The sequence below is a fragment of the Enterobacter sp. BNK-16 genome, from assembly GCF_048684955.1.
GTDB lineage: Bacteria > Pseudomonadota > Gammaproteobacteria > Enterobacterales > Enterobacteriaceae > Enterobacter > Enterobacter bugandensis.
Genome location: NZ_JBLQTQ010000001.1, coordinates 2,511,580 through 2,742,265 on the forward strand (window position 1 = coordinate 2,511,580; position 230,686 = coordinate 2,742,265).

General features: G+C 57.0%; 208 protein-coding genes, 5 tRNA genes, 1 other RNA gene, 1 pseudogene and 1 riboswitch (2 of these 216 running past the window's edge). Of the genes and pseudogenes, 126 read left to right on the top strand and 89 right to left on the bottom strand.

The window, feature by feature from the left end; all coding sequences use genetic code 11:
• The 11 genes from tolB to pnuC form a co-directional block, all read left to right on the top strand.
• Positions 1-1,244, top strand: partial view of a Tol-Pal system beta propeller repeat protein TolB gene (gene tolB, locus ACMGGH_RS11985; protein ID WP_013097529.1) — the 3' portion only. Its footprint begins 49 nt before the window's first position; the window shows 1,244 of its 1,293 coding nt (coding positions 50-1,293); its start codon lies beyond the left edge, outside the window; it ends in the stop codon at positions 1,242-1,244.
• A gap of 35 nt (positions 1,245-1,279) precedes the next feature.
• Positions 1,280-1,801, top strand: a complete 522-nt coding sequence (pal, locus tag ACMGGH_RS11990; RefSeq protein WP_003858578.1) for a peptidoglycan-associated lipoprotein Pal — start codon at positions 1,280-1,282, stop codon at positions 1,799-1,801.
• Positions 1,802-1,810: 9 nt separating this feature from the next.
• A complete protein-coding gene (cpoB, locus tag ACMGGH_RS11995; protein ID WP_028012389.1) occupies positions 1,811-2,605 on the top strand; it encodes a cell division protein CpoB in 795 nt (264 codons plus the stop codon).
• A 161-nt stretch (positions 2,606-2,766) separates the two neighbouring features.
• Positions 2,767-2,842: transfer RNA gene (locus tag ACMGGH_RS12000), tRNA-Lys, on the top strand.
• A gap of 127 nt (positions 2,843-2,969) precedes the next feature.
• Positions 2,970-3,045: transfer RNA gene (locus ACMGGH_RS12005), tRNA-Val, on the top strand.
• 3 nt (positions 3,046-3,048) lie between these two features.
• Positions 3,049-3,124 (top strand) — tRNA-Lys (locus tag ACMGGH_RS12010).
• Positions 3,125-3,165: 41 nt separating this feature from the next.
• Positions 3,166-3,241, top strand: a tRNA-Lys gene (locus ACMGGH_RS12015).
• A 31-nt stretch (positions 3,242-3,272) separates the two neighbouring features.
• Positions 3,273-3,348 (top strand) — tRNA-Lys (locus ACMGGH_RS12020).
• Between the two features lie 26 nt (positions 3,349-3,374).
• Positions 3,375-3,503: non-coding RNA, RtT sRNA (locus ACMGGH_RS12025), on the top strand.
• 191 nt (positions 3,504-3,694) lie between these two features.
• The gene (nadA, locus tag ACMGGH_RS12030; protein WP_232947991.1) at positions 3,695-4,738 is read left to right on the top strand and encodes a quinolinate synthase NadA; all 1,044 of its coding nucleotides are present in this window, start codon (positions 3,695-3,697) and stop codon (positions 4,736-4,738) included.
• 23 nt (positions 4,739-4,761) lie between these two features.
• Positions 4,762-5,481 (top strand): nicotinamide riboside transporter PnuC, encoded by a 720-nt coding sequence (gene pnuC / locus ACMGGH_RS12035; protein WP_028012391.1) that lies wholly within the window; start codon positions 4,762-4,764, stop codon positions 5,479-5,481.
• Here the strand turns inward: pnuC and zitB are convergent.
• On the bottom strand, positions 5,478-6,413 hold the full coding sequence (gene zitB / locus ACMGGH_RS12040) for a CDF family zinc transporter ZitB (protein WP_232947992.1): 936 nt from the start codon (positions 6,411-6,413) through the stop codon (positions 5,478-5,480). The genes pnuC and zitB overlap by 4 nt on opposite strands.
• 105 nt (positions 6,414-6,518) lie before the next feature.
• Positions 6,519-6,899 (bottom strand): protein YbgS, encoded by a 381-nt coding sequence (locus ACMGGH_RS12045; protein ID WP_045259933.1) that lies wholly within the window; start codon positions 6,897-6,899, stop codon positions 6,519-6,521.
• Between the two features lie 303 nt (positions 6,900-7,202).
• Here ACMGGH_RS12045 and aroG point away from each other — a divergent pair, with 303 nt between their 5' ends.
• Positions 7,203-8,255, top strand: coding sequence for a 3-deoxy-7-phosphoheptulonate synthase AroG (aroG, locus tag ACMGGH_RS12050; RefSeq protein WP_028012394.1), 1,053 nt, complete (start codon positions 7,203-7,205; stop codon positions 8,253-8,255).
• Between the two features lie 61 nt (positions 8,256-8,316).
• On the opposite strand, the gene gpmA is transcribed toward aroG, so the two are convergent.
• The 7 genes from gpmA to modE all read right to left on the bottom strand — a co-directional run bounded on the left by gpmA (position 8,317) and on the right by modE (position 16,062).
• Positions 8,317-9,069 (bottom strand): 2,3-diphosphoglycerate-dependent phosphoglycerate mutase, encoded by a 753-nt coding sequence (gene gpmA, locus ACMGGH_RS12055; protein ID WP_008501111.1) that lies wholly within the window; start codon positions 9,067-9,069, stop codon positions 8,317-8,319.
• 206 nt (positions 9,070-9,275) lie between these two features.
• Positions 9,276-10,316, bottom strand: coding sequence for a galactose-1-epimerase (galM, locus tag ACMGGH_RS12060; RefSeq protein ID WP_232947993.1), 1,041 nt, complete (start codon positions 10,314-10,316; stop codon positions 9,276-9,278).
• The gene (gene galK, locus ACMGGH_RS12065) at positions 10,310-11,458 is read right to left on the bottom strand and encodes a galactokinase (RefSeq protein ID WP_232947994.1); all 1,149 of its coding nucleotides are present in this window, start codon (positions 11,456-11,458) and stop codon (positions 10,310-10,312) included. The genes galM and galK overlap by 7 nt, the downstream gene beginning before the upstream one ends.
• 2 nt (positions 11,459-11,460) lie before the next feature.
• Positions 11,461-12,507 (bottom strand): galactose-1-phosphate uridylyltransferase, encoded by a 1,047-nt coding sequence (gene galT, locus ACMGGH_RS12070; protein ID WP_048957134.1) that lies wholly within the window; start codon positions 12,505-12,507, stop codon positions 11,461-11,463.
• Positions 12,508-12,516: 9 nt separating this feature from the next.
• Positions 12,517-13,533 (bottom strand): UDP-glucose 4-epimerase GalE, encoded by a 1,017-nt coding sequence (galE, locus tag ACMGGH_RS12075; RefSeq protein WP_048961399.1) that lies wholly within the window; start codon positions 13,531-13,533, stop codon positions 12,517-12,519.
• 200 nt (positions 13,534-13,733) lie between these two features.
• The gene (gene modF / locus ACMGGH_RS12080) at positions 13,734-15,206 is read right to left on the bottom strand and encodes a molybdate ABC transporter ATP-binding protein ModF (protein WP_232947995.1); all 1,473 of its coding nucleotides are present in this window, start codon (positions 15,204-15,206) and stop codon (positions 13,734-13,736) included.
• Between the two features lie 67 nt (positions 15,207-15,273).
• Positions 15,274-16,062, bottom strand: coding sequence for a molybdenum-dependent transcriptional regulator (gene modE / locus ACMGGH_RS12085; protein WP_232947996.1), 789 nt, complete (start codon positions 16,060-16,062; stop codon positions 15,274-15,276).
• A gap of 127 nt (positions 16,063-16,189) precedes the next feature.
• Here modE and ACMGGH_RS12090 point away from each other — a divergent pair, with 127 nt between their 5' ends.
• From ACMGGH_RS12090 to modC, 4 genes are all read left to right on the top strand, one after another.
• Entirely contained in the window at positions 16,190-16,339 is a 150-nt protein-coding gene (locus ACMGGH_RS12090; protein WP_041910751.1) for an AcrZ family multidrug efflux pump-associated protein, read from the top strand.
• Between the two features lie 178 nt (positions 16,340-16,517).
• Complete coding sequence (modA, locus tag ACMGGH_RS12095) at positions 16,518-17,291, top strand: molybdate ABC transporter substrate-binding protein (protein ID WP_041910750.1); 774 nt, start codon at positions 16,518-16,520, stop codon at positions 17,289-17,291.
• Positions 17,291-17,980, top strand: a complete 690-nt coding sequence (gene modB / locus ACMGGH_RS12100) for a molybdate ABC transporter permease subunit (RefSeq protein ID WP_041910749.1) — start codon at positions 17,291-17,293, stop codon at positions 17,978-17,980. The genes modA and modB overlap by 1 nt, the downstream gene beginning before the upstream one ends.
• A 2-nt stretch (positions 17,981-17,982) precedes the next feature.
• On the top strand, positions 17,983-19,041 hold the full coding sequence (gene modC / locus ACMGGH_RS12105; RefSeq protein WP_232947997.1) for a molybdenum ABC transporter ATP-binding protein ModC: 1,059 nt from the start codon (positions 17,983-17,985) through the stop codon (positions 19,039-19,041).
• On the opposite strand, the gene ACMGGH_RS12110 is transcribed toward modC, so the two are convergent.
• Positions 19,042-19,860, bottom strand: coding sequence for a pyridoxal phosphatase (locus tag ACMGGH_RS12110; protein WP_232947998.1), 819 nt, complete (start codon positions 19,858-19,860; stop codon positions 19,042-19,044).
• Positions 19,861-20,000: 140 nt separating this feature from the next.
• Here ACMGGH_RS12110 and pgl point away from each other — a divergent pair, with 140 nt between their 5' ends.
• Together pgl and tisB are read left to right on the top strand one after the other, a co-directional pair.
• Positions 20,001-20,996, top strand: coding sequence for a 6-phosphogluconolactonase (gene pgl / locus ACMGGH_RS12115; protein ID WP_041910746.1), 996 nt, complete (start codon positions 20,001-20,003; stop codon positions 20,994-20,996).
• Between the two features lie 443 nt (positions 20,997-21,439).
• On the top strand, positions 21,440-21,529 hold the full coding sequence (gene tisB, locus ACMGGH_RS12120; RefSeq protein WP_023332440.1) for a type I toxin-antitoxin system toxin TisB: 90 nt from the start codon (positions 21,440-21,442) through the stop codon (positions 21,527-21,529).
• 55 nt (positions 21,530-21,584) lie between these two features.
• On the opposite strand, the gene ACMGGH_RS12125 is transcribed toward tisB, so the two are convergent.
• Complete coding sequence (locus tag ACMGGH_RS12125; protein WP_049001162.1) at positions 21,585-22,868, bottom strand: putative acyl-CoA thioester hydrolase; 1,284 nt, start codon at positions 22,866-22,868, stop codon at positions 21,585-21,587.
• 224 nt (positions 22,869-23,092) lie between these two features.
• Between ACMGGH_RS12125 and hutI the strand changes: the two genes are divergently transcribed.
• The 5 genes from hutI (at position 23,093) to hutH (ending at position 29,335) form a co-directional block, all read left to right on the top strand.
• Complete coding sequence (hutI, locus tag ACMGGH_RS12130) at positions 23,093-24,313, top strand: imidazolonepropionase (RefSeq protein ID WP_232947999.1); 1,221 nt, start codon at positions 23,093-23,095, stop codon at positions 24,311-24,313.
• Positions 24,310-25,248 (top strand): formimidoylglutamase, encoded by a 939-nt coding sequence (hutG, locus tag ACMGGH_RS12135; RefSeq protein ID WP_028012408.1) that lies wholly within the window; start codon positions 24,310-24,312, stop codon positions 25,246-25,248. Before hutI ends, hutG begins: the two co-directional genes overlap by 4 nt.
• A gap of 19 nt (positions 25,249-25,267) precedes the next feature.
• Positions 25,268-26,002 (top strand): histidine utilization repressor, encoded by a 735-nt coding sequence (locus ACMGGH_RS12140; protein ID WP_028012409.1) that lies wholly within the window; start codon positions 25,268-25,270, stop codon positions 26,000-26,002.
• A 127-nt stretch (positions 26,003-26,129) separates the two neighbouring features.
• Complete coding sequence (gene hutU, locus ACMGGH_RS12145) at positions 26,130-27,818, top strand: urocanate hydratase (RefSeq protein WP_232948000.1); 1,689 nt, start codon at positions 26,130-26,132, stop codon at positions 27,816-27,818.
• Positions 27,815-29,335, top strand: coding sequence for a histidine ammonia-lyase (gene hutH / locus ACMGGH_RS12150; protein ID WP_049136993.1), 1,521 nt, complete (start codon positions 27,815-27,817; stop codon positions 29,333-29,335). The genes hutU and hutH overlap by 4 nt, the downstream gene beginning before the upstream one ends.
• Before the next feature lie 90 nt (positions 29,336-29,425).
• Here the strand turns inward: hutH and ACMGGH_RS12155 are convergent, their stop codons facing one another.
• Positions 29,426-29,902, bottom strand: coding sequence for a kinase inhibitor (locus tag ACMGGH_RS12155; RefSeq protein WP_028012412.1), 477 nt, complete (start codon positions 29,900-29,902; stop codon positions 29,426-29,428).
• 48 nt (positions 29,903-29,950) lie between these two features.
• Complete coding sequence (gene bioA / locus ACMGGH_RS12160) at positions 29,951-31,240, bottom strand: adenosylmethionine--8-amino-7-oxononanoate transaminase (protein WP_075206601.1); 1,290 nt, start codon at positions 31,238-31,240, stop codon at positions 29,951-29,953.
• An 86-nt stretch (positions 31,241-31,326) separates the two neighbouring features.
• On the opposite strand from bioA, the gene bioB reads away from it, so the two are divergent.
• Genes bioB through bioD form a run of 4 tightly spaced genes read left to right on the top strand, consistent with a single transcriptional unit; the run spans position 31,327 to position 34,954 of the window.
• Complete coding sequence (gene bioB / locus ACMGGH_RS12165; protein ID WP_232948001.1) at positions 31,327-32,367, top strand: biotin synthase BioB; 1,041 nt, start codon at positions 31,327-31,329, stop codon at positions 32,365-32,367.
• Positions 32,364-33,521 carry an 8-amino-7-oxononanoate synthase gene (gene bioF / locus ACMGGH_RS12170; protein ID WP_232948002.1) on the top strand — a complete coding sequence of 386 codons (1,158 nt, stop codon included), beginning with the start codon at positions 32,364-32,366 and terminating at the stop codon, positions 33,519-33,521. Before bioB ends, bioF begins: the two co-directional genes overlap by 4 nt.
• Positions 33,505-34,260: a malonyl-ACP O-methyltransferase BioC gene (gene bioC, locus ACMGGH_RS12175; RefSeq protein ID WP_059357977.1), complete on the top strand. Its 756-nt coding sequence runs from the start codon at positions 33,505-33,507 to the stop codon at positions 34,258-34,260. The genes bioF and bioC overlap by 17 nt, the downstream gene beginning before the upstream one ends.
• On the top strand, positions 34,253-34,954 hold the full coding sequence (gene bioD / locus ACMGGH_RS12180; RefSeq protein ID WP_059357978.1) for a dethiobiotin synthase: 702 nt from the start codon (positions 34,253-34,255) through the stop codon (positions 34,952-34,954). Before bioC ends, bioD begins: the two co-directional genes overlap by 8 nt.
• Here the strand turns inward: bioD and ACMGGH_RS12185 are convergent.
• Positions 34,917-35,639, bottom strand: coding sequence for an ABC transporter ATP-binding protein (locus ACMGGH_RS12185; protein ID WP_232948003.1), 723 nt, complete (start codon positions 35,637-35,639; stop codon positions 34,917-34,919). The two genes, bioD and ACMGGH_RS12185, sit on opposite strands and share 38 nt — an antisense overlap.
• A 750-nt stretch (positions 35,640-36,389) precedes the next feature.
• On the opposite strand from ACMGGH_RS12185, the gene uvrB reads away from it, so the two are divergent.
• A complete protein-coding gene (gene uvrB, locus ACMGGH_RS12190) occupies positions 36,390-38,405 on the top strand; it encodes an excinuclease ABC subunit UvrB (RefSeq protein WP_028012419.1) in 2,016 nt (671 codons plus the stop codon).
• Between the two features lie 74 nt (positions 38,406-38,479).
• On the opposite strand, the gene yvcK is transcribed toward uvrB, so the two are convergent.
• A complete protein-coding gene (gene yvcK, locus ACMGGH_RS12195) occupies positions 38,480-39,388 on the bottom strand; it encodes a uridine diphosphate-N-acetylglucosamine-binding protein YvcK (protein ID WP_028012420.1) in 909 nt (302 codons plus the stop codon).
• A gap of 225 nt (positions 39,389-39,613) precedes the next feature.
• Positions 39,614-39,747: riboswitch (molybdenum cofactor riboswitch) on the top strand.
• Here yvcK and moaA point away from each other — a divergent pair.
• The 6 genes from moaA to ACMGGH_RS12225 all read left to right on the top strand — a co-directional run bounded on the left by moaA (position 39,735) and on the right by ACMGGH_RS12225 (position 43,214).
• Entirely contained in the window at positions 39,735-40,724 is a 990-nt protein-coding gene (moaA, locus tag ACMGGH_RS12200) for a GTP 3',8-cyclase MoaA (RefSeq protein WP_232948004.1), read from the top strand. (Overlaps the previous riboswitch by 13 nt.)
• Before the next feature lie 24 nt (positions 40,725-40,748).
• Positions 40,749-41,261: a molybdenum cofactor biosynthesis protein B gene (gene moaB / locus ACMGGH_RS12205; RefSeq protein WP_028012422.1), complete on the top strand. Its 513-nt coding sequence runs from the start codon at positions 40,749-40,751 to the stop codon at positions 41,259-41,261.
• 3 nt (positions 41,262-41,264) lie between these two features.
• Positions 41,265-41,750 (top strand): cyclic pyranopterin monophosphate synthase MoaC, encoded by a 486-nt coding sequence (gene moaC / locus ACMGGH_RS12210; RefSeq protein ID WP_008501142.1) that lies wholly within the window; start codon positions 41,265-41,267, stop codon positions 41,748-41,750.
• The gene (gene moaD, locus ACMGGH_RS12215) at positions 41,743-41,988 is read left to right on the top strand and encodes a molybdopterin synthase sulfur carrier subunit (RefSeq protein WP_045259953.1); all 246 of its coding nucleotides are present in this window, start codon (positions 41,743-41,745) and stop codon (positions 41,986-41,988) included. The genes moaC and moaD overlap by 8 nt, the downstream gene beginning before the upstream one ends.
• 1 nt (position 41,989) lies before the next feature.
• On the top strand, positions 41,990-42,442 hold the full coding sequence (gene moaE / locus ACMGGH_RS12220) for a molybdopterin synthase catalytic subunit MoaE (protein WP_041910729.1): 453 nt from the start codon (positions 41,990-41,992) through the stop codon (positions 42,440-42,442).
• Positions 42,443-42,506: 64 nt separating this feature from the next.
• Positions 42,507-43,214 carry a Bax inhibitor-1 family protein gene (locus ACMGGH_RS12225; RefSeq protein ID WP_010428846.1) on the top strand — a complete coding sequence of 236 codons (708 nt, stop codon included), beginning with the start codon at positions 42,507-42,509 and terminating at the stop codon, positions 43,212-43,214.
• Positions 43,215-43,319: 105 nt separating this feature from the next.
• Here ACMGGH_RS12225 and ACMGGH_RS12230 read toward each other — a convergent pair whose 3' ends face one another.
• From ACMGGH_RS12230 to ACMGGH_RS12240, 3 genes are read right to left on the bottom strand one after another with little or no spacing between them, the layout of a single operon-like run.
• Positions 43,320-44,282 (bottom strand): lysylphosphatidylglycerol synthase domain-containing protein, encoded by a 963-nt coding sequence (locus tag ACMGGH_RS12230; protein WP_028012425.1) that lies wholly within the window; start codon positions 44,280-44,282, stop codon positions 43,320-43,322.
• Complete coding sequence (clsB, locus tag ACMGGH_RS12235) at positions 44,282-45,520, bottom strand: cardiolipin synthase ClsB (RefSeq protein WP_045259955.1); 1,239 nt, start codon at positions 45,518-45,520, stop codon at positions 44,282-44,284. Before clsB ends, ACMGGH_RS12230 begins: the two co-directional genes overlap by 1 nt.
• Positions 45,517-46,278, bottom strand: coding sequence for an endonuclease/exonuclease/phosphatase family protein (locus tag ACMGGH_RS12240; RefSeq protein ID WP_041910727.1), 762 nt, complete (start codon positions 46,276-46,278; stop codon positions 45,517-45,519). Before ACMGGH_RS12240 ends, clsB begins: the two co-directional genes overlap by 4 nt.
• A gap of 133 nt (positions 46,279-46,411) precedes the next feature.
• On the opposite strand from ACMGGH_RS12240, the gene ACMGGH_RS12245 reads away from it, so the two are divergent.
• On the top strand, positions 46,412-46,822 hold the full coding sequence (locus tag ACMGGH_RS12245) for a YbhQ family protein (protein ID WP_028012428.1): 411 nt from the start codon (positions 46,412-46,414) through the stop codon (positions 46,820-46,822).
• On the opposite strand, the gene ACMGGH_RS12250 is transcribed toward ACMGGH_RS12245, so the two are convergent.
• Genes ACMGGH_RS12250 through cecR form a run of 5 tightly spaced genes read right to left on the bottom strand, consistent with a single transcriptional unit; the run spans position 46,784 to position 52,424 of the window.
• Entirely contained in the window at positions 46,784-47,890 is a 1,107-nt protein-coding gene (locus ACMGGH_RS12250) for an ABC transporter permease (RefSeq protein ID WP_193050324.1), read from the bottom strand. The genes ACMGGH_RS12245 and ACMGGH_RS12250 overlap by 39 nt on opposite strands.
• A 9-nt stretch (positions 47,891-47,899) precedes the next feature.
• Positions 47,900-49,033, bottom strand: coding sequence for an ABC transporter permease (locus ACMGGH_RS12255; protein WP_028012430.1), 1,134 nt, complete (start codon positions 49,031-49,033; stop codon positions 47,900-47,902).
• Positions 49,023-50,762: an ATP-binding cassette domain-containing protein gene (locus tag ACMGGH_RS12260; protein WP_041910725.1), complete on the bottom strand. Its 1,740-nt coding sequence runs from the start codon at positions 50,760-50,762 to the stop codon at positions 49,023-49,025. Before ACMGGH_RS12260 ends, ACMGGH_RS12255 begins: the two co-directional genes overlap by 11 nt.
• On the bottom strand, positions 50,755-51,750 hold the full coding sequence (gene hlyD / locus ACMGGH_RS12265; protein WP_049136972.1) for a secretion protein HlyD: 996 nt from the start codon (positions 51,748-51,750) through the stop codon (positions 50,755-50,757). Before hlyD ends, ACMGGH_RS12260 begins: the two co-directional genes overlap by 8 nt.
• Positions 51,750-52,424, bottom strand: coding sequence for a transcriptional regulator CecR (gene cecR, locus ACMGGH_RS12270; protein ID WP_028012433.1), 675 nt, complete (start codon positions 52,422-52,424; stop codon positions 51,750-51,752). The genes hlyD and cecR overlap by 1 nt, the downstream gene beginning before the upstream one ends.
• Before the next feature lie 205 nt (positions 52,425-52,629).
• Between cecR and rhlE the strand changes: the two genes are divergently transcribed.
• Together rhlE and dinG are read left to right on the top strand one after the other, a co-directional pair.
• Positions 52,630-54,012: an ATP-dependent RNA helicase RhlE gene (gene rhlE / locus ACMGGH_RS12275; protein ID WP_028012434.1), complete on the top strand. Its 1,383-nt coding sequence runs from the start codon at positions 52,630-52,632 to the stop codon at positions 54,010-54,012.
• Positions 54,013-54,109: 97 nt separating this feature from the next.
• Positions 54,110-56,287: an ATP-dependent DNA helicase DinG gene (gene dinG / locus ACMGGH_RS12280; protein ID WP_232948005.1), complete on the top strand. Its 2,178-nt coding sequence runs from the start codon at positions 54,110-54,112 to the stop codon at positions 56,285-56,287.
• Here dinG and ACMGGH_RS12285 read toward each other — a convergent pair.
• The 5 genes from ACMGGH_RS12285 to ACMGGH_RS12305 all read right to left on the bottom strand — a co-directional run bounded on the left by ACMGGH_RS12285 (position 56,274) and on the right by ACMGGH_RS12305 (position 61,644).
• Entirely contained in the window at positions 56,274-56,777 is a 504-nt protein-coding gene (locus tag ACMGGH_RS12285; RefSeq protein ID WP_045259961.1) for a fimbrial protein, read from the bottom strand. The genes dinG and ACMGGH_RS12285 overlap by 14 nt on opposite strands.
• A gap of 5 nt (positions 56,778-56,782) precedes the next feature.
• Complete coding sequence (locus ACMGGH_RS12290; protein WP_126326677.1) at positions 56,783-57,772, bottom strand: fimbrial protein; 990 nt, start codon at positions 57,770-57,772, stop codon at positions 56,783-56,785.
• 22 nt (positions 57,773-57,794) lie between these two features.
• Positions 57,795-60,338, bottom strand: coding sequence for a fimbria/pilus outer membrane usher protein (locus ACMGGH_RS12295; protein WP_232948006.1), 2,544 nt, complete (start codon positions 60,336-60,338; stop codon positions 57,795-57,797).
• A 25-nt stretch (positions 60,339-60,363) separates the two neighbouring features.
• Complete coding sequence (locus ACMGGH_RS12300; protein WP_232948007.1) at positions 60,364-61,038, bottom strand: molecular chaperone; 675 nt, start codon at positions 61,036-61,038, stop codon at positions 60,364-60,366.
• Between the two features lie 69 nt (positions 61,039-61,107).
• Entirely contained in the window at positions 61,108-61,644 is a 537-nt protein-coding gene (locus ACMGGH_RS12305; RefSeq protein WP_028012440.1) for a fimbrial protein, read from the bottom strand.
• Between the two features lie 255 nt (positions 61,645-61,899).
• Between ACMGGH_RS12305 and ybiB the strand changes: the two genes are divergently transcribed.
• Positions 61,900-62,862, top strand: coding sequence for a DNA-binding protein YbiB (gene ybiB, locus ACMGGH_RS12310; protein WP_232948008.1), 963 nt, complete (start codon positions 61,900-61,902; stop codon positions 62,860-62,862).
• 119 nt (positions 62,863-62,981) lie between these two features.
• Here ybiB and ybiJ read toward each other — a convergent pair whose 3' ends face one another.
• The 3 genes from ybiJ to mcbA form a co-directional block, all read right to left on the bottom strand.
• A complete protein-coding gene (gene ybiJ, locus ACMGGH_RS12315; RefSeq protein WP_014883102.1) occupies positions 62,982-63,242 on the bottom strand; it encodes a DUF1471 family protein YbiJ in 261 nt (86 codons plus the stop codon).
• Positions 63,243-63,528: 286 nt separating this feature from the next.
• Complete coding sequence (locus tag ACMGGH_RS12320) at positions 63,529-63,795, bottom strand: DksA/TraR family C4-type zinc finger protein (protein ID WP_045259965.1); 267 nt, start codon at positions 63,793-63,795, stop codon at positions 63,529-63,531.
• A 124-nt stretch (positions 63,796-63,919) separates the two neighbouring features.
• Complete coding sequence (gene mcbA / locus ACMGGH_RS12325; RefSeq protein WP_028012443.1) at positions 63,920-64,186, bottom strand: DUF1471 family periplasmic protein McbA; 267 nt, start codon at positions 64,184-64,186, stop codon at positions 63,920-63,922.
• 243 nt (positions 64,187-64,429) lie between these two features.
• On the opposite strand from mcbA, the gene rlmF reads away from it, so the two are divergent.
• The gene (gene rlmF, locus ACMGGH_RS12330) at positions 64,430-65,341 is read left to right on the top strand and encodes a 23S rRNA (adenine(1618)-N(6))-methyltransferase RlmF (RefSeq protein WP_041910718.1); all 912 of its coding nucleotides are present in this window, start codon (positions 64,430-64,432) and stop codon (positions 65,339-65,341) included.
• A 45-nt stretch (positions 65,342-65,386) separates the two neighbouring features.
• On the opposite strand, the pseudogene ybiO reads toward rlmF, so the two are convergent.
• The 6 genes and pseudogenes from ybiO to rhtA all read right to left on the bottom strand — a co-directional run bounded on the left by ybiO (position 65,387) and on the right by rhtA (position 71,991).
• A pseudogene (gene ybiO, locus ACMGGH_RS12335) lies at positions 65,387-67,599 on the bottom strand (mechanosensitive channel protein).
• 124 nt (positions 67,600-67,723) lie between these two features.
• Positions 67,724-68,446: a glutamine ABC transporter ATP-binding protein GlnQ gene (gene glnQ / locus ACMGGH_RS12340; RefSeq protein WP_028012446.1), complete on the bottom strand. Its 723-nt coding sequence runs from the start codon at positions 68,444-68,446 to the stop codon at positions 67,724-67,726.
• Positions 68,443-69,102 (bottom strand): glutamine ABC transporter permease GlnP, encoded by a 660-nt coding sequence (gene glnP, locus ACMGGH_RS12345; RefSeq protein ID WP_003858462.1) that lies wholly within the window; start codon positions 69,100-69,102, stop codon positions 68,443-68,445. Before glnP ends, glnQ begins: the two co-directional genes overlap by 4 nt.
• Before the next feature lie 93 nt (positions 69,103-69,195).
• Positions 69,196-69,939 (bottom strand): glutamine ABC transporter substrate-binding protein GlnH, encoded by a 744-nt coding sequence (gene glnH / locus ACMGGH_RS12350; protein WP_014831177.1) that lies wholly within the window; start codon positions 69,937-69,939, stop codon positions 69,196-69,198.
• A gap of 361 nt (positions 69,940-70,300) precedes the next feature.
• A complete protein-coding gene (dps, locus tag ACMGGH_RS12355) occupies positions 70,301-70,804 on the bottom strand; it encodes a DNA starvation/stationary phase protection protein Dps (RefSeq protein ID WP_008501171.1) in 504 nt (167 codons plus the stop codon).
• Positions 70,805-71,103: 299 nt separating this feature from the next.
• Positions 71,104-71,991, bottom strand: a complete 888-nt coding sequence (gene rhtA, locus ACMGGH_RS12360) for a threonine/homoserine exporter RhtA (protein WP_041910716.1) — start codon at positions 71,989-71,991, stop codon at positions 71,104-71,106.
• A 355-nt stretch (positions 71,992-72,346) separates the two neighbouring features.
• Between rhtA and ompX the strand changes: the two genes are divergently transcribed.
• Positions 72,347-72,865: an outer membrane protein OmpX gene (gene ompX, locus ACMGGH_RS12365; RefSeq protein WP_028012448.1), complete on the top strand. Its 519-nt coding sequence runs from the start codon at positions 72,347-72,349 to the stop codon at positions 72,863-72,865.
• 118 nt (positions 72,866-72,983) lie between these two features.
• Here ompX and ACMGGH_RS12370 read toward each other — a convergent pair whose 3' ends face one another.
• Positions 72,984-74,567 (bottom strand): phosphoethanolamine transferase, encoded by a 1,584-nt coding sequence (locus ACMGGH_RS12370; protein ID WP_227442590.1) that lies wholly within the window; start codon positions 74,565-74,567, stop codon positions 72,984-72,986.
• Positions 74,568-74,836: 269 nt separating this feature from the next.
• Positions 74,837-74,965 carry a manganase accumulation protein MntS gene (mntS, locus tag ACMGGH_RS12375; protein WP_032644847.1) on the bottom strand — a complete coding sequence of 43 codons (129 nt, stop codon included), beginning with the start codon at positions 74,963-74,965 and terminating at the stop codon, positions 74,837-74,839.
• Positions 74,966-75,148: 183 nt separating this feature from the next.
• On the opposite strand from mntS, the gene mntR reads away from it, so the two are divergent.
• From mntR to ACMGGH_RS12405, 6 genes are all read left to right on the top strand, one after another.
• A complete protein-coding gene (gene mntR, locus ACMGGH_RS12380) occupies positions 75,149-75,622 on the top strand; it encodes a manganese-binding transcriptional regulator MntR (RefSeq protein ID WP_028012450.1) in 474 nt (157 codons plus the stop codon).
• On the top strand, positions 75,619-76,728 hold the full coding sequence (locus ACMGGH_RS12385) for an anion transporter (RefSeq protein ID WP_049136963.1): 1,110 nt from the start codon (positions 75,619-75,621) through the stop codon (positions 76,726-76,728). The genes mntR and ACMGGH_RS12385 overlap by 4 nt, the downstream gene beginning before the upstream one ends.
• Before the next feature lie 101 nt (positions 76,729-76,829).
• Positions 76,830-77,924: an HlyD family secretion protein gene (locus ACMGGH_RS12390; RefSeq protein ID WP_041910714.1), complete on the top strand. Its 1,095-nt coding sequence runs from the start codon at positions 76,830-76,832 to the stop codon at positions 77,922-77,924.
• Complete coding sequence (locus ACMGGH_RS12395; RefSeq protein WP_028012453.1) at positions 77,921-79,492, top strand: DHA2 family efflux MFS transporter permease subunit; 1,572 nt, start codon at positions 77,921-77,923, stop codon at positions 79,490-79,492. Before ACMGGH_RS12390 ends, ACMGGH_RS12395 begins: the two co-directional genes overlap by 4 nt.
• Entirely contained in the window at positions 79,492-81,015 is a 1,524-nt protein-coding gene (locus ACMGGH_RS12400; protein WP_028012454.1) for an efflux transporter outer membrane subunit, read from the top strand. Before ACMGGH_RS12395 ends, ACMGGH_RS12400 begins: the two co-directional genes overlap by 1 nt.
• Before the next feature lie 104 nt (positions 81,016-81,119).
• Positions 81,120-82,160, top strand: coding sequence for an aldo/keto reductase (locus tag ACMGGH_RS12405; protein ID WP_232948009.1), 1,041 nt, complete (start codon positions 81,120-81,122; stop codon positions 82,158-82,160).
• Between the two features lie 98 nt (positions 82,161-82,258).
• Here the strand turns inward: ACMGGH_RS12405 and ACMGGH_RS12410 are convergent, their stop codons facing one another.
• Positions 82,259-83,362, bottom strand: coding sequence for a succinylglutamate desuccinylase/aspartoacylase family protein (locus ACMGGH_RS12410; RefSeq protein WP_232948010.1), 1,104 nt, complete (start codon positions 83,360-83,362; stop codon positions 82,259-82,261).
• Positions 83,363-83,660: 298 nt separating this feature from the next.
• Between ACMGGH_RS12410 and ACMGGH_RS12415 the strand changes: the two genes are divergently transcribed.
• From ACMGGH_RS12415 to ACMGGH_RS12425, 3 genes are read left to right on the top strand one after another with little or no spacing between them, the layout of a single operon-like run.
• Complete coding sequence (locus ACMGGH_RS12415) at positions 83,661-85,037, top strand: glycoside hydrolase family 1 protein (RefSeq protein ID WP_232948011.1); 1,377 nt, start codon at positions 83,661-83,663, stop codon at positions 85,035-85,037.
• A gap of 51 nt (positions 85,038-85,088) precedes the next feature.
• A complete protein-coding gene (locus tag ACMGGH_RS12420; protein WP_232948012.1) occupies positions 85,089-86,411 on the top strand; it encodes a PTS sugar transporter subunit IIC in 1,323 nt (440 codons plus the stop codon).
• A 15-nt stretch (positions 86,412-86,426) separates the two neighbouring features.
• Positions 86,427-87,143 (top strand): GntR family transcriptional regulator, encoded by a 717-nt coding sequence (locus tag ACMGGH_RS12425; protein ID WP_025912880.1) that lies wholly within the window; start codon positions 86,427-86,429, stop codon positions 87,141-87,143.
• A 41-nt stretch (positions 87,144-87,184) separates the two neighbouring features.
• Here the strand turns inward: ACMGGH_RS12425 and ldtB are convergent, their stop codons facing one another.
• Positions 87,185-88,105 carry a L,D-transpeptidase gene (gene ldtB, locus ACMGGH_RS12430; protein ID WP_008501186.1) on the bottom strand — a complete coding sequence of 307 codons (921 nt, stop codon included), beginning with the start codon at positions 88,103-88,105 and terminating at the stop codon, positions 87,185-87,187.
• Between the two features lie 222 nt (positions 88,106-88,327).
• Here ldtB and ACMGGH_RS12435 point away from each other — a divergent pair, with 222 nt between their 5' ends.
• A complete protein-coding gene (locus ACMGGH_RS12435) occupies positions 88,328-89,923 on the top strand; it encodes an ABC-F family ATPase (protein ID WP_047368156.1) in 1,596 nt (531 codons plus the stop codon).
• 91 nt (positions 89,924-90,014) lie between these two features.
• Here the strand turns inward: ACMGGH_RS12435 and ACMGGH_RS12440 are convergent, their stop codons facing one another.
• Both ACMGGH_RS12440 and ACMGGH_RS12445 read right to left on the bottom strand, forming a co-directional pair.
• Positions 90,015-92,378 (bottom strand): TIM-barrel domain-containing protein, encoded by a 2,364-nt coding sequence (locus tag ACMGGH_RS12440; RefSeq protein ID WP_232948013.1) that lies wholly within the window; start codon positions 92,376-92,378, stop codon positions 90,015-90,017.
• Positions 92,379-92,395: 17 nt separating this feature from the next.
• A complete protein-coding gene (locus tag ACMGGH_RS12445) occupies positions 92,396-93,697 on the bottom strand; it encodes an MFS transporter (protein WP_028012467.1) in 1,302 nt (433 codons plus the stop codon).
• Between the two features lie 288 nt (positions 93,698-93,985).
• Here ACMGGH_RS12445 and ACMGGH_RS12450 point away from each other — a divergent pair, with 288 nt between their 5' ends.
• Positions 93,986-95,059 carry a LacI family DNA-binding transcriptional regulator gene (locus ACMGGH_RS12450; RefSeq protein WP_047368158.1) on the top strand — a complete coding sequence of 358 codons (1,074 nt, stop codon included), beginning with the start codon at positions 93,986-93,988 and terminating at the stop codon, positions 95,057-95,059.
• Here ACMGGH_RS12450 and ACMGGH_RS12455 read toward each other — a convergent pair.
• From ACMGGH_RS12455 to ACMGGH_RS12470, 4 genes are all read right to left on the bottom strand, one after another.
• Positions 95,056-96,312, bottom strand: a complete 1,257-nt coding sequence (locus ACMGGH_RS12455) for a DUF1479 domain-containing protein (RefSeq protein WP_048957029.1) — start codon at positions 96,310-96,312, stop codon at positions 95,056-95,058. The two genes, ACMGGH_RS12450 and ACMGGH_RS12455, sit on opposite strands and share 4 nt — an antisense overlap.
• Positions 96,313-96,461: 149 nt before the next feature.
• Complete coding sequence (locus ACMGGH_RS12460; protein WP_232948014.1) at positions 96,462-97,277, bottom strand: Cof-type HAD-IIB family hydrolase; 816 nt, start codon at positions 97,275-97,277, stop codon at positions 96,462-96,464.
• Positions 97,278-97,443: 166 nt separating this feature from the next.
• Positions 97,444-99,876, bottom strand: coding sequence for a formate C-acetyltransferase/glycerol dehydratase family glycyl radical enzyme (locus ACMGGH_RS12465; RefSeq protein ID WP_232948015.1), 2,433 nt, complete (start codon positions 99,874-99,876; stop codon positions 97,444-97,446).
• A gap of 4 nt (positions 99,877-99,880) precedes the next feature.
• Positions 99,881-100,780 carry a glycyl-radical enzyme activating protein gene (locus ACMGGH_RS12470; protein WP_047368162.1) on the bottom strand — a complete coding sequence of 300 codons (900 nt, stop codon included), beginning with the start codon at positions 100,778-100,780 and terminating at the stop codon, positions 99,881-99,883.
• A 127-nt stretch (positions 100,781-100,907) separates the two neighbouring features.
• On the opposite strand from ACMGGH_RS12470, the gene fsa reads away from it, so the two are divergent.
• Positions 100,908-101,570, top strand: coding sequence for a fructose-6-phosphate aldolase (fsa, locus tag ACMGGH_RS12475; RefSeq protein WP_028012473.1), 663 nt, complete (start codon positions 100,908-100,910; stop codon positions 101,568-101,570).
• A gap of 89 nt (positions 101,571-101,659) precedes the next feature.
• On the opposite strand, the gene moeB is transcribed toward fsa, so the two are convergent.
• Together moeB and moeA are read right to left on the bottom strand one after the other, a co-directional pair.
• Positions 101,660-102,412, bottom strand: a complete 753-nt coding sequence (gene moeB / locus ACMGGH_RS12480) for a molybdopterin-synthase adenylyltransferase MoeB (RefSeq protein ID WP_232948016.1) — start codon at positions 102,410-102,412, stop codon at positions 101,660-101,662.
• Position 102,413: 1 nt separating this feature from the next.
• On the bottom strand, positions 102,414-103,646 hold the full coding sequence (gene moeA, locus ACMGGH_RS12485) for a molybdopterin molybdotransferase MoeA (protein ID WP_232948017.1): 1,233 nt from the start codon (positions 103,644-103,646) through the stop codon (positions 102,414-102,416).
• Between the two features lie 188 nt (positions 103,647-103,834).
• Between moeA and iaaA the strand changes: the two genes are divergently transcribed.
• From iaaA to gsiD, 5 genes are read left to right on the top strand one after another with little or no spacing between them, the layout of a single operon-like run.
• Positions 103,835-104,773 (top strand): beta-aspartyl-peptidase, encoded by a 939-nt coding sequence (gene iaaA, locus ACMGGH_RS12490; protein WP_045260003.1) that lies wholly within the window; start codon positions 103,835-103,837, stop codon positions 104,771-104,773.
• Positions 104,774-104,784: 11 nt separating this feature from the next.
• Positions 104,785-106,656, top strand: coding sequence for a glutathione ABC transporter ATP-binding protein GsiA (gene gsiA, locus ACMGGH_RS12495; protein ID WP_232948018.1), 1,872 nt, complete (start codon positions 104,785-104,787; stop codon positions 106,654-106,656).
• Positions 106,657-106,679: 23 nt separating this feature from the next.
• A complete protein-coding gene (gene gsiB / locus ACMGGH_RS12500) occupies positions 106,680-108,218 on the top strand; it encodes a glutathione ABC transporter substrate-binding protein GsiB (RefSeq protein WP_232948019.1) in 1,539 nt (512 codons plus the stop codon).
• A 5-nt stretch (positions 108,219-108,223) separates the two neighbouring features.
• Positions 108,224-109,144, top strand: a complete 921-nt coding sequence (gene gsiC / locus ACMGGH_RS12505) for a glutathione ABC transporter permease GsiC (RefSeq protein WP_045630942.1) — start codon at positions 108,224-108,226, stop codon at positions 109,142-109,144.
• A gap of 1 nt (position 109,145) precedes the next feature.
• Entirely contained in the window at positions 109,146-110,057 is a 912-nt protein-coding gene (gene gsiD / locus ACMGGH_RS12510; RefSeq protein ID WP_028012480.1) for a glutathione ABC transporter permease GsiD, read from the top strand.
• A gap of 63 nt (positions 110,058-110,120) precedes the next feature.
• Here gsiD and rimO read toward each other — a convergent pair whose 3' ends face one another.
• Positions 110,121-111,446: a 30S ribosomal protein S12 methylthiotransferase RimO gene (rimO, locus tag ACMGGH_RS12515; RefSeq protein WP_041910688.1), complete on the bottom strand. Its 1,326-nt coding sequence runs from the start codon at positions 111,444-111,446 to the stop codon at positions 110,121-110,123.
• Between the two features lie 216 nt (positions 111,447-111,662).
• Between rimO and bssR the strand changes: the two genes are divergently transcribed.
• Positions 111,663-112,046, top strand: coding sequence for a biofilm formation regulator BssR (bssR, locus tag ACMGGH_RS12520; protein WP_047368169.1), 384 nt, complete (start codon positions 111,663-111,665; stop codon positions 112,044-112,046).
• A gap of 108 nt (positions 112,047-112,154) precedes the next feature.
• Positions 112,155-113,273 carry a PQQ-dependent sugar dehydrogenase gene (locus ACMGGH_RS12525; RefSeq protein ID WP_232948020.1) on the top strand — a complete coding sequence of 373 codons (1,119 nt, stop codon included), beginning with the start codon at positions 112,155-112,157 and terminating at the stop codon, positions 113,271-113,273.
• Here the strand turns inward: ACMGGH_RS12525 and ACMGGH_RS12530 are convergent, their stop codons facing one another.
• On the bottom strand, positions 113,274-113,900 hold the full coding sequence (locus ACMGGH_RS12530) for a glutathione S-transferase family protein (RefSeq protein ID WP_045259989.1): 627 nt from the start codon (positions 113,898-113,900) through the stop codon (positions 113,274-113,276).
• A gap of 240 nt (positions 113,901-114,140) precedes the next feature.
• Here ACMGGH_RS12530 and dacC point away from each other — a divergent pair, with 240 nt between their 5' ends.
• Positions 114,141-115,346 carry a serine-type D-Ala-D-Ala carboxypeptidase gene (dacC, locus tag ACMGGH_RS12535; protein ID WP_045260004.1) on the top strand — a complete coding sequence of 402 codons (1,206 nt, stop codon included), beginning with the start codon at positions 114,141-114,143 and terminating at the stop codon, positions 115,344-115,346.
• A 39-nt stretch (positions 115,347-115,385) separates the two neighbouring features.
• Here the strand turns inward: dacC and deoR are convergent, their stop codons facing one another.
• The 3 genes from deoR to ACMGGH_RS12550 form a co-directional block, all read right to left on the bottom strand.
• Positions 115,386-116,144, bottom strand: a complete 759-nt coding sequence (gene deoR / locus ACMGGH_RS12540; RefSeq protein WP_047368171.1) for a DNA-binding transcriptional repressor DeoR — start codon at positions 116,142-116,144, stop codon at positions 115,386-115,388.
• A gap of 66 nt (positions 116,145-116,210) precedes the next feature.
• Positions 116,211-116,819: an undecaprenyl-diphosphate phosphatase gene (gene ybjG / locus ACMGGH_RS12545; RefSeq protein ID WP_193359471.1), complete on the bottom strand. Its 609-nt coding sequence runs from the start codon at positions 116,817-116,819 to the stop codon at positions 116,211-116,213.
• A 7-nt stretch (positions 116,820-116,826) separates the two neighbouring features.
• On the bottom strand, positions 116,827-117,555 hold the full coding sequence (locus tag ACMGGH_RS12550) for a phosphatase PAP2 family protein (protein ID WP_047368172.1): 729 nt from the start codon (positions 117,553-117,555) through the stop codon (positions 116,827-116,829).
• A gap of 168 nt (positions 117,556-117,723) precedes the next feature.
• Between ACMGGH_RS12550 and ACMGGH_RS12555 the strand changes: the two genes are divergently transcribed.
• Positions 117,724-118,956 (top strand): MFS transporter, encoded by a 1,233-nt coding sequence (locus ACMGGH_RS12555; protein ID WP_048960865.1) that lies wholly within the window; start codon positions 117,724-117,726, stop codon positions 118,954-118,956.
• 56 nt (positions 118,957-119,012) lie between these two features.
• Here the strand turns inward: ACMGGH_RS12555 and ACMGGH_RS12560 are convergent, their stop codons facing one another.
• Positions 119,013-119,825, bottom strand: a complete 813-nt coding sequence (locus tag ACMGGH_RS12560) for a Cof-type HAD-IIB family hydrolase (protein ID WP_059355492.1) — start codon at positions 119,823-119,825, stop codon at positions 119,013-119,015.
• Complete coding sequence (locus ACMGGH_RS12565; RefSeq protein ID WP_041910681.1) at positions 119,815-121,029, bottom strand: MFS transporter; 1,215 nt, start codon at positions 121,027-121,029, stop codon at positions 119,815-119,817. The genes ACMGGH_RS12560 and ACMGGH_RS12565 overlap by 11 nt, the downstream gene beginning before the upstream one ends.
• Before the next feature lie 81 nt (positions 121,030-121,110).
• On the opposite strand from ACMGGH_RS12565, the gene ACMGGH_RS12570 reads away from it, so the two are divergent.
• Positions 121,111-121,662 (top strand): TetR/AcrR family transcriptional regulator, encoded by a 552-nt coding sequence (locus ACMGGH_RS12570; protein ID WP_028012492.1) that lies wholly within the window; start codon positions 121,111-121,113, stop codon positions 121,660-121,662.
• Between the two features lie 21 nt (positions 121,663-121,683).
• On the opposite strand, the gene arsC is transcribed toward ACMGGH_RS12570, so the two are convergent.
• The 4 genes from arsC to ACMGGH_RS12590 all read right to left on the bottom strand — a co-directional run bounded on the left by arsC (position 121,684) and on the right by ACMGGH_RS12590 (position 125,717).
• The gene (gene arsC / locus ACMGGH_RS12575) at positions 121,684-122,115 is read right to left on the bottom strand and encodes a glutaredoxin-dependent arsenate reductase (RefSeq protein WP_063154615.1); all 432 of its coding nucleotides are present in this window, start codon (positions 122,113-122,115) and stop codon (positions 121,684-121,686) included.
• A gap of 12 nt (positions 122,116-122,127) precedes the next feature.
• Positions 122,128-123,417 carry an arsenic transporter gene (locus tag ACMGGH_RS12580; protein WP_232948021.1) on the bottom strand — a complete coding sequence of 430 codons (1,290 nt, stop codon included), beginning with the start codon at positions 123,415-123,417 and terminating at the stop codon, positions 122,128-122,130.
• Positions 123,418-123,457: 40 nt separating this feature from the next.
• Complete coding sequence (locus ACMGGH_RS12585) at positions 123,458-123,778, bottom strand: metalloregulator ArsR/SmtB family transcription factor (RefSeq protein ID WP_126817720.1); 321 nt, start codon at positions 123,776-123,778, stop codon at positions 123,458-123,460.
• Positions 123,779-124,031: 253 nt separating this feature from the next.
• Positions 124,032-125,717 (bottom strand): aspartate:alanine antiporter, encoded by a 1,686-nt coding sequence (locus ACMGGH_RS12590; RefSeq protein ID WP_014169303.1) that lies wholly within the window; start codon positions 125,715-125,717, stop codon positions 124,032-124,034.
• Between the two features lie 279 nt (positions 125,718-125,996).
• Between ACMGGH_RS12590 and ACMGGH_RS12595 the strand changes: the two genes are divergently transcribed.
• Positions 125,997-126,365, top strand: coding sequence for an inner membrane protein YbjM (locus ACMGGH_RS12595; RefSeq protein ID WP_080339193.1), 369 nt, complete (start codon positions 125,997-125,999; stop codon positions 126,363-126,365).
• 30 nt (positions 126,366-126,395) lie between these two features.
• On the opposite strand, the gene ACMGGH_RS12600 is transcribed toward ACMGGH_RS12595, so the two are convergent.
• Entirely contained in the window at positions 126,396-126,665 is a 270-nt protein-coding gene (locus ACMGGH_RS12600; protein ID WP_028012502.1) for a GrxA family glutaredoxin, read from the bottom strand.
• Positions 126,666-126,850: 185 nt separating this feature from the next.
• Here ACMGGH_RS12600 and nfsA point away from each other — a divergent pair, with 185 nt between their 5' ends.
• The 11 genes from nfsA (at position 126,851) to ACMGGH_RS12655 (ending at position 137,570) form a co-directional block, all read left to right on the top strand.
• Positions 126,851-127,573 (top strand): nitroreductase NfsA, encoded by a 723-nt coding sequence (gene nfsA, locus ACMGGH_RS12605; RefSeq protein WP_028012503.1) that lies wholly within the window; start codon positions 126,851-126,853, stop codon positions 127,571-127,573.
• A gap of 69 nt (positions 127,574-127,642) precedes the next feature.
• Complete coding sequence (gene rimK / locus ACMGGH_RS12610) at positions 127,643-128,545, top strand: 30S ribosomal protein S6--L-glutamate ligase (RefSeq protein ID WP_028012504.1); 903 nt, start codon at positions 127,643-127,645, stop codon at positions 128,543-128,545.
• Positions 128,546-128,608: 63 nt separating this feature from the next.
• A complete protein-coding gene (locus ACMGGH_RS12615) occupies positions 128,609-129,085 on the top strand; it encodes a YbjN domain-containing protein (RefSeq protein WP_003858385.1) in 477 nt (158 codons plus the stop codon).
• A 350-nt stretch (positions 129,086-129,435) separates the two neighbouring features.
• A complete protein-coding gene (potF, locus tag ACMGGH_RS12620) occupies positions 129,436-130,548 on the top strand; it encodes a spermidine/putrescine ABC transporter substrate-binding protein PotF (protein WP_041910676.1) in 1,113 nt (370 codons plus the stop codon).
• Between the two features lie 143 nt (positions 130,549-130,691).
• A complete protein-coding gene (gene potG, locus ACMGGH_RS12625; protein WP_045630953.1) occupies positions 130,692-131,825 on the top strand; it encodes a putrescine ABC transporter ATP-binding subunit PotG in 1,134 nt (377 codons plus the stop codon).
• A 9-nt stretch (positions 131,826-131,834) separates the two neighbouring features.
• Positions 131,835-132,788: a putrescine ABC transporter permease PotH gene (gene potH / locus ACMGGH_RS12630; RefSeq protein WP_232948022.1), complete on the top strand. Its 954-nt coding sequence runs from the start codon at positions 131,835-131,837 to the stop codon at positions 132,786-132,788.
• Positions 132,785-133,630, top strand: coding sequence for a putrescine ABC transporter permease PotI (gene potI, locus ACMGGH_RS12635; RefSeq protein ID WP_028012508.1), 846 nt, complete (start codon positions 132,785-132,787; stop codon positions 133,628-133,630). Before potH ends, potI begins: the two co-directional genes overlap by 4 nt.
• A 65-nt stretch (positions 133,631-133,695) precedes the next feature.
• On the top strand, positions 133,696-134,169 hold the full coding sequence (locus tag ACMGGH_RS12640) for a YbjO family protein (protein WP_028012509.1): 474 nt from the start codon (positions 133,696-133,698) through the stop codon (positions 134,167-134,169).
• A gap of 40 nt (positions 134,170-134,209) precedes the next feature.
• Positions 134,210-135,337 carry a 23S rRNA (uracil(747)-C(5))-methyltransferase RlmC gene (rlmC, locus tag ACMGGH_RS12645; protein ID WP_232948023.1) on the top strand — a complete coding sequence of 376 codons (1,128 nt, stop codon included), beginning with the start codon at positions 134,210-134,212 and terminating at the stop codon, positions 135,335-135,337.
• Positions 135,338-135,409: 72 nt separating this feature from the next.
• On the top strand, positions 135,410-136,117 hold the full coding sequence (locus ACMGGH_RS12650; protein ID WP_041912037.1) for a response regulator transcription factor: 708 nt from the start codon (positions 135,410-135,412) through the stop codon (positions 136,115-136,117).
• Positions 136,101-137,570: a sensor histidine kinase gene (locus ACMGGH_RS12655; protein ID WP_420299123.1), complete on the top strand. Its 1,470-nt coding sequence runs from the start codon at positions 136,101-136,103 to the stop codon at positions 137,568-137,570. The genes ACMGGH_RS12650 and ACMGGH_RS12655 overlap by 17 nt, the downstream gene beginning before the upstream one ends.
• 75 nt (positions 137,571-137,645) lie before the next feature.
• Here ACMGGH_RS12655 and artJ read toward each other — a convergent pair whose 3' ends face one another.
• From artJ to ACMGGH_RS12685, 6 genes are all read right to left on the bottom strand, one after another.
• A complete protein-coding gene (gene artJ, locus ACMGGH_RS12660; RefSeq protein ID WP_015571008.1) occupies positions 137,646-138,377 on the bottom strand; it encodes an arginine ABC transporter substrate-binding protein ArtJ in 732 nt (243 codons plus the stop codon).
• Positions 138,378-138,556: 179 nt separating this feature from the next.
• Positions 138,557-139,225: an arginine ABC transporter permease ArtM gene (gene artM, locus ACMGGH_RS12665; protein WP_028012513.1), complete on the bottom strand. Its 669-nt coding sequence runs from the start codon at positions 139,223-139,225 to the stop codon at positions 138,557-138,559.
• Positions 139,225-139,941, bottom strand: coding sequence for an arginine ABC transporter permease ArtQ (gene artQ / locus ACMGGH_RS12670; protein ID WP_232948024.1), 717 nt, complete (start codon positions 139,939-139,941; stop codon positions 139,225-139,227). Before artQ ends, artM begins: the two co-directional genes overlap by 1 nt.
• 6 nt (positions 139,942-139,947) lie before the next feature.
• Entirely contained in the window at positions 139,948-140,679 is a 732-nt protein-coding gene (gene artI / locus ACMGGH_RS12675; RefSeq protein ID WP_008500032.1) for an arginine ABC transporter substrate-binding protein ArtI, read from the bottom strand.
• 19 nt (positions 140,680-140,698) lie between these two features.
• Positions 140,699-141,427 carry an arginine ABC transporter ATP-binding protein ArtP gene (artP, locus tag ACMGGH_RS12680; RefSeq protein ID WP_008500030.1) on the bottom strand — a complete coding sequence of 243 codons (729 nt, stop codon included), beginning with the start codon at positions 141,425-141,427 and terminating at the stop codon, positions 140,699-140,701.
• Between the two features lie 226 nt (positions 141,428-141,653).
• Entirely contained in the window at positions 141,654-142,172 is a 519-nt protein-coding gene (locus ACMGGH_RS12685; protein WP_232948025.1) for a lipoprotein, read from the bottom strand.
• A gap of 97 nt (positions 142,173-142,269) precedes the next feature.
• Between ACMGGH_RS12685 and ACMGGH_RS12690 the strand changes: the two genes are divergently transcribed.
• The 3 genes from ACMGGH_RS12690 to ACMGGH_RS12700 all read left to right on the top strand — a co-directional run bounded on the left by ACMGGH_RS12690 (position 142,270) and on the right by ACMGGH_RS12700 (position 144,316).
• Positions 142,270-142,593: a heavy metal-binding domain-containing protein gene (locus ACMGGH_RS12690; RefSeq protein ID WP_028012516.1), complete on the top strand. Its 324-nt coding sequence runs from the start codon at positions 142,270-142,272 to the stop codon at positions 142,591-142,593.
• On the top strand, positions 142,590-143,420 hold the full coding sequence (locus tag ACMGGH_RS12695) for an N-acetylmuramoyl-L-alanine amidase (protein WP_232948026.1): 831 nt from the start codon (positions 142,590-142,592) through the stop codon (positions 143,418-143,420). Before ACMGGH_RS12690 ends, ACMGGH_RS12695 begins: the two co-directional genes overlap by 4 nt.
• 272 nt (positions 143,421-143,692) lie before the next feature.
• Positions 143,693-144,316, top strand: coding sequence for a helix-turn-helix domain-containing protein (locus ACMGGH_RS12700; RefSeq protein ID WP_028012518.1), 624 nt, complete (start codon positions 143,693-143,695; stop codon positions 144,314-144,316).
• On the opposite strand, the gene ACMGGH_RS12705 is transcribed toward ACMGGH_RS12700, so the two are convergent.
• Together ACMGGH_RS12705 and ACMGGH_RS12710 are read right to left on the bottom strand one after the other, a co-directional pair.
• Positions 144,317-144,955, bottom strand: coding sequence for a hypothetical protein (locus tag ACMGGH_RS12705; protein WP_227442566.1), 639 nt, complete (start codon positions 144,953-144,955; stop codon positions 144,317-144,319).
• Positions 144,955-146,520, bottom strand: a complete 1,566-nt coding sequence (locus ACMGGH_RS12710; RefSeq protein WP_232948027.1) for an ExeA family protein — start codon at positions 146,518-146,520, stop codon at positions 144,955-144,957. Before ACMGGH_RS12710 ends, ACMGGH_RS12705 begins: the two co-directional genes overlap by 1 nt.
• 300 nt (positions 146,521-146,820) lie before the next feature.
• Between ACMGGH_RS12710 and gspC the strand changes: the two genes are divergently transcribed.
• The 15 genes from gspC to ACMGGH_RS12785 all read left to right on the top strand — a co-directional run bounded on the left by gspC (position 146,821) and on the right by ACMGGH_RS12785 (position 163,064).
• Positions 146,821-147,552: a type II secretion system protein GspC gene (gene gspC / locus ACMGGH_RS12715; RefSeq protein ID WP_232948028.1), complete on the top strand. Its 732-nt coding sequence runs from the start codon at positions 146,821-146,823 to the stop codon at positions 147,550-147,552.
• 13 nt (positions 147,553-147,565) lie between these two features.
• A complete protein-coding gene (gspD, locus tag ACMGGH_RS12720; RefSeq protein WP_045261803.1) occupies positions 147,566-149,500 on the top strand; it encodes a type II secretion system secretin GspD in 1,935 nt (644 codons plus the stop codon).
• Positions 149,501-149,514: 14 nt separating this feature from the next.
• Positions 149,515-150,993 (top strand): type II secretion system ATPase GspE, encoded by a 1,479-nt coding sequence (gspE, locus tag ACMGGH_RS12725; protein WP_006809432.1) that lies wholly within the window; start codon positions 149,515-149,517, stop codon positions 150,991-150,993.
• Positions 150,993-152,201 carry a type II secretion system inner membrane protein GspF gene (gene gspF, locus ACMGGH_RS12730; RefSeq protein WP_232948029.1) on the top strand — a complete coding sequence of 403 codons (1,209 nt, stop codon included), beginning with the start codon at positions 150,993-150,995 and terminating at the stop codon, positions 152,199-152,201. The genes gspE and gspF overlap by 1 nt, the downstream gene beginning before the upstream one ends.
• 3 nt (positions 152,202-152,204) lie before the next feature.
• Positions 152,205-152,654 carry a type II secretion system major pseudopilin GspG gene (gene gspG, locus ACMGGH_RS12735; protein ID WP_028012525.1) on the top strand — a complete coding sequence of 150 codons (450 nt, stop codon included), beginning with the start codon at positions 152,205-152,207 and terminating at the stop codon, positions 152,652-152,654.
• Entirely contained in the window at positions 152,654-153,139 is a 486-nt protein-coding gene (gene gspH, locus ACMGGH_RS12740) for a type II secretion system minor pseudopilin GspH (RefSeq protein ID WP_028012526.1), read from the top strand. The genes gspG and gspH overlap by 1 nt, the downstream gene beginning before the upstream one ends.
• On the top strand, positions 153,132-153,509 hold the full coding sequence (gene gspI / locus ACMGGH_RS12745; protein ID WP_232948030.1) for a type II secretion system minor pseudopilin GspI: 378 nt from the start codon (positions 153,132-153,134) through the stop codon (positions 153,507-153,509). The genes gspH and gspI overlap by 8 nt, the downstream gene beginning before the upstream one ends.
• Complete coding sequence (gene gspJ / locus ACMGGH_RS12750; RefSeq protein WP_063154599.1) at positions 153,506-154,141, top strand: type II secretion system minor pseudopilin GspJ; 636 nt, start codon at positions 153,506-153,508, stop codon at positions 154,139-154,141. Before gspI ends, gspJ begins: the two co-directional genes overlap by 4 nt.
• Entirely contained in the window at positions 154,138-155,148 is a 1,011-nt protein-coding gene (gspK, locus tag ACMGGH_RS12755) for a type II secretion system minor pseudopilin GspK (protein ID WP_041910659.1), read from the top strand. Before gspJ ends, gspK begins: the two co-directional genes overlap by 4 nt.
• 15 nt (positions 155,149-155,163) lie before the next feature.
• Positions 155,164-156,297 (top strand): type II secretion system protein GspL, encoded by a 1,134-nt coding sequence (gspL, locus tag ACMGGH_RS12760; RefSeq protein ID WP_028012530.1) that lies wholly within the window; start codon positions 155,164-155,166, stop codon positions 156,295-156,297.
• Positions 156,294-156,779, top strand: a complete 486-nt coding sequence (gene gspM / locus ACMGGH_RS12765; protein WP_045261799.1) for a type II secretion system protein GspM — start codon at positions 156,294-156,296, stop codon at positions 156,777-156,779. Before gspL ends, gspM begins: the two co-directional genes overlap by 4 nt.
• Positions 156,776-157,573 (top strand): prepilin peptidase, encoded by a 798-nt coding sequence (locus ACMGGH_RS12770; RefSeq protein WP_028012532.1) that lies wholly within the window; start codon positions 156,776-156,778, stop codon positions 157,571-157,573. Before gspM ends, ACMGGH_RS12770 begins: the two co-directional genes overlap by 4 nt.
• A gap of 255 nt (positions 157,574-157,828) precedes the next feature.
• Positions 157,829-160,555, top strand: coding sequence for a glycosyl hydrolase family 18 protein (locus ACMGGH_RS12775; protein WP_048959678.1), 2,727 nt, complete (start codon positions 157,829-157,831; stop codon positions 160,553-160,555).
• 108 nt (positions 160,556-160,663) lie between these two features.
• Positions 160,664-161,104 carry a type III secretion system invasion protein IagB gene (gene iagB, locus ACMGGH_RS12780; RefSeq protein ID WP_028012533.1) on the top strand — a complete coding sequence of 147 codons (441 nt, stop codon included), beginning with the start codon at positions 160,664-160,666 and terminating at the stop codon, positions 161,102-161,104.
• Positions 161,105-161,237: 133 nt separating this feature from the next.
• Entirely contained in the window at positions 161,238-163,064 is a 1,827-nt protein-coding gene (locus ACMGGH_RS12785) for a chitinase (protein ID WP_232948032.1), read from the top strand.
• A gap of 123 nt (positions 163,065-163,187) precedes the next feature.
• Here ACMGGH_RS12785 and ACMGGH_RS12790 read toward each other — a convergent pair whose 3' ends face one another.
• The 4 genes from ACMGGH_RS12790 to poxB all read right to left on the bottom strand — a co-directional run bounded on the left by ACMGGH_RS12790 (position 163,188) and on the right by poxB (position 168,498).
• Positions 163,188-164,201: an NAD-dependent epimerase/dehydratase family protein gene (locus tag ACMGGH_RS12790; protein WP_028012536.1), complete on the bottom strand. Its 1,014-nt coding sequence runs from the start codon at positions 164,199-164,201 to the stop codon at positions 163,188-163,190.
• A 91-nt stretch (positions 164,202-164,292) separates the two neighbouring features.
• Positions 164,293-165,729: an SDR family oxidoreductase gene (locus ACMGGH_RS12795; protein WP_045261794.1), complete on the bottom strand. Its 1,437-nt coding sequence runs from the start codon at positions 165,727-165,729 to the stop codon at positions 164,293-164,295.
• 10 nt (positions 165,730-165,739) lie between these two features.
• On the bottom strand, positions 165,740-166,741 hold the full coding sequence (gene ltaE / locus ACMGGH_RS12800; RefSeq protein WP_193359481.1) for a low-specificity L-threonine aldolase: 1,002 nt from the start codon (positions 166,739-166,741) through the stop codon (positions 165,740-165,742).
• A 38-nt stretch (positions 166,742-166,779) separates the two neighbouring features.
• Complete coding sequence (poxB, locus tag ACMGGH_RS12805; protein WP_232948033.1) at positions 166,780-168,498, bottom strand: ubiquinone-dependent pyruvate dehydrogenase; 1,719 nt, start codon at positions 168,496-168,498, stop codon at positions 166,780-166,782.
• A gap of 151 nt (positions 168,499-168,649) precedes the next feature.
• Here poxB and ACMGGH_RS12810 point away from each other — a divergent pair, with 151 nt between their 5' ends.
• Positions 168,650-169,084: a DoxX family protein gene (locus tag ACMGGH_RS12810; RefSeq protein WP_232948034.1), complete on the top strand. Its 435-nt coding sequence runs from the start codon at positions 168,650-168,652 to the stop codon at positions 169,082-169,084.
• A gap of 274 nt (positions 169,085-169,358) precedes the next feature.
• On the opposite strand, the gene hcr is transcribed toward ACMGGH_RS12810, so the two are convergent.
• The 4 genes from hcr to aqpZ form a co-directional block, all read right to left on the bottom strand.
• Positions 169,359-170,327, bottom strand: a complete 969-nt coding sequence (gene hcr / locus ACMGGH_RS12815; protein WP_232948035.1) for an NADH oxidoreductase — start codon at positions 170,325-170,327, stop codon at positions 169,359-169,361.
• Positions 170,328-170,337: 10 nt separating this feature from the next.
• Positions 170,338-171,990: a hydroxylamine reductase gene (hcp, locus tag ACMGGH_RS12820; RefSeq protein WP_232948036.1), complete on the bottom strand. Its 1,653-nt coding sequence runs from the start codon at positions 171,988-171,990 to the stop codon at positions 170,338-170,340.
• A 144-nt stretch (positions 171,991-172,134) separates the two neighbouring features.
• Positions 172,135-173,034, bottom strand: coding sequence for a lysine exporter LysO family protein (locus ACMGGH_RS12825; protein WP_028012543.1), 900 nt, complete (start codon positions 173,032-173,034; stop codon positions 172,135-172,137).
• A gap of 180 nt (positions 173,035-173,214) precedes the next feature.
• Positions 173,215-173,910, bottom strand: coding sequence for an aquaporin Z (gene aqpZ / locus ACMGGH_RS12830; protein WP_028012545.1), 696 nt, complete (start codon positions 173,908-173,910; stop codon positions 173,215-173,217).
• 291 nt (positions 173,911-174,201) lie between these two features.
• On the opposite strand from aqpZ, the gene ACMGGH_RS12835 reads away from it, so the two are divergent.
• Positions 174,202-175,860 carry an ATP-dependent endonuclease gene (locus tag ACMGGH_RS12835; RefSeq protein ID WP_041910643.1) on the top strand — a complete coding sequence of 553 codons (1,659 nt, stop codon included), beginning with the start codon at positions 174,202-174,204 and terminating at the stop codon, positions 175,858-175,860.
• Here ACMGGH_RS12835 and ACMGGH_RS12840 read toward each other — a convergent pair.
• On the bottom strand, positions 175,857-176,813 hold the full coding sequence (locus tag ACMGGH_RS12840; protein WP_047368198.1) for a VirK/YbjX family protein: 957 nt from the start codon (positions 176,811-176,813) through the stop codon (positions 175,857-175,859). The two genes, ACMGGH_RS12835 and ACMGGH_RS12840, sit on opposite strands and share 4 nt — an antisense overlap.
• Positions 176,814-176,972: 159 nt before the next feature.
• Here ACMGGH_RS12840 and macA point away from each other — a divergent pair, with 159 nt between their 5' ends.
• Both macA and macB read left to right on the top strand, forming a co-directional pair.
• Positions 176,973-178,088, top strand: a complete 1,116-nt coding sequence (gene macA, locus ACMGGH_RS12845; RefSeq protein ID WP_041910641.1) for a macrolide transporter subunit MacA — start codon at positions 176,973-176,975, stop codon at positions 178,086-178,088.
• Entirely contained in the window at positions 178,085-180,025 is a 1,941-nt protein-coding gene (gene macB / locus ACMGGH_RS12850) for a macrolide ABC transporter ATP-binding protein/permease MacB (protein ID WP_232948037.1), read from the top strand. The genes macA and macB overlap by 4 nt, the downstream gene beginning before the upstream one ends.
• A gap of 70 nt (positions 180,026-180,095) precedes the next feature.
• On the opposite strand, the gene cspD is transcribed toward macB, so the two are convergent.
• Complete coding sequence (gene cspD / locus ACMGGH_RS12855; RefSeq protein WP_006809408.1) at positions 180,096-180,317, bottom strand: cold shock-like protein CspD; 222 nt, start codon at positions 180,315-180,317, stop codon at positions 180,096-180,098.
• Positions 180,318-180,584: 267 nt separating this feature from the next.
• On the opposite strand from cspD, the gene clpS reads away from it, so the two are divergent.
• The 3 genes from clpS (at position 180,585) to ACMGGH_RS12870 (ending at position 183,976) form a co-directional block, all read left to right on the top strand.
• Positions 180,585-180,905 (top strand): ATP-dependent Clp protease adapter ClpS, encoded by a 321-nt coding sequence (gene clpS, locus ACMGGH_RS12860; RefSeq protein WP_006174393.1) that lies wholly within the window; start codon positions 180,585-180,587, stop codon positions 180,903-180,905.
• Between the two features lie 27 nt (positions 180,906-180,932).
• Positions 180,933-183,212, top strand: a complete 2,280-nt coding sequence (gene clpA / locus ACMGGH_RS12865; protein ID WP_028012550.1) for an ATP-dependent Clp protease ATP-binding subunit ClpA — start codon at positions 180,933-180,935, stop codon at positions 183,210-183,212.
• Positions 183,213-183,526: 314 nt separating this feature from the next.
• On the top strand, positions 183,527-183,976 hold the full coding sequence (locus ACMGGH_RS12870) for a hypothetical protein (RefSeq protein WP_193359485.1): 450 nt from the start codon (positions 183,527-183,529) through the stop codon (positions 183,974-183,976).
• A gap of 70 nt (positions 183,977-184,046) precedes the next feature.
• Here ACMGGH_RS12870 and infA read toward each other — a convergent pair whose 3' ends face one another.
• The 5 genes from infA to trxB form a co-directional block, all read right to left on the bottom strand.
• Positions 184,047-184,265, bottom strand: coding sequence for a translation initiation factor IF-1 (gene infA, locus ACMGGH_RS12875; RefSeq protein WP_002211347.1), 219 nt, complete (start codon positions 184,263-184,265; stop codon positions 184,047-184,049).
• 284 nt (positions 184,266-184,549) lie between these two features.
• The gene (gene aat, locus ACMGGH_RS12880) at positions 184,550-185,254 is read right to left on the bottom strand and encodes a leucyl/phenylalanyl-tRNA--protein transferase (protein ID WP_041910636.1); all 705 of its coding nucleotides are present in this window, start codon (positions 185,252-185,254) and stop codon (positions 184,550-184,552) included.
• A gap of 45 nt (positions 185,255-185,299) precedes the next feature.
• Positions 185,300-187,021, bottom strand: a complete 1,722-nt coding sequence (gene cydC / locus ACMGGH_RS12885) for a heme ABC transporter ATP-binding protein/permease CydC (RefSeq protein ID WP_227442615.1) — start codon at positions 187,019-187,021, stop codon at positions 185,300-185,302.
• Positions 187,021-188,787, bottom strand: coding sequence for a heme ABC transporter permease/ATP-binding protein CydD (cydD, locus tag ACMGGH_RS12890; RefSeq protein WP_232948038.1), 1,767 nt, complete (start codon positions 188,785-188,787; stop codon positions 187,021-187,023). The genes cydC and cydD overlap by 1 nt, the downstream gene beginning before the upstream one ends.
• Positions 188,788-188,901: 114 nt before the next feature.
• A complete protein-coding gene (gene trxB, locus ACMGGH_RS12895) occupies positions 188,902-189,870 on the bottom strand; it encodes a thioredoxin-disulfide reductase (protein ID WP_028012555.1) in 969 nt (322 codons plus the stop codon).
• Between the two features lie 544 nt (positions 189,871-190,414).
• Between trxB and lrp the strand changes: the two genes are divergently transcribed.
• From lrp to ACMGGH_RS12945, 10 genes are all read left to right on the top strand, one after another.
• Positions 190,415-190,909, top strand: coding sequence for a leucine-responsive transcriptional regulator Lrp (gene lrp, locus ACMGGH_RS12900; protein ID WP_000228469.1), 495 nt, complete (start codon positions 190,415-190,417; stop codon positions 190,907-190,909).
• 135 nt (positions 190,910-191,044) lie between these two features.
• A complete protein-coding gene (locus ACMGGH_RS12905) occupies positions 191,045-194,740 on the top strand; it encodes a DNA translocase FtsK 4TM domain-containing protein (protein WP_232948039.1) in 3,696 nt (1,231 codons plus the stop codon).
• A 127-nt stretch (positions 194,741-194,867) separates the two neighbouring features.
• Positions 194,868-195,482: an outer membrane lipoprotein chaperone LolA gene (gene lolA / locus ACMGGH_RS12910; protein WP_028012557.1), complete on the top strand. Its 615-nt coding sequence runs from the start codon at positions 194,868-194,870 to the stop codon at positions 195,480-195,482.
• Between the two features lie 9 nt (positions 195,483-195,491).
• Positions 195,492-196,835 carry a replication-associated recombination protein RarA gene (gene rarA / locus ACMGGH_RS12915; protein WP_045630019.1) on the top strand — a complete coding sequence of 448 codons (1,344 nt, stop codon included), beginning with the start codon at positions 195,492-195,494 and terminating at the stop codon, positions 196,833-196,835.
• Positions 196,836-196,927: 92 nt separating this feature from the next.
• The gene (gene serS, locus ACMGGH_RS12920) at positions 196,928-198,220 is read left to right on the top strand and encodes a serine--tRNA ligase (protein WP_008499983.1); all 1,293 of its coding nucleotides are present in this window, start codon (positions 196,928-196,930) and stop codon (positions 198,218-198,220) included.
• Between the two features lie 211 nt (positions 198,221-198,431).
• Positions 198,432-200,876, top strand: coding sequence for a dimethylsulfoxide reductase subunit A (gene dmsA / locus ACMGGH_RS12925; protein ID WP_232948040.1), 2,445 nt, complete (start codon positions 198,432-198,434; stop codon positions 200,874-200,876).
• A gap of 10 nt (positions 200,877-200,886) precedes the next feature.
• Positions 200,887-201,504 carry a DMSO/selenate family reductase complex B subunit gene (locus tag ACMGGH_RS12930; RefSeq protein ID WP_232948041.1) on the top strand — a complete coding sequence of 206 codons (618 nt, stop codon included), beginning with the start codon at positions 200,887-200,889 and terminating at the stop codon, positions 201,502-201,504.
• Position 201,505: 1 nt separating this feature from the next.
• Positions 201,506-202,369 (top strand): dimethyl sulfoxide reductase anchor subunit family protein, encoded by an 864-nt coding sequence (locus ACMGGH_RS12935; protein ID WP_028012560.1) that lies wholly within the window; start codon positions 201,506-201,508, stop codon positions 202,367-202,369.
• A gap of 275 nt (positions 202,370-202,644) precedes the next feature.
• Positions 202,645-203,793, top strand: coding sequence for an MFS transporter (locus ACMGGH_RS12940; protein WP_045261768.1), 1,149 nt, complete (start codon positions 202,645-202,647; stop codon positions 203,791-203,793).
• Between the two features lie 122 nt (positions 203,794-203,915).
• Positions 203,916-204,446 (top strand): anti-virulence regulator CigR family protein, encoded by a 531-nt coding sequence (locus ACMGGH_RS12945; RefSeq protein ID WP_047368209.1) that lies wholly within the window; start codon positions 203,916-203,918, stop codon positions 204,444-204,446.
• A gap of 36 nt (positions 204,447-204,482) precedes the next feature.
• On the opposite strand, the gene pflA is transcribed toward ACMGGH_RS12945, so the two are convergent.
• The 4 genes from pflA to ycaO all read right to left on the bottom strand — a co-directional run bounded on the left by pflA (position 204,483) and on the right by ycaO (position 210,784).
• The gene (gene pflA, locus ACMGGH_RS12950) at positions 204,483-205,223 is read right to left on the bottom strand and encodes a pyruvate formate lyase 1-activating protein (protein WP_028012563.1); all 741 of its coding nucleotides are present in this window, start codon (positions 205,221-205,223) and stop codon (positions 204,483-204,485) included.
• Between the two features lie 202 nt (positions 205,224-205,425).
• Positions 205,426-207,708, bottom strand: a complete 2,283-nt coding sequence (pflB, locus tag ACMGGH_RS12955) for a formate C-acetyltransferase (protein ID WP_023338210.1) — start codon at positions 207,706-207,708, stop codon at positions 205,426-205,428.
• Between the two features lie 51 nt (positions 207,709-207,759).
• Entirely contained in the window at positions 207,760-208,617 is an 858-nt protein-coding gene (gene focA, locus ACMGGH_RS12960) for a formate transporter FocA (RefSeq protein ID WP_028012564.1), read from the bottom strand.
• A gap of 406 nt (positions 208,618-209,023) precedes the next feature.
• Positions 209,024-210,784, bottom strand: a complete 1,761-nt coding sequence (ycaO, locus tag ACMGGH_RS12965) for a 30S ribosomal protein S12 methylthiotransferase accessory factor YcaO (protein WP_049136587.1) — start codon at positions 210,782-210,784, stop codon at positions 209,024-209,026.
• 127 nt (positions 210,785-210,911) lie between these two features.
• Here ycaO and ACMGGH_RS12970 point away from each other — a divergent pair, with 127 nt between their 5' ends.
• The 13 genes from ACMGGH_RS12970 (at position 210,912) to ACMGGH_RS13030 (ending at position 225,838) form a co-directional block, all read left to right on the top strand.
• Entirely contained in the window at positions 210,912-211,604 is a 693-nt protein-coding gene (locus ACMGGH_RS12970) for a DUF421 domain-containing protein (protein ID WP_059356802.1), read from the top strand.
• A gap of 162 nt (positions 211,605-211,766) precedes the next feature.
• Complete coding sequence (serC, locus tag ACMGGH_RS12975) at positions 211,767-212,855, top strand: 3-phosphoserine/phosphohydroxythreonine transaminase (RefSeq protein ID WP_063449166.1); 1,089 nt, start codon at positions 211,767-211,769, stop codon at positions 212,853-212,855.
• Between the two features lie 69 nt (positions 212,856-212,924).
• Positions 212,925-214,208 carry a 3-phosphoshikimate 1-carboxyvinyltransferase gene (gene aroA, locus ACMGGH_RS12980; protein WP_232948042.1) on the top strand — a complete coding sequence of 428 codons (1,284 nt, stop codon included), beginning with the start codon at positions 212,925-212,927 and terminating at the stop codon, positions 214,206-214,208.
• A 185-nt stretch (positions 214,209-214,393) separates the two neighbouring features.
• Entirely contained in the window at positions 214,394-215,077 is a 684-nt protein-coding gene (gene cmk / locus ACMGGH_RS12985) for a (d)CMP kinase (RefSeq protein WP_232948043.1), read from the top strand.
• Positions 215,078-215,188: 111 nt separating this feature from the next.
• Positions 215,189-216,862 (top strand): 30S ribosomal protein S1, encoded by a 1,674-nt coding sequence (rpsA, locus tag ACMGGH_RS12990; RefSeq protein WP_008499966.1) that lies wholly within the window; start codon positions 215,189-215,191, stop codon positions 216,860-216,862.
• Positions 216,863-217,032: 170 nt separating this feature from the next.
• Positions 217,033-217,320: an integration host factor subunit beta gene (gene ihfB, locus ACMGGH_RS12995; RefSeq protein ID WP_008499965.1), complete on the top strand. Its 288-nt coding sequence runs from the start codon at positions 217,033-217,035 to the stop codon at positions 217,318-217,320.
• Between the two features lie 214 nt (positions 217,321-217,534).
• Positions 217,535-219,799, top strand: a complete 2,265-nt coding sequence (locus tag ACMGGH_RS13000) for a ComEC family protein (RefSeq protein ID WP_232948044.1) — start codon at positions 217,535-217,537, stop codon at positions 219,797-219,799.
• A 36-nt stretch (positions 219,800-219,835) separates the two neighbouring features.
• Positions 219,836-221,584 (top strand): lipid A ABC transporter ATP-binding protein/permease MsbA, encoded by a 1,749-nt coding sequence (msbA, locus tag ACMGGH_RS13005; protein ID WP_028012570.1) that lies wholly within the window; start codon positions 219,836-219,838, stop codon positions 221,582-221,584.
• Positions 221,581-222,558, top strand: a complete 978-nt coding sequence (gene lpxK / locus ACMGGH_RS13010; protein WP_063437608.1) for a tetraacyldisaccharide 4'-kinase — start codon at positions 221,581-221,583, stop codon at positions 222,556-222,558. The genes msbA and lpxK overlap by 4 nt, the downstream gene beginning before the upstream one ends.
• Positions 222,559-222,602: 44 nt before the next feature.
• Complete coding sequence (locus tag ACMGGH_RS13015) at positions 222,603-223,832, top strand: winged helix-turn-helix domain-containing protein (protein ID WP_232948045.1); 1,230 nt, start codon at positions 222,603-222,605, stop codon at positions 223,830-223,832.
• Positions 223,833-223,877: 45 nt separating this feature from the next.
• On the top strand, positions 223,878-224,060 hold the full coding sequence (ycaR, locus tag ACMGGH_RS13020) for a protein YcaR (RefSeq protein ID WP_006174474.1): 183 nt from the start codon (positions 223,878-223,880) through the stop codon (positions 224,058-224,060).
• Positions 224,057-224,803, top strand: a complete 747-nt coding sequence (gene kdsB, locus ACMGGH_RS13025; RefSeq protein WP_047368214.1) for a 3-deoxy-manno-octulosonate cytidylyltransferase — start codon at positions 224,057-224,059, stop codon at positions 224,801-224,803. Before ycaR ends, kdsB begins: the two co-directional genes overlap by 4 nt.
• Positions 224,804-224,944: 141 nt before the next feature.
• Positions 224,945-225,838 (top strand): YcbJ family phosphotransferase, encoded by an 894-nt coding sequence (locus tag ACMGGH_RS13030; RefSeq protein WP_028012574.1) that lies wholly within the window; start codon positions 224,945-224,947, stop codon positions 225,836-225,838.
• Here the strand turns inward: ACMGGH_RS13030 and elyC are convergent.
• Positions 225,815-226,594 (bottom strand): envelope biogenesis factor ElyC, encoded by a 780-nt coding sequence (gene elyC / locus ACMGGH_RS13035; RefSeq protein WP_028012575.1) that lies wholly within the window; start codon positions 226,592-226,594, stop codon positions 225,815-225,817. The genes ACMGGH_RS13030 and elyC overlap by 24 nt on opposite strands.
• A 124-nt stretch (positions 226,595-226,718) precedes the next feature.
• On the opposite strand from elyC, the gene cmoM reads away from it, so the two are divergent.
• The 4 genes in view from cmoM to mukB are tightly spaced (at most 3 nt apart) and all read left to right on the top strand, a layout consistent with a single transcriptional unit that may run on beyond the window.
• Positions 226,719-227,498 carry a tRNA uridine 5-oxyacetic acid(34) methyltransferase CmoM gene (cmoM, locus tag ACMGGH_RS13040; protein WP_047368216.1) on the top strand — a complete coding sequence of 260 codons (780 nt, stop codon included), beginning with the start codon at positions 226,719-226,721 and terminating at the stop codon, positions 227,496-227,498.
• Between the two features lie 3 nt (positions 227,499-227,501).
• Positions 227,502-228,824: a chromosome partition protein MukF gene (mukF, locus tag ACMGGH_RS13045; protein ID WP_041910621.1), complete on the top strand. Its 1,323-nt coding sequence runs from the start codon at positions 227,502-227,504 to the stop codon at positions 228,822-228,824.
• Positions 228,805-229,509 (top strand): chromosome partition protein MukE, encoded by a 705-nt coding sequence (mukE, locus tag ACMGGH_RS13050; RefSeq protein WP_232948046.1) that lies wholly within the window; start codon positions 228,805-228,807, stop codon positions 229,507-229,509. Before mukF ends, mukE begins: the two co-directional genes overlap by 20 nt.
• On the top strand, positions 229,509-230,686 hold the 5' portion of the coding sequence (gene mukB / locus ACMGGH_RS13055) for a chromosome partition protein MukB (RefSeq protein ID WP_232948047.1). Its footprint extends 3,274 nt past the window's final position; only the first 1,178 of its 4,452 coding nucleotides appear in the window; its start codon is at positions 229,509-229,511; its stop codon lies off the right edge, out of view. The genes mukE and mukB overlap by 1 nt, the downstream gene beginning before the upstream one ends.

Sequence of the window (230,686 nt, forward strand, 5' to 3'; positions counted from 1 at the left end):
CAGTCCTGCACGCAGAAGTACGTATCGAGATCACCCAAGGGGTGGACTCGGCACGCCCAATCGGTGTTGTTCCGTTCCAGTGGGCCGGTCCTGGCGCTGCACCTGAAGATGCCGGTGGCATCGTGGCGGCTGACCTGCGTAACAGCGGTAAATTCAACCCGTTAGATCGTTCTCGTCTGCCGCAGCAGCCGGGCAGTGCGCAGGAAGTCCAGCCTGCTGCATGGTCTGCGCTGGGTATCGATGCCGTGGTGGTGGGGCAGGTTACGCCTAATCCGGACGGTTCTTACAACGTGGCCTGGCAGCTAGTGGATACCGGCGGTGCACCGGGTACCGTTCTGGCACAGAACTCTTACAAGGTCACTAAACAGTACCTGCGCTACGCGGCACACGCGGCCAGCGACGCGGTATTCGAAAAGCTGACCGGTATTAAAGGTGCGTTCCGTACCCGTATCGCATATGTGGTACAGACCAACGGCGGTCAGTTCCCGTACGAGCTGCGCGTATCTGACTACGACGGTTACAACCAGTTCCTGGTGAAACGCTCTTCACAGCCGCTAATGTCTCCAGCCTGGTCTCCGGACGGGTCTAAACTGGCCTACGTGACCTTCGAAAGTGGCCGTTCTGCGCTGGTTATCCAGACGCTGGCTAACGGTGCGGTGCGTCAGGTAGCGTCGTTCCCACGTCACAACGGTGCGCCTTCCTTCTCTCCAGATGGGTCTAAACTGGCGTTTGCGCTGTCTAAAACCGGTAGCCTGAACCTGTACGTGATGGACATTGGCTCCGGCCAGATCCGTCAGGTGACTGACGGTCGCAGCAACAATACTGAACCATCATGGTTCCCGGACAGCCAAAACCTGGCGTTTACCTCTGACCAGGCAGGCCGTCCACAAATCTATAAAGTGAACATTAACGGCGGTGCTCCGCAGCGTATCACCTGGGAAGGCTCTCAGAACCAGAACGCAGACGTGAGCAGCGACGGTAAATTCATGGTAATGGTCAGCTCCAACGGTGGGCAGCAGCACATTGCCAAACAAGATCTGGTAGCGGGTGGCGTTCAAGTTCTGTCGTCAACGTTCCTGGATGAAACGCCAAGTCTGGCACCTAACGGCACTATGGTAATCTACAGCTCTTCTCAGGGGATGGGATCTGTGCTGAATCTGGTTTCTACAGATGGGCGTTTCAAAGCGCGTATTCCGGCCACTGATGGACAGGTAAAATCACCTGCCTGGTCGCCGTATCTGTAAATAATAATTAATTGATTACTAAAGGAATCATAGAAATGCAACTGAACAAAGTGCTGAAGGGGCTGATGATCGCTCTGCCTGTAATGGCAATCGCAGCGTGTTCTTCTAACAAGAACGCCAGCAATGACCAGAGCGGCGAAGGCATGATGGGTGCCGGTACCGGTATGGACGCGAACGGCAATGGCAACATGTCTTCTGAAGAGCAAGCGCGTCTTCAGATGCAGCAGCTGCAGCAGAACAACATCGTTTACTTCGATCTGGATAAATACGACATCCGTTCTGACTTCGCTGCGATGCTGGATGCTCACGCTAACTTCCTGCGTAGCAACCCATCTTACAAAGTCACCGTAGAAGGTCACGCGGACGAACGTGGTACTCCAGAGTACAACATCTCCCTGGGTGAACGTCGTGCTAACGCCGTTAAGATGTACCTGCAGGGTAAAGGCGTTTCTGCTGACCAGATCTCCATCGTTTCTTACGGTAAAGAAAAACCTGCAGTACTGGGTCACGACGAAGCGGCTTACTCCAAAAACCGTCGTGCCGTACTGGTTTACTAAGAGAATTGCATGAGCAGTAACTTCAGACATCATCTGTTGAGTCTGTCGTTACTGGTTGGAATAGCGGCCCCCTGGGCCGCTTTTGCTCAGGCACCAATCAGTAGTGTCGGCTCAGGCTCGGTAGAAGACCGGGTCACTCAGCTCGAGCGTATTTCTAACGCTCACAGTCAGCTTTTAACCCAACTCCAGCAGCAACTTTCCGATAACCAAAACGATATTGACTCTCTCCGTGGTCAGATTCAGGAAAGTCAGTATCAGCTTAACCAGGTTGTGGAACGTCAGAAGCAAATTTTATTGCAGATAGATAGCCTCAGCAGCGGCGGTGCAGCAGCACAACCCGCAGCGGGCGATCAAAGCGGCGCGGCAACCTCAGCGCCTGCGCCGTCTGCTGATGCTTCAGCCTCAACAGGAGCGCCTGTACAGAGCGGTGACGCGAATACGGATTACAATGCGGCCATTGCCCTGGTGCAGGATAAATCTCGTCAGGATGACGCGCTCGCTGCGTTTCAGAACTTTATCAAGAAATACCCTGACTCAACCTATCAGCCAAATGCGAATTACTGGCTCGGTCAGTTGAATTACAACAAGGGTAAAAAGGACGATGCGGCGTTTTATTTTGCCTCCGTGGTAAAAAATTACCCGAAATCGCCGAAAGCGCCAGATGCGATGTTTAAGGTTGGCGTGATCATGCAGGACAAAGGCGACACGGCGAAAGCCAAAGCGGTGTATCAGCAGGTGGTCGCAAAATTCCCCGGCACCGAAGGTGCTAAGCAGGCGCAAAAACGCCTGAATTCGATGGGATGATTATCGCATGACCAGAAATCGCGTTATTTCTGGTCGTGCAGCATGATTACTAAGCAGTTAAGTGATCTTCATCGAAATTTTTGTTGCGCAGAATTCTTAAATCAGTAATATATGCCGCCGTTGCCACGGGATATCAAACAACGTGAAAGCAGCATAAAAGTGGGTCGTTAGCTCAGTTGGTAGAGCAGTTGACTTTTAATCAATTGGTCGCAGGTTCGAATCCTGCACGACCCACCACTAAGTCAGGTGGAATTAGTAGTAAAACGTGAAGGATAACGTTGCGTCAGCAACGGCCCGTAGGGCGAGGCGAAGCCGAGTCATCCTGCACGACCCACCACTTAACGCAGTTCCGGCAGTACAGAGTGGGTGATTAGCTCAGTTGGTAGAGCATCTCCTTTACACGGAGGGGGTCGGCGGTTCGAGCCCGTCATCACCCACCACTCGGGTCGTTAGCTCAGTTGGTAGAGCAGTTGACTTTTAATCAATTGGTCGCAGGTTCGAATCCTGCACGACCCACCAATTTTATTGGTGCCGAGTGATAATTCAGGCAACACCCGAATGGGTCGTTAGCTCAGTTGGTAGAGCAGTTGACTTTTAATCAATTGGTCGCAGGTTCGAATCCTGCACGACCCACCAGCCTGAATAAATTTGCAGTAAATCCCGCAAGGGGTCGTTAGCTCAGTTGGTAGAGCAGTTGACTTTTAATCAATTGGTCGCAGGTTCGAATCCTGCACGACCCACCAATGTAAAAAAGCGCCCTAAAGGCGCTTTTTTGCTATCTGCGATCTGGATGATTCGAACCTGCAGCAGGTTCGAGCCGAACGTAGTGAGGCACCGGAGCCGTTTACGGCGACGGCCCGAAGGGCGAGCGAAGCGAGTCATCCTGCACGACCCACCAGTGTAGAAAGGCGCCCTAAAGGCGCCTTTTTGCTATCTGCCGTACAACAAATGCTCCGCCCATCTATTCCCGGTGACTTTTCACTCCAGATTCGCTATCTTGTTTAGTATATAAAACACAATTGCCCTGCGTTTTGCTTTGTCAGGCAAAAGAAAGGCAATATTGTTAAGCCAGTAAAACGAGAAGCCATAATGAGCGTGATGTTCGATCCTGAAGCCGCAATCTATCCGTTTCCGCCAAAGCCTGTGCCATTAAGCCAGGATGAAAAACAATTCTACCGCGAGAAGATCAAACGGCTTCTCAAAGAGCGCGATGCGGTGATGGTGGCCCATTACTACACCGATCCGGAAATCCAGCAGCTGGCGGAAGAGACCGGGGGCTGTATTTCTGATTCACTGGAGATGGCCCGCTTCGGTGCAAAACATCCCGCTTCCACGCTGCTGGTTGCAGGCGTGCGCTTTATGGGCGAAACGGCAAAGATCCTCAGTCCGGAAAAAACCATTCTGATGCCGACGCTCAATGCGGAGTGTTCGCTCGATCTCGGCTGCCCGATTGACGAATTCACCGCCTTCTGCGACGCCCATCCTGACCGGACCGTGGTTGTTTACGCCAACACCTCTGCGGCGGTAAAAGCGCGCGCAGACTGGGTGGTCACGTCGAGCATCGCCGTTGAGCTGATTGAGCATCTGGACAGCCTGGGTGAGAAAATTATCTGGGCCCCGGACCGCCATCTTGGCAATTACGTTCAGAAGCAGACCGGCGCTGACGTTCTCTGCTGGCAGGGCGCCTGCATTGTGCACGACGAATTCAAGACCCAGGCGCTGTCCCGTATGAAGGCGCTTTATCCTGAGGCGGCCATTCTTGTGCACCCTGAATCACCGCAGTCGATTGTTGATATGGCCGATGCGGTTGGCTCAACCAGCCAGCTTATCAACGCGGCCAGGACGCTGCCGCACAAGCAGCTCATCGTCGCGACCGATCGCGGTATCTTCTATAAGATGCAGCAGGCCGTACCGGAGAAAGAGCTGCTGGAAGCACCAACGGCAGGTGAGGGTGCGACGTGCCGCAGCTGCGCGCATTGCCCGTGGATGGCGATGAACGGCCTGAAGGCCATTGCCGAAGGGCTCGAGACAGGCGGTGCAGCGCATGAAATTCATGTGGACGCCGCTCTGCGTGAAGGTGCGTTAATTCCGCTTAACCGCATGCTGGATTTTGCGGCTACACTACGTACTTAATTCAAAAACGCCCTGGGGAAAAGATGGATTTTTTTAGCACGCAAAACATTCTGGTTCATATACCGATTGGTGCAGGTGGCTATGACCTGTCATGGATTGAAGCCGTAGGCACGCTGGCGGGGTTGCTGTGTATCTGGCTGGCAAGCCTGGAGAAGATCAGCAACTACGCGTTCGGGCTGATTAACGTCACGCTGTTTGCGATTATCTTCTTCCAGATCCAGCTGTACGCCAGCCTGCTTTTACAGCTGTTTTTCTTCGCCGCCAATATTTACGGCTGGTACGCCTGGTCCCGGCAGAACAGCCAGCAGGAGGCTGAGCTGCAGATCCGCTGGCTGCCCTTACCGAAAGCCATCGCCTGGTTTGTCGCCTGCGTCGTCGCCATTGGTTTGATGACCGTCTACATCAACCCGGTGTTTGCGTTCCTGACCCGCGTTGCCGTTTCGGTCATGTCCGCGATTGGCCTCAACGTGACGATGCCGGAGCTTCAGCCGGATGCCTTCCCGTTCTGGGATTCCTGCATGATGGTGCTGTCGATCGCGGCGATGGTGCTGATGACCCGTAAATACGTTGAGAACTGGCTACTGTGGGTCATCATCAACGTCATCAGCGTGGTGATTTTTGCCCTTCAGGGCGTCTATGCCATGTCGCTGGAGTATCTGCTGCTGACCTTCATTGCCCTGAACGGCAGCCGGATGTGGATCAAGAGCGCGCGTGAGCGTGGCTCACACGCGCTTTCAAGCTAGTGGTGATGATGTGAATGGTCGGGCTGCGCCTCGTTAAGGTGGCAGTCCGGCCCGCTACAGGGCTGATACTCCATCTGGATGGTGGCGTGACCTATCTCATAGTGATGTTCAAGAAAGTGCTGGATGCGTTCAAGCAGCGCGTCGTGGTCGTGGGGCGGGATGACCTGGACGTGCAGCGTCATGACCGGCTTCTCGCCTACCAGCCAGACGTGCACGTGATGAACGTTACGCACTTCCGGGACAGTACGGCGCAGGTTTCGTTTCAGCTCGTCAATGTCCATTGATGCCGGCGCTCCTTCCAGCAGTTCATTGACGCTCTCCTTCAGTAGCCGCCAGGCGCTGCGCAAGACCAGACACGATACCAGCACGGAGAGAATGGGGTCGACAGGCGTCCAGCCGGTATAGAGGATCACCAGCGCGGCGACAATCGCCCCGACTGAGCCGAGCAAATCCCCCAGCACATGCAGAGCCGCAGCGCGAACGTTGAGGTTCTTTTCCCCGCTGCCGCGATGCAAAATCCAGAACGCCAGAATATTTGCCAGCAACCCCGCCACGGCAATCACCATCATTGTCGTCCCGGCGATGGGCTGCGGGTGCCTGAAACGCTGTACGGCCTCCCAGACGATAAGACCAGTAATAACCACCAGCGCGATGGCGTTAACAAACGCGGCAAGGGTGGTCAGCCTCAGCCAGCCGAAGGTATGACGCGCGTTGGGCGGACGGCGAGCAAACTGCACCGCCAGCAGGGCGAAAAGCAGCGCTGCGGCATCGGTCAGCATATGTCCGGCATCAGCCAGCAGCGCCAGCGAGCCGGAAACCAGGCCGCCAATGACCTCGATAACCATAAACGTGGCCGTAACGCCAAAGGCCAGCATAAGTCGTTTTGCGTTGTCGTTGCCGGGAGAAGATGGGTGTGAGTGGGTGTGCGCCATGTCTGCTTTCCTGATTCGTTATTATTTTAGTGTAGCGTTTTTAACAGGTTACTCCAAAAAGAAAGGAGAGCCTGGGCTCTCCTTTCACATTTGAAGCATCAAGAATTACTGGGTTGTGCCATCAGTTTTGGTATTGGCGTCGTTACCCACTTTGTCGTTCGGATCGGGACATTTGCCGTCCTTGCACATCGAGTTCTTATGAACCTCATCCGAGCTCATGTTGTCATGATTCATGGTGTCGGAAGCACTACCGTTCGGATGCAGCATGGTACCGCCGGTATTGGTATTGCCGGTATTGATCTGGCTGTTATCGACATTATTCGGGGCGATATTCTGTTTCGCATCAGGCGCAACCTGGCCTGCCGCTGCTGCCGCATTGGCATCACCGTTGCTGTCTGAAGCCCCCGTTTCTGCGGCCAGGACGCTGCCGCTGGCAAGGGTGAGTGTGGCAGTCAGGAAGAGGGTGGTCAGTTTTGTCATTTTCATGATGGTGCTCCTGTTCTTGTCGTTACGCTGGATAACATTCTCCAACAGTGCATCTTTTTAGAGGCGAAAGATTCCGCCTTACGGACTTACGTCAGTAGGGAATCGCGTTTAAGCGTTTAAAAATGGTTGTTACAGTTAAAAAGCTTAGGTTAGATCTCATTTTTCGCTATTTTGTGGCGATTTTTAGGCGAATTCCAGGAATTATCTGCGTGAAGTGTAAAACCGTGTTTACACTTCCTGGTCGACAAGATAGATTGAAAGGATTGCTTTCATTACTAAAGATATGGCAGAGCTGGAAAGAAGATGAATTATCAGAACGACGATTTACGCATTAAAGAGATCAATGAGTTATTACCTCCTGTAGCACTCCTTGAGAAATTCCCCGCCACTGAAAATGCCGCAAATACGGTTTCTCATGCTCGTAAAGCGATCCACAAGATCCTTAAAGGTAATGACGATCGTCTTCTGGTGGTGATTGGCCCGTGCTCCATTCACGATCCTGCCGCTGCGAAAGAGTATGCGGCGCGTCTGCTCACCCTGCGTGAAGAGTTAAAGGATGAGCTGGAAATCGTCATGCGCGTCTATTTTGAAAAACCACGCACGACCGTGGGCTGGAAAGGGCTGATTAACGATCCGCACATGGATAACAGCTTCCAGATCAACGACGGCCTGCGCATTGCGCGCAAGCTGTTGCTGGAGATCAACGACAGCGGCCTGCCTGCTGCCGGCGAGTTCCTGGATATGATTACGCCACAATACCTGGCAGACCTGATGAGCTGGGGCGCCATTGGTGCCCGTACCACTGAATCTCAGGTTCACCGCGAGCTGGCTTCCGGTCTCTCATGTCCGGTGGGCTTCAAAAACGGTACTGATGGCACCATCAAAGTGGCTATCGATGCCATCAACGCCGCGGGTGCGCCGCACTGCTTCCTGTCCGTGACCAAATGGGGTCACTCCGCCATCGTCAACACCAGCGGTAACGGTGATTGCCACATCATTCTGCGTGGCGGTAAAGAGCCAAACTACAGTGCAAAACACGTGGCAGAGGTGAAGGCCGGGCTGGAAAAAGCCGGGCTGCCACCGCAGGTGATGATCGACTTCAGCCACGCCAACTCCAGCAAGCAGTTCAAAAAGCAGATGGAAGTGGGGGCGGACGTCTGTCAGCAGATCGCTAACGGTGAGAAGGCGGTAATTGGGGTGATGATCGAAAGCCATCTGGTTGAAGGTAACCAGAACCTGGAAGGCAGCGAGCCGCTGGTGTATGGCAAAAGCGTCACCGATGCCTGCATTGGCTGGGACGATACCGATGCCATCCTCCGTCAGCTGGCGAATGCGGTAAAAGCGCGCCGCGGCTGAGTCCTCACGCACAAATAAAAAAGCGCGGAAGGCTCCGCGCTTTTTTTATGTCCGGCGAAAATTACTTCGCTTTACCCTGGTTCGCGACAGCCGCTGCTTTCGCTGCGATCTCGTCCGCGTTACCCAGGTAGTAATGTTTGATTGGCTTGAAGTTTTCGTCGAACTCATATACCAGCGGTACGCCAGTTGGGATGTTCAGTTCGAGGATCTCGTCTTCGCCCATGTTGTCCAGGTATTTCACCAGCGCGCGCAGAGAGTTACCGTGAGCAGCGATGATCACGCGCTCACCGCTTTTCAGGCGTGGCAGAATGGTTTCGTTCCAGTAAGGCACAACGCGGTCGATGGTCAGCGCCAGGCTCTCGGTAGTTGGCAGCTCAGCATCGGTCAGTTTCGCGTAGCGCGGGTCGTGGCCCGGATAGCGCTCGTCATCTTTGGTCAGCTCTGGTGGGGTGACCGCGAAGCCGCGACGCCACTGTTTAACCTGCTCGTCGCCGTATTTCTCAGCGGTTTCCGCTTTGTTCAGACCCTGCAGCGCACCGTAGTGACGCTCGTTCAGTTTCCAGGATTTCTCAACCGGCAGCCAGGCCTGATCCAGTTCGTCCAGCACGTTCCACAGGGTGTGGATGGCACGTTTCAGCACAGAGGTGTAAGCAAAATCAAAGCTGAAGCCTTCTTCCTTCAGCAGTTTACCTGCTGCTTTTGCTTCGCTTACGCCTTTCTCGGACAGATCAACGTCGTACCAACCGGTAAAGCGGTTTTCGTTGTTCCACTGGCTTTCGCCGTGACGCACCAGGACCAGCTTAGTAATAGCCATCTCTTACTCCTCAAGCATTTTTAGAATGATAACAATTCTCATTATATTGCTGTGGCCGTGCCAGCAGCAACGCTTAACCCTAACCATAGCGAAAATAGTCTCTGAGTGTAAGATGCTTGTGAATCCAGGGTTAGGATTTTGTCAGCGATCGGCGCTATTTTCAGCAAGACGCGCAGAAAAAAGCCCTCCGATGGGAGGGCTGGAAATCATTTCGGAATAAAATGGTATTCCGTCACGCTAATGTACTCTTCACCGGGGCGCAGCACGCAGTCCGGCTGCGGCCATTCAGGATGATTGGGGCTGTCCGGCAGGAACTCGCTCTCAAGCGCAAGTCCTTGCCAGTCGCTGTACTCATTGTGTTCGCGCGCCGTCGTGCCGCCGAGGTAGTTGCCCGAGTAGAATTGCAGGGCTGGGGCGGTGGTATACACCGTCATCTGCAGTTTCTCATCGCTGGACCAGACCTGTGCGGCAGGCTGCTTCACATCACCTTTGGCGTGCAGCAGGAACGCGTGATCGTAGCCTTTCACCTTGCGCTGATCGTCATCGCTCAGGAAATCCTGGGCGATAACTTTCGCGCTGCGGAAATCAAAGCTGGTCCCGCTCACCTCTTTCAGGCCCTGATACGGAATGCCCATCTCGTCAACCGGCAGATACGCGTCCGCCAGGATCTGCAGCTTGTGGTTACGCACGTCGCACTGGTTGCCGTCGAGATTGAAGTAGGCATGGTTAGTCAGGTTAACCGGACACGGCTTGTCGACCGTCGCACGGTATTCAATAGCGATACGGTTGTCGTCCGTCAGCGTAAAGCGCGCGGACGCGGTAAGGTTCCCCGGGAAGCCCTGATCGCCATCAAGCGAATCCAGCGAGAACAGCACTTCGCCGTCGTTTTGACGAACAATTTTCCAGCGGCGTTTATCAAACCCGTCCGGACCGCCGTGAAGCTGATTCTCGCCCTGGCTTGGCAGCAGGGAGAACTGCACGCCGTCGAGCTCAAAACGGCTCTTCGCGATGCGGTTGGCATAGCGCCCGACGGACGCGCCCAGATAGGCAGACTGATTAACGTACTGCTCGGGTGAGGCGCAGCCCAGCAGGGTTTCGCGCACGCTGCCGTCCGGCATCGGTACGCGGGCAGAAAGCAGGGTCGCACCCCAGTCCATCAGCGTAACCACCATCCCCGCGCTGTTGCGCAGGGTTAACAGGCGATACGGCAGACCATCCGGTGCGAGGGTAGGTGTTTCGTTTAGCACTGTCCGGCTCCTTGTGATGCTTTACATACATAGAACGTTTCTTTGATGCCCGTTTGCGCTTCGTACTGCTTCGCCACGGCGTCCTGGACGGCAGGGACCAGCTCTTCCGGCACCAGCGCGACGATGCAGCCGCCAAAGCCGCCGCCCGTCATGCGCACGCCGCCTTTATCGCCAATAACCGCTTTGACGATGTCCACCAGGGTGTCGATCTGCGGCACGGTGATTTCAAAATCATCGCGCATTGAGGCGTGAGATTCCGCCATCAGCTCACCCATGCGCTTCAGGTCACCTTTCGCCAGCGCGGAGGCGGCTTCAACGGTACGGGCATTTTCGGTCAGCACGTGACGCACGCGTCTGGCGACGACAGGATCCAGCTCGTGCGCCACTTTGTTAAATTCATCGAGCGTCACGTCGCGCAGGGCAGGCTGCTGGAAGAAGCGCGCGCCGGTTTCGCACTGTTCGCGGCGGGTGTTGTACTCGCTGCCCACCAGCGTGCGTTTAAAGTTACTGTTGATAATCACGACGGCCGCGCCTTTTGGCAGCGGAACGGCTTTGGTACCAAGCGAGCGGCAGTCGATCAGTAAAGCATGCTCTTTTTTGCCCAGCGCGGAGATCAGCTGGTCCATGATGCCGCAGTTGCAGCCCACGAACTGGTTTTCCGCTTCCTGACCGTTCAGGGCAATTTGCGCCCCGTCCAGCGGCAGATGATACAGCTGCTGGAAGACGGTTCCCACGGCCACTTCGAGCGAGGCCGACGAGCTTAAGCCCGCACCCTGCGGCACGTTGCCGCTGATGACTAAATCGGCACCGCCAAAGTTCTTGTTGCGTTTCTGCAGATGCTTCACCACGCCGCGCACGTAGTTAGACCACTGCTGGCGGTCGTGCGTCACAATCGGGGCATCAAGGGAAAACTCGTCCGTCTCATTACCGTAATCCGCCGCAATGACGCGGACTTTACGGTCGTCGCGCTTCGCACAGCTGATAACCGTCTGGTAATCGATGGCGCACGGCAGCACGAAGCCGTCGTTGTAGTCGGTGTGCTCGCCGATCAGGTTGACGCGACCAGGCGCCTGAATTACGTGGGTGGCAGGGTAGCCAAATTTCTCAGCAAACAGGGATTGTGTTTTATCTTTCAGACTCATTTTTAGACTCCTGATTCGCGATAGTGGACGTCGCTGACGGCACGCAGACGCTCTGCCGCCTGTTCCGCCGTCAGGTCACGCTGGGTTTCCGCCAGCATTTCATAGCCCACCATAAATTTACGCACCGTCGCAGAGCGCAGCAGCGGCGGATAGAAATGGGCGTGCAACTGCCAGTGCTGATTCTCTTCGCCGTTAAACGGCGCGCCGTGCCAGCCCATGGAGTACGGGAAGGAGCACTGGAACAGGTTGTCGTAACGGCTGGTCAGCTTTTTCAGCGCCAGCGCCAGGTCGTCGCGCTGCGCGTCGCTGAGATCGGTAATGCGCTGAACGTGCGCTTTCGGCAGCAGCAGCGTCTCAAACGGCCAGGCGGCCCAGTAAGGCACGACCGCCAGCCAGTGTTCGGTTTCCACTACGGTACGGCTGCCGTCGGCCAGCTCGCGCTGGGTGTAGTCCACCAGCATGGGGGAGCCGTTTTCTGCGAAATAGTCCTTCTGGAGACGGTCTTCACGCTCGGCTTCGTTGGGCAGGAAGCTGTTCGCCCAGATCTGGCCGTGCGGATGCGGGTTAGAGCAGCCCATCGCCGCGCCTTTGTTTTCGAACACCTGCACCCACGGATAGCTCTGCCCCAGCTCAGCGGTTTGCGCCTGCCAGGTGCTGACCACCTCTTTCAGCGCGTCCACGCTCAGCTCCGGCAGCGTTTTGCTGTGATCGGGCGAGAAGCAGATCACGCGGCTGGTACCGCGCGCGCTTTCGCAGCGCATCAGCGGGTCGTGGCTCGCGGGGGCATCCGGGGTGTCGGTCATCAGGGCGGCAAAATCGTTGGTAAACACGAAGGTGCCTTTGTAGTCCGGGTTTTTATCCCCGGTCACGCGCGTGTTGCCCGGACAGAGGAAGCAATCCGGGTCGTGCTGCGGCAGCGTCTGTTTTGCAGGCGTCTCCTGCGCCCCCTGCCAGGGACGCTTGGCGCGATGCGGAGAGACCAAAATCCATTGCCCGCTTAGCGGGTTAAAACGACGATGCGGATGATCGACGGGATTAAACGAAGTCATGACGGATCCTTAGTCCGGATAACCCTGCGGGTGGCGTGACTGCCAGTGCCAGGTATCCTGTGCCATTTCATCAAGCGTGCGGGTGACACGCCAGTTAAGTTCTTTATCGGCTTTGGTGGCATCGGCCCAGTAAGCAGGCAGGTCGCCATCACGACGCGGAGCGAAGTGGTAGTTCACCGGCTTACCGCAGGCTTTGCTGAAGGCTTTAACCACGTCCAGCACGCTGCTGCCGACCCCGGCGCCGAGGTTATAAATATGCACGCCCGGTTTGTCAGCCAGCTGCTGCATGGCTGCAACGTGGCCGTCTGCTAAATCCATCACGTGGATATAGTCACGCACGCCGGTGCCGTCTTCGGTGGGGTAGTCATTGCCAAAAATGGCCAGCGACTCGCGACGGCCTACCGCCACCTGGGCGATGTACGGCATCAGGTTGTTCGGGATACCCTGCGGATCTTCACCCATATCGCCAGACGGATGGGCACCGACCGGGTTGAAGTAGCGCAGCAATGCGATGCTCCACTCCGGCTGGGCTTTTTGCAGGTCGGTCAGGATCTGCTCTACCATCAGCTTGCTTTTGCCGTACGGGCTTTGCGGCGTACCGGTCGGGAAGCTTTCAACGTAAGGAATTTTTGGCTGATCGCCATAGACGGTGGCGGAGGAGCTAAAGATAAAGTTTTTGACGTTTGCCGCGCGCATGGCGGAGATCAGACGCAGGGTACCGTTGACGTTGTTGTCGTAATACTCAAGCGGTTTCGCAACGGATTCACCGACCGCTTTCAGACCCGCGAAGTGGATCACCGCTTCGATGGCGTGGTCGTGAAGGATCTCGGTCATCAGCGCTTCGTTGCGGATGTCGCCTTCCACGAAAGTCGGCTGTTTACCGCCAAGACGTTCAATCACCGGCAGCACGCTGCGCTTACTATTGCACAGGTTGTCGAGGATGATCACATCGTGACCATTTTGCAGCAGCTGCACACAGGTATGACTTCCGATGTAACCGCTACCACCTGTTACCAGAACTCGCATAATTCGCTCCATTGGGCTTATGGTATGTAATAACCATAGCATAACAGAGACGCGAAAAGTGTGACATGGGATAAAATAGTGGAATCGTTTACACTCGTTTTCACACCCGCTTTTTCGATGACGTTGAGCATTCTAGATCAAAGAGATAGCGATGTATTGATGCAAGTTATCTGAAAAGAGGAGGGCGGTGCCCTCCGCGGTTAATCTACGTTGCTGAGAAGGTAGCGATAACCCTCACCGTCCGCGACAAACTCGAGGCGGTGGGTGATGCAGGAGGGGGCATCTTCGGCATGGTGTGAAACGAACAGCAGCTGCGTTTCACCTTCGCTAATCAGCACGTCCACAAAGCGGCGGACCAGCTGTCGGTTAAGCGGATCCAGCCCCTGCAGCGGCTCGTCGAGGATCAGGAGCGTAGGGTGTTTTACCAGCGCGCGAACGATCAGTGCCAGACGCTGCTGCCCCCACGACAGGCTATGAAACGGCGCGTCAGCCACCCGGTTATCCATCCCCAGAATATCCAGCCACTGCTGAGCCAGCTTGTGCTGTTTATCTGACACTGCCTGATAAATGCCGATGGAATCAAAATAGCCGGAAAGGATCACGTTGCGTACCGTGGTACTGACCCGGTAATCCAGATGCAGGCTGCTGCTAACGTAGCCAATGTGCTTTTTGATATCCCAGATGGTTTCGCCGCTGCCGCGACGGCGGCCAAACAGCGTCAGATCGTTACTGTAGCCCTGCGGGTGATCGCCGGTTATCAGGCTCAGCAGCGTGGATTTCCCCGCGCCGTTGGGACCGACAATCTGCCAGTGTTCGCCAGGATTAACCGTCCAGCTGAGGTGATTCAGGATCGGTCGTTCGTCATAGGAGACTACGCCATCGCGCAGGACGATAAGCGGCTGCCGGGGATCGAGACCGTGGCGTGCTGCCGGCGCGTCGGGATCCGGCAACGCAATGCCCACCAGCTTTTCGCTGTGCGCAAGCTGGGCAATCAGCGCCTGTCGGAGCAGCGCGGATTTTTCTCCGGTTTCGATCAGGCTACAGTCTGCCAGCACGCCCGCGTTCTGCACGAAATCAGGAATTTCATCAAAGCGGTTCAGCACCAGTACGATCGTATAGCCTTCCTGATTCAGAGAGTCCAGCAGGGCAGCCAACTGGGCGCGGGAGTGGACATCCAGCCCGTCAAAGGGCTCATCCAGAATCAGCAGCTCCGGCTGGCTCATGAGCGCCTGGCACAGCAACGTTTTCCGCGTCTCGCCGGTAGAGAGGTACTTAAAGCGCCGGTTCAGCAGCGCGGAAATGCCAAACTGTTCCGCCAGATGCTGACAGCGGGCGGGATCTTTCACCTCATCCTGAATAATTTCCGCCGCCGTGCGGCCGGTATCTTCTTCGCCAGGACTGAGTAAATCGGTATTGTTGCGCTGCCACTCGTCGCTGACCAGCTTCTGCAGCTGTTCAAAGGACAGGCGCGTCAGGCGCGTGAAATCGCTCCGGCATTCGCCTTTGAGAAGGGTAAGCTCTCCGGCCAGCGCGCGGGCCAGCGCGGATTTACCGCTGCCGTTAGTGCCGACAAACGCCCAGCTTTCACCCGCGCGTATTGTCAGATCGGCAATGGTCAGCGTTCGGGTATCGCTAAGACGAAACGTACCTTGCGAAATATGCAATGATGACATGATGTATCCCATTTTTTGCAGCGACAGATGTCAGGGATACGCACTGTCGTCACGATTGTCAATGCGCTCAGCACAATGTGGCGATAATCACCCGATCCGCGTTGAAATATGCGGTGACGACAGCACCTTCTTCTAAATCGTTCGCCTCGCTGAGCGGGACCGTGGCGCAAAGCGCCTGTCCGTCTGCCAGGGGCATCAGCACTTCGCACTGCTCCTTGCCGCGTTCGATATGGCTGATGGTGCCCCGCAGCTGGTTATCAGCCACCTTTGCCTTGTCCGGGTCGCGTGTGATATTGACCCAAGGTGCTTTCAGCAACACCAGCACCTCTTTACCTTCATCCAGGTCAAGGCGCTCTGCGCTCTGGGCCGTTATAGCCGCTTTCAGACGGGTGACACCATCGGCAAGCAGGATCTCAACATGCTGCTGTACCTGGAGATTATCGCGCGCCGTCACCGTACCAAACCACTGGTTGCGGGCGCTGGTCTGCAACGAGAAGCGGGAAATGGCGGCCAGCAAGCTGTCCAGCGGAACGTTGTCGTCGTCACTCAATACATCGAACGCTTTTTGCTGAATCTGGCCCAGGAGATCGTAGAGCTGAATCAGGCGCAGGCCGTAGCGTGTGACAACAGCACCTCCACCGCCTTTGCCCCCTGTGGCTCTGTCCACCAGCGGATGCTCGCTCAGGGTGTTCATGTCATTGATGGCATCCCAGGCGCTTTTATAGCTAATCCCGGCATTCTTAGCGCCCTGGCTAATTGAGCCGGTTTGTTCTATCTGTTTAAGCAGGGCAATACGTCGGGGATCGGCGAAAAGCTTTTGCTGAAGTCGGAGAGTAAGAAGAATTTCGGCCTGCATAACAGTGTCCTGGCAAAAAGAATATTGTGACCCAAATGGTGCAGGGCGCAAAGGGCACCGCACAAAAGGGGATGTTTTTCTTACTTTTCAGGGTAGAATAGCCCATTCACAAAATCTGGAGAAAACCATGTTAGAGTTGTTGAAAAGTCTGGTATTCGCCGTGATCATGGTACCAGTAGTGATGGCCATCATCCTCGGTGCCATCTACGGCCTGGGTGAAGTGTTCAACATCTTTTCGAATATCGGTCACCGAGACCGTGCGAAAAAGCAGCATTAATTTCCCACAAAACGCCCGGCTTGCCCGGGCGTTTTGCTCTCAAGCTTTTCTTACTTTCGCCGATATTATTTAACGTAACACACCGTGTTACCCCTTGAGCGGTACGAATTACCGCTGGGATCTCCCTGACGATACCGTTATATTAATATGTATATAACGCTACTCACAGGAGTTACAGATGGCACGTTCATGGGTACGCCTTTTCGCAGGGGCAACGCTGACGCTTTCACTTACCGGACACGCGCTGGCGGACGAAGGTAAAATCACGGTCTTTGCGGCAGCGTCGTTGACCAACGCGCTGCAGGATATTGCGGCGGCGTATAAAAAAGAGAAAAACGTCGAGGTAGTCTCCTCTTTTGCCTCTTCCTCTACGCTGGCACGGCAGATAGAAGCGGGCGCTCCGGCAGATCTGTTTATCTCTGCTGACCAGAAGTGGATGGACTACGCGGTGGAGAAGAAATCGATTGATGCGGCGACCCGCGAAACGCTGCTGGGCAATAGCCTGGTTGTGGTTGCACCGAAGGCCAGCGCGCAGGGTGAAATCACCATCAATAAAGAGACAAACTGGACCCGCCTGCTGAACGGTGGCCGTCTGGCGGTGGGTGACCCGGAACACGTTCCGGCCGGGATTTACGCCAAAGAAGCGCTGCAAAAGCTGGGCGCGTGGGAGACCCTGTCACCAAAACTGGCCCCGGCGGAAGATGTGCGCGGCGCGCTGGCGCTGGTGGAGCGTAACGAAGCTCCGCTAGGCATTGTGTATGGTTCCGATGCCGTTGCCAGCAAGGGTGTAAAAGTGGTTGGCACCTTCCCGGAAGACTCCCACAAGAAAGTGGAATATCCTGTGGCGATTGTTGATGGACATAAAAATGCGACCGTAACGGCCTTCCGCGATTATCTGAAGGGGCCGGAGGCGTCCGCAATCTTTAAACGTTATGGATTTACGACTCACTGATGATACTGACCGATCCTGAATGGCAGGCTGTTCTGCTGAGCCTTAAAGTCTCTTCCCTGGCGGTTGCGCTGAGTTTGCCCTTTGGGATCTTTTTTGCCTGGCTACTGGTTCGCTGTCGGTTCCCCGGCAAAGCGCTGCTCGACAGCGTCCTTCATCTTCCCCTGGTTTTACCGCCGGTGGTGGTCGGTTATCTGCTGCTGATTTCGATGGGGCGACGCGGTTTTATCGGCGAAAAGCTCTACGACTGGTTCGGAATCACCTTTGCCTTTAGCTGGCGCGGTGCGGTACTGGCGGCGGCGGTGATGTCATTCCCGCTGATGGTCAGAGCGATCCGCCTCGCGCTGGAAGGCGTGGATATGAAGCTCGAACAGGCAGCCCGCACGCTCGGTGCCGGGCGCTGGCGCGTCTTTTTTACCATCACGCTTCCGCTTACGCTGCCGGGCATCATTGTCGGGACGGTGCTGGCGTTCGCCCGCTCGCTGGGCGAGTTTGGTGCGACCATCACCTTTGTGTCGAACATTCCCGGCGAGACGCGGACCATCCCATCGGCCATGTATACCCTGATTCAGACGCCAGGGGGAGAGAGTGCCGCAGCGCGGCTGTGCATCATCTCTATCGTATTAGCCCTGGTTTCGCTGCTGGTTTCTGAATGGCTGGCACGGCTAAGTCGCGAACGGATGGGGAAATAACGATGCTGGAACTGAATTTCACCCAGACGCTGGGAAACCATACTCTGACGCTTAACGAGACGCTGCCTGCATGCGGCATCACTGCCGTCTTCGGCGTGTCGGGCGCGGGTAAAACGTCTCTGATTAACGCCATCAGCGGCCTGACGCGCCCGCAGTCAGGGCGCATTGTCCTGAACAACCGCGTCCTGAATGACGTGGAGAACAAGATTTACCTTTCGCCGGATAAGCGCCGCATCGGTTATGTTTTTCAGGACGCGCGCTTGTTCCCGCACTACAGCGTGCGCGGCAACCTGCGCTACGGCATGGCGAAAAGCATGGCCGGGCAGTTTGATAAGCTGGTGACGCTTTTAGGCATTGAACCCCTGCTCGACAGGCTGCCGTCCTCGCTCTCCGGCGGGGAGAAACAGCGTGTGGCTATAGGCCGCGCGTTGCTGACCGCCCCCGAACTGCTGCTGCTCGACGAGCCGCTGGCTTCGCTGGATATACCGCGTAAGCGCGAGCTTTTGCCTTACCTGCAGCGTCTGACCCGCGAAATTAATATTCCGATGCTCTACGTCAGCCATTCGCTGGATGAGATCCTCCATCTGGCCGACAAAGTGCTGGTGCTGGAAGAGGGCAGCGTGAAGGCCTACGGCAACCTGGAAGAGGTGTGGGGCAGTAGCGTGATGCACCCCTGGTTACCCAGGGAGCAGCAGAGCAGCATCCTGAAGGTGAGCGTTCTGGAGCATCACCCACACTACGCGATGACCGCCCTGGCGCTGGGCGACCAGCATCTTTGGGTCAATAAGATCGACAAACCATTACAGTCCGCGCTGCGGATCCGCATCCAGGCGTCGGACGTCTCGCTGGTGCTGCAGCCGCCGCTGCAAACCAGTATTCGAAATATTCTGCGCGCCAAAGTGGCGGAATGTTTTGATGATAACGGGCAGGTAGAGGTGAAGCTCGACGTGGGCAGCAGGACGCTCTGGGCGCGCATCAGCCCGTGGGCCAGGGATGAGTTAGCAATCAAGCCCGGCCTGTGGCTGTACGCGCAAATTAAGAGCGTTTCGATCACCGCCTGATTACAGCAGGTGGGTATAGATGTACTGCGCGATGCTGTCGGTGGTGTTGTCGCCAATCACCACGTTAGCGCGCGCTTTTACCGCGTCGTCGGCATTGCCCATCGCCACGCCCGTACCGACGGCTTCCAGCATGCTGATGTCGTTGTAGTTATCGCCGAAGGCGATCGCGTCCTGCATTGACCAGCCCTGCGATTCCACGTACTGCGTCAGGCGCTTGCCTTTGCTGTTACCCTTGCGGGCAATATCCACCTGATCGTGCCAGGACCATTCGCACTCCAGCCCCAGCGTGTCCTCGACGTGTTTCGCGAAGGTATTCAGCTTGGTGGTGTCTTCATCCGTCAGGGCAAACTTCCAGATAGCCTCAACGTCCTGGGCCGCCTGACGCAGAGAGGAAACCTGGGTAAAGACCGGACGCTGCGCTTCTGGCAGGGACAACGCCCAGTTGCTGGTGCGTACCACATGGCCGGTTGGGCGCTCGTACACCATCGCGTTATCCACATACATCAGGCCGTGAACGTCATGCTCATCCAGCAGATCGATCAGCTGCAGCGCCTGGGGAACCGGCAGCGGGTCGGAGGCTAAAACCTTTTTTGCCTGATAATCATACAAATAAGTGCCATTACAACAAATTGCAGGTGTATCCAGCGCCAGTGCCTGATAAAAAGGGTGAATGGCAACGTGATGTCGACCCGTTACGATAAGGAGTTGATATCCCACTTCCTGCGCGCGTTTAAGCGCTTCAAGGGAGGAGGGGAGCAGGGTTTTCTGAGGGGTAAGTAATGTTCCGTCTAAATCCAGTGCAATCACACGCGAGGTCATTTGTTCTTCCGGGTTAATGTTGAATTTTAGGTCTCAGGGGATGTTACACCGAGAGTAAATCGCTGCAAAATTCCTGGCTAAAATTCAGCATTCACCGTTAAAAATAATCACTTTCACGTGCAGTGAGGAAAGGAGTATTCATGAAACAAACCGTTTATACCGCCAGTCCTGAAAGTCAGCAGATCCACGTCTGGCGCTTGAATGCAGAAGGTTCGCTCACGCTGGTTCAGGTTGTTGACGTGCCGGGCCAGGTGCAACCGATGGTCGTCAGCCCGGATAAACGTTTCTTATACGTGGGTGTGCGCCCGGAGTTTCGCGTGCTGGCCTACCGCATCTCTCCTGACGACGGCGCGCTGACCTACACCGCTGAAGCGCCACTGCCGGGCAGCCCAACCCACATCTCGACCGATCGTAAAGGCCGCTTCATTTTTAGCGGTTCTTACAATGCCGGTTGCGTCAGCGTGACCCGTCTTGACGATGGTATTCCGGTAGAAACTGTCGACGTGGTGGAAGGGCTGGAAGGCTGCCATTCGGCGAATATCTCCCCGGACAACCGCACGCTGTGGGTGCCTGCGCTGAAGCAGGATCGAATCTGCCTGTTCACCCTGAGCGACGATGGTCACCTGGTGGCGCAGAATCCGGCTGAAGTCACCACCGTTGAGGGCGCGGGTCCGCGTCATATGGTCTTCCACCCGAACCAGCAATATGCTTACGTCGTTAACGAACTGAACAGCTCGGTGGACGTATGGGAGCTGAAAGATCCTAACGGTCAGATTGAGTGCGTACAGACGCTGGACATGATGCCGTCTGACTTCTCTGACACTCGCTGGGCGGCAGATATTCACATCACGCCGGATGGTCGCCATCTGTACGCCTGCGACCGCACCTCCAGCCTGATTACCGTCTTCAGCGTCTCCGAAGATGGCAGCGTGCTGGCTATTGAGGGCTTCCAGCCAACGGAAACCCAGCCGCGCGGCTTTAATATCGATCACAGCGGTAAATACCTGATTGCGGCGGGGCAGAAATCCCATCACATCGCGCTGTATGAAATCAAAGGCGAGCAGGGCCTGCTGGAAGAGAAAGGACGCTACGCTGTAGGCCAGGGGCCAATGTGGGTGGTGGTTAACGCGCACTAAGCGGCTTAAAACAAAAAACCTCGCGCATGCGAGGTTTTTTTATGCCCGGTGGTAGCCGGGTGAGCACATCAAAACGTAACCAACAGGGCCATCATAATGTCGACTCAAGGCGATGTAAATTCATCGTCAACGAACAAAGGAGAACACGGAATGATCGGTGAATAGTATATAAATAATAATCAGACACTTAAGTGCTTTTGCTTTATAAATTCCTAAATTGGTTTTAACTGTTTTTATGTACAGTAGTGATTTGATATCATTCTGTGCGTTGGTTCGATGTGTTGCAGTTCCGCAATTCAGGATCCTTTTTAAGTCCTGGCTGTCGGGTGGTGCCGACGGTGCCTAAACTGCGGAGCACATCAAAACATAACCAACACACCTCTGGTGACAGGCAGCGGAAAGGTAAACCAGAGGAGAAGTGCTCTATACCAAAGGAGTGGCGTATGAGCGGTGTGGAATGGGCAATTCTGTTCCTGCAACTCATGGTTGCGATTATGCAACTATTGGATGCGTATCTTAAGTTTGGAGCCTGACGCATTCAGTCGCAGTAAAAAGGGGGATTAAACTCCCCCTTTTACTCTCATCTCGTTACTGCTTCGGCTCAGCAACCACGTTGCTGCCCAGGCCGCGGTTGTTGTATTCCCACATGCGGTTGAAGTTCGCGTCGTTCAGGTTGCGCTGCACGTTTCCTTTATCGTCCACCGCACCGGTGTTGCCGGAGAACGGACGTTTGGAGACAGCCGCATCAGCCCACGGCTTCGCCACGTTAAAGCCTTCGTTGATCACGCTGTCGCGGATAACGACCTGGCCGTTGGTCGCAGAGTCCACGTCCAGGGAGCGGCCCAGCTGCGCCACGCCGTCACCGGCCGCGTTAAAGCGGCTGTTCACGGCCAGGAAGCCGTAAAACAGGTTAGACTGGGTTGCCGGAGCAAACACATAGCCTTCCTGCTGGGTACGGGAATTCACCACGCGGAAATCGGTGTTATCAAACACCACCGCGCCGCGACCGGACACCAGATCCACGTCACCTTCAACGTAGCTGTTGGTCACCAGCGTACGGGTCAGACGGTTGTTCTGCAGCGTGTTCTGTACGCCGCTGTTGGTCACGAAGAAGGTGTTCTGACGGCCCAGAATATTGACGTTGTTAATCTGCACCTTATCGCCGTCGCTACGCAGCGCCACGGCCTGATGGTTACCGGCATCCACGCTGTCACCCAGGGTATTCTGAATGGTCAGGTTCTGCAGCTGCAGACCGTTGTTTTGAGACCAAAATACCGCTGAGCACATCATGCCAACGGTGGCGGAACGCTTGCTCTGGCAGTTATCAAACATATACCACGCCGGTTTGCCCGGCATATATTTGCCTGCCGGGTTCACCAGGTGACGCCAGGCGGTGCTGTCGATTTCGGAATCAATCGCCAGGCCAATTTTTACGTCGATGGCTTTTTCACCCAGACCGTAAATCGTAATGCTGCCAGGAGCCGCCGGAACATACACGGTGCCTTCGTATTCACCCGGCAGGATCGCGATGTACTGGCGAGACGCGCTGTGTTTAGTGATTGCCGCGTCAACCGCTGCCTGGATAGTGGTATGCGTTACGCCCTGCGCGCCAGCCGGGCCAACAACGAAGTCAGGCTGTTTAGGCAGGTTAATAGAAGACGGTGTCCACGGCGCGGCGTTAGGATCCATCGCCGAGAAGTAATGGGCGCGGTCGAAATTCTTCGCTTCATCCGCGGACAAAATCGGGCGGGAGGCGGTACCGGGCGCTACCTGCTCAGAAGGACGCTGATCCGGTGGTGTAGAACTGCATGCGGATAATGTCACGCCAAAGGCGAGCGCTAACGCCAGACGGGAAATCCTGGAAATGTTCAAGGTGAAGCTCCTGGGTATGCAAGTCTTTACGGGATAGACGAAATAGCCTGCTTTTTTATACTAAGTTGAGCGAAACGGGAAGATAAAAAGGGTAAAAGTTGCATTTTTTGCCCGGAGGTGACGGGAAAGTCATCACAAATAAATAACATTTTCCCTTAAGGCGGTTGACAGCAGACGATGGATGCAAATAAATGTCTATACAACCCATGACAAGTGGAATGCCCATGCAGCTTCAACCTGACGATGTTATATGGCGAAATGCGCGCCTGGCAACAATGGTTCCCGATACATCCGCGCCTTATGGCCTGAAAGAGCAGCACGCGCTGGTCGTGAGCGGCCAAACTATCCTTGGCGTGCTTCCTGAATCTGACCTTCCTTCCGGACACCGTCACGTCATCGATCTTGAGGGACGTCTGGTCACGCCTGGCCTGATTGACTGCCATACCCATCTGGTATTTGGCGGCGACCGTGCGGCGGAGTGGGAACAGCGTCTGAACGGCGTCTCTTACCAGACCATCAGCGCTCAGGGGGGCGGGATTAACGCCACCGTGACGGCTACGCGCAGCAGTTCCCTGGAAACCCTGCTGAAACTGGCGCAGCAGCGGCTCCAGCGTCTGATGAATGAAGGTGTGACGACCGTTGAAATCAAATCGGGATACGGACTCAACGCCGAGGCCGAAGAGAAGATGCTGCAGGTTGCCCGCCAGCTGAGCCTCAATAACCCGGTTGATATCAGCCCAACGCTGCTGGCGGCCCATGCGGTGCCGGCAGAATATCGACAGGATCCGGATGCGTACCTCGCGCTGGTCTGTGAGCAGATCCTGCCCACGCTGTGGCAAAAAGAGTTGTTTGAAGCAGTAGACGTGTTTTGTGAAAACGTCGGCTTTACCCCGTCGCAAACCGAGCGCCTCTTCCAGGCCGCCGCCGCGCTCGGTATCCCGGTGAAAGGGCATGTTGAACAGCTGTCGAATCAGGGCGGAGCGGCGCTGGTCAGCCAATATAACGGACTGTCGGCCGATCATATCGAATATCTCGACGACGCAGGCGTTCAGGCGATGGCGCAAAGCGGTACGGTTGCGGTACTGCTCCCCGGCGCGTTCTATTTTCTGCAGGAGCGCCAGCGTCCGCCGGTTGATCAGCTCCGAAAACGTGGTGTGCCGATGGCCGTCGCCACCGACTATAACCCCGGCACCAGCCCGTTTGCCAGCCTGCACCTGGCGATGAATATGGCCTGCGTCCAGTTTGGCCTGACGCCCGAAGAAGCCTGGGCTGGCGTCACGCGGCATGCGGCGCAGGCGCTGGGGCGCGGTGAAACCCACGGGCAGCTGCGGGCCGGGTTTGTCGCTGATTTTATCGTCTGGGATGCTCACCATCCGGTAGAGATGGTCTACGAGCCGGGACGCAATCCGCTGTATCAACGTATTTTCCGTGGGGAGGCAGTATGAAGTTATGGCGGCCCGTCGCCGAAACGGTCTGGCAGGGGCGAGACGACAGCGCCGAAGCCAGCAATGCAACGCGCATTTTCCAGACGATACAACAGCAGGCGCAGTTCACGCCGCTTTCATCCGGCATCGCGCTGATAGGCTTTGAATGCGATGCAGGTGTTAAACGCAATCAGGGCAGGCCCGGCGCTGCGCAGGCTCCTGATATTCTGCGCAAAGCGCTGGCGAATATGGCAAGCCATCAGGGACACGAACGGCTGGCGGATATGGGCTCGGTGTACGTTGAAGGCGATGAGCTTGAACCCGCGCAGCGGGCGTTAAGCGATGCCGTGACGGCCTGCCAGCAGTCCGGGATGCGCACGCTGGTGTTTGGCGGCGGGCATGAAACTGCCTGGGCGCATGGACGGGGTGTTCTGGATGCATTCCCCGGCGAGCGCGTGGCGGTGATAAACCTGGATGCGCATCTCGACCTGCGCAAGGCCGACCGGGCGACGTCCGGTACGCCGTTTCGTCAGCTGGCTCAATACTGCGATGAATGCGGGCGCGAGTTTCGCTACGCCTGCTTTGGCGTCAGCCGCGCGGCGAACACCCAGGCACTGTGGGATGAGGCCGAACGCCTGAACGTCACGCTGGTGGAGGATCTCCATTTCAGACGCGAGGCATTATCGGCGCTGGAAAAAGTGCTGGCGCAGGCCGATCGTATCTATCTGACGATCGATCTGGACGTCCTGCCCGCGGGCGAAATGCCTGCCGTTTCCGCCCCTGCGGCGTTAGGCGTCCCGGCAATGGATCTAATGCCGGTTATTGAACAAATCTGCCGCAGCGGTAAGCTGCAGGCCGCCGATCTGGTAGAGTTTAACCCGCAGTACGATCGGGACGGACAGGGCGCAAAGCTCGCTGCCCGTCTGGCCTGGCAAATTGCTCACTGGTGGGCATAACACTATTAAAGGAGTCACGATGTTTTCACGCTCGTCCCTGCCGCAACCGAGCCCGCCCGCGCCTTTCTATGAAAAGGTGAAGCAGGCGATCAGCGAAAAGATTGCTACCGGCGTCTGGCGCCCGCACGATCGCATTCCGTCGGAGGCCGAGCTGGTGGCGCAGTTCGGTTTTAGCCGGATGACCGTCAACCGGGCGCTGCGCGAGCTCACCGACGAAGGACTTCTGGTGCGCCTGCAGGGCGTGGGGACGTTTGTGGCGGAACCGAAAGGGCAATCTGCCCTGTTTGAAATCCGCAGCATTGCCGATGAGATAACCTCGCGTAATCATCAGCACCGCTGCGAAGTGTTGGTGCTGGAAGAGACCCAGGCCAGCGCCGAGCAGGCCGTTGAGCTAAATGTCAAAGAGGGTAGCCGCATCTTCCACTCTGTGATGGTGCATTTTGAAAACGACATTCCGGTGCAGATTGAAGATCGCTGCGTCAACGCAGAGCGGATACCGGAATACCTGAACCAGGATTACACCCACACCACGCCGCACGCGTATCTCTCGCTCGTCGCACCGCTCACGGAAGGGGAGCACATTGTGGAGGCCGTACGCGCGACGCCGCAGGAGTGCGAGCTGTTGCGCATTAAAGAACACGATCCGTGCCTGCTGATCCGCCGTCGTACCTGGTCATCATCGCATATCGTGTCGCATGCCCGACTGCTTTTCCCGGGGAACCGTTACCGGCTGCAGGGCCACTTTATGTCATAAGTTTTATAAGCGTGATCGCTAACGCAATATAACAAAATTGTATCTTTTTTGTTAAATCCGACCTTGTGTGTGCTTGTCTATACAAGTATATCTAAATGCATCATCTGTCCCTTATGAGGAGCACACAATGTCGTCAGGTAAATACCGCCAGCAGGACGTCCGCGCCGCGCGCGGCACCACGCTTACTGCCAAAAGCTGGCTCACCGAAGCCCCGCTGCGCATGTTGATGAACAACCTTGATCCTGAGGTGGCGGAAAACCCCCACGAACTGGTGGTCTACGGCGGCATAGGCCGCGCCGCACGCAACTGGGAATGCTATGACGCAATTGTAAAATCCCTGACCGAACTCGAACACGACGAAACCCTGCTGGTGCAGTCCGGCAAGCCGGTTGGCGTATTTAAAACCCATAAGAACGCGCCGCGCGTGCTGATCGCCAACTCTAACCTCGTGCCGCACTGGGCCACCTGGGAACACTTCAACGAACTGGACGCGAAAGGGCTGGCGATGTATGGCCAGATGACCGCCGGGAGCTGGATCTACATCGGCAGCCAGGGGATTGTGCAGGGCACCTACGAAACCTTCGTGGAAGCGGGGCGTCAGCACTATAACGGATCGCTGAAAGGCCGCTGGGTGCTTACCGCCGGTCTGGGCGGGATGGGCGGCGCGCAGCCGCTGGCCGCCACGCTGGCCGGCGCGTGCTCGCTGAACATTGAGTGCCAGCAGAGCCGCATTGATTTCCGTTTGCGTACCCGTTACGTCGACGAACAGGCCGAGAATCTTGATGACGCGCTGGCGCGCATTAAAAAATACACATCCGAAGGCAAAGCGGTGTCGATTGCCCTGTGCGGTAACGCGGCGGATATTCTGCCGGAGCTGGTTGCCCGCGGCGTGCGTCCGGATCTCGTCACCGACCAGACCAGCGCCCATGACCCGCTGCACGGTTACCTGCCAAAAGGCTGGACGTGGGAAGACTACCAGCAAAAAGCGGAAACCGACCCTGAAGGCACGGTACTGGCGGCTAAGCGTTCGATGGCGGAACACGTCTCCGCGATGCTGGCCTTCAGCCAGTTGGGTATTCCAACCTTTGACTACGGCAACAACATCCGCCAGATGGCGAAAGAGATGGGCGTGAATAACGCCTTCGATTTCCCCGGCTTCGTGCCTGCCTATATCCGTCCGCTGTTCTGCCGCGGCATCGGCCCGTTCCGCTGGGTGGCCTTGTCCGGCGATCCGCAGGATATCTACAAAACCGACGCCAAAGTGAAGGAGATCGTCGCAGACGACGAACACCTGCACCACTGGCTGGATATGGCTCGCGAACGCATCAGCTTCCAGGGCTTGCCGGCGCGCATCTGCTGGGTAGGGCTGGAGTGGCGGCAAAAGCTGGGTCTGGCCTTCAACGAAATGGTGCGCAGCGGTGAAGTCTCCGCGCCTATCGTCATTGGCCGCGACCATCTGGACTCCGGCTCCGTCGCCAGCCCAAACCGTGAAACCGAAGCCATGCGCGACGGATCTGACGCGGTCTCCGACTGGCCATTGCTTAATGCCCTGCTGAATACCGCCAGCGGCGCCACCTGGGTCTCGCTGCACCACGGCGGCGGCGTCGGGATGGGCTTCTCCCAGCACTCAGGGATGGTCATCGTCTGTGATGGAACCGATGAAGCGGCCGCGCGCATCGCCCGTGTGCTGCACAACGACCCGGCAACCGGCGTGATGCGTCACGCGGATGCGGGTTACGAGATTGCCATTGACTGTGCCAAAGAGCAGGGACTGAACCTGCCGATGATCCCTGCCACACAAGGAAAGCATGTATGAACGCGTTAACACTCACTCCCGGCTCGCTGACGCTCAAACAGCTGCGTAACGTCTGGCGCCAGCCGGTCACCCTTTCACTTGATGAAAGCGCCCACGCCGCGATAAACGACAGCGTCGCCTGCGTAGAAGCGATTGTTGCCGAAGGGCGCACTGCCTACGGGATTAACACCGGCTTTGGCCTGCTGGCGCAGACCCGCATCGCCACGCACGATCTGGAAAACTTACAGCGTTCGCTGGTGCTGTCGCACGCGGCGGGCGTCGGCCAGCCGCTGGATGATGAGATTGTCCGTCTGATGATGGTGCTCAAAATCAACAGCCTGGCGCGCGGTTTCTCGGGCATTCGCCTGAGCGTGATCCAGGCGCTGATGGCCCTGGTGAATGCAGAAGTCTATCCGTGGATCCCGGCAAAAGGTTCCGTCGGTGCCTCCGGCGATCTCGCCCCGCTGGCGCACATGTCGCTGCTGCTGCTGGGTGAGGGCAAAGCGCGCTGGCAGGGCGAGTGGCTCCCTGCGAAAGAAGCGCTGGCAAAAGCCGGCTTAACGCCAGTCACCCTCGCGGCAAAAGAGGGGCTGGCGCTGCTCAACGGCACGCAGGCGTCGACGGCCTTTGCGCTGCGCGGCCTGTTTGAAGCGGAAGATCTCTTTGCCTCGGCGGTGGTGTGCGGTGCGCTGACCACCGAGGCTGTGCTCGGCTCGCGTCGTCCGTTTGACGCGCGTATTCACGCGGTGCGCGGCCAGCGCGGGCAGATTGATGCCGCCGCCATGTACCGCCACGTGCTTACCGACACGAGTGAGATTGCGGATTCACACCATAACTGCGAGAAGGTGCAGGATCCGTATTCTCTGCGCTGTCAGCCGCAGGTGATGGGCGCGTGCCTGACGCAGCTGCGCCAGGCGGCAGAGGTGCTGCTGGTGGAGGCCAATGCGGTCTCCGACAACCCGCTGGTATTCGCCGAGGAAAACGAGGTGGTCTCCGGGGGCAACTTCCACGCCGAGCCGGTGGCGATGGCGGCGGATAATATCGCGCTGGCGATTGCCGAAGTCGGCGCGTTGTCCGAGCGCCGTATCGCGCTGATGATGGATAAACACATGTCCCAACTGCCACCGTTCCTGGTGCGTAACGGCGGGGTTAACTCAGGCTTTATGATCGCTCAGGTGACGGCCGCAGCGCTGGCAAGCGAGAACAAAGCGCTGTCGCACCCGCACAGCGTGGACAGCCTGCCAACCTCGGCGAACCAGGAAGATCACGTGTCGATGGCCCCGGCGGCCGGGCGTCGTCTGTGGGAGATGGCCTCCAACACCCGCGGCGTGCTGGCGGTGGAGTGGCTGGCGGCGTGTCAGGGTATCGATCTGCGCGAAGGGCTTAAATCCAGCCCGCTGCTGGAGCAGGCGCGCCATGTGCTGCGCGAGCACGTCACGCATTACGATGACGACCGCTTCTTTGCGCCGGACATTGATAAGGCGATGCAGCTTCTGGAGGAGGGACGCCTTGTAGGACTGCTACCTTCGGTGCTGTGATGTTTTGCCCGGTAGCGCTGCGCTTACCGGGCCTACGCCTACGAATGCGAAATCCAGGCCGGGTAAGGCGTAGCCGCCACCCGGCTTTTTTCAGGAATACATCGCCGTAATCGACGCGCTCCCCAGGGAATGGAAATGCACGTTAAACCCGACCATCGCGCCGCTCGCGCCTTCATCGACCTCAATCTTCTCCACATCCAGCGCGTGCACCGTGAAGATATAGCGGTGGGTTTCCCCTTTTGGCGGCGCCGCGCCGCCGTAGCCCGCTTTACCAAAGTCAGTGCGCGTCTGAATGGCACCTTCAGGCAGGGCAACCAGGTCTGAACCGGAACCCTGCGGCAGCACGCGCGTGTCGGCGGGCAGGTTCGCCACAACCCAGTGCCACCAGCCCGAGCCGGTCGGCGCGTCCGGGTCGTAGCAGGTCACGACAAAGCTTTTGGTTCCTGCAGGAACGTCGTCCCACGCCAGGTGCGGGGAGATATTATCCCCCTGATAGCCCATGCCGTTGAAAACGTGGCGTTCCGGGAGTTTTTCACCGTCGCGCAGATCTTTACTGATGATTTTCATACGGTTTATCCTCGTTATTCACTCGTTCAGGAAGTGTAACGCATGGAATTAAATCGCGAAATGCGCGGGAATGTTAACGGCTGTTACGACCGCGTCGGTTAATTTACGCAGCTGCTCCGGCGTGATGCTGTACGGCGGCATCAGGTAGATAAGCTTGCCGAAAGGCCGCACCCAGACGCCCTGCTCAACGAAAAAGCGCTGCAGCGCCGCCATGTTCACCGGGCGGGTGGTCTCAATCACCCCGATGGCACCCAGCACGCGCACGTCCGCCACAAAATTCGCCCCCGAGGCGGCGCTCAGCTCTCCTTTCAGCTGTGCCTCAATCGCCGCGACCTGCGTCTGCCACTCGCCGCTCTCCAGAATGGCGAGGCTTTCGCTTGCCACGGCGCAGGCCAGCGGGTTGCCCATAAACGTCGGGCCGTGCATAAAGCAGCCCGCCTCGCCGTCGCTGATAGTGTCGGCAACCTGACGAGTGGTGAGGGTGGCGGAGAGCGTCATGGTGCCGCCAGTCAGCGCTTTACCCAGACACAGAATATCCGGGGCGATACCCGCATGTTCGCAGGCAAACAGCTTGCCGGTGCGGCCAAAGCCGGTGGCAATTTCATCGGCAATCAGCAGAATGCCCTCGCGGTCGCACATCTTGCGAATGCGCCTCAGCCATTCCGGATGGTACATCCGCATTCCGCCCGCGCCCTGCACGATCGGTTCGAGAATAACGGCGGCGATTTCATGGCGATGGGCCGCCATCAGCCGCGCGAAGCCCACCATGTCCGTCTCGTTCCACTCGCCGTCGAATCGGCTTTGCGGCGCAGGGGCAAACAGGTTTTCTGGCAGATACCCCTTCCACAGGCTGTGCATGGAGTTGTCCGGATCGCAGACCGACATCGCCCCGAAGGTATCCCCGTGATAGCCGTTGCGGAAGGTGAGGAACCGCTGGCGCGTTTCGCCCTTCGCATGCCAGTACTGCAGCGCCATCTTCATCGCCACTTCCACCGCCACCGAGCCGGAATCGGCCAGGAAAACGCACTCCAGCGAGTCAGGCGTCATCGCCACCAGGCGACGGCATAAATCCACCGCGGGCTGATGGGTGATTCCGCCAAACATCACGTGCGACATCTGGTCAATCTGAGCCTTCATCGCCGCGTTCAGGCGCGGGTGGTTATACCCGTGAATCGCCGCCCACCAGGAGGACATTCCGTCAACCAGCCGCTCGCCGCTGGCGAGATGCAGCTCGCAGCCGTGGGCAGAGGCCACCGGATAGACGGGAAGGGGGCGGGTAGTAGAGGTGTAAGGGTGCCAGATATGCTGCTTGTCGAAGGCGAGATCGTCCTGGGTCATAATCGACTTGTAAACCATTTTGAAAAGTTTTAGGTTTACGAGTATAAACCGAACCGAAAATTAACAAAACCCTTTGGAGAAGCCCAATGGCTCACCACGCACGCTGGACGATGTCGCAAGTTACTGAATTATTCAACAAACCTTTCCTTGAGCTGATGTTTGAAGCGCAACAGGTGCATCGTCAGCACTTCGATCCTCGCCATGTTCAGGTCAGCACGCTGCTGTCGATCAAGACCGGCGCCTGTCCTGAAGACTGCAAATATTGCCCGCAGAGCGCGCGCTACAAAACCGGTCTCGAATCCGAGCGTCTGATGGAAGTGGAGCAGGTGCTCGACTCCGCGCGCAAGGCGAAAAACGCCGGCTCAACCCGCTTCTGCATGGGCGCGGCGTGGAAGAACCCGCACGATCGCGATATGCCGTATCTGGAGCAGATGGTGAAAGGCGTGAAGGAGATGGGGCTTGAGGCCTGCATGACCCTCGGAACGCTGAACGAGGAGCAGGCGCAGCGTCTCTCTGCCGCGGGGCTGGACTACTACAACCACAACCTCGACACCTCGCCGGAATTTTACGGCAACATCATCACCACGCGCACCTACCAGGAGCGTCTGGATACGCTGGATAAAGTGCGTGACGCGGGGATCAGGGTCTGCTCCGGCGGCATCGTGGGCTTAGGTGAAACGGTGAAAGACCGTGCGGGCCTGCTGCTGCAGCTGGCGAACCTGCCGACCCCGCCGGAAAGCGTGCCGATCAACATGCTGGTGAAGGTCAAGGGCACGCCGCTGGCGGATAACGAGGACGTGGATGCGTTTGATTTTATTCGCACCATCGCGGTGGCGCGCATCATGATGCCAACGTCTTACGTTCGCCTCTCTGCGGGCCGCGAGCAGATGAACGAGCAGACTCAGGCAATGTGCTTTATGGCCGGCGCCAACTCCATCTTCTACGGCTGCAAGCTGCTGACCACGCCGAACCCGGAAGAGGACAAAGACGTTCAGCTGTTCCGCAAGCTGGGGTTGAACCCGCATCAGACCGGGGTGCTGACGGGCGATAACGAGCAACAGCAGCAGCTGGAGCAGCAGATTCTCAACGCCGACACCGACCAGTTCTACAACGCGGCAGCCGTATGACCTGGCAGGCACGGATTAATGCCGCGCTGGAAGAACGCCGGGCGGCAGAGGCGTTTCGCGCTCGAAGAGTGGTGGAAAACGGCGCGGGCCGTTTTCTGACCCGCGAGGGACGGCAGTTTTGTAATTTCTCCAGCAACGACTATCTCGGGCTGAGCCAGCATCGGGCCATTATCCGCGCCTGGCAGCAGGGCGCGGAGCGGTTTGGCGTGGGCAGCGGTGGCTCGGGGCACGTCAGCGGATACACCACGGCGCATCAGGCACTGGAAGAGGCGCTTGCCGACTGGCTGGGCTACCCGCGTGCGCTGCTGTTTATCTCCGGCTTTGCCGCCAATCAGGCGGTCATCACGGCCATGATGGGGAAAGAGGACCGCATTGTCGCCGACCGCTTAAGCCACGCCTCGCTGCTGGAAGCGGCAAACTTAAGTCCCGCCCAGCTGCGGCGTTTTGCCCATAACGATGCGTCACAGCTCGCCTCGCTGCTGGACAAACCCTGCGACGGGCAACAGCTGGCAGTCACGGAAGGGGTGTTCAGCATGGACGGCGACAGTGCGCCGCTTGCCGCGCTTCACGAGGCCGCAAAGCGGCAAAACGCCTGGCTGCTGGTCGATGATGCTCACGGTACTGGGGTGATGGGAGATGAAGGACGCGGCAGCGCCCATCAACAAAACGTGAAGCCGGAACTGCTGGTGGTTACCTTCGGCAAAGGCTTTGGCGTCAGCGGCGCCGCCGTGCTGTGCAGCGAATCTGTCGCCAACTATCTGCTGCAGTTTGCCCGTCACCTCATCTACAGCACCAGCATGCCCCCGGCGCAGGCCGTGGCGCTGTCGGCGTCGCTGGCGGTGATCCGCAGCGCAGAAGGGGATGAACGCCGTCAGCAGCTGGCAGAGCACATCTCCTGCTTCCGTCAGGGACTGGCGGCGCTTCCCTTCCAGAGTCCCGATTCGCAGAGCGCTATTCAGCCGGTGATTGTCGGCGAAAACGGCCGCGCGCTGGCGCTGGCCCAGGCGCTGCGCGAGCGGGGGATGTGGGTTACGGCCATTCGTCCGCCAACCGTTCCGCCGGGCACCGCGCGTCTGCGCTTAACCCTGACGGCGGCGCATGAGGCGCAGGATATCCAGACGCTGCTGGAGGCGCTTCATGATGCCGGTGAATAAACAGGCCGTTGCGGCGGCGTTTGGCCGGGCCGCACGGAGCTATTCGCAGCACGATGAACTCCAGCGCCAGAGCGCGCTGGGGCTTCTGGCCGCGCTTGGCGAGAACCGCTTCCCGCAGGTGCTGGACGCCGGCTGTGGTCCCGGCAGCAACAGCCGCTACTGGCGCGAGGCGGGGAGCGAGGTGACGGCCATCGACCTGTCGCCCGCCATGCTGGACGAGGCGCGCCAGCAGCAGGCGGCGCATCAGTATGTAGTGGCCGATATCGAGGCTATCCCGCTGGCGGACGCGCAGTTCGAGCTGGTCTGGAGCCATCTGGCGGTGCAGTGGTGCAGCAGCCTGCCGCAGGCGTTACGCGAGCTTTATCGCGTCGCACGACCGGGAGGAAAGGTGGCCTTTACAACCTTGCTGGAAAGTTCGCTGCCGGAGCTGAATCAGGCGTGGAAAGCGGTGGATGAACAGCCGCACGCGAACCGCTTTTTATCGTATGAGCAGGTGACGCAGGCGCTGGCTGGCTGGCGCTGTCGCAGCACGGTGCAAACCATCACGCTTAATTTTAGCGACGCGTTCAGCGCCATGCGCTCTCTGAAGGGCATCGGCGCCACGCACCTGCACGCCGGGCGGGAGAAAAAACCGCTGACCCGGGGGCAGCTGCAACGCCTGGAGCTGGCCTGGCCGCAGCAGCGGGGCCTTTTCCCGCTCTCTTATCAACTTTTTCATGGGATTATCGAACGTGACTGAACGTTATTTTGTTACCGGCACGGATACGGAAGTGGGCAAAACGGTTGCCAGCGCTGCGCTGCTGCAGGCGGCACGACTGCTCGGAAAAAACACCGCCGGATATAAGCCCGTAGCTTCCGGCAGCGAGATGACGGCGGAAGGGTTACGCAACACCGACGCGCTGGCGCTCCAGCGTAACAGCACGCGTGAACTCGCCTACTCCGCGGTGAATCCGTACACCTTTGCCGAGCCGACCTCGCCGCACATTATCAGCGCTGACGAAGGCCGTCCGATTGATTTCGCCGTGCTGTCTGCCGGGTTACGGACGCTGGAAAGCCAGGCCGACTGGGTGCTGGTGGAAGGCGCGGGAGGCTGGTTTACGCCACTTTCGGACACGCAGACCTTTGCTGACTGGGTGCAGGCCGAGCGGCTTCCGGTCATTCTGGTCGTCGGCGTGAAGCTGGGCTGCATCAATCACGCCATGCTGACGGCGCAGGCCGTTCAGCAGGCAGGGCTGACGCTGGCAGGCTGGATAGCCAACGACGTGGTTGCGCCGGGCAGGCGGCATGAGGAGTATCTGGCGACCCTCAAGCGCGTGCTCCCGGCACCGTTCCTCGGGGAAATCCCCTGGATTGCTGGCGATGCTGAGCAGGCCGAAACCGGGCGTTATCTCGACCTCAGCGTCTTGCTTCCCGCGACATCCAGTGGGCGATAAGCTCATCGTTCAGCTCGCTAACGTGGCCCTGAGCCACGTTACGCCCGCGATAAAGCATGCAAAACCGATCCGCCACCCGGCGGATAAACGACAGCTGCTGCTCCGCCAGCAGCACCGTCATGCCTAACTCCCGGTTTAAGCGCACCAGCAGATGCGCCAGCTTCTGGGCAAATCCGTGTCCTGCCCCATGCGTAGGCTCATCCAGAATCAGCATCCGCGGGCGGTTGACCAGTGCATTCGCCAGGGCAAGCTGATACTGATCCTCTGGCGAAAGGGCATTGCCCCGCGTCTGACGACGCGCGTAGAGTTCCGGGAACAGATCGTATACGTCGCTTTTCGCCGCCGGGTCGGGTTTCCCCATCGCCCGCATGGCAATATGCAGATTCTCCTCAATCGTCAGTTGAGAGAAAATACGCCTGTCCTGCGGCACATAGCCTATTCCCGGCTCTGAACGTTGTTCCGGTGCCGGGCTGAGCAAATCACGCGGCGGTGCGCCCGCTTCATGCCAGATAATCGTGCCGCTTTCGACGGGGATGTTTCCGGTAATGCAGTTCATCAGGGTGGTTTTGCCCATCCCCGGCAGGCCTATGACGCCTGTACACATCCCTTGCGGAAAATCCAAATTCACGTTCCATAGCGTATGTTGGCTTCCGTAAAACTGATTCACTGCACGCAGACTCAACATCTTTCTCTCCTTAAAAATGCGTAGGGATAGGCCTGACGTGAAGCTGCAAAACGCTTGCCAGAAACCTGAAATCGATTAAAAAAACGACTTTTTTAGGAATAAGCCACAGGAGAGCAGGGTAAAAACGCGTGGCTTGCACATCGACGGTGCCGGGAATGGTGAGTTGTGGTGCAGGACGAAAAATGGCTGAAATGTGAGCAGGATCGCATCTGTTGGTTATGAATGACTCAACTGTTTATCGTCAAAAAAGAGCTATAAAAATTTTTTGTTGCCGCCTCGTGGGAAAATCCGGGAATTTGCTGAGCGGCGGTCTACACGGGCTGGAAGCAGTTATCCACTATTCCTGTGGATAACCATGTGCATTAGAGTTAGAAAACACGCGATAAGCGAGAGAAGACGCGGCTTTCGCCCAAATTGACGCGAAACGCGGCTTTAGAAAATATCGTTTAAAATTTAATTGCTTAGATAAAAGCAATTACCGTAATGAAAGTGTCACTCGTTGCCATAAAACTATCATTACCTGGCTTGACAAATGTTAAAAAAGAAAAAGTTCTGGGGATAACCCAACCTGGCTGGTTTTTTATCTCGTCAGAGCCTAAATTTTGTCCGCTAACGCGCTAATGACTCCGCCGCTACGCTAAATATCCTGACACGCTACTGGTTTTTCATCCAGTGTTTTTTACTGGCATTCCTGGCAACAACGAGTAAAATTACTCACCTGCCGCTTATAACGTCATCAGGTCGTCGCCCATGAGTAAACCGTTCAAACTGAATTCTGCTTTCCGCCCCTCTGGCGATCAGCCTGAGGCGATCCGTCGTCTTAAAGAGGGGCTGGAAGACGGGCTGGCGCACCAGACGCTGCTGGGGGTAACCGGCTCGGGCAAAACGTTTACTGTCGCCAACGTGATCGCTGACCTGCAGCGCCCCACGATGGTGCTTGCACCCAATAAAACCCTCGCGGCACAGCTTTATGGCGAGATGAAAGAGTTCTTCCCAGAAAACGCGGTGGAGTATTTTGTCTCCTACTACGATTACTACCAGCCGGAAGCCTATGTGCCGAGCTCTGATACCTTCATCGAGAAAGATGCTTCGGTGAACGAACACATCGAACAGATGCGACTGTCGGCGACCAAGGCGCTGCTTGAGCGTCGCGATGTGGTTGTGGTCGCGTCTGTTTCGGCGATTTACGGCCTGGGCGATCCGGATCTCTATCTGAAGATGATGCTGCACCTGACGCAGGGGATGATCATCGATCAGCGCGCAATTTTGCGCCGTCTGGCCGAGCTGCAGTACACCCGTAATGACCAGGCCTTCCAGCGCGGGACGTTCCGCGTGCGCGGTGAGGTGATCGACATCTTCCCGGCGGAATCGGACGATATGGCGCTGCGCGTCGAGCTGTTTGACGAAGAGGTTGAGCGTTTGTCACTGTTCGACCCGCTGACCGGCCACGTTGAGTCGGTGATACAGCGTTTTACCATCTACCCTAAAACGCACTACGTGACGCCACGAGAGCGTATCGTGCAGGCGATGGAAGAGATCAAAGAGGAGCTTGCAGAGCGCCGTAAGGTGCTTCTGGCTAACAATAAGCTGCTGGAAGAGCAGCGCCTGAGCCAGCGCACCCAGTTCGATCTGGAGATGATGAACGAGCTGGGCTACTGCTCGGGTATCGAAAACTACTCGCGCTTCCTCTCCGGGCGCGGGCCGGGCGAGCCACCGCCGACGCTGTTTGACTACCTTCCGGCCGACGGTCTGCTGGTGATCGACGAATCCCACGTCACGATCCCGCAGATCGGCGGGATGTACCGCGGTGACCGCGCGCGTAAAGAGACGCTGGTGGAGTACGGCTTCCGCCTGCCGTCAGCGCTGGATAACCGTCCGATGAAGTTTGAAGAGTTTGAGGCGCTGGCGCCGCAGACCATCTACGTGTCGGCCACGCCGGGCAACTACGAGCTGGAAAAATCGGGCGATGAGGTGATCGACCAGGTGGTTCGTCCGACAGGGCTGCTGGACCCGATTATCGAAGTGCGCCCGGTGGCGACCCAGGTGGACGATCTGCTCTCTGAGATCCGCGCCCGTTCCGCCATCAACGAGCGCGTGCTGGTGACGACGCTCACCAAGCGCATGGCGGAAGACCTGACCGAGTATCTTGAAGAACACGGTGAGAAGGTGCGCTATCTGCACTCGGATATCGACACCGTGGAGCGCATGGAGATTATCCGCGATCTGCGTCTGGGCGAGTTTGACGTGCTGGTGGGGATCAACCTGTTGCGAGAAGGTCTGGATATGCCGGAAGTTTCGCTGGTGGCGATTCTGGACGCCGATAAAGAGGGCTTCCTGCGCTCTGAACGCTCCCTGATCCAGACCATTGGCCGCGCCGCGCGTAACGTCAACGGGAAAGCGATTCTGTACGGCGACAAAATCACCCCGTCGATGGCGAAAGCGATTGGCGAAACGGAACGCCGACGCGAGAAGCAGCAGCGCTACAACGAAGAGCACGGCATTACGCCGCAGGGGCTGAACAAGAAGGTGGTGGATATTCTGGCGCTGGGTCAGAACATTGCTAAGACCAAAGCGAAAGGCCGCGGCAAGGCGCGTTCAGTGGTGGAAGAAGATACCGTCGTACTGACGCCGAAGGCGCTGCAGCAGAAAATCCACGAGCTGGAAGGGCAGATGATGCAGCACGCCCAGAACCTGGAGTTCGAAGAGGCGGCGCAGATCCGCGACCAGCTGCATCAGCTGCGGGATCTGTTTATCGCGGCATCATAGATAAAGCGGCGTGTATTCCCCCTCTCCCCGTGGGAGAGGGCTGGGGTGAGGGCATCAGGCCGCACAAAGCGAACCTAACCCAACGCCTGAATCGCTTTCTCCAGCGCCTCGCGCAGCAGGTGGCGGTCGTGACGATATTTAATATCGCTGGCTTCCAGCGGCTCCTGCACCACCACGCGATCGCCAATCCCTGTCACATCCACTTTTGGCCCAACCACGACGCCGTCGATAATTTTCTTACCGACGTACTGCTCCATCAGGTCCAGCTTGTCCGCCAGCGACAGGCTCGCCGCTGCCGGGCTCAGCTCACGGCCCAGGTTACCGATATAGACCATCGGGGCAGGGGTGCGACGCAGCGCCTGCGCCAGCTCTTTTACCAGCAGAATGGGCATCAGGCTGGTATAAAAACTGCCTGGACCGATCAGGATAAGATCCGCTTCACCAATGGCCTCTACTGCTTCCCGCGTGGCGGGTACGCTCGGATAGGTCATCAACTCCGTTGGCGGCAGGAGGAGCTGGTCAATATTCACCTCGCCGTAAACTTCATGCCCTTCGGCATCGATTGCCATCAAGTCAACCGGTTGTTCAGACATGGGGATCAGGAATGCATCCACCTTGAGCAGATTACGGATTAAGTTAATGGCTTCCAGTGGCCGTACGCTCAGGTGATCCAGCGCCTTTAACATCAGATTTCCGAGGTTATGCCCGGAAAGTTCGCCATTGCCGCCAAAACGGTACTCAAACATCGCCGACGCGACGCTCGGTTCGGTAATTAACTGGTTCAGGCAGTTGCGCATATCTCCCCAGGCAATGCCGCCTTCAGCCCGCCTGATCCGCCCGGTTGAGCCGCCGTTGTCGGTGGTTGTCACTATCCCTGTCAGCCGTGAGCCCAGTGACGACAAAGAGGACATGACGCGGCCCAGGCCGTGGCCTCCGCCAAGAGCGACCACTCGGTCAAGATCCGCAAAAGTGCGATTGCGCATACGTATTCCTTATCACGTTCGATCGCGTAACAGTAACCTAACTACCCCCAAAAGACGATGCCTCACCCAATGCAAAATGACGTATATCAATGCGAAAATGCGGTTTTTAGGTATTCTGTAGCGAAAATGCAGGACTGAATCGCTATATACATAATTATATAGCGAAAAGCGACAATGGCGGAGTGTCGATTTCCACGCTACTATCGCCATAACCACGTTTTCAAAACTGAAAACATACACTCTAGCCCTGGCGCCTGTGTCGAATGATATGGCGCCCTGGCCGTGGCGGATTTGCCACCAGGGTACAGAAAGAAATGACTGTGCCTCCCGATCTGGAAAGGTGTACATGGCTTCACAACTTACTGATGCTTTCGCGCGTAAGTTTTACTACTTGCGTCTGTCGATTACCGATGTGTGCAACTTCCGTTGCACCTACTGCCTGCCCGATGGCTACAAGCCGGGCAGCGTCACCAATAATAGCTTTCTCTCCGTGGATGAAGTGCGCCGCGTCACGCGTGCGTTCTCGGAGCTCGGTACCGAAAAAGTCCGTCTGACCGGTGGCGAACCCTCCCTGCGCCGCGATTTCCCCGACATCATTGCCGCCGTACGCGAAAACGAACGCATCCGCCAGATCGCGGTGACCACCAACGGTTACCGCATGGCGCGTGACGTGGCCAACTGGCGCGACGCTGGCCTAACCGCGATCAACGTCAGCGTGGACAGCCTTGATGCCCGGCAGTTTCACGCCATTACCGGTCAGGACAAGTTCCGCCAGGTGATGGACGGCATCGATGCGGCGTTTACCGCCGGGTTCGAAAAGGTCAAAGTCAACACGGTGCTGATGCGCGACGTAAACCACCATCAGCTCGACACCTTCCTGGCGTGGATTAAGTCCCGTCCCATTCAACTGCGTTTTATCGAGCTGATGGAAACGGGCGAGGGCAGCGAACTGTTCCGCCGCCACCATATTTCCGGCATGGTGTTGCGCGACGAGCTGCTGAAACGCGGCTGGATCCACCAGATCCGCCAGCGCAGCGACGGCCCGGCACAGGTCTTTTGTCACCCGGATTACGAAGGCGAAATTGGGCTTATCATGCCCTATGAAAAAGACTTCTGCGCCAGCTGTAACCGCCTGCGCGTATCGTCGGTGGGCAAGCTTCATCTCTGCCTGTTTGGCGACGGCGGCGTGGATCTTCGCGATCTGCTGGAAGACGATGCCCAACAGGGTGCACTTCAAGCACGCATTTCCGAGGCGCTGACGCACAAAAAGCAGACCCATTTCCTGCATCAGGGCAATACCGGCATTACTCAGAACCTGTCCTACATCGGCGGGTAATCAGTCTTTAGAAGGAACCAGAAGATGAGTCAGGTCAGCGCAGAATTTATCCCGACACGCATTGCTATTCTTACCGTTTCCGACCGCCGTGGAGAAGAAGATGATACCTCCGGCCACTGGCTGCGTGAGGCGGCCCATGACGCGGGGCATACCATCGTCGATAAAGCGATTGTGAAAGAGAACCGCTACGCCATTCGCGCGCAGGTCTCTCAGTGGATCGCCAGTGCTGAGGTGCAGGTGGTGCTGATCACCGGCGGCACCGGCTTTACCGCGGGCGATCAGGCCCCCGAGGCGCTAATCCCGCTGTTTGACCGCGAGGTGGAAGGCTTCGGCGAAGTGTTCCGCATGCTCTCCTTTGAAGAGATTGGCACCTCCACGCTGCAGTCGCGCGCGGTGGCCGGCGTGGCAAACAACACGCTGATTTTCGCCATGCCGGGCTCGACCAAAGCCTGCCGCACCGCATGGGAAAATATTATTGCCCCGCAGCTGGATGCCCGTACCCGTCCGTGTAATTTTCATCCCCATTTGAAGAAGTAAACTATGTCACAACTGACCCACATTAACGCCGCTGGCGAAGCGCATATGGTGGATGTCTCCGCCAAGGCCGAAACGGTGCGCGAGGCGCGTGCTGAGGCATTCGTCACCATGCTGCCTGAGACGCTGGCGATGATTATCGACGGCAGCCACCATAAGGGCGACGTCTTTGCCACCGCCCGCATCGCCGGTATTCAGGCTGCAAAACGGACCTGGGACCTCATCCCGCTCTGCCATCCGCTGATGCTGAGCAAGGTGGAAGTGAACCTGCAGGCGCAGCCGGAGCACAACCGCGTGCGTATTGAGTCCCTCTGCCGCTTAACCGGCAAAACCGGCGTGGAGATGGAAGCCCTGACGGCAGCCTCCGTCGCCGCGCTGACCATCTACGACATGTGCAAAGCGGTGCAGAAAGATATGGTGATTGGCCCGGTTCGTCTGCTGGCAAAAAGCGGCGGCAAATCCGGCGATTTTAAGGTGGACAGCCATGATTAAGGTGCTCTTTTTCGCCCAGGTGCGTGAGCTGGTTAATACCGACAGCCTGACGCTGGACGCCTCTTTTGAAAACGTCGCCGCCCTGCGCGCGCATCTGGCGGCACAAAGCGACCGCTGGGCGCTGGCGCTCGACGAAGGCAAGCTGCTGGCGGCCGTTAACCAGACGCTGGTGGAGTTCACCCACCCGCTGACTGAAGGGGATGAAGTGGCCTTCTTCCCGCCGGTCACAGGGGGCTAAGATGGCTGAAACCCGAATTCTGGTCGGTCCCGAGCGCTTTAACGTCGGTACAGAATATGACTGGCTGGCGGAGCGCGATGAAGACGGCGCGGTCGTTACTTTCACCGGTAAAGTGCGTAACCACAATCTCGGCGACAGCGTAAAAGCGCTGACGCTGGAGCACTATCCGGGCATGACGGAAAAATCGCTGGCGGCAATTGTGGATGAAGCGCGAGGCCGCTGGCCGCTCGGGCGGGTCACGGTGATCCACCGCATCGGCGAGATGTGGCCCGGCGAAGAGATTGTCTTTGTCGGCGTGACCAGCGCGCACCGCGGTAGCGCCTTTGCGGCAGGGGAGTTCATTATGGATTACCTCAAAACCAAAGCGCCGTTCTGGAAGCGCGAAGCCACGCCGGAAGGCGAGCGCTGGGTGGAATCTCGCGACAGCGATAAACAGGCCGCCAGCCGTTGGTAGTCGGTTTACGTGGATGTGTTACTCTTAACGTGTGTGTCTTCTTAACCTTAATCAGGAGTGAATCATGGACCGATTTCCGCGTTCCGATTCAATAGTACAGCAGACCCGTAGCGGCCTGCAGACGTATATGGCGCAGGTGTACGGCTGGATGACGGTCGGCCTGCTGCTTACCGCGTTTATCGCGTGGTATGCGGCGAACACGCCTGAGCTGATGATGTTTATCTTCTCCAGCAAAATCACCTTCTTTGGGCTGATTATCGCACAGCTGGCGCTGGTGTTTGTGCTTTCCGGCCTGGTGCAGAAACTCAGTGCCGGAATGGCGACCACGCTGTTTATGCTCTATTCGGCGCTGACCGGTTTGACGCTCTCCAGCATTTTCATCGTCTACACCTACTCCTCCATCGCCAGTACCTTCGTGGTGACCGGCGGGATGTTTGGCGTGATGAGCCTGTACGGTTACACCACCAAACGTGACCTGAGCGGCTTAGGTAATATGCTGTTTATGGGGCTGATCGGGATTGTGCTGGCATCGCTGGTGAACCTGTGGCTCAAGAGCGACGCGCTGATGTGGGCCGTGACCTATATCGGGGTAGTAGTCTTTGTCGGGCTGACGGCCTATGACACTCAGAAGCTGAAAAACATCGGCGAGCAGATCGACGTGCGCGACAGTTCAAACCTGCGCAAATACTCGATTCTGGGTGCGCTGACGCTGTATCTGGACTTCATCAACCTGTTCCTGATGCTGCTGCGGATTTTCGGCAACCGTCGCTAGGGTTGTTTTGCCGGGTGGCGGTGCGGTCTGGTGCCCTCACCCTGACCCTCTCCCACGGGAGAGGGAACAAACGCTAAAAACGGCAACAAGGTTGCCGTTTTGCTTTTATTTCGCCATTGCCTTCTCATTTTTCGCCCGTAACTTTTTCGCCCGGCTCTCCAGCACCAGATAACAGACCGTTGCCAGCGCCAGCGGCAGGAAGTAATAGAGCATGCGGTAGGCGAGCAGGGCGGCAATAATCGTCCCCTGTGAAACATGTTCTCCGGCCAGCAGCGCGATAAACACCGCCTCCAGCACCCCAATTCCCGCCGGAATATGCACGATAACCCCGGCGATACTGCTCACCAGCAGCACGCCCAGCACGAAGAAGTAGTTCACGTCCTCGCCAATCAACAGCCAGATGATTGCCCCCATCGCCATCCAGTTAGCGCTGGATACCGCCATCTGCAGCACCGCGAACTTCCACGACGGCAGTACCAGTTTCTGCCCTTTAATGGTCATATGGCGACGTTTGGCAAAGGCGCAGGCCCACAGATACACGGCGATGATCAGCAGCAGCACGATGCCGAGAATGCGCAGCGTGGCCTCGTCGATATACCAGTGCGCGGGCAGCTGCACCACGCCGATGGTGAAAATCACCCCGCCCAGCAGAATGTACCCCAGCCAGTTGGTGGTGATACTCAGCGAGAAAATGCGGGTGATGGTTCCGCCCGGTAATCCGAGACGCGAGTACAGGCGATAGCGCATGCCGATGCCGCCCACCCAGGTGCTCAGCGTCAGGTTGAAGGCGTAGCAGATAAACGACACCAGCATCACCTGACGTTTAGCCAGCTTGTGGCCGCAGTAGGCGCGACCGAGCAGGTCGTAGCAGCCGTACATCAGGTAGCTGACGATAACCAGCCCTACGGCACCCAGCAGCACCAGCCGGTTATAGTTGCGGATGACCTTCCACACCTCTTCCCAGTCCACTTTCTGCGCGTAGACCACCAGCAGTACCGCGACCGCGATAAAGAATACCCAGGTGAGGATTTTTTTCGCCAGCCGCCAGCGAGGATGAGATTTTGACATCAGGGTTTGCCTCCATCTTCCGCTTCAACGCGGTCCTGGGTTTCCATTTCAGGTTGTACCGGCGGATCAACCTGCGCCAGCTTCGGCGTATGCGCTGGCAGCCAGCCGACCATCGCCGGGAAGTGGCGCAGGAAGTGGAACACCACCACGCCGATGCCAACGTTCCACCAGCTCCGTTTCGGCACCATGGACTCATCCACCCGTACGCAGTCCTTATGGATAAGTCCCTGAAGGTTATCCCGCAGGGTCTGGTTAAACTGACGGTCGTGGATGATCAGGTTCGCTTCCAGGTTAAGCGACAGGCTCAGCGGATCGAGGTTACTGGAGCCGACGGTTGCCCAGTGGTCATCCATGACGGCCACTTTGCCGTGCAGCGGGCGGCGGCGGTATTCATATATCTGCACGCCGCTTTTCACCAGGTAGCGGTAGAGCAGGCGCGCGCCCACCTTCACAATCGGCATATCCGGCTCGCCCTGCACAATCAGTTTAACGCTCACGCCGCGTCGGGCCGCGTTGCGCATGGCGTGCAGAATACGGTAGCCGGGGAAGAAATAGGCGTTGGCGATAATCACTTCGCGCTTCGCATTGGCCAGCATCTTCAGGTAATGACGTTCAATATCGTCCCGATGCTCCTCGTTGTCCCGCCAGACAAACAGCGCCTGCGCTTCGCCGGGCTTGCGGTTCTCTTCCGGGCGATGACGGCGTCGCCACCAGCGGCGAGCGGCCTCTTTACCGGGCAAGTTTTCCAGCACGAACAGCTGGATGTCCTGAACTACCGGTCCCTCAATGCGGATCGCGTAGTCCTGCTTGGCCTCCGGGCCGTAATCCGACATATGCTCGGCGGAGTAGTTAATGCCGCCCACGAACGCCACCGTTTCGTCCACTACGACTATTTTGCGGTGCATGCGCCGAAACAGGTTGGTGCGCATGCCGAACAGACGCGGACCGGGATCGTAATAGCGGAACACCACGCCGGCGGCGGTGAGCTCGTTAACAAATTCATCGCTAAGATCCGGCGAGCCATATCCATCGAGCAGCGCCTCGATTTTTATCCCGCGCCGGGCGGCATGCAGCAGTACGCTGTGCAGCTGCCTGCCAACGTCGTCTTCAAACCAGATAAACGTTTCAAGGTAGACTTTCTGCTGTGCGTGGCTAATCGCCTCAAAGACCGCCGGATAAAAGTTATCGCCGTTTTCCAGCAGCGTAATACGGTTACCTTCCTGCCAGGTGCATTTCATAAGTGGATCTCCGCGCTCAGCGGGGCATGGTCGGAAAGATGTCGCCAGTTCAGTAACGCCAGCGCCGTCGGGCTGCTGGCATGCGCATTTTTCACGTAGATGCGGTCCAGGCGCAGCAGGGGGAATCGCACCGGAAACGTCCGTGCGGGACGACCATGTGCCCGGGTGAAAATTTCCTCCAGTCCCGCTTTGACCTTCAGCGGATGGTTGGCGCGCTGCCGCCAGTCGTTAAAATCCCCGGCGACCACCACGGGTTCGCCTTCCGGCAGCGCATTGGTCCAGTCCGCCAGCATCTGCAGCTGCGCCTGGCGGTGGGCTTCACGCAGTCCGAGGTGAACGCAGCCCACGTGAACCGGAACGTCAAGTTCCGGCGGCGTGATGCGGCAGTATAGCAGCCCGCGTTTTTCGCTCTCCCCGACGGAAACGTCCCGGTTCTCATAATGTTCTATAGGAAAACGCGACAGCACCGCATTACCGTGATGGCCTTCCGGATAGACCGCGTTGCGGCCGTAGGCGTAATCGCTCCACATGGTGTCGGCCAGGAATTCATAGTGCGGCGTATCGGGCCAGTTTTCGAAATGCATGGGGTGTACCTCGTGCGCGCCCATCACCTCCTGCAGGCAGACAATGTCCGCGCTGACGGTGCGTACCGCGTCGCGCAGCTCCGGTAAAATGAAGCGGCGGTTAAATGCTGTGAAGCCCTTATGAATGTTTATCGTCAGCACCTTAAGCGAGAAATGCTGCGTTTTTTTGCTCATAAACACCTTCCTGGGTGACTATCCCGATGAAAATAAAGTGTAGTCGGCGTCACAAAAAGATGCGGCGTTACGGAATTTTCCGTAAAGTGCGGTAGTCTGATTAAGCAGAGAAAAATCCTTCAGGAGAGAAGCCATGAAGTGGCAACAACGTGTTCGTGTCGCAACGGGTTTGAGTTGCTGGCAGATAATGTTGCATTTACTGGTCGTGGCCGTACTGGTGATGGGCTTGATGAGCGGCACGCTGGTGCGTGTTGGCTTAGGGCTATGCGTCCTCTATGGCGTCACCGTGCTGTCGATGCTGTTCTTACAGCGCCACCATGACGCGCGCTGGCGCGAGGTGGGTGATGTGCTCGAAGAGCTCACCACCACCTGGTACTTTGGTGCCGCGATGATCGTGCTGTGGCTGCTGTCACGCGTGCTGCAAAACAACCTGCTGCTGGCCCTGGCGGGTCTGGCAATCCTTGCAGGGCCAGCGGTAGTGTCGCTGCTCACTAAAGAGAAAAAGCTACGCAATGTTGCGTCTAAACATCGCATAGGCCACTGATCCCGTCGTGGCCGCTATGACCAGTAGCGGCCACAAACTTCCCCAGACAATGTCCAGACTCGCATCCTTCAGATAGATCTGCTTGGTGATATCCGTAAAGTGTCGAATCGGGTTTATCCACGTTAAATCCTGCAGCCACACCGGCATGTTCTCGACGGGCGACACGTACCCGGAGAGCAGAATCGCCGGCATCATAAAGACGAATACCCCGATAAATGCCTGCTGCTGCGTGGAGCAGAGCGCTGAAATCAGCAGCCCAAACCCCACCAGCGACAGCCCGTAAATCACCATCGTGAAGTAAAACAGCGCCAGCGATCCGGCGAACGGGATCTCGTAGGCCCAAATTCCCACTCCCAGCACGATGGTGGCCTGGAAGGTGGCGACGATCAGCGCCGGCACCGCTTTGCCGACGAAAATCTGCCAGGTGGCGAGCGGGGAAACCAGCAGCTGATCCAGCGTGCCCTGTTCGCGCTCGCGGGCCACGGACAGAGAGGTCACGATCATCACCCCGATGGTGGTGATCATGGCGATCAGCGACGGCACCACAAACCACTTGTAGTCCAGATTCGGGTTGTACCAGTTGCGCACCACCAGTTCGCTGTTATTGGGCTTCGGTTTGCCCTCCATCAGCTCCTGCTGATACTCCTTCACTATCTGCTGCAGGTAGTTGGCCGCTATCTGGGCGCTGTTGGAGTTGCGCCCGTCGAGGATCAGCTGCATCGGCGCGGTCTGGAAAGTATCCAGGTTGCGGGAGAAATCCGCCGGGAAACGCACCAGCAGCAGCGCTTTTTGCGTGTCGATAGTGGGCTGGATCTCCTGCGGGCTCTTAAGCAGCAGGACGTGGGTAAAGGCCTTCGCCCGGGCAAAACGCTGCGTCAGCTCGACGGCGTGTTTGCCGTTGTCTTCATTATAAATGGCAATGGTGGCGTTAGTTACCTCAAGGGTGGCGGCAAACGGGAACAATAAAACCTGAAGCAGCACCGGCAGCACCAGAATGGCGCGGGTTTGCGGCTCGCGCAGCAGGGACTGCAGCTCTTTGCGGATCAATGTCCATAAGCGGTGAAACATGTACGCTCCTTAATCCAGTCGCCGTTTGGTTTTCAGCCACGTCAACCCGATAAACATCACCGCCGACGCCAGCAAAAACAGGGTATTGATAATCAGCACCACCGGAATATTCCCCGCCAGGAACAGGCTTTGCAGCGTGCTCACGAAGTAGCGCGCCGGAATGATGTAAGTCACAGCGCGGATCACCGCCGGCATGCTGTCTATCTGGAAGATAAACCCGGAGAGCATAATCGATGGCAGGAAAGCGGCGTTGAGCGCCACCTGCGCGGCGTTAAACTGGTTGCGGGTGATGGTGGAGATGAGCAGCCCCATCCCCAGCGTGCTGAGCAAAAACAGGCTGGTGATAAAGAACAGTACCACCAGCGAGCCGCGATACGGCACGCCAAGAATAAAGACCGCGACCAGCATGCAGAGCAGCATCGCCAGCATGCCGAGGAAGTAGTAGGGGATGAGCTTGCACAGCAGCAGCTCGACGCGCGTCACCTCGGTGGAGAGCAGCGCCTCCATAGTGCCGCGCTCCCACTCGCGGGCGATGACCAGCGAGGTGAGGATCGCGCCAATCACCGTCATAATGATGGTCACCGCCCCCGGAATAATAAAGTGCTGGCTGATGGCGGCGGGGTTAAACCAGTAGCGCGTCTGCACATCGATGAGCGGTTCAAACGTTTCGCCCCGGTCTTCGGCGCGCTGCATCTGCCAGAGCTGCCAGATCCCCTCCGCATAGCCCTGCACGAAGTTGGCGGTGTTCGGCTCGCTGCCGTCGGTAATCACCTGAATCGGCGCATCGGCGCCCGGGCGCGCCATGTTGGCGGCGAAATCCACCGGGATGACGATCAGGCCGCGAATTTTCCCGGCCTGCATTTTCTGAATCAGTTCCTGCCGGTTGTCGCTGACGGTGGCGTCAATGTAGGGTGAGCCGGTCATGGCGTGGGTGAAGTCCAGCGCCTCTTCGCTCTGCTGCTCCAGCAAAATACCGACCCGCAGCTTGCTGGAGTCGAGGTTAATGCCGTAGCCAAAGATAAACAGCAGCAGCAGGGGGATCACCACCGCAATCAGCCAACTGCTGGGATCGCGCACGATCTGCCGCGTCTCTTTGATGCACAGGGCACGCACCCGGCGCCAGGAAAGGGCGTTACTGCGCATGAGCATTCTCCTTATCCCAGTCGTGGATGAGGGTGATAAACGCCTGCTCCATGGTCGGGTCTGGCTGTGCGTCGTCGGCGGCCTGCGCTTTCAGGTCATCCGGCGTGCCGTGGGCAATCAGCTTGCCGCGATAGACCAGCCCGATGCGGTCGCAGTATTCCGCCTCATCCATAAAGTGGGTGGTGACCATCACGGTCACGCCTTTTTCCACCATGCTGTTGATGTGCAGCCAGAATTCTCGGCGGGTGAGGGGATCGACGCCTGACGTAGGTTCATCAAGAAACAGGATATCCGGCTCGTGCATCAACGAGCAGGCCAGCGCCAGCCGCTGCTTAAAGCCGAGCGGCAGCTCGTCGGTGGCGTGGGACGCAATATTCGTTAACCCGAAGGCGTCGCTCATGCGGCGGATTTTTTCATTCTGCGCCCGCCCGCGCAGGCCGTACACCCCAGAGAAAAAGCGCAGATTCTGCTCGACCGTCAGGTTGCCGTACAGCGAGAACTTCTGCGCCATATAGCCGAGATGCTGGCGCGCTTTGCCGGAACTGACCTTGAGATCCATGTCCAGCACCAGCGCCTTGCCGGACGTCGGCACCAGCAGGCCGCACATCATTTTAAAGGTGGTGGATTTTCCCGCCCCGTTCGGCCCGAGCAGGCCAAATATCTCGCCGCGCTTCACCGCAAAGTTGACGTTGTCGGTGGCGGCGAAGTCCCCGAATTTTTTGGTGAGCGATTTTGCTTCGATCACCGTTTCGCCCGGCGTGCCTTCCACCGTGTGCAGGATCGCGCCAAGGGGCGATTCCGATGTGCCTGCACCGCCCAGCAGATCGATAAACGCATCTTCAAAGCGCGGGGCGGTCTCGTCCATTTCAATCTCAGGCATGCCCGGCGCACGGCGAATATCGTCGACGGTGGCCTCTTTTTTGAGGATCACGCGCACCGAGCGGCCCTGAATCATCCCGTCGCTCACCTGCGGCAGCTTCAGCACCCGCTGCAGCAGCCTGCGGTTGGACTCCTGCGGGCTGTGCAGCAGAAAACTGCGCCCGGCCATGGTGTGCGTCAGCTCGGTCGGTTCGCCCTGATAGAGCAGTTCGCCCTCGTTCATCAGCAGCACGTCTCGGCACTGCTCCGCTTCGTCGAGGTAGGAGGTGCTCCAGAGGATCAGCATCCCGTCGCCCGCCAGTTCGTGCACCATCTGCCACAGCTCGCGGCGGGAAATCGGATCCACGCCGACGCCGGGCTCATCGAGCAACAGCACTTTTGGTTCGCCCACCAGCGTGCAGGCCAGCCCCAGTTTCTGCTTCATCCCGCCGGAAAGCTTGCCCGCCAGCCGGTCGGTGAACGGGCCGAGGGAGGTAAATTCGAGCAGTCGGGCGAAGGTTTTCTGCCGGGTTTCACCGGTGACGCTGCGCAGGTCGGCGTACAGATTGAGGTTCTCCATCACCGTCAGATCTTCGTACAGGCCAAACTTCTGCGGCATATAGCCGAGCATGGCGTGGAGCGCGCCGTCGTCTTTTATCGGGTCAAGGCCAAGCACGCTGGCCGAGCCTTCATCCGGCTTCAGCAACCCCGCCAGCATCCGCATAAGCGTGGTTTTACCCGCGCCGTCCGGGCCCACCAGTCCGGTCACGTAGCCTTTCTGAATGGTGCAGTTCAGCGGCGCGACCGCCGGTTTATCCATTCCGGGGAAGCGTTTGACCAGATTGTTGAGCTGGATAACCGCATCATTCATGTCGTTCCCCGTCGTTTAAGGTCACGGTAACAGGCATGCCCTGACGCAGCGCGTCGTCCGCGTCGGTGACGATGATGCGCAGGCGATACACGAGGTCGGTACGCAGGTCCGGCGTTTCAACGGTTTTCGGGGTGAATTCGGCGGTAGGGGAGACAAAGCCCACTTTACCGTGATACGGCTTATCCGGGCGACCGTCGGTATAGAGCAGCAGCTCGCGGCCCGGCTGCATCTGGCCGAGATTCGGCTCATCAATGTAGGCCCGCACCCATACCGGACGGGTCAGGGAGAGCGTCAAGACGGTGCTGCCCGCGCTGAGCATGCTGCCCGGCTCTACCGCGCGGGTCATCAGCGTGCCGTCAGACGGGGCGGTTAAGATAGTGTCGTGCAGATCCAGCTCCGCCTGAGCCAGCTGCGCCTGCGCCTGTTCGAGGCTGGCCTTCGCCTGGGCGATGTCCTGCTCGCGGTTACCGGAGCGGTACTGGCTTAATTTATCCTGCGCGGATTTCAGCGTCGCCTGCGCCTGGTCGCGGGATGACCGCGCGTTTTCCAGATCGTTGGCGGAAATGGTGCGGCTTTTCCACAGCCCCTGCTGGCGGTTATAGAAATTCTGCGCGTAGTCGTAGGCGGCTTTAGCCTGCTTAACGGCGGCAGCGGCTTGGGCAATCTCCTCATCGCGATAGCCTGCCAGCATCAGGTCATACTGCGCCTGGGCGACGGAAACGCCGGCTTTTGCCTGCATCAGCGCATTCTCAAAGGGGGCTTTATCCAGCACGCCCAGCGTCTGCCCGGCTTTGATGGCATCGCCTTCGTCAACGCTCAGCGAGGCGAGACGTCCGCCGACGCGGAAGCTCATATTCACCGTGCGAATATCCACGTTACCGTACAGCGTCAGGCCCCGATCCTGCTGGCTCTGATACCACAGCCAGCCACCGATTCCCGCGGCAAGCAAAACAACAACCACCAGAACGATGGCGACAGGTTTTTTCATCACTTCAGGCTCCTTTGCGTTAAGCCTTGCAGAATCAGATCGAGATGACAGGTGATGACCTGGCTAATCTGCGCGGCTTTATCCTCATCGAATTGTGCCCAGCCCGTGCGTAACAGGATGGTTTCACGCCCCAGACGGAAGGCGAGAATTTCGCCCAGCAGGGCGTGGGTATGCAAAATGGTGTCGGTATCGCTGGCGTCCCGCCCGGTGTAGGCGGCAATCAGCCGGGTCAGATGGGTGTGCATCGGGGCAATCACCTGATCGTGTACCAGCTGATAAGCGGCAGTGGGGGAGAGCTGCTCGCGGGAGATAAATTTGCTCAGGTTGAGCGTATCGTCGTGCGTCAGCAGGCGGATCATATTGTGGCAGGCATTGAGGATAAGTTGCCTGATAGCGGTACGATCCGGCGTCGGCTGGCTCAGCAGCGCGGTGGCCTCCTCAACGTGCGGGCGAAAATTGTTGCCAATAAAATCGGCAATCCACTGGGCGCAGGCGAGGTATAAATCCTCTTTTGAGCCAAAATAGTAGGTAATGGCCGCGATGTTTTGTCCGGCCTGGGCGGCGATATCCCGCGTGGTGGCATGCAGGCCATACTCGCCAAACTGCGCCAGCGCGGCGGCGATAAGCTGGCTTTTGGCCTGTTCACCTTTGGTTGTCGTCGGTGTCGTATTCATGTCGGCATTAAAAATTAATCAATCGATTGATTAAAATTATACCTGAATCGCTAAATCGTCGAGGGATACGACAGGGATATTTTATGCGCCACGTCACAAAAGCTGCTACACTCCGCACCTTCGCGACATTGTGGTTTTTGTCCTTCTATTCGTGATATCTCCCTGAAAACTACACCTGTGATGGTCGGGGCGGTTCGGAGTTTTTATGTCTTTTGATTCCCTTGGCCTGAACCCGGAAATTCTGCGCGCGATCGCAGAGCAGGGCTACGTTGAGCCAACCCCTATACAGCAGCAGGCTATTCCGGCCGTGCTTCAGGGCCGTGACCTGATGGCCAGCGCCCAGACCGGCACCGGTAAAACCGCGGGCTTTACCCTGCCGCTGTTAGAGCTGCTGGTAAAAAACCAGCCGCACGCCAAAGGCCGTCGTCCGGTGCGCGCGCTGATCCTCACCCCAACCCGCGAGCTGGCAGCCCAGATTGGCGAGAACGTGCGTGAGTACAGCCGCTATCTCAACATTCGCTCGCTGGTGGTGTTCGGTGGCGTGAGCATTAACCCGCAGATGATGAAGCTGCGCGGCGGCGTGGACGTGCTGGTGGCAACGCCGGGCCGTCTGCTGGATCTGGAACACCAGAACGCGGTGAAGCTCGACAGCATTGAAATTCTGGTGCTGGACGAAGCCGACCGCATGCTCGATATGGGCTTCATTCATGATATTCGTCGCGTGCTGGCGAAGCTGCCGCCGCGTCGCCAGAACCTGCTCTTCTCCGCGACCTTCTCTGATGAGATCAAGGCGCTGGCGGAAAAGCTGCTGCATAACCCGCTGGAAGTGGAAGTGGCGCGCCGCAACACCGCTTCCGAGCAGGTGACGCAGCACGTTCATTTTGTGGATAAAAAGCGCAAGCGGGAGCTGCTCTCCCAGATGATCGGTCAGGGCAACTGGCAGCAGGTGCTGGTCTTTACCCGCACCAAGCACGGTGCCAACCACCTGGCGGAACAGCTGAATAAAGACGGCATCCGCAGCGCGGCGATCCACGGTAACAAGAGCCAGGGCGCGCGTACCCGCGCGCTGGCGGACTTCAAGTCCGGCGACATCCGCGTGCTGGTGGCGACCGACATCGCTGCCCGTGGCCTCGATATTGAAGAGCTGCCGCACGTGGTGAACTACGAGCTGCCAAACGTGCCGGAAGATTACGTTCACCGTATCGGTCGTACCGGCCGTGCGGCAGCAACAGGTGAGGCGCTCTCTCTGGTCTGCGTGGACGAGCACAAGCTGCTGCGCGACATCGAACGCCTGCTGAAGAAAGAGATCCCGCGCATCGAAACCCCGGGCTATGAAGTGGATCCGTCCATCAAAGCCGAGCCGATTCAGAACGGTCGTCAGGGCGGCGGTCGCGGTCAGGGTGGCGGTGGTCGCGGCCAGCAGCCGCGTCGTGCTGAAGGCGGCGCGCCGAAGTCATCCGGCAAACCGCCGCGTCGTAATAACGACGGCAAGCCGGCCGGTGAAAGCCCGTGGCGCAGCGGCGAAGGGAAACCGGCAGGCGAGGGGCAGCGCCGACGCCGCCCGCGCAAGCCTGCTAACCCGCAGTAATCTGGAAGCCCGGTCGTAAAGCCGGGCTTTTCTTTTTGCGACGGCGAAGAGAAAGTGCCACAATAGTGGCTGTTTATACAGTATTTCAGGTTTTCCAATGGCTTTAACCGCGGCGCTGAAAGCGCAAATAGGCGCCTGGTATAAGGCGCTTCAGCAGCAGATCCCCGATTTTATCCCCCGAGCGCCGCAGCGGCAGATGATTGCCGACGTGGCAAAAACGCTCGCCGGGGACGACGGGCGACATCTGGCGATTGAAGCCCCGACCGGCGTCGGGAAAACCCTGTCGTATCTCATTCCCGGCATCGCCATCGCGCGGGAAGAGGACAAAACGCTGGTGGTCAGCACTGCGAACGTGGCCTTGCAGGATCAGATCTTCAGCAAAGATTTGCCGCTGCTGCGCAAAATCATCCCCGATCTCCGCTTCACCGCCGCCTTTGGCCGCGGGCGCTACGTCTGTCCGCGTAACCTGGCGGCGCTGGCCAGCAGCGAGCCCTCGCAGCAGGATCTGCTCGCCTTTCTGGATGACGAGCTGACGCCAAACAACAAAGCCGAGCAGGAGCAGTGCGCAAAGCTGAAAGCCGAGCTCGACGGCTATAAGTGGGACGGCCTGCGGGATCACACCAGCCTGGCGATTAGCGACGACCTGTGGCGCAGGCTCAGTACCGATAAAGCAAGCTGCCTGAACCGCAACTGTCACTACTACCGGGAATGCCCGTTCTTCGTCGCCCGGCGCGAGATCCAGGAAGCGGAGGTGGTTGTCGCCAACCACGCGCTGGTGATGGCGGCGCTGGAGAGCGAAGCGGTGCTGCCGGAGCCGAAAAACCTGTTGCTGGTGCTCGACGAAGGCCACCACCTGCCTGACGTGGCGCGGGACGCGCTGGAGATGAGCGCGGAAATCACCGCTCCGTGGTTCCGACTTCAGCTGGATCTGTTCTGCAAACTGGTGGCGACCTGCATGGAGCAGTTTCGCCCGAAAACCACGCCGCCGCTGGCGGTACCCGAGCGTCTGAGCGACCACTGCGAAGAGGTTTACAGCCTTATCTCGTCTCTGAACAACATCCTCAATCTTTATCTTCCGGCAGCCCAGGAGGCAGAACACCGCTTCGCGATGGGCGAGTTGCCGGACGAGGTGATGGAGATCTGCCAGCAGCTGGCGAAGCATCTGGAAAAGCTGCGCGGGCTGGCGGAGATGTTCCTGAACGACCTCAGCGAGAAAACGGGCACGCACGACGTGGTGCGTCTGCACCGCATCCTGCTGCAAATGAACCGCGCGCTGGGGATGTTTGAGGCGCAGAGCAAGCTCTGGCGGCTGGCCTCGATGGCGCAGGCGTCGGGCGCGCCGGTCACCAAATGGGCCACCCGCGAGGTGCGCGACGGGCAGGTTCACCTGTTCTTCCACTGCGTGGGCATCCGCGTGGCCGATCAGCTGGAAAAGCTGATCTGGCGCAGCGTGCCGCACGTGGTGGTGACCTCCGCGACCCTGCGCTCTCTGAACAGCTTTTCACGGTTGCAGGAGATGAGCGGCCTGAAGGAGAAAGCGGGCGACCGCTTTGTGGCGCTGGACTCGCCGTTCAACCACTGCGAGCAGGGCAAGCTGGTCATTCCACGCATGAAATACGAGCCGCTTATCGACAACGAAGAGCAGCACATTGCGGAGATGGCGGCCTACTTCCGCGAGCAGGTCGAAAGTAAAAAATATCCCGGCATGCTGGTGCTGTTTGCCAGCGGGCGGGCGATGCAGCGCTTCCTGGAGCACGTCACCGACCTGCGTTTACTCCTGCTGGTGCAGGGCGACCAGCCCCGATACCGGCTGGTGGAAACGCACCGCAAACGTATTGATAACGGCGAGCGCAGCGTGCTGGTGGGATTACAGTCCTTCGCGGAAGGGCTGGATTTGAAGGGAGATTACCTGACGCAGGTGCATATCCATAAGATCGCCTTCCCGCCTATCGACAGCCCGGTGGTGATCACCGAGGGCGAGTGGCTGAAAAGCCTCAACCGCTATCCGTTTGAGGTGCAGAGTTTACCCGCAGCGTCGTTTAACCTGATTCAGCAGGTCGGGCGTCTGATTCGTAGCCACGGCTGCTGGGGAGAGGTGGTGATCTACGATAAACGTCTGCTCACCAAAAATTACGGCCAGCGGCTGCTGAACGCGCTGCCGATCTTCCCGATCGAACAGCCGGAGGTGCCGGAGGTAAAAAAACGCCCGGCAAAACTGGCCGCCGGGCGCAGGAAAAGCATCCGTGCTAAGGGGCGCGGTCCTACTGGTAAGTAAAGGTCACCTGCACCACGCTGCTGAACGTGCCTGCGGAGACGGGCATAGACGTGGCGTAATAGCGGGCGGAGAGCGGAAACGTGGCCGTGTGGTCAGCCGGGTTAATCGGCACGTTAAATGCCGCCTGCGGGGCGATCAGGATCTTGTCCTGACGGTCGGCCAGCTCCAGCGCCAGCCCCTTCGCGCTGCCGGTGTTGGCGAATTTTGTCGGGTGTACGCTGTCTGCCTGGCCGTAGAAATAGGCCGTGGCAAGCGCCAGCGTGGCGGGACAGTGCGACACCGAGAGCGAAAAATCTTTCCACTCGCCGGTATCCCCTACATCTTTAAAATTACCTGATACCGCCTGACCTAAATCCACCGTCAGGTTGCGGCTGGCGCTGTCAATGACGCAGGTGTTGGCGTAAATATTCCCTGTCATCTGGATCTCAATATCATCGGCGTGGGCCTGGGCTATCAGGCCCAGCGCCAGCATCAGAGCTGTCTTTTTCATGAGCGTCACTTATAAGCGAGGGTAACGGTGGCGACGGTATTGGCGGGGCCTGGCGTCACGACATCACTGGTTTGTTCGTAGCGAACCTCAAACGGGATCGCCAGCGTCTGGTTGGCGATGGCCTGGCTTTGGGTGTTCACGTAGGTATCAAAGGTGGCAGGATGGTTGTCAAACAGCATTCTGACCCCGACGCCGGTAGCCATGCCCGGCTGCCGGGTGAGTTTGATCACCCCATCTGACCCCGGTTCATAACCATTTGAACTGGTGATCTTCACTTCAGGCTGCACGTTGCTGTTGCAGTTCACCGTCACGTCAAAGTTTTGCGCCGGGCTGGATAGCATCCCCACGCTGACAAAATCGCTGACCGGGAAGTTGCCCAGATTAATGGTCAGGTTTTTTGGGGAGACGGAGCAGGTGACGTTCTGGAAGTTAACGTTTCCTGCGTAGGCGATAACATTGGGTGAACCAATGCCGTCGTAGCCATATACGCCAATACCGAACTCTGTTTGCGCCTGAAGCAGCGTGCCGGACTGTACCACATCACTGGTTTTAACCAGCTCAAGCGTGACGTTAAAATCAAACGACAGGTATCCATCGGTCGAGACATAGCCGATGGGCGTACTGCGGGAATCGCAGGCGACTTTTCCCCCACCTGAAATGCGCTGGCCCTGGTCGTTCTTTAAGGCAATGCCGACTCCAGGCACGCCTGTGTCATAAACGCCGGTCAACCCGGGGATCTCCGAACCACTTCCGTAATAGCAGGAGATGATTTCCAGCCCGCTCTCGTAAGGAGAGTTGCAGTTACCCGCGACGTGTACAGTCTGCTCCGTCCCGGGAATGGTAGCGCCTACTGCCAGCGTCGTCGGGACCGAAATGGTGGCAACGTTGATCATTTTCGGCATATCGGGCGTAGTGCAGCCAGCCTTCGCATGCGGCATAAATAACGCCGCGGTGCCCAGAATCAGTAAGAAAAAGCACTGTTTTATCATTTGCATAGTCGTTAGCCTGAAGGGTGAATCAATGACACTGCGCGGCAGCGTTAATGATGCTGGTTTTCTCTTTCTCATCCGTTAGCGCATAGTCAGCGATGCAGTGCTCGCTCGCGTCCTGTCCCCAGGAAACGGCGAGATGCCCCTGCTGCGGCAGACCCGAGAGATAGGTCTGGCCGTCATTACCCACAATAAACTCGCTGTCCTTATCCTCGGTGGTGACCGTCGCGCCGAACGGCAGCGGTTTGCCGTTGTGCGTCAGCGTCATTAGCACGCGGTTGCCCACGCGGGTGTTAAAGCTGGCGCGCACCACGGCCCCGCGAGTTGGGGTGACGACCTGCGCGGCGTGGGTGACGTCGGCATTGTCCGGCAGCGTTTCGGTATCCAGCGCAATGGTGTTGTGGCGATACGCGGTCACAAACGGGACAACGGTGTAGCCGCGGAAGTCGGTTTCAACGCCGGTCTGATTAGTGATATGCGTCCCGTGCGTACCCGGCGCTTTCACCAGCGCGATGGTCTCACCGAGCGGCTGGCTCAGGGTGATGCCGTTCGCATGAGCAACCACGCCGCCCTGCAGGCCGACGTTCACGGTCTGCTGATATTTGTCCTGGCTGACGCCGCCGCTGAGTTCGCCGTACGTTGCTTTGTAATCGGCGTTGAGGCTGGTGGAGTTGCCGCTGCCGGTACTGCTCACCCCCTCCTGAATATTCCAGTTGAGGTTATCTTCTTTCAGCGCCGTACCGTTCAGACCGATATTCTGCGTGGTGCCATCTTTGGTGTTGTTCAGGTTGTAGGTGGCCCAGGTGTTATGCATCCAGTGGTCCAGCGGCACCGAGACGCTCAGCGCGAACTGGTTGTCGTTCGTCACCTCATTGCCGTCTTCATCGCTGTCGCGGGTGTTTTTGTTCATGCTGTAGCTGAGGCTGTAGCTCACGCCGTGCCAGCTGTTGTTGTAGCTGACGCTCACCGAGGTCATGTCCTGGCTCTGGGTCCAGTAGGTCTCTTTCACCAGGCTCAGGGTTACGGAACCCCAGCCTTCCGGCAGCGTCTGGTCGACGGTGGCTTCGGTACGGGCGCGGCGCTGCTGCGGTTCAGACCAGTCGTCAGAGCGGGTATACGACTCCATGGTGTCTTCCAGGGTGTAGAATCCTTTGCTGTTATAGCGGTAGCCAGCCAGCGAGAAGTTAGTGCCTGACTGGGCGATATCTTTGCTGTAGCGCACGCGCCACGACTGGCCTTTGCTGGCCTGCTGTTTTTTCAGCAGGGCTTTGGCGCGAGTGACGTCAATGGAGAAGGCGCCTAAATCGCCCATGTTTTTCCCGACGCCCACCGCCTGAGACTGATAATGGCTGCTCTGCTGAACGCCGCCGTAGGCGGTGATACCGTAGGGTAAACCGTAGATGGCGCTGCCCTGGGCAAACGGGGTCTTTTCGACATCGTTGTCATAGGAACGATAACGCCCGGCGGTCACGCTGTAGCGCAGGTTTTTTTCACGCTGCAAGACCGGCACGGAGGCAAACGGCACGACAAAATGGCTTTCGCTGCCGTCGGTCTCTTTCACGGTAACCTGCAGGTCGCCGCTGCTGCCGGTGGGGTAGAGATCGTTAATTTCGAACGCGCCCGGCGCGACCGTGTTCTGATAAATGACGTAGCCGTTCTGGCGAACCACCACCAGCGCGTTGCTGTGGGCCGTGCCGCGGATAATCGGCGCGTAGCCTTTCTCGCTGTCCGGCAGCATGTCGCTGTCGGATTTCAGCTCCACCCCGGTGTAGGGGACGCTATCAAACACGTCGGCAGGGGACGAACTCTGGCCGACGGTGATGTCGCTTTTCATTGCCACAATATCGCGTTGCGCATAGGTATAAACGGAGGTGAATTTCTGCTCCTCTTCATGGCCCGTGGTGCTGCGATTCCAGGTGGAATAGTTGCGAATGCGCCATGCGCCAACGTTCAGGCCCGGACGCAGGTTTACGTACTGGCTACTGTTATCCTGCTCACCGTGCTGTCGCGCGCGGCTGTGGCTGGCATTGGCGCTGTAATTAAGCAGGCCCGCAGTGATCCCTTCGTCAAACTCTTTCGGGTCAATGTAACCGCGAGGCACCTGGCCCAGCGCCGTTTGAGGGATGCTCATCAGCAGCTGCTGGTTGCGAACGCGAAAGGTGGCGGATGCCGCAGGGATGGCATGTAAATCAGCACACTGGCCTTTGGCCATCAGCTGCGGAAATTTTTTGGTTTTGATGCCGAGGCTTTTTAATTCCTCAAGGCTAAAGCAAGGCTGCAGCGTGCTGTTGCCCTGCGAATCTTTCTGAAGCGTAAAGGTCACGTTGCGGGTATCAATTTTATTATTATTGATAAATACCGCGACCTCATATTTCCCCGGCGCCTGACCTGGCCCTTTTTCATAGATGGACAGATCGGTTTTACCCTGCTGGGGATTATCAATATCCAGCAGGGCAGGGTTAAAATAATCATCAGCCATAACCTGCTGCGCAAAGATCGCCATTGCCAGGCCACAGAGAATGACCAGCAATGAAGACAATCGGCAGGTGAACGGCTTTTTATGGCTGTACATAATTATTTTATTACCGGGAAAAAAATTAATGAACGGATTTCGACCAGGTATGGCTGATGCTGCCGTAGTCGGTAATAATGGAATACGTCACGTCCGCGCCCCCGACGTTACCCGGTAAGGCAAAATATGTTTCCGTTTTCGGAACAGCCCAGGTGGCTTTCGCGACTTTGTGACCGTTCAGCGTGACGGTCTGGAAATTCATATAAAACGGCGTGGGGTTATTCACCACGAGGTCGTTCCCTTCGCGGCGCCATTCAAGCTTATCCGCCACATCTTCTGGACGGCCTTTTACCGCAGACGGGCGATAGAGCAATTTAATGCGGGTATTGATAGCAATTTGCAGCGTATTCACCCCCTCAACGTGCTTTGAGGAAGGGATCGCTTTAATGTTCAGCCAGTACAGGGATTCCCGGTCTTCCGGTAAATTTCCGCCCGTACGCACCACGCGCAGAACGTTATCTTCGTGCGCATCCAGACGGAAAAGCGGCGGGGTGATCAGGAACGGGGCTTTGGCCAGGTTTTTACCGCCGGAATCAACCCAGGACTGCACCAGATAATCCGTCGCATCTGGATTTGAAAGACCAAGAGAAGATTCCTTTTTATCTCCCTGATAGACCAGTCGGGTGCCGTTAATAATGACCCCAGCATGTGAAGCAGTTGCTACCAGTAAAAGCGTGCTCAGTAAATAACCGTGGCGCATAAAGATTTCTCAATGAATAGAGAAGATATTAATGCTCGCGAAAGCATTAATATCTCCGGATTGATAAGATCAGTTATAAATAACGGTAAAGGTTGAAACGGAGTTAGCGGGGCCAGCGGTAATTGCCGGGCCGGTTTGGATATAGCGTGCGCCGAACTCCAGATCGTTAACCGCCGTGCCGGAGGTTAACTGATACTGCTGAGACGGCGTATACAGGCTGACAGGCTGCTGCGAGGCATCCACCAGCTGAATCGCCACCCCTGTCGCCGCATCGGTATCTGGCGTTAAGGCAAGCGTTGAATTGTTATTCGCATCCGGTGTTCCGCCGAAGTTAATGGCGGCGGAGGTGACCGTGTCAGGACAATTCGTTAACTGAATATCAAACTTCGTTAAGGTGCTGGTAGAGCCTGCACCGGTAAATACCGTTTTAGACACTTTCCCCAGCTGTACATTTAATGGATTACTTAATCCATTTACGACCTGACAAGCAGAATCGATAATTTCGCCGGTGAAGTTTATTTGCCCTTCACCGTTCGTTGCCGCAAACGTGGATGCAGAACATCCCACCGCTGCGGCGATGATTAAACCTAAAGCAACCTTGTTCATAGCAAATCCTGATATGTTTCGGGTGAGAGCGTTGCCTGGACGTTTTCACCGTTGACCCTTAATGACTTTCCGCTGGTTATTTAATCAAAAAATGTATGAATACGAATCTGCTATAGAAATCACAAATAATTGAAAAAAAGCTTGTGTTTATTTTTTGCCATCAAAACAGAAGGTTGTCTCAAGGGATAAAAAACTAACGGCCAGTCATTCATCAGGGCTATAGTGTTAACAAGATAGGCTGTCAGGAGGAATGTCGTGGATTATCGCAAAATTATCAAAGAGGTAGGACGTGGGAAAAACCACGCCCGCGACCTGGACCATGAAACCGCTCGCGCGCTTTACACCCGTATGCTCAACGGCGAGGTACCGGACCTGGAAATGGGCGGCATCCTGATTGCGCTGCGTATCAAAGGCGAAGGCGAAGCGGAGATGCGTGGTTTCTACGAGGCGATGCAGGCGCAAACGCTGCGCTTAACGCCGCCAGTGGCAAAACCGATGCCGATTGTGATCCCGAGCTATAACGGGGCGCGCAAGCAGGCAAACCTGACGCCGCTGCTGGCGATATTGTTACATAAGCTGGGGTTCCCGGTGGTGGTACATGGGGTCAGCGAAGATCCCACGCGCGTACTGACAGAAACCATCTTTGAACTGCTGGGCATTGAACCGACTCTCCATGCCGGTCAGGCGCAGGCAAAGCTGGAGGGGAACCAGCCGGTCTATATTCCCGTTCGTGCGCTCTGCCCGCCTTTGGAAAAGCAGCTGGACATGCGCTGGCGCATGGGCGTGCGTAACAGTGCGCACACCCTGGCGAAGCTGGCAACGCCGTTTGCTGAGGATGCCGCACTGCGCCTTTCCAGTGTTTCTCATCCGGAGTACGTGACGCGCGTCGGTCAGTTCTTTGCCGAAATCGGTGGACGCGCACTACTGATGCACGGAACAGAAGGAGAGGTGTACGCCAACCCGCAGCGTTGCCCACAGCTGGTGCTGATCGATTCTGCCGGTACGCGCGTTGTGCTTGAACGCGGGGAAGAAAACAGCGATGTGATTCTGCCAGAGTCAAAAGATCCGCAGGTTACCGCGCACTGGATTACGCAGTGCCTGGCCGGGAATGTGCCGGTCCCACAGTCGATCAAGCTGCAAATGGCCTGCTGCTTGCTGGCGACAGGGGAGGTAGAGACGGTGGAAACGGGGTTACAGCGGGTGACACAGTCGTTTTAAGCAAAAAAAAGCCCGTCCAGTGGCGGACGGGCAAGCAAGGGTAACAAACAACAGGGTCAATGAGGGTTGGAGCAGCTCACCAGAGGGTTTGGCGAGGGTACAGCATTCATTTCAGGCGATTATTTGTAGATAACCGCAGTACCGCTCAGCTTGTTATTGGTGTTAGCGGAGGTGATGGTGTATCCGCTTGCACCGGCAGCAGCGGCTTTCTCAGCCAGCTTGGCTTCCAGGCCGTCCAGCGTGGTCGCGCCTTCTGCACTTACCACACCGATTTTATTCATGCTCTGGGCCTGAGTGGATGAAACAGGCTCTACGGCGAATGCGCCGAAAGACAGAGCGGACAGGGCAACAGCAGCTACAGCATATTTGATGGTTTTCATAATTAATCTCTCGCAGGTGTTTTCTGTTAAGGGGACGATGTTCCGTCGATGTGATAAGTATCACGTTTTTTCCTGAGGGATAAAATCGAAGAGAATTGACGTGGTCAGTCAAAAAAATTGAATGACAAATAACTTATTGAATATTAATAAATTCAAACCAGCGCTTTACACTTCTTGTGCATGCGCTTTACAGAAGAAAGATGAAGGGCACATTTTGCTACGCGGTTCGCTAAAAACCGTGAGCGTAAAGGTAAGTGCAGGCAGGGTTAACTTAGGTAAAGGAGAGTCAGCGTAACTGGCTATCTTTCGATCCTCTGCGATTATAACCTGAATGTGAGGCATTTTTTGAATCTTTATCCTGCTGGCAGGCAATGCATAACCTTACGCCTGGAATGGCTTTACGCCGCGCCTCCGGGATCGGCTCTCCGCATTCTTCGCACTCCTTCAAACTTTCGCCGCGCGGAATCTCACCGCGAGCGCGCGCAACCGCATCTTCAATGGTACTGTTGATCTGTTCGTTAACGGCGTCGTCATTCGCCCAACCGGAAGCCATGGCATCCTCCTGAAATCGGTTTATACCCTGCTTTTAATATGGGGTTAAAAAATGAACAATCAAGATAAAGCGGAAATGAACTGCATCCGGCAGGCAGATGCAGTCTTGTTGTGGAGGAAAAAAATTATTTATAGATGGTTGCTGTGCCGTACATATGGTTATCTCCGCCAGCGGAGTTCACAACAAAGCCTTTCGCACCTTCCTGGCGGGCTTTTTCGGCCAGTTTATTCTGCAGATCGTCCAGGTTACTTGCGCGACTTACCGAGACGGTGCCCGCCGGACGCAGCTGGCTAGTATCGGTACTTTCATTCAGTGACTGAACGGCCATCGCAGAAAATGAAGCCGTTGCCAGGGCGCCGGCGATAACAGCAAGGGTCAGGTACTTTTTCATAATCACATCCTCATGAGGAAACAACAGGTGATTCCCTTTAAGTTTAGAAGCCTGACGAGTGTGACTTAGCGCAAATATTTGATGATGATCTGCTTATTTTTTGAACGATAAAAACTGACAATTCGCTGACAGATCATAGACGTAGAGGTGTTTGATTTACGGTGTTTTTTTAAGCGCCGCAGAGAAAGATTTACCGCTGGGCCAGCACAGGGTATCTTACGCCGCTGTTTAAAGGAGAACGCCATGACTTCCCAAAAGCCGGGATTGCACCCACGAAACCGCCACCGCAGCCGCTACGACATGAACGCCCTGTGCCAGAGCTGCCCTGCGCTGCAGGACTATATTGTCCAGACCCCAGCGGGTGAGCCGACCGTCAACTTTGCCGATCCGCAGGCGGTGAAAACGCTGAACAAAGCCCTGCTGGCGCATTTTTACGGTGTGGCTCACTGGGATATTCCGGAAGGCTTTCTCTGCCCCCCTGTGCCGGGCCGTGCTGATTACGTTCATCACCTTGCCGATCTGCTTGCCGAAGATCGTGACGGCGCTGTACCGCAGCAGGCTTCCATCCTGGATATAGGCACCGGGGCAAACCTGATTTACCCGCTGATTGGCGTACATGAATATCACTGGCGCTTTACCGGGAGCGAAATCGGCGCCGAGGCCTTTGCCAGCGCGCAGGCGATTATCAGCGCGAACCCTGGCCTGAGCCGTTCCATTCGTCTGCGTCGTCAGAAAGAGGCGGCTTCCATCTTCAACGGCATAATTCATAAAAACGAAAGCTATGACGCTACGATGTGCAACCCGCCGTTTCATGATTCGGCGGCAGCGGCTCGCGCGGGCAGCGAACGTAAACGCCGCAACCTCGGTCAGGCGGAAGACGCCGCGCTGAACTTCGGCGGGCAGCAGCAGGAGCTGTGGTGCGAGGGCGGTGAAGTTGCCTTCATCCTGCGCATGATTGCGGAAAGCCAACAGTTTGGCCGTCAGGTGAAGTGGTTTACGACGCTGGTTTCCCGCGGGGATAACCTGCCGCCGCTCTACCGCGCGCTGAGCGAAGCGGGTGCCGTAAAAGTGGTGAAAAAAGAGATGGCGCAGGGCCAGAAGCAGAGCCGCTTTATCGCCTGGTCGTTTATGGACGATAACAAACGTCGCAAATAGTATCCCGCCGTAGGCCGGGTAGGGCAAAGCCGCCACCCGGCTCGGTTACAGCGTCGGCTCCTGCGGAGGGAGCGGCGAGGCGGGCGGCGACAATACCTGATACGTCTGCACCGGCGTTCGCACGTTCGCCAGATCGAAGTGCTTTTTCACCATGCTGTCGAGGGCAAAGCGCACCGTCCACTGCTTCAGCGGCTGGGTGGTGAACGACACGCGCAGGGTGAAAGCCGTGTTGGTCAGCCCAACGATGCCGGCAAACGACGGCTCGCCAATCACCAGCCCGCGAATATCCTCCATTTCCATCAGTTCACTGACCGCATCCCGCAGCGCCTGCTTCGCTTTGTCGGCATCTTCATGACGATCCACATCGTAGTTGGCCACAACGGAGCCAATGCCGCGCACAAAGTTGGCGAAGGTAGTGATCGATGACCAGGGAATGATGTGATATGCCCCGGTATCCTGACGCACGCCTACCGAACGAATCGACATCCGCTCCACGGTACCGGTCAGCGGCCCGATGGTCACCAGATCCCCTGTGTTCATCCCGTTCTCAAACTGGATAAAGATGCCGGTAATAATATCCTTCACCAGCGTTTGCGAGCCGAAAGAGATCGCCAGCCCCAGCGCGCCTGCACCCGCCAGCAGCGGGGCGATATTCACGCCGATTTCCGACAGCACAATCATGATGGTGATGGTGCTGATGATCACCGCCAGCGCATTGCGGAACAGGGTTAACAGCGTGCGCGCGCGGGCGCTGGGGAGCGGTCTGCCGTGAATATCCGATACCAGACGGTTCTCGATAAGGCTTGCCAGCAGCGTCCAGCCGACGGCGGAGAAGAACAGAATCAGCGCGATACGAATTAAAATATCGACGGTCTTCTCGCCTGCGCCGTTATGCAGCCAGTTCCAGAAATCAAACAGGCTCCACGCATTCAGCAGCAGCATGATCGCCACGCAGACGGTCAGAATGCGCGCCACCTTCAGCGATACCGACATCCAGCCGTTCACCCGTTTTTGCAGTTCCGGGTAATTACGCTGCACCTGCGGCGACAGGGTGATGGTTTTCGAGATCCAGCGGGACAGCAGCCCGGACACAAACGCCGCGATGCCGATAATCGCCAGGCTTTTAAACGTCGCCCCCATCATAAATTTCAGGCTGTTTCCCGGGTCGAACAGCGAGAAGAAGCACAGCACAATAAAATACGCGCTTGCCAGCCAGTGCCACACCAGCGCGAAGGCGCGGATAAACAGGCTGAAGAAAGAGAGGGAACGGTCGGCCAGATGCAGCAGACTCTCGGTGATCGTCCTTTTATTGTGAAAGATAAGGTACAGAGACCAGACGGTTATACAGAGCATAATCAGCACGTTCGCCAGCGCGCCAAACTGCACGTTAACCTGGTTGGAGATAATCGGCACGGCAACCAGCAGGCCGTATCCTATCAGCCCGCTGAGCACGCTTAGCCGCACGGCCCAGTATTTAGCGCTGTCGTCGTTGATGTTGAAAGGGCGAAGTTCAGGCACGCGCGGGCAAAAGATGACGCGCAGCACCGCTTTAAAAAATTCGATGAGCGCAAACGCATTCAGGAAGAGCGCCTGCTGGAAGGCAATGGTTTTGTTGCCCGTATTGAGGCGGTCCGCCAGCACCTGACCGACAAACAGCGTCAGGGCCAGCAGCAGTAAATCGATGATAAACGCTCCGGTAATCATGGCCGGGAGGTGCAGCCAGCTGCTTTTATGCTGATTTTTTTTCCGTCCCCAGTGGCCCATCTTCCGGTAGAGCGGCCAGGCGCACAGGCGCAGCAGCCAGTAAAAAATGAATACGGCACCCGCCAGAATCGCAAACTGCGTGGCGGCTGCGGTGAAGGTGTGGGGATTAAAAGGTTTATGCGAGGTGCCAACAAGATTTCGATAGAGCTGGGAAAACGCGACGACAGGGCTTCCCCGTAGCGGCGGCTGATGTCGGTGACGTTTTCCAGTACCGTCTTTTCCTCTTCGACCTGCGGTGGCGTAATGGTCGGAACCGGATCCTGAGGCGGCGTGGCGGCCACCTTCCTCAACTGATCGATCAGCTCCTGCCGGGAGGTGTCATTCTCAAGGACGTCGGCAAGTGCGCTATAGGCCGCTTTTTTTTGTTCTGCATCCGGCTCCGGAGGCGGCGTATTTTGCTGAGTAGCAGTTGCTCCGGTGGTGACGCCGGGGATTGCCACGGCGAGCGATGGCGCACTAAACAGGCTTATCAACAGCAGCAGGATCCACGGCACGGCGTCCTCCGACAAAAATATCGTGCAAAATGATAAGTATAGAGGGCGAGAGGCGGAGGGGAGTTTTTGGGAACAATCTGGCGTAAAAAAGCCGGGCAAGCCCGGCTCGGTATGTAGCGAGGGATCAGGAGACGTGCTGCAGGAACTCCTGCAGACGCTGGCTAGGCGGATTCGCGATCAATTCCTGCGGGTTACCGTCTTCGGCGATGCGGCCTTTATCAATAAAGATCAGGCGGGAAGCCACTTTCTCAGCAAAGCCGATTTCGTGGGTCACGATCACCATCGTCATCCCTTCTTCCGCCAGATCCTGCATGACTTTCAGCACCTCGTGGCGCAGCTCCGGGTCGAGTGCGGACGTCGGCTCATCAAACAGCATCATCTTCGGTTTCACCGCCAGCGCGCGCGCAATCGCCACGCGCTGCTGCTGGCCGCCGGAGAGCTCGGAAGGGTAGTGGTGCGCACGCTCCGCCAGGCCAACCTTCGCCAGCAGATCTTTTGCCAGCGCTTCCGCCGCCGCTTTGTTGGCACCGCGCACGCGCAGTGGGCCAAACATCACGTTTTCCAGCGCCGTCAGGTGCGGGAACAGGTAGAACTGCTGGAATACCATGCCCGCTTCCTGACGAATCAGACGCTCGTCCACTTTCGGGTCGTTTACCTTCAGACCGTCAACGATCAGATCGCCGCTGGTGATCTCTTCCAGCTTGTTGATGCAGCGCAGCAGGGTCGATTTACCGGAACCGGAAGGCCCGATAATCACCACCACTTCACCCTGCTTGATATTCAGATCGATATTGTGCAGCACCTGGGTTGGGCCAAAGTGCTTGGAGACGTTTTTAAATTCAATCACAGGATTTTCATCCTTCTTTCAAGACGGCGCAGAACGAAGCTCAGTACCAGCGTAATGATCAGATAAACGACGGCGACCGCACTCCAGATTTCCAGCGCGCGGAAGTTGCCCGCAATGATTTCCTGGCCCTGACGGGTCAGTTCGGCCACGCCGATAACGATGAACAGCGATGTATCTTTAATGCTGATGATCCACTGGTTACCCAGCGGCGGCAGCATGCGGCGCAGCGCCAGCGGGAGAATAACGTGACGGATCGTTTCGCGACGAGAAAGACCTAATGCCAGACCGGCTTCGCTGAAACCTTTATGAATCGACAGCACCGCCCCGCGGGTGATTTCCGCGATGTAGGCGCCCGAGTTGATCATAATGGTCACGACGGCCGCGCTGAACGGATCGATGCGCAGGTCGGTGAAGGCCATTGGCAGGGCGAAGTAGATAAACATGACCTGCACGACAATCGGCGTGCCGCGGATCACTTCGATGAAAACCAGTGCGATGTGGTTTGCAATCCAGCCACCGTAGGTGCGGGCGAAACCGGCGACAAGACCGATAATCAACCCACCTACCAGACCCAGGACCGAAATCCACAGGGTCATTTTAGCGCCTTCAAGCAAGAGTGGAATGGCAGGCCAGATGGCGCTCCAGTCAAACTGCATGATGTATTCCTGTATACCGTGGTGAAAAACGAAAAATGTAGGCCCGGCCAGCGTGAGCGCCGCCGGGCGCTATAAACCTGAATTCAGGTAAAATTATTTAGGCTCAGTACCGAACCATTTTTTATAGATTTCGTTGTAAGTGCCGTTCTCTTTCAGCGTTTTCAGCGCGCCGTTAACTTTCGTGCGCAGATCGTCGCTGCCTTTCGGGAACGCGATACCGTACTGCTGAGCTTCCAGAGAGTCGCCCACGGCTTTGAACTTGCCGTTACCAGCCGTTTTAATGAAGTACAGGATGTTCGGCGTGTCGTGCAGAACAGCGTCAGCACGGTTGGTGCCGAGTTCCATATACGCGTTGTCAATGTTCGGGAACTGGCGCAGGTCTTTGGTTTTGATGTTCGCTTTCGCGTAATCCACGGAACCGGTGCCGCTCTTCACTGCCACCACTTTACCGTCGAGGTCTTTCACGCTTTTTACGTCGTTATTATCCGCTTTGACCATCACCAGCAGGCCGCTTTTGTAGTAGCCGTCAGAGAAGTCGATCGCTTTTTTACGTTCTTCGGTAATGGTGATGCCCGCCAGCGCCAGATCGACGTTTTTGGTTTGCAGCGCCGGGATGATGCCGCTGAAGTCCATCGGCTTCAGGGTGTAGTCCAGTTTGAGTTCTTTGGCGATAGCGGCCCACAGATCAACATCAAAACCAACGTATTTGTCACCCTGTTTGAATTCAAACGGAACGAACGCCGTGTCGGTCGCCACAACCAGTTTGTCGGCAGCCTGAGAGGACACCGCAAAAGCCAGGGTAAGTGCAGCCAGTGAAACTTTTAATACAGACTTCATAGCATTTCCTTTTATATCCACGGGGCGATCCCCTGCGAGAACGACTGGCACAATGAAAAAATCGTGCCAACTTTACAAGTTGTTGTTTTACAAAGGGGATGAAATCATACATTGCACAAAAAGCGTGGCAATGATGTCGTGTTGCACCAGCATGGAGCACCATTTTGGTGCGCTTCGTTTGGGTCAACTGACGGGGAGATATTAAGCGTAAATTCTGACGAAAAAACAATCTTCCATTAACGGTTGTGTGAGGTGATTATTACAATTTATTCACTTTTGCACCGTCTCAGGCAAAAACTGTGCACCATAAATGTGCAAAACCCTCACCAGAGGCGAGGGTTTGACAGGAAAGTCTTATGGATTACTCGATGTTAGATTCGATAAACCACAGGAACTGATCCAGGTCGCGGGACGCGGCGGTGAAGATGTCTGCGGTATCTTCATCCTTGGCTTCGCTAATCGCTTTGCGCACGTCATTGGCCACAATCGCGTAGCGGTCCGCCAGCTCTTTCAGGTGATCCTGAACGGTGTGGATATCCAGCGGGTAGCTTTTCAGCGGCGTTTTGCTGTTGATCACCTGCGTGGTCCCAAGCGCGACACCACCCAGCTGAACGGCACGTTCAGCCATCGTATCGAGGTGTGTCACCAGTGCTGTGCGGAAGCCATCCAGCATTTCATGGACGGCAATGAAGTTTGCACCGCGCATATTCCAGTGGGCCTGTTTGGTGATCAGCGAAAGATCGATGAACTGGATCACCTGGCGATTCAGCAACTCAATGGTCGCTTTTTTGTCGCTATCCGATACATCGTTACGGGTATAAAGCAGATTAGACGCTTTCGTTTTCACCAGTTTAGCGGTACTCATAATCTCATATCCTCTTGATGTTTATGTCCCAGGTAATTACGGAACTAAGTATAGCACCGGATTTTTTCTCTGCGGTCTGGCTGTGCCTATCGGTTTAATAGCAAGAAGGAGGTTGATAATTTAATTTATTGAAATTAAAAGATAATTTTAAAATTGATACAGATCAATCTTAATTCGCATAGAGGAGAATGGGTGGGGAAGGATATTTCGGTAATATGACAAACTATGTAAGAAATTATAACGGATGGCATTCTGGCCTTTATTCTGCATGGCCGTGAAGCCATGCAGAATATATGGCATTAGCCGATGTCGATTTTCTCAACTTTGGGTTCAGGGCGCATGGTGAGCGTTGACCCCATTGACGCCGCGATAATTGAGCAGAGCGCCAGCGTCTGGGTAAACGTCAGCGTTTCGCCCAGGAACACCATCCCGGAGATCGCCGCAAGGGCGGGCTCCATGCTCATCAGGGTGCCAAATATGCGCGTCGGCAGACGCGTCAGGGCAATCATCTCCAGAGAATAGGGGAGTGCCGTTGAAAGAATAGCGACCGCCAGCCCGATGGGCATGACTGACCATTGCCAGATAGACTCCGTGGCCTGCGCCATACCGATCGGCACAAAAACGATAGCCGCAATCACGGAACCCAGGGCGACCGTTGCCGGGCCATGCTCTTCACCCGCTCGCTGCCCGGTGAGTATATAGACAGCCCAGCAGGCTCCTGCTCCCAGCGCCAGCGCTGCGCCCGTGAGATCTATCTCAGAGACATTCTGGCCGAGCGGCAGCAGGAACCATAAGCCCAGAACGGCCAGCACGACCCAGATAAAATCCACCGGACGACGTGACGAGAAAAGCGCGACCGCCAGCGGGCCGGTAAACTCCAGCGCGACGGCAATCCCCAGCGGGATGGTCTGGATGGAGAGGTAGAACATATAGTTCATTGCCCCGAGGGACAGACCATAAAAAAGCAGGGGAAGACGTTGCTCTTTTTTGAAGCGCAGACGCCAGGGTTTGAAGATGACGACCAGTATCGCCGTTCCCAGCACGATACGCAGGGCTGTTACCCCGGGCGCACCCACCAGTGGAAAAAGCGATTTTGCCAGCGAAGCACCGCTTTGGATGGACAACATGGCAATAAGTATGACGGCTACCGGCAACCAGACCGACGACGTGCGGGATAACCCAGGCATCCTTTCTCCTGTCAGCTAATGTCAAGTGGAGTAAAGGTTGCAGTGTAAAGGAAATATACAGCTACGGTTGAGACTAGGTTGAAAAAAAAGACCCGTGAAATCCGTAAAATGGTTAAGCGCTGGTGGATTTATCACCTGAAAGATTAGGAATAATCTGGATGAATGTAACGGCGCAGACGCGCAATATGGGCGTTTAGTAGGAAAAATCGCATGTGATTTGAAAGAGTTAGCTGAGGTTGGAAACGTTCTGTTACAGGAAAGGCCTCATTAGACATCACGAATCACAAAGAGTTTCGCAAAATTTTTTGATATATTTAAAACTTACGGACTTACTTGAAGCACATTTGAGGTGGTTATGAAAAAAATTGCATGTCTTTCAGCACTGGCCGCTGTACTGGCTGTTTCCGCAGGTACCGCTGTAGCTGCTACTTCTACTGTAACTGGTGGTTACGCTCAGAGCGATATGCAGGGCGTGATGAACAAAACCAACGGTTTCAACCTGAAGTATCGTTACGAGCAGGATAACAACCCGCTGGGCGTGATCGGTTCTTTCACCTACACCGAGAAAGATCGTACTGAAAACGGCGCATACAACAAAGGCCAGTACTACGGTATCACTGCTGGTCCAGCTTACCGTCTGAACGACTGGGCGAGCATCTACGGTGTTGTAGGTGTTGGCTACGGTAAATTCCAGCAGACCGAAAACCAGGGTCTGAACCGCACTGCAAGCAACAGCGACTACGGCTTCTCCTATGGCGCAGGCCTGCAGTTCAACCCAATCCAGGACGTGGCTCTGGACTTCTCCTATGAGCAGAGCCGTATCCGCAACGTTGACGTTGGCACCTGGATCGCGGGCGTAGGTTACCGCTTCTAATCACTTCGGTGAGCTAATAAAAAATCCGCCCAATGTGGCGGATTTTTTTTTAGCTTTTTCCCTTTCCTTGTGGGAGAGGGCCAGGGTGAGGGCATCAGACCGCACGAGATCGCACAGCTTACTTACTCTTAATATCAAAAATATCGGTACCCAGATGGTTATAGTCAACTTTCTGTAACTTGAAGTTGGTAACGTACACTTGGGGCGCTTTCTTGTTGGAGATAAACGGGTAATCATTTTTTATCTCTTTGGCCTTAATCCCCGTCCACTGCGAGAAGAACTGCAGGAAATCATTCGCCGAGCGCCGCGCTTTGATAACGCGATGCGTTTTATCATCACTCGACAGCACCATAAACGGTACCTGGAAATTCTGCTGGAACTGGTCGTCGTGCGCCAGATACTGCACTTCTTTGCCACGCTCTTTAAACGCCAGCCCGTGATCCGAGAAATAGACCACAGAGAAGCTTTCGCCCGTGTTGCGCAGCTGATCGTAAAGCTTGCTGAGCAGCTCGTCGGTTTGCGTCATGGTATAGAGATAGCAAGAGGTCTCTTTCGACTGCACAAACTCCGCGTATTTACCGCCAGTGCGATCGCAGGCCTGCGGGTGCGATCCCATCAGGTGCAGAACAATCAGCTGCGGCTGGGTGCGCTGGGTAGCAAAGACCTGCGCCGTCATCTTCAGCAGCGCCTCGTCTTTGGTGTTTTTGTCGGCTTCAAAGTCGCCGCTCTTCAGGAACTGCACTTCGTCAGCACGCTTAGCAATACTGGCGATGGCGGTGTCGTATTCGCCGATTTGCCCCTGATTGGAGAACCACCAGGTCTGAAAACCGGCGCGGTTGGCCAGCGTGACAAAATTATCCTGAAACTGAGGTTTGCCATCCACCACGCGGTTCAGCGTCAGGCCGAGCGATTTCTGCGTCGAGCCGCTGGCCGCCACATAATCGGTAAACAGGGTGCCGTTGACAGAGCTGGCAAACGGTGTGTTATTCCAGTGCCCGCCGAATGCGCCCAGCGCGTCGCGACGTGCGCTCTCGCCAATCACCACCACATAGGTATGGTATTTCGGCTTAACCGCCAGCACGTTCCAGGTGTCTTTCATATTGGAAAGTTCAGCCATGCGCGCCTGCTCGTCGAGAACCTCTTTATTGTTCACGACGACGTCTTTAACGAAACGGAACACCGGATAGCCCGTATCTTTCAGCTTGAACACGCCGCCCCAGGCCAGGTTTTGCACCGGCGCAACGAAAAACGTCCCCACGCTAAACGCCAGGCACAGAGACTCCATTTTTCCCCATGATCTCTTCGCGTCTGCTTTGCGACGAACCGCGATGACGCCAAGCGCAAAGATAAAGAGGCCGACGACGTAGCTGTACCAGGGGAAGATCGTCAGGATCTCCGTCGACTCTTCCATATTGGTGGAGTGCAGCGCCAGCAGGGTGTTGAAGTTTGGCGCGCCGTAGGCCTGGCCAAACGGGAAATACATCGCAGCAATCAGCGAACAGACCCCTACCAACGCTTTCTGCACGCGCGGGGCCGCTCGCCACAGCACATGCAGGATGCAGGTGAAAGCCACTGCATAAAGCAGGCTGAAGGGATAGCCGAGCGCAAAGTTAATCAGCAGCGACTGCAAAAAGTAAAATCCCGTCCACGGGCTTAAGGCCCGGCTGCGGGTAACGATGGTATCTATCAGGGTTACATTCATAGGTCACTATCACAAAAACGCCATGTGCTCACCCTGGCGCCAAGGGTCAAAGCCTGCCGGACAGTGCGTGGAAAGGGAATGAGAGGTCCGCTTCAGCGAGCCGCAAATTGTGCAGGGCTGCAAGAAGATAGTGCGAGCGTGAATTAAGGTCAACAGTTGCTAAACAGATGTTTTGCGAAGGGGGCTGCAAATCCGCAAAAATTATCGGGAATTGGTCAGTTTACAGCGGAAGTGTGACAGAAAAATGAAGCGGCGTACCGCAACGCCGCTTAGTGGGAAGGTTTGTCGTCCTGATGCGGTTTGTTGTTAAACATATCGCACAGCATGTTCAACAGCATTAAGCGCACTTTAAAAGGAGAGTGGGTAAACACGTTCATACACCTCTTGAATTCGTTCATGAGACCTCCTGATGTTTGATCCCTTCGATCCGTGAAGGGTGACTGCATTACATACAGATATAGCACAGGCTATATTGTATAGCTATGGCTATTTCGTTAATTTTTTGTGCTTGTGGAGGGATGGTTTACAATGTGCGCTCTCGATACCGGGCGCTGGAAGCGTCACCCCAATGAGGAAGTACAATGAACCGTCGCGCAGGTAAGCCAGCCATTAAAAAAACGACGCAACTGGTGAATGTTGAAGAACATGTCGAAGGTTTTCGCCAGGTCCGTGAAGCGCACCGGCGTGAACTGATTGATGATTATGTTGAACTGATTTCCGATCTGATCCGCGAGGTTGGGGAAGCGCGTCAGGTCGATATGGCCGCCAGGCTGGGGGTTTCGCAGCCGACGGTCGCTAAAATGTTAAAACGTCTGGCCTCGGTAGGCCTGATCGAAATGATCCCCTGGCGCGGCGTGTTTCTGACGCCGGAAGGGGAGAAGCTTGCGCAGGAGAGCCGCGAGCGCCATCAGCTTGTCGAGAACTTTTTGCTGGTGCTGGGCGTCAGCCCGGAAATTGCCCGTCGGGATGCTGAAGGAATGGAGCACCACGTTAGCGAAGAGACGCTGGTGAAGTTTCGCGAATTTACCCTTAAATATGGTCCCTCCGCTGAATGAAAATCCCTGGACTGCAGGCCCTCTCACGCGATCGTTTCTTCCATCTCTTATTAATCATTGGCGCCGGGTTAAGCCTGTTTGTGCCGTTTGCGCCACAGGCCTGGTCTGCGGCGATTGACTGGCGCACCATCATCACCCTGAGCGGGTTAATGATGCTGACCAAAGGGGTCGAGCTGAGCGGCTATTTTGACGTCCTGGGGCGTAAAATGGTGCGCCGTTTTGCCACCGAGCGCAGGCTGGCCCTGTTTATGGTCTTCTCCGCCGCGGTGCTGTCGACGTTTCTGACCAACGATGTGGCGCTGTTTATCATCGTGCCCCTCACGCTCACCCTGCGTAAGCTTTGCGAGATCCCGGTCAGCAGACTGATTATCTTTGAAGCGCTCGCCGTTAACGCCGGTTCTCTGTTGACGCCCATCGGCAACCCGCAAAATATTCTTCTCTGGGGACGTTCCGGTCTGTCATTCGCCGCCTTTACCTGGCAGATGGCGCCTCTGGCGCTGGTGATGATGCTGTCGCTGCTGGCGGTCTGCTGGTTCGCGTTTCCGGATAAAAAGCTGCAATACCATAGCGGGACCACGGGCCCGCAGTGGCAGCCGCGGCTGGTCTGGAGCTGCCTCGGGCTGTATATCGTCTTCCTGTTCGCCCTGGAGCTGAAGTATGAGCTGGCGGGCGTCCTGCTCGTCGCCGCGGGCTTTGTCGTGCTGGCGCGGCGCGTGCTGGTGAGCGTGGACTGGACGCTGCTGCTGGTCTTTATGGCGATGTTCATCGACGTGCATCTGCTTATTCAGCTTCCGGTGCTACAAAACGTTCTGCACAGCGTCAGCACGCTGTCGCAGCCGGGGCTGTGGCTGACGGCGATTGGCCTGTCGCAGTTTATCAGCAACGTGCCTGCCACCATTCTGCTGCTCAACTACGTTCCGCCGGACACGCTGCTGGCCTGGGCGGTGAACATCGGTGGGTTTGGGCTGCTGCCCGGCTCCCTGGCAAACCTGATCGCCCTGCGCATGGCCAACGACCGTCGCATCTGGTGGCGCTTCCACCTCTGGTCGATCCCGATGCTGCTCTGGGCTGCGGCGATCGGTTTCGGACTATTCCTTCTCATATAGTGCGCAATTTGTCAGTTTTTCCTGGCAAATGTATAGCAACGTCCTAGCTTTAGTGAACGGCATAGTGTGATGCCGCTCACTGACAGGACCGTTGCTGAATTATGGCAGAAGAACAAAATCCACCTGCTGACGAGCAGGATAAAAACAATAACGAGCGTAAACGCCCGGGCAAAAAACCGTTAATTATCCTTGGCATCGTGGTCATCGTGATGGTGATCGTGGCGCTAGTCTGGTGGTTTTTAACCCGCAACGAAGAAACCACCGACGACGCCTTTACCGACGGCGACGTGGTGACCATTGCCCCCAAAACGGCGGGCTACGTTACCGAGCTTCGCGTGCGGGATAACCAGCGCGTGAAGAAAGGGGATGTGCTGGTGGTGATCGATCCGCGTGATACCACCGCCCAGCGCGATCAGGCTCAGGCTCAGCTTGGGCTGGCTATCGCGCAGCTGCATCAGGCCCAGGCGCAGCTGGCGCTCTCAAAAGTGCAGTATCCCGCCCAGCGTGACGAAGCCAAAGCGCAGGTGTTGAAAGCGCAGGCCGATCTGGCGAACGCGCAGGCGGAGTACCGGCGCCAGCGCGGCGTTGACCCGCGCGCGACCACCCAGCAAAGTATTGATTCTGCGAACGCTCAGCTGCGCAGCGCCCAGGCTGGCCTTGCCAGCGCACAGGCGCAGCTGGAAGTGGCGGAGCAGGTACAGCTGCAAATCCGCCAACAGGAGACCAACGTCGAAGCCCGCGAGCGTCAGGTCGAACAGGCCAAAGCGCAGCTGGAAACCGCGAATCTGAACCTCTCTTACACCGAAGTCCGCGCCCCGTTCGACGGCTTTGTCACCAAACGCAACGTGCAGCCCGGCACGCTGGTTCAGGCGGGCACCGCGCTGTTCTCGCTGGTCTCCCCGAACGTATGGGTGGTGGCGAACTTTAAAGAGTCCCAGCTTGAGCGCATGAAGCCCGGCGATAAGGTTAGCGTCTCCGTGGATGCCTGGCCGGATATGGAGCTTGAAGGCCATATCGACAGCATCCAGCAGGGCAGCGGCTCGCGCTTCTCCGCCTTCCCGTCGGAAAACGCCACCGGTAACTTCGTGAAGATTGTTCAGCGCGTGCCGGTAAAAATCGTCATTGATAAAGGTCTGGATCCGAACAAGCCGCTGCCGCTGGGGCTGTCGGTTGAACCGAAGGTCACCGTGGAATGACGGATCATAGCCACGATAACTGGAAGCCCGCCAGTAACCCGTGGGCGGTGGCGATTGTCGTCACCCTGGCGGTGTTCATGGAAATTCTGGACACCACCATCGTCAACGTCGCGCTGCCGCACGTGGCGGGGTCGCTCTCGGCCAGCTACGACGAATCCACCTGGGTACTGACAAGCTACCTGGTGGCGAACGGCATCGTGCTGCCCATCTCGGCGTTCCTGAGCCGGCTGTTTGGCCGCAAGCAGTTCTTCCTCATTTGCATTGTGATGTTCACCATCTGCTCGTTTCTGTGCGGCATCGCCACCGAGCTGTGGCAAATCATCCTGTTCCGCGTGATGCAGGGCTTCTTTGGCGGCGGGTTGCAGCCCACCCAGCAGTCGGTGCTGCTTGACTACTTCAAGCCGGAGGACAGGGGCAAAGCGTTTGGGCTTTCCTCCATTGCGATTATCGTCGCGCCGGTGCTCGGCCCGACGCTGGGGGGCTGGATCACCGACAACTACTCCTGGCGCTGGGTGTTCTTTATCAACATCCCGGTGGGGATTGTGACGGTGCTGGCGATCTACCAGCTGCTGGAAGATCCGCCGTGGGAGAGCAAATCAAAAGAGAAGCTGACCATCGACTGGACGGGGATCGGCCTGATCGCCCTCGGTCTCGGTTGTTTGCAGGTGATGCTCGACCGGGGCGAGGATGACGACTGGTTCTACTCGAACTTTATCCGCACCTTCGCGGTGCTGACGCTGGTCGGCATTATTGGCGCAATCTACTGGCTGATGTATGCCAAAAAGCCGGTGGTGGATCTGCACTGCATGAAGGACCGCAACTTCGCGATCTCCAGCCTGCTGATGGCGGGGATGGCGATGATCCTCTACGGCAGCTCGGTGGTGATCCCGCAGCTGGCGCAGCAGGATCTGGGCTATACCGCCACCTGGTCCGGGCTGGTGCTCTCGCCCGGCGCGGTGCTGATCGTGCTGACGATCCCGCTGGTGCTGAAGCTGATGCCGGTGGTGCAGACGCGCTGGATCATCGCCTTTGGCTTTACCTGCCTGGCGGTGTCGTTCTTCTGGTCGCGCACGCTGACGCCGGATATTGACTTCGAAACCCTGGTGTTGTTCCGCAGCGCCCAGTCGATAGGTCTGGGGTTCCTGTTTGTGCCGCTCACCACCATCGCCTTCATCTCGATACCGAGACGGCTCAACGCCGATGCGGCGGCGCTGTTTACCATGTTCCGCAACGTGGCGGGATCCATCGGGATTTCACTCTCGACGGCGGCCATCACCGAGCGCGCGCAGGCGCACAGCGCGCATCTTGCCTACCACGCCTCGCCGTTTAATGAGCAGTTCCAGCTGGCGATTCGCGAAAGCGCCCAGGCGATCCAGAACTTCACCACCCAGGTGGGCGATCCGACCGGGATTGCCACCGGGCGGATGTACCAGACGATGATCGAGCAGTCCCGCTTTTTGGCCTACATCGACGTCTTCACCATTCTGAGCGCGGTGGCCTTGCTATTGATTCCGTTTTGTTTGTTGCTCTCGCCGGTTAAGAGCGAGGGGAGTGCAGGAGCACACTGATGATACACAGACGTTTACACCCCCTGATGATAATGATGCTGCTGGTGGGCTGCGCCGTCGGGCCGGACTACCAGCAGCCTGCGCCACCCGCCGTTACGCACTGGAACGATAAGGGCGACAGCGCGGTAAAATCGCAAACCACCTCCGCCGCGACCAATCCGCGCTGGTGGAAAACCTTCGGCTCGCCGCAGCTCGACAGTCTGGTTGAACGCGCCATCGCCGGAAACCTGACGCTGCAGCAAACGGTACTACGCATTGCCGGGGCGCGTGAACAGATTAACCAGGCGGGCGGGGCATTTTTCCCGTCGGTGAACGGCAATCTGCAGGCGACGCGCCAGCAGCTCGGGCTGGAAGGGGAGCTAAAATCCCACGGCGTGTACGACCAGCTGGATAATGTCGACCCTGAACTCAGAGGCGCGCTGGGACCGCTGACGCAGCCGATTAACCTTTATCAGGGCAGCTTCGACGCCCAGTGGGAAATCGACCTCTGGGGTAAGGTGCGCCGTCAGGTGGAAGCCGCCGAAGCACAGCAGAAGGCCGCCATCGAACAGCGTAACGATGCGCTGGTGTCGCTGGAAGCGGAAGTGGCGCGCGCGTGGCTCCAGCTGCGCGGGGCGCAGAGCATTATCGCTACCCTGAACACACAGATTAAAAGCGCGCAGCAGACGCTGGACCTGACCGAAAGCCGCCAGCGCGGCGGGCTGTCACCGCAGATGGACGTGGAAAACGCCCGGGCGCAGCTGGGCAATCTTGAAGCGCAGCTGCCGCAGTATCAGGCCCAGGAACGCCAGGCGATGAACGGGCTGGCTATTCTGCTCGGCAAGCCGCCGGGGGCGCTGGATAGCGAGCTGCAATCCGCGCAGCCAATGCCCGCGCTGCCGGATATCGTGCAGACTGGTATACCGTCCACGCTGGCGCGCCGCCGTCCGGACGTGCGCGAAGCGGAGGCCAACCTTCATGCCGCCACGGCGCAAATTGGCGTCTCGGTGGCCGAGCTGTTCCCGAGCTTTACCCTCTCCGGACAGTTTGGCCTGCGCAACAGCGAATCCGGCTGGCTGACCGACTGGAGCAGCCACTTCTACAGCTTCGGCCCGCAGGTTTCCATACCGATTTTCCAGGGTGGTCGGCTGGTCTCCAGCGTTAAGGTGGCGCGCGCGCAGCAGGGTGCTGCGGTACTGGACTATCGCCAGACGGTGCTGACCGCGCTCGGCGATGTCGAAAACGCGCTGGTGAGCTATCGCACCGACCAGCAGCGTGAAGCGGGTCTCGCGAAAACCATTGATGCCCTGCAAAACGCCTTTGACCTGGCGAGCGACAGCTATCGCCAGGGGATCGCCAGCTTTATTGACGTGCTGGACGCCCAGCGTCAGCTGGCGCAGGCCGAACAGCAGCGCGCGCAGGCGCAGGTACAAAGCGCCCTCGATCTGGTGGCGCTCTACAAGGCGCTCGGCGGCGGCTGGGAGCCGTATCAGCAGGTGCAGCTGCCGGACTACAGCGTCTTTGGCGACGCCCCGCGCGGATAAATATTCAGAGGATTGGGCAAGAAACGGACAGGAACGCCACATTCGCGATGGCTGAGGGGCGGGTATAACTATCGGGTACCCAATCGACATGCGAGGATTATCTTATGCGTTATCAAAAACTGGGCAACACCGGTCTGTTCGTTTCTGAACTGTGCCTCGGCACCATGACCTTCGGCGGAGAAGGCGGCATGTGGGGCAAGATTGGTCAGCTCCAGCAGAGCGAAGCAGAACAGCTGGTGGGCCGTGCGCTGGATGCCGGGATCAACTTTATCGATACCGCGGACGTTTACTCGGAAGGGCGCTCGGAGGTGATCCTCGGGCAGGCGCTGAAAAATCTCAACGTCCCGCGCGAGAACGTGGTGGTCGCGACTAAAGTATTTGGCGAAACCGGGACGGCGGGAGTGAACTCGCGCGGCAGCTCGCGCTATCACATCATCAGCAGCGTGAAGGAGAGCCTGCGCCGCCTGCAGCTCGATCATATCGATCTCTATCAGCTTCACGGTTTCGATCCGGCCACGCCGATTGAGGAGACGCTGTATGCGCTGGATAACCTGGTGCAGCACGGCCACGTGCGCTACATCGGCGTCTCGAACTGGGCGGCGTGGCAGATAGCCAAAGCGCTGGGCATTTCCGAGCGACTCGGGCTGGCGCGTTTTGCGTCATTGCAGGCGTACTACACTATTGCCGGACGCGATCTTGAGCGCGAGCTGGTGCCGATGATGCAGAGCGAAGGCGTCGGGCTGATGGTCTGGAGCCCGCTGGCGGGCGGCCTGCTGAGTGGAAAATATGGTCGCGACGGGCAGAGCGAAGCCGGTAGCCGCCGTCTGGAGTTTGACTTCCCGCCTGTGAATAAAGATCGCGCCTTTGACTGCGTGGACGTGATGCGCGTGATTGCCGAAAGCAAGGGCGCCTCCGTGGCGCAAATCGCGCTGGCGTGGCTGCTGCACCAGAAGGCGGTGACCAGCGTCATCATTGGCGCGAAGCGCGTTGAACAGCTGGACGACAACATTGCCGCCACCGGGATCCGCTTAAGCGAAGACGAGCTTAAACAGCTGGATGCCGTCAGCGCGCTGCCGCGTGAATATCCGGGCTGGATGCTGGAGCGGCAGGGGGAGTATCGTCGCAATCAGCTTGCGCAACAATAACGCTTCTCATCCCCGGCGGCGCTTCGCCTGCCGGGGATGATATCGAAGAAATGACGATAAGCTGCTTTTGCCGATTCAACGATGGGCTGTGGCGGTAATCAGCAGCCGTCTTTGCAGGTTGCGGCTGGGTTTTGCTCAAGGACTCTTACCAGCAGGGCTCGGGGCTCTCTGACCACATCTGTTCCAATTGCCAGTACTTTGCCGTCCCTTTCCGCTGAATACTTCGCGACAACATCACCGAAAGCATTTCGCTGCAGGGCGACCTCTTGTCCTGCTTTTACCGTGTCGCCGGGTTTAACGAAAACTTCCGCGAACCCACCCGTAGTTGCTCGTATGGAACTGATCGCATTACCAATATACGTTTTATTGCTGCTGGCGGTTGCGCCGATTTTGCCTTCAATCACCTTGTAATGGATCAGTACATTGAGGGCACCCTCTAACCCCCGGGCAATCATATCCTGCTGGTAAATCCTCGGCTCTCCCGTCTCGGCCGTTATCGCCGGGATACCATTTTGAATAAAGGTGGTTTCCATTGAGCCGGCTTCACCGGGGTCTTTCTTAATTTGATCTGCCGGGAAAAGTTCCGCAATTGTCCGGGCATCCGCATTGCGGTAGTCGGCATAAATGAACAGCGGATAAGCCGTTCCGGTAGACTGGGTATGATAGTCAATCGCCAGGTCGACATTCCCCTTGTAAACCTTATTCCACATCATCCATGCCTGGCGCTCGGCAGGGTTACCCGTTTCTTTTCCTGGATGGACGCGGTTGTAGTCGATCGTCTCACCCCCATCGGTTGAAACAGACCACGTCCGGGAGACCCTCTCAAGGCCAGAGCGGTTTGGGCCAATGATGCCAACAACGCTGCCGTTCATTTTTGCGGGGTCCAGTTGTTCCATCACTTTTTGGACGATGCGCACGCCGTTTAGCTCATCCCCGTGGACGCCCGCCTGCAGAAGGACTTTCTTCCCGTCCGTTTTCCCTTTTGCCACCATTATGGGGACATACCAGCGCTGTCCCGTTCCGGTCTCCACCCCCTCGAACATAAAGCGATGTTGTCCTGCTGGCAGGTCTGATACATCCAGCGTAGAGATAACCGGCACTCCCTGCACTTTATCACCCGTATACACCGTTGCTGCGTAAGTCATTGAGCCGGGCAACGCTAAGCTGAGAGCGAATGCGATACGGCGAGTAGATATCTTCATGAGCGTCATTTTCCATTTGATAGGGTTGAGATTTTTATTTTTCGGCCTGGGCCTTGGTACGTGCTCATTAAGTTAATAGTGATTTTATGAGGCCAGCCAGTGGCACGATCGGGAAATGTGATTTTGCATAGGCTAACGCGCCGGCCTCAACAACAGGGTTTGCGCGATGGTTTCGCCTGCCCGCAGCTTCTTTCCAACATACCTCACAAAAAACGATCCTCCGCTTTGATCGACATGCCATCTTCGCCTATATGACTAGTCATGAATTTTTAAATGACTAGTCATATACGGAGGGAACATGAACAATCAGCTGCCGGCCAACTTTTTATGGGGCAACTCGGTGTCCAGTATGCAGACGGAAGGGGCATGGAACGAGGGCGGGAAGGGGATGTCGGTGTACGACATTCGCGAAGCTGGAGAAAACATCTCCGACTGGAAAGTGGCCACCGACTCCTACCACCGCTACCGGGAAGATTTCGACCTGATGCAGGATCTGGGCATGAACTGCTACCGCTTCCAGATCTCCTGGAGCCGCGTCTGCCCGCAGGGCGACGGCGCGTTCAACGACGAGGGCATCGCCTTTTACGACCGCTTTATTGACGATCTCATCGCCCGCGGCATCGAGCCGATGGTCTGCCTCTACCACTTCGACATGCCGCTGGCGCTGGCGCAGGAGTACAACGGCTTCAACGATCGCCGCGTGGTGGAGGCTTTTATCCGCTACGGCAAAAAGATGATCGACTGCTTCGGCGACCGGGTAAAGTACTGGCTGACCTTTAACGAGCAGAACATCTTCCATATGCCGGAAGCGTTCCGCATTTCCGGCTATATGAAAGGCGAGAAAACCCTGCGCGAGCTGTATGAGCTTCAGCACCATGCGATGGTGGCGCACATGTCGCTGACCGAATACCTGCACCAGACGAAACCGGGTCAGCTAATGGGCGGCATGCTGGCGCACCAGCTGATCTATCCGGCCACCTGCAAGCCGCGCGATATCTTCTGCGCCCAGCAGTATGACGAATTCCTCAACCAGAACCTGCTGCGCGTCTTTGCAGGCCAGGGCTACAGCCCGGCGGTGATGGCGGTGGTAGAGCAGGAGGGCTTCGGTGATATCTATCGCGCCGACGATCTCGCTCTGTTTGCCCGCACGAAAAACGACTTTATGGCCTTCAGCTACTATGCCAGCAAAACGCTGGACAGCGATGCGATCCCGGAAGGCACGCCGGTCAACTATTACCTGCTGCACGGTGAGAAAAATAACCCCTACCTGAAAGCCACCGAGTGGAACTGGCAGATCGATCCGCTGGGCTTTCGCACCATCATCACTCGCTATGCCAACGACTGGCGGATGCCGGTCTTCCCGATTGAAAACGGTATTGGGGTAATTGAGTCCTGGGACGGGGTCAACCCGATTGAGGACACCTACCGCATCGACTACCACCGGGCGCATATCGAGGCCATGAAGGAAGCCATATTCGAGGATGGCGCAGGGGTCATTGGCTATCTCGGCTGGGGGTTAATTGACATTCTTAGCTCGCAGGGGGACATGCGTAAGCGCTACGGCGTGGTCTATGTCAACCGCGAGAATCACGACCTGAAAGACCTTAAGCGCGTGCCGAAGAAGAGCTACGCGTGGTTAAAACAGGTTATCCATACCAACGGACGCGAGATGTAAGCCGTACGCTGCCGGGCCGTTTTTGTGACTGATTGATGGGAACACTCCGCTATGTCTGAAGCAAAAATAACACCGCACATGCAGTCTTTTGTCGACAAATTTGTTGAGTTCTCGGCGCGCCTGGCAAACCAGGTGCACCTGCGCTCCCTGCGCGACGCCTTCGCCACGGTGATGCCGATTTTCATCCTCGCCGGTCTGGCGGTGCTGGTGAACAACGTGGTGTTCCCGTGGATTTTTGAGGGCGACACGCTCACACAGTTTAAGGTGTGGGGCGAGGCGATTATTAACGGCACGCTGAACATCGCCGCGCTGCTGCTGGCGCCGATGATTGCCTGGTCGCTGGCGCGCAACAAAGATTTCGACAATCCGGTCTCGGCAGTGGTTATCGCCGTCAGCAGCTTTATCATCATGATGCCGATGCGCTTACAGGTTACGCCCGTTGGCAGCGACGCTGCGGTCAGCGTGACGCAGGTGCTGACGTTCGCCAATATCGGCTCCACCGGGATTTTCGCCGGGGTGCTGATTGGCCTGATTTCCACCGAGCTGTTCATCGCCATTTCGCGGCTGAAGGCGCTGCACATTTCGCTGGGGGAAAACGTGCCCCCGGCGGTGAGCAAATCCTTTACCGCGCTGATCCCAACCATTCTTACCTTATCGGTGTTCGCCGTGCTGGCGGCGCTGCTGGCGAACGTGCTGCATACGGACCTGATCCACCTCATTACGACCTTTATTCAGCAGCCGCTGCGGCTGATCAACACCAGCCTGCCGGGGACGATTTTCATCTACAGCTTCGGCAACTTCCTGTTCACGCTCGGTATTCATCAGTCGGTGGTCAACAGCGTGGTGCTGGAGCCGTTCCTGCTGATCAACACCAACGAGAACATGCTGGCCTTCGCCAACGGACAGCCGATCCCGCACATCATCAACAACATCTTTGTGCCGACGTTTGGCATGGTGGGCGGTACGGGCAGCACGATCTCGCTGCTGATCGCCATCTTTATCTTCACGCGGCAACAATCGGCGAAGCAGGTGGCGCGTCTGTCGCTGGCGCCGGGCCTGTTCAACATCAACGAGCCGGTGATTTTCGGCCTGCCGATCGTCTTTAACCTGCCGCTGATGATCCCGTTTGTGCTGCTGCCCGCCATCGGCATTTATTTTGCGTGGCTCTGCACCACGCTGGGGTTAATGTCCCGCTGCGTGGTGATGATCCCGTGGACCACGCCGCCGATCCTCAGCGCCTGGCTGGCGACGGCGGGGGACTGGCGCGCCGTGGTGGTCCAGTTGGCAATCATCGTATTTGGTGTATTCTTCTACCTGCCTTTCCTCAAAATTGCCGAGCGAGTGGCCTTGAAAAACAGCGGGATAGAAAACTAACAGAAAGGAAGGACGATGGCGGCGAAGTACATCACCATAGCGCGGGAAATTAAGAAACGCATTATCAGCCAGCAGTACGCCGCCAACGAACCCCTGCCGGACCAGTTTGCACTGGCGGCGGAGTTCAGTACCAGCCGGATGACTATTCAGCAGGCGATGCGCCAGCTGATCGTCGAAGGGCTGGTCTACACCCGTCAGGGGCAGGGGACGTTCATCCGCAAAAACTTCCTCCAGCTCTCGCAGTGGGATCTCTCCGGCAGCGACTACTTTGGCGCGACCAAAACCTGGGCGCATCTGGGTACGGTGACGAGCCAGGTGGTGCATTTCGAACTGCGCTTCCCGAACGAAAAAGAGCAGGCGTCGCTGATGATTAACGCCGATGCGCCGATCTACGACTTCATTCGCCTGCGTTTACTGAACGGCGAACCAATGTCGCTGGATTCCACGGTGATGCCGATGAATCTGGTGCCGGGCCTGACGAAAAACCACCTTGAAGGTTCGGTGTTTCAGTACGTTCAGGAAACTCTGGGGCTGAAAATTATGGGGTCATACCGGGTCGTGCGGGCGCTAAAGCCCAGCGCGCTGGACAGAGAGCATCTGGTCTGTGAGGAAACCGATCCGGTGCTGGAGGTGGAGCAGGTCATTTATCTGGAAGATGGCACGCCGCTGGAGTATGCCCACTGCCACTATCGCTACGACCACGGCGGGATTGTTATCGTGAATAACGGATAAAAAAAAGCGGGCCTCGAAGCCCGCTTTTTTAATACGCGTGATTAATTCAGACGCACCGGCATACCGGAACGGTTCTGAATCGCCTGGTCGACGATGGTGGTTTCCACGTCTGGCTGAGAGGTCACGGACTGCACCGCGCTGTTCAGCGTAATCGGCACGATCTCGTTGTTGTTAATCTGGTCTTCGCTGGTGGACAGCGGGTTGTGCACTTCGATGTAGCGGCTGCCGTCTGGCTCAGACGTCGCTTTCACCGGTTCGTTGATGAACTGCACGCGCGTACCCACCGGCACGTTTTCGAACAGGAACTTGATGTCGTCGTTACGCAGGCGCACGCAGCCGTGGCTCACGCGCAGGCCGATACCGAAGTTGGCGTTGGTGCCGTGGATGGCGTACAGACGACCAATGTACAGCGCGTACAGGCCCATCGGGTTATCCGGGCCGGCTGGCACAACGGCGGGAAGCGGTTCACCCGCAGCGATGTATTCCGCGTGCATTTTAGCCGTCGGCGTCCAGGTTGGGCCCGCTTTCTTACGCTCTACTTTGGTGGTCCAGTTCAGCGGGGTGTCTTTACCCAGCTGGCCGATACCGATTGGCAGCACGATAACGGTGTTGGTGCCTTTCGGGTAGTAATAGAGACGCATTTCGGCGCTGTTAATCACAATGCCTTCATGAACGGTATCCGGCAGGATCAGCTGCTGAGGAATATTCAGCACGGTACCTGCTTTTGGCAGATACGGGTCAACGCCCGGGTTCGCTTCCAGCATGTTGGACAGGCCCAGCTGGTACTGCGCGGCGAAATACTCCAGCGGCTGAGAGTTACCCTCAGGCACCGTCACCACCTGGTTTTGACCCACCAGACGGCTTCCGTCTGTCGGCAGGGGATACGTCACCGCAGATGCGGTCTTACAAAAACCTACTACGGCTAACGCCGCCGCAAAAAGCGTTGTTAATTTCATGTTCATGTTGTGCGAGGTATCTAAGCCATTCAGGCGATGAGTTGATAAGTCTGAATCTGTGATGGGAGCGCATTATATGTGCATTCCCGCTAACAGGGAATTCAGATGTGTACGAAATCACATTTTTTTCGATTTTGTTAAAGTTTAGTGGATTGCCGCAACACGGGATCTCAATTCGGAATTGTGGCATAATGCCGTGTTTATCACACTTTTCGCAGGAATCTCTCCGTGTTAGTTACCAGCAACGTCACTATGCAGTTTGGCAGTAAGCCGCTGTTCGAAAACATTTCCGTCAAATTTGGCGGCGGCAACCGTTACGGCCTGATTGGTGCCAACGGTAGCGGAAAATCCACCTTTATGAAGATCCTCGGCGGCGATTTAGAGCCGACGCTGGGCAACGTGTCGCTCGATCCGAACGAGCGTATCGGTAAGCTGCGTCAGGATCAGTTCGCCTTCGAAGAGTTCACCGTGCTCGACACCGTGATCATGGGGCACGCGGAGCTGTGGGAAGTGAAGCAGGAGCGCGATCGTATCTACGGTCTCGCCGAAATGAGCGAAGAAGACGGCTATAAAGTGGCCGATCTGGAAACGCAGTACGGCGAAATGGACGGCTACTCCGCGGAAGCGCGTGCGGGCGAACTGCTGCTGGGCGTCGGTATTCCGGTTGAACAGCATTACGGCCCGATGAGCGAAGTCGCGCCAGGCTGGAAGCTGCGCGTGCTGCTGGCGCAGGCGCTGTTCTCTAACCCGGACATCCTGCTGCTCGACGAACCAACGAACAACCTGGACATCGATACCATCCGCTGGCTGGAGCAGACGCTGAACGACCGCGACAGCACCATGATCATCATCTCGCACGACCGTCACTTCCTGAACATGGTCTGTACGCACATGGCGGATCTGGACTACGGCGAGCTGCGCGTTTATCCGGGCAACTACGACGAGTACATGACGGCAGCCACCCAGGCGCGCGAGCGTCTGCTGGCAGATAACGCCAAGAAGAAAGCGCAGATTGCGGACCTGCAATCCTTCGTGAGCCGCTTCAGCGCCAACGCCTCTAAATCCCGTCAGGCAACATCGCGTGCCCGTCAGATCGACAAAATCAAGCTGGAAGAGGTTAAAGCCTCCAGCCGTCAGAACCCGTTCATTCGCTTTGAGCAGGACAAGAAGCTGTTCCGTAACGCGCTGGAAGTTGAGGCGCTTACCAAAGGCTTTGATGAAGGCCCGCTGTTTAAAAACTTCAACCTGCTGCTGGAAGTGGGCGAAAAGATTGCCATTCTGGGCGCCAACGGTGTGGGTAAATCTACCCTGCTGAAAACCCTGGTGGGTGAACTGCAGCCGGACAACGGCACCGTGAAGTGGTCTGAAAACGCGCAGATTGGCTACTACGCCCAGGATCATGAGTACGAGTTCGAAAATGACCTGACCGTCTTCGACTGGATGAGCCAGTGGAAGCAGGAAGGTGACGACGAGCAGGCGGTGCGCAGCATTCTGGGTCGTCTGCTGTTCAGCCAGGACGACATCAAAAAGCCGGCCAAAGTGCTCTCCGGTGGTGAAAAAGGCCGCATGCTCTTCGGCAAGCTGATGATGGAAAAACCGAACATTCTGGTGATGGACGAACCGACCAACCACCTGGACATGGAATCTATCGAATCGCTGAACATGGCGCTGGAGATGTATCAGGGCACCCTGATCTTCGTCTCTCACGACCGTGAGTTCGTCAGCTCACTGGCGACCCGCGTGATCGAAATTACGCCAGAGCGCGTGGTGGACTTCAGCGGTAACTACGAAGATTACCTGCGCAGCAAAGGTATCGACGGCTAAAAAAAAGCCGGGTGGCGGCTTCGCCTTACCCGGCCTACGTTCTATTCCCTCTCCCACAGGGAGAGGGCTAGGGTGAGGGCATCAGGCCGTACTACACCACCCGCTCGCTCCCTTCAACCCCATTCACCCGCAGCGTACGTTTTTCCCCCGCCGGTAACGACACCTTCAGCGCCTTCCACGCCGGACGATAATCCCCGCGCGCGTTGACCTTCAGGTTGATGGTTGCGCCATCACACTCCATTTCCCATTCCACCCACAGCGCATTGCCCTTCTGGTAGCCCCAGCTTTCACCGTCGTCTTCAAATAGCAGCCCCGTGGTTGTGCCGACGCCTTTAACCGGGAACAGCTTCAGCTCGCGGGTCGTATCTTTTTCAGCACTCACATGCGTGATGCGCTCGCTAAGCGGCAGACCGGCCCCGGCGCGCACCAGCAGCGGCAGTTTTTCCAGCGGCGCATCAAGGACGATGGATTGCCCGCCCGCATACCACGCGTGGGTGTAAAAATCGTACCAGCCCGTTTCGTTATCTGGCAGCCAGACGCGGCGCTCGCGCTGCCCGGCTTCGACGACGCTGGCGACCAGCAGGTCGCGGCCCAGCAGGAAGTCATCGCACTCTTCGAAGGTCTGCGCGTCGTGCTCGTGGTCGAGGAAGGTCGGGCGCAGCATCGGCTCGTCGTCGGCGTGCGCCTGCCAGAGCAGGGTGTAGAGATACGGCAGCAGGCGGTAGCGCAGCTCAATCGCGCCGCGAATGGCAGGCGTGACGCCCGGATACATCCACGGCTCGTTCACCGTGTGGTCATCGTTCCACGAGTGAATGGTAAAGCGCGGGTGCATTACGCCGTTCTGCACCCAGCGCACGAACAGCTCGGCGTCCGGCTTGTCGCCGGAGAAACCGCCGACGTCGTGCCCGACGTTGAACAGCCCGGACAGGCTCATGCCCAGCCCCATGCGGATGTTATAGCGCAGGGTGTCCCAGTTGGTGCGGTTGTCGCCGCTCCAGGTCTGAACGTAGCGCTGCATCCCGGCGCAGCCGGAGCGGGAGATGAGATACGGGCGTTTTTCCGGCGCAAAGCGCTGCTGCGCTTCCAGCGAGGCGCGCATCATCAGCAGCGGCATCACCGGGCGAATGTGCTTGATGGCGATCTCCTTGCCGAAGCCAAAGCAGCGGGCTTCCCCGTCCCACACTTCATACTCGTTGTTATCGTTCCAGGTGGAGTCGATGCCCATCTCCAGCAGCTGCGTGGTCACGCCGTTCTGCCACCACTGCACCGTCTGCGGGTTGGTGAAGTCGAGGTGCGAGCCTTCGTCATCCCAGAAGCTGGAACGTTCGGGCGCGTCGGTTTCTGAATCGCGAATGAACAGGCCGCGTTCCGCCACTTCGTTATAGCGGGGATGATCCTGCAGCAGGCACGGCTTGATGTTGGCCGCAAGCTTCAGTCCCGCGTCGTGGAAGGCCTGGCTCATCGCCTTCGGCTGCGGCACTTTGTCGTAGTTCCAGTTGAAGACGTAGCGCTTGCCGTTGATGGAGGTATAGCCGGACGAGAGCTGGAACGAATCGCACGGAATGGCGTGCTCTTCGCACAGGCGGATGAAGTTCATCAGCTGATTCTGCGCGTCCGGTGCGTCGGTGTAGTGCATGGTCGAGCCGCTGTAGCCCAGGCTCCACTTCGGCCCAAACAGCGTTTTCCCGGTCAGGCGCACAAAGGCTTTGGTGACGTCCAGCGCGCGCTTGCCGGTAAAGAGGTAGTAATCAATATCACCCGCTTCCGCCTGCCAGCGGCGATAGGCGGTGTGATAGTTGTCGATCTCGTTGCCCAGATCCAGCCAGCAGCTGCTCAGGTTGTCGTAGAACAGGCCGTAGCTCACGTCGTCGCGGCGGGTAAGGGTGAACGGAATGTGCTTGTAGAGCGGGTCGGTGCTGGCGGCGTTATAGCCCATGGCGTCCAGGTTGCGCATCTCGTAACGTTTGCCGTTGCGCTGCAGATCGCCCGCTTTCTCGCCCAGCCCGTAGAAACGCTCGTCCTTGCGGCGGCTGAGATAGTGCGCCACGCCGTCGCCGTGGGCGTTCAGCAGGTAGGCGCTGGTCGGGCGATCCTGGACCAGCGGCTGCCATTCGCCCGCATCATTGCGGTAGTGCCACTCCAGCCACAGGGGCTGGTGGACGGTGACGCGCAGCTGCTCGGTTGCCACCGTCACTGCGTCATCCTGCTGCGTCAGGGTCCAGGCCGGGCAGGAGAAACCGCTCAAGTCGTCACGATGGCGGCCTTCCCACGGCACGTCCTGTTCTGGCGCGATGCTCCAGGTGCGGTCCAGCGCCAGCTCGCCTTTGCGCTTAATCAGCACGCGGAACAGGTTTTGTTCCAGCACATACAGGCACAGGCGGTGCTGATTATCCACCAGCAGCTCCAGATGATTCGCAGACTGCTTATCGACGGTCCAGTTTTTCAGGGTTTTCATATGCAATACATCCACTATCAGGCGCGCTTGGCGCGACGTTCAGCAATAAATGCCACCAGGAAGAGAGCGCCAATCAGGTCAAAGAAGCCCATGGCAATAAAGAGCGGGTTGAAGCCGATTTTGTCGGCGGTCACCCCTATTAACAGGGAGAACAGGAAGCTGGCGATCCACGCCGCCGAGCCGCGCATGCCGTTGACGGTCGCCATCTGGCCCTTATCGAAGGACTCCACCACCAGCGCGCTCAGCATGCAGGAGATAATCTGGTGCCCGAAGCCGCCGATGGAGATCAGCACGATGGTGATATACGGGTCGCGGGTCACGGCGACGATGGCCAGAGAAATCATCAGGAACGCGCCGGTGACGGAGCTTGCCACCACCGAGTTCACGCGGGAGCAGCCGAACCAGCGGGTGTACAGGCGCGTCAGGTAGCCGCTCGCTACGCTGCCGAGGTCGGCGGCGAGGAAGGGCAGCCAGGCAAACATCGCGATCTGCTTCAGGTCCATGCCGTGCTCTTTGGCGAGGTACAGGGGCACCCAGAAGCTCAGCACCGCCCAGGCGGGTTCTGCCATAAAGGCCGGGATGGCGATACCGTAGAAGCGTTTGTTTTTCGAGACGGTTTTCAGCGCGGTCAGGAAGGGCAGCTTGACCGGTGCGGGTTCGTTATCCTGCTTGATAAACGCCAGCTCGTCGCGGCTCAGGTTCGGGTGCTGTTCCGGGTTGTGGTAGAACGCCCACCAGAGGATCACCCACAGCAGCGCCAGCACGCCGGTAAACATAAACGCGCCCTGCCAGCCGAACGACGCGTGAGCAAAGTAGATGATAGGCGGGGCCAGCATCGCGCCGATGGAGAAGCCCACGCCCGCCCAGCCGGCGGCAACGGGACGCTCTGATTTCGGGAACCATTCGCCGATGGTTTTGGCGTTCGCTGGCGTGGCGGCAGCTTCGGAAGCGCCCATAAAGAAGCGCAGAATGGCCAGGTGCAGCCAGCTTCCGGCGCCCGCGTGGAAGATACACATCAGCGCCCAGATCCCGGCGCAGACCATAAAGCCAATCTTCAGGCCGATGACGTCAATCAGCCAGCCGCACAGGGGCTGGAAAATGGTGTAGGCGATCTGAAACGCGCCGACTATCCAGGAGTACTGCTCGGTGGTGATCCCGAGGCTCTCTTTCAGTTCCGGGGCGAGGATCCCCAGCGAGTTACGGGTGATGTAGTTAACGGTGACGCCAAGTAAAAACAGCACCAGCACGTACCAGCGCAAATTCTTAATGACGCGACGGGTTTTGCTTGTCGCAACGGTGTTATTGATGTCCTGACTCATTTTACTCTCCACAAGACGGACGGTAAGGGGACGGAGGTTCAGGTGTCACACAGATTGTTATGCCTTTGATTTCTATCCGCTTAGAATGCTTAAGTTGCTATACAACTAGTATGGAAGCTGTGTGACAAGTTCACCTTAGGGAAGAAAATGAGAGGGCAAAAGTGGATTTTGTGCAAAATTTCTCATAACTGACGTAAACCCTCTGGCATGATGGTCTTTATGTCAGTTATTGCCTGATGAACACGCTATGAAAATTTTTTCATTTCGCAAATGGAGCCAGATCACAAAATGGACAAAAGGCTAAAAATCACCGAAATCGCCGCCCGTACCCAGCTCTCCATCAGTACGGTTTCCCGTGTGCTGGCAGGCAAAGCGAATACCAGCGAAAAGGCGCGGGCTAAGGTGCTGGCGTGCGCGCGGGAGCTGGGGGTGATGGACGGCATGGCGGCGGGGCGTCTGCTGCTTAACAGCCTGGTGGTTTTTGCCCCTCAGCGTGCCTTCGACGAGCGGTCCGACATCTTTTACTACCGCGTGATCCAGAGCGTGAGCAAAGGGCTTGCCTCGCACGAGGTTCGGCTGCGCTACTGCGCGCTGGAGGAGAACGACAGCGACGCCCAGATTTTTCTGGCACGCATGAACGAGCCGGATACCCAGGCGGCCATTCTGCTCGGTATCGACGATCCGCATATCCACGATCTGGCGGTGGATGTGGGGAAACCCTGCATGCTGATTAACTGCCGGGACCGCCGCATGCGCCTGCCTGCCGTTGCCCCGGATCATCGCGCCATCGGCGAGCGGGCGGCGGAGTACCTGTTCGAGATGGGGCACCGCGAGGTGATGAACGTGCTGTGCCTGCGTCGCTACACCATGGAGCTGCGCCTGGCGGGGATCCGCGACGCGTGGCACGCTCATAATCTCAGGTTTAACGACAGGCGCGATCTGCTGGTGGTGCCAAGCTTCAGCGCCAGAGAGACGGAGCAACTGGTGAGCGAGTGGCTTAACCAACAGAAGGGAAAAGACCTGCCGACGGCGTTCCTGGTAGGCGGGGACTTTATGGCGGCAGGCACCATCAGCGCGCTGCAAAATCACGGTCTGCGCGTGCCGCAGGACGTCTCGGTGATGAGCATTGACGGCTTTAATCTGGCGGCGATTCAGGATGTGCCCTTAACGGCGGTGCATGTTCCCCGCGACGAGCTGGGAACGGAAGCGGTGCATATGCTCCAGCAGCGGCTGATGCGCCCGGACGCGCCGGTAGGAACATTGCTGCTGAACGGCACGCTGGCCGTGCGGGAATCGGTACGGCGGATACGTCAGGGGAAACGACGCACCGCCGTGGAGCGGGAAGGGCTGTACGACAGTTAAGCCATGCCCAGCGCACGCTTGCCGTGGATATTGAGATCGTTCACGGTAAAACGGTCCTGCCAGCTTTTTTCATAATCCTCGCGCGGGAAGTCTCCCGGCGACGCGCCGGTTTCCAGCGCTTCCTTGACCTTTTTCGCATAGGCGAGGTTCTTCTCGCACATTGGCGCGGCGGGGATGTACATCACGTTGCCCCAGCCCTGCTGATTTTCCACCGGCGCGACAGAGTGGATCACGTCGCAGTGCCACCACACGGAATCGCCGGCTTCCAGCGCCGGAATACTGGTTAATGCTTCGACAAGCAGCGGGTGCCACTTCTCGGAAATCGGCAGCACGCGCCCCGGCGCCACGCCGCAGAGTTCGTCTTCCGGCACGTCGTCCAGCAGCGGACGCAGCAGAATGTAGGCCATTGCTTCCGGGATCGGCACCACGTGCAGCAGCCCCTGGCCGGGGATCATGTCCGACAGCGCCGTCCAGCCCTGGAAGGTGCGGAACACCGAGCATTTGGTGGTGTTATCCACGGTGTATTCTTCCACTTCAGTACGGTGCGCGGCGTTCCACGGATCGTATTTCTCGACGTTGCCGTCAAACACGCGGGCAAACACCTGCTGGTAAGCCGGCAGCAGCCAGCGCTCCAGCGCGCCGGAATCGGTATGCGCCCCCAGCCCTTTGGAGGTGGTTCCCGGCGGACGGCGGCGAATGCGGTCCGGGTAAATCACGCTCACGTCAGGGTCGAACCACTGCTTGCCGTTGCTCTCGAATGTCCATAAACGGTTCAGGAACGACTGCACCTGCGCCATCGCTTCACTCTGGCGCGCCTGCATTTGTGCCTGGGACCAGTAGATCGGGTAAATCTCCGGGCGGGAGGCGGTTAAGGTGCCGAAGAAGTTGTCGCCCGGCCCTTTGTACACCTCGTCAAACTTGTTCAGATCGAGGTAGTCGAGCATCGACCGATCCCACGCCAGCGCCTGCTCGCGGGGGAAGTGACCTTTAATCACCGCGCAGCCGCGGCGCTTAACGGCCTCGCGCTGAGCGTCGGTAATCGTGCCGTTTTTCACATCTGCAAACGGAATCACCGGCCAGACGGATTCGCCTTTATTTTTCAGGGCGTTGATCTCCGCCACGCGGGTGGCGATTTTATCGCTGAGCTTGTCGAACACCGCCTGCACGTCGCCGATCTGCGCGCGTAACTCACGTTTTAACTGACGGATTGCCGCTTTGTGATCCGCCGGCAAGGTTTCACTGGTAAAGGTCATAACTGCCTCGCATCTTTCATTCGAAAGTAAAAATGTCTACAAGTGATACTTTAAGTTAAAAATAAGTTAATGCAAGTTTAAAAACTTGACGCAAGCCACAGGACGGAAAAAGAGTGAGAGGCCGGAGCGGGGCTCCGGCGAGGAAAGGATCAGACGTCGAAAGGAGAGTGGTTGTCGAGCACGGCCTGAATGACGTTCAGCGCGCCCTGATGGTTGTTATCGTCGGTGCTGTAGCGGCTAATGTCTTTAATGCTCTGCGCCGCGTTGCCCATCGCAAAAGAGTATTTCACCAGCTTCAGCATCTCGGCATCGTTGCCGCTGTCGCCAATGCCGACGCACTCCTGCGGGGAGATTTTCCAGCGTTTCAGCAGGCGGCTAATGCCGTTGGCCTTGTGCAGGCCGGGGATAATCAAATCGACAAAACCGAAACCGCTGGTGACCGGCTTCATGATGCCGTCCAGGGAGACGTGCAGTTTATCGACCAGGTTCGGGATATCGCTGTCCGGCAGGTTCAGGGAGAACTTAAACAGCACGTCATCGATTTCGCGGTAATCGCTGATGCGTTTTAAGCGGTGATAGTGCTTTGACATCAGCGCCACGAAGGCGTCCGGGGCTTTGTCGCTGACGTAGGCGCTCTCCAGCCCGCAGGCTACAAAGTTCAGCCCTTTGTCTTTCAGCAGTTCGCCAATAACGATCTGCGACTCATGGTGGGTCAGCTCGCCGTGGAAAACCTGCTCGCCGTGATCGAACACCAGCGCGCCGTTCTCCGCCACGAAGGAGATCTGCTCTTTCAGCTCGGGGAAGAAGGAGATGAGCTGGTAATACTGGTTGCCGCTGGCGACAACGAATTCAATATCGCGGGATTTAAGCTGCTCAAACTGTGCCTGGAAGCGGTCACGATCGTACTGCTTGGCATCATCAAGGAAAGTTCCGTCCATATCGGTGACGATAACTTTAACGGTCATACTGTGCTCCTGGGTCACTGCGTTTTGAAACATTCTAATAACAAGGTGACGGGGAGCACAAATTTAATTTCGAATGAAAGTCAGAAAGCCGGGTGGCGGCTTCGCCTTACCCGGCCTACGGGGAGACTCTGTAGGCCCGGTAAGCACATCGCCACCGGGCGTTTTCTTACAGCGTATGCTCAGTACGGGCGATAATATCGTCCTGCGCATCCGGCGACAGGGCGGTGAAGAACGCCGAGTAACCCGCAACGCGTACCACCAGGTCTCGATACTGGTCAGGGTGTTTCTTCGCCTCCAGCAGCGTTTCGCGCGAGACAATGTTGTACTGAATATGCCAGCCCTTGTGCACCTCGAAGAAGGTGCGCAGCAGCACCATCAGCTTCTGGCGATCGCTGTCGTTTTCCAGCGTCGACGGGTTCAGCTTCTGGTTAAGCAGCACGCCGCCCAGGATCGCCTCGGTAGGCAGTTTACCGACCGAGCCGATCACCGCGGTCGGGCCGAGGTGGTCGGTACCGGAAGCCGGGCTTGCCCCTTCCGCCAGCGGGGTGTGGGCCTTACGTCCGTCCGGCGTCGCCATCGTTGCCGCGCCAAACGGCACGTTCGCGGAGATGGAAGAGGTGCCCGCGTAGTAGTTACCGCCAATCGGGCCGCGGCCGTAGCGCGGGTTGTGGTACTGCTTCAGCTCTTCAATGTAGGTCTGATAGGCTCGGGTCAGCAGCATGTCCACGCTGTCGTCATCGTTGCCGTACTTCGGCGCGCCGTTGATCAGGCGCTGGCGCAGCTGCTCGTGGGTCAGCCCGTCGAAGTCATCGGCCAGCGCCGCCGCCAGCTGCTGCTGGCCGATAGCGTCCTGCTCAAAGACCAGCTTTTTCACCGCTGCCAGGCTGTTGCCGAGGTTGGCGATACCGACCTGCAGGCCGGAGACCCAGTCATACTTCGCGCCGCCCTGCTTGATGCTTTTCGCGCGCTCGATGCAGTCGTCCACCAGCGCCGAGCAGAGAATGTCGTGGACGTTCTCTTCCAGCATGGTATCCACCACGTACTCGATCTCGATGGATTTGCGGGTGTAGTAGCGGATCTGGCTGTCCCACGCTGCCATCACCTCCTCGAAATTGTCGAAGTTACCGGCGGAGAGCGCTTTCTCCTGCGGCAGGAACACCTTGCCGCTGGTGGCGTCGCGGCCGCCTTCCAGCGCGGCGAGCATCACGCGGGCGAAGTTGATAAAGCTCATGCCGGTGCAGCGGTAGCCCCACTTGCCGCCTACCGCGGTTTCGATGCAGCCGATGGCCGCGTAGTCATAGGCATCATCGCGCTCAACGCCGAGCTTGATAAATTCCGGGATCACGATTTCGTCGTTGTTAAAGGCAGGCATCCCGAAGCCGCAGCGGATCACCTGCACGCAGGCGTCGAGGAAGTCGTTGCTCATGCCCGCGTGATAGCGCACGCTCAGGTTCGGCTGGGTGGAGCGCAGGCGACCGCAGGACTCCAGGATCGCGTAGGAGAGCGGGTTCACCGCGTCCATCGGCTCGCCGTTGACCAGCTTCTGACCACCAATGGTGACGTTCTGGTACAGCGGGCTGCCGGCAGAGGCTTTGGAGTGCGAGCCGGAGCGGATTTTGTTCACTTCCAGCAGCTTCAGCCAGCAGCTGTGCAGCAGCTCGATGGCGTGCTCGCGGTCCAGGCTCTGGTCCAGCTCCACGTCCCGGCGGTAGTACGGATAGAGATACTGGTCCATCCGCGCAAACGACACGGAGTGGCCGTTGGACTCAATCTGCAGGATCAGCTGAATGAAGTAGCACAGCTGCAGCGCCTGCCAGAAGGTTTTTGGCGGCTCGTGGGCAATCACGTCGCAGTTTTCCGCCATCGCCAGCAGCTCGTCGCGGCGGCTTTCGCGGGTTTCCGTAGACGCCATCTCACGCGCCAGGTCGGCGAAGCGTTTGATGTGCAGGCTGACGGCTTCCAGCACGATATCAATTGCCTTCAGGAACTGATCGCCGTGCAGGTCTTCCAGCACCGTCAGGTTGATGCGCGAGCGGCGCTCGTCCACTTTGGCGCGCAGGCCGTCGAGACCTTTCTCCAGCACCAGCGGGAAGTTTACCGCCAGGTGGGCGTCGCCGGAGGTCATGTTGCCTTCGGCTTTGATGATGCCGGTTTCCAGCAGGCCTTTCTGCTCGTCGGTGAACATGCCGTAGCAGCGGTCCTGCACCGTCTGGCCGCGCCACCACGGGCAGATTTCATGCAGCACACGCTTGTTCTCTTCGCTCACCGCGAAGCCCGCACCCGGACGGTCCGCCAGATCGTCAATCTCTTTCTCAATCCAGGAGACGGTATATTCCGGGAAGATCGGCGCGGCGCGCACTTCGCTTGCCTGGTTGCCGATAATCAGCTCGTCGTGCTTGATCCAGATGGTGCGTTCCGCCAGGTGATGTGCCAGCGCCAGGGCGCGACGCACCGGGATCGGCTTGTCCATGTGCTGCTGGTACATTTCGGTGTAATGCTGCGCGCGCTCGGTACAGACCGGCGGCTTGACGATATGCACCAGCGCCATTTTATGCGCTTTAATACGTTCGCTGAGGGTGTTGAGATTCAGGGTGGTCATAGGTTTATCCTCGTAAGGTCGCGGTTAACCCTTTCTGGCAGGCGTACTGCTGCGCGAAATCCAGCAGGGCAGGGTTATCCAGCGGTTTGTCAGGGGCAGAGTAGGGTTGGCTGAGCAGGGTGTATTTGTTCATGCCCAGCGTGTGATACGGCAAAAAATGAATATCATCGACGCCGAGTTCGTCGGCGGCGAAGTTGGTAATGGCTGTGATGGACGCTTCATCGGCGTTAAAGCCCTGGATCAGCGGCACGCGGATGGTGATCTTTTTCCCGGCAGCGGCGAGGCGCTTCAGGTTGTCCAGGATCCGTTTGGCCGAACCGTCGGTCCACTGTTTGAACACCGCTCCATCGACGTGCTTAAGGTCGGCAAGGAACAGATCGACGTACGGTAATGACGGCTCGATATAGTGCCACGGCACGTGAAGGCAGGTTTCGACGGCGGTGTGGATACCCTGTTCGTGGCTGGCCTTGAACAGGGCGTGCGCCAGCTCCGGGTTCATAAACGGCTCGCCGCCGGAGAGGGTGATCCCGCCGCCGCTGCGGTCATAAAAAGGTTTGTCGCGCAGCACGGTGGCCATGATCTCGTCCACCTGCTTCTCTTCACCGCAGACGGTAAGCGCCTGCGTCGGGCAGCAGTCGGTGAGGGCGTTAAGCGTCTCTTCACTCAGCTTTTCGCGGTGGATGACCAGGCCATTGAGCGCGCGTTCGATACAGCCCGGTGCCGCCAGCTGACACAGGTCGCAGCCTTCCAGACACAGGCGCGCGTCAAACAGCACGTCCCGGCTGCGCGAGCGGCTTTCCGGGTTCTGACACCAGCGACAGCCCAGCGAGCAGCCTTTCAGGAACACCACGGTTCGAATACCGGGGCCGTCGTGGGTGGAATAACGCTGAATATTGAAGATCATATTTTTGCCCTCAAGTTGCATATGAAGATTAAATTACTTTCGAATGAAAGTTATCTTGATGCAGGTCAACTCTTGAGCAGGTTTTGTCGTGATAGGGTAAGTGCAGGCTAATTTTGAGGGTGACATCATGGAACTTTATCTCGACACATCTGACGTTGCGGCAGTCAAAAAGCTGGCGCGTATCTTCCCGCTGGCGGGCGTGACCACCAACCCAAGCATTGTGGCGGCAGGAAAAACGCCGCTCGACGAGCTGCTGCCCGCGCTGCACGACGCGTTGGGCGGTAAGGGCCGTCTGTTTGCGCAGGTAATGGCAACCACCGCCGAAGGGATGGTGGAAGACGCGCGCAAGCTGCGCGCTATCATTAACGACCTGGTGGTGAAGGTGCCGGTGACCGCAGAAGGGCTGGCAGCCATTAAGATGCTGAAAGCGGAAGGGATCCCGACGCTGGGCACGGCGGTGTATGGCGCCGCGCAGGGGATGCTGTCCGCCCTGGCCGGAGCTGAGTATGTGGCCCCTTACGTTAACCGCGTGGACGCGCAGGGCGGGGACGGGATTCAGACCGTGATTGAACTGCAGCAGCTGTTGGCGCTGCACGCGCCGCAGTCAAAGGTGCTGGCCGCGAGCTTTAAAACCCCACGTCAGGCGCTGGACTGCCTGCTGGCAGGGTGCGAGTCCATCACGCTGCCGCTGGACGTCGCGCAGCAGTTTATTACTTCCCCTGCGGTGGATGCGGCGATCGTGAAGTTTGAGCAGGACTGGCAGGGGGCGTTTGGACGGACGTCTATCTGACGGGGGCGGCCTGATGCCCTCGCCCCAACCCTCTCCCACAGGGAGAGAGAGCAAACACTAAAACGGCAACCTGAAGGTTGCCGTTTGCTTTAACTTCCGCACACCTCACACCCCGGGTTACGCATCAGCTTCATCTCGCGGAACTGGCAGGTCATCGCGTCATACATCACGATTTTCCCCGCTGCGGGCGTGCCGTAGTGCGCCAGCACTTTGATCGCTTCCATCGCCTGCAGGGAGCCAATCACGCCGACCAACGGCGCCATCACGCCCGCCTCGACGCAGGTCAGCGCATTCTCGCCAAACAGACGGCTCAGGCAGCGGTAGCAGGGTCCACCCTCGGCGTACGTGAAGACGCTGATTTGCCCCTCCATGCGGATTGCCGCGCCGGAGACCAGCGGGGTTTTGTGGGCAAAACAGCCCGCGTTCAGCTGGTTACGGACGGCGACGTTATCGGTGCAGTCGAGCACCAGATCGTGCTGCGCAATCTGCGCGAACAGCGCGTCGTCATCCAGCATCGCGTCAATCAGGGTGAACTGAACGTTGGGGTTGATGCGCGCCAGCGCCGTGCGGGCAGAGTCCACTTTCGGCTGGCCAACCGTCGCGTCGCTGTGCAGCGTCTGGCGCTGCAGGTTGGACACCGAGACGGTATCGAAATCCAACAGCGTCATCCTGCCCACGCCCGCCGCCGAAAGATACTGCGCGGCGGCGCAGCCCAGCCCGCCGAGACCGACGACCAGCACATTGGCTGCCTTAAGCGCTTCCTGGCCCTCAAAGTCAAACCCGCGCAGCACGATCTGGCGGTTGTAGCGCATCATCTCCTGGTCGCTCAGCTCCACCGTCATGTCAGCCTCCGAACAGGTGGTTAAAGCTTTCTACCTCAACCCATTCGCCGGCTTCCACGTTGCCGCGCTCGCGCTCCAGCACGATAAAGCAGTTGCCCTGGCTGAAGGAGCTGAAAATGTGCGAGCCCTGATGTCCGGTGGTGCTCACTTCGAGCTCACCGTCCGCGCCGCGTGCCAGAATGCCGCGCTGGAAATCGAGACGACCCGGTGATTTTTTCAGGCGCGTAGCGGCACGCACGCGCAGGCGTTCCGGCAGCGGGCTGGCCTTGTTGCCGGAAAGCTTCGCCAGCAGCGGGATCGCCAGCTGGTAGAAGGTGAGTGCCGCAGAGACCGGGTTACCCGGCAGGCCGCAGAACCAGCTGTGCGGAAGCTTGCCAAACGCGAACGGTTTGCCCGGCTTGATCGCCAGCTTCCAGAAGGCGATTTCGCCCAGCTCTTCAAGAAGGGTTTTGGTGTAATCCGCTTCGCCCACGGAGACGCCGCCGGAGCTGATGACCACGTCGGCGGATTTGTCCGCCTCGATAAACGCCGCGCGCAGTTTTTCCGGGTCGTCTGGAATGATGCCGAGGTTAATCACCTCGCAGCCCAACTGCTCCAGCATCAGGTGTACCGCCAGGCGGTTGGTGTCATAAATCTGGCCGTCCTGCAGCGGCTGGCCCGGAAGCTGCAGCTCGTCGCCGGTGGAGAATACCGCTACGCGCACCTTGCGGATAACGTCAACTTCCGCGATGCCGAGCGAGGCCAGCACCGGTAGTTCACCTACCGTCAATTTCTGCCCGGCGGCAAAAACGGTCGCGCCGAGGGTGATGTCTTCGCCCGTGCGGCGGATGTTCTGGCCCGCTTTAACGTTCGCGGTAAAACGCACCCCGTCGCCGGTCTGCTCGGTCTCTTCCTGCATCACCACGGCATCGCAGCCCTGCGGAACCGGCGCGCCGGTCATGATGCGCACGCAGGTGCCAGCAGGCCATTCGCCGCTAAACGGCTGGCCCGCAAAGGCTTTACCCGCCACCGGCAGGGCGTTACCCGTCTGGAGATCGGCCAGGCGCACCGCGTAACCGTCCATCGCTGAGTTATCGAACCCCGGCACGTTCATCGGCGAGACGATATCGCGCGCGGCAATACGACCAAAACAGCGCACAAGCGGCAGCGTCTCAACGTCATGCAGCGGAGAAATACGGTCAAGCATCTGCGAGAGTGCCGTCTCAAGCGGCATCAGTCCGGCGGTAAAATCCATGGTGGGCTCCTGCGGAGTAACAACGAAAGCGCCCATTATGGCAGAAAAGTGCGGCTAACTGTATGACCCGATGGGTGTACGCTTTACATCACTGTTGCGTCTTTCTATATTCAAAAATCATCTGAAGTTTCATCGACGATAATGATATTTATAGAAAAAGCCGCGAATCAGGCTAACGGGTGATGCGAATGGTTAATGCGGTAATCGCAATTCATGGCGGCGCAGGGGCAATCACCCGTGCACAGCTCAGTCCCGAGCAGGAAAAGCGCTACATTGACGCGCTGTACGCCATTGTGGAAACGGGCCAGAAAATGCTGGAAGCGGGCGAGAGCGCGCTGGATGTGGTCACCGAGGCGGTGCGCCTGCTGGAAGAGTGTCCGCTCTTTAATGCCGGAATAGGTTCGGTCTTTACCCGGGATGAAACCCACGAGCTGGACGCCTGCGTGATGGACGGCGTCACCCTGAAGGCGGGCGCCGTGGCGGGCGTGAGCCATCTGCGAAATCCGGTGCTGGCGGCGCGTCTGGTGATGGAGGAGAGCCCGCACGTTCTGCTGGCGGGCGCCGGGGCGGAAAAATTTGCCTTTGAGCACGGAATGGAACCGGTATCGCCGGATCTGTTTTCCACGGAAGAACGCTATCAGCAGCTGCTGGAAGCCCGTACGGCGGGCATAACGCAGCTTGACCATACTGCGCCGCTGGATGAAACCACCAAAATGGGCACGGTCGGCGCGGTGGCGCTCGATAAAGCCGGTAACCTCGCGGCGGCGACGTCAACGGGCGGCATGACCAACAAGCTGCCGGGACGCGTCGGCGACAGCCCGCTGCCCGGCGCGGGCTGCTATGCCAATAACGCCACGGCGGCGGTGTCGTGTACCGGCACCGGGGAAGTGTTTATTCGCGCCCTCGCGGCCTACGACATCACCGCGCTGATGGATTACGGCGGTTTAAGCCTGAGCGAGGCCTGCGAGCGCGTGGTGATGGAAAAATTACCTGCCCTGGGCGGCGTCGGCGGGCTGATTGCGGTCGATCGTGAGGGCAACGTGGCCCTGCCGTTCAACAGCGAAGGCATGTACCGCGCCTGGGGTTATGCCGGTGATGAGCCGAGCACGGGCATCTATCGTGAATAAGGGGGCAGCGCGTGCCGCACACTGAAGAACTGGACAACCGCGAGGTGCTGGCTGTCCATCAGCTGAATATTGCGTTTCAGGAAGAGCGGCAGTTCATCCCAGCAGTACAGAATTTATCGTTCTCGCTCAGGCGCGGCGAGACGCTGGCGATTGTTGGCGAGTCCGGCTCCGGTAAATCGGTCACCGCGCTGGCGCTGATGCGCCTGCTGGAAAAGACGGGCGGGCAAATCAGCAGCGAGAAAATGCTCCTGCGCCGCCGTAACCGTCAGGTCATCGATTTAAACGAGCTGAGCGGCGCGCAGATGCAGGGCGTGCGCGGGGCGGATATCGCGATGATCTTCCAGGAGCCGATGACCTCGCTCAACCCGGTGTTCCCGGTCGGGGAGCAAATTGCCGAGTCCATCCGGCTGCATCAGGGGCTGAGCGGCGATGAGGCGCTCAGGGAAGCGAGACGCATGCTGGAGCTGGTGCGCATTCCGGAGGCGCAGGCCATTCTGGGGCGCTACCCGCATCAGCTTTCCGGCGGCATGCGCCAGCGGGTGATGATTGCCATGGCGCTCTCCTGCCGTCCGGCGGTGCTGATCGCCGATGAGCCGACGACGGCGCTGGACGTGACGATTCAGGCGCAGATCCTGCAGCTCATCAAAGTGCTGCAGCAGGAGATGGAGATGGGAGTGATTTTCATCACCCACGATATGGGCGTAGTGGCTGACATCGCCGATCGGGTGCTGGTGATGCATAAGGGCAATGCTGTGGAAACCGGTGCGGTCGAGCAGATTTTCCATGCCCCCGAGCATCCTTACACCAAAGCGCTGCTGGCGGCGGTGCCGCGGCTTGGGGCAATGAACGGCAGCGATTTGCCGCGCCGTTTTCCGCTGATTTCCCTGGAGGCGACAGAGCCGCAGGAGGATGAAGGCGAGCAGGACACCGTGGTGTCGGGCAAACCGATACTCGAAGTGCGCAATCTGGTGACCCGCTTTCCGCTGCGCAGCGGAATTTTCAACCGCCTGAAGCGCGAAGTGCATGCGGTGGAAAACGTCAGTTTTGATCTCTGGCCGGGTGAAACGCTGGCGCTGGTAGGAGAGTCCGGCTGCGGGAAATCCACCACCGGGCGGGCGCTGCTCAGGCTCGTGGAGACCCAGGAGGGGACGATAACCTTTAACGGTGAACGTATCGACACCCTGCCAGATAATAAATTACAGGCGATACGACGAGATATTCAGTTTATCTTCCAGGATCCGTATGCCTCTCTCGACCCGCGCCATACGGTAGGGTACTCAATTATGGAGCCGCTGCGGGTGCATAACCTGCTCGACGGCGAGGCGGCGCAGCGTCGCGTGGCCTGGCTGCTGGAGCGCGTTGGCCTGAAGCCGGAACACGCCTGGCGTTATCCGCATGAGTTTTCCGGCGGGCAGCGGCAGCGTATATGCATCGCCCGCGCGCTGGCGCTGAACCCGAAGGTGGTGATTGCGGATGAATCCGTCTCGGCGCTGGATGTCTCGATCCGGGCGCAAATTATCAACTTACTGCTGGATTTACAGCGGGATATGGGCATTGCCTTCCTGTTTATCTCGCACGACATGGCGGTGGTAGAGCGTATCAGCCACCGCGTGGCGGTGATGTTTATGGGGCAGATCGTGGAGATTGGCCCGCGAAGGGCGGTGTTTGAGAACCCGCAGCACCCCTACACCCGCAAGCTTATTGCGGCGGTGCCGGTTGCCGATCCCGCGCACCGTCACGGCCAGCGCGTGCTGCTGCAGGATGAGATGCCGAGCAACATTCGTAAACGGGGCGAAGCCGTGGAGCGCGTCACGCTGCGTGAGGTTGGTCCGGGCCACTTCGTGGCTCCGCCGCGCCAGGACAATGCCTTCTCACGGTTATAACTTACAACAGGCAGGAGAACACAATGGTTACATTTGTAGCGCGTAAATGGTTGTTAGCCGCGAGCGTGACGGCAGCCCTGGCCGCTGCCCCCGCGTTCGCCGCCAAAGACGTGGTGGTCGCCGTCGGCTCCAACTTCACCACGCTCGATCCGTACGACGCCAACGACACGCTCTCCCAGGCGGTGGCGAAATCGTTCTATCAGGGGCTGTTTGGTCTCGACAGAGAGATGAAGCTGAAAAATGTGCTGGCGGAGGGGTACACCGTATCCGACGACGGGCTGGTCTATACCATCAAGCTCCGTTCCGGCGTGAAGTTTCAGGACGGGACTGATTTCAATGCGGAGGCGGTAAAGGTCAACCTCGACCGTGCCAGCAATCCTGAAAACAGCCTCAAGCGCTATAACCTGTATAAAAATATCGCCAGCACCGAGGTAGTCGACCCGGCAACGGTAAAAATCACCCTGAAAGAGCCATTCTCCGCGTTTATCAATATTCTGGCGCATCCGGCGACGGCGATGATCTCGCCCGCCGCGCTGAAAAAGTACGGTAAAGAGATCGGCTTCCACCCGGTGGGAACCGGGCCGTACGAGCTGCTCACCTGGAACCAGACCGATTTCGTGAAGGTGAAAAAATTTGCGGGATACTGGCAGCAGGGGCTGCCGAAGCTGGACACCATCACCTGGCGCCCGGTGGTGGATAACAACACCCGCGCGGCAATGCTGCAAACCGGCGAGGCGCAGTTTGCCTTCCCCATCCCGTATGAGCAGGCCGCCATTCTGCAGAAAAACAGCAAGCTGGAGCTGGTTGCTAGCCCGTCTATCATGCAGCGCTACATCAGCATGAACGTCACGCAGAAGCCGTTCGATAACCCGAAGGTGCGTGAAGCCATCAACTATGCCATTAACCGTCAGGCGCTGGTGAAGGTCGCTTTTGCGGGTTATGCCACCCCGGCCACCGGCGTGCTGCCGCCGGCTATCGCGTATGCGCAAAGCTATCAGCCGTGGCCGTACGATCCGGCCAAAGCGCGCGAGCTGCTGAAAGAGGCGGGTTTCCCGAACGGCTTCAGCACCACGCTGTGGTCGTCGCACAATCACAGTACCGCCCAGAAGGTGCTGCAGTTTACCCAGCAGCAGTTGGCGCAGGTGGGGATTAAGGCGCAGGTCACCGCGATGGATGCCGGGCAGCGTGCGGCAGAAGTGGAGGGGAAAGGGCAGAAAGAGAGCGGCGTGCGGATGTTCTACACAGGCTGGACCGCCTCGACCGGTGAAGCCGACTGGGCGCTGTCGCCGCTGTTTGCCTCGCAGAACTGGCCGCCAACCCTGTTCAACACCGCGTTTTACAGCAATCCGCAGGTGGACAAAGACCTGGCCGATGCCCTGAAAACCACCAAACCGGAAGAGAAAGCCCGCCTCTACAAGGACGCGCAGGACATTATCTGGAAAGAGTCGCCGTGGGTACCGCTGGTGGTGGAGAAACTGGTCTCAGCCCATAACAAAGCGCTGACCGGGTTCTACATCATGCCGGACACCGGCTTTAGCTTTGACGATGCGGATTTAAAATAAACCTCATGCTGAATTATGTTTGTAAACGTCTGCTGGGGCTTATCCCGACGCTGCTGATAGTGGCGGTGCTGGTGTTTTTGTTTGTCCATATGCTGCCGGGCGATCCGGCGCGCCTGGTAGCCGGGCCCGAAGCGGATGCCACCGTCATTGAGCTGGTGCGTAAACAGCTGGGCCTCGACCAGCCGCTGTATATGCAGTTTCTGCACTATATGTGCAACGTTCTGCAGGGCGATTTTGGTATCTCGATGGTGTCGAGGCGTCCGGTGTCGGAGGAGATTGCCAGCCGCTTTATGCCCACGTTCTGGCTAACGATTGCCAGCATGGGCTGGGCGGTGGCGTTTGGGCTGGGCGCGGGGATTATTGCGGCCGTCTGGCGCAACCGCTGGCCGGACAAGCTCGGCATGGCGCTGGCGGTGACCGGCATCTCCTTCCCGGCGTTCGCGCTGGGGATGCTGCTGATGCAGATCTTCTCCGTTGAACTGGGCTGGTTGCCCACCGTCGGGGCCGATACCTGGAAGCATTACATTCTGCCCTCCATGACGCTGGGCGCTGCCGTGTCGGCGGTGATGGCCCGCTTTACCCGCGCCTCGTTCGTGGACGTGCTGAGCGAAGATTATATTCGCACCGCGCGGGCGAAAGGAGTCAGCGAGAAGTGGGTCATTCTCAAGCACGGGTTCCGCAATGCGATGATCCCGGTGGTGACGATGATGGGGCTGCAGTTTGGTTTCCTGCTGGGTGGCTCTATCGTCGTGGAAAAGGTCTTCAACTGGCCGGGGCTGGGGCGCCTGCTGGTCGATTCCGTCGAGATGCGCGACTACCCGGTGATTCAGGCAGAAGTCCTGCTTTTCTCGCTGGAGTTTATTCTTATCAACTTAGTGGTGGACGTGCTCTACGCCGCCATTAACCCGGCCATCAGGTATAAGTAAGATGCGATTGTTGAACTGGCGGCGTCAGGCCGTTTTGAACGCGATGCCGGGGCTTAAACCGGAGCATGTCCGCACCCCGTGGTCCGAATTCTGGCGACGTTTTCGCCGTCAGCCGGTCGCAATGGCGGCGGGGCTGTTCGTGCTGGTGCTAATTGCCGTGGCGATCGTTGCGCCGTGGGTAGCGCCGTTTGATGCGGAAAACTACTTTGACTACGACCGCCTGAACGACGGCCCCTCAATGCTGCACTGGTTCGGCGTGGACTCGCTTGGCCGCGATATCTTCAGCCGCGTGCTGGTGGGGGCGCAAATTTCTCTCGCCGCCGGGGTAGTCGCGGTGCTGATCGGTGCGGCTATCGGTACCGTGCTGGGGCTCGTCGCCGGGTATTATGAAGGCTGGTGGGATCGCATCATCATGCGCATCTGCGACGTGCTGTTTGCTTTCCCCGGCATTCTGCTGGCGATTGCCGTTGTCGCTATTATGGGCAGCGGCATGGCGAACGTCATTATCGCGGTGGCGGTCTTTTCGATTCCGGCCTTTGCCCGCCTGGTGCGCGGCAATACGCTGGTGCTGAAACAGCAGACGTTTATTGAATCCGCCCGCAGCATGGGGGCCAGCGATACCACCATTCTGTTCAGCCATATTCTGCCCGGGACGGTGTCGTCCATCGTGGTCTATTTCACCATGCGTATCGGCGTGTCGATTATCTCGGCGGCCAGCCTGTCGTTTCTGGGGTTAGGGGCACAGCCGCCGACGCCGGAGTGGGGTGCGATGCTGAACGAGGCGAGGGCCGATATGGTGATTGCGCCGCACGTGGCGATCTTCCCGAGCCTGGCGATTTTCCTGACCGTGCTGGCGTTTAATTTGCTGGGGGATGGGCTGCGCGACGCGCTGGATCCGAGGATTAAAGGGTAGTGCAGTGAAATGTGCCGGGTGGCGGCTACGCCTTACCCGGCCTGTAAAAGATGTACAGTGAGATTAAACCCGGCTACCCCACAGGTCATACTCATCCGCGTTTTCAACCTTCACGCGAATAATATCACCTGGCTTAACGTTGGTTTCGCCGTTCAGGTACACCGCGCCGTCGATTTCAGGGGCGTCCGCCATGCTGCGACCAATCGCGCCTTCTTCGTCCACTTCGTCGATGATAACCATGATCTCACGGCCCACTTTCTCCTGCAGACGTTCAGCAGAGATCTGCTGCTGCAGCTGCATGAAGCGGTTCCAGCGCTCTTCCTTAACCTCTTCCGGCACCTGATCCGCCAGCTCGTTGGCGGTTGCACCTTCCACCGGGCTGTACTTGAAGCAGCCGACGCGGTCCAGGCGCGCTTCCTTCAGGAAGTCGAGCAGCATCTGGAAGTCTTCTTCGGTTTCACCCGGGAAGCCGACGATAAAGGTGGAGCGCAGGGTCAGATCCGGACAGATTTCACGCCACTGCTTGATGCGCGCCAGCTGGCGGTCAACGGAGCCAGGGCGTTTCATCAGCTTCAGGATACGCGGGCTGGCGTGCTGCAGCGGGATGTCCAGGTACGGCAGAATTTTGCCTTCCGCCATCAGCGGGATCACATCGTCAACGTGCGGGTACGGGTAGACGTAGTGCAGACGCGTCCAGATACCGAGCTTAGCCAGCTGCTCGCACAGGCCCACCATGCTGGTTTTCACCGGCTCGCCGTTGTGGAAACCGGAGCGGTGTTTGACGTCCACGCCATAAGCTGAGGTGTCCTGGGAGATGACCAGCAGCTCCTTCACGCCCGCATCGGCCAGACGTTTCGCTTCCGCCAGCACTTCGCCAATCGGACGGCTCACCAGATCGCCACGCATGGACGGGATGATGCAGAAGGTGCAGCGATGGTTGCAGCCTTCAGAAATTTTCAGGTAGGCGTAATGACGCGGCGTCAGCTTCACGCCCTGTTCCGGCACCAGGCTCAGGAACGGGTTGTGCTTTGGTTTTGGCACGTAGTGATGAACATGTTCCAGCACCTGCTCGTAGCTGTGCGGGCCGGTGATCTCCAGCACCTTTGGGTGCACTTCGCGGATTTGGTCCACTTTCGCGCCCAGGCAGCCGGTAACAATCACTTTGCCGTTTTCGGTCAGCGCTTCACCGATGGCTTCCAGTGACTCCTGGACCGCGCTGTCGATAAACCCGCAGGTGTTAACGATCACCATATCGGCGTTGTCGTAGCTTGGCACCACGTCATAGCCCTCGGTGCGCAGTTCGGTCAGGATGCGTTCTGAATCCACCAGGTTTTTCGGGCAGCCCAGGGAGACGAAGCCGATTTTCGGCTGGTGCGTAACATTGCTCATAGGTTAAAAATTCATCAATTATGGAGTTATCAGGGCGGGATTTTACAGCGTATCGCGGGGGATTTATACACTCTTTGCAAGGCGGATGCGCCAGGCCGAGGTTGTAACATTGTAAATAATGTTAATCAGTTAAGAATAATTGATCTCAGGCATTAAACTGTACAAAAAATGACCTTATTCTGAATGTGCAACATGGCTGACAGAGGAGGAAATAGCATGTCCGTTGACAGACTGAAACGCGATCTGCTTAACAAGCTGATCAACGCCCGAATCGACCTGGCCGCCTATCTGCAGCTCAGGAAGGCAAAGGGCTATATGTCAGTCAGCGAAAGCGAACATCTGCGTGATAATCTGTTTGAACTGTGTAATTTCATGCGTGAAAAAGCACCGACCCTGAAGGCGGAATACGATGAAAGCGAGCTTATGGCGCTGCGTCGCGCCGCTGAGGTGCTCTCCATTGCAGGGGTATGTTTGATGAACGGACGCCACGACTGCCCGACTTTTATCGCGGTTAACGCGGAGAAGCTTGAAAACTGCCTGACAACGCTCTCTCTTTGCATCATGTGTCTTAACAAGCACGAGACGCTTGCACAGCACTGAGTTCGGGGGGAGGCAACTCCCCCCATCTGATTAAGCTTTTGTAAAAGTGGTAACGCGCCCGGAGGTAATGGCTAATCTTTATGCCATATGCCGAAAAAGGAGCGCTTTATGCCTCGATCCTCGTTGATTTTCCTGCCTGCATTGTTTATTCCGTTTTCGCTTCTTGCTGCGCCAGAGGCGGTAAAGGTTGAGGTGCTGCAAAACCGACTCGATCACCCCTGGTCGATGGCGTTCCTGCCGGGTAATGACGGTTTACTGGTCACTCTTAAGGGCGGGCAGCTCAAGCGCTGGCAGGCCGGGAAAGGACTTTCCGATCCCATTGTCGGCGTGCCGAAGGTGTGGGCGAACGGCCAGGGAGGACTGCTGGACGTTGTGCTGGCGCCTGATTTTGAAAAGTCGCGCCGCGTCTGGCTGAGCTACGCCGAAGCCGGGCGTGACGGCAAGGCCGGGACGGCGGTGGGCTATGGTCGCCTGAGCGACGATCTTTCCCGCATCGAGGGATTCCAGGTGGTGTTCCGCCAGATGCCGAAACTCTCTACCGGTAACCATTTTGGTGGGCGACTGGTGTTCGACGGCAAAGGGTATCTCTTCATTGGACTCGGCGAGAACAACCAGCGCCCGACGGCGCAGGATCTGGACAAGCTGCAGGGTAAGGTGGTGCGCCTCACCGAAGACGGTAAAGTGCCGCCGGATAACCCCTTTGTGAACACCTCCGGCGCGCGGCCGGAAATTTGGTCCTACGGCATTCGTAACCCGCAGGGGATGGCGATGAACCCGTGGAGCGACACGCTGTGGCTGAACGAGCACGGCCCGCGCGGCGGGGATGAAATCAACATCCCGGAGAAGGGCAAAAATTACGGCTGGCCGCTGGCAACGCACGGCATTAACTACAGCGGGCTGAAAATCCCGGAAGCCAAAGGCGAGCACGTTGAGGGAGCCGAAAAGCCGCTGTTTGTCTGGAAAGTGTCACCCGCGGTCAGCGGCATGGCGTTCTATAATAGCGACGTGTTCCCGCAGTGGAAAAACAAGCTGTTTATTGGGGCGCTGAAGGAAAAGGACGTTATCGTGCTGAGCGTGGACGGCAATAAGGTGACGGAGGACGGGCGGATCCTGGGCGACCGGGAGCAGCGTATTCGCGACGTGCGGGTGGGGCCGGATGGCTATCTGTATGTCCTGACCGACGAAACGGACGGGCAGCTGTTAAAAGTCAGCCCGTCCGGTGTGTAATCAGGTAACCGGGATCATCACCACGTTACGGTACGCCGGGCGCTCGCTAAGCTGCTTAAGCCAGCGGTCAAGGTTCGGGCGCGGCGTCCATTTCAGACCGAGGTTGGTCAGGTTCCAGACGAACGGCGCTACGGCAATGTCCCCCACGCCGAACGTATCGCCGGAGAACCAGGCGTGCTTCGCCAGCTCATCGTCCATCATCGCAAACAGGTTTTCGCAGGCATCCTGCGCGGCATGAATGGCGGGGTAGTCACGCTCGGCTTCAGGGGTTCTCACCAGCCCCATCAGGATCACGCGGTGAACGGGAGAGAGCGTCTGATTTGCCCAGTCCATCCACTTCTCACCCTGCGCGCGCTGTGCCGGGTTTTCAACCCACAGGCGGCCAAGACCGTACTGGGCGGCGAGGTAACGCACAATGGTGTTGGACTCCCAAAGGGTTGCGTCTGTTTCGTCATCGCGCAGCAGCGGCACCAGGCCGTTCGGGTTCATCGCCAGATAGTCGGCCTCTTTGTTCACGCCGAACGACATGCCAGCCATGATTTGGTTAAACGGTAAATCCAGTTCCTCCAGCGTCCAGAGCACTTTCTTAACGTTGGTCGAATTATTCCTGCCCCACAGCGTAATCATATTTACTCCTGTTGAGTGTGAATCCGGGTCGGCTTTTTGCCATGGTGAGATAAACCTAACAATTACGCAACAGAAGACAAAAAAATCGCCTGAATCAAAGCGTAAATGAATGTTATTGCATAAACTTTAATAACTTTACCCTCGTTGGGTTTCTTTAACCGTTTTAGTGCGCTATTACTCATCGCTTCTTGCGACACGGTGATGTGACGTAATTTTTGAATGGACACTCGGGTGGCATTTATGACGCGAAAAATGACTTCTCTGCGCAGCCTGGCGGCAGGCTCTGCGCTTCTTTTCCTGTTTGCACCAACACTCTACGCGGCTGAACAGGCTGCGCCCGAAGCGCCGCCTGTGGACGCGCGCGCCTGGATACTGATGGACTATTCCAGCGGTAAGGTGCTGGCGGAAGGCAATGCGGATGAGAAACTCGATCCGGCCAGCCTGACCAAAATCATGACCAGCTATGTGGTCGGGCAGGCGTTAAAAGCGGGCAAGATCAAGCTGGACGATATGGTCACCATCGGGAAGGATGCCTGGGCGACCGGCAACCCGGCGCTGCGGGGCTCGTCGGTGATGTTCCTGAAGCCAGGCGATCAGGTCTCCGTCTCCGATCTGAACAAAGGGGTAATCATTCAGTCGGGAAATGATGCCTGTATCGCGCTGGCCGACTACGTTGCCGGCAGTCAGGATTCTTTCATTGGTTTGATGAATGGCTATGCGCAAAAGCTCGGCTTAACCAACACCACCTTCAAAACGGTCCACGGCCTGGATGCGCCGGGACAGTTCAGTACCGCGCGCGACATGGCGCTGCTGGGAAAAGCGCTGATCCACGACGTGCCGGATGAATACGCCATCCACAAAGAGAAAGAGTTTACCTTCAACAAAATTCGCCAGCCGAACCGCAACCGCCTGCTGTGGAGCAGCAACGTTAACGTGGACGGAATGAAGACCGGCACTACGGCCGGCGCGGGCTACAACCTGGTGGCCTCCGCGACGCAGGGCGACATGCGCCTGATCTCGGTGGTGCTGGGCACCAAAACCGACCGCATCCGCTTTAACGAGTCAGAAAAACTGCTGACCTGGGGCTTCCGCTTCTATGAAACCGTGACGCCGATTAAACCGGATGCCACGTTCGTCAGCCAGCGCGTCTGGTTTGGTGACAAGAGCGAGGTGAATCTGGGGGCGGGTGAGGCCGGTTCCGTGACCATTCCACGCGGTCAGCTGAAAAACCTGAAAGCAAGCTATACCCTGACCGACCCGCAGCTCACCGCGCCGCTGAAAAAAGGCCAGGTGGTCGGGACGATTGATTTCCAGCTAAACGGCAAGTCGATTGAACAGCGTCCGCTGATTGTGATGGAAGCGGTGGAAGAGGGCGGCTTCTTCAGCCGGATGTGGGATTTCGTGTTAATGAAATTCCATAGCTGGTTTGGCAGCTGGTTTAGTTAAGTTTTATGCCGGGTGGCGCTGCGCTTACCCGGCATAACCTCAATACATCAACTTCACCTGCTGTGCCTTTGCATGGGCCACAATCTCGTCATCGGGGCGGCAATCGCTGACGATGGCGTCAAACTGCGCCAGCTCGCCCATTCTTGCCGAACGCACCTTGCCAAACTTGCTGTGATCGACCACCAGCACATGATACTGCGCGGCATTTAACGCCCAGTGCTTGACCGGCAGCTCCTCCAGATTAAAGCAGGTTGCACCCTGGCGCACGTTCACGCCTGCGGCAGAATAAAACGCGATGTCCGGGCATAAATTGCTAAGCGTGTCCTGCAGGTTAAGCGGCTTAAAGATGGCGTTGCTGGCGTGAAACTCGCCGCCGCAGAGGATTACCCGGCACTCGGGTTTCTCCTGAAGCGCCAGAAAGGTGTTCAGGGAGTAGCACACGGCGGTAAAGGGAATACTGCTGTCAATGGCTTCGATAATCCACGGCGTAGTGGTGCCGCAGTCAAAAAACAGCGTCTGGTGCGGCTGAACCAGCGTGGCCGCAAGGCGCGCGGCTTTGCGCTTCTCTTCAACCAGACGCGTCTTCTGGTCGCTGATCAGATAATGGCTGGCGCTGCGCGGCTCAAGGACGATGTACCCGCCCAGCAGTACCACGGGGGCGCTGTCGCTGTTCAGATCGCGACGAATGGTCATCTCTGAGACGCCGAGGAGGTTGGCGGCTTCCTTCAGATGCAGCTTATCGCTGCGCTTCAGCGCCTGCAGCAACTGAGCAATGCGGTCATCGCGTCGTGTTTCCATAGTTCCTCGGGATAAAAAAGTGAGCCCCCGCAGGGCGGGGGCTCAGTGTAACCTGTCCGGTTGGGATTAGTCACGTATCCAGCCCTTACGGATCGGGATGGCAAAAATGGCGCGATAGAGCGAAGAGAGCCCGCGGTAGAGCGCCTCACCGAAGAGATTCCACAGGATAGCCGCGCTCACGCAGCCAATCAGCCCCACCAGGAAACCGCCCACCATATCCAGCGGCCAGTGGACGCCAAGATAGACGCGCGACCAGGCGATAGCCACAGCGGCCACCATCAGCACCGCACCCGACCACAGGCGATGCCAGAACAGGAAAGCCAGCGCGAAGGTGAAGATAACCGTACCGTGATCGCTCGGGAAAGAGTCATCCGGCGCGTGGTGCAGGAAGGTGTAGCCAATGCGATCGACAAAAGGACGATCGTGCGGGAACGCGTGGCCGAGAAGATAGCTGACCAGCACGCTTACCCCGAGCGCCATCGCGACTTTGATCACCAGCTGGCGCTGAGCCTTAACCTGGCTGCGCGGCCCCCACAGCCAGAGAATGGCAGCCAGCGCAGGCACGATGCTGATAAGGTCTTTCGCCAGAAAGGTGGCAAAATCAATCATCCACTCTGGCGAGGCCGGGGTGGCGTTGATCAGATAAAACAGCTGATAATTCAGATTCTCTAGCATAGCGTAATCACTCTTTTGCAAACCGGGTGGAAACCAGCCCGTAGACCGCCACCTGGGAAAACCAGACCCACCACCCGGCCCACAGGTTGTGAGAGAAAAAATGTGCCCCGCGCATCACCTGGCCGAAGCCCATCGCCAGACCCAGAACCGCGCCAAGGACCACAAAGCTCCAGGCGAGACGCGGACGCTCGCGCCAGAAGGCAAAAAACAGCCCCATCACCATAAAGCCGCTGGAAGAATGGCCACCCGGGAAGCAGCGGCCCGGACCGCTGTCTGCCGGAACAGCACTGAACAGGGGGTAAGACACGGCCTTACCGCCATATTCCACCAGATCCCACGGGCAGCTGTGGTGGCTGATGCTTTTCAGCACGCCGACCACCAGCGCGCCAAGCCCCATCAGCAGCGCGGCTGTGACAAGCCTTGCGTTACGTTTGTAAGCGCCGTAAAGCAGCGCCACGGCGCCTAAGGCAATCGCAATGTACTTCGCCAGACGATGGTTCAGCAGATCCAGCAGGTGGTCTTTCTGCAGCGGGAAAGTCTGTGTCGCCGCGTCATACCAAAAACCGGTGATCCATCTGTCGAGCGCTTCATCGCGCGATAGCCACGTAAACACCACGGCAAGCGCTACTAGCACCAAAAGCTGATAACCATAAAAGCGGGACGGTAAGCGGTAAAGCTGTTTTGTCTTATTAGTCTGTAAGTTAGACAATTCTGAACGGCTGGAAGTGAGTGCCATAATTAGGGATCAGTGACGAGTAATCGCGCTATCATAAATCTGTCAACTTAAGGAAACCTTAAACGAAGACGATATGTGCTTTATTTCTGTTTCTCCTCGATAAATCACTATCTCGGATTACGGCATTTCATTAAACTCGTCGCGATTTTGTCATTATAAAGAGATTGCATGTTAAACCGTTCTTCTTCTGGTTCACGTCTGGGTCGTCAGGCGTTGCTTTTCCCTCTGTGTCTGGTGCTCTACGAATTCTCTACCTATATCGGCAACGATATGATCCAGCCCGGTATGCTGGCCGTTGTGGAGCAGTACAACGCGGGAATCGAGTGGGTGCCGACCTCCATGACCGCCTATCTGGCTGGCGGCATGTTTTTGCAGTGGCTGTTAGGCCCGCTGTCGGATCGTATTGGCCGCCGTCCGGTGATGCTGACGGGCGTGGTGTGGTTTATCGTTACCTGCCTCGCCACGCTGCTGGCGCAAAACATTGAACAATTTACCCTGCTGCGTTTCCTGCAGGGGGTGAGCCTGTGCTTTATCGGCGCCGTGGGGTATGCCGCCATCCAGGAGTCGTTTGAGGAGGCGGTGTGTATAAAAATTACCGCGCTGATGGCTAACGTGGCGCTGATCGCCCCCTTACTCGGGCCGCTGGTGGGGGCAGCGTGGGTGCACGTTGCGCCGTGGGAAGGGATGTTTGTGCTCTTTGCTGTTCTCGCCGCCATCGCGTTCTTCGGCCTGCACCGCGCGATGCCGGAAACGGCTACCCGTCTGGGCGAAAAACTCTCGCTGAAAGAGCTGGGCCGGGATTACAAAGCAGTGTTGCAAAATGGCCGCTTTGTGGCGGGGGCGCTGGCGACCGGATTCGTTAGCCTGCCTCTGCTGGCGTGGATCGCGCAGTCACCGGTTATTATCATCAGCGGTGAAAAGCTCAGCAGCTACGAGTACGGCCTGCTGCAGGTGCCGATCTTTGGCGCGTTGATTATCGGTAACCTGGTACTGGCCCGTCTGACGTCTCGCCGCACCGTGCGTTCACTGATTATCATGGGCGGCTGGCCGATTGCGGCAGGGCTGATTCTGGCGGCGGTAGCGACCGTCGCGTCATCCCACGCCTACCTGTGGATGACGGCGGGGCTGAGCATTTATGCCTTCGGAATTGGTGTGGCGAACGCTGGCCTGGTGCGCCTGACCCTATTTGCGAGCGAGATGAGTAAAGGTACGGTCTCTGCGGCGATGGGCATGCTGCAGATGCTGATTTTTACCGTCGGTATCGAGGTGAGCAAGCACGCTTACGCGCTGGGCGGCAACGGGTTGTTCAGCCTGTTTAACCTCGCCAACGGCGTGCTGTGGGTTGGCCTGATGGTGGTATTCCTGAAGGACAAACGTGTCGGAAACGCCCTGCAACCATAATCTTTTTTTCCCTCTCCCCTTTGGGGAGAGGGGCGAGGCCGCCAGACCGCACGCGGTCAATTAAACGGTGCCTCCCCGTTCAACACCTTCTCAATCACGTTTAAAACGCCTTCCTCGTTATTATGCGGTGCTTCAAAGCGCGCCTCCGCTTTAATATGCGGTTTGGCATTTGCCATCGCAAAGCTGAACCCGGACTGACGCAGCATCTCCACGTCGTTGCCGCTATCACCAAAGGCCACCACTTCGCTGTCCTCGATGCCCCAGCGCGTTTGCAGGATCCGCAGGCCGTTGGCTTTATGCACGCCGGGGATAATCAGGTCAATGCTGCCGTGACCGGTGGTGACGGGCACCATAATGTCACTTAGCTTTTCATGCAGCAGCGCCTGAATGCGCGGAATTTCGTCATCGGAAACGTTGAGCCCGAACTTGAAGAAGATGTCGTTCAGGCTGTTGAAATCCTGCACCCTTTCGAGGCGGTGATAATATTTTGACGCGATATCAATGAAGGCATCGTCATAGGCTTTAAGCGTGTAGGCGCTGCCTTTCCCGCAGGCGATAATCTCAATGCCGGGAACATCGTTTAAGACGGTGGCCACGGTGCTGAAATGCGCTTTTGTCAGCTCGCCGTTGAACACATCTTCCCCGGCATCGACCACCCAGCCGCCGTTTTCGGCAACAAAGGCAATTTCATGCGCGATCTCCGGGAAGAACGAGATCAGCTGGTAATACTGGTTGCCGCTGGCGACAACAAAGCGAATGCCTTGCTCCTTCATGCGCGCATATTGCGCCAGAAAGCGCGGGCGGTTATAGGTCTTGGCATCACTCAGGAATGTGCCATCCATGTCGACGGCGATCAGTTTAACGCTCATATCCCTTCTCCATTGACGTTTGTTCCGTTTCCGGCTTTGCCACCGCGCGCGCCACCAGCGCCGCGATAATCACCAACCCTAACACCACCAGCATGGCGCTGCGCAACCCGTAGTGCTCACCGAGGAAACCGAGCAGCGGCGGCCCGACCAGGAAGGCGAGGTAGCCCGTGGTCGCCACCACGCTGACGCGGGTCGGGGCATCCGGGCCGGTGTCGCTGGCGGCCGAAATAGTCAGCGGGAAGCCGAGCGACGCGCCCAGACCCCAGAGGATGACCGAGACTCCGGCAATCCAGTCCACGTCCACAAAGACGATCATCGCGATACCCAGGCCGCCGAGCAGGGCGCTGGCGCGCACTACCGCCACGCGGCTGTAGCGGTCGATAAACCAGCCGCCGGTGAAGCGCCCTACGGTCATCCCCAGCGTAAACCCGGCGTAAATCAGCGAGCCGGAGGTCGGACTAAAGCCGTGGCCGTCCACCATCAGCAGCGGCAGCCAGTCGTTGGCAGAACCTTCCGCGAAGGCCATCGCCAGCACCACCACGCCGATGAGCATCAGCTGGAAATCGCGGTAGAAGGGCAGCCCTTTTTCCGTCGAATGCTGTTCTTCAGCGGAATTCTTGCCGGTACCGTTCGGGATCGCCCGAATGCCGGTCAGGATCGGAATGATGCATACCAGCGCCGCCAGCAGGATATGCAGATTCGCGCTCATGCCAAAGGCCGTCAGCGCCATCCCGACGCCCGCACCGGCGAGCGTGCCGAGGCTGTAAAATCCGTGCATCATGGGCAGCACGGTTTTGTTCATCTCGCGCTCGACCGCCGCCCCTTCAACGTTTATCGCTACCTCCGCCGAACCGAAGCTGCCGCCAAACACCGTCAGCCCCAGCGCAAACAGCACCGGCGAAGCAAACCACAGCGCCACGCTTAGCACGATCATCCCAATTACCGCGAAGCACATGGTGGTGCGGATCACCGCCCGCGTGCCAAAGCGCTTCACCAGCCACGCGGAGCAGAGAATACCGCTCATGGAGCCTATCGACAGACCGAACAGCACGATGCCCATCTCCGCGGTAGAGACGGACAAAATATCGCGAATGGCGGGCGTACGTGTGGCCCAGGAGGCCATCAGCAGACCGGGAATAAAGAAGAACATAAACAATGCCCACATGCGTAGTCGCAGGGCGTTGCGGGAAGAGGTCAGCGTCATTGGGGTAGCACCAGAAGTACAACAGTAGCGACAACACTAGCAAGTTTGTGTACATTTGTACACAAACCAGGTGAGGAATTTATGAGCAGACCACCGAACGATCCGCATCGACGTGAAAAAATTCTCCAGGCGACGCTGGATACCATTGCCGAACACGGGATTCACGCCGTCACGCACCGCAAAATCGCCACCTGCGCGGGCGTGCCGCTGGGGTCAATGACCTACTATTTCGACGGCATGGAGCCGCTGCTGGAGGAGGCCTTCACGTGGTTTACCCGGCAGATGTCGCAGCAGTACCGGGATTTCTTCGCGGGCGTCACCGGGCCGGAGATGGCGTGTGAATCCATCACCACTCTGATCCACAGCTCGCAGGTGACCACGCCGCACAACATGGCGCTGATGTATCAGCTTTACGCCTTTATGCACCGCAGCGCGGCGCTCAAAACGGTGATGCAGGACTGGATGAAAATGAGCCAGACCACGCTGGAGCAGTGGTTCGACCCGGTCACCACCCGTGCGCTGGATGCCTTCATCGAAGGGATGACGCTGCACTATGTGACTGACCGAGAGCCATTAAGCCGGGAGGAAATTCGGGCGATGGTGGGGAGAATTGCGGGCGAGGGGAACCCTTAGGCATCACTCGCCCTGCCTGTTTTACCTGTGTTCGATTTTTTTCCCGCTGGCGTCCACGACGGCTTCGCCATCCTCTTTACTAAACGCGCCTTTCTGCGCGTCCGGCAGAATGTCGAGGACAACTTCAGACGGGCGGCACAGGCGGGTGCCCAGCGGCGTTACCACAATCGGGCGGTTAATCAGAATCGGGTATTGCTGCATAAAGTCGATAAGCTGGTCGTCGGTGAAGATATCTTCGGCCAGGCCGAGCTGTTCATAGGGCTCCACGTTTTTGCGCAGCAGATCCCGCACCGAAATCCCCATATTAGCAATCAGGGTGGCCAGCTTATCGCGCGACGGCGGGGTTTCCAGATAGAGGATAATCTCCGGCTCCGTGCCGCTGTTGCGGATCATCTCCAGCGTATTGCGCGAGGTGCCGCAGGCTGGGTTGTGGTAGATGGTGATGTGGCTCATATCAGTGGCTCATTACAGTGTGAAGGAGAGACGTAGCGCCAGCGCGGCGAGCGTCACAAACAGGACCGGCAGCGTCATGATGATGCCCGTCCGGAAATAGTAGCCCCAGGTAATCGTCATGTTTTTCTGCGCCAGCACGTGGAGCCAGAGCAGGGTGGCGAGGCTGCCGATAGGCGTGATTTTCGGCCCCAGATCGCAGCCAATCACGTTGGCGTAAATCATCGCGTCCTTGAGCAATCCCGTCGCCATGCTGCCCTCAATGGAGAGCGCGCCAATCAGCACCGTGGGCATATTGTTCATTATGGATGACAGGAACGCGGTGATGAACCCGGTTCCCAGCGTGGTGGCCCACAGTCCGTGTCCGGCCAGGCTATTCAGCACGCCAGTAAGATAATCCGTCAGCCCGGCATTGCGCAGGCCATACACCACCAGATACATCCCGAGCGAGAAAATAACAATCTGCCAGGGTGCGCCGCGCAGCACTTTTCCGGTGTTTATTGCATGTCCCCGTTTTGCGACAGCGAATAAAATCAGCGCGCCGACGGTGGCGATGGCGCTGACCGGAATGCCGAGAGGTTCAAGCACAAAGAAGCCGACGAGCAGAAGCAGCAGCACGATCCAGCCCGTTCTGAACGTCGGGAGATCGTGAATGGCCCGCTCGGGCTCCTGAAGTTTCGCCAGGTCATACTCCGGGGGAATTTCCTTGCGGAAGAAAAGATGCAGCATCACCAGCGTTGCGACAATCGCGGCAATATCAACGGGGATCATCACCGAGGCGTATTCGCTGAACCCCAGCTTAAAGAAGTCTGCCGACACGATGTTGACCAGGTTGGAGACAATCAGCGGCAGGCTGGCGGTATCGGCGATAAAACCTGCCGCCATCACAAACGCCAGCGTGGCCTGCTTGCTGAACCCCAGCGCCAGCAGCATGGCGATGACGATAGGCGTCAGGATCAGCGCCGCGCCGTCATTGGCAAACAGCGCCGCCACGGCCGCACCCAGCAGCACGATATAAGTAAACAGCAATCGCCCGCGACCGTTTCCCCAGCGGGCAACGTGCAGCGCCGCCCACTCGAAAAAGCCGGACTCATCCAACAGCAAGCTGATAATGATGACGGCGATAAACGTCGCCGTGGCGTTCCAGACGATATTCCAGACCACAGGTATATCGTTAATGTGAATTACCCCGCTGGCCAGCGCCAGCACGGCGCCAATGGTCGCGCTCCAGCCGATACTGAGCCCTTTGGGCTGCCAGATGACCAGTACCAGCGTAAACAGAAAAATTGCCCCTGCCAGAAACATCTTTTACTCCGTTATATCTGTTTTTGTGAATGTATTGTTATCAGCACGAGCCTGGAAGTCGGTTTTTAAGCTTCATGCGCGTCTCTTCCCGCAGGCAGTTCCAGCTGGTGTCGATAACGGCTGCCGCCCATGCCGGCATGTTGGGAGAGAGACGGTAATGGACCCATTTGCCCTCGCGACGATCGATAACCAGCCCGGACTCGCGCAGCAAGGCCATATGGCGGGAGACTTTCGGCTGCGGTTCGCTGGTGGCGGAGCAGAGATCGCAGACACACAGCTCGCCCGCTTCACGGAGCAGCATGACGATGGCGAGTCGCGTTTCGTCGGAGAGGATTTTGAAGAGCTGGAGCGGGTGGAGCATGGGTGTTCCTGAGGGTAGATTAAATCATATTCGTTTAATCATATATGTTTTGGGGGGAAGAGAGAAGGTCAGATTACAGGACGGGGAATTTCAGGCAACAAAAAACCCATCAACCTTGAACCAAAACGGCGGGGTTGATGGGCTCCACAAATTGGGGACATCAAAGAAAAGCAGTGGCACTAGTTATGACTGCCCCCTGCTAAAAAAGTTCTGCGCGTTACAAAAATTTTTTCATTACGCGCAAACTTAGGAGTTATCCGAGTCCCGGCCAGATGATGATAATCAGCGTACCCGCCAGCGTCAGCAGTACGTTCGCGATAGCATAGGTGCCTGCATACCCCAGCGCCGGGATGTTGCTGCGCGCGGTATCGCTGATGATTTCCATCGCCGGCGCGCAGGTACGGGCCCCCATCATTGCCCCGAACAGCAGGGCGCGGTTCATACGCAGCACGTAGGCGCCGAACAGGAAGCAGATCACCACCGGCACCAGGCTGACGATAAGGCCGGAAACCAGCATCTGCCAGCCGACGGCGCCCAGGCTGTGGCCGATGCCGCTGCCCGCGCTCAGGCCGACGCCCGCCATAAACACCATCAGACCGAACTCTTTCACCATGTTCAGCGCGCCCTGCGGAATGTAGCCGAAGGTCGGATGGTTGGCTCGCAGGAAGCCCAGCATGATCCCGGCGAACAGCAGACCGGCAGCGTTACCGATGCCGAAGCTAAAGTTGCTGAACTGGAAGGTGATCATCCCGATCATCAGGCCAACAATGAAGAAGGCGCAGAAGGCCAGCAGGTCGGTGACCTGGCTGTGAATCGAGATAAAGCCGATGCGGTCGGCAACGGTTTTTACGCGTCGCGCGTCGCCGCTGACCTGCAGCACGTCGCCTTTGTTGAGCACAACGTTGTCGTCGATAGGCATCTCAATCTGGCTGCGGATCACGCGGTTGAGGAAGCAGCCGTGGTCGGTCAGCTTCAGCTGCGCCAGACGGCGGCCCACGGCGTTATGGTTTTTCACCACGATCTCTTCGGTGACGATGCGCATGTCGAGCAGGTCGCGGTCGAACACCTCTTTGCCGTTACGGAAGCTCGGGTCGAGACGGGCGTGGGCGTCCGGGTAACCCACCAGCGCGATGTCGTCGCCCATCTGCAGCACCGCGTCGCCGTCCGGGTTCGCCAGAATGCCGTTGCGGCGGATACGTTCGATGTAGCAGCCCGTCTGGCGGTAAATCCCCAGTTCGCGAAGATTTTTGCCGTCTGCCCATGCCACCAGCTCCGGCCCGACGCGGTAGGCGCGGATAACCGGGAGATAGACTTTACGTTTGGAATCGGTATCCAGGCCGCGCTCGCGGGCGATTTGCTGAGCGCTGGTCTGCAGATCCTGATGCTGCAGTTTTGGCAGGTAGCGCGCGCCAACGATCAGGCTCACCAGACCAATCAGATAGGTCAGGGCGTAGCCCAGGCTCAGATGGTCGAGGGCGGTAGAGAGCTGCGCACCCGCCATGCCGGAATGGCGCAGGGTATCACCGGCGCCCACGAGCACGGGGGTGGAGGTCATGGAGCCGGCCAGCATACCGGCCGTAAGCCCGATATCCCAGCCAAACAGTTTGCCCAGCCCTAACGCGATCAGCAGCGCGCTGCCGACCATCACCAGCGCCAGCATCAGATAATTTTTGCCGTCGCGGAAGAAAATTGAAAAAAAGTTAGGTCCCGCTTCTACGCCAACGCAAAAAATAAACAGCATAAAACCTAAGTTCAGCGCGTCCGTGTTAATGCTGAAGTGCTGCTGGCCTAATAATAAGGAGACGACTAAAACGCCAATGGAATTACCGAGTTGAACCGAACCCAGACGCAATTTACCCAGGCAAAGACCCAGCGCCAGTACCACAAATAATAACAGGATGTAATTCCCATTTAACAAGTCTGCGACGTTTATATTCACGGAGGCTAACTTCTTGTTTACCAGTAAGTTGTTGAATGAAAGGACTTTTTGGGCTACTGTTTTCTGGATCAGGGAAAAGCGCTAACGCTCCCTGTTTCCTGCTTTATTCCCTAAAACATTAGCTGGCGTGTAGTTTAATCGCATTAGCTACTGACAGCTACTGATTATCGCATCACCCTGTGCGTACTTTGGCATGGATTGCCGCACTGCTTTATCTGACTGGGCGTCTACCCGACGAATGTGTATTTGATAGAGATAAGTCAGGAGGATAGTTTGAATATGAAACGAAACTGGGCGGGGGTGATCAGCTGTTTTTTGCTGTTCACGGTCGTGTGCATGTCGCTCGCATTTAATGTAAAGGGCGCGTTCAGGGCGTCCGGGCATCCTGAGCTAGGGTTGCTCTTCTTCACGTTGCCGGGGGCTGCCGCCAGTTTTCTCTCCCGTCAAGGGGAGGTGGTGAAACCGCTGCTCGGCGCCATGCTCGCTGCACCGCTGTGTCTGCTGATGATGCGCTTGATGTATATTTCAACGCGGAGTTTCTGGCAGGAGCTGGCGTGGTTGCTGAGCGGCGTATTCTGGTGCGCGCTTGGCGCGCTGTGCTATCTGTTTGTGCGCAGCCTGGTTCAGCACCGACGGCACCGCAAATAAAAACGCCCTCAGGGTGAGGGCGTCTCTTCATTACTGCTCGGCAAACAGGCCCAGATGCTCTTTAGCGTAGGCCTCAAAGTCGGTGCAACCGCCGATGTGTTTCTGATCGAGGAAGATCTGCGGCACGGTTTCAACCGGCTTACCGACGGTTTTTTCCAGGTCGGCTTTGGTGATGCCTTCCGCGTGGATGTCCACATAGCGGAAGTTGAAGTCATCGCGCTCTTCGGTCAGTTTCTCAGCCAGCTCTTTCGCGCGCACACAGTAAGGGCACCCTGGACGACCAAAAATTACTGCAAACATTTCTCTCTCCTCAAAAAACAAGCCTGACGGCGAATGACACGTATAGTGCCCCATAACCCGCCGTCATTAAAGAAGGTTTCGCCTGTCGTTATAATATCTATGAGCTATGTTTCGCCAATTACACCGCGCACATCATTGCCTATACTGGCTGCCATACGTATTAAGCAAGACTAAAGAGAGACAAGATGACGCCAACCATAGACCTGCTCCAGTCCCACCGCTCCATTCGCCACTTTACCGATGAGCCGATTACCGAGGCACAGCGTAATGCGATTATCGACAGCGCAAGAGCCACCTCCAGCTCCAGCTTTTTGCAGTGCAGCTCGATTATCCGTATTACTGATAAGGCCATGCGTGAACAGCTGGTGACGCTCACCGGCGGGCAGAAGCATGTGGCTCAGGCAGCCGAGTTCTGGGTGTTCTGCGCCGACTTTAACCGCCACCTGCAGATCTGCCCTGAGGCGGAACTTGGGCTGGCCGAACAGCTGCTGCTGGGCGTGGTGGATACCGCGCTGATGGCGCAAAACGCCTTTACGGCCGCGGAATCGCTGGGGTTAGGCGGTGTCTATATCGGCGGGCTGCGTAACAACATTCAAAGCGTGACCGACCTGCTGAAGCTGCCAAAACACGTGCTGCCGCTGTTTGGCCTCTGCCTCGGCTGGCCGGCGGACAACCCGGATCTCAAGCCGCGCATTCCTGCCGCGATGCTGGTGCATGAAAACCATTACCAGCCGGTCGATCAGGATGTCCTGAATCAATACGACGAAGAGCTGGCAAACTACTACATGACGCGCGGCAGCAATAACCGTCGCGACACCTGGACGGACCATATTCGCCGCACCATCATCAAAGAAAACCGCCCGTTTATTCTTGAGTATCTGCACAAGCAGGGCTGGGCAACGCGATAGTCCATTCCTCCTGCGCCTGCCTGCGTATATGATATGCAGGCTTTTTCCATGTCTTCAGAGAGGTGCAGGGTGAAAATTGCCATATTGTCCCGGGACGGAACGCTCTATTCATGTAAGCGCCTGCGAGAAGCGGCGGCGAAACGCGGGCATCAGGTTGAGATCCTCGACCCGATGTCCTGCTATATGAACATCGACCCCGCCGCCTCGTCGATTCACTACAAAGGCCGCAAGCTGCCGCACTTCGATGCGGTGATCCCCCGCATCGGCTCCCAGATTACCTACTACGGCACCGCCGCGCTGCGCCAGTTCGAGATGCTGGGCAGCTATCCGCTCAACGAATCCGTCGCCATTTCCCGCGCCCGCGACAAGCTGCGCTCTCTACAGCTGCTCGCACGACAGGGGATCGATCTTCCGGTCACGGGCATTGCTCATTCACCGGACGACACCAGCGATCTGATCGATATGGTGGGCGGCGCGCCTTTAGTGATCAAGCTGGTGGAAGGCACGCAGGGTATTGGCGTGGTGTTAGCGGAAACGCGTCAGGCGGCGGAGAGCGTGATCGACGCCTTTCGCGGGCTGAATGCGCACATTCTGGTGCAGGAGTACATTGAAGAGGCGAAAGGGCGCGACATTCGCTGTTTCGTGGTGGGGAACGAGGTCGTGGCGGCCATCGAGCGCCAGGCCAAAGAGGGCGACTTCCGCTCTAACCTTCACCGCGGCGGCGTAGCGCGGGTAGCCGATATTAGCGAACGCGAACGGGAAATAGCCGTGAAAGCGGCGCAAACCCTGGGGCTGGACGTAGCGGGCGTGGACCTTCTTCGGGCGACGCGCGGGCCGCTGGTGATGGAGGTGAACGCCTCCCCGGGGCTGGAAGGTGTGGAAAAAACCACAGGGGTCGATATTGCAGGTAAAATGATCTCATGGATCGAGCGTCATGCCACGCCGGGTTACTGTCTGAAAACGGGCGGTTAAATGGATTACCGGGCGCTTTTTGAGTACCCTATGCGAAGTTTTTACTAAAGAGGCTGCACAGCGATGGATTTACAGGTCGTACCTACACTGGATACGTTACGTCAATGGCTTGATGATGCCGGGATCACGTTCTTCGAATGTGATTCCTGCCAGGCGCTGCATCTGCCTCATATGCAGAATTTCGACGGCATTTTCGATGCCAAAATCGATCTGATTAACGACGTGATCCTTTTTTCCGCGCTGGCCGAAGTGAAGCCTTCTGCGCTGCTGGCGCTGGCCTCCGATCTCTCGGCTATCAACGCCAGTTCTTTGACGGTGAAAGCATTTCTCGATATACAGGACGATAATCTGCCAAAACTGGTCGTTTGCCAGTCTTTATTCTCCGGGGCAGGGCTGTCGTTCAAGCAGTTCGCCTGGTTTATGCGCCTGAGCGAAGAGCAAATTTCCATGGTTATGATGGAAGCCAATGCACATCATCTGCTGTATAGCGCGGAAGACGATGCTGAGAATAATGATGCATCTCCCAATTTTCTTCACTAAGCCTGTCTGACTTTTGCGCAGTCGCTGCCATAGCGGCTGCAGAAGGCCATTTTTTCTGCTGCCTTTAACCTTTCTTTAAAGAATTTTTCACCTCCCTCAAGGCCATTTCGGCTTATCACGTAGACTTAACCTGCATAAAAAATTGATAAAAGGCGTTTTTTCGTCTGGGCTATAGCCGGAGACACGGGCTACAGTTATTCTTGCGATGCTTAAAAAAGCGAGCGGATCCTGCCGGGTAAAGAGGTTTCTTTTTATTTTGAGCAGAGCGACAAACTATGCATGATTTTTGCATATATCCAGATTGCACAGTTTAGTTCGTTTGTTAACGAGCTTTCAGAAGGAATAACACTATGATCGCCTTGAATAAAAAATGGTTATCGGGTCTGGTTGCGGGTGCTCTGATGGCCGTCTCTGCCGGCACGCTCGCTGCGGAACAAAAAACGCTGCACGTATACAACTGGTCTGACTATATTGCGCCGGACACGGTCGCTAATTTTGAAAAAGAGACCGGCATTAAAGTGGTCTATGACGTTTTCGATTCCAACGAAGTGCTGGAAGGAAAGCTGATGGCAGGCAGCACCGGTTTTGACCTGGTCGTACCTTCCGCAAGCTTCCTGGAGCGTCAGCTGACGGCGGGCGTCTTCCAGCCGCTGGACAAGAGCAAGTTATCGAACTGGAAAAACCTCGATCCGGAAGTGCTGAAGCTGGTGGCGAAGCACGACCCGGACAACAAATACGCCATGCCTTACCTGTGGGCGACCACCGGTATCGGCTATAACGTGGATAAAGTCAAAGCCGCGCTGGGCCCGGACGTTAAGCTGGACAGCTGGGACGTGGTGCTGAAGCCGGAAAATCTTGAGAAGCTGAAAAGCTGCGGCGTCTCCTTCCTCGATGCGCCGGAAGAGATTTTCGCCACCGTGCTGAACTACCTGGGCAAAGACCCGAACAGCAATAAAGCCGATGATTACACCGGCCCGGCGACCGATCTGCTGCTGAAGCTGCGTCCAAACATTCGCTACTTCCACTCGTCCCAGTACATCAACGACCTGGCGAACGGCGACATCTGCGTGGCAATCGGCTGGGCTGGGGACGTGTGGCAGGCGGCGAACCGCGCGAAAGAGGCGAAAAACGGCGTGAATGTGTCCTACTTTATTCCGAAAGAGGGGGCGCTGGCCTTCTTTGACGTCTTCGCCATGCCGGCTGACGCGAAAAACAAAGACGAAGCCTACCAGTTCCTTAACTACCTGATGCGTCCTGAGGTGATTGCCCACATCAGCGATCACGTTTACTACGCCAACGGTAACAAGGCCTCCGTGCCGCTGGTGAGCGAAGCGATCCGCAGTAATCCGGCAATCTATCCGCCAGCGGACGTGTTCGCCAAGCTGTTCACCCTGAAGGTTCAGGATCCAAAAATTGACCGCGTGCGTACCCGCGCGTGGACCAAGGTGAAAAGCGGTAAATAACGGCGTTAGGTAACGTTGCCCGGTGGCGCTATCGCTTACCGGGCCTACACAACCCGTAGGCCGGGCAAGCGTTCGCGCCGCCCGGCGATGCGCACCCAGACGGTGCGTTTGCACCAGTATTGATCTATGCCGGAGAGCACCCCGTGAATGACGCGATCCCCCGCCCGCAGGCGAAAGTCCGTAAAGCGCTGACCCCGCTTCTTGAAATTCGTAACCTCACCAAATCTTTCGATGGCCAGCATGCCGTGGACGACGTCAGCCTGACTATCTATAAAGGCGAAATATTCGCGCTACTGGGCGCATCGGGCTGCGGTAAATCGACCCTGCTGCGTATGCTGGCCGGTTTTGAACAGCCTACCGCCGGGCAAATTATGCTCGATGGCGTGGATCTCTCCAGCGTGCCGCCGTATCAGCGCCCGATTAACATGATGTTCCAGTCCTACGCGCTGTTTCCGCACATGACGGTGGAGCAAAACATCGCCTTTGGCCTGAAGCAGGACAAGCTGCCTAAAGCCGAAATCACCGCGCGCGTGGCCGAAATGCTGAGCCTGGTGCATATGCAGGAGTTCGCGAAGCGTAAGCCGCACCAGCTTTCCGGCGGTCAGCGTCAGCGCGTGGCGCTGGCGAGAAGCCTGGCGAAACGCCCGAAACTGCTGCTGCTCGACGAGCCGATGGGCGCGCTGGATAAAAAGCTGCGCGACCGTATGCAGCTCGAAGTGGTCGATATCCTCGAGCGCGTGGGGGTGACCTGCGTGATGGTCACCCATGACCAGGAAGAGGCCATGACCATGGCCGGGCGTATCGCGATCATGAACCGCGGGAAGTTCGTGCAGATTGGCGAGCCGGAAGAGATTTACGAGCATCCGACCACCCGCTACAGCGCGGAGTTCATCGGATCGGTTAACGTCTTCGAAGGGCTGCTGAAGGATCGTCAGGAGGATGGTCTGGTCATCGAATCACCGGGGCTGCAGCATCCGCTTAAGGTCGATCCTGACAGCTCGGTGGTGGATAACGTGCCGGTCTATGTGGCGCTGCGCCCGGAGAAGATCATGCTCTGTGACGATCCGCCTGCCGATGGCTATAACTTTGCCGTCGGGGAAGTGGTGCACATTGCCTATCTGGGCGATCTCTCCATTTACCACGTGCGCCTGAAAAGCGGACAGATGCTCAGCGCGCAGCTACAGAACGAACATCGCTACCGCAAGGGGCAGCCGACCTGGGGCGACGAAGTGCGCCTGTGCTGGGACGCGGACAGCTGCGTAGTGCTGACGGTATAAGGAGCGATCATGAGCACACTTGAACCTCCAGCCCGCGTCAAAAAACCGGGCGGCTTTGCCCACTGGCTGACGCGCCTTAAGATGAACCACGGGCGCAAGCTGGTAATCGCCATGCCTTACGTGTGGCTGATCCTGCTGTTCCTGCTGCCGTTCCTGATCGTCTTTAAGATCAGCCTGGCGGAGATGGCGCGGGCGATCCCGCCGTATACCGATCTGTGGGAGTGGGCCGACGGGCAACTGACGCTGACGCTGAATCTGGGCAACTTCCTCCAGCTCACCGAGGATCCGCTCTATTTCGAAGCCTATCTGCAGTCTCTGCAGGTGGCGGCGATCTCGACGCTCTGCTGTCTGGTGATGGGCTACCCGCTGGCGTGGGCCGTGGCGCACAGCAAGCCGTCAACGCGCAACATCCTGCTGCTGCTGGTGATCCTGCCGTCGTGGACATCGTTTCTGATACGCGTTTACGCGTGGATGGGGATCCTGAAAAACAACGGGGTGCTGAATAATTTTCTGATGTGGCTTGGGGTTATCGATCAGCCGCTGACCATCCTGCACACCAACCTTGCGGTCTATATCGGCATTGTCTATGCCTATCTGCCGTTTATGGTGCTGCCGATTTACACCGCCCTGACGCGGATTGACTACTCGCTGGTGGAAGCCTCGCTCGATCTTGGCGCGCGTCCGCTGAAGACCTTCTTCAGCGTGATTGTCCCGCTGACCAAAGGTGGAATCATTGCCGGGTCGATGCTGGTGTTTATTCCGGCGGTCGGGGAGTTTGTGATCCCGGAACTGCTCGGCGGGCCGGACAGCATCATGATTGGCCGCGTGCTGTGGCAGGAGTTCTTCAATAACCGCGACTGGCCGGTGGCGTCGGCGGTGGCGATTATCATGCTCCTGCTGCTGATCGTCCCGATCATGTGGTTCCATAAGCATCAGCAGAAACAGATAGGAGATCGCGGATGAACAACTTACCGGTAGTACGCTCCCCGTGGCGCATTCTGATCCTCGTTATCGGCTTCACCTTCCTGTATGCGCCGATGCTGATGCTGGTGATCTACTCGTTCAACAGCTCTAAGCTGGTGACGGTCTGGGCGGGCTGGTCGACGCGCTGGTACAGCGAGCTGTTCCACGACGACGCAATGATGAGCGCGGTGGGGCTGAGCCTGACCATTGCCGCGCTGGCGGCCACGATGGCCTGCGTTCTGGGCACCATCGCCGCGCTGGTGATGGTGCGCTTCGGGCGTTTTCGCGGCTCAAACGGTTTCGCCTTTATGATCACTGCCCCGCTGGTGATGCCGGATGTCATTACCGGCCTGTCGCTGCTGCTGCTGTTCGTGGCCCTGGCGCACGCCATCGGCTGGCCGGCGGATCGCGGCATGCTCACCATCTGGCTGGCGCACGTCACCTTCTGTACCGCGTATGTGGCGGTGGTGATCTCCTCGCGCCTGCGCGAGCTGGACCGCTCCATTGAAGAGGCGGCGATGGATCTCGGCGCCACGCCGCTAAAGGTCTTTTTCATCATTACCCTGCCGATGATTATGCCGGCGGTGATCTCCGGCTGGCTGCTGGCGTTCACGCTCTCCCTCGACGATCTGGTTATCGCCAGCTTTGTTTCGGGGCCGGGCGCGACGACGCTGCCGATGCTGGTCTTCTCCAGCGTGCGCATGGGGGTGAACCCGGAGATCAACGCCCTGGCCTCTATCATCCTCGGCGTGGTCGGAATTGTCGGATTTATCGCCTGGTATTTGATGGCGCGCGCGGAAAAACAGCGCGTGCGCGATATCCAGCGTGCAAGACGCGGCTGAAGGATTTAATATTTCCGGTGATGTGCCGCGCATGACGCGGCACTGTTTTTCAGGGAAGTAAAACATTGGGATTAGTAAAAAAATCACGTATTACGCACGCTCGTCCTAACGTTCCTGCGCTGGTTCAGGTGGCGGCGCTCGCCATTATTATGATCCGCTGCCTGGACGTGCTGATGATTTTGAATACGCTGGGCGTGCGCGGCATCGGGGAATTCATTCACCGCAGCGTGCAGACGTGGAATCTGACGCTGGTCTTTTTAAGCAGCCTGGTGCTGGTGTTTATCGAGATCTACTGCGCGTTTTCGCTGGTCAAAGGGCGAAACTGGGCGCGCTGGGTCTATCTGCTCACGCAGGTGACCGCCGCCAGCTATCTGTGGGCCGCCTCGCTGGGCTATGGCTATCCTGAGCTGTTCAGCATTCCGGGCGAGTCGCGACGTGAGATTTTCCATGCGCTGGTCATGCAAAAACTGCCGGATATGCTGGTGCTCTGCCTGCTTTTCGTTCCGGCGTCCAGTCGGCGGTTCTTCCGCCTGCAATAATGTGTATAATCGCAGCCCTCGTTTTCCTTAAGGTTTTCATATGCAGTGCGCACTCTATGACGCCGGACGCTGCCGCTCCTGTCAGTGGATAGAACAGCCGGTCTCTCAACAACTCACCGCCAAAATGGCCGACCTGCAACAGCTGCTGGCAGCGCACGCGGTGGGCGAGTGGTGCGCACCCGTCAGCGGCCCGGAGCAGGGCTTTCGCAACAAAGCCAAAATGGTGGTCAGCGGCAGCGTTGAAAAACCGCTGCTGGGGATGCTGCACCGCGACGGCACGCCGGAAGACTTAACCGACTGCCCGCTCTATCCCGCCTCGTTTGAGCCGGTCTTTGCCGCACTGAAACCGTTTATCGCTCGCGCGGGGTTAACGCCTTACAACGTTGCCCGCAGTCGTGGCGAGCTGAAGTACCTTCTCCTGACGGAAAGCCAGATCGACGGCGGCATGATGCTGCGCTTCGTGCTGCGCTCGGAAGCCAAGCTGGCGCAGCTGCGCGCGGCGCTGCCGTGGCTGCAGGAACAGCTTCCTCAGTTAAAGGTGATTACCGCAAACATTCAGCCGGTGCATATGGCGATCATGGAAGGGGAGAAAGAGGTTTTCTTCACCGACCAGCACGCGCTGGCGGAGAGCTTCAACGGCGTGCCGCTGTGGATCCGCCCGCAAAGCTTCTTCCAGACCAACCCGACCGTGGCAAGCAGCCTGTACGCCACCGCCCGCGACTGGGTGCGCGCGTTAAACATCCATCATATGTGGGACCTGTTCTGCGGCGTGGGCGGTTTTGGCCTGCACTGCGCCACGCCTGAGATGCAGCTCACCGGCATTGAGATCTCCGCCGAAGCGATTGCCTGCGCAAAGCAGTCCGCCGCCGAGTTGGGGTTAACCAATGTGCACTTTCAGGCGCTGGACTCCACGCAGTTCGCGACCGGGCAAGGCAACGTGCCGGAGCTGGTGCTGGTTAATCCGCCGCGTCGTGGGATTGGCAAATCCCTCTGCGACTATCTGAGCCAGATGGCACCCGATTTTATCGTCTACTCCAGCTGCAATGCGCAGACCATGGCGAAAGATATCGCTAATCTGCCGGGCTACCGCATTAAACGCGTGCAGCTTTTCGATATGTTCCCGCATACCGCACATTATGAAGTCCTGACGTTGCTCGTGAAATCTTAAACAAAATGTGAACTCTGCCCGCCCATAAAATCAGGTAAGCTTACGTCATAAGAGATGAATAAAGGCTTACCCATGAAGCAGATCCTGCTGGTGGAAGACGACCACGATATCGCGGCGCTTCTGCGGCTCAACTTAGAAGACGAAGGCTACGCCATCACCCACGAGCCCGACGGGGGCAACGCCCTGCAGCGCCTTGAAAAACAGCCGTGGGATGCGGTGATCCTCGACCTGATGCTGCCCAACGTTGACGGCCTGGAGATCTGCCGCCGCATCCGCCAGATGACCCGCTACCTGCCGGTGATCATCATCAGCGCCCGCAGCAGCGAAACCGACCGCATCACCGGGCTGGAAACCGGCGCCGATGATTATCTGGCAAAACCCTTTTCAGTGCAGGAACTGATTGCCCGCATCAAAGCGCTGTTCCGCCGCCAGCAGGCAATGGGGCAGGCGCAGGCTGACGGGCAAATCCAGGCCCACGGCCTGACGATCGATCCTCTGGCGCGCAGCGTGCTGCTTCACGGCCAGGTGGTGGATCTCACCCCGCGCGAATTCGAACTGCTGTACTTCTTCGCCCGCCATCCCGGCGAGGTGTTTTCCCGTCTGGCGCTGCTGGAGCAGGTGTGGGGCTATCAGCACGAAGGCTACGAGCACACCGTCAACACCCATATCAACCGCCTGCGCATCAAGATTGAGAAGGACGCCGCCGAGCCGGAGATAATTCGCACCGTCTGGGGCAAGGGCTATAAATTTGCGGAGCCAAACCATGATGCGCCGCTTTAGCCTGAGCCAGCGTCTGACGCTGCTGTTTGTCCTGCTGATGATGCTCTGTGCTACCGTCGCCTGCGCGGTACAGCTCTACAGCAGTATGCAGTACGGCAACGCGATGGTGCAGCGGTTGTCGGGCGGCCTGGCGCAGCAGATCGTCCAGCGGGAACCGATTCTGGACGCGCAGGGCAGGGTTGACCGCACCGCGCTGAAGCCGCTGTTCGACCGGCTGATGACCTTCAACCCGAGCGTTGAACTGTACGTTATCTCGCCGGACGGCGAAATCCTGGCCGATGCCGCACCGCCGGGCCATATTCAGCGGCAAAAAATCGACCTGGCACCGGTTCAGACCTTCCTGAGCGGTACCGCCATACCGGTACTGGGCGACGACCCGCGCAGTCAAAATAAAAAAGTGTTCAGCGCCACGCCGCTGCGACAGGACGGCGAGCTTAAGGGCTACCTGTACATCATTTTGCAGGGCGAGGAGTCGAACGCGCTGGCGGAAATGGCCTGGCATAAGGCGCTCTGGAGCACGGTGCTCTGGTCATTGCTGTGGGTCGCTCTGTTTGGCCTGCTGGCGGGTCTGCTGGTCTGGTACTGGGTGACGCGTCCGGTTAAGCGCCTGACGGAAGAGGTCACCGGCCTGGAGCAGGACAGCATTAGCGCAATCAGGCTGCTCGCAGCACAGCCGCCGGATGCCGCGGCCAATGACGAAGTGGCGCTCCTGCGCAACAGTTTCATCGAGCTGGCGCGAAAAATTACCCGCCAGTGGGACCAGCTGGCCGACAGCGATCGCCAGCGCCGGGAGTTTATCGCCAACATTTCGCACGATCTTCGCACGCCGCTGACCTCGCTGCTGGGCTATCTTGAAACCCTGTCGCTCAAATCCGCCACCCTGACGCCGCAGGAGCACCAGCAGTATCTCGCCACCGCGCTGCGTCAGGGACAAAAGGTACGACATCTTTCCCAGCAGCTTTTCGAGCTGGCGCGCCTTGAGCACGGCGGCATTAAGCCGCAGCGCGAGCGTTTCGCGATGGGAGAGCTGATTTCCGACGTGGCGCAGAAGTTTGAGCTTACCGCCCGCACGCGCGACGTGAATCTGCATATTGACGTGCCGGGGCCGCTGCCCCTGATAAACGCTGATGTGTCGATGATCGAGCGCGTGGTGACCAACCTGCTCGATAACGCGATGCGTCATACGCCCACTGGCGGGGAAATTCGTCTGGCGGTGTGGCAGGAGAATGAACGGCTTCAGGTTGAAGTGGCAGACTCCGGAACGGGCGTGGATGCCTCGCTGCGCGACGATCTGTTCCAGCGGCCTTCGGCGCTGAATACCCAGGCATCGCGGGAGAACCGCGGCGGGTTAGGGCTGTTAATCGTTAAGCGAATGCTGGAGCTGCACGGCGGCGGGATCAGGCTGATGGAGTCCGTGAGCGGGGCGCGGTTCAGGTTCTTTGTGCCGCTGTGAGAAATTGCCGGGTGGCGCTGCGCTTACCCGGCCTACAGACCACCCCCGTAGGCCAGACCACCCGGCAAAAAGAGATTACTGCGGGAACCACTGCTCGCTGATTTTCTGGTACGTGCCGTCTGCTTTAATCGCCTTAAGCGCGCCGTTCAGTTTTTCCAGCAGGGCTTTGTTATCCGGGCGTACCGCGATGCCGAGGCCCGTGCCGAAGTACTGCGGATCGGTCACTTTTTCCGTTGCGGTGCCCAGCTGCGGGTTGGTTTTCAGCCATTCGTTTACCACGGCGGTGTCGCCGAATACGCCGTCGATACGGCCGTTTTTCAGGTCGATAATCGCGTTCTGGTAGCTGTCATAGGCCACGGTTTTCACTTCAGGATGTTTGTCCTGCAGGTATTTCTGGTGCGTGGTGCCATTTTCCATCCCGATGCGTTTGCCTTTCAGCTCGTCAAAGGACTTGTAAGCCCCTTTCTTCGCAATCACCACCGCCGAGTTGGCGTAGTACGGGTCGGTGAACGCCACCTGCTTGCTGCGCTCCGGCGTGATGTCCATCCCGGAGATCACCGCATCGTATTTCTTGAATTTCAGCGACGGGATCAGGCTGTCGAAGGCATGGTTGGTAAAGGTGCAGTCGGCCTGCATCTGCTTGCACAGGGCTTTCGCCAGGTCGATATCGAAACCGACGATCTGATTGCTGGCGTCCAGCGATTCAAACGGCGGATAGGTGGCCGAAACGCCAAAATTGATTTTATCAGCAGCGGATGCGCCAGCGGCGAAGGTGGCGAGTAGTGCGGCCAGAACTAACTTTTTCATTGTAATGCTCCCGTCTGTCTATCTTGTCATTATGCGCCGTGTCTGCGGCATGGATGTACAATGCCAGTTAATGAATTTATATGCAATAAATATGATTAAATATTATGTTGAGTATAAAAAAAAGCGGATAAGCCATCGGGTTATCCGCTCTGGTAATTACGTTTTATGCACTCGCGTGATTAATTTCTGCGCTCAAACGCTAACGCTTTACGCTCAATCAGTCGCATCATCAGCGTCAGCAGGCCGTTCACCACCAGATAGACCACGCCGGCCGCACCGAACACCATCACGTCATAGGTGCGCCCGTACAGCAGCTGCCCGTGACCCATCACTTCCATTAGGGTGATGGTGTAGGCCAGCGAGGTACTTTTGAACACCAGCACCACTTCGTTGGAGTAAGAGGAGAGCGCGCGCTTGAAGGCGTACGGCAGCAGGATCGCCAGCGTGTCTTTTTTGCTCATGCCCAGCGCCCCGCAGGACTGCCATTGTCCTTCCGGGATGGCACGGATCGCCCCGTAAAACAGCTGGGTGGTATAGGCCGCGCTGTTCAGCGAAAGGGCAATCAGAGCGCAGAGCCACGGCTCAGAGAGCAGGTGCCAGATAACCGGATACGCCTGCAGTGACGGGAACTGGCCCGGACCGTAGTAAATCAGGAAGATCTGCACCAGCAGCGGCGTACCGGTAAACAGGGTGATGTAGCCGCGCACGATCCACACCAGCACCGGCGTTTTCAGCGTCAGGATGATGGTGAAGATGAGCGCCAGGATCAGCGCCACAATGATGGACGCCACGGTCAACGTCAGGCTGGTGTGCAGCCCCTTCATCAGCTCCGGGAAATATTCAAGCATCAGCCTGGTCTCCGTTCAAAGCGCGTCGCACGCAGGTCAATACGCTTGAGGATGTACTGACTGAGCAGCGTGATTACCAGGTAGATAGCCGCCGCCACGATGTACCAGGTAAATGGCTCCTGAGTACGGGTGGCGATGCTTTTGGTTTGCAGCATCAAATCGTTCACGCTGATCAGGCTCACCAGCGCGGTATCTTTCAGCAATACCAGCCACTGGTTGCCCAGGCCCGGCAGGGCGTGGCGCCACATCTGCGGCATCACCAGACGGAAGAAGATCGCTGCTTTCGACATGCCCAGCGCCTGACCGGATTCCCACTGCCCCTGCGGTACCGCTTTCAGCGCACCGCGCAGGGTTTGCGACGCGTACGCGGAGTAGAGCAGGGAGAGGGCAATCACGCCGCAGAGGAACGGGCTGACGTCAAAGTTGTCAATCTGCATCTGCACCGGTATCTGCGCAAAGCCGAGATTGAGGGTGAAGCCGTCCGACAGCGTGAGCAGCAGCTGTGAGGAGCCGAAATAGATGAACAGGACCACCAGAATTTCCGGTAGCCCACGCAGTACGGTGACCAGCGCGGAGCCCGCCCAGGCGACGGGGAACCATTTTGCTGATTCCCACACCGCAAAGAACATCGCCAGCACCAGGCCGATAATCAGTGCGCAAACGGCAAGGCCGACGGTCATCCCGGCGGCGCTTGCTAAAGGAAAAAATTCATTCATCAGGAATTACTTCTGGAACCATTTTTTGTAGATGGTTTCGTAGGTGCCGTCTTTCTTCACTTTTTCCAGCGCAGCGTTGAATTTCTGCTGCAGCTCGGTGTTGCCCTGACGAACGGCAATCCCCAGACCGGTACCGAAGTAGTCCTTATCGGTCACTTTATCGCCCACTGGCGCCAGCTTGTCGTTGGCTTTCAGCCACTCGGTCACGACAGCGGTATCACCAAATACGCCGTCGATACGACCATTCTGCAGATCCAGCTTCGCGTTCTGGTAGCTGTCGTACGGAACGGTGGTGATTTCCGGATGTTTATCCATGATGAACTTCTGGTGCGTGGTGCCGTTCTGCACGCCGACTTTCTTGCCTTTCAGCTGATCGACAGAGGTGAATTTACCTTTCTGACCAATAAACAGGGCGGAGTTGTCGTAGTAAGGGGTGGTGAACAGCACCTGCTTTTCGCGCTCAGGAGTGATGTCCATACCTGCCATGACGGCGTCAATACGGCGGAACTTCAGGCTTGGGATCAGGCTGTCGAACGCCTGATTGCTGAAGGTACAGGTTGCGTCGATCTCTTTACACAGGGCGTTTGCCAGGTCTACGTCGAAGCCAACAATTTTGTTGTTCGCATCAATGGACTCAAACGGAGGGTAGGAGGCTTCCGTGGCGAAACGAATGGTCTGGGCTGCGGTAGCGGAAAGGGTAACGCCAGCAAGCAGCACGGCAAGTAATACTTTTTTCATTATATTTCCCCTGACACAATCAATGAGATAAATAGTTTTTGAAGGCATCGGTTTGCGGGTTCGCGAAGCAGCTCGCGTCACCTTGCTCAACGATATACCCGTTTTCCATGTAGACCACACGGCTGGCGGTTTTACGCGCCACTTCCACTTCGTGGGTAACAATGACCTGCGTAATATTGGTTTCCGCCAGTTCGCGAATGATGCTGACGATCTGGGCGGTGATTTCCGGGTCCAGCGCCGCGGTCGGCTCATCAAACAGCAGTACCGCGGGCTCCATCATCAGCGCACGGGCAATCGCCACGCGCTGCTGCTGACCCCCTGAGAGGTGCAGCGGATAGCGGTCGCTGTAGGGCTTAAGGCGCAGACGCTCCAGCAGCTTTTCAGCACGCGCGATGGCCTGATCTTTGCTTAACCCCAGCACGCGGCACGGGGCTTCAATCAGGTTTTGCAGCACCGTCAGGTGCGGCCAGAGATTGTATTGCTGGAAGACCATGCCGACGTTTTGACGCAGTTCGCGTATAGCTTTATCCGACGGGGTTTTCGCGAAATCAAAATGGTTACCGGCGATAGCCAGCGTACCGGAACGGGGCATTTCAAGCAGATTAAGGACTCGCAGAAGGGAGCTTTTGCCTGCACCGCTTGGGCCAAGTAAAACCAGCGTTTCGCCTTCCGGGCAGTTCAGCGTGATGTCAAACAGCGCCTGGTGTGCGCCGTAGAAGCAGTTAATGCCGTTTAGTTTAATACTCATCGGGGCAGTCTTTACTCATCCAGGCAATCTATAGCAATTGAGGCCGCAGATAGTACCGTTGACAGAATAGTTATGCAATATTTCTGCGTTAAAAGTTAAATATAACCCGCATTTCCTCTTAAACATAGCACAAAATAGCGAACGGCAAGGTCGGCGAGTATAAATGTCGGCATTCTGCGTGAAATGCCGGACATTTTACGGGGGTAACATTTTTATCACTAATGATCTAGCGGTTCTCAATCGACTGGCGCAGCGTGCCGGCCGGGGCATGAACGCTGCCGCCGATATAGCGCACATCGTCCACCGCCCAGCACTGGCCTTCACGGATCATCAGCACTTCGTCCTGCCAGGTTTGGGTTCCCTCGGTCAGCTTCACGCGCAGCGGAATGTTCCGCGCATCGGTGTTCGGGATGGTTGACGCGCTGGCCACCTCGGCGCTGTCCGGCAGCGTGGTGCGGCTGGAGAACGGATCGGATTTCAGCAGGGCGTTATGCTGCGGATCGCGAGTGGCATCGTTGAGCAGTTTTGCAAGATTATCGCTCAGGTACGGGCGCAGGGCGGTGAGATCATTTCCGCGATGCTGAATGCGGTAATCATAGAACTGTTGCGCCACGGTATCCGGGCCGCCGTCTATGCAGGGGCCGCTGCGGGTACCGATATCCTTAAAGGCTGGCGTGACCGTGGTAGTACAGGCGCTGAGCACCAGCGCGCAGGGCACTAAAAGTGTTAAAGCAGAGTAGCGCATGTTGATTTCCTTATTTATTAACTATCCTTTCAATCATAGCGTAACGAACCGATAATGCTGTTGCTAACGCATTGAACGCTAAAGAAGGAGAGAAAGTATGCAGTTTTCAACAACGCCAACCCTGGAAGGACAGACCATTACCGAGTATTGCGGCGTGGTCACCGGCGAAGCGATTCTGGGCGCGAACATTTTCCGGGATTTCTTTGCCGGGATCCGTGACATCGTCGGTGGACGCTCCGGCGCGTACGAAAAAGAGCTGCGTAAAGCGCGCGAAATTGCGTTTAAGGAGCTGGGCGAGCAGGCCAAAGCGCTGGGCGCAGATGCCGTTGTAGGAATCGATATTGATTATGAAACCGTCGGCAAAGATTCGAGCATGCTGATGGTGAGCGTAAGCGGCACGGCGGTGAAAACCCGTCGATGAAACGCTCGCTTTCAACGCTCCTGCTGGCGATGTTGCTGGCAGGATGCGCCCAGGAAAAAGGCATTGTTGATAAAGGTGCCTACGAGCTGGATACCCGCCATCAGGCGCAGGCGGCCTACCCGCGCATAAAGGTGCTGGTGATCCACTACACCGCCGACGACTTCGACACCTCGCTGGCCACGCTGACGGACAAAAACGTCAGCTCCCACTATCTCATCCCTGCGAAGCCGCCCGCACCCGACGGCAAACCGCGCATCTGGCAGCTGGTGCCGGAGAGCGAGCTGGCCTGGCATGCGGGCATCAGCTTCTGGCGCGGCACCAACCGGATCAACGACACGTCTGTCGGCATTGAGCTGGAGAACCGCGGCTGGCAGAAGCGCGACGGTGTGAAAGTTTTCGCCCCGTTTGAGCCCGCGCAAATCGCGGCGCTTATCCCGCTTGCGAAAGACATTATCGCCCGGTACGACATTAAACCGCAGAACGTGGTGGCGCATGCTGATATCGCGCCCCAGCGTAAGGACGATCCCGGCCCGCTGTTTCCCTGGCAGGCGCTGGCGAAGCAGGGGATTGGGGCCTGGCCCGATGCCGGGCGCGTGAACTTCTATATCAATGGTCGTCCGCGCTATCAGGAGGTAGATCGTGCAGCCCTGCTCGACCTGCTGATGCGCTGTGGCTATGAGGTGCCGGACAACGCCACGGATCAGCAGCAGCAACGCGTTATCACCGCCTTCCAGATGCACTATCGCCCGCAGGTATGGAACGGCGTCGCGGATGTGGAAACGATGGCCATTGCAGAAGCCCTTTTAGAGAAATACGGGCAGGGGTAAACCTTCGGTTTGCGCCCGAATGCGCGTTTTCCCCTTATTTGTGCTTGAGATTAATCTTAAGTACAAACTCAATTCATTTTTAGTAAATTGACTTAAAATTATCCGGATTTAAGATAGACACATAGCTTGCTAAGTAAATCAAAAAAATATTGCTGACGGCAGGCGTTCTTATTTTCTCCTTGAGCCTTTCATCAGGAAAAGATTGTTGGTTTTCGGTTTTAATACCGCGGCCATGCTATGTCTAATAAATCTAATCTTAAATGGGTATAACAATGTTAAGCATTTACGGTAAAAAATTACGTCCACAACCTGAAATGGAAGCCATTATTTCTGCCACGGAAGGTTTTGAAGAGAAAACCTTAAAGAAATGGCAGAAAATTTCCACGGCTGACTCTCAGTATATTCATATTATCGTCAGCGGCGAAGTCGAATTCCGTCGTGAATCAGACGAACTCTGCATGTTTACCGTCACCGGACAGTGCGTGTTTGGCCTGTCCGCTATTTTCTATCAGTCAGCCCATATGTACGGCCTGGTCCGCGCAAATACCGTGGTACGCAGCATCAAAAAAGAGGCCTTCGCGCAGCTTATGACCGAGAAAAATCTGTGGCCTGAATTGACCAAAGTGCTCTCCTGGTACATCTGCCTGCTGAGCAAACGCGATGATGTTCTGGTCGCCCGTAGCGCCTATTCTGTGGTCCGCGAATTCCTCTACGAAATTAATGAGCTGATTGTTCACCAGCAGCGCGATATTAATATCTATGACTATATTCAGGAATATACCAACCTGGCCCGCAGTACCATTATTAAAATCCTCTCCGACCTGAAAAAAGGTCAATATATTGTGGTGGAGAAAGGTCGTCTGCTTAACCTCACCACGCTGCCTGAAAAATATTAACTACTCCAGCCGGTCTCCTTTTTTACTCAAAGGAGACTGGACGTTATCGTTATGCAACAAACTGCTTTGCGATTGATCCTGCGTTTCGTCAACCGGCGGCGCGGGAATTTTGCCTTGAGAATAATCCTGCTCTTGTTCTTTTAACGCCTGCTTAAACAATTCGGCTAACGAAGCATCCTCACTTCCCGACGACGCGGTGGCGTTTTCGTGCGCCTCGGTTCCCGGCAGGGTATCGCGCGAGGTATCGTGCCCGGCATCCTGCGGCACGGTGCTGTCAGGGGCCTGCTGCCAGTCAGCATCATCGGTGCTTATCGGCAGATCCTGCATGGGCGGCATCTCTTCCCGTACCGGCGCCGGTTTAGGATGCGGATGCGGGAACGGTTTACTCACGTACACATAATGCATATCGGAAAGCTGCGTTTCCGGTTTAGCGACGCTGGCTTTGACCGGTTCAGGCGCCGGGTGGCGCAAATTCCAGTAAATATGCGCGTACAGCCCTGCCATGACCAGGGCGCATAAACCCAATACCCATAAAAAGGTATGACCGCAAATTTTTCTCAGGCTGGGGAGGCGGTACGAAAACCAGACAGCCTCCCCGGTGACGTAGCTGCGCTGAGCCGCAAGACAGATGGTAGACATTAGGAATGCTTCTCCTGCGTGTTGGCGTCCGGTGTGGCATGCGTGGCCTGAAGCAACACGCTCGGCGTGGTATGGGTTTCACGCATCAACTGCATCAGCGTATCTTCCCCTGGAATACCGTCCACATGCAGATGCATTTTTTGCTGGAACTCGCGGGTGCGTTTCATCATCTCAGCCGTCCAGGTCTGAGCATGGGTTTCAGGCTGGCCAAGAGCCAGACTCAGCGCCTGATCCAGCCAGCCCAGGTCTTTCGCATCGCTGGCGGCGCTGATGGCATCTTTGCCTTCCGGCGTCAGGCGATGCAGCTGGGTAAAGTTACCGGTGGCATGCTGGTTAAACCAGTTGCGGCTCACCTGCCAGGTGCGATTATTCATCAGCAGATCCATCGAGTCATCGCCTACGCGGGCGACAACAGCGTAGTTAAGATGGTTACCGGTTTTGAGTTCACTGACCCACGGATAACCCTCCTGTGCCAGCGCATCCGGTGACGCGTTGCCCTGTTTACACATCAGATTGACCTTCCCGGCGTTCTGACACAGCGCATCATCCGCGGAGGCGTCATACCCCCACATCAGGTACAGCTGGTGCATCGCATCCGGCTGATTAACCACTTCATTGTCGATAACCGGCACGACAGGCGCGTCGGCTTTTGGCTTCTGCTGTTTCCAGCTCGCCGGTACGGGAAGCTGAATCGGCAGTTTTGCATTGATTGAGGCGGTTAAATACCATCCGCAGGCGGCGAACAGAACCGAGGCGAACAATCCCACGGTCGCCAGGCGCTTACCGTGTTTTTTCGCCGGGAGGATCTCGCCTGCCGCCAGGCGTAAATGACGCGGGCTGACCTGCGCTGCACGTTCGGTCCAGGCCGCGAGCATTGACAGGTGCGCCAGTTCATTCAGTTTGCTGATGTTGCCTTTGGTCAGCGCGTGCATCTTGCGCACGCGCGCCGGGGTTAGCGGCGAATTCTCGCACCCGTGTTCTTCACACTGCGCCTGCACATAGCTGAGAAATTCCCGGCAGGTCAGGGGACGCAATGTATGACGGGTATGGGCATATTCGCGAAGTTCAGATGGGTGTAAGAGGGCGGCTTCCTGCTCCGCGCTGCCCATCAGCACGATGGAGAGACGGAACTCCAGCTCCTGAGCACGCGTAAGCAACATCCCCAGCACCTCACGGCAGGTCTCCTTCATCGCTTCCGCGTGACGGATGACCAGGGTTTTGCTGCGGTTTTTTCCGCCCTGCCACTCATGCAGCACGGCATCCACCGCCTGAATGCGGCTCTTGCTCTCATTCGTTCCCGGGTTGAGCTTGTACAGCAGGCTACTGGCACTCAGCTTAGGAAACGCGTTGATGGCAATGGCGCCAGGAAGGCTGGCCTTCAGCGCATCGCTGAAGTGGCCCAGCAGCGGTGCGTCGTTGCAAAAGAGCCCGATAATTCCCGCCACCTGGCTTTTCTCTTTCAGCAGGTTGAATACGTCCTGATGATAAGGCACCAGAAAATCGCCGGAGAAACCCGTGATTGTTCTGAATGGCGGTTGTTTAAATTTAAAGTGGCTCTGATACATAACGACTTACCGTCTCTGATTAGGAATAGCAACAGGACGAGAAAGTAAAGCAACGCCACAGGGTGGTCAATTTGCGCACAGGGTAAAAATATCCAGTTGCAATGACCTAACATCCCGATTTTATTTGGTCAATAGTTTTTTTTATTAAAGTTAATGGCGAAGTCGATGGTCGTATTTACGGCAGCTCATTACTATTTTCTCACATATTGGCGCAGCCCGACGCTGCTTATTTCCGCTTTGCTAAAGGCCAGATGAAAAATGAGGTTCTCATTTCTGTCACGTTGGATAACGCCTTGTATTATGTTTGTGCTGTTAATTTTTTGCGGCCAGCAAGGATATCTCACGTTTAAAGATTATAAAAAAGTTACGAATAAGTTGGCTAAATCTGATGAACAGCCGCTGAAAAATCGTCGTGAAGAAAAGACATTTACTCTGTTCACGGCTGCGGTGCGTCAGGATAACTTACCGGCTGCCGCAAAAGCCCCGCTGGCAGCGGAAATTGAAGGGATTGTCAGCAGTGACGATGCCTGGCTCTCCTTTGCGGTGATTAAAACCCCGGCAGGCCAGCGCAGCTATCGCGAAGGCGAGCCGCTGACCGGTTTTAACGATGCCTTTATTCAGGAAATTAACAAAGAGAATGTGGTGGTTAATTATGAAGGTGCTACGCAGGTACTGGCGTTAAATAAGCCTGACTATTTTAAGGGCGGCGTTGAAAGCGGCCCGGTAACCAAATCGACGAAAGATGCAGGCGCGGAAAGCGTGCATCTGGATGATTATCTGGTGTTAAAACCGGTAATCGAAAAAGGCCAACTGGAAGGCTACAACATCAATCCAAGGAATGCCTCAGCATTCTTCAGCCATTCCGGGCTGGAAAAGGGCGACGTGGCTGTGAAAGTCAACTCTGTCGATATGACCGATGAAGCAAAGGCAAAAAGTATTATTGCCAACTGGTCGAAAATGAAAGAAGCGGAGGTCGTCGTCAGACGTCACGCTCACCTTGAAAATATTCGGGTTAATGTTCTAAACAATTAACAAGTGTACAGACATGAAGAAATTTCCTTGGGCGTGCGTGGCGCTGACCGCATTGTCGTTATATTCCAGTTCGCTGCTTGCAGCCAACTTTAGCGCGAGCTTTAAAAATACCGATATCCGCGAGTTTATCGATACGGTAGGCCGCAATCTTAACAAAACCATTCTCGTCGACCCGTCCGTTCAGGGCACGGTGTCGGTCAGAACCTATAACGTGCTGACGGAAGATGAGTATTACCAGTTCTTCCTGAGCGTGCTGGACCTGTACGGTCTGTCGGTGATCCCGATGGACAACGGCATGGTCAAAGTGGTGCGCTCAAGCGTCGCCCGCACCGCCGGGGCCCCGCTGGCCGACAGCAAAAATCCGGGCAAAGGCGATGAGATCATCACCCGCGTCGTGCGCATGGAAAATGTGCCGGTGCGCGAGCTGGCCCCGCTGCTGCGCCAGCTGAACGATGCCACCGGTATCGGTAACGTGGTGCATTTTGAGCCGTCGAACGTCCTGCTGTTAACCGGGAAAGCCTCGGTGGTGAACCGCCTGGTGGATCTGGTGCAGCGCGTCGACAGAGACGGCATTCAGCGTCGCGAAATCGTGCCGCTGCGCTTTGCGTCCGCCAAAGAGCTCTCCGACATGTTGAACAACCTCAACAACGAAGAGCAGAAGGGGCAGAACGCGCCGCAGCTCGCCACCAAGGTGGTAGCGGATGATGAGACCAACAGCCTGGTGATCAGCGGTTCGGAAGATGCGCGCATGCGCACCCGTTCCCTGATCCATCAGCTGGATCGCGAGCAGAACAACGAGGGGAATACCCGCGTCTTCTACCTTAAATACGCCAGCGCCACCAAAGTGGTTCCGGTGCTGACCGGTATTGGCGAGCAGCTGAAAGACAAGGCGGGTACGCCGAAGTCGAAAACCGCCACGGCGGCCAGCGATCTGAATATTAGCGCCGACGAGTCAACGAACTCGCTGGTGATCACCGCGCAGCCTAACGTGATGAACTCCCTGGAGAAGGTGATCGACAAGCTCGACATTCGCCGTCCGCAGGTGCTGGTGGAAGCGATCATTGCTGAAGTGCAGGACGGTAACGGCCTGGATCTCGGCGTGCAGTGGACCAGCAAGCACGGCGGCGTGCAGTTCGGCTCAACCGGCCTGCCTATCAGCCAGATTAAAAACGGCACCATGAAGGGGGCAAGCTTCACCGGCCTGGCGACCGGTTTCTTCAACGGCGACTTCGGCGCCCTGATGACCGCGCTCTCCACCGACGGTAAAAACGACATTCTCTCCACGCCGAGCGTGGTCACGCTGGATAACAAAGAAGCGTCGTTTAACGTGGGCCAGGACGTGCCGGTCCTTGCCGGTTCGCAGACCACCAGCGGCGACAATGTCTTTAACTCCGTTGAGCGTAAGACCGTTGGTACCAAGCTGAAAATTGTGCCGCAGATTAACGACGGTGACATGATCCACCTGAAGATTGAGCAGGAAGTTTCCAGCGTTGACAATAGCGCGACGGAAGACGCCAGCCTCGGCCCAACCTTCAACACTCGCACCATTAATAACGAAGTAATGGTCCACAGTGGCCAGACGGTGGTGCTCGGCGGCCTGATGGAAAACGTCACCAAGCAGTCGGTTTCCAAAGTGCCGCTGCTCGGCGATATCCCGCTGGTGGGCCAGCTGTTCCGCTACACCTCGCAGGACACGTCGAAACGCAACCTGATGGTGTTTATCCATACCACCGTCCTGCGTGACGACGACAACTACAGCGCCGCGTCGAAAGAGAAATATGACCAGATCCGCGTTCGCCAGATGCAGCGCGTGGAGGAGAAAAAGCTCGGCATTATTGAGCCAGCGGATAACGCCATTCTGCCCGCGTTTCCGTCTGCCGACACTAAGACTGCCACCCATGCCGCACCGGTGAAAACCAGCGCGACACGCAATCCGTTTAAAGAGTAAGGCGGAGGGGCAACGTGGACGAACTGAGTAAAACACTGTGTAGCAGCAGCTACGCAAAAGATAACGGCGTTTTATTTTATAACAATGACGTCTATATCCGTGATGACACCCCGGCATTTGCACTGCTGGAAGTGCGCCGGGTGCTGGGACGCGCGTTCGTCCCGGTCACCCTCACGCCGGAAGCGTTTGACGAGATGCTGGCCAAAATCTGGCAGCAGAGCAGCGGCGTCTCGCAGCAGCTGGTGGACGATATGGACGCCGATATCGACCTGATGGCGTTAACCGAGGAGATCCCGGATAACGAAGATCTGCTCGATAACGACGAAAACTCGCCGGTAATCCGCCTGATCAACGCCATTCTCGGCGAGGCGGTGAAGGACGGCGCGTCGGATATTCATATCGAAACCTTCGAGCGCACGCTGAGCATTCGCTTCCGCGTTGACGGCGTGCTGCGCCCGGTGCTGCAGCCGGCGCGCAAGCTCGCGCCGCTGCTGGTATCGCGCATCAAGGTCATGTCAAAACTCGACATCGCCGAGAAGCGCCTGCCGCAGGATGGCCGTATCTCCCTGCGCATTGGTCGCAAGGCGATCGACGTGCGCGTCTCGACCATTCCGTCCCAGTACGGCGAGCGCGTGGTGATGCGTCTGCTCGATAAAAGCAATCTTAAGCCTGACATCAACAAGCTGGGCCTGATTGATGAAGAGCTGGAGAAGCTGAAAGGGCTGATTGACCGCCCGCACGGCATTATCCTGGTCACCGGGCCGACAGGCTCCGGTAAAAGTACCACCCTGTACGCCATTCTTTCGGCGCTGAACGGTCACGAACGCAACATTCTGACCGTTGAAGACCCGATTGAATACGAGCTGGAAGGGGTGGGGCAGACGCAGGTTAACCCGCGCGTGGACATGACCTTTGCCCGCGGGCTGCGCGCCATTCTGCGTCAGGACCCGGACGTGGTGATGATCGGGGAAATTCGTGACGGTGAGACCGCGCAAATTGCGGTACAGGCGTCGCTTACCGGTCACCTGGTCATGTCTACGCTGCACACCAACAGCGCCGCAGGGGCGATAACCCGCCTGCGGGATATGGGGCTGGAGTCCTTTTTAATCGGTTCATCGTTGCTCGGTGTCATTGCCCAGCGTCTGGTGCGTCGGCTGTGTACGCACTGCCGGACCACCAGTCCGCTGGATGCCAATGAAAAAGCGCTGTTCAGCTTTATGGACGCGCCGCCAAAAGCAATCTACCGCGCGGTGGGCTGTGAACACTGCCGCCAGAGCGGCTATCAGGGCCGGGCCGGTATTCATGAGTTCCTGGTGGTGGACAGCACCATGCGCCGCGCCATTCATGAAGATAAGGACGAAATGTCCATCGAGACGCAGCTCTTTAAGCAGGCTTACAGCCTGCGTGAAAACGGGCTGCTGAAGGTGATTAGCGGCGTGACCTCGCTGGAAGAGGTGATGCGCGTCACCGCCGAGCGTGGGGGGGATGCGTAATGGCCTTCTACGCCTGGACCGCAACGGACGGCGCGGGGAAAACCCAGCGCGGCACGCTGCAGGCCGAGGGGCAAAAGCAGGTTCGCCAGTGGCTTCGCGAGCAAAAGCTGATGCCCGTCAGCATCAACGAAACCCGCGAGGCGTCGGCGTCCGGTAAAGCGAAAACTGGCGCAAAGCTCTCCACGCCGGTGCTGTCGATGTTTACCCGCCAGCTTTCGACGCTGGTCAACGCCGCGCTGCCGCTGGAAAGCGCCCTGAAGGCTATCTCGAAGCAGACGGAGGACAAAAAGCTGGCGGCGATGGTGGTGGAGATCCGCGAGAAAGTAGTGGAAGGCCACACGCTGTTCGACGCGTTTAGCCAGTTCCCGCGCACCTTCGACAAGCTCTACTGCACCCTGGTGATGGCCGGCGAAAAAACCGGCCACCTGGGCGACGTGCTGGAGAAGCTGGCGGAGTACAACGAGCAGCGCCAGAAGATGAAAAGCAAGCTGACGCAGGCGATGGTCTACCCGATTACCCTGACCGTGGTCGCCATCGCGGTCATCAGCATTCTGCTGGTGGCGGTGGTGCCGCAGGTGATCGAGCAGTTCACCCACATGAAGCAGCAGCTGCCGATCACCACCCGCACGCTGATTGCGGTGAGTGATTTTCTGCAGGCGTACGGGATCTACATCGTGGGGATCCTCGGCGGCGGGTTTGTCGGCTTTAAGACCTGGCTGAGAAACGCCAAAAACCGTTTTCGCTGGCACAGCTGGCTGGTGAACGGATCGCCGATCAAAAAGCTGGTGTGCGCCATCAACAGCGCCCGCTACATCCGTACCCTGAGCATTTTGCAGGCCAGCAGCGTGCCGCTGCTTGAGGGGATGTACATCGCGATGGACGGTATCGAAAACCTCTATGCCCGGCAGGTGCTGGAGCAGGCGGCGGATACCGTTCGCCAGGGGGCATCGCTCTATGCCGCGCTGGAACAGGCGAAATTATTCCCGCCAACCATGCTGTATATGATTGCCTCCGGCGAAGAGAGCGGGGAATTAGGCAATTTAATGGACCGCGCCGCGGAAAACCAGGAATCGGCATTGCAGCATCGAATTACATTAACGCTGTCGGTATTTGAACCGGCGCTGGTGGTATCCATGGCGACGATTGTTTTATTCATCGTGCTGTCAATATTACAACCGCTTCTGCAACTTAATAATATGGTAGGTTAAATCATGGCTTTAAAACGTAAAAACCTGGCGCGTCAGGCGGGTTTCACCTTGCTCGAATTAATGGTGGTCATTGTTATTCTCGGCGTACTGGCGAGCATGGTGGTGCCAAACTTAATGGGCAATAAAGAAAAAGCAGATACGCAAAAAGCAACCAGCGATATTGTCGCGCTCGAAGGTTCGCTGGATATGTATAAGCTGGATAACCACCGCTACCCGACGACCGAGCAGGGTTTACAGGCGCTGGTCACCAAGCCTGAAATCGCGCCAATCCCGAACGGCTACCGTGCTGATGGCTATATCCGTCGCCTGCCGCAGGACCCGTGGGGCGGAGATTATATTCTGGTTAGCCCGGGCGAACACGGCGCGGTCGACGTCTTCTCCGCCGGTCCGGACGGTGAAGCCAATACCGCCGATGATATTACGAACTGGTCTCTGGATAAGAAAGAGAAATAATGAATAAACAACGCGGCTTTACGTTGCTGGAAATTATTCTGGCGCTGGTGATATTTGCCAGCTGCGCCATGATGGTGGTGTCAACCATACCCTCACGCAGCGGTGCGGATATATTTGGCCAGCAATTAAAAGCCCTCGTTGATTATGGTTCAGACCGTGCGGTGATGGACGGAAATATCGTCGGGCTGGTCATCACGACGGATAATTATCAGCTGGTGACGCTCGAGGATAAAAACGGCGAACGTCACTGGGTGCCGTTATCCGCCGGGCGTATTACCACCAAAGGCGATTTCCCGGAAGAGATGCACGTTTCGCTCTCGCCCCAGCGCCTTGCCGCCACGGTAAGCGCCGATCCGCAGGTGCTCTTTTTACCGGACGGCGAAATCAGCCGCTTCACGCTGACGCTGCAAAGCTATGACAAACAGCACCATTTCCGCGTGGTGTCGCAAGGCGCTGCGCCTGTATCGGTAGAGAACGATGGCTAACGGCAAAAAGCAAAAGGGGATGACGCTGCTGGAAGTGATGGTCGCGCTGGTGATCTTCTCCACCGCCGCGCTGGCGCTGATGAACTCCGTCTCCCTGAACGTGCGTTTCACTCACGGCCTGGCCGACACGCTGCAGGCCAGCTGGGTGGCGGAAAATCAGCTGGCGGAAGCGCAGCTCACGAAAACCGACTTCCCGGACGCTGAGGCGCAGGGGACGGAAATCATGGGCGGGCGCAACTGGAACTGGCGCAAGCAGCGGGTGAAAACCGCCGACAACGGCTGGGCGAACGCCATTCGCGTCTACGCGGAAGGGGACGACAGCCAGCCGGTTATCGCTTTGCAGATCGTTCCGCCGGGAGAGAGCAAGTGAAAAAAACGCGACGCCAGCGCGGGTTTACCCTGCTGGAGATCATGATTGCCCTGACGATATTTGCGGTGATCAGCACCCTGGCCTGGCAAATTCTGGACGGCGCAATGCGCACCAGTTCGGCAACCGACGCCAGCGCCGCGAAGCTCAATCAGCTGCAGCGGGCCTGGAATCTGATGGAGCGCGATTTCTACCAGCTGCAGGCGCGCGCCCCGCGTAACGAGCCGGATCTGTTTCGTCAGGTGGATGATGCGCTTGAGCTGACCACGCTGAATGGCGTGAGCGGAACGATCCAGCTGGAGCGTGTGCGCTGGCGCCTGGAAGAGGGGCGTCTGTATCGCGACGTCTGGCCGGTGATTGATGGCCCGGTGGACGCGAAGCCCGATGAAGTGCCGATTGTCAGCGAGGTGAAATCCCTGCAGTGGCGTTTTTACCGTCAGGGCTGGCAGAAAAGCTGGAGCGACCCGGCGCATCTGCCGGACGGCGTGGAGCTGACGCTGACCATGGAAAACGGCGATACCTGGCGCTGGGTCTTTACGACCCCGGGCGATATGCCTGAAGCGGCGGCGCCAGCGCCCGCCGCTGCGCCAGAGACCGCGCCTGCGCCGCTGCCGGCACCGGAAGCAAAATCATGAGTGCATTACGTAAACAGAAAGGGGTAGCGCTGCTGGTGGTGCTGATCCTGCTGGTCATGATGTCGGCACTGGCCGCCAAAATTAGTCAGCAGTTCTGTCGCAATCTGCAGAAAACCCATTATCAGGTCAGCCAGCAGCAGTTGCGCTGGGCGATGCAGGCGCAGGAGAAGGTGGTGAAGGACCGCCTGCAGACCGACGCCACCGGTGAAAACAAGGCTCTGAACCTTGACGGCGACTGGCACCAGCCGCTGGAGACGCGGGGCGAAGATTACACGGTGGTCAGCCAGGTGGAAGACGCGCAGGACTGCTTTAACGTCAATAACCTGCTGGCCGCAGAGAAAATACCACAGGGGCAAAACGCGCCCGCCGTGCCGGAAAAACCGCGCAACGAGCAGATTGTTGAACAGATCCTGACGGAAAGCGGCATCAGCCACACTACGGCAGAAGAGGTATATCAACAGCTGGTGGACTATCTCGATGGCGACGCGACGACGGCCAAAGACGGTGCAGAGAGCGATGCCTGGGCGGGCGTCTTGCCCGCCCGACAGCCCGCGAACCAGATGATGCGCACCATTGCGGAGATCAAACAGCTGCCCGCGTTCCCGGTAGCGGCATACCCGAAGGTGAGCAAGCTGCTCTGCGCGCTGCCGGACTCTGCCAGCAAGGTGGATGTGAACACCCTGAAACCGGAACAGGCCGCCTTACTGGCCGCCCTGTTCCCCGGAAAATTAACGGAAGATGATGCCGTTCGCCTGATTGATTCGCGTCCAGAAACTGGCTGGGAAAATATGGAAACCTTCAGCAAAGCGCTGGAGCAGACCTTCCCGCAGTTGAAAGACGATCTCCCGCAGGTGGCTGAGCTTCTCTCCATCAGCAGCCGGTATTTCCGCGTGAACTATACCGGCAATACCGATGAATTAACGCTTCGCGTGGTTAGCCAGCTTCAGGTCAATAACGAGGCCGGTGAGATCGTGACGTGGCAACGTCGTTACCGAATGATTGAATAAGAAAAGTAGATCGCTATGAAACAGGTACTTTTTGTTCGTCCCGATAACCGCGAGGGCGGGAAAATAATGGGGTGTGTCTCCGGCAGCCAGCAGGTTGAGACGCTGGAGAGCCTGGACGCGCTGGCGGACCACCCACTGGCGGCCCGTGTTTGTCTGCTGCTGCCCGCCAGTAGCATGATCTTCCGCCATTTTACGCTGCCGAAGAAAGTCGCCTCTCAGGCGACGGCATTCTCCTGGATGGCGGAAGAGACGCTGATTGGCGAGGTGGATAATCTCCACTGGACGGTGCTGAACAAAAAAGGCGCTGAGGTTGATGCGGTGGCGATAGACGCCGATCTGCTGCGCGGGTGGTTAAGCCGCTGTCAGGAGGCGGGGTTAAAAGTGATCCAGGTGCTGCCGGATGCCTGGCTACTGCCCGTGACGGCTGGCGGAAGTACTCTTGTCGCTCAGGACGACGGCTACTGGCTACGTTTATCACCGCATGTTGCCAGCGAAATGGAAGCGAGCCTGCTGCCGCTTCTGATGCAGAAGGCCGGAGAGGGGGAGGTGTGCTGTTACGGCGAAGCGCCTGCTGGTGTGGACGTCGACATCGCCCAGCCCTGGCAGCATCCGTTGGTGCTGATCCAGCCGCAGTGGCAGGCCTGTCGCGTGAATCTGCTTCACGGTGAATTCAGCCTTAAGGCCGGTAACGGGCGCGTCGCGAAAAGCATGAAAGCCGCAGTGGCAATTGCGGGCCTGCTGTCCGTTGGCCTGCTGCTGGGGCCGCGCATTGCGATGGCCTGGATGCTGGTGCAGCAGGAAAACCAGATACAGGAGGAGATCCTCCAGGTGTATAAGCACCATTTCCCCAGCATGCGTCACCAGACCAACATCAAATATCACTTTGGTCAGAACGTCAAAAAACAGAGTAGGGGGATCTTCCTTCAGCTGGACGAGCTGGCGGCCGCCCGGCAGTCAGTGCCTGCGATGGAAATCGATCTGCTGGAATACGATGCGCAGCAAAACACGCTGACGCTGAGCGTCAGCGCGCAAAACCAGCCCGCGTTGCAGGCGTTTGTTAACCAGACCCGTGAGAATTTCGATTTTACCTTACAGCCTGTTTCAACCACCGAACCCTATACCGCCATGATCGCAGGGAAACATAAATGAAAGAGCGAATCGCGCAGCTGAAATCACGCTACCAGAACTACAGCGCCCGGGAGAAAGTTATTTTAAAACTCTGCATCGTTGCCCTGCTTGGGGCTGCGGTGTATTACGCAGGAGTCATCCCTTTGGATAATATGATTCAAAATAGTAAATCGACGCTTAAAAGACAAAAAGAGACGCTTAACTGGATGCGCAATGAAATTGATAAAAATCATCTTCAGGTTCAGTTAGTCAAAACGGATAATCCACGCACGGTGGTCGAGAAAAGCGCCAATGAAATTAACCTGTCGCTGACGGACGTGCGCCAGGAGGGACAAACTTTATCGTTCGTGGTTAATCGGGTAAATGTTTATGAATTAAAAAACTGGCTGCGCGAAATTAATCAAACCTCCGGCGTCAGATTGCAAAAAATAAACCTTACGCCGGTTGACCATCTCAGCGATGTAAAAGCGCAGGTGCAGCTCACCTGGGCAAAAAACGCATGAATACCTTCTCGCTGATCAGGGAGGCCTGCCCGGTTAGTTTTCCGATAGTGAGTGCGATCCTGGGCGGGATTATGGGCAGTTTTCTTGGCGTTGTTGCCGAGCGCCTGCCGGGGATCGTGATGGATGAAGAGGGAAGCGGCAATCTGCTCTTTCCTGCCTCGCACTGTCCGGTGTGCCAGCACACGCTTGCTGCATGGGAAAATATCCCCCTGGTCAGCTGGCTGTTATTACGGGGACGCTGCCACCAGTGCGGCACGACCATCCCGCTGCGGTTATTTTTGATCGAACTTTTCTCGGCGCTGTTTTTTGGCGTTACGGCCTGGTGCATGCCGGACGTTCAGGGGTTGTTTTCGCTGTGGTTACTCGCGCTGTTTTTACTGCCACTGGCGATGATCGACTGGCAGTATCAGCTTCTCCCGGACTGCCTGACCCAGCCGCTGTTGTGGGCAGGTCTCTTACTCCATGCATTTGACCACAGATTGCCGTTGCAGGACGCGTTGTTCGGTGCGGTAGCAGGCTATCTGTCGCTCTGGCTGCTCTACTGGGCCTTTCGCCTGCTGACAGGGCGGGAAGGGCTGGGCTACGGCGATTTTAAGCTGCTGGCGGCCTTAGGCGCCTGGTGCGGTTGGCAGGCGCTGCCTTCAATTGAACTTGCCGCAGCGTTGAGCGGTATCGCGGGCTATTTCGCGTTAAATAATTTAAATAAAAATAACCTCACTATTTCTTTCGGACCCTATCTGTCATTTGCTGGAATAGTCGTGTTTATTGGACAGCAGTTTGCTTTCATATTTTAAATATACAGGTCAAGTTTTTTTATAAGTTTTTTTGACGGTGGAAGAGAAGGATGTCTCTTTGCGCTCAGTGTATCGTAAAAGATATAAGCTACACGGAATTTGGGCTTGTATCTTTTTATGGAGGAATACAACGCAGCAAGACGTTTTTTGTCACGGTTTTCAGGTTGGTTAAATACGCATTACGCAAATAGACTCCATGCTCTCAAGGAAGACATGGATTATTACGTTACGAATAAATTTATCAGGAAATAAAAAATGAAATTTATGAAGCCTAAATATCTGGCGCTTTTTGTTGCAGCCGCAACAAGCTCAGTATTTGCAGCGGCGCCGGGTACACCGTCAATTACATCAGGCAATGATAAGTTTGCGCTGGTAGAGGTGGATCAGGCGGCACAGGACTACAACAACCTCATCAAAGTGCATAAAGATGGCGTTGACGTGAAGGTGGAGTGGAACGTCTGGAGCGGCGATGCCCCAACGTCTGCAAAAGTTTTGCTGGACGGCAAGACCGTCTGGACCGGTGCGGGTAGTGCCGCAGGCTCTGCAACCTTTAAAGTGAAGAAAGGCGGACGCTATCAGGAGCAGGTTGAGCTGTGTAACGACAGCGGCTGCACCAAGAGCGCCAGCAAGCTGATCATCGTGGCGGATACCGACGGTAGCCACCTGCTTCCTCTGAACACCCCGCTGCTGGAAAACAACAAAGCGTTCGCGCAGCACACCGATAAAGTGGTTGGCGCTTACTTCCCTGAGTGGGGCGTGTACGACCGTAACTTCTCGGCAGACAAAATTCCTGTCGCGAACATTAACCACCTGCTGTACGGCTTCATTCCAATCTGTGGCGGCGACGGCATTAACGACAGCGCCAAATCCTCCGGCGCGCTGGAGTCTCTGAAACGCGCCTGTCAGGGCCGCCAGGACTACACCGTGGCGATCCACGACCCGTGGGCTGCGCTGCAAAAACCTCAGCAGGGCGTAAGCAACTGGGACGACCCGTACAAAGGCAACTACGGCCAGCTGATGGCGATGAAAAAAGCCCATCCTGATCTGAAAATCCTGCCATCCGTAGGCGGCTGGACTCTGTCTGACCCGTTCTATCAGATGGATAACAAAGTGCTGCGCGACCGCTTCGTTGCGTCCGTTAAAGACTTCCTGACCACCTGGAAAGTGTTCGACGGTGTGGATATCGACTGGGAATTCCCGGGCGGCGGCGGTGAGAACGCCAAGCTGGGTAACCCGCAGACCGACAAAGCAACTTACACCGCGCTGATGCATGACCTGCGTCAGATGCTGAACGAGCTGTCTGCGGAAACTGGCCGTACCTACGAGCTGACCACGGCAATCGGTGCAGGTAAAGATAAGATCGAAGACGTGGACTACAACACCGCGCAGCAGTACATCGACCATATCTTCCTGATGAGCTACGACTTCTACGGTGCGTGGAGTAATACCGATTTGGGTCACCAGACCGCGCTGTACGGTGCGTCCTGGAAACCAGATACCAACTACACCACCGATAACGCAGTGAAAGAGATGCTGGCGCAGGGCGTTCAGCCTGGCAAGATCGTCGTCGGTGCGGGCATGTATGGCCGCGGCTGGACCGGCGTTCACGGTTACACGGGTGACAATCCATTCACCGGTACCGCGACGGGTCCAATCAAAGGGACATGGGAAAACGGTATTGTTGACTACCGTCAGATTGTAAACCAGATGCTGGGCAAACCAGGCTGGGAATACAAATACGACGAAGCAGCAGAAGCGCCGTACGTGTTCAACAAATCCACCGGTGAGCTGGTGACATACGATAACGCCCGTTCCGTCAATGCGAAAGGCAAATACGTGCTGAACAAAAACCTGGGTGGTTTGTTCGCATGGTCTATCGAATCCGATAACGGCGATATCCTGAATGCCATGAATGAAAGCCTGCTGGGCGGCAGCTCTACGCCTGTTGAGCCGGTTGTAACCAACCATGCGCCGGTCGCTTCTGCAACCGACATGACGGTAACGGGCCCGGCGACTGTCACGCTCGACGGCTCAGCCTCCAGCGACCAGGACGGCGATGCGCTGACCTATAAATGGACGCAGGTTTCCGGCGCCACCGTGACCCTGGCGAACAGCACCAAAGCGAAAGCCAGCTTCAGCGTACCGGCCGTGACTAGCGATCAGAACCTGGTGTTCCGCCTGACCGTGACCGACGCGAAAGGGTTGAGCAACGCTATCGACGTACAGGTAGTGAACAAAGCGCCTAAGGCCAACCAGGCTCCGGTGATCAATGCCATGGAATCCGTTACCGTTGAATCCGGTGAAGCGATTTCTCTGCATGCACAAGCCTCCGATCCTGATGGCGATGCGCTGACCTACAGCTGGAGCGTACCGGCTGATATGAACGCAACGGGTACCGATACTGCTAACGTTCGCATCACTGCGCCAGAGGTGAACAATACCTCTTCTTACACGCTGAGCGTTGTTGTGACGGATGGTAAAACCAGCGTGCAGTCTAACGTGCAGGTGACTGTGAATCCAAAACCGGCTGACGTAACGCCACCGGCTGATGAGGTGACCCCTCCGGCTGACGATGTGACCCCACCAGCTGACGATGTGACCCCTCCGGCTGATGATGTGACTCCGCCATCTGACGAAGGTTCTGCAACCGGTAGCTGCGACGCGCCTGTCGATGCTAACGCCAGCAAATATGCTGCCTGGGATGCCAGCAAAATCTACAACAATGGCGATACCGTAAGCTTCGACCATCTGGTGTGGAAAGCGAAGTACTGGACGCAGGGCAACCAGCCTGGCTTCGGTGTGGATGCATGGGAACTGGTGAGCAACGTGAAGATGAACTGGCGTTCTGACCTGGTCTATAACGGCGGTGATACCACCACTTACCAGGGCAGCGTTTACCGTGCCAAATGGTGGACCCGTGGTGATAACCCGGCTAACAGCGATGTATGGGTAAAAGAAGGCGCAGCAACAGACTGCAAATAATCTAGCCCGATAATCACTCACCATCTCCGCCGGAGGTGGTGAGTGATTCAAAATTCATTTTACAGGATGTTGCTAAGGAGAAATCAATGACGCTTACAGCAGGTAAAAATGAAAAAGTTAATATTGTTGTTATTTATAATAAGCCAAAGCGCACTGGCAAATTGTTGGGACAGAGCTGCGCATTATTATCATGTCGATCCTTATTTGCTGTACGCCATCGCTAACGTTGAATCCGGGATGAACCCGTATGCGGTTGGGCAAAACCACGATGGCACTCGCGATGTGGGATTAATGCAAATAAACAGCTCGCACTTTACGGAGCTTGAGAGCAAAGGCATTGATGAATATCAGTTGATGGCCGAACCCTGTACCTCAATTATGGTGGGAGCGTCAATTCTCTCAAACATGATTAAGGTCTACGGCTATAACTGGGAAGCGGTGGGAGCTTATAACGCCGGGTTGAAAAAAGAGAACTATCCGCAGCGTATGATGTATGCCCACAAAGTCTGGAAAAAATATCAGGAGTTGAAATTAGCAGAGCGTTATTAACGTTTTTTATTTTTGAAGAATTCCTTTTGGTGTTCTTCGAAAAGTGAAAACAGCTGTCTGTGGTTTATTTATTAATGGATTAATACATAAACCGGGATTCTTTTTTTAATCTTAACGAAACAGGAATATTGAAATGAACAAAAGGACGTTACTGAGTGTACTTGTTGCTGGTGCTTGCGTTGCACCTTTTATGGCGCAGGCTGCCTCTTTGCAGGCGACCACCGGCGAGCCGTACACCATGAAAGCCAGCGATCTGGCGAAGAAAGAGCAGGAGCTCACTAACTTCCCGCTGATGACCTCCGTTAAAGAGACGATTCAGACACTTGATAACGCGCAGGTCGAAATGATTGAGCCAGGCCGTGCGGCGAACCCGGACAACGTTAAGCGCGTGGAAGGGATCGTAAAGGCCAGCGACTGGGATTATCTCTTCCCGCTGCGCGCTCAGGCCTATACCTACAGCAACTTCCTGAAAGCCGTAGGTAAATTCCCGGCGCTGTGTAAGACCTATAACGACGGTCGCGACAGCGATGCGATCTGCCGCAAAGAGCTGGCCACCATGTTTGCCCACTTTGCCCAGGAAACCGGCGGCCACGAAAGCTGGCGTCCGGAAGCCGAGTGGCGTCAGGCGCTGGTCCACGTGCGTGAAATGGGCTGGAGCGAAGGGCAGAAGGGCGGCTATAACGGCGAATGTGACCCGAAAGTATGGCAGGGCCAGACCTGGCCGTGCGGTAAGGATAAAGACGGCGACTTCCTGAGCTACTTCGGTCGCGGCGCGAAGCAGTTGTCCTACAACTACAACTACGGTCCGTTCTCCGAAGCAATGTACGGCGACGTGCGTACCCTGCTGGATAAACCTGAGCTGGTGGCGGATACCTGGCTGAACCTGGCGAGCGCGATTTTCTTCTTCGCCTACCCGCAGCCGCCAAAACCAAGCATGCTGCAGGTTATCGACGGCACGTGGCAGCCGAACGATCATGATAAAGCCAACGGTCTGGTCCCTGGCTTCGGTGTGACCACCCAGATCATCAACGGCGGCGTAGAGTGTGGCGGCCCGACTGAAATTGCTCAGTCTCAGAACCGTATCAAGTACTACAAAGAGTTCGCGAACTACCTGAAAGTACCTGTTCCGGCCAATGAAGTGCTGGGCTGCGCCAACATGAAGCAGTTCGACGAATACGGTGCTGGCGCCCTGAAGATTTACTGGGAGCAGGACTGGGGATGGAGCCCGGATACGCCAAACGGCTCTACCTATGCGTGCCAGCTGGTAGGCTACCAGACGCCGTTCAGTGCGTTCAAAGACGGCGACTATACCAAGTGCGTGCAGAAGTTCTATAACGTCAATATCGTGAACGATGACGGCTCTGCCGTAACGCCGGACGAAACCCCGGTAACGCCAGCGCCAACGCCTTCAGAAGATGAAACGCCGGCACCAGCTCCAGCGCCAACGCCGGATGAAACCCCGGCTGAACCTGTTGCGGTGAACCACGCGCCGGTTGCGCAGATTGCGGGTCCAATCGGTGCCGTTGAAGCGGGCGCACAGGTTTCTCTGAGCGCGGAAGGCTCTACCGACGCGGACGGCAACAAGCTGACCTACACCTGGCATTCTCAGGATGGCCAGACTGTGACCGGCGAAGATAAAGCGGTGGTGACCTTCAAGGCGCCTGAGTCCGCAACGGCGCAGCAGATTGAAATCAGCCTGACCGTCAGCGATGGCGAGCTGAGCAATACCACCACTTACCTGCTGAACGTGAAAGCGAAAGCGGCAACGCCATCAGGTGACGAAGGTGCTTACCCGGCGTGGAGCGCGAACAGCAAGTACAACGCAGGTGATATCGTGAACAACCACGGTAAACTGTTCCAGTGCAAACCGTTCCCGTACAGCGGCTGGTGTAACAACTCCCCGGCATACTATGAACCAGGCGCAGGTCTGGCATGGGCTGATGCCTGGACGGCTCTGTAAAAGCAAACGGCAACCGAAAGGTTGCCGTTTTAGTATCTGCACTTTCCCCTCACCCTAACCCTCTCCCCGGAGGGGCGAGGGGATGTAGGCCCGGTAAGGCGAAGCCGCCACCGGGCAAAAAGGCTAGCGGTGCAACTTCCCGTGATCCCGTAACCACGCTGCCGTGCGCACAATGCCTTCATCCAGCGTCACAATCGGCTTATACCCCAGCTCAGTCTCCGCGCGCGTGATATCCAGCGTAAAATCAAAGTTAAGCTTCGATACGCCGTAGTGCGTCAGCGCGGGCTCTTTGGCGGATTTACTGCCAAAACGCTCCATGCTGCGGGCGATCATGTCCAGCATCGGGTAGGGCACGGAACGGATACGGCAGTCGATCTGCAGTTCATCAATCAGCCGCTGCACAATGCTGCGCAACGTGCACGGTTCACCGTTGGTGATGTTATAGGCGCGACCGGAGATAAGCTTATCGCAGTCCGGCTGGCTTGCCAGCCACATGGCGTGGACGGCATTTTCGTAATAGGTCATGTCCACCAGCGCATCGCCGCCGCGCGGCAGCAGCACGCTGCCGTAGTGGTGCATCATCTGCGCCAGACGCGGAATAAACACTTTGTCGTGCGGTCCGAAGAGGCTTTGCGGGCGCAGGACGGTAAAACGGGTATGCGGGTTTGACTGCGCCAGTAGGTCGATCACCTCTTCGCTGGCCGCCTTGCTGCGGGCAAACTCGCAGGCAAAGCGAGCAGGGCGGAAATCTTCCTGCACGTCGCGATGGTGGTGATAATCAAAATAGAGCGACGGGGAGGAGATATGGATAAAGTTACGCACGCCCCAGGCGACGGCCCATTCGCCCAGACGACGCGTGGCGCGCACGTTGGCGAGATCGAAGGCTTCCTGGGTTCCCCACGGGGAGGTAAAACTGGAGCAGTGCCACAGCGTGTCGATACCGGCGAGCATCACCTTCGCCTGCGAGGAGACCAGCTCCGTCAGGTCGGCATGGACGAACTCCGCGCCCATTTTTTGCAGCAGTTTCCCCATCGCTTCGTTGCGACCGGTGGCCCTGACGCTGATGCCCTTGTTGCGCAGAAATTCGACCGCATTTCGGCCTAAGCCGCTGGTCGCCCCGGTAACCAGTACCTTCATATCAATCCACTGTGTTGAAAAGAATTTCGTGCGCATTCTTTCGTGAATTACGATGTGTTGCAATGGGAAAGGTGAAAGAAAGAGGGTTTTATTAACTTATTTTCGTCTTTTGTTCTGCCAGTTGCGCAATGCGTTTTGCCATACCCCGGAAGATAAACAGATGGGCGGGGATCATAAACAGCCAGTAGAACAGACCCGGCATCCCGTGTGGGTGCCACCAGGCGCGAACGTCCAGTTCCCGATGGTCGCCTTTGTCCTTGAGTGTAAAGCAGAGCCGCCCCAGCCCCGGCGCCTTCATGCCGAACAGTAGCGCCAGCTGTTTTTCCGGCTCGACGACGATCACCTTCCAGCTGTCGACCGCATCGCCTGGCTTAAGATACGGATGCGCCGGGCGGCCTTTCGCCAGCCGGTGACCGACCAGCAGATCCATCGCACCGCGCGTCTGCCAGAGGATATTGCCGAAGAAATAGCGCTCTTTGCCGCCGATCTGGTTCACCACCTCCCACAGCGCGTGAAGGCTGGCAGAGGTTTTTACCGTGCAGCCCGCCTGTTTCGGGTAATAGCCGTACTCGGGGCGCCAGCGGGCAAAGGCCTGCGCGTCGTAGCCCCAGTCGCTGGAGTTCACCAGCTTCTCTTCTTCTTTCAGCGTATGCCGCACCGCGTCGTCAAAGCGGATCAACGCCTGGGGGATTAATGCGCGCAGCGCGCGATCGTCCGCCAGCAGATCGTGCTTTAGCCCCTGGATCAGTGCTTTGGCAGTCGTCGGGGGAACCGAGGTGATCACATTCAAAAACCACACCGATATCCAGCGGGTCGGGAAGGGAATGGGGATCAGCCAGCGGCGGCGTCCGCTGACGCGCATGAAATGTTCGAACTGCTCCTGATAGCTCAGCACTTCCGGGCCTGCCGCCTCCAGCACGCGGTGTTGCTCTGCCGGGTGATCCAGCAGGGCCACCAGATAGTGGAGCAAATTCTCCAGCGCAATCGGCGTGGTGCGCGAGCGCACCCAGCGCGGCGGGGTCAGCACCGGCAGGTTGTAGACCATATCGCGCATTACTTCGAAGGCGGCGGAACCCGCGCCGACGATGATCCCGGCGCGCAGTTCGGTGACGGGAATATTCGCCCCGCGCAGCGTGTCTGCCGTCAGCTGGCGGGCGCGCAGATGGTCGGACTGCTCGTGTTCGGGTGCCTGGAGCGAGCTTAAAAAAATCACCTGCTTAACCGGGGTTTGCAGCAGGGCATCGCGGACGTTCATCGCCACCTGACGCTCGTGGGCGATAAAATCCCCGCCTTCGCCCATGCTGTGGACCAGGTAGTAAAGCGTGTCGACCCCTTCCAGCAGCGCGGGGAGTTCCTTCGGCCAGTTGAGATCGACGTTGTGACAGGTCACGCCAGGCAAACCAAGCTTTTGCAGGCGCTCGGTATTGCGTGCCGCTGCCCGCACCTGATGCCCCTGCTGGCTTAATGCAGTAGTGAGGTGCTGACCGATATATCCGCTGGCGCCAAGCACCAGAATACGTTGCGGCACGTGATACTCCTTAACCCTGTAAAAACGCCTGCCAGTGTTTTACCACGTCCGCCAGCTGTTCGCGGCTTACGTCGAGATGCATCACCAGGCGCACGACCGGGGAGGCGTTGATCAGCACGCCACGCGCTTTCATAAATTCACCCAGCGCAGCGGCGTGCTCGTCGCCCACGCGCACAAAAAGCATGTTGGTGTCGTGACGCATCACGTCCGCGCCGATCTCGCGCAGCTGCGTTGCCATCCACGCGGCGTTGTCATGATCGTCCTTGAGGCGCGCCAGGTTATTTTTTAATGCGTACAGTCCGGCAGCCGCCAGAATGCCCGCCTGACGCATGCCGCCGCCGGTCATTTTACGCCAGCGGTTGGCGCGCTTGATGTAGTCTGCGCTGCCGACCAGCAGCGAACCCACCGGCGTACCCAGCCCTTTTGAGAGGCAAATGGTGAACGAGTCGCAATATTGCGTTATCTCTTTTAGCTCGCAGCCGTACTCCACGACGGCGTTGAAAATGCGTGCGCCGTCGACGTGCAGGCCGAGGTTGCGCTCGCGAGTGAATTCCCACGCTGCTTTCAGGTATTCGCGCGGCAGCACTTTACCGTTGTGGGTGTTTTCGAGGCTGAGCAGCCTGGTGCGGGCGAAGTGAATATCGTCAGCTTTGATTTTTGCCGCGACTTTATCCAGCGGCAGGGTGCCGTCCGGCGCGGCGTCAATCGGCTGCGGCTGGATGCTGCCAAGCACCGCCGCGCCGCCAGCTTCGTACAGGTAGTTATGCGCACCCTGGCCGACGATATACTCTTCACCGCGCTCGCAGTGGCTGAGCAGCGCCACCAGGTTAGCCTGCGTGCCGGTCGGCAGGAACAGCGCGGCCTCCTTGCCGCTCAGCTCTGCCGCATAGCGCTGCAGTTCGTTGACCGTCGGGTCATCGCCGTAGACGTCGTCCCCGACCGGGGCGGCCATCATCTCTTCGAGCATGGCGCGGCTCGGGCGGGTAACGGTATCACTACGCAAATCAATCATTTCACATCCCTTTATTTTAAGAGGTCATGCGAAACGTTTTACCTGAGCCAGTTGGTTTTTGCCAGTTCGATCACTTCGTCACCGCGCCCGCTGATGATGGCGCGCAGCATGTAGAGGCTAAAACCTTTGGCCTGTTCCAGCTTGATCTGCGGCGGGATCGCCAGCTCTTCTTTGGCGACGACGACGTCAACCAGTACCGGACCGTCGATGGAGAAGGCGCGCTGCAGGGCTTCATCCACCTCTGAGGCTTTCTCGACGCGGATGCCGGTGATGCCGCAGGCCTCGGCGATGCGGGCAAAGTTGGTGTCGTGCAGCTCGGTGCCGTCTGTCAGATAGCCGCCGGCCTTCATCTCCATCGCCACGAAGCCCAGCACGCTGTTGTTAAAGACCACGATTTTCAGCGGAAGCTTCATCTGCACCACCGACAGGAAATCCCCCATCAGCATGCTGAACCCGCCGTCGCCGCACATCGCCACGACCTGACGCTCCGGTGCCGTCGCTTTTGCCCCCAGCGCCTGCGGCATGGCGTTGGCCATCGAGCCGTGGTTGAACGAGCCGAGCAGGCGACGTTTGCCGTTCATCTTCAGGTAGCGCGCCGCCCAGACGGTGGGCGTGCCGACGTCGCAGGTAAAAATAGCGTCGTCGTCCGCAAAATGGCTGATCTGCTGCGCCAGATACTGCGGATGAATGGCTTTGTCGCTCGGTTTGGCGAGATCGTCCAGCCCCTTGCGCGCATCGCGATAATCGCTCAACGCTTTATCGAGGAATTTGCGGTCGGTTTTCTCTTCCAGCAGCGGCAGCAGGGCGGCAAGGGTGGATTTAATATCGCCGATAAGCGCCATATCGACCTTGCTGTGCGCGCCGATGCTGGCCGGGTTGATATCAATCTGAATGATTTTGGCGTCCGTCGGGTAGAACGCGCGGTACGGGAACTGGGTGCCGAGCATGATCAGCGTGTCGGCGTTCATCATGGTGTGGAAGCCGGAAGAAAAACCGATCAGCCCGGTCATGCCCACATCGTACGGGTTATCGTATTCGACGTGCTCTTTGCCGCGCAGGGCGTGGACGATGGGCGCTTTGAGCTTACCGGCGAATTCAAGTAACTCTTTATGCGCGCCCGCGCAGCCGCTGCCGCACATCAGGGCGATATTGCTGGAGTAGCGCAGCAGCTGCGCCAGCTTTTTCAGCTCCTCTTCGGCTGGCGTTACCACCGGCTGCGGGGCGTGATACCAGTGGGTGCTAGCCCCTTCAGGCGCAGCCTTGAGCGCCACGTCTCCCGGGATAACGACCACGGAAACGCCACGGTTTAGTACGGCTTTGCGCATGGCGATCGCCAGCACCTGCGGGATCTGCTCCGGGGATGAAACCAGCTCACAGTAGTGGCTGCATTCACGGAACAGCTCCTGCGGATGCGTCTCCTGAAAATAGCCGCTGCCGATTTCGGAAGAGGGGATATGGGCGGCAATCGCCAGCACCGGCACGTGGTTACGGTGGCAGTCGAACAGGCCGTTGATCAGATGCAGGTTGCCAGGCCCGCACGAGCCTGCACACACGGCCAGTTCTCCTGTGAGCTGCGCTTCGGCACCGGCGGCGAAGGCAGCGACCTCCTCATGACGGGTCGGCATCCATTCGATGGTTTTCATCTTGTTCAGGCTGTCGCTGAGCCCGTTCAGGGAATCGCCGGTCACGCCCCAGATACGTTTTATGCCAGCCTGTTCGAGCGTTTTCGCTATATATGCAGCCACGGTTTGTTTCATGGTTGTCCGTCTCCTTTTTGTGATATCGCTTACAAGCTTAGAAGAAAGTCACTGTATTGCCCGTCAAATCCCCCCATTTAAAAGGTGCTTTTCATGCGCCACGCTTCGGCATAATCTGGTAATGCCTCAGTGAAAACAGGAATCATTTCAAATGGTTAAAAAATTGTTAATTGCTGTTAATGAAAAGCTATCGTGCGACGATCTTGGCAAACTCTTGTTACGACTTGCCGTCGGTGGGCTGATGCTTTTTCACGGTTTGCATAAGCTGTTTGGTGGGGTGGGCTTTATCAGCGGCATGCTGGTAGAGAAAGGGCTGCCGGGATTTATTGCCTACGGCGTGTTGATTGGCGAAGTGGTGGCACCGATCCTGATTATTGTCGGGCTCTTTACGCGCCCGGCCGCGCTGGTGCTGGCGTTTACGATGATCGTGGCATGGCTGATGGTGGGAGTGGGTGAAACGTTCGCGCTCGATAAGGTTGGGGCATGGGCGATTGAAAGTCTGGTGTACTTCTTTGTTGGCTCGCTGGCGGTGGCGTGTTTAGGGGCAGGGCGGTTTGCGTTAGGGAAAGCGCCTGCGTGGCAATAAAGCTGGGTACTGAAAATATAAGGGTCTCTGGCCTCTTTTTATTGGTGGTTTTTAACTCTTTGATTTTATTAAGCGGAATTATTTGTGATGAAAAAGGGTTTAAGGGGTATTTTTTAGGGGAATTCTTTATCTGACAAGGTGATAGGTGTAGATTGTTCCAGTTCACTGCCGTACAGGCAGCATGCACAACGTAGGCCGGGTAAACGCAGTGCCACCCGGCAAAAAAGCCCGGTGGCGCTGACGCTTACCGGGCCTACGATCGAACGTTTATTGCTTATGCGAGGACCAAATCCCCCTGCGGGTGGCACGAGCACGCCAGCACGTAACCCTCGGCAATTTCCGCGTCGGACAGCATCATGGTGCTGGTGACGGTATATTCCCCGGAAACCACTTTCGTTTTACAGCAGCCGCACACGCCCGCACGGCAGGCCGCGACTACCGGCACCTTGTTGCTTTCCAGCGCTTCCAGCAGCGTGGTGCCCACGCGGCCAAAGAAGGTCTGTGCGGGCTGCAGTTTGGTGAACTGAATCCCGCTGGTTGCCGCTTCCGCCACCGGCGTGAAGAACCGCTCTTTGAAGAAGCGGGTCACGCCAAGCGCTCTAACTTCTTTCTCCACGATATCCATGTACGGCGCCGGGCCGCAAGTCATCACGGTACGGTTCGCAATGTCCGGCACGCTTTGCAGCAACTCGCGGCTCAGGCGACCGGGCACAAAACCGTGGGTCGCGTTGTGTTCCGCCACCAGCGTCACCGGATAGTCACGCCACTCACCGGCAAAAATCACATCTTCCGGAGAGCGCACGCTGAAGATTGTCTGCACGTCGGCCTGCGGGCGGTTCTTCGCCAGCCAGCGGCGCATCGACATGATCGGCGTTACGCCGCAGCCCGCCGCCAGCAGCAGGAATTTATCGTCTGCCTTGTCGTCACAGGTGAAATCCCCCTGCGCGTCAGACAGCCAGATGTAATCCCCGCGCTTCACGTCACGGGTCAGCCACTGGGAGCCTGCACCGTCATCAATGCGGCGGATAGTGAGCGTAATGTACTCGCTCACGCCCGGCGTGGAGGAGATCGTATAGGCGCGAAGCGTGTCCGCCGAGTTGCGAACGCTGACCAGCGCATACTGGCCCGCACGGTACGGATAGTAGTCGTGGCAGAGCAGCGACAGCGTCCACACATCCGGCGTCTCCTGATGGATGTGATGAACCTGCATCCGCCACGGACATTGTGAGGTTGGCATGGTCATGAATCGCTCCTTACGCGCTCAGCAGTTGCTTCATATCATCTTCAACGTTGGTCACGGAACGCAGACCGAATTTCTCGTTCAGCACCGCCAGCAGGTCCGGCGTCAGGAAGCCTGGCGCCGTCGGGCCGGTTACGATGTTGGTTACGCCCAAAGAGAGCAGGGTCAGCAGGATGACAATCGCTTTCTGCTCAAACCAGGAGAGCACCAGCGACAGCGGGAGGTCGTTCACGCCGCAACCGAGTTTTTCCGCCAGCGTGACCGCCAGAATGATGGCCGAGTAAGCATCGTTGCACTGGCCTGCATCAATCAGGCGCGGCAGGCCTTCGATGTTGCCGAAGTCCAGCTTGTTGAAACGGTATTTACCGCACGCCAGGGTCAGGATCAGGCAATCATCCGGCACGCTGGTGGCGAAATCGGTGAAGTAGTTACGCTCGCCGCGCGCGCCGTCGCATCCCCCAACGAGGAAGATGTGGCGCAGCTTTTCACGGCTGACGAGGTCAATCAGAGAATCTGCCGCACCCAGCAGCGTTTCGCGACCGAAGCCGACGGTGATCAGATGTTCGATTTCGCTGTACGGGAAGCCCGCCATCTGCTGCGCCTGCTCGATAACCGGACCGAAATCGTCGCCTTCAAGGTGGCTCACGCCCGGCCAGCCGACGATGCTGCGGGTCCAGATGCGGTCGTCATACGCGCCCACGGTAGGGTCGATGATGCAGTTTGAGGTCATCACGATAGGGCCAGGGAAGCGGGCGAACTCTACCTGCTGATTCTGCCAGCCGCTGCCGTAGTTACCCACCAGATGCTTGAACTTGCGCAGTTCCGGGTAGCCGTGGGCGGGCAGCATTTCGCCGTGGGTATAGACGTTAACGCCGGTGCCTTCGGTCTGCTTCAGCAGGTTGTAGAGATCTTTCAGGTCGTGGCCGGAAATCAGGATGCATTTGCCTTCGGTCGCTTTGACGTTGACCTGCGTCGGGGTCGGATGACCGTAAGTGCTGGTTTCACCGGCATCCAGAATGCTCATGACCTTGAAGTTCATCTGGCCGATTTCCATTGCGCACTCGAGCAGGGCGTTCATGTCGGAAGGCCAGGTGCCGAGCCACGCCATAATTTTGTGGTACTGGGCGTAAATGTCGTTATCTGACTTCCCGAGAACGTGCGCGTGTTCCATATAGGCCGCTGCACCTTTCAGGCCGTACAGGCACAGCAGACGCAGGCCAAGGATGTTCTCGCCAATCGCCGCTTTGTCCTTATTAGGGGTAAATTCTGCGGCCTGGCGCTGTAGCTCGCCCAGGTCGTCGCTCACCAGCTGAAGCTCCGCCATTTGGTTGTCCACGCGGGCACTGGTATCGGCATTCAGGCACTGCGCTTTCAAAGCTTCGCGCAGGGCAATCGCTTCGCGGGCATAGCCGACGATGCGAGGAGAATCGAAGTTGACGTTAGTCAGCGTGGAGAAAAACGCGCGCGGCGCGAAGCTGTCGACGTAATGGTCGACGATGCCGTATTCACGGGCTTTGAAGGCCCAGGCGGAAAGACCATGCAGGGCGGCTATCAGCAGATCCTGAAGGTCTGATGTTTCTGCGGTTTTACCGCACATACCCTGCGCGTAAGAGCAGCCGTTGCCTGCCGGGGTACGGATGGTTTGTTCACATTGCACACAAAACATAATCACACCTGTAAAAGTTATATTTAATATACATGTTTAAGGGTATGCCTGTGCCAGAACGGTGAAAAGAGCTTTCTGCGACAAAATAGAGGGAGATTGATTTAGCGCAATTTTGGCGGCAGGAGCCCTACCGCCACAGAGGTATCAGGCAGAGAAAAACGCCATCAGGACGGGAACCAGCAGGCTCAAAATAAAGCCGTGAACGATGGCTGCGGGCACCATCTCCAGCCCGCCCGAACGCTGGAGGACCGGCAGGGTAAAGTCCATCGACGTGGCGCCGCACAGGCCCAGTGCCGTCGAGCGGCTGCGGCGAACCAGACCCGGGATCAGCATGATGGCAATCAGCTCTCGCGCCAGATCGTTAAAGAAGGCGGCGCTGCCGATCACCGGGCCGAAGGATTCGGTCAGCAGAATACCGGAGAGGGAGTACCAGCCAAACCCGGAGGCCATCGCCAGGCCGGTTTTTAGCGGCAGATCGAGAATAAAGGCATTAATCACGCCCGCGACCATGGAGCTGACGACAACCATAACGGCAACGATCATTCCCCGACGGTTCAGGACAATCTGTTTCAGCGTCATGCCGTTATTTCGCAGCTGAATACCAATAAGGAACAGCAGGAAGATCAGGGTATATTCGCTGGCGTCCGTCGCGTGCTGCAAAAAAGTCCATCCGGTAAGGCCCAGAAGAAATCCAAGCACCACGACGCCGCAGAGCTTTAATGATTCCAGCGCCATTGCAATTCGGGAGGGAAGCTTTTCCTGGTGGTGATTATTTTTCCACGGAATAGTGCGTTCCAGCCACAGCAGGGCGGCAATATTGCACAGCAAAATAACCACCACGGTGACCGCAGAATAATGCAGGATGGAAAGTAAATTTGTCGCCAGATTATCCAGGAAGGCCAGGCTGATCCCCATAAAGAACAGAATGACGTAAACAATCCAGCTGAGAAAACGGTTAATAAGCTTTAAGGCCGATTCATGACGCAGCGGAATAAGATAGCCCACAATCAGGGGCAGCAGAATAATGAGGAGTCCTGAAAACATGAACAGCCGGTCCTTTTGAGTTTCTGTTAAGCGCCAGAGACACTACCCAATAAAGTCTGCTCAGTAAAGCGGCAAAAGAAAGCCGGGCGGTGGCTACGCCTTACCCGGCTTGTGTCTATGTGGGGGTGCGGCCTGTTGCCCTCACCCCGGCCCTCTCCCACGGGGAGAGGGAGGGAAAGATTAATCGCGTTTTTCCAGCAGAGTGCGGTACAGCACGCCGCCCAGAATACCGCCGACGATCGGCATCACCCAGAACAGCCACAGCTGTTCAAGCGCCCAGCCGCCCTGGAAAATGGCGACGGCGGTGCTGCGCGCCGGGTTAACGGAGGTGTTGGTAACCGGAATGGAGATCAGGTGGATCAGCGTCAGCGCCAGACCAATGGCGATGGGCGCGAAGCCTGCAGGCGCGTGTTTGTCGGTTGCACCGTGGATCACCAGCAGGAAGCCTGCGGTCAGTACAATTTCAATTACAATGGCAGAAAGCATGGAATAACCGCCCGGAGAGTGTTCGCCGAAGCCGTTAGAGGCGAAGCCGCTGGCCGCCGCGTCAAATCCTGCTTTACCGCTGGCAATGACGTACAGCACGCCCGCCGCAATAATACCGCCAACCACCTGCGCCACGATGTAGCCAATAACCTCTTTCGCCGGGAAACGCCCGCCCGCCCACAAGCCTAATGTCACCGCCGGGTTAAAATGACCGCCGGAAATATGCCCCACGGCGAAAGCCATGGTTAATACGGTTAAGCCAAATGCCAGCGCGACGCCGACAAAACCAATACCTAATTCCGGGAATGCTGCTGCCAGAACGGCGCTACCGCAGCCACCAAATACCAGCCAGAATGTACCAAAGCATTCTGCTGCCAATTTTCTAAACATAACCACCTCAAAATAATTTTCCACGCGTTTTCCCGCGCGCGGGATATATCGCCATAAAGGGATGACGACTCAAAGAGCCCGTATTTTAAAAACCAACAACATCCCTTCGCCACTTAAATAAATTCGGTTAATTTGATTTAAGGCAATGTGATGTCAATCCTTGTTCAAATCAGCGGTAAATAGAGCATAGTTCAAATCCCGCAAGGGTGAATGTTCTGCTGTCGTGCCAGGGTTCCTGCCGCTATACTGCTGATAACTTAAAGGAAAAAGTGATCATTTCGCGGGGGATTTATGCTTCTCGAACGTGTGGAAATTGTCGGGTTTCGCGGTATTAACCGCCTGTCGCTGCAGCTGGAGCAGAACAACGTCCTGATCGGCGAGAACGCGTGGGGTAAGTCCAGCCTGCTTGATGCGCTGACGCTGCTGCTTTCACCCGAAGACAAGCTGTATCACTTCGTCCACGATGATTTCTGGTTCCCGCCCGGCGATATCGCGGGCCGCGAGAAGCACCTGCATATCATCCTGACGTTCCGTGAATCTGAACCCGGCCGTCACCGCGTGCGTCGCTTCCGCCCGCTGTCGCCCTGCTGGGTGCCCTGCGACGACGGTTTCCACCGGATTTTCTATCGGCTGGAAGGTGAAATGGCGGAAAACGAGGGGGTACTGACCCTGCGTGAATTCCTCGATGAGAAAGCCAACCCGATTCCGCTGGAGAATATCGACGATCTGGCGCGTCATCTTATCCGCCTGACGCCGGTGTTACGCCTGCGCGATGCGCGCTTTATGCGCCGTATTCGTAACGGCACCGTACCGAATATGCCGGAGGTGGAAGTCACCGCCCGCGAGCTGGATTTCCTGGCGCGAGAGCTGGTGTCGCGTCCGCAAAACCTCACCGATGGTCAAATTCGTCAGGGGCTGTCGGCGATGGTGCAACTGCTGGAGCACTATTTTTCCGAGCAGGGCACCTCGGAGTCGCGCCATCGTTTGATGCGCCGCCGTTCTCATGATGAACAGCGTAGCTGGCGCTATCTCGACATCATCAACCGGATGATCGACCGGCCCGGCGGGCGTACCCATCGGGTGATTTTGCTGGGGCTGTTTTCAACGCTTCTGCAGGCGAAGGGCACCGTGCGTCTTGACCGGGATGCCCGCCCGCTGCTGCTGGTGGAAGATCCGGAAACGCGCCTGCACCCCATCATGCTCTCCGTGGCGTGGCACCTGCTGAATCTGCTGCCGCTCCAGCGGATTACCACCACCAACTCCGGTGAGCTGCTCTCGCTGACGCCGGTGGAGCACATCTGCCGTCTGGTGCGCGAGTCCTCCCGCGTATCCGCGTACCGCCTCGGGCCCGGCGGGATGAACGCCGAAGACGGGCGGCGAATCGCGTTTCATATACGCTTTAATCGCGCCTCGTCGCTCTTCGCCCGCTGCTGGCTGCTGGTGGAGGGGGAAACGGAGACCTGGGTCATCAACGAACTGGCGCGCCAGTGCGGCCACCATTTTGATGCCGAAGGTATTAAGGTGATCGAATTTGCCCAGTCGGGATTAAAACCGCTGATAAAATTTGCCCGCCGAATGGGAATTGAATGGCATGTGCTGGTGGACGGCGACGAGGCGGGGAAAAAATATGCCTCAACCGTGCGCAGCCTGCTGAACAACGAGCGGGAAGAAGAACGGGATCATTTAACGATGCTGCCCGCGATGGACATGGAGCATTTTATGTACCGTCAGGGCTTTGACGACGTATTCCACCGCATTGCGATGGTGCCGGTCGACGTCCCGATGAACATGCGGCGCGTGATCGCCAAAGCTATTCACCGTTCGTCGAAACCGGACTTAGCCATTGAAGTGGCGACGGAAGCGGGAAGGCGGGGCGTAGAGGCGGTTCCGACCCTGCTGCGGAAAATGTTCTCCCGCGTGCTGTGGCTGGCACGCGGAAGGGCGGATTAACGTTCGGTCGCCTGTTTCACCTGCTGAATCAGGCTATCCAGCAGCGCGTAGCGGCGACGGTATTCGGCGCGTTTTTTGCTCGCTATCTCTTCTACGGGTTTACGCGGCATGGCAAGCGGCAGCATAAAGTGGCCGCTCTCCTGTTTTTCCCCACCGAGGGAACTCCAGAAGCCGTCGTAATCGGCCAGCAGTTTTCCCTCTTTTTTCTTGCGGTAGCGCCAGCTGCGATAAATATGGGTGGCATTACTGACGGCAACAATCTGCACGACCGGGAATGCGGCGCCGAACGTCATGGCGGCTTCAACCAGCAGGCGTTTCGGGAACAGACCGTGGCAGGCCTTCGTCGCTTTCTGGATCAGCTCATGGGGAACATGCGCTTTCGCGCCCTGCAAACCGCCGATGAACAGCGTCGATTTACCTTCAAACTGGCAGAGCGTAAAGGTTAGCTCCGCCAGCACCGTATTCTGAACGTCGCAGAAGGTGAGGGTGGCCTCTCCCTCTTTATCCAGGAACGCATCGGCACACAGGCGGACGGTAAATTGCTGTTCATCTTTCCCGGTTAAGGTCAGCAGCGTAGTCCCCTGTGTCGAAAGATAGCCCTTCAGGAGCGTGGCCGGGAGCTGGCGGCTCATGGCCTGATAGTGCCAGTTCAGGGATTCCAGCGCGTGCTGGCGATCCATCTTCACCGTCAGCCAGGGACGATGAAGCCGACACGGCAGACCGGGCTGCACCTGCAGCATCTGCATCAGACGCGGCTGCTTAGCGAGGTTTGTTAACAGGCGAGAGGTGCTCACGGGCGTCGCCAGAGAACGCAGCATGAACTTACGGCGATAGGCGGGGTTCTGCCATGCAAGGCCGGGCGCGATCTTGCCGAACGCCAGATTTTTGAAGAGCTGCCAGCCGGATGTCGGCTGCGTCAGGTTTGGAAGAGGTGTATCGACGATAGAAGACATGATAAATCCTGAGTCTTTTGGAATACCGCTATTTCAGCAGGGGAAATATCAACGTCTTGTAAACAAATTAGGGTGATTTCGGAGAACAGGGGTTTCGTTAAGGAGTCGTTTAGATAGAATCAACGTTTATTATTACCAGAACATTTATTTGGAATATTTATGAACCTCAAGGGAAAACGCAGAACGCTGTTTCTGCTGCTGGCGCTGGTGATTGTAGCCGGTGGATTCTGGTTATGGCAGGTGCTTAACGCGCCTGTGCCGCAGTACCAGACGCTGATCGTTCGTCCGGGTGAACTGCAGCAAAATGTCCTTGCGACGGGCAAACTTGATGCGCTGCGCAAAGTTGACGTCGGCGCTCAGGTCAGCGGCCAGCTGAAAACGCTGTCGGTAGAGATTGGCGACAAGGTGAAAAAAGGCCAGCTGCTTGGCGTTATCGATCCCGAGCAGGCTGAGAACCAGATCCGCGAAGTGGAAGCGACGCTGATGGAGCTGCGCGCGCAGCGTGCGCAGGCGCAGGCAGAGCGTAACCTGGCACAGGTGACGCTGACCCGCCAGCAGGCGCTGGCGAAAACCCAGGCTATCTCGAAACAGGATTTAGACACCGCCGCGACTGAACTGGCGGTGAAACAGGCGCAGATTGGCACGATCGACGCGCAAATCAAGCGTAATCAGGCCTCGCTGGATACGGCGAAAACCAATCTTGATTACACAAAGATCGTCGCGCCGATGGCCGGGGAAGTGACGCAAATTACCACGCTGCAGGGCCAGACGGTGATTGCCGCCCAGCAGGCGCCAAACATTCTGACGCTGGCGGACATGAGCACTATGCTGGTGAAGGCCCAGGTCTCCGAGGCGGACGTGATCCATCTTAAGCCTGGGCAGAATGCCTGGTTTACCGTACTCGGCGATCCCCAGACCCGCTACGAAGGCGTGCTGAAAGACATTCTGCCGACGCCGGAAAAGGTTAACGACGCCATTTTCTACTATGCGCGTTTTGAAGTGCCAAACCCGAAGGGCGTGCTGCGCCTGGACATGACCGCGCAGGTGCACATCCAACTTACCGGCGTGAAGAACGTGCTGACCGTTCCGCTCTCCGCGCTGGGTGAATCCGCCGGGGACAATCGCTACAAGGTGAAAGTGCTGCGCAACGGTGAAACGCGCGAGCGCGAGGTGGTGATTGGCGCGCGCAACGACACCGACGTGGTGGTGGAGAAAGGGCTGGAAGAGGGCGAGGAGGTTGTTGTCAGCGAAAGCCTGCCCGGAGCCGCTAAATGACCGCGCTGCTTGAGCTGAAGGACATTCGCCGCAGCTATCCGTCCGGCGACGGCCCGGTGGAGGTGCTGAAAGGCATCTCCCTGAGCGTGGAGGCGGGCGAGATGGTAGCGATTGTAGGCGCGTCGGGTTCCGGTAAATCGACGCTGATGAACATTCTCGGCTGTCTGGATAAACCCACCAGCGGTACGTACCGCGTGGCCGGGACGGACGTCTCGACGCTGGACGGCGACGCGCTGGCGAAGCTGCGCCGGGAACACTTTGGCTTTATCTTCCAGCGTTACCACTTGCTCTCTCACCTGAGCGCGGCGCAGAACGTGGAGGTTCCCGCGGTGTATGCGGGCGTTGAGCGGAAGAAACGCCTTGAGCGCGCGAAGGCGCTGTTAACGCGTCTGGGGCTGGCGGAGCGGGTGGAGTACCAGCCCTCGCAGCTGTCCGGCGGCCAGCAGCAGCGCGTGAGTATTGCCCGCGCGCTGATGAACGGCGGGCAGGTGATCCTCGCGGATGAACCGACCGGGGCGCTCGACAGCCGCTCCGGCGAAGAGGTGATGGCGATCCTGCACCAGCTGCGCGATCAGGGCCATACGGTGATTATCGTTACCCACGATCCGCAGGTGGCGGCGCAGGCGGAGCGAATCATTGAGATCCACGACGGTGAGCTGGTGAGCAACCCGCCGCCGCGTGAGTCCCGCGCGGCGGCACCGAAGGAAGCGCTGCCTGCGTCGACCGGCTGGGCGCAGTTCTCCAGCGGCTTTCGTGAAGCGCTGACCATGGCCTGGCTGGCGATGGCGGCCAACAAAATGCGCACCCTGCTGACCATGCTCGGCATCATTATCGGTATTGCCTCGGTGGTGTCGATTGTGGTGGTGGGCGACGCGGCCAAGCAGCTGGTGCTGGCGGATATCCGCGCCATCGGGACCAACACCATTGACGTCTATCCCGGCAAAGACTTCGGCGACGACGAGCCGCAGTATCAGCAGGCGCTCAAGTATGACGATCTGGCGGCGATTCAGAAGCAGCCGTGGGTGAACTCCGCCACGCCTGCGGTCTCGCAAAACCTCCGTCTGCGCTACGGCAATATCGACGTGGCGGCCAGCGCCAACGGCGTGAGCGGCGACTACTTCAACGTCTACGGCATGACCTTCAGCGAAGGCGCCACCTTCAACGCCGAGCAGCTGGCGGGGAGGGCGCAGGTGGTGGTGCTGGACGCCAACTCGCGCAGGCAGCTCTTCCCCAATAAAGCGAACGTGGTGGGCGAAGTGATCCTCGTCGGCAACATGCCTGCCACGGTCATTGGCGTGGCGGAAGAGAAGCAGTCGATGTTCGGCAGCAGCAAGATCCTGCGCGTCTGGCTGCCGTATACCACCATCTCCGGGCGGATTATGGGCCAGTCGTGGCTTAACTCCATCACCGTGCGCGTGAAGGAGGGCTACGACAGCGCGCTGGCGGAACAGCAGCTGGAACGGCTGTTAACGTTGCGCCACGGGAAGAAAGATTTCTTCACCTGGAATATGGACGGCCTCTTGAAAACGGCGGAAAAGACCACACGTACTCTTCAGCTGTTCCTGACGCTGGTGGCGGTGATCTCGCTGGTCGTTGGCGGTATCGGGGTGATGAATATCATGCTGGTGTCGGTAACTGAACGCACCCGGGAGATTGGCATCCGCATGGCGGTCGGGGCCAGGGCCAGCGACGTGCTTCAGCAGTTTTTAATTGAAGCGGTGCTGGTATGCCTGGTGGGCGGCGCGATGGGCATTGCGCTCTCGATGATGATTGCCTTTGCGCTCCAGCTCTTTTTACCCGGCTGGGAGATTGGCTTCTCGCCGATGGCGATACTCACCGCGTTTTTGTGTTCCACCTTTACCGGGATTTTGTTTGGCTGGCTGCCTGCGCGCAACGCGGCGCGGCTGGATCCGGTGGACGCGCTGGCTCGGGAATAACCCGAAAATAAAAATGCCAGCCGATCGGGCTGGCATTTTGACTGCGTGATGTACACAATAAAACAGAGAGCTATGCAACCGTTTCTGCTTCAACGGGTACGATTAGGCTTGCATGATTGCCTTTTGGTCCCTGGTGTACATCGAACCGGACGGACTGCCCGGCTTTGAGCGTCCTGTAACCATCCATCTGAATGGTGGAATAGTGAGCGAAGATATCTTCGCCGCCGCCTTCGGGGCAGATGAAGCCAAACCCCTTGGCGTTGTTGAACCACTTAACAGTACCCATTTCCATGCTTCGACATCCTTCGTAAATCTTATAAATTAAGATGGAATGAACCGGTGGTGGAGTGGGGGCTGTTCAAAACCTCGCCATCTCACGCTTGTACAATTTAGATAAACGAAAGACGTCGTCAAGCGTTTGGCGCTGGAGTTGGGACAATAATCAACCAAAGTTTGAAGCAGTTAACGCTATTGCAACAGTTTGTGACAGACATCGCGGATGACAGTAATAGATGATTGTTATCTAACATCTGAGGTAGATTCAAAGTGGTTATGCAAAATGGGTAAGACCAACGACTGGCTGGATTTTGACCAGCTGGCGGAAGATAAAGTGCGCGACGCGCTAAAACCGCCATCTATGTATAAAGTTATGTTAATGAACGATGATTACACGCCGATGGAATTTGTTATTGACGTGCTACAAAAGTTCTTTTCTTATGATGTAGAACGTGCAACGCAACTGATGCTTACCGTTCATTATCGTGGCAAAGCTATCTGCGGCATTTTTACCGCCGAAGTGGCGGAAACCAAAGTGGCGATGGTGAACGACTATGCGAGGGAGAACGAGCATCCGTTGCTGTGTACGCTGGAAAAGGCCTGATAAGGCATAAAATTGGGGGAGGTGCCTATGCTCAATCAAGAACTGGAACTCAGTTTAAACATGGCTTTCGCCAGAGCGCGTGAGCACCGACATGAGTTTATGACCGTCGAGCATTTACTGCTCGCACTGCTTAGCAACCCATCTGCCCGCGAAGCGCTGGAAGCCTGCTCCGTGGATCTGGTGGCGCTACGTCAGGAACTCGAAGCCTTCATCGAACAAACCACACCGGTGCTGCCAGCCAGTGAAGAAGAGCGCGATACGCAGCCGACGCTCAGCTTCCAGCGCGTGTTGCAGCGCGCGGTTTTCCACGTCCAGTCTTCCGGACGTAGTGAAGTGACTGGCGCAAACGTCTTAGTCGCCATCTTCAGCGAGCAGGAGTCACAGGCTGCCTACCTGCTGCGCAAACACGAAGTCAGCCGCCTCGACGTGGTTAACTTTATTTCTCACGGAACGCGCAAAGACGAGCCTAACCAGGCATCGGATTCCAGCAATCAGGTCAATAACAATGAAGAGCAAGCAGGCGGGGAGGATCGTATGGAAAACTTCACCACCAACCTTAATCAGCTTGCTCGCGTTGGCGGCATCGACCCGCTGATTGGCCGCGATAAAGAGCTGGAGCGTGCGATTCAGGTGCTGTGCCGTCGCCGCAAGAACAATCCGCTGCTGGTGGGCGAGTCAGGCGTGGGTAAAACGGCGATTGCCGAAGGTCTTGCCTGGCGCATTGTGCAGGGCGACGTGCCGGAAGTGATTGCCGACTGCACCATCTACTCGCTGGATATTGGCTCGCTGCTGGCGGGCACTAAATACCGCGGTGATTTTGAAAAACGCTTCAAGGCGCTGTTAAAACAGCTGGAGCAGGACACCAACAGCATCCTGTTTATCGATGAGATCCACACCATCATCGGCGCAGGTGCGGCTTCCGGTGGCCAGGTGGATGCGGCAAACCTGATCAAACCGCTGCTTTCAAGCGGCAAGATCCGCGTGATGGGCTCCACGACGTACCAGGAGTTCAGCAACATTTTTGAGAAAGATCGCGCGCTGGCGCGTCGTTTCCAGAAAATCGACGTCACCGAGCCGTCGGTTGACGAAACGGTGCAGATCATCAACGGCCTGAAAACAAAGTACGAAGCGCACCACGACGTGCGTTACACCGCGAAAGCGGTGCGTGCGGCGGTGGAGCTGGCGGTGAAATACATCAACGACCGTCACCTGCCGGATAAGGCGATTGACGTGATTGATGAGGCCGGGGCGCGTGCGCGCCTGATGCCGGCCAGCAAGCGTAAGAAAACCGTTAACGTGGCGGATATCGAGTCCGTGGTCGCCCGCATCGCGCGTATTCCTGAGAAGAGCGTTTCTCAGAGCGATCGGGATACGCTGCGCACCCTCGGCAATCGCCTGAAAATGCTGGTCTTTGGTCAGGATAAAGCCATTGAGGCCTTAACCGAAGCGATCAAGATGGCCCGTGCTGGTCTGGGGCATGACCACAAGCCTGTTGGTTCCTTCCTGTTTGCCGGCCCGACCGGCGTGGGGAAAACCGAGGTGACGGTTCAGCTCTCCAAAGCGCTGGGCATTGAGCTGCTGCGCTTTGATATGTCCGAGTATATGGAGCGTCACACCGTCAGCCGTTTGATTGGTGCACCTCCGGGCTACGTGGGCTTTGACCAGGGCGGTCTGCTCACCGACGCGGTGATCAAGCATCCGCATGCGGTCCTGCTGCTCGATGAAATCGAGAAAGCGCATCCGGACGTGTTCAACATCCTGTTGCAGGTGATGGACAACGGGACGCTGACCGATAACAACGGGCGCAAGGCGGACTTCCGCAACGTGGTGCTGGTGATGACCACTAACGCCGGGGTACGTGAAACCGAGCGCAAATCCATCGGCCTGATCCACCAGGATAACAGCACCGATGCGATGGAGGAGATCAAGAAGATCTTCACGCCGGAGTTCCGTAACCGTCTGGACAACATTATCTGGTTCGATCATCTGTCTACCGAAGTGATCCATCAGGTGGTGGATAAGTTCATCGTCGAGCTGCAGGTTCAGCTGGATCAAAAAGGCGTCTCGCTGGAAGTGAGCCAGGAGGCCCGCAACTGGCTGGCCGAGAAAGGCTACGACCGCGCGATGGGGGCCCGTCCGATGGCGCGCGTGATTCAGGACAACCTGAAGAAACCGCTGGCGAACGAGCTGCTGTTTGGCTCGCTGGTAGACGGCGGCCAGGTGACCGTGGCGCTGGACCAGGCGAAGAACGAATTGACGTACGATTTCCAGAGTGCGGCGAAGCACAAGCCGGAAGCGGCTCACTGATTTCTTACGTAGGTCTAAAAACCGGGCTATAGCCCGGTTTTTTTATGCCTGCTTTTTTCCTTTCGCTGTGGCTGAGGGTTTCACACAAAATAGTGTATGCACTGAACAGTTCCCTCGCCCCTTTAGGGAGAGGGGTAGGGTGAGGGGAACAGGCCGCAGCGAAATTTTGCGAGGCGCTTTCCAGTTTTGTTCGACGTTGGTTGCTGGATAAATCCACAGTAATAAAATGGCGGCGCACCTGCAAAAATTAGGTGCCGGGATTGGCGTCCTGAAAGTGTGTGCACAGATAATCTTGCGTGCATAAAGGATCACATATGACTAATATTAATAGCTTCGCCCAACTCTACACCGAACTCTCCCTCAACCCCGATCTCCCAACCCTTGCAGAGCGCTGTCAACTGCTCACCGAAATCCTGCTGGATTGCAAATCACTTCCGCAAACGCAGCCCGTTTGCCGTTGTCTCGGAGCCTACCTGGAAGAGGTGAAATCCGGCCTTACAGAATCAATGCGTGATTTTCAGGTGGTGGAATTTGAGGAAGAAGCGGAACAACCGCGACAAAAAGAGTGGTTGCTTGAAGATACAGAAACGAAATGTGACTACTGCCGGGCGTTGAATCATGTGCTGCTGGTGTCGCATTTGGACCGTGATATGCTGCCGCACCTGACGGGATTACTTCATGACATGGCTCATTCTATGGCGGGGGATTTAATCGCTCCTGTACAACCATGGATGACAATACATCTTCCGAAGCAGCAACACTAACGCCATAAATAAAAAAGGCCGGGATTAACCCGACCTTTTATATATTCATCTGCCATTACAGGCGAAAAAATTAGCGACTACGGAAGACAATGCGGCCTTTGCTCAGGTCGTACGGGGTCAGTTCAACAGTCACTTTGTCGCCCGTCAAAATGCGGATGTAGTTTTTGCGCATTTTACCGGAGATGTGCGCAGTTACCACGTGACCGTTTTCCAGCTCTACGCGAAACATGGTATTAGGCAACGTATCAAGTACGGTACCCTGCATTTCAATATTGTCTTCTTTGGCCATCTAATCCTCTGGGGTATCACTACCAAGTTTTGAACCGGCAAGATAATGCCGAAATTCATCAATTAAGTAAAGAATTGCGCGATTAAAACGCAGCAAAACAGTTTCGGCGCATTGCCCAAGCGTCACGGTACAACCGAACAGGAAGCGCATTCGTAAAGGGGAGACGACAGGATAAACGTCAGGACGTTATCTGAAGCGAGGGTCCCAAACGGCGGCGGGGCAACAGGCAGAAGCTACTCTGCGGCATAATTATAACACCCTCACAAAAAATATGCGGAAAACATTTAAGCATTGGGCATAAAGAGCGTTCTGGGGATCCAGAAGTCGCGCGGGAGCTTCTCCTGACGGCAAGCGTCCAGATGCTCGATATACTGTCGTCGCGGGATGTCAACTGCACCGAGAGAGGCCGTGTGCTCGTTGAGCACCTGACAATCGATCAGGCGTCCGCCGCGCTGGGCAAAGGCCTCGCAGAAGACCAGCAGCGCGGTTTTCGAGGCGTTAACCGCACGGGAGAACATCGATTCGCCGCAAAACAGCGTCCCTTGCGCCACGCCGTACATGCCGCCAACCAGTTCCCCCTTTTCCCAGACCTCAATGGAGTGGGCGTAGCCAAGCTCATGGAGCTGGTGGTAGGCGTTGACGATATCGCGGGTGATCCACGTCCCTTCATGGCGATCTTCGGCACAGCCTTCTATCACCTGCCCAAAGGCGTGATTCAGCGTGACGCGATACGGGGATTTAGCATGGAAACGCTTCATGCTGCGGCTCAGATGGAACTGCGCTGGCCACAGCACGGCGCGCGGGTCGGGAGACCACCATAAAATCGGGTCGCCGGGAGAAAACCACGGGAAGATGCCGCGCTGGTAGGCCATTAATAGCCGCGCAGGGCTAAGGTCACCGCCAAGGGCCAGCAGCCCGTTGGGCTCACGCAGCGCTCCCTCCGGCGAAGGAAACGCAATGTTATGACGAGAAAGCTGGACCAGGCGCATGACAGCAAAACTCCAGTACGCGAGTGAGGACGCTACAAATATAGTCTACAGACGCTGTTTGAACTGGTAGTAGCGACCCTGTTTCGCCAACAGCTCTGCGTGACTACCTTGCTCAATAATGTGTCCGTTGTCCATCACAATTATCCGATCAAAACTTGCCAGCCCGCGCAGGCGGTGCGTCACCATCAGGACGGTTTTTCCTGCCATAACGTTTGCCAGTAAATCAAGGATTTGACTCTCGGTTGTCGCATCAAGCCCTTCTGTAGGTTCGTCGAGCAGCATCAGAGGTGCATCATGCAGCAGCGCGCGCGCAATGGCCAGACGGCGCAGCTCTCCGCCGGAAAGCTGACGACCGCCTTCTCCCAGCCAGCTGTTCAGTCCTTCGTCCTCAAGCAGCTTTTGCAGTCCGACCTGCTCCAGTACGGCGCGAAGATCATCGTCCGAAGCCTCTGGCGCGGCCAGCAGCAGGTTATCGCGCAGGGTGGCGCTAAACAGATGCACGCGCTGTGGAACAACGCTCACGGTCTTGCGTAGGGCCTGCTCGCTGAAATCAGTCAGTAACGTGTTATTAAAACGAATCTGACCGTGCTGTGGATCCCAGGCGCGCGTCAGCAGCTGCAGCAACGTCGACTTACCGCAGCCGGTACGGCCGAGGATCGCAATCCGCTGCCCTGCATTAACGGAAAGGTTGATACCCTCCAGCGCGTTCTGCGCCTGTTTGTCATAGGCGAAGGTCACGTTATCAAGCGTCAGCGCCACCTGCTCAGGCACGGTGGTTTGCCCGGCACTGAACGTGACTTCAGGCTTTTGTTCGGCAATCTGGGTGATGCGCAGGGCAGAGGCGATCACCTGTCCAAGATGCTGGAAAGCGCCCGTCACCGGGGCCAGTGCCTCAAATGCGGCCAGCGCGCAGAAAACAAAGAGGGCAATAAGAGGGCCTGGCTGGGTATTACCGCCAATCCCGCCGGATGCCAGCCACAGCATGGCGATCACCGCCACGCCGCCGATTAACACCATCAGCGCCTGCGAGAAGGCCGTCAGTTCCGACTGGCGGCGCTGGGCTTCATGCCAGTTCAGCTCCGTACTTTCCATTCGGGCACGGTAGCGCTTGCTGGCACCAAAAATGGTCAGCTCCGCCTGGCCCTGAAGCCAGGAGGTCAGCTGCTGGCGGTAATCCCCGCGCAGCCGCGTCAGGTTTTCCCCGGTGGATTTTCCGGCGCGGTAAAAGAGCGGCGGCAGAATGATAAGCGTCAGCAGCATGATCCCGCCCAGCGTCAGCGCAACGGGAACATCCAGAACGGACAGCCCCAGCGTAACTACCACAATCACCACAAACGCGCCCACTATCGGGGAGATCACCCGCAGGTAAAGGTGGTCCAGCGTGTCGACATCCGCAACGACACGGTTCAGTAATTCGCCCTGGCGAAAACGCGCCAGCCCGGCAGGGGAAAGGGGAAGCAGTTTGCTGAAGGTGTAAATGCGCAGGTGCTGCAGGACGCGGAACGTCGCGTCGTGGCTGACCAGCCGCTCGAAATAGCGTCCGGCAGTACGGGTAATGGCGGTACCTCGCACGCCTGCCGCCGGCAGCATATAGTTGAAGCTGTATAATCCGGCGAACCCAGCTACGGCGGAGGCCGACAGGAACCAGCCGGAAAGCGTGAGCAGGCCGATGCTGGCAAGCAGCGTGACAATCGCCAGCACGATCCCCAGCGTCAGCATCCACTTGTGGCGTTTATAGAGCGCAAGATAAGGCAGCAGAGCGCGCATCAGATGTCCTCCTGACGGTTCGCCAGCAGGGCGGCGAACGGCCCCTGCGCGGCAACAAGAGCGGCGTAATTGCCTTGCTCAACAATATGACCGTTTTCCATCACCCAGATCTCATCCCAGTCAGCAATGCCTTCCAGCTGATGGGTAACCATCAGGGTGGTTTGCTGCAGGGAAGCGGCGCTCAGGGCCGCCATGACGCGCTGTTCACTGTGTGAATCCAGGCTGGCAGCAGGCTCATCCAGCAGCATCAGCTGGCACGGGTTCAGCAGCGCACGGGCGACGGCTACGCGCTGTGCCTGGCCGACAGACAGCCCGGCAGACTGATCGCCTACCACGGTATCGACACCCTGCGGGAGCAGCGGCAGAAATTCACTGACCCACGCGCGGTCGAGAACGGACTGCAGTTCGTCTTCACGAGCATCCGGGCGTGCCAGGAGCACGTTTTCGCGCAGCGTGGAAGCAGGTAGCTGAGGGTTTTGTCCGACCCAACTGAGCTGCTTACGCCAGGCGTCGGGATCGAGATTACGCAGTTCAGTTTTGTTTATCCGCAGCGAACCGGTGTAGGCCATAAAACCGGATAACGCATTCAGCAGAGAACTCTTCCCTGAACCGCTGGTGCCGACCAGCACCACGCGTTTTCCGGCGGGCAGGCTAAAGTTCAGCGGGCCAGCCAGCACTTTTCCTTCCGGCGAGAGAATGCAGAAATCGCTCGCGTCGACGGTTACCGGCTCTTTAGCGTTCAGCGCCACGTCACCGCGCTCCGGGTGCGCCAGCGGCGTCTCCAGGAAGGTTTTCAGGCTGTCGGCCGCGCCAACGGCCTGCGCTTTGGCATGATAGAAGGTCCCCAGGTCGCGAAGCGGCTGGAAAAACTCCGGAGCCAGGATGAGCGCGAGGAAACCGGCAGAGAGGGTCACCGCCGTGCCGTAGTGGCCGAAATCCAGCGCGCCGAGATAGGAGAAACCGAAATAAACCGCCACGAGGGCAATCGACAGCGAGGTAAAGAATTCCAGCACGCCGGACGAGAGGAACGCCAGGCGTAACACTTCCATCGTGCGCTGGCGGAAGTCCTGTGATGCCTGGCGAATGTTCTCGGTTTCCGCTTCACCGCGACCAAAAATACGCAGGGTTTCCATCCCGCGCAGACGATCGAGGAAATGTCCGCTCAGCCGGCCCAGCGCCTGGAAGTTGCGGCGGTTGGCATCAGCCGCCCCCATGCCGACCATCGCCATAAACAGCGGGATCAGCGGGGCGGTCCCCAGCAGGATCAGCGCCGCCACCCAGTTAACCGGGAAGATGGCAATAACAATCAACAGCGGCACAAAAACCGCCAGCGCCATCTGAGGAAGATAGCGCGCGTAGTAATCGTGCATATCGTCGATCTGCTCAAGGATCAGCGTCGCCCAGCTTCCGGCCGGTTTACCTTGGATCCACGCGGGCCCGGCTTCCTGCAGGCGGTCGAGCACCTGACGACGGATCTCGTAGCGGATATGCTGTCCGGCGTGGAAGCCGACACGTTCACGCAGCCACACCACCCAGGCGCGCAGGACAAAAACCAGGATCAGAACTATAAAGGGCAGCAGGAGCGCTTCACGGGGAATGTTCTCCATGATCATGTGATTAAGAATGCGGGCCAGCAGCCATGCCTGGGCAACAATCAACAGACCGCTAACGAACCCCAGTAGACGGGAGATCGTAAGCCAGCGGCGGGAAATAACGCTTTGCTGTTTCAGCCAGCGTGTTAACTCTTGTTGACGGGTTTTTTCCATTGCGTATTTTGCAGGTGACGTTATAAGAAATTAGACATCTGCATGTTACACGCGAGCAAAAATAAAGGCGACCTGTGGCCGCCTTTATTTACGTTTGTTACTGACTTGTAAAGATTATTTACCTTGTTCAGCCAGTCCGTCGAGGTAGCGTTCAGCGTCCAGCGCGGCCATACAGCCGGTGCCCGCAGAGGTGATCGCCTGACGATAAATATGGTCCATCACGTCACCGGCAGCGAACACGCCCGGGATGCTGGTCTGGGTCGCGTTACCGTGAATGCCGGACTGCACTTTGATATAGCCGTTTTCCAGCTCCAGCTGGCCTTCGAAGATCGCGGTGTTCGGGCTGTGGCCGATTGCCACAAACAGGCCCGCCACTTCCAGCGTTTCGACGTTATCGGTGTTCTGGGTATCACGAATGCGCAGACCCGCAACGCCCATCTGATCGCCCGTGACTTCTTCCAGGGTACGGTTGGTGTGCAGAACGATGTTGCCGCTCGCCACTTTATCCATCAGGCGCTTAATAAGGATCTTCTCGGCGCGGAAGGTGTCACGACGGTGGATCAGATGCACTTCAGAGGCAATGTTCGCCAGGTACAGCGCTTCTTCCACCGCGGTATTACCGCCGCCGATAACCGCGACTTTCTGGTTACGGTAGAAGAAACCGTCGCAGGTCGCACAGGCAGAGACGCCGCGGCCTTTGAACGCTTCTTCGGACGGCAGGCCGAGATAACGGGCAGAGGCGCCGGTAGCAATGATTAGCGCATCGCAGGTGTATTCACCGCTGTCACCCGTCAGGCGGAACGGACGGTTCTGCAAATCCACTTTATTAATGTGGTCGAACAGGATTTCGGTTTCGAATTTGGCGGCATGCTCGTGCATGCGTTCCATCAGCAGCGGCCCGGTCAGATCGTTCGGGTCGCCCGGCCAGTTTTCCACTTCCGTGGTGGTGGTCAACTGACCGCCTTTTTCCATGCCGGTGATCAGAACCGGCTGCAGGTTTGCGCGTGCAGCATAGACCGCCGCGGTATATCCCGCAGGTCCAGAACCAAGGATTAACAACTTACTGTGTTTGGTCGTGCCCATGAGATCCCCATTGTTGTTGGCAGGCAATGGGCTGGATTGTAGGGAATTTGTTGCCGTAAAAAAAGAGCACTGGGATTTTGCTTTCGATATATGCAATAGCTGCGCCCGATGAATCCAGTGCCGTTACATCCCGTTTTCTACTGAAAACCGCTCGTTTATAAAGCAGTAAAATGAGGATTAATACCCCCCCGTAATGAATATCCGGCATCTTGTACTAAAAAACGATGTTTTGCTTTGACAATCCCCTGCGCATTTGCGAAAACATTCAAGGAAGAAAAAAAACCGCGTTAACCGTATGCCGCATAGGCATGCACGTAAATGCCATTTTTACCGTGTCAGTGAAATCTACGCATGGCGTGGACAGACGCCATACGTGATGTCGGTGACAGCCTTCGGGCAGCGGTCTTCTTACCAACAGAACCCGAATCCGCATCGCGTCTAATACATAACCAGGCGATGTGATGACTAACGGGTACAGGCTCTGAACAGTGATGTGCACAGGGTCCAGGCAGGAGTAGGGAAGGAATACAGAGAGACAATAATAATGGTAGATAGCAAGAAGCGCCCTGGCAAAGATCTCGACCGTATCGATCGTAACATTCTTAATGAATTGCAAAAGGATGGGCGTATTTCCAACGTCGAGCTTTCAAAACGTGTGGGACTTTCCCCGACGCCGTGCCTTGAGCGTGTGCGCCGACTGGAAAGACAGGGTTTTATTCAGGGCTATACGGCTCTGCTGAACCCGCATTATCTGGATGCCTCACTTCTGGTATTTGTTGAGATTACTCTGAATCGTGGTGCGCCGGATGTGTTTGAGCAATTTAACGCCGCTGTACAAAAACTTGAAGAAATTCAAGAGTGTCATCTGGTGTCCGGTGATTTCGACTACCTGTTGAAAACCCGTGTGCCTGATATGTCCGCCTACCGTAAGCTGCTGGGGGAAACCCTGCTGCGTCTGCCAGGCGTGAACGACACCCGTACCTATGTGGTGATGGAAGAGGTCAAACAGAGCAATCGTCTGGTTATTAAGACGCGCTAACACGGAACAGGTGCAAAATCAGCGTAGTTTGATTACACTCCTGTTAATCCATACAGCAACAGTGCCGGGGAGCCCCGGCGCTGTTGTCCGTTTTAGCAAACAGGCAGGATATGCCTGATACCTGGAGAGCCTTTCTTGAGCCAGGAATACACTGAAGACAAAGAAGTCACACTATCGAAGCTAAGCAGCGGACGTCGTCTCCTCGAGGCTTTGCTGATCGTTATTGCCCTTTTTGCCGTCTGGCTGATGGCAGCCTTACTCAGTTTCAACCCCTCCGATCCCAGCTGGTCGCAAACCGCGTGGCATGAGCCTATCCATAATTTAGGCGGCGTACCCGGAGCCTGGCTTGCGGACACGCTCTTTTTCATTTTCGGTGTGATGGCCTACACCATTCCCGTCATAATCATTGGCGGATGCTGGTTTGCATGGCGTCATCGTCAGAACGATGATTACATCGACTATTTTGCGGTTTCCCTGCGCCTGATTGGCGCCCTGGCGCTGATCCTCACCTCCTGCGGGCTGGCGGCGATTAATGCCGATGATATCTGGTACTTCGCCTCCGGTGGGGTGATTGGCAGCCTGCTGAGCTCTGCGCTACAGCCGATGCTTCACAGCAGCGGCGGCACGCTGGCGCTGCTCTGCATCTGGGCGGCCGGGCTGACGCTGTTTACCGGCTGGTCATGGGTGAGCATTGCCGAAAAGATCGGCAGCTTTATTCTGACGATCCTGACCTTCGCGAGCAACCGTACCCGCCGCGACGACACGTGGGTCGATGAAGAAGAATATGAAGATGAGTACGAAGAGGAAGACGATGCGCCGGTGCAACGTCGTGAATCTCGTCGTGCTCGTATTCTGCGCGGTGCCCTGGCGCGTCGCCAGCGCGTTGCTGAAAAATTTGCCAACCCGCTTGGACGTAAAACCGACGCGGCGCTCTTCTCCGGTAAGCGTATGGATGAAGACGAGCAGGTGGAGTACCGCGCAGCGGGTAGTGCAGTCGATCCTGATGATGTGCTTTTCTCCGGCAACCGGGCGATGCCGGGTGATTTCGATGAATACGATCCGCTGCTTAACGGCCATACCGTTACCGCGCCGGTTGCCGCGGCCGCAGCCGCAACGACAGCATCACAGGCGTATGCCGCGCCTGTCGAAGCCGTGATGCCATCCGCGCCGGTTCCGCCTCCGGAATCCGCTATTCAGCAGCCTCAGGTTGCCTGGCAGACCGCGCCGGGTGTCCACACGCCGGAGCCTGTTATCGCGCCGGAACCAGAGAGCTATATCCCCGTGCAGCAGGAGCAGTGGCAGCAGCCTTATCAGCCGCCGCAACCTGAGTATGAACAGCCGCACTATGAGCAGCCTGTGGCCCAGCCTTATCAGGAGCACGTGCCTGAACCGGTTGAACCTGTGCAGCCTTATGTCGAGCCTCAGCCTGAACCTGAGGTGGTGGAAGAGGTGAAACCGTCTCGTCCGCCAATGTACTATTTTGAAGAAGTTGAAGAACGCCGTGCTCGTGAGCGCGAACAGCTGGCGGCATGGTATCAGCCTGTGCCTGAACCGGTGCAGGAACCTGCGCCAAAAGCCCCGTCGGTTTCGGTTCCACCGGTCGACCCGACGCCTGCTGTTGCCCCCGTAGCGGAAAGCGTGAAGCAGGCTACCGCAGCCGCAGCGGCGGCGGCACCTGTCTTTAGCCTGGCAACGGGCGGTGCGCCGCGTCCGCAGGTGAAAGAGGGAATTGGTCCGCAACTGCCTCGCCCTAACCGCGTCCGCGTTCCAACTCGTCGTGAGCTTGCCTCCTATGGGATCAAGCTGCCTTCCCAACGGATGGCCGAAGAGAAAGCGCGTGGGACGGACTACGAAGATGATGCTGATGAAATGCAGCAGGACGAGCTGGCGCGCCAGTTCGCCGCGCAGCAGAATCAGCGCTACGGTGAAGACTATCAGCATGATGAACCTATGCTGGAAGACGAAGATGACGCTGCTGAAGCCGAATTAGCGCGTCAGTTTGCGGCAACCCAGCAGCAGCGTTACTCAGGTGAACAGCCAGCTGGTGCGAACCCGTTCTCATTATCGGATTTCGAGTTCTCGCCGATGAAAGATCTGGTGGATGATGGCCCGAGCGAGCCGCTGTTCACCCCAAGCGTGATGCCTGAAGCTGAGCCTGTGCGTCAGCCGCCAGCGCCGCAGGCACAGACTTACGCGCAGCCGCAGCAACCTGTTCAGCAGCCATATGCGCAACCGCAGCAGCCACAACAGCAGCCTACGCAGTACCAGCAGCCAGCACCGCAGCCGCAGGAGAGCCTGATTCACCCACTGCTGATGCGTAACGGTGATAGCCGTCCGCTGCAGCGTCCGAGCACGCCGCTGCCTTCGCTGGATTTGTTGACGCCGCCACCGGCTGAAGTCGAGCCGGTTGATACGTTTGCCCTGGAGCAGATGGCCCGTCTGGTGGAAGCCCGTCTGGCAGACTTCCGCATCAAGGCGGACGTGGTGAACTACTCGCCGGGTCCGGTGATCACCCGTTTCGAGCTGAACCTGGCGCCGGGCGTCAAAGCCGCGCGTATTTCTAACCTCTCCCGCGACCTGGCGCGTTCTCTGTCGACCGTGGCGGTACGTGTGGTGGAAGTGATTCCGGGTAAACCGTACGTTGGCCTTGAGCTGCCGAACAAGAAACGTCAGACCGTTTACCTGCGTGAAGTGCTGGATAACACCAAGTTCCGCGATAACCCATCTCCGCTGACCGTGGTGTTGGGTAAAGATATCGCCGGCGACCCGGTAGTGGCAGACCTCGCGAAAATGCCTCACCTGCTGGTAGCGGGTACCACCGGTTCCGGTAAATCGGTCGGCGTGAACGCCATGATCCTTAGCATGCTCTACAAAGCGCAGCCTGAAGACGTGCGTTTCATCATGATCGACCCGAAAATGCTCGAACTGTCGGTCTACGAAGGCATTCCGCACCTGCTGACGGAAGTGGTCACCGACATGAAGGACGCCGCCAACGCCCTGCGCTGGAGCGTCAATGAAATGGAGCGTCGCTACAAGCTGATGTCGGCGCTGGGCGTGCGTAACCTGGCCGGTTATAACGAGAAGATCGCCGAGGCGGCGCGCATGGGGCGTCCGATTCCGGACCCATACTGGAAGCCGGGTGACAGCATGGATGCCCAGCATCCTGTGCTGGAGAAACTGCCTTATATCGTCGTGCTGGTGGATGAATTCGCCGACCTGATGATGACCGTCGGGAAGAAAGTGGAAGAGCTGATCGCGCGTCTGGCACAGAAAGCGCGTGCGGCAGGTATTCACCTGGTGCTGGCGACCCAGCGTCCGTCCGTGGACGTTATCACCGGTCTGATTAAGGCGAATATTCCGACCCGTATTGCGTTTACCGTTTCGAGCAAAATCGACTCCCGTACCATTCTTGACCAGGGCGGCGCTGAGTCGCTGCTGGGAATGGGTGACATGCTGTACTCCGGTCCGAACTCCACCTCTCCGGTGCGCGTACACGGCGCGTTTGTTCGCGACCAGGAAGTACACGCCGTGGTGCAGGACTGGAAGGCGCGCGGACGTCCGCAGTACGTTGACGGCATTACCTCCGACAGCGAAAGCGAAGGCGGCGGTGGTGGCTTTGACGGCGGCGAAGAGCTGGATCCGTTATTCGACCAGGCGGTTAATTTCGTTACTGAAAAACGCAAAGCGTCCATCTCTGGCGTGCAGCGTCAGTTCCGCATCGGCTATAACCGCGCGGCGCGCATCATCGAGCAGATGGAAGCGCAGGGCATTGTGAGCGAGCAGGGGCACAACGGTAACCGTGAAGTGCTGGCTCCGCCGCCGTTTGATTAACCTTCAGCGATTGCAAAGAAGGGTAAATCAGCAAAAATTAAGCATATTCTTCTGTCGCCTGCCTTCGGGCAGGTCCAGAATAGAAACGGAAACCCCATTTCGGGAAGACGTATTTTAAGGAATAACAATGAAAAAAATCGCCATCGCCTGTGCATTACTCACCAGTTTTGTAGCCAGCAGCGTCTGGGCTGATGCAGCCAGCGACCTTAAAAGCCGACTGGATAAAGTAAGCAGCTTCCACGCCAGCTTCACACAAAAAGTGACGGACGGCAGCGGCAACGCGGTGCAGGAAGGACAGGGTGATTTGTGGGTGAAACGCCCCAATCTGTTTAACTGGCACATGACCCAGCCGGATGAGAGCATCCTGGTTTCTGACGGTAAAACCCTGTGGTTCTTCAACCCGTTTGTTGAGCAGGCCACTGCGACCTGGTTGAAAGACGCGACCAGCAATACGCCGTTTATGCTGATCGCCCGCAACCAGACCAGCGACTGGCAGCAGTACAACATTAAACAGAACGGTGATGAGTTTGTCCTGACGCCGAAAGGCAGCAACGGCAATCTGAAGCAGTTCACCATCAACGTAAGCACCAACGGTACCATTAATCAGTTCGGCGCGGTTGAGCAGGACGATCAGCGCAGCAGCTACCAGCTTAAGTCTCAGCAAAACGGCGCCGTTGACGCATCGAAATTCACCTTTACCCCGCCGCAGGGCGTAACGGTGGACGACCAACGCAATAAGTAAGAGGCGTGAGTGAGCAACCTGTCGCTCGATTTTTCAGATAATGCGTTTCAACCTCTGGCCGCCCGTATGCGGCCAGAAAATTTAGCGCAGTACATCGGTCAGCAGCATCTGCTGGCTGCGGGGAAACCCTTGCCGCGCGCTATTGAGGCGGGGCATCTGCACTCCATGATCCTCTGGGGGCCCCCCGGTACCGGAAAAACCACGCTCGCTGAAGTGATCGCCCGCTATGCCAACGCGGACGTTGAGCGCATCTCGGCGGTAACGTCTGGCGTGAAGGAGATCCGCGAGGCGATCGAGCGCGCGCGTCAGAACCGTAATGCCGGACGCCGCACCATTCTCTTTGTCGATGAAGTCCACCGCTTCAACAAGAGCCAGCAGGATGCTTTCCTGCCGCACATTGAGGACGGGACGATCTTCTTCATTGGTGCGACCACCGAAAACCCGTCGTTTGAACTCAACTCGGCGCTGCTGTCCCGCGCCCGCGTCTACCTGCTTAAATCCCTGACCACAGAAGATATCGAAAAGGTTCTGACCCAGGCAATGGACGACAAATCGCGCGGTTACGGCGGGCAGGATATCGTTCTGCCTGACGACACGCGACGTGCGATTGCGGAGCTGGTCAACGGCGATGCGCGCCGCGCGCTGAACACGCTCGAAATGATGGCCGATATGGCCGAAGTGGACGATGCGGGCAAGCGCGTATTGAAGCCTGAACTGCTCACGGAAATTGCCGGAGAGCGCAGCGCGCGTTTCGATAATAAAGGCGACCGTTTCTACGACCTGATCTCGGCGCTGCATAAGTCGGTGCGCGGCAGCGCGCCGGATGCGGCGCTCTACTGGTACGCACGTATCATTACCGCAGGTGGCGATCCGCTATATGTTGCGCGCCGCTGTCTGGCGATTGCGTCAGAAGATGTTGGCAATGCCGACCCGCGCGCCATGCAGGTTGCGCTTTCAGCCTGGGACTGCTTCACCCGCGTAGGCCCGGCGGAAGGCGAACGCGCCATTGCGCAGGCAATTGTCTATCTGGCCTGCGCGCCGAAAAGCAATGCGGTCTATACCGCGTTCAAAGCGGCGATGTCGGATGCGCGCGAGCGCCCGGACTACGATGTGCCGGTTCATCTGCGCAATGCGCCAACCAAACTGATGAAAGAGATGGGTTACGGGCAGGAGTATCGCTACGCCCATGATGAGCCTAACGCCTACGCCGCCGGGGAGGAATATTTCCCGCAGGAGATGGCACAAACGCGCTATTATCATCCCACAAACAGAGGTCTTGAAGGCAAGATTGGTGAAAAGCTCACCTGGCTCGCCGGACAGGATCAAAATAGCCCTATAAAACGCTACCGTTAGTTCAATCGTTGCGGTAATGTTGGCAATTGTATCCTTGTGACCGCAGGCTGTGGTCACATTTCCTATTTTAATTCGATAAGCACAGGATAAGCATGCTCGATCCCAATCTGCTGCGTAATGAGCCAGACGCAGTCGCTGAAAAACTGGCACGCCGGGGCTTTAAGCTGGATGTAGATAAGCTGCGCGCTCTTGAAGAGCGTCGTAAAGTACTGCAGGTACAAACTGAAAATCTGCAGGCAGAGCGTAACTCTCGATCGAAATCCATTGGCCAGGCGAAAGCGCGCGGGGAAGATATTGAGCCATTACGCCTGGAAGTGAACAAGCTGGGTGAAGAGCTGGATCAGGCGAAAGCGGAGCTGGACGTTCTTCAGGCCGAAATTCGTGACATCGCTCTGGCTATCCCGAACATTCCTGACGACAGCGTGCCTGTCGGCAAAGACGAGAACGACAACGTTGAAGTGAAGCGCTGGGGTACGCCTCGCGAGTTTGACTTCGAGGTGCGCGATCACGTGACGCTGGGCGAAATGCACGCGGGCCTGGACTTTGCCGCTGCGGTTAAGCTGACCGGCTCTCGCTTCGTAGTAATGAAAGGTCAGATTGCCCATCTGCACCGCGCCCTGGCGCAGTTCATGCTGGATCTGCACACCGAGCAGCACGGCTACAGCGAAACCTATGTTCCGTATCTGGTTAACCACGATACGCTGTACGGTACGGGCCAGCTGCCGAAATTTGCCGGCGATCTGTTCCATACCCGTCCGCTGGATGAAGAAGCAGACAGCAGCAACTATGCGCTGATCCCAACCGCGGAAGTGCCACTGACCAACCTCGTGCGTGATGAGATCATTGACGAAGACGATCTGCCAATCAAGCTGACGGCACACTCTCCGTGCTTCCGTTCAGAAGCCGGTTCTTACGGTCGCGACACCCGTGGTCTGATCCGTATGCACCAGTTCGACAAAGTCGAGATGGTGCAGATTGTCCGTCCGGAAGAATCCATGGACGCGCTGGAAGAGATGACTGGCCATGCGGAAAAAGTGCTGGAGCTGCTGGGCCTGCCGTATCGCCGCATGGCGCTGTGCACCGGTGACATGGGCTTTGGTGCCTGCAAAACCTTCGACCTGGAAGTCTGGGTGCCTGCACAGAACACCTACCGTGAAATCTCCTCCTGCTCTAACGTCTGGGATTTCCAGGCGCGCCGCATGCAGGCACGCTGCCGCAGCAAATCTGACAAGAAAACCCGTCTGGTGCATACCCTGAACGGTTCTGGTCTGGCTGTTGGCCGTACGCTGGTTGCCGTGCTGGAAAACTACCAGCAGGCAGATGGCCGCATCGAGATCCCTGAAGTGCTGCGTCCATACATGAAAGGCCAGCAGTACATCGGCTAATTCTTTGCCTCACAACAAAAAAGCGCCTTCGGGCGCTTTTTTTATGCCTATGAATTGACACTACGCAATACCCCCTCCCTCTAAAGTAGTAATACTCCTCCGAATGAAAGTCAGCATAAGACGCTGATAACGAAGTAATTCGTTATTTACAAAACTATATAGCGGTTCGTGCCGCCTCTTTTTTCTTTGTGAGCAACCAAAGTGAGTCTCTATGAAAATCAAAGCGCCTGAAGCGTTAATGGCTGCCGAGGTCACTCGCCGTGGGTTGATGAAAACCACGGCAATAGGCGGCCTGGCTGTAGCCAGCAGCGCCTTCACGCTCCCTTTTACCCGGCTGGCGTCGGCGGCGGACGCACTATCCGCAGCCGCAGCTCCGGAAAAAGTGGTGTGGAGTGCGTGTACCGTAAACTGCGGTAGCCGTTGTCCGCTGCGTATGCACGTGGTGGATGGCGAAATGAAGTATGTCGAAACCGACAACACCGGGGACGATAACTACGAAGGGTTACACCAGGTTCGCGCCTGCCTGCGCGGTCGCTCCATGCGTCGCCGCGTCTACAACCCGGATCGTCTGAAATACCCAATGAAGCGTGTCGGTAAGCGTGGGGAAGGGAAGTTTGAGCGCATTAGCTGGGACGAAGCCTACGACATTATCGCCACCAACATGCAGCGCCTGATCAAAGAGTACGGCAACGAGTCCATCTACCTGAACTATGGCACCGGGACGCTGGGCGGCACGCTGACTCGCTCCTGGCCACCGGGTAAAACGCTGGTCGCGCGTCTGATGAACTGCTGCGGCGGTTATCTCAACCACTACGGCGACTACTCTTCCGCACAGATTGCCGCAGGTCTGAACTACACCTACGGCGGCTGGGCCGACGGCAACAGCCCGTCCGATATCGAAAACAGTAAGCTGGTCGTCCTGTTCGGTAACAACCCGGGCGAAACCCGCATGAGCGGCGGCGGGGTGACGTACTACCTCGAACAGGCCCGCGCCAAATCTAATGCCCGCATGATCATTATCGATCCGCGCTATACCGACACCGGTGCCGGGCGCGAAGATGAGTGGATCCCCATTCGTCCCGGTACCGATGCGGCACTGGTTTCCGCGCTGGCGTGGGTGATGATTACTGAAAACCTCGTCGATCAGCCGTTCCTTGATAAATACTGCGTCGGTTATGACGAGAAAACGCTGCCAGCCAGTGCCCCTGCCAATGGTCACTACAAGGCATATATTCTCGGCCAGGGCAGCGACGGCGTAGCGAAAACGCCGGAGTGGGCCTCCACCATCACCGGTATTCCGGTCGAGCGCATTGTTCAGCTGGCGCGTGAGATTGGTTCAGCTAAACCGGCCTACATCAGCCAGGGCTGGGGACCGCAGCGTCATGCGAACGGTGAAATCGCCACCCGCGCTATCTCCATGCTTTCAATTCTGACCGGCAACGTCGGCGTTCATGGCGGTAACACCGGCGCGCGCGAAGGTTCTTATGAAGTGCCGTTTGAGCGGATGCCGACGCTGGATAACCCGGTTCAGACCAGCATCTCCATGTTTATGTGGACTGACGCGATCGAGCGCGGCCCGGAAATGACCGCGCTGCGCGACGGCGTTCGGGGCAAAGACAAGCTGGATGTGCCGATCAAGATGATCTGGAACTACGCCGGCAACTGCCTTATCAACCAGCACTCGGAAATCAACCGCACCCATGAAATTCTGCAGGACGACAAGAAGTGCGAGATGATTGTGGTGATCGACTGCCACATGACCTCCTCGGCAAAATATGCCGATATTCTGCTGCCGGACTGCACCGCGTCTGAGCAGATGGATTTCGCGCTGGACGCTTCCTGCGGCAACATGTCCTACGTGATCTTTACCGACCAGGCCATCAAGCCGCGCTTCGAGTGCAAAACCATCTATGAGATGACCTCCGAACTGGCGAAGCGATTGGGCGTCGAACAGCAGTTTACCGAAGGGCGTACTCAGGAAGGGTGGATGCGCCATCTGCACGAGCTCTCTCGTAAAGCCATTCCAGACCTGCCGGACTTCGACACCTTCCGCAAGCAGGGCATGTACAAGCAGCGTGACCCGGAAGGGCATCACGTGGCGTATAAAGCGTTCCGTGAAGATCCGCAGGCGAATCCGCTGACCACGCCGTCGGGCAAAATCGAAATCTACTCCGAAGCGCTGGCAAAAATCGCGTCTACCTGGGAGCTGCCGGAGGGAGATGTTATCGATCCGCTGCCGATCTACACGCCGGGGTTCGAAAACTATAACGATCCGCTGACGGCGAAATTCCCGCTGCAGCTGACCGGTTTCCACTACAAGGCGCGCGTGCACTCCACCTACGGTAACGTTGACGTACTGAAGGCCGCCTGCCGCCAGGAGATGTGGATCAACCCGATGGATGCCAAAGCACGTGGTATCCGTAACGGGGATCGCGTGCGTATCTTTAACGGTCGCGGCGAGGTACACATTGAAGCCAAAGTGACACCGCGCATGATGCCTGGCGTAGTGGCACTGGGGGAAGGGGCTTGGTACAGCCCGGATGCCAACCGCATCGACCAGGCAGGCAGTATTAACGTCCTGACCACGCAGCGTCCGTCGCCGCTGGCGAAAGGCAACCCGTCTCACACAAACCTTGTCCAGGTTGAAAAGGTTTAAGGAGTAACCGATGACAACCCAGTATGGATTTTTCATTGATTCCAGCCGTTGCACCGGGTGCAAAACCTGTGAGCTGGCCTGTAAAGATTATAAAGATCTCACCCCGGACGTGAGCTTCCGCCGCATTTACGAATACGCCGGGGGCGACTGGCAGGAAGATAACTGCGTCTGGCATCAGAACGTCTTTGCTTATTACCTGTCGATTGCCTGTAACCACTGTGAAGATCCGGCCTGCACAAAAGTGTGCCCGAGCGGGGCGATGCACAAGCGGGAGGACGGTTTTGTGGTGGTGGATGAAGATGTCTGCATCGGCTGTCGCTACTGCCATATGGCGTGCCCGTACGGCGCGCCGCAGTACAACGCCGCCAAAGGACATATGACCAAGTGCGACGGCTGCCACAGCCGCGTAGCGGACGGCAAAAAGCCAATCTGCGTCGAGTCCTGCCCGCTGCGCGCGCTGGATTTTGGTCCTATAGAAGAGCTGCGTCAGAAACACGGTCAGCTTGCCGCAGTGGCACCGCTGCCGTCCGCGCACTTCACCAAGCCGAGTATTGTCATTAAACCTAACGCCAACAGCCGTCCGACGGGTGACACCACCGGCTACCTGGCAAATCCGAAGGAGGTGTGAGATGGGAAGTGGATGGCATGAATGGCCGCTGATGATCTTCACGGTCTTTGGGCAGTGCGTAGTGGGCGGCTTTATTGTTCTGGCGCTGGCGCTGTTAAAAGGGAACCTCAATGCCGAACAGCAGCAGCGTTTAGTGTTGAGCATGTTTGGCCTGTGGGTGCTGATGGGGATTGGATTTATCGCCTCTACGCTGCACCTGGGCTCACCGATGCGCGCGTTTAACTCCCTGAACCGCGTGGGGGCGTCGTCGCTCAGTAACGAAATTGCCAGCGGGGCAATCTTCTTTGCCGTCGGCGGGCTGGGGTGGCTGCTGGCTGCGTTGAAGAAATTGCCTGCGGGCCTGCGCAGCCTGTGGCTGATCGTCACCATGGTACTGGGCGTGGTGTTCGTGTGGATGATGGTGCGCGTCTATAACACCATCGATACCGTTCCTACCTGGTACAGCGTCTGGACGCCGATGAGCTTCTTCCTGACGATGTTTATCGGCGGGCCGCTGCTGGGCTACCTGCTGCTGCGCGTGGCGGGGGTAAACGGTTGGGCAATGCGTCTGCTGCCAGCCGTTTCGCTGCTGGCGCTGGTGGTGAGCGCGATGGTCGCCCTGATGCAGGGGGCCGAGCTGGCAACCATTCACAGCTCTATCCAGCAGGCTTCTGCGCTGGTGCCGGACTACGGTTCGCTGATGGCCTGGCGTGTGGTGTTGCTGGCAGCTGCGCTGGTGTGCTGGATCGGCCCTCAGCTTAAAGGTTATCAGCCTGCACTGCCGCTCCTGTCACTGGCTTTTGTGCTGGTGCTGGCAGGGGAGTTAATTGGTCGCGGTGTGTTTTACGGCCTGCATATGACGGTCGGTATGGCTATCGCAAGCTAATTTCATTTTTCGTTATAAAAAGCCGGGACATAGCGCCCGGCTTTTCTTTTTTTCATTCATGAAATTTTTCGACTGTCGTTTTGTTTTAATTTCGGTCATTAATAAATAAAAACAGATACATAATTAATATCTATAGCAGGCGCTGCATTAGCAGGATAAGTTTTTTAAATCGACAGGGAACATATTGTGCGAGCCGGCTAAATCTGTGGATTGACTTTGTTTTTGCCAGTGGCATGATGCGCACGAAATCTGAACTTCCTCACGGTTTTTAATCCATGACCACCTATACCCGGCCAGTGCTCCTGTTGCTCTGTGGCCTGCTTCTGTTGACCCTGGCGATCGCCGTGTTAAACACGCTCGTCCCGCTGTGGCTCGCCCATGAAAACTTACCTACCTGGCAGGTGGGTATGGTCAGCTCGTCCTTTTTCACCGGGAACCTGTTGGGCACATTATTAACCGGTAGCCTGATTAAGCGTTTTGGCTTTAATCGCAGCTATTATCTGGCCTCGCTGATTTTCGCTGCCGGGTGCGCCGGTCTGGGTCTGATGGTGGGCTTCTGGAGCTGGATGGCATGGCGCTTTATCGCCGGCGTCGGCTGCGCGATGATTTGGGTGGTGGTTGAAAGCGCGCTGATGTGTAGCGGTACCTCCCGCAACCGCGGTCGTCTGCTGGCGGCCTATATGATGGTTTACTACGTCGGTACCGTTCTGGGTCAACTGATGGTCAGCAAGCTGCCAACCGACCTGATGAGCGTACTGCCGTGGGTAACCGGCATGGTGCTGGCCGCGATCCTGCCGCTGCTCTTTACGCGCATTGTTAACCAGAACAGCGAACATCAGGAAGCGACCCACGTCTGGCCGATGTTGAGACTCCGTCAGGCGCGTCTGGGCGTAAACGGCTGCATTATTTCGGGAATTGTACTGGGCTCGCTCTATGGCCTGATGCCGCTCTACCTGAATCATCAGGGCGTCAGCGATTCCGGAATTGGTTTCTGGATGGCGGTGATGGTCAGTGCGGGTATTGTGGGGCAATGGCCGATTGGCCGCCTGGCGGACCGTTTTGGTCGTCTGCTGGTGCTGCGCGTTCAGGTCTTCGTGGTGATCATGGGATGCCTTGCGATGCTCAGCAACGCCGCGATGGCGCCTGCACTGTTTATTCTCGGGGCCGCAGGATTCACGCTTTACCCCGTCGCGATGGCGTGGGCCTGTGAGAAAGTAGAACATCACCAGCTCGTGGCAATGAACCAGGCACTATTATTAAGCTATACCATCGGTAGCCTGCTGGGACCGACATTTACCGCGATGCTGATGCAGAATTATTCCGACAATTTGCTGTTTATCATGATTGCCAGCGTGTCGTTTATTTATCTCCTGATGCTGCTGCGCAAAGCGGGCGAGCATCCAACCCCTGTGGCGCACGCCTGATTAAATAAAAGCCTGTCGATGACAGGCTTTTTTGTCCCTGTCACATATAAGACTTTTACGCATTGTTTGTTTTCCCCGCCTGGCGATAATTCAAATGAGTTCTACCACAAAAGGCAACAATCATGTCTATACGTCGTTTTTCCACTACCGCACTTGCCGTAGTGTTGTCTTTAACGTTTGCAACGGCTCCGGTCATGGCTAATCCTGGAAACGGGAATGGCGGTGGTCATGGAAACAGTGGCGGACAAGGTAATGGCGGCAATCATGGTAACGGGAATTCTGGTAATTCCGGTAACCATGGTAATAAGCAAAATAGCGGAAAGGAAAACCCTGGAAAATCGGATAAGAGCTTCAAAAACAGCAAAGATGTCGGTAATGACGTCGACGCTCGCGTGAGCTTCGATCATGCCCGCCACCTGGCACTGAATTATGGCTTAACGGGCTATGAGTCTCTGCCTCCGGGGATTGCGAAAAACCTCGCACGCGGTAAACCGCTTCCTCCGGGCATTGCGAAGAAGACCGTACCAGCCTCTATGCTCGGCCAGCTTCCTTCCTACCCGGGCTATGAATGGCGCGTGGTCGGGGACGATCTGGTCTTAATTGCGCTGAGTACGGCGATTGTGACCTCCGTAATTAACGGCGTCTTTAAATAGAATATAAAAAGGCCCGGTTCTTACCGGGCCTTCTCTTTAATACATGACCTTGTGGCCGTACTGCTCAAGAATACCTTTCACGCGTTCCATCGTCTCTTTTTTCGGCGGCTTCACGCCATCAAGCTTGTACTCTTCGCCCATCGCCACCCATTTATGTTTACCCAGTTCGTGATAGGGCAGAAGCTCAATTTTCTCGACGTTGCCCATGTCGCGGGTAAATTCACCCAGGCGATGCGCGGAGTCATCGTCATCTGACCAGCCGGGAACAACAACGTAGCGGATCCAGGTTTTGATGCCTTTATCGGCGATGTATTTGGCAAACTCCAGCGTACGGTGGTTAGAAACGCCAACCAGATTCTGGTGGATCTCATCGTTCATCTGTTTGAGATCGAGCATCACCAGATCGGTCACGTCGAGCAGTTCATCAATGACCGGATCGTAGCGGCGCACAAAGCCGTTGGTGTCGAGACAGGTATGAATGCCTTCTTTATGGCAGGCGCGGAACCAGTCGCGGACAAACTCAGCCTGAAGAATAGCTTCACCGCCGGACGCGGTCACGCCACCGCCGGATGCGTTCATAAAGTGGCGGTAGGTCACCACCTCTTTCATCAGATCTTCCACGGTGACTTCTTTACCGCCGTGCGTGTCCCAGGTGTCGCGGTTATGGCAGTACAGGCAGCGCATCAGGCAGCCCTGGAAAAAGGTAATAAAGCGGATCCCCGGGCCATCGACGGTGCCACAGGATTCAAAGGAGTGAATGCGACCAATAGTTGACATTGCGGTGATATCTCCGAATTTGGCCCATCCGGGGGCCTGTGTAGTTGCACAGCTCAAAGGCTATGTCGAGTCTGTTTTGGCTGTTATCCATAAAGTATAGATAGCGGACAAAAGAGACTGGTGAAGCGAGGGTGTTAAAAGGCCCCACTTGCGTGGAGCCTTTATTGTACGCTTTTTAACGCGTGATTTCAGTCAATTCCACTTACATGGACTGAGTGAAAGTACGGGTGATAACGTCCTGCTGCTGTTCTTTCGTCAGGGAGTTAAAACGTACTGCGTAGCCAGATACGCGGATGGTCAGCTGAGGATATTTCTCAGGATGTTCCATCGCGTCGAGCAGCATTTCACGGTTCATTACGTTCACGTTCAGGTGCTGACCACCTTCGATGGACGCTTCGTGGTGGAAGTAACCATCCATCAGACCCGCGAGGTTAGTTTTACGCACTTCGTCGTCTTTACCCAGCGCGTTTGGCACGATAGAGAAGGTGTAAGAGATACCATCTTTCGCGTAAGCAAACGGCAGTTTAGCAACGGAGGTCAGAGAAGCTACAGCACCTTTCTGGTCACGACCGTGCATTGGGTTAGCACCTGGGCCAAATGGCGCGCCAGCACGACGACCGTCTGGGGTGTTACCGGTTTTCTTACCATACACAACGTTAGAGGTGATGGTCAGAACAGACTGAGTCGGGATAGCGTTACGGTAGGTAGTGAGTTTCTGAATTTTCTTCATGAAACGTTCTACCAGGTCAACCGCCATGTCATCAACGCGAGCGTCGTTGTTACCAAACTGCGGGTATTCGCCTTCGATTTCGAAGTCTACGGCCAGGCCGTCTTCGTCACGAATTGGTTTAACTTTCGCGTATTTGATTGCAGACAGGGAGTCAGCCGCAACGGACAGACCTGCGATACCACACGCCATGGTGCGGATAACGTCACGGTCGTGCAGCGCCATCAGAGAGGCTTCGTAGCTGTACTTGTCGTGCATGTAGTGGATAACGTTCAGCGCGGTCACGTACTGCTTAGCCAGCCAGTCCATGAAGTGGTCCATGCGCTCCATGACTTCGTCATAGTTCAGCACGTCGCCTTTGATTGGCTCAGACTTAGGACCAACCTGCATTTTCAGTTTTTCATCAACGCCGCCGTTGATAGCGTACAGCATGGTTTTCGCCAGGTTTGCACGCGCACCGAAGAACTGCATTTGTTTACCAACAACCATTGGGCTTACGCAGCAAGCGATAGCGTAGTCGTCGTTGTTGAAGTCCGGACGCATCAGGTCATCGTTCTCGTACTGCAGAGAAGAGGTGTCGATGGACACTTTAGCGGCGAATTTCTTGAAGTTCAGAGGCAGTTTTTCAGACCACAGAACGGTGATGTTTGGCTCCGGAGAAGGACCCATGGTGTACAGGGTGTTCAGGAAGCGGAAGCTGTTTTTGGTTACCAGCGTACGGCCGTCAACGCCCATACCGCCGATAGATTCGGTTGCCCAGATTGGGTCACCAGAGAACAGTTCATCATATTCTGGGGTACGCAGGAAGCGAACCATACGCAGTTTCATGACCAGGTGGTCAATCATTTCCTGAGCGTCTTGCTCGGTGATTTTACCTGCTTTCAGGTCACGTTCGATGTACGCATCCAGGAAGGTGGATACGCGGCCGAAGGACATTGCTGCACCGTTCTGAGACTTAACAGCGGCCAGGTAGCCGAAGTAGGTCCACTGGATAGCTTCCTGAGCGTTGGTCGCAGGACCAGAGATATCGCAGCCGTATTTAGCCGCCATCTCTTTGATCTGACCCAGCGCGCGGTGCTGTTCAGCAATTTCTTCACGCAGACGGATAGTCGCTTCCAGGTTTACGCCGTTTTCCAGGTCAGACTGCAGGGAAACGAACTGCGCGTATTTGTCTTTCATCAGGAAGTCGATACCGTACAGCGCAACGCGACGGTAGTCACCGATGATACGGCCACGGCCATAGGCATCTGGCAGACCGGTCAGAACGCCAGATTTACGGCAGTTCAGAATGTCTTTGGTATAAACATCGAATACGCCCTGGTTATGGGTTTTGCGGTATTCGGTGAAGATTTTTTTCAGCATTGGGTCCAGCTCGCGGTTATACGCTTTGCAGGAACCTTCAACCATTTTGATACCACCGAACGGGATGATGGCGCGTTTCAGTGGTGCTTCAGTCTGCAGACCAACAATTTTCTCAAGGGCTTTGTTGATGTAGCCAGCATCGTGAGAAGTGATGGTGGATGCAACGGAGGTGTCAAAATCAACTGGCGCGTGAGTGCGGTTTTCCAGTTTAACGCCTTCCATTACGCTGTCCCACAGCTTGGTGGTCGCGTCAGTTGCGCCAGCCAGGAAGGATTCGTCACCTTCATACGGGGTATAGTTTTTCTGAATGAAGTCACGGACGTTGACTTCATTCTGCCAGTCACCTTTCGCAAAACCTTCCCAGGCTGTGGCTAACTTTTCATTAAGCTCGGACATGTAACACCTACCTTCTTAAGTGGATTTTTTATTTACTGCCTGAGACAACCATTAATGATGGTCGCCGCCACGCAGGTAAATGACCCAGTATGTCAACCCAACTAACAGACCCCCACCGATAATGTTCCCGATAGTGACGGGGATCAGGTTATCAGTAATGAAATTCATAATAGTCAGGTGAGAGAAACTTTCCGGGGATGAACCAACTGCGGTCCAGAACTCCGGGCTTGCAAAGTTGCGGATAACAATCCCCATCGGGATCATGAACATATTCGCAATACTGTGCTCGAAGCCGCTGGCAACAAACATCGCAACCGGCAGAACCATAATCATGGCTTTATCCATCAGGCTACGGCCAGAGTAGCTCATCCAGACCGCCAGGCAGACCATCAGGTTTGCGAGGATGCCGAGAGCAACGGCTTCGATAAATGTGTGATGCATTTTGTGGTCAGCGGTTTGCAGGACATTAAGCCCCCAGCCACCGTTGGCGGTCATATACTCGCCAGAGAGCCACATCAACAGAACAAAGAGCAGACAGCCAATCAGGTTACCAACGTAGACGTTAAGCCAGTTGCGCGCCAGTTGACCCCAGGTAATTCTTCCGCTGGCTTTCGCCACAACAATCAGCACCGTTGAGGTGAAGAGGTCGGCGCCGCAAATGACGCAGAGAATCAGACCCAGTGAGAAGCAAATGCCGCCAATCAGTTTGGCCATGCCGAAAGGCATTCCGGCAGTACCGGTGGTGGCGGTGATGTAGAAGACGAAAGCGATAGAGATGAACACACCAGCGGTGATCGCCAGATAGAACGTCTTCATCGGGTGTTTCGTTGCTTTATAGACACCCGCTTCTTCGGCAACTTTTGCCATCGCGGCGGGGAGTAAAAGATCAAAAGGGTTGTCAGCTTTCACACTAACTCTCTCTTTATTAAGTCGGCGACGAGATACTAACAAAGCATTATAGAAGAGAAATTGATATAGATCATATCTCGCCTGGCTTATAGGCCCGCAGTATGTATGGTTTTACAACAAATGCGGTGTAAGTATTTGATTATCCGTATAAAAATAAATTTTAAAAGTTATGAAAAGAGTTGAATTTTTTCGTTCGGCCCCCTTCGAAACAGTTAATTAATATGGAGTATTTACCATAAAAAGTAACAATAAAGCCCAGGCAAATATTATTATATTTACCCGTGTTTAACTTTATTATTACAATCAACAATCATTGCCGAAGAGAATAAAAAACGGGGCAATGAAATTGCCCCGTAATATAGCCCAGACGATTGAATACGCCTACTGCCGTTAATGTTATATGCGTTTATTTTGACCAGTAAGCGGCTTTTGCTTTCTGCAGCTTTTCATAGGCCTTCAGCAGAGACTGATGCGCCGGGAAGGCTTTCAGATCGCTGTCAACCGCCTGCAGACCGTAGAACGGCTCTTCACCGCTCAGCGCCGCGCTGGCGGCTTCAACCGCTTCAGCACCGTACATACGTACGAAAGCGTTCAGGTACTGCAGTGGCTCGCGATCGTCTTCCTGTGCAAGCAGCAGCAGGGTTTGCAGGCAGCGGTAATAGTTGGTGCGCTCGGCGGAGAAGACCGACTGGTTAAACTCCATGGTCCATTCTGTCCAGGCCAGAGCCTGATCCAGATCGCCGCCCGCGAGGGCCAGCATCGCTTTCAGTTCACCGATGCGCAGCGTGTACCAGCCGTTGTCTTTCCCGGTCGCCAGACCCAGCAGCTCGCGCACGCGGGTAAAGTCATCGTGGCCTTCATCGTCCAGCTGGGCTATCAGGTTGAGATAATCTTCTTTTTCCCACTCGCTGCCCGGCAGGGAGAGTAGGGTTTCACGCAGGTGCGCGCCCATGCTGTTGTTTGCGAGCCACAGATCTTCCGCCGGGTAGATATCGGACATGCCAGGTACGATGATGCGGCACGCGTAAACGCCCAGGTGTTCGTAGTCGGCAATGTAGACTTCCTGATCTTCGGCGTCGAAGATTGCCATCAATGTAGCGAACTCTTCTTCGGTGGTACCGGCAAAGCTCCAGTCCACGAACGGATAGTCCGCGTCCTGCTTGAACATATCCCAGGAGATCAAACCGCTGGAGTCGATGAAGTGGGTTTCGAGGTTGGTGTGCTCGGCCACTTCTTCATCGTCAAACGTTGGCGGCGTAAACACGTCGAGATCTTTCAGGCTACGGCCCTGCAGCAGCTCGGTCACGGTACGCTCCAGCGCCACGCCGAAGTCAGGATGCGCGCCGAAGGAGGCGAAGCAGGTTCCGTTAGTCGGGTTAAACAGCACGACGCAGATAACCGGATATTTACCGCCCAGCGAGCCGTCATAGGCAAAGATTGGGAAACCTTCCGCTTCCAGCTTCGCGATGGATTCCACCACGCCCGGGTAGCGCGCCAGCACGTCTGCCGGAATTTCAGGCAGGCTGATGGATTCAGCGATGATGCGGTTTTTAATGTGACGCTCGAACACTTCAGACAGGCCCTGCACGCGCGCTTCATTGCGGGTGTTACCGGCGGACATACCGTTGGACACATACAGGTTGCCGACGATGTTCATCGGGATATAGACGGTCTGCTCGTCAGACTGACGGGTGAACGGCAGGGCGCAGATCCCACGCTCTTCATTCCCAGACTGCAGATCGATCAGCATGCTGGCGGTCAGTTCGTTTTCCGGATCGTAGAAGGCACGCAGACGGCCATCCAGAATGCCTTCCGGCAGTTCATCGTCTTCGGTCAGCGGGAACCATTTTTCGTTCGGATAGTGAACGAACGGGCCGTTGGCGATGGTTTCACCCAGCCAGAAGTCAGCGAAGAAATAGTTGGTGGACAGACGCTCAAAATACTCACCCAGCGCAGAGGCCAGTGCCGCTTTTTTCGTCGCACCTTTACCGTTGGTAAAGCAGAGCGCGCAGTCTTTGTCGCGAATGTGCACGGACCAGACGTGAGGCACCGGGTTCAGCCAGGAGGCTTCTTCGATGTTAAAGCCCAGGTCGGTCAGTTTCTGCTGGAAGCGAGCGATGGAATCTTCCAGAGCGGCGTCTTTGCCGGGGATAAACGTTTGAGTCATGGCGTTCACTTTTATCGTACGTAAAGCGCGCAATGATACGGGTTTTGCGTGACGGGTGCTATCTCCGGCGAAAATAAATGGCTGGGCTATGCTTAGTAGCAGTAACTGACTGTTAAGGCATAGAAAAATGAAAGCATTTGATCTCCAGCGGATGGCGTTTGATAAAGTTCCACCTGAATTTCTGGGCGAAGTGGCGCTGCGCAGCCTGTATACCTTCGTACTCGTCTTCCTGTTTCTCAAAATTACCGGCCGTCGTGGCGTTCGTCAGATGTCGCTCTTTGAAGTGCTAATCATCCTGACGCTGGGCTCGGCGGCGGGGGATGTTGCCTTCTATGACGACGTGCCGATGGTGCCGGTGTTTATCGTTTTTGTTTCCCTCGCCTTGCTTTACCGGCTGGTGATGTGGCTAATGTCGAAAAGTGAAAAGCTGGAAGATCTGCTTGAAGGGAAGCCGGTCGTTATCGTCGAGGACGGTCAGCTGGCCTGGGAAAATGTGCAAAGCGCCAATATGACCGAGTTTGAGTTCTTTATGGAGCTGCGTCTGAATAGCGTCGAACAGCTCGGGCAGGTGCGGCTGGCGATCATGGAAACCAATGGGCAAATCAGCGTCTATTACTATGCTGATGACGACGTTAAGCCCGGCCTGTGTATCCTGCCGGATATGTTAGTAGAACGGTTCAGGGTGGTACCTGAAACCGGGGAGTATGCATGTATAAAATGTAGTCATGTTGTGGGGATGCATGCGGGCGATCATCAATTATGCCCTCGTTGTGCAAATCCGGAATGGACAAAGGTTAGCCGGGCTAAACGCCTCGTCTGATAGCGATTTTGTCGGTTTTGTGACGACGAAGCGGCAGATTGTTTTGTGTGACGAAGGGCACATTTCCCCGGTCATAAGTTTTAGACATTGCGGCGCGTGTCACTGAATGATAAAACCGATATCCACAGTTATAACTTATGGCTTTTAGCGTGGTGAGGGGAAATGGCTCAAGTTTTTAATTTCAGTTCAGGTCCGGCAATGTTACCGGCAGACGTGCTCAAACAGGCTCAACAGGAGTTGTGTGACTGGAACGGTCTGGGTACGTCGGTGATGGAAATCAGCCACCGGGGTAAAGCGTTTATTCAGGTGGCGGAAGAGGCAGAAAAGGATTTTCGCGATCTGCTGAACATTCCCTCGAACTACAAAGTATTGTTCTGTCACGGCGGTGGACGCGGCCAGTTTGCGGGCATCCCGCTCAATCTGCTGGGCGACAAAACCACCGCTGATTACGTCGATGCTGGCTACTGGGCAGCCAGTGCGGTAAAAGAAGCGCACAAATACTGCACGCCGAACGTTATCGACGCCAAAGTGACCGTTGACGGTCTGCGCGCCGTGAAGCCGATGAGCGAGTGGCAGCTGTCTGACAACGCCGCGTATCTCCACTACTGCCCGAACGAAACCATCGACGGCATCGCCATTCACGAAGAGCCAGACTTTGGCGACAATGTCATTGTGACGGCGGACCTCTCTTCAACCATTCTGTCCACTCCGCTGGACGTCAGCCGCTACGGCGTCATTTACGCAGGTGCTCAGAAAAACATCGGCCCTGCTGGGCTGACTATTGTCATCGTCCGTGAAGACCTGCTGGGGAAAGCCCATAAGTCCTGCCCGTCAATTCTCGATTACACCGTTCTGAATGACAACGACTCCATGTTCAACACCCCACCTACGTTTGCCTGGTACCTCTCCGGCCTGGTCTTTAAATGGCTGAAGCAAAACGGCGGCGTGGCGCAGATGGACAAGATCAATCAGCAGAAAGCCGAACTGCTGTACGGCACGATCGACAAGAGCGATTTCTACCGTAACGATGTGGCGAAAGCGAACCGTTCCCGCATGAACGTACCGTTCCAGCTGGCAGACAGCAGCCTGGACAGCGTGTTCCTGGAAGAGTCGTTCGCGGCGGGTCTGCACGCGCTGAAAGGCCATCGTGTGGTTGGCGGGATGCGTGCTTCCATTTATAACGCCATGCCGCTGGAAGGGGTTAAAGCCCTGACCGATTTCATGATCGACTTCGAACGTCGTCACGGTTAATTTGCTGTTTTTCACCCCCGCAGCGTCCCTGCGGGGTTTTTATTATGTTGAGTTGAGAGTTTAGTTTTCATGGAATCCCTGACGTTACAACCTATCGCGCGGGTAGATGGCACCATCAATCTGCCTGGTTCAAAAAGTGTCTCGAACCGCGCTCTGCTGCTGGCAGCTCTGGCAAACGGCACCACCGTCCTCACCAACCTGCTGGACAGCGATGACGTGCGCCATATGCTCAATGCGCTGAAAGCGTTGGGCGTTCATTACACACTCTCTGACGATCGCACCCGCTGCGAAGTGACCGGCAACGGCGGCGCGCTGCAGGCGAATGAAGAGCTTGAGCTGTTTCTGGGTAACGCGGGGACCGCGATGCGTCCGCTGGCGGCGGCCCTGTGCCTCGGGAGCAATAACATCGTGCTGACCGGCGAGCCGCGCATGAAGGAACGTCCGATCGGCCATCTGGTAGATGCCCTGCGTCAGGGCGGCGCGCAGATTGAGTATCTGGAGCAGGAAAATTACCCGCCACTGCGTCTGCGCGGGGGCTTTACCGGCGGTACCGTCGAGGTTGACGGCAGCGTCTCCAGCCAGTTCCTGACGGCGCTGCTGATGACCGCGCCGCTGGCCCCGCAGGATACGGTTATCACGATTAAAGGTGAGCTGGTCTCCAAACCGTATATTGATATTACGCTGCATCTGATGAAAACCTTCGGCGTTGAGGTTGAAAACCAGTCTTATCAGCGCTTTGTCGTGCGTGGGGCGCAGCAGTACCAGTCGCCGGGCAACTACCTGGTTGAAGGCGATGCTTCATCCGCATCCTATTTCCTTGCCGCTGGCGCGATTAAAGGCGGTACGGTAAAAGTGACCGGCATTGGCCGCAACAGCGTGCAGGGCGATATTCGTTTTGCTGACGTGCTGGAAAAAATGGGCGCGGTTGTCACCTGGGGGGATGATTTCATCTCCTGTACCCACGGTGAGCTGAACGCCATCGACATGGACATGAACCATATCCCGGATGCGGCGATGACCATTGCCACCGCGGCGCTGTTTGCCAAAGGCACCACCACGCTGCGCAACATCTATAACTGGCGCGTAAAAGAGACGGACCGCCTGTTCGCGATGGCAACCGAGCTGCGTAAAGTCGGCGCTGAGGTAGAAGAGGGCGAAGATTACATTCGCGTTACCCCTCCGGCAAAACTGAACTTTGCTGAAATCGGGACCTATAACGATCACCGTATGGCGATGTGTTTCTCGCTGGTGGCGCTGTCCGATACCCCTGTGACCATTCTCGATCCGAAATGTACGGCGAAAACCTTCCCGGACTATTTCGAACAGCTGGCGCGCATTAGCACCCTGGCATGATGAAGTCTTGCCGCATCACCTGATGCGGCATTTCCTTACGCTTCCTGACGATCTTTCCCGCTCATTTCTTCTACACTCTGCTTCTATCATTCCGTAATTTGCACGCAAAGGTAACAGTTGCGCACGTTGGCGCGTATAATGCGCGGCGTTCATGTTAACGGTATGCCTTATTTAAGGAGAAAAAGATGACGGCAGTTGCCCCGGTAATCACCATTGATGGGCCGAGTGGCGCAGGGAAAGGTACTCTGTGCAAAGCGATGGCGGAAGCATTGCAATGGCATCTTTTAGATTCGGGAGCAATCTATCGCGTGCTGGCGCTGGCTGCGCTGCATCATCACGTGGATGTCGCCTCTGAAGAAGCGCTGGTACCGCTGGCTGCGCATCTGGATGTGCGTTTTGTTTCTACCGATGGCAACCTGGAAGTGATCCTGGAAGGGGAAGACGTGAGCGGCGAAATCCGTACGCAGGAAGTCGCTAATGCGGCCTCCCAGGTGGCGGCTTTCCCACGCGTTCGCGAGGCGCTGCTGCGTCGCCAGCGAGCGTTTCGTGAAGCCCCGGGTCTGATCGCTGATGGACGCGACATGGGAACCGTGGTCTTCCCTGATGCGCCAGTAAAAATTTTCCTTGACGCCTCTTCGGAAGAACGTGCTCAACGCCGTATGCTTCAGTTGCAGGAAAAGGGGTTTAGTGTTAACTTTGATCGCCTTTTATCCGAGATAAAAGAGCGCGATGACCGCGATCGTAACCGCGCCGTCGCACCGCTTGTTCCTGCAGAAGATGCATTAGTTCTGGATTCAACCAGTTTAACTATTGAGCAAGTGATTGAAAAAGCGCTACAATATACGCGCCAAAAACTGGCACTCGCGTAATCGCGACCGATTTAGCAGTACCCCCGCTGCAATGGATTGACGGCGGGTATGTGAAACAACCCCATCCGGCACGGAGCCAGGTGGACGTTAATATTAACCTGAAGATTAAACATGACTGAATCTTTTGCTCAACTGTTTGAAGAATCCTTAAAAGAAATCGAAACCCGTCCGGGTTCCATCGTTCGCGGTGTTGTTGTTGCTATCGACAAAGACGTAGTACTGGTTGACGCCGGTCTGAAATCTGAGTCCGCCATTCCGGCTGAGCAGTTCAAAAACGCCCAGGGCGAGCTGGAAATCCAGGTTGGTGACGAAGTTGACGTTGCTCTGGACGCAGTAGAAGACGGCTTCGGCGAAACCCTGCTGTCTCGTGAGAAAGCTAAACGTCACGAAGCATGGATCACGCTGGAGAAAGCTTACGAAGAAGCTGAAACTGTGGTCGGTGTTATCAACGGCAAAGTTAAAGGTGGCTTCACTGTTGAGCTGAATGGTATTCGTGCGTTCCTGCCAGGTTCACTGGTAGACGTTCGTCCAGTCCGTGACACCCTGCACCTCGAAGGCAAAGAGCTTGAGTTCAAAGTAATCAAGCTGGACCAGAAGCGTAACAACGTTGTTGTTTCCCGTCGTGCCGTTATCGAATCCGAAAACAGCGCAGAACGCGATCAGCTGCTGGAAAACCTGCAGGAAGGCATGGAAGTCAAAGGTATCGTTAAGAACCTCACTGACTACGGCGCATTCGTTGACCTGGGCGGCGTTGATGGCCTGCTGCACATCACCGACATGGCGTGGAAACGCGTTAAGCACCCAAGCGAAATCGTGAACGTGGGCGACGAAATCACTGTTAAAGTGCTGAAGTTCGACCGCGAGCGTACTCGTGTATCCCTCGGCCTGAAACAGCTGGGCGAAGATCCATGGGTAGCTATCGCTAAGCGTTACCCAGAAGGTACTAAACTGACTGGTCGCGTAACCAACCTGACCGACTACGGCTGCTTCGTTGAAATCGAAGAAGGCGTTGAAGGCCTGGTGCACGTTTCCGAAATGGACTGGACCAACAAAAACATCCACCCATCCAAAGTTGTTAACGTTGGTGATGTAGTGGAAGTGATGGTTCTGGATATCGACGAAGAACGTCGTCGTATCTCCCTGGGCCTGAAGCAGTGCAAAAACAACCCATGGCAGCAGTTCGCGGAAACCCACAACAAGGGCGACCGTGTTGAAGGTAAAATCAAGTCTATCACTGACTTCGGTATCTTCATCGGCCTGGACGGCGGCATCGATGGCCTGGTTCACCTGTCTGACATCTCCTGGAACGTTGCAGGCGAAGAAGCAGTTCGTGAATACAAAAAAGGCGACGAAATCGCTGCAGTTGTTCTGCAGGTTGACGCAGAGCGTGAGCGTATCTCCCTGGGCGTTAAACAGCTCGCAGAAGATCCGTTCAACAACTGGGTTGCACTGAACAAGAAAGGCGCAATCGTAAACGGTAAAGTGACTGCAGTTGACGCTAAAGGCGCAACCGTAGAACTGGCTGACGGCGTTGAAGGTTACCTGCGCGCTTCTGAAGCTTCACGTGACCGCGTTGAAGATGCCACTCTGGTTCTGAACGTAGGCGACGACGTTGAAGCTAAGTTCACCGGTGTTGACCGTAAGAACCGTGCAATCAGCCTGTCTGTTCGTGCTAAAGACGAAGCTGATGAGAAAGATGCAATCGCAACTGTTAACAAACAGGAAGATGCAAACTTCTCTAACAACGCAATGGCTGAAGCTTTCAAAGCAGCTAAAGGCGAGTAATATCAGGTTCTCAGCATCATTTGAGCTGTAACGCATTTACAGCGCGAAGGATGATGAGCAGACTTGACAGATTGCAGGATTCGTCCTGTAATCAATAACAAAGGGCGGCTACGGCCGCCCTTGTTTAATGAGCTGTTCAGCTAATTGGTTTGAAAGGAACCGGAGGAATCATGACCAAGTCAGAATTGATTGAAAGACTTGCCAGTCAGCAACCGCATATCCCTGCCAAGGCAGTGGAAGATGCCGTAAAAGAGATGCTGGAGCATATGGCCTCCACTCTTGCCCAGGGCGAGCGCATTGAAATCCGCGGTTTCGGTAGTTTTTCTCTGCACTATCGTGCTCCACGTACCGGGCGTAACCCGAAAACTGGTGATAAAGTCGAGCTGGAAGGGAAGTACGTTCCACACTTTAAGCCGGGTAAAGAACTGCGCGATCGCGCCAATATTTACGGCAACTGAGTTTAGCCAGCCGGTTAAACTGGGTTCGAAAGAAAGCACCTGCGGGTGCTTTTTTTGTCTCCGTCACTTTCATTCTGAAGGTGTCTCGCATTTTAAGTTGCGTTTTCTGCAACGCGCTAAAAACCTTGCAGTGCTTGCTGTAGATTGCATTTTTCACATCTGACACCCCGCTCGATCTGCCCGCATACTGCCACCCAGAAACAGGGAGGTAGCAATGGGAATTCCCGCTTTAGGTATCTGCGCCATTCTGGCGATAGCCTCGTTACTCTGGTTACCTGAACTGCCATCGCGTTATACCATCTGGATAATGATGGCTGGCGGGGTTGCACTGGCCGCACGCCAAAACGTACGGCTGAAGTATGTGGGGATGACGCTGTTATTTTGCGTGTGGGGCATTCTGGCCGCGCAAGAGAGCGTCTGGCCGATGCAGCATTTAACCGCAGGTGCCGTGCAGGCCGAGGTGGAGATCGCCGCGACTGATGGTGCCACTGTGCATCAGGGAAAAATACTCACCGTTGATGGCCAGCGCTGGTGGGCGTCAACAGGCGTAACGCTTTATGGTCATTATCTGCCGCAGAAAGCGTGTGCCGGTCAGCGCTGGGCGATGACGCTCCGGCTCAGGCCTGTACACGGCGAACTGAACGACGGAGGGTATGACCCCCAGCGCAGCGCTATTGCCCGCCATCAAACGCTAAGTGGGCGTTTTACCCATGCAGAACTCATCGATGGACGCTGCAGCTTGCGAGCGCAATACCTGACATCGCTGCAAAACCGACTTTCAGTTTATCGCTGGGGCGCGGTTATCCTCGGGCTGGGCATGGGAGAACGTCTGGATGTCCCCAGGGAAATAAAAGACCTGATGCGTGAAACCGGCACGCTGCATCTGATGGCGATTTCGGGTCTGCATATCGCGCTGGCGGCCTCCATCGTCTGGTTTCTTGTGCGCGGGCTTCAGATTTTATTACCTTGCCATCGGGTCAACTGGCAAATGCCTCTGCTGGCGGGGTTATTCTTTGCTGCTTTCTACGCCTGGCTGACCGGTCTGCAACCGCCCGCGCTACGCACGGTCATCGCACTTGCTGTACTGGCGGCGCTGCGGATCGGTTCCCGGCAATGGTCTCCATGGCAGGTGTGGATCTGCTGTGTCGCGGCGATCCTGATAAGCGATCCCTTAGCCATACTTTCGCAGAGTCTGCTTTTGTCTGCATTTGCCGTCGCCGCGCTGATTTTCTGGTTTCAGTGGTTGCCGCTTCCTCACTGGCAGTGGGCTCGCCGGATACGTCCGCTGCTGAACCTTGTCTATCTGCAGGTCGGCATGCTGTTACTTCTCATGCCGCTACAGGTTCTGATTTTCCATGGCTTTAGCATTTCATCGTTGATCGCCAACTTCTTTGCCGTTCCGTTGGTGACGTTTGTCTGCGTACCGCTGATTTTACTCGGCATGCTGCTCCATCTGCTGCCGCTGGCGGGGCTGGAAAGCGGCATCTGGTATGCAGCCGATAAGACGCTTGCCGGGTTGTTCTGGTTGCTGATGCGCCTGCCAGACGGCTGGCAGAGTGTGGACCAGCGCTGGCAGTACATGACGTTACTGCCGTGGCTTATCCTCATCGGCTGGCGTTTCCGCGCCTGGAAAACCGTTCCTGCCGTTTGTCTGGCGGGAATTGTCTTGCTGGCTTCTCCCCTCTGGCGAATGGCGAAAAGCGACGCCTGGACGCTCCATATGCTGGACGTGGGGCAGGGGCTGGCAATGGTTATTGAACGACAGGGAAAAGCCATTCTTTACGATACCGGGCTTGCCTGGCCGGGTGGGGATAGTGCACAGCGGTTAATTATTCCATGGCTGCGCTGGCATCATCTGCAGCCGGAAGGCGTTATTCTCAGCCATGAGCATCTCGACCATGCGGGAGGTCTTGTATCGCTGCAAAAAACATGGCCCGAAATGTGGGTAAGAAGTCCGTTGCACCAGACTGGGCATCGTCCCTGCTTTCGAGGGCAAAGATGGCAATGGCAGGGGTTAACGTTCACCGTCCACTGGCCCACTGAAAATTATCCGGCTCAGGGTAACAATCACTCCTGCGTGGTAAAAATTGACGACGGCGAGCAGAGCGTTCTGCTGACGGGAGACATTGAAGCACAGGCAGAACAGGCTATGCTTAGCCATTACTGGCAGCATCTAACGTCCACCCTCATACAGGTACCTCATCACGGCAGCAATACCTCGTCTTCATTGCCGCTGGTACAGCGCCTGGAAGGGGAGATTGCGCTGGATTCAGCGGCCCGCTATAACGCATGGCGATTCCCGTCGGCTAAAGTAGTCCGGCGCTATCGAAAAGAGGGATATATCTGGCACGATACCCCCCATTCCGGGCAAATATCGGTGACATTTTCGCACCATCGCTGGCAAATCCGGCGCGTGCGGGATCAATTTTTACCCCCCTGGTATCATCAGTGGTTTGGCGCGCCCGTAGATAACGGGTAGAATATGCGGCTATTTCAACAAATGCTGGTTTTTTGAATGCATAACGACAAAGATCTCTCCACGTGGCAAACCTTCCGCCGACTCTGGCCGATGATTGCACCCTTTAAAGCAGGCCTGATCGTGGCGGGTGTAGCGTTAATCCTCAACGCAGCCAGCGATACTTTTATGTTATCGCTCCTCAAACCGTTACTGGACGACGGTTTTGGTAAAACGGATCGCTCAGTGTTGCTATGGATGCCTCTGGTGGTTATCGGGCTGATGATCTTACGTGGTATCACCAGCTATATCTCCAGCTACTGCATTTCCTGGGTTTCCGGGAAAGTGGTTATGACCATGCGCCGTCGTCTGTTCAGCCACATGATGGGCATGCCGGTTTCATTCTTTGACAAGCAATCCACCGGGACGCTGCTGTCTCGTATTACCTACGATTCAGAGCAGGTTGCCTCCTCCTCTTCAAGCGCGCTGATTACCGTCGTGCGCGAAGGAGCGTCGATCATCGGTCTGTTTGCAATGATGTTCTATTACAGCTGGCAGCTGTCGCTGATCCTTATCGTGCTGGCACCGGTCGTGTCCATTGCTATCCGCGTCGTCTCAAAGCGCTTCCGCAATATCAGTAAGAATATGCAGAACACCATGGGGCAGGTGACGACCAGCGCAGAACAGATGCTGAAAGGGCACAAAGAAGTGTTGATCTTCGGCGGTCAGGAAGTTGAAACCAAACGCTTTGACAAAGTCAGCAACAAAATGCGTCTGCAGGGGATGAAGATGGTCTCGGCCTCTTCCATCTCTGACCCGATCATTCAGCTGATTGCCTCACTGGCGCTGGCGTTCGTTCTTTATGCGGCAAGCTTCCCGAGCGTAATGGAGACGCTGACGGCGGGTACTATCACCGTAGTCTTCTCCTCGATGATTGCCCTGATGCGCCCGCTGAAATCCCTGACCAACGTGAACGCCCAGTTCCAGCGCGGGATGGCCGCCTGCCAGACGCTGTTCAGCATTCTGGATTCTGAACAGGAAAAAGACGAAGGTACACGCGAGGTAGAGCGCGCGCGTGGCGACGTGGAGTTCCGCAACGTGACCTTCACCTATCCAGGCCGCGAAACGCCGGCTCTGCGCAATATCAACCTGACGATTCCGGCAGGTAAAACCGTTGCGCTGGTAGGCCGCTCCGGCTCCGGTAAATCCACCATTGCGAGCCTCATCACTCGTTTCTACGATATTAACGAAGGTGAGATCCTGCTGGATGGTCACGATCTGCGGGAGTACACCCTGCAGTCGCTGCGTAACCAGGTTGCGCTGGTTTCTCAGAACGTGCATCTCTTCAACGATACGGTTGCCAACAACATTGCTTATGCGCGCACTGACGAGTACAGCCGCGAGCAGATTGAGAACGCCGCGCGTATGGCGTATGCAATGGACTTTATCAACAAGATGGATAACGGTCTGGACACGATCATCGGTGAAAACGGGGTACTGCTCTCCGGCGGTCAGCGCCAGCGTATCGCCATTGCGCGCGCGCTGCTGCGCGATAGCCCGATACTGATCCTGGACGAAGCAACCTCTGCACTGGATACGGAATCTGAACGCGCGATTCAGTCGGCGCTGGATGAACTGCAAAAGAACCGTACGTCGCTGGTGATTGCGCACCGTCTGTCCACTATTGAGCAGGCAGATGAGATCGTCGTGGTTGAGGACGGCATCATTGTTGAACGCGGAAGCCATGCCGATCTGCTGGAACATCGTGGCGTTTACGCCCAGCTTCATAAGATGCAGTTCGGCGAATGATTGCACGCATCTGGTCCGGTGAATCCCCGCTGTGGCTGCTGCTTTTGCCGCTCTCCTGGCTGTACGGCCTGGTGAGCGGCATTATTCGCCTGTTTTACCGTCTGGGGATCAAGCGTGCCTGGCGCGCGCCGGTTCCGGTTGTCGTGGTGGGTAACCTCACGGCGGGCGGCAACGGCAAAACGCCAGTGGTGATCTGGCTGGTGGAGCAGTTGCAAAAACGCGGCATCCGCCCCGGCGTGGTGTCGCGTGGGTATGGTGGTAAAGCGGCGCACTACCCATTGCTGCTGTCGGCGGAAACCACGACCGCAGAAGCGGGTGATGAGCCAGTATTGATTTTCCAGCGTACCGGTGCGCCGGTTGCGGTCTCCCCGGTGCGCAGCGACGCCGTGCAGGCCCTGCTTGCTGAACACGCGGCACAAATCATCATCACTGACGACGGCCTGCAGCATTACGCTCTGGCGCGTGATAAAGAGATTGTAGTTATCGACGGCGTTCGTCGTTTCGGCAACGGCTGGTGGCTGCCCGCTGGCCCCATGCGTGAACGCGCTTCGCGTCTGAAGTCCGTTGATGCGGTGATTGTTAACGGCGGTGAAGCAAAGTCGGGTGAAATTCCTATGCGTCTGTTACCGGGAATGGCGGTCAACCTGGTGACGGGTGAACGCCGGGCGGTTGCAGAACTGCCTTCGCTGGTGGCAATGGCGGGTATTGGTCATCCGCCGCGCTTCTTCGCGACGCTGGAACAGTGTGGCGCCCGGCTGGAAAAACGCGTTCCGCTGGCTGACCATCAGGCGCTGGTGGCAGAGCAGGTTGAGGCGCTTACCGCGCCTGGCCAGACGCTCATTATGACCGAAAAAGATGCGGTGAAATGCCGTGCCTTTGCGAAAGATAACTGGTGGTATCTGCCCGTTGACGCTGAACTCAGCGGCGAACAGCCGGAACAATTGCTTAAGGAACTGATTGCGTTGGTGCAGTAGAGGCTTACGCGGTTCTGGTGGCGCTTTGACTGACAGGAAAACGCATGTCTTTACCGCAACTCTCGCTTTCAGCCGCACGTCATTTACACCTTGCCGCGCAGGGGCTGCTCAAAAAGCCCCGTCGCCGCGCGCAGCCTGCCGATATCCTCTCTACCGTCCAGCGCATGTCGCTGCTCCAAATCGACACCATTAACATTGTCGCCCGTAGCCCTTACCTGGTGCTGTTTAGCCGCCTGGGGAGTTATCCTCCGCAGTGGCTGGATGAGGCGCTCTCCAAAGGGGAGCTGATGGAGTACTGGGCTCACGAAGCCTGCTTCCTGCCCCGTAGCGATTTCGCCTTGGTACGTCACCGTATGCTTGCTCCGGAAAAGATGGGATGGAAATACCGGCAGGCGTGGATGGAGGAACATGAGGCCGAAATAGAGCAGCTTATCAGCCATATTCAGGAAAACGGCCCCGTTCGATCCGCCGATTTTGAACATCCGCGCAAAGGTGCAGGCGGATGGTGGGAGTGGAAGCCGCACAAGCGCCATCTTGAAGGGTTGTTCACGTCAGGCAAAGTCATGGTCATTGAACGGCGTAATTTTCAGCGCGTTTATGATCTGACGCATCGCGTGATGCCTCACTGGGACGACGAGCGGGATCTGCTTACTCAGGAGGCGGCCGAGGCCATCATGCTGGAGAACAGCGCCCGCAGCCTGGGCATTTTCCGTCCGCAATGGCTGGCAGACTATTACCGCCTCCGTCAGCCTGCGCTGAAGCCTCTGCTGGAGATGTGGCAGCGCGAACAGCGAGTTATTCCCGTTATGGTGGAAACGCTGGGAGAAATGTGGCTGCACGCGGATCTCCTCCCGTTATTGCCTCAGGCCCTGGAGGGCAAACTTCAGGCGACCCACAGCGCGGTATTGTCGCCGTTCGACCCGGTTGTCTGGGACAGAAAACGCGCCGAGCAGCTGTTTGACTTCAGCTACCGGCTGGAATGCTATACCCCGGCGCCAAAGCGGCAATACGGCTACTTTGTTTTACCGCTGCTGCACAAGGGACAACTGGTCGGGCGCATAGATGCCAAAATGCACCGCAAGACCGGCACGCTTGAAGTCATTGCCCTTTATCTGCAAGAGGGCATCAGGGTCACGGCGAGCCTGGAAAAAGGGTTAACGTCCGCCATTTGCGAGTTCGCGCGCTGGCAGGAGGCTCGCGACGTAACGCTTGGCCGGGTACCTGACGGGTTATTCACATCCTGTCGAAGTGGCTGGGAAACAGGCACGCCCTGAAAAGGGAATGTGTTAAGCTTTAGCGATTACCCATACGGAGGAACTATGGATCACCGTTTACTTGAAATTATTGCCTGCCCGGTATGCAACGGCAAACTCTACTACAGCCAGGACAAACAGGAGCTGATCTGCAAGCTGGACAGTCTGGCCTTCCCGCTGCGTGACGGCATTCCGGTACTGCTGGAAAATGAAGCCCGTTCCCTGGTGGCAGAAGAGAGCAAACCATGAGTTTTGTTGTCATTATTCCTGCACGTTATGCCTCAACGCGTCTGCCGGGTAAACCGCTGGTAGATATCAACGGCAAGCCGATGATTGTGCATGTCCTTGAGCGGGCGCGTGAGTCCGGTGCCGACCGCATTATCGTTGCAACCGATCATCCTGATGTCGCCCGTGCGGTTGAGGCCGCAGGCGGTGAGGTGTGCATGACCCGCGCCGATCACCAGTCCGGCACCGAGCGTCTGGCTGAAGTGGTTGAGAAATGTGGTTTCAGTGACGATACGGTCATCGTCAACGTGCAGGGCGACGAGCCGATGATCCCGGCCGTTATTATCCGTCAGGTGGCGGAAAACCTGGCGCAGCGTCAGGTCGGTATGGCGACGCTCGCGGTGCCTATTCACCACGCTGAAGAGGTATTCAATCCGAATGCGGTGAAGGTGGTGATGGATGCCGAAGGCTATGCGCTTTATTTCTCCCGCGCTACGATTCCGTGGGATCGCGATCGCTTTGCGCTCTCTAAAGAGACCATCGGTGATTCTTTCCTGCGTCATATTGGGATCTACGGCTATCGCGCCGGCTTTATTCGCCGCTATGTAGCATGGGCGCCGAGCCCGCTGGAGCATATCGAAATGCTGGAGCAGCTTCGCGTGCTCTGGTATGGCGAAAAAATCCACGTTGCCGTTGCCCGCGAAGTACCGGGAACGGGCGTTGATACGCCGGAAGATCTTGAGCGCGTCCGCGCCGAGTTGCGTTAATCCCGCCTGCATCCCTCCTTTCGGAGGGATGTCCTCTCCCCGCAAATTCCCCTTTCTTTACCCTAATTGATCTCTTCCGGGTGACATCTTCACGCTGTGCGCTCATTATAAAAGCAGTAGTCTTAATGGGGGTAATCTCATATGGAACAGCTGCGTGCCGAACTTAGCCATCTGCTGGGTGAGAAGTTAAGCCGGGTCGAATGCGTGAGTGAAAAGGTCGATACCGCGCTCTGGTCGTTGTATGACGGCCAGGGCAACCCGATGCCGTTGATGGCACGAAGCTTCTCGTCGCCGGGCGTCGCCAGGCAGCTTGCCTGGAAAATGTCGATGCTGGCACGGGAGGGAACCGTCCGTATGCCGACCGTGTACGGCGTGATGACCCACGAGGAACATCCCGGCCCGGACGTACTGCTGATTGAGCGTTTACGCGGTGTGCCGGTAGAAGCGCCCGCGCGTACGCCGGAACGCTGGGAACAGCTTAAAGACCAGATTGTGGAGGCGCTGCTGGCCTGGCACCGACAGGATAGCCGCGGGCTTGTTGGTCCGGTTGACAGCACCCAGGAAAACCTGTGGCCGCTGTGGTATCGCCAGCGGGTGGAAGTGCTGTGGGGGACGCTTAACCAGTTCAACAATACCGGCTTGACCATGCAGGACAAACGTATTCTGTTTCGCACCCGCGAGTGCTTACCGGCGCTGTTCGACGGCTTTAACGACAACTGCGTGCTGATCCACGGCAATTTTACTCTGCGCAGTATGCTCAAAGACTCCCGCAGCGATCAGCTCCTGGCGATGCTAGGGCCGGGGATCATGCTCTGGGCACCGCGGGAATATGAGCTGTTCAGGCTCAGCGACAGCGGGGCGGCGGAAGGTTTACTGTGGCACTACCTTCAACGCGCGCCCGTTGCAGAGGCGTTTCTCTGGCGCCGCTGGCTTTATCTGCTCTGGGATGAAGTGGCGCAGCTGGTCAACACCGGACGTTTCAATCGCGCCAACTTCGATCTGGCGGCTAAATCACTCTTGCCCTGGCTCGCCTGACGAGCCTTTCAGCCACTGCCAGAGGCGTCCGAGCGTCTCGTAGCCAACGCGATCGCTATGCATCAACCACATCGGAGAGGGGATCACCCGTTCCCATGGGTTGAGCGGCGCGCTGATGGCCATCTGGTTTGCCGGTGCGGGAAGCGGGTGCAAACCTTGCTTCTCGAAGAAAATCATCGCTCTTGGCAGGTGCGAGGCGGAGGTCACCAGTAAGAACGGAACATCGCCAATCGCCTGCTTCACCGCGGCAGCCTCTTCCTCGGTATCCTTTGGGCTGTCCAGCGTGATGATAGAGGAACGCGGTACGCCGAGCGATTCCGCGATTCTGGCCCCCGCTTCAGCTGTACTCACCGGGTTGGTTTTGGCCGCTGCGCCGGTGAAGATCATTTTTGATCCCGGATTCGCCAGCCACAGGCGAATACCTTCGTTTAGCCGTGGCAGGCTGTTGTTGATCAGGTTCGAACTGGGGGCCCAGTCAGGGTCCCAGGTATACCCGCCGCCCAGCACAACGATGTAATCAACTTTCTGGTTTCCCTGCCACGTAGGGTACCTGTTTTCGATGGGGCGCAGCAGTCCATCCGCCACTGGCTGCAGGCTCAGCAGCAGCAGGACCAGCCAGCCGAACGTAATAAGCGTTTTGCCACTCTTCTGAAAGCGACTAAACCACACCAGCGCCAGCCCCAGCGCGATGATGATAAGCAGCAGCGGAAGGGGAAGCATCATCCCTCCAACATATTTCTTAAGGGTAAAAAGCATCCTTTTTGGTTCCTTTTTTGACCATACAGCAGATGATTACCGGTGATATTACACCAGAGAGGTTCATTCTCCGCGCGGGTGTGACAAAATAGCGGTTTTGCAGTTAGCGAGTGGAACTCTCCCAATGCGGGATCGCAATTTTGATGACATCGCGGAAAAGTTTTCGCGCAACATTTATGGCACCACGAAAGGGCAGCTCCGTCAGACGATCCTCTGGCAGGATCTGGATACCATTCTGGCGGGCTTTGGCGGCCAAACGTTGCGCGTGCTGGACGCCGGAGGTGGTGAAGGGCAGACGGCCATAAAAATGGCTGAACGTGGCCATCACGTCACGCTTTGCGATCTTTCTGCTGAAATGGTCGCCCGCGCGACGCGTGCGGCAGAAGAGAAAGGTGTGAGCGACAACATGCATTTTATACAATGCGCCGCTCAGGACATCGCGCAGCATTTGGAAACCCAGGTTGATCTGATATTGTTTCATGCGGTGCTGGAGTGGGTTGCCGACCCGCAAAGCGTGTTACAAACCCTGTGGTCAATGTTACGTCCGGGCGGTACGCTGTCGCTGATGTTCTACAATGCTAACGGCTTCCTGATGCACAACATGGTGGCAGGGAACTTCGACTATGTTCAGGTCGGGATGCCGAAAAAGAAAAAACGCACGCTTTCCCCGGACTATCCGCGCGATCCGCAGCAGGTTTACGGCTGGCTGGAAGAGATTGGCTGGCAGATCGTCGGGAAGACGGGCGTCAGGGTGTTTCATGATTATCTGCGTGAAAAACACAAACAGCGTGACTGTTTTGACACCTTAACAGAATTAGAAACGCGGTATTGCCGCCAGGAGCCGTTCGTCAGCCTTGGCCGCTATATTCACGTCACCGCGCACAAGCCGCAGATGCAAGGATAACCTATGAGTGAATTTTCCCAGACAGTCCCCGAACTGGTTGCCTGGGCCAGGAAAAACGATTTCTCCATCTCGCTGCCGGTAGACAGACTCTCTTTCCTGCTGGCGGTTGCCACGCTGAACGGCGAACGGCTGGATGGTGAAATGAGCGAGGGTGAACTGGTGGATGCGTTCCGCCACGTCAGTGATGCGTTTGAGCAAACCAGCGAAACCATTAGCGTGCGTGCCAATAACGCAATCAACGATATGGTGCGTCAACGTCTGCTGAACCGCTTTACCAGCGAGCAGGCGGAAGGAAACGCCATCTATCGCCTGACCCCGCTGGGCATCGGCATCACCGACTACTACATTCGCCAGCGCGAATTTTCCACGCTGCGTCTCTCCATGCAGCTCTCGATCGTGGCGGGTGAGCTTAAACGTGCCGCCGACGCAGCCGATGAAAACGGTGACGAATTCCACTGGCATCGCAACGTTTACGCGCCGCTGAAATACTCGGTGGCCGAGATTTTCGACAGTATCGATCTCACTCAGCGTCTGATGGACGAGCAGCAGCAGCAGGTGAAAGACGATATCGCGCAGCTGCTGAACAAGGACTGGCGTGCGGCCATTTCCAGCTGTGAACTTTTGTTGTCAGAAACCTCCGGTACGCTGCGTGAGCTGCAGGATACGCTGGAGGCCGCAGGGGACAAGCTGCAGGCCAACCTGCTGCGCATCCAGGACGCGACCCTGGCGCACGACGATCTGCATTTTATCGACCGTCTGGTGTTTGATCTGCAGAGCAAACTTGACCGCATTATCAGCTGGGGCCAGCAGTCGATCGATCTGTGGATCGGCTATGACCGCCACGTGCATAAATTTATCCGTACCGCGATTGATATGGATAAAAACCGCGTCTTTGCTCAGCGTCTTCGTCAGTCGGTACAGACCTACTTTGATGCACCGTGGGCGCTGACCTATGCCAATGCCGATCGTCTGTTGGATATGCGCGACGAAGAGATGGCGCTGCGCGATGAAGAGGTCACCGGTGAACTGCCGCCGGATCTGGAGTACGAAGAATTCAACGAAATTCGTGAGCAACTTGCGGCGATGATCGAAGAACAGCTCGCCGTCTACAAAACCAGACAAGCGCCGCTGGATCTTGGGCTCGTGGTGCGCGACTATCTGGCGCAATATCCGCGCGCGCGCCACTTCGACGTTGCCCGCATTGTGGTAGACCAGGCGGTGCGCCTGGGTATCGCGCAAGCAGACTTCACCGGACTGCCGCCGAAGTGGCAGCCAATTAACGATTACGGAGCCAAGGTACAGGCGCATGTCATTGACAAATATTGAACAAGTGATGCCAGTTAAGCTGGCACAGGCGCTGGCGAATCCGTTATTTCCGGCGCTGGACAGCCAGCTGCGTGCCGGTCGTCACATTGGCCTGGACGAGCTGGATAATCACGCCTTTTTGATGGACTTTCAGGAGTACCTGGAAGAGTTTTACACCCGCTATAACGTGGAGCTTATCCGCGCGCCGGAAGGCTTTTTCTATCTGCGCCCGCGTTCCACGACCCTGATCCCGCGCTCCGTGCTCTCCGAGCTGGACATGATGGTTGGCAAAATTCTTTGCTATCTCTACCTCAGCCCGGAACGCCTGGCAAATGAAGGCATCTTCACCCAGCAGGAGCTGTACGATGAACTGCTGACGCTGGCGGATGAGAGCAAGCTGCTTAAGCTGGTGAATAACCGTTCGACGGGGTCGGATCTTGACCGTCAAAAATTACAGGAAAAGGTTCGCTCTTCCCTGAACCGTCTGCGCCGTCTGGGGATGGTCTGGTTTATGGGCCACGACAGCAGCAAATTCCGCATCACGGAATCGGTCTTCCGCTTCGGCGCCGACGTGCGTGCGGGCGATGACGCGCGTGAAGCGCAGCTTCGCATGATCCGCGACGGTGAAGCGATGCCGGTGGAAAACCATTTGCAGCTCAATGATGAGCATGAAGAGAATCTGCCGGATAGCGGGGAGGAAGAGTAATGATTGAACGCGGTAAATTTCGCTCACTGACGCTGATTAACTGGAACGGCTTCTTTGCCCGAACCTTCGATCTGGATGAGCTGGTCACGACGCTCTCCGGTGGTAACGGGGCGGGTAAATCCACCACCATGGCGGCGTTTGTAACGGCGCTGATCCCCGACCTGACGCTGCTTCACTTCCGTAACACCACCGAAGCGGGCGCGACAAGCGGCTCCCGCGATAAAGGCCTGCACGGTAAGCTGAAAGCGGGCGTCTGTTATTCCGTGCTGGACGTCATCAACTCCCGTCACCAGCGCGTGGTGGTGGGCGTACGTCTGCAACAGGTTGCCGGCCGCGACCGTAAAGTGGATATCAAACCGTTCGCCATTCAGGGGCTGCCAACCTCCGTACAGCCGACCGCGCTGCTGACGGAAACGCTGAATGAACGCCAGGCGCGCGTCCTGACGCTGCAGGAGCTGAAGGACAAGCTTGAAGCCATCGAAGGGGTGCAGTTTAAGCAGTTCAACTCCATTACCGACTACCACTCCCTGATGTTCGATCTGGGCGTGGTGGCGCGCCGTCTGCGCACCGCTTCAGACCGTAGTAAATACTACCGTCTGATCGAAGCGTCCCTGTACGGCGGTATCTCCAGCGCCATTACCCGTTCCCTGCGTGACTACCTGCTGCCGGAAAACAGCGGCGTGCGTAAGGCCTTCCAGGACATGGAGGCGGCATTGCGTGAAAACCGCATGACGCTGGAAGCGATTCGCGTTACCCAGTCTGACCGCGACCTGTTTAAACACCTGATCAGCGAAGCGACCAACTACGTGGCGGCGGACTATATGCGCCACGCCAACGAGCGCCGCGTCCATCTCGATCAGGCATTAGAATATCGCCGCGAGCTGTTTACCTCCCGTAAACAGCTGGTGGCCGAGCAGTACAAGCACGTCGAAATGGCGCGCGAGCTGGGTGAGCACAACGGTGCCGAAGGCGATCTGGAAGCCGACTACCAGGCCGCCAGCGATCACCTGAACCTGGTGCAGACCGCGCTGCGTCAGCAGGAAAAGATCGAACGCTACGAAGCGGACCTCGATGAGCTGCAAATTCGTCTCGAAGAGCAGAATGAAGTGGTGGCCGAAGCCGCCGAGATGCAGGAAGAGAACGAAGCCCGCGCCGAAGCCGCCGAGCTGGAAGTGGA

Coding starts and splice junctions, on each gene's coding strand:
- ACMGGH_RS12405 (WP_232948009.1), top strand. CDS start 81,120: ATGCGTTATCAAAAACTGGGCAACACCGGTCTGTTCGTTTCTGAACTG.
- ACMGGH_RS12420 (WP_232948012.1), top strand. CDS start 85,089: ATGTCTGAAGCAAAAATAACACCGCACATGCAGTCTTTTGTCGACAAA.
- elyC (WP_028012575.1), bottom strand. CDS start 226,594: ATGCTTTTTACCCTTAAGAAATATGTTGGAGGGATGATGCTTCCCCTT.
- ACMGGH_RS12685 (WP_232948025.1), bottom strand. CDS start 142,172: ATGCGCTACTCTGCTTTAACACTTTTAGTGCCCTGCGCGCTGGTGCTC.
- ACMGGH_RS12770 (WP_028012532.1), top strand. CDS start 156,776: ATGAATACCTTCTCGCTGATCAGGGAGGCCTGCCCGGTTAGTTTTCCG.
- ACMGGH_RS13015 (WP_232948045.1), top strand. CDS start 222,603: ATGTCTTTACCGCAACTCTCGCTTTCAGCCGCACGTCATTTACACCTT.
- hlyD (WP_049136972.1), bottom strand. CDS start 51,750: ATGAAAAAACCTGTCGCCATCGTTCTGGTGGTTGTTGTTTTGCTTGCC.
- arsC (WP_063154615.1), bottom strand. CDS start 122,115: ATGAGCCACATCACCATCTACCACAACCCAGCCTGCGGCACCTCGCGC.
- pgl (WP_041910746.1), top strand. CDS start 20,001: ATGAAACAAACCGTTTATACCGCCAGTCCTGAAAGTCAGCAGATCCAC.
- pflA (WP_028012563.1), bottom strand. CDS start 205,223: ATGTCAACTATTGGTCGCATTCACTCCTTTGAATCCTGTGGCACCGTC.
- rlmF (WP_041910718.1), top strand. CDS start 64,430: ATGACTTCCCAAAAGCCGGGATTGCACCCACGAAACCGCCACCGCAGC.
- aat (WP_041910636.1), bottom strand. CDS start 185,254: ATGCGCCTGGTCCAGCTTTCTCGTCATAACATTGCGTTTCCTTCGCCG.
- clsB (WP_045259955.1), bottom strand. CDS start 45,520: ATGAAATGCACCTGGCAGGAAGGTAACCGTATTACGCTGCTGGAAAAC.
- pflB (WP_023338210.1), bottom strand. CDS start 207,708: ATGTCCGAGCTTAATGAAAAGTTAGCCACAGCCTGGGAAGGTTTTGCG.
- ACMGGH_RS12775 (WP_048959678.1), top strand. CDS start 157,829: ATGAAATTTATGAAGCCTAAATATCTGGCGCTTTTTGTTGCAGCCGCA.
- ACMGGH_RS12840 (WP_047368198.1), bottom strand. CDS start 176,813: ATGTCTTCTATCGTCGATACACCTCTTCCAAACCTGACGCAGCCGACA.
- ACMGGH_RS12455 (WP_048957029.1), bottom strand. CDS start 96,312: ATGACCTTTACCAGTGAAACCTTGCCGGCGGATCACAAAGCGGCAATC.
- yvcK (WP_028012420.1), bottom strand. CDS start 39,388: ATGCGCAATCGCACTTTTGCGGATCTTGACCGAGTGGTCGCTCTTGGC.
- mntS (WP_032644847.1), bottom strand. CDS start 74,965: ATGAACGAATTCAAGAGGTGTATGAACGTGTTTACCCACTCTCCTTTT.
- gsiD (WP_028012480.1), top strand. CDS start 109,146: ATGCGATTGTTGAACTGGCGGCGTCAGGCCGTTTTGAACGCGATGCCG.
- cydD (WP_232948038.1), bottom strand. CDS start 188,787: ATGGAAAAAACCCGTCAACAAGAGTTAACACGCTGGCTGAAACAGCAA.
- pal (WP_003858578.1), top strand. CDS start 1,280: ATGCAACTGAACAAAGTGCTGAAGGGGCTGATGATCGCTCTGCCTGTA.
- ACMGGH_RS12785 (WP_232948032.1), top strand. CDS start 161,238: ATGAACAAAAGGACGTTACTGAGTGTACTTGTTGCTGGTGCTTGCGTT.
- modB (WP_041910749.1), top strand. CDS start 17,291: ATGATACTGACCGATCCTGAATGGCAGGCTGTTCTGCTGAGCCTTAAA.
- ACMGGH_RS12260 (WP_041910725.1), bottom strand. CDS start 50,762: ATGAATGATGCGGTTATCCAGCTCAACAATCTGGTCAAACGCTTCCCC.
- gspK (WP_041910659.1), top strand. CDS start 154,138: ATGAGTGCATTACGTAAACAGAAAGGGGTAGCGCTGCTGGTGGTGCTG.
- ACMGGH_RS13030 (WP_028012574.1), top strand. CDS start 224,945: ATGGAACAGCTGCGTGCCGAACTTAGCCATCTGCTGGGTGAGAAGTTA.
- moeB (WP_232948016.1), bottom strand. CDS start 102,412: ATGACGGTGGAGCTGAGCGACCAGGAGATGATGCGCTACAACCGCCAG.
- artJ (WP_015571008.1), bottom strand. CDS start 138,377: ATGAAAAAGTTAGTTCTGGCCGCACTACTCGCCACCTTCGCCGCTGGC.
- ACMGGH_RS12225 (WP_010428846.1), top strand. CDS start 42,507: ATGGACCGATTTCCGCGTTCCGATTCAATAGTACAGCAGACCCGTAGC.
- ACMGGH_RS12615 (WP_003858385.1), top strand. CDS start 128,609: ATGGATTTACAGGTCGTACCTACACTGGATACGTTACGTCAATGGCTT.
- ACMGGH_RS12585 (WP_126817720.1), bottom strand. CDS start 123,778: ATGCTCCACCCGCTCCAGCTCTTCAAAATCCTCTCCGACGAAACGCGA.
- ldtB (WP_008501186.1), bottom strand. CDS start 88,105: ATGAACATGAAATTAACAACGCTTTTTGCGGCGGCGTTAGCCGTAGTA.
- ACMGGH_RS12570 (WP_028012492.1), top strand. CDS start 121,111: ATGAGCAGACCACCGAACGATCCGCATCGACGTGAAAAAATTCTCCAG.
- ACMGGH_RS12140 (WP_028012409.1), top strand. CDS start 25,268: ATGTTTTCACGCTCGTCCCTGCCGCAACCGAGCCCGCCCGCGCCTTTC.
- nadA (WP_232947991.1), top strand. CDS start 3,695: ATGAGCGTGATGTTCGATCCTGAAGCCGCAATCTATCCGTTTCCGCCA.
- ACMGGH_RS12450 (WP_047368158.1), top strand. CDS start 93,986: ATGGACAAAAGGCTAAAAATCACCGAAATCGCCGCCCGTACCCAGCTC.
- ACMGGH_RS12825 (WP_028012543.1), bottom strand. CDS start 173,034: ATGTTTTCAGGACTCCTCATTATTCTGCTGCCCCTGATTGTGGGCTAT.
- artP (WP_008500030.1), bottom strand. CDS start 141,427: ATGAGTATTAAACTAAACGGCATTAACTGCTTCTACGGCGCACACCAG.
- ACMGGH_RS12440 (WP_232948013.1), bottom strand. CDS start 92,378: ATGAAAACCCTGAAAAACTGGACCGTCGATAAGCAGTCTGCGAATCAT.
- nfsA (WP_028012503.1), top strand. CDS start 126,851: ATGACGCCAACCATAGACCTGCTCCAGTCCCACCGCTCCATTCGCCAC.
- deoR (WP_047368171.1), bottom strand. CDS start 116,144: ATGGAAACACGACGCGATGACCGCATTGCTCAGTTGCTGCAGGCGCTG.
- gpmA (WP_008501111.1), bottom strand. CDS start 9,069: ATGGCTATTACTAAGCTGGTCCTGGTGCGTCACGGCGAAAGCCAGTGG.
- macA (WP_041910641.1), top strand. CDS start 176,973: ATGAACCTCAAGGGAAAACGCAGAACGCTGTTTCTGCTGCTGGCGCTG.
- moaB (WP_028012422.1), top strand. CDS start 40,749: ATGAGTCAGGTCAGCGCAGAATTTATCCCGACACGCATTGCTATTCTT.
- ACMGGH_RS12295 (WP_232948006.1), bottom strand. CDS start 60,338: ATGTACAGCCATAAAAAGCCGTTCACCTGCCGATTGTCTTCATTGCTG.
- ACMGGH_RS13000 (WP_232948044.1), top strand. CDS start 217,535: ATGGGAATTCCCGCTTTAGGTATCTGCGCCATTCTGGCGATAGCCTCG.
- ACMGGH_RS12460 (WP_232948014.1), bottom strand. CDS start 97,277: ATGACCGTTAAAGTTATCGTCACCGATATGGACGGAACTTTCCTTGAT.
- cecR (WP_028012433.1), bottom strand. CDS start 52,424: ATGAATACGACACCGACGACAACCAAAGGTGAACAGGCCAAAAGCCAG.
- ACMGGH_RS12550 (WP_047368172.1), bottom strand. CDS start 117,555: ATGGCACTCACTTCCAGCCGTTCAGAATTGTCTAACTTACAGACTAAT.
- ACMGGH_RS12250 (WP_193050324.1), bottom strand. CDS start 47,890: ATGTTTCACCGCTTATGGACATTGATCCGCAAAGAGCTGCAGTCCCTG.
- ACMGGH_RS12655 (WP_420299123.1), top strand. CDS start 136,101: ATGATGCGCCGCTTTAGCCTGAGCCAGCGTCTGACGCTGCTGTTTGTC.
- ACMGGH_RS12600 (WP_028012502.1), bottom strand. CDS start 126,665: ATGTTTGCAGTAATTTTTGGTCGTCCAGGGTGCCCTTACTGTGTGCGC.
- bioC (WP_059357977.1), top strand. CDS start 33,505: ATGATGCCGGTGAATAAACAGGCCGTTGCGGCGGCGTTTGGCCGGGCC.
- kdsB (WP_047368214.1), top strand. CDS start 224,057: ATGAGTTTTGTTGTCATTATTCCTGCACGTTATGCCTCAACGCGTCTG.
- cydC (WP_227442615.1), bottom strand. CDS start 187,021: ATGCGCGCTCTGCTGCCTTATCTTGCGCTCTATAAACGCCACAAGTGG.
- ACMGGH_RS12425 (WP_025912880.1), top strand. CDS start 86,427: ATGGCGGCGAAGTACATCACCATAGCGCGGGAAATTAAGAAACGCATT.
- ACMGGH_RS12970 (WP_059356802.1), top strand. CDS start 210,912: ATGAAAGCATTTGATCTCCAGCGGATGGCGTTTGATAAAGTTCCACCT.
- ACMGGH_RS12155 (WP_028012412.1), bottom strand. CDS start 29,902: ATGAAAATCATCAGTAAAGATCTGCGCGACGGTGAAAAACTCCCGGAA.
- moeA (WP_232948017.1), bottom strand. CDS start 103,646: ATGGATTTTACCGCCGGACTGATGCCGCTTGAGACGGCACTCTCGCAG.
- glnP (WP_003858462.1), bottom strand. CDS start 69,102: ATGCAGTTTGACTGGAGCGCCATCTGGCCTGCCATTCCACTCTTGCTT.
- clpS (WP_006174393.1), top strand. CDS start 180,585: ATGGGTAAGACCAACGACTGGCTGGATTTTGACCAGCTGGCGGAAGAT.
- modC (WP_232947997.1), top strand. CDS start 17,983: ATGCTGGAACTGAATTTCACCCAGACGCTGGGAAACCATACTCTGACG.
- ACMGGH_RS12305 (WP_028012440.1), bottom strand. CDS start 61,644: ATGAACAAGGTTGCTTTAGGTTTAATCATCGCCGCAGCGGTGGGATGT.
- ACMGGH_RS12560 (WP_059355492.1), bottom strand. CDS start 119,825: ATGAGCGTTAAACTGATCGCCGTCGACATGGATGGCACATTCCTGAGT.
- gsiB (WP_232948019.1), top strand. CDS start 106,680: ATGGTTACATTTGTAGCGCGTAAATGGTTGTTAGCCGCGAGCGTGACG.
- poxB (WP_232948033.1), bottom strand. CDS start 168,498: ATGAAACAAACCGTGGCTGCATATATAGCGAAAACGCTCGAACAGGCT.
- fsa (WP_028012473.1), top strand. CDS start 100,908: ATGGAACTTTATCTCGACACATCTGACGTTGCGGCAGTCAAAAAGCTG.
- uvrB (WP_028012419.1), top strand. CDS start 36,390: ATGAGTAAACCGTTCAAACTGAATTCTGCTTTCCGCCCCTCTGGCGAT.
- lrp (WP_000228469.1), top strand. CDS start 190,415: ATGGTAGATAGCAAGAAGCGCCCTGGCAAAGATCTCGACCGTATCGAT.
- serC (WP_063449166.1), top strand. CDS start 211,767: ATGGCTCAAGTTTTTAATTTCAGTTCAGGTCCGGCAATGTTACCGGCA.
- ACMGGH_RS12255 (WP_028012430.1), bottom strand. CDS start 49,033: ATGCGCAGTAACGCCCTTTCCTGGCGCCGGGTGCGTGCCCTGTGCATC.
- ACMGGH_RS12290 (WP_126326677.1), bottom strand. CDS start 57,772: ATGCAAATGATAAAACAGTGCTTTTTCTTACTGATTCTGGGCACCGCG.
- pnuC (WP_028012391.1), top strand. CDS start 4,762: ATGGATTTTTTTAGCACGCAAAACATTCTGGTTCATATACCGATTGGT.
- gspI (WP_232948030.1), top strand. CDS start 153,132: ATGGCTAACGGCAAAAAGCAAAAGGGGATGACGCTGCTGGAAGTGATG.
- ACMGGH_RS12465 (WP_232948015.1), bottom strand. CDS start 99,876: ATGACCACCCTGAATCTCAACACCCTCAGCGAACGTATTAAAGCGCAT.
- ACMGGH_RS12245 (WP_028012428.1), top strand. CDS start 46,412: ATGAAGTGGCAACAACGTGTTCGTGTCGCAACGGGTTTGAGTTGCTGG.
- ACMGGH_RS12395 (WP_028012453.1), top strand. CDS start 77,921: ATGACGGATCATAGCCACGATAACTGGAAGCCCGCCAGTAACCCGTGG.
- ACMGGH_RS12700 (WP_028012518.1), top strand. CDS start 143,693: ATGTTAAGCATTTACGGTAAAAAATTACGTCCACAACCTGAAATGGAA.
- artM (WP_028012513.1), bottom strand. CDS start 139,225: ATGCTTGAATATTTCCCGGAGCTGATGAAGGGGCTGCACACCAGCCTG.
- moaD (WP_045259953.1), top strand. CDS start 41,743: ATGATTAAGGTGCTCTTTTTCGCCCAGGTGCGTGAGCTGGTTAATACC.
- ACMGGH_RS12230 (WP_028012425.1), bottom strand. CDS start 44,282: ATGTCAAAATCTCATCCTCGCTGGCGGCTGGCGAAAAAAATCCTCACC.
- bioB (WP_232948001.1), top strand. CDS start 31,327: ATGGCTCACCACGCACGCTGGACGATGTCGCAAGTTACTGAATTATTC.
- iaaA (WP_045260003.1), top strand. CDS start 103,835: ATGGTTAATGCGGTAATCGCAATTCATGGCGGCGCAGGGGCAATCACC.
- gspM (WP_045261799.1), top strand. CDS start 156,294: ATGAAAGAGCGAATCGCGCAGCTGAAATCACGCTACCAGAACTACAGC.
- ACMGGH_RS12555 (WP_048960865.1), top strand. CDS start 117,724: ATGTTAAACCGTTCTTCTTCTGGTTCACGTCTGGGTCGTCAGGCGTTG.
- moaE (WP_041910729.1), top strand. CDS start 41,990: ATGGCTGAAACCCGAATTCTGGTCGGTCCCGAGCGCTTTAACGTCGGT.
- hcp (WP_232948036.1), bottom strand. CDS start 171,990: ATGTTTTGTGTGCAATGTGAACAAACCATCCGTACCCCGGCAGGCAAC.
- ACMGGH_RS12935 (WP_028012560.1), top strand. CDS start 201,506: ATGGGAAGTGGATGGCATGAATGGCCGCTGATGATCTTCACGGTCTTT.
- lolA (WP_028012557.1), top strand. CDS start 194,868: ATGAAAAAAATCGCCATCGCCTGTGCATTACTCACCAGTTTTGTAGCC.
- zitB (WP_232947992.1), bottom strand. CDS start 6,413: ATGGCGCACACCCACTCACACCCATCTTCTCCCGGCAACGACAACGCA.
- galK (WP_232947994.1), bottom strand. CDS start 11,458: ATGAGTCTGAAAGATAAAACACAATCCCTGTTTGCTGAGAAATTTGGC.
- dmsA (WP_232948040.1), top strand. CDS start 198,432: ATGAAAATCAAAGCGCCTGAAGCGTTAATGGCTGCCGAGGTCACTCGC.
- ACMGGH_RS12710 (WP_232948027.1), bottom strand. CDS start 146,520: ATGTATCAGAGCCACTTTAAATTTAAACAACCGCCATTCAGAACAATC.
- artI (WP_008500032.1), bottom strand. CDS start 140,679: ATGAAAAAAGTATTACTTGCCGTGCTGCTTGCTGGCGTTACCCTTTCC.
- ACMGGH_RS12370 (WP_227442590.1), bottom strand. CDS start 74,567: ATGAATGTAACCCTGATAGATACCATCGTTACCCGCAGCCGGGCCTTA.
- aroA (WP_232948042.1), top strand. CDS start 212,925: ATGGAATCCCTGACGTTACAACCTATCGCGCGGGTAGATGGCACCATC.
- galT (WP_048957134.1), bottom strand. CDS start 12,507: ATGACTTCGTTTAATCCCGTCGATCATCCGCATCGTCGTTTTAACCCG.
- ACMGGH_RS12810 (WP_232948034.1), top strand. CDS start 168,650: ATGGTTAAAAAATTGTTAATTGCTGTTAATGAAAAGCTATCGTGCGAC.
- ACMGGH_RS12285 (WP_045259961.1), bottom strand. CDS start 56,777: ATGAAAAAGACAGCTCTGATGCTGGCGCTGGGCCTGATAGCCCAGGCC.
- ACMGGH_RS12565 (WP_041910681.1), bottom strand. CDS start 121,029: ATGACGCTGACCTCTTCCCGCAACGCCCTGCGACTACGCATGTGGGCA.
- ltaE (WP_193359481.1), bottom strand. CDS start 166,741: ATGATTGATTTGCGTAGTGATACCGTTACCCGCCCGAGCCGCGCCATG.
- cmk (WP_232948043.1), top strand. CDS start 214,394: ATGACGGCAGTTGCCCCGGTAATCACCATTGATGGGCCGAGTGGCGCA.
- gspL (WP_028012530.1), top strand. CDS start 155,164: ATGAAACAGGTACTTTTTGTTCGTCCCGATAACCGCGAGGGCGGGAAA.
- mukF (WP_041910621.1), top strand. CDS start 227,502: ATGAGTGAATTTTCCCAGACAGTCCCCGAACTGGTTGCCTGGGCCAGG.
- ACMGGH_RS12300 (WP_232948007.1), bottom strand. CDS start 61,038: ATGCGCCACGGTTATTTACTGAGCACGCTTTTACTGGTAGCAACTGCT.
- moaA (WP_232948004.1), top strand. CDS start 39,735: ATGGCTTCACAACTTACTGATGCTTTCGCGCGTAAGTTTTACTACTTG.
- ACMGGH_RS12790 (WP_028012536.1), bottom strand. CDS start 164,201: ATGAAGGTACTGGTTACCGGGGCGACCAGCGGCTTAGGCCGAAATGCG.
- dps (WP_008501171.1), bottom strand. CDS start 70,804: ATGAGTACCGCTAAACTGGTGAAAACGAAAGCGTCTAATCTGCTTTAT.
- bioA (WP_075206601.1), bottom strand. CDS start 31,240: ATGACCCAGGACGATCTCGCCTTCGACAAGCAGCATATCTGGCACCCT.
- gspC (WP_232948028.1), top strand. CDS start 146,821: ATGTTTGTGCTGTTAATTTTTTGCGGCCAGCAAGGATATCTCACGTTT.
- artQ (WP_232948024.1), bottom strand. CDS start 139,941: ATGAATGAATTTTTTCCTTTAGCAAGCGCCGCCGGGATGACCGTCGGC.
- gsiC (WP_045630942.1), top strand. CDS start 108,224: ATGCTGAATTATGTTTGTAAACGTCTGCTGGGGCTTATCCCGACGCTG.
- ACMGGH_RS12470 (WP_047368162.1), bottom strand. CDS start 100,780: ATGATCTTCAATATTCAGCGTTATTCCACCCACGACGGCCCCGGTATT.
- ACMGGH_RS12185 (WP_232948003.1), bottom strand. CDS start 35,639: ATGTTGAGTCTGCGTGCAGTGAATCAGTTTTACGGAAGCCAACATACG.
- glnH (WP_014831177.1), bottom strand. CDS start 69,939: ATGAAGTCTGTATTAAAAGTTTCACTGGCTGCACTTACCCTGGCTTTT.
- ACMGGH_RS12835 (WP_041910643.1), top strand. CDS start 174,202: ATGCTTCTCGAACGTGTGGAAATTGTCGGGTTTCGCGGTATTAACCGC.
- clpA (WP_028012550.1), top strand. CDS start 180,933: ATGCTCAATCAAGAACTGGAACTCAGTTTAAACATGGCTTTCGCCAGA.
- tisB (WP_023332440.1), top strand. CDS start 21,440: ATGAGCGGTGTGGAATGGGCAATTCTGTTCCTGCAACTCATGGTTGCG.
- rhtA (WP_041910716.1), bottom strand. CDS start 71,991: ATGCCTGGGTTATCCCGCACGTCGTCGGTCTGGTTGCCGGTAGCCGTC.
- ACMGGH_RS12090 (WP_041910751.1), top strand. CDS start 16,190: ATGTTAGAGTTGTTGAAAAGTCTGGTATTCGCCGTGATCATGGTACCA.
- ybiJ (WP_014883102.1), bottom strand. CDS start 63,242: ATGAAAACCATCAAATATGCTGTAGCTGCTGTTGCCCTGTCCGCTCTG.
- potH (WP_232948022.1), top strand. CDS start 131,835: ATGAGCACACTTGAACCTCCAGCCCGCGTCAAAAAACCGGGCGGCTTT.
- aqpZ (WP_028012545.1), bottom strand. CDS start 173,910: ATGTTTAGAAAATTGGCAGCAGAATGCTTTGGTACATTCTGGCTGGTA.
- ACMGGH_RS12415 (WP_232948011.1), top strand. CDS start 83,661: ATGAACAATCAGCTGCCGGCCAACTTTTTATGGGGCAACTCGGTGTCC.
- dacC (WP_045260004.1), top strand. CDS start 114,141: ATGACGCGAAAAATGACTTCTCTGCGCAGCCTGGCGGCAGGCTCTGCG.
- moaC (WP_008501142.1), top strand. CDS start 41,265: ATGTCACAACTGACCCACATTAACGCCGCTGGCGAAGCGCATATGGTG.
- msbA (WP_028012570.1), top strand. CDS start 219,836: ATGCATAACGACAAAGATCTCTCCACGTGGCAAACCTTCCGCCGACTC.
- lpxK (WP_063437608.1), top strand. CDS start 221,581: ATGATTGCACGCATCTGGTCCGGTGAATCCCCGCTGTGGCTGCTGCTT.
- cspD (WP_006809408.1), bottom strand. CDS start 180,317: ATGGAAATGGGTACTGTTAAGTGGTTCAACAACGCCAAGGGGTTTGGC.
- gspH (WP_028012526.1), top strand. CDS start 152,654: ATGAATAAACAACGCGGCTTTACGTTGCTGGAAATTATTCTGGCGCTG.
- ACMGGH_RS12940 (WP_045261768.1), top strand. CDS start 202,645: ATGACCACCTATACCCGGCCAGTGCTCCTGTTGCTCTGTGGCCTGCTT.
- ACMGGH_RS12525 (WP_232948020.1), top strand. CDS start 112,155: ATGCCTCGATCCTCGTTGATTTTCCTGCCTGCATTGTTTATTCCGTTT.
- ACMGGH_RS12240 (WP_041910727.1), bottom strand. CDS start 46,278: ATGAGCAAAAAAACGCAGCATTTCTCGCTTAAGGTGCTGACGATAAAC.
- iagB (WP_028012533.1), top strand. CDS start 160,664: ATGAAAAAGTTAATATTGTTGTTATTTATAATAAGCCAAAGCGCACTG.
- ACMGGH_RS12045 (WP_045259933.1), bottom strand. CDS start 6,899: ATGAAAATGACAAAACTGACCACCCTCTTCCTGACTGCCACACTCACC.
- ycaO (WP_049136587.1), bottom strand. CDS start 210,784: ATGACTCAAACGTTTATCCCCGGCAAAGACGCCGCTCTGGAAGATTCC.
- hutU (WP_232948000.1), top strand. CDS start 26,130: ATGTCGTCAGGTAAATACCGCCAGCAGGACGTCCGCGCCGCGCGCGGC.
- ycaR (WP_006174474.1), top strand. CDS start 223,878: ATGGATCACCGTTTACTTGAAATTATTGCCTGCCCGGTATGCAACGGC.
- ACMGGH_RS12650 (WP_041912037.1), top strand. CDS start 135,410: ATGAAGCAGATCCTGCTGGTGGAAGACGACCACGATATCGCGGCGCTT.
- ACMGGH_RS12445 (WP_028012467.1), bottom strand. CDS start 93,697: ATGAGTCAGGACATCAATAACACCGTTGCGACAAGCAAAACCCGTCGC.
- gspD (WP_045261803.1), top strand. CDS start 147,566: ATGAAGAAATTTCCTTGGGCGTGCGTGGCGCTGACCGCATTGTCGTTA.
- ybjG (WP_193359471.1), bottom strand. CDS start 116,819: ATGCTAGAGAATCTGAATTATCAGCTGTTTTATCTGATCAACGCCACC.
- ACMGGH_RS12390 (WP_041910714.1), top strand. CDS start 76,830: ATGGCAGAAGAACAAAATCCACCTGCTGACGAGCAGGATAAAAACAAT.
- rimO (WP_041910688.1), bottom strand. CDS start 111,446: ATGAGCAATGTTACGCACCAGCCGAAAATCGGCTTCGTCTCCCTGGGC.
- ACMGGH_RS12385 (WP_049136963.1), top strand. CDS start 75,619: ATGAAAATCCCTGGACTGCAGGCCCTCTCACGCGATCGTTTCTTCCAT.
- macB (WP_232948037.1), top strand. CDS start 178,085: ATGACCGCGCTGCTTGAGCTGAAGGACATTCGCCGCAGCTATCCGTCC.
- ACMGGH_RS12695 (WP_232948026.1), top strand. CDS start 142,590: ATGAAACGCTCGCTTTCAACGCTCCTGCTGGCGATGTTGCTGGCAGGA.
- galE (WP_048961399.1), bottom strand. CDS start 13,533: ATGCGAGTTCTGGTAACAGGTGGTAGCGGTTACATCGGAAGTCATACC.
- modE (WP_232947996.1), bottom strand. CDS start 16,062: ATGCAGGCCGAAATTCTTCTTACTCTCCGACTTCAGCAAAAGCTTTTC.
- modF (WP_232947995.1), bottom strand. CDS start 15,206: ATGTCATCATTGCATATTTCGCAAGGTACGTTTCGTCTTAGCGATACC.
- hutH (WP_049136993.1), top strand. CDS start 27,815: ATGAACGCGTTAACACTCACTCCCGGCTCGCTGACGCTCAAACAGCTG.
- modA (WP_041910750.1), top strand. CDS start 16,518: ATGGCACGTTCATGGGTACGCCTTTTCGCAGGGGCAACGCTGACGCTT.
- trxB (WP_028012555.1), bottom strand. CDS start 189,870: ATGGGCACGACCAAACACAGTAAGTTGTTAATCCTTGGTTCTGGACCT.
- hutI (WP_232947999.1), top strand. CDS start 23,093: ATGCAGCTTCAACCTGACGATGTTATATGGCGAAATGCGCGCCTGGCA.
- mntR (WP_028012450.1), top strand. CDS start 75,149: ATGAACCGTCGCGCAGGTAAGCCAGCCATTAAAAAAACGACGCAACTG.
- aroG (WP_028012394.1), top strand. CDS start 7,203: ATGAATTATCAGAACGACGATTTACGCATTAAAGAGATCAATGAGTTA.
- ACMGGH_RS12410 (WP_232948010.1), bottom strand. CDS start 83,362: ATGAAGATATCTACTCGCCGTATCGCATTCGCTCTCAGCTTAGCGTTG.
- ompX (WP_028012448.1), top strand. CDS start 72,347: ATGAAAAAAATTGCATGTCTTTCAGCACTGGCCGCTGTACTGGCTGTT.
- ACMGGH_RS12930 (WP_232948041.1), top strand. CDS start 200,887: ATGACAACCCAGTATGGATTTTTCATTGATTCCAGCCGTTGCACCGGG.
- mukE (WP_232948046.1), top strand. CDS start 228,805: ATGTCATTGACAAATATTGAACAAGTGATGCCAGTTAAGCTGGCACAG.
- infA (WP_002211347.1), bottom strand. CDS start 184,265: ATGGCCAAAGAAGACAATATTGAAATGCAGGGTACCGTACTTGATACG.
- ACMGGH_RS12320 (WP_045259965.1), bottom strand. CDS start 63,795: ATGGCTTCCGGTTGGGCGAATGACGACGCCGTTAACGAACAGATCAAC.
- ACMGGH_RS12705 (WP_227442566.1), bottom strand. CDS start 144,955: ATGTCTACCATCTGTCTTGCGGCTCAGCGCAGCTACGTCACCGGGGAG.
- serS (WP_008499983.1), top strand. CDS start 196,928: ATGCTCGATCCCAATCTGCTGCGTAATGAGCCAGACGCAGTCGCTGAA.
- hutG (WP_028012408.1), top strand. CDS start 24,310: ATGAAGTTATGGCGGCCCGTCGCCGAAACGGTCTGGCAGGGGCGAGAC.
- dinG (WP_232948005.1), top strand. CDS start 54,110: ATGGCTTTAACCGCGGCGCTGAAAGCGCAAATAGGCGCCTGGTATAAG.
- rhlE (WP_028012434.1), top strand. CDS start 52,630: ATGTCTTTTGATTCCCTTGGCCTGAACCCGGAAATTCTGCGCGCGATC.
- mcbA (WP_028012443.1), bottom strand. CDS start 64,186: ATGAAAAAGTACCTGACCCTTGCTGTTATCGCCGGCGCCCTGGCAACG.
- ACMGGH_RS12595 (WP_080339193.1), top strand. CDS start 125,997: ATGAAACGAAACTGGGCGGGGGTGATCAGCTGTTTTTTGCTGTTCACG.
- bioF (WP_232948002.1), top strand. CDS start 32,364: ATGACCTGGCAGGCACGGATTAATGCCGCGCTGGAAGAACGCCGGGCG.
- gspF (WP_232948029.1), top strand. CDS start 150,993: ATGGCCTTCTACGCCTGGACCGCAACGGACGGCGCGGGGAAAACCCAG.
- ACMGGH_RS12945 (WP_047368209.1), top strand. CDS start 203,916: ATGTCTATACGTCGTTTTTCCACTACCGCACTTGCCGTAGTGTTGTCT.
- hcr (WP_232948035.1), bottom strand. CDS start 170,327: ATGACCATGCCAACCTCACAATGTCCGTGGCGGATGCAGGTTCATCAC.
- ACMGGH_RS12690 (WP_028012516.1), top strand. CDS start 142,270: ATGCAGTTTTCAACAACGCCAACCCTGGAAGGACAGACCATTACCGAG.
- potI (WP_028012508.1), top strand. CDS start 132,785: ATGAACAACTTACCGGTAGTACGCTCCCCGTGGCGCATTCTGATCCTC.
- ACMGGH_RS12110 (WP_232947998.1), bottom strand. CDS start 19,860: ATGACCTCGCGTGTGATTGCACTGGATTTAGACGGAACATTACTTACC.
- gspG (WP_028012525.1), top strand. CDS start 152,205: ATGGCTTTAAAACGTAAAAACCTGGCGCGTCAGGCGGGTTTCACCTTG.
- potF (WP_041910676.1), top strand. CDS start 129,436: ATGATCGCCTTGAATAAAAAATGGTTATCGGGTCTGGTTGCGGGTGCT.
- rpsA (WP_008499966.1), top strand. CDS start 215,189: ATGACTGAATCTTTTGCTCAACTGTTTGAAGAATCCTTAAAAGAAATC.
- ihfB (WP_008499965.1), top strand. CDS start 217,033: ATGACCAAGTCAGAATTGATTGAAAGACTTGCCAGTCAGCAACCGCAT.
- ACMGGH_RS12530 (WP_045259989.1), bottom strand. CDS start 113,900: ATGATTACGCTGTGGGGCAGGAATAATTCGACCAACGTTAAGAAAGTG.
- ACMGGH_RS12580 (WP_232948021.1), bottom strand. CDS start 123,417: ATGTTTCTGGCAGGGGCAATTTTTCTGTTTACGCTGGTACTGGTCATC.
- ACMGGH_RS12870 (WP_193359485.1), top strand. CDS start 183,527: ATGACTAATATTAATAGCTTCGCCCAACTCTACACCGAACTCTCCCTC.
- bssR (WP_047368169.1), top strand. CDS start 111,663: ATGTCCGTTGACAGACTGAAACGCGATCTGCTTAACAAGCTGATCAAC.
- cmoM (WP_047368216.1), top strand. CDS start 226,719: ATGCGGGATCGCAATTTTGATGACATCGCGGAAAAGTTTTCGCGCAAC.
- ACMGGH_RS12400 (WP_028012454.1), top strand. CDS start 79,492: ATGATACACAGACGTTTACACCCCCTGATGATAATGATGCTGCTGGTG.
- cpoB (WP_028012389.1), top strand. CDS start 1,811: ATGAGCAGTAACTTCAGACATCATCTGTTGAGTCTGTCGTTACTGGTT.
- rlmC (WP_232948023.1), top strand. CDS start 134,210: ATGCAGTGCGCACTCTATGACGCCGGACGCTGCCGCTCCTGTCAGTGG.